This is a genomic window from Enterobacter cloacae complex sp. P38RS (genome assembly GCF_014930775.1).
Taxonomy (GTDB): Bacteria; Pseudomonadota; Gammaproteobacteria; order Enterobacterales; family Enterobacteriaceae; genus Enterobacter; species Enterobacter bugandensis.
The window spans coordinates 1-230686 of sequence record NZ_JADBRS010000002.1 but is presented as its reverse complement, the minus strand read 5'-3'; the positions used below and the strand labels follow the sequence as shown (position 1 = coordinate 230686).

At 57.0% G+C, this 230686-nt stretch carries 202 protein-coding genes, 1 tRNA gene and 1 riboswitch (1 of these 204 cut by a window edge); of the genes, 80 read left to right on the top strand and 123 right to left on the bottom strand.

Features of this window, described 5'->3' with window-relative positions; genetic code table 11:
* On the bottom strand, positions 1–818 hold the 5' portion of the coding sequence (gene alkA / locus IM303_RS04575) for a DNA-3-methyladenine glycosylase 2 (RefSeq protein ID WP_041909100.1). 55 nt of this gene lie to the left of the window's left edge; the window shows 818 of its 873 coding nt (coding positions 1–818); it begins with the start codon at positions 816–818; the stop codon falls past the left edge of the window.
* Positions 819–948: 130 nt separating this feature from the next.
* On the opposite strand from alkA, the gene yegD reads away from it, so the two are divergent.
* The 8 genes from yegD (at position 949) to yegQ (ending at position 14928) form a co-directional block, all read left to right on the top strand.
* Complete coding sequence (yegD, locus tag IM303_RS04570) at positions 949–2301, top strand: molecular chaperone (RefSeq protein ID WP_041909098.1); 1353 nt, start codon at positions 949–951, stop codon at positions 2299–2301.
* A 159-nt stretch (positions 2302–2460) separates the two neighbouring features.
* A complete protein-coding gene (locus IM303_RS04565) occupies positions 2461–3663 on the top strand; it encodes an MdtA/MuxA family multidrug efflux RND transporter periplasmic adaptor subunit (RefSeq protein WP_193359629.1) in 1203 nt (400 codons plus the stop codon).
* Positions 3663–6785: an MdtB/MuxB family multidrug efflux RND transporter permease subunit gene (locus IM303_RS04560; protein ID WP_193359628.1), complete on the top strand. Its 3123-nt coding sequence runs from the start codon at positions 3663–3665 to the stop codon at positions 6783–6785. Before IM303_RS04565 ends, IM303_RS04560 begins: the two co-directional genes overlap by 1 nt.
* Positions 6786–9863: a multidrug efflux RND transporter permease subunit MdtC gene (gene mdtC / locus IM303_RS04555; RefSeq protein WP_193359627.1), complete on the top strand. Its 3078-nt coding sequence runs from the start codon at positions 6786–6788 to the stop codon at positions 9861–9863.
* The gene (locus IM303_RS04550) at positions 9864–11279 is read left to right on the top strand and encodes an MFS transporter (RefSeq protein WP_193359626.1); all 1416 of its coding nucleotides are present in this window, start codon (positions 9864–9866) and stop codon (positions 11277–11279) included. It begins immediately after the preceding gene.
* The gene (baeS, locus tag IM303_RS04545) at positions 11276–12679 is read left to right on the top strand and encodes a two-component system sensor histidine kinase BaeS (RefSeq protein ID WP_049000325.1); all 1404 of its coding nucleotides are present in this window, start codon (positions 11276–11278) and stop codon (positions 12677–12679) included. Before IM303_RS04550 ends, baeS begins: the two co-directional genes overlap by 4 nt.
* Positions 12676–13398, top strand: a complete 723-nt coding sequence (gene baeR / locus IM303_RS04540) for a two-component system response regulator BaeR (protein ID WP_047367938.1) — start codon at positions 12676–12678, stop codon at positions 13396–13398. The genes baeS and baeR overlap by 4 nt, the downstream gene beginning before the upstream one ends.
* Before the next feature lie 168 nt (positions 13399–13566).
* Positions 13567–14928 carry a tRNA 5-hydroxyuridine modification protein YegQ gene (yegQ, locus tag IM303_RS04535; protein WP_008500866.1) on the top strand — a complete coding sequence of 454 codons (1362 nt, stop codon included), beginning with the start codon at positions 13567–13569 and terminating at the stop codon, positions 14926–14928.
* Positions 14929–15090: 162 nt separating this feature from the next.
* On the opposite strand, the gene IM303_RS04530 is transcribed toward yegQ, so the two are convergent.
* A complete protein-coding gene (locus IM303_RS04530; protein WP_193359625.1) occupies positions 15091–15591 on the bottom strand; it encodes a DUF523 domain-containing protein in 501 nt (166 codons plus the stop codon).
* Between the two features lie 141 nt (positions 15592–15732).
* On the opposite strand from IM303_RS04530, the gene yegS reads away from it, so the two are divergent.
* Positions 15733–16632 carry a lipid kinase YegS gene (yegS, locus tag IM303_RS04525; RefSeq protein ID WP_049000327.1) on the top strand — a complete coding sequence of 300 codons (900 nt, stop codon included), beginning with the start codon at positions 15733–15735 and terminating at the stop codon, positions 16630–16632.
* A 68-nt stretch (positions 16633–16700) separates the two neighbouring features.
* On the opposite strand, the gene fbaB is transcribed toward yegS, so the two are convergent.
* A complete protein-coding gene (gene fbaB / locus IM303_RS04520) occupies positions 16701–17753 on the bottom strand; it encodes a class I fructose-bisphosphate aldolase (RefSeq protein ID WP_008500869.1) in 1053 nt (350 codons plus the stop codon).
* Between the two features lie 250 nt (positions 17754–18003).
* On the opposite strand from fbaB, the gene IM303_RS04515 reads away from it, so the two are divergent.
* From IM303_RS04515 to IM303_RS04505, 3 genes are read left to right on the top strand one after another with little or no spacing between them, the layout of a single operon-like run.
* A complete protein-coding gene (locus tag IM303_RS04515) occupies positions 18004–19281 on the top strand; it encodes a nucleoside permease (RefSeq protein ID WP_063437105.1) in 1278 nt (425 codons plus the stop codon).
* A complete protein-coding gene (locus IM303_RS04510; protein WP_041909084.1) occupies positions 19278–20282 on the top strand; it encodes an ADP-ribosylglycohydrolase family protein in 1005 nt (334 codons plus the stop codon). The genes IM303_RS04515 and IM303_RS04510 overlap by 4 nt, the downstream gene beginning before the upstream one ends.
* Entirely contained in the window at positions 20279–21232 is a 954-nt protein-coding gene (locus IM303_RS04505) for a PfkB family carbohydrate kinase (protein WP_193359624.1), read from the top strand. Before IM303_RS04510 ends, IM303_RS04505 begins: the two co-directional genes overlap by 4 nt.
* Here IM303_RS04505 and IM303_RS04500 read toward each other — a convergent pair.
* From IM303_RS04500 to thiM, 3 genes are read right to left on the bottom strand one after another with little or no spacing between them, the layout of a single operon-like run.
* Positions 21206–21952 (bottom strand): GntR family transcriptional regulator, encoded by a 747-nt coding sequence (locus tag IM303_RS04500; protein ID WP_028013821.1) that lies wholly within the window; start codon positions 21950–21952, stop codon positions 21206–21208. The two genes, IM303_RS04505 and IM303_RS04500, sit on opposite strands and share 27 nt — an antisense overlap.
* A 42-nt stretch (positions 21953–21994) precedes the next feature.
* A complete protein-coding gene (gene thiD / locus IM303_RS04495; protein ID WP_192986613.1) occupies positions 21995–22795 on the bottom strand; it encodes a bifunctional hydroxymethylpyrimidine kinase/phosphomethylpyrimidine kinase in 801 nt (266 codons plus the stop codon).
* Positions 22792–23562 carry a hydroxyethylthiazole kinase gene (gene thiM, locus IM303_RS04490; RefSeq protein WP_028013823.1) on the bottom strand — a complete coding sequence of 257 codons (771 nt, stop codon included), beginning with the start codon at positions 23560–23562 and terminating at the stop codon, positions 22792–22794. Before thiM ends, thiD begins: the two co-directional genes overlap by 4 nt.
* Positions 23563–23597: 35 nt before the next feature.
* A riboswitch (TPP riboswitch) is annotated at positions 23598–23694 on the bottom strand.
* Between the two features lie 642 nt (positions 23695–24336).
* On the opposite strand from thiM, the gene IM303_RS22155 reads away from it, so the two are divergent.
* On the top strand, positions 24337–25392 hold the full coding sequence (locus IM303_RS22155) for a YadA C-terminal domain-containing protein (RefSeq protein ID WP_227014121.1): 1056 nt from the start codon (positions 24337–24339) through the stop codon (positions 25390–25392).
* 173 nt (positions 25393–25565) lie between these two features.
* Entirely contained in the window at positions 25566–26036 is a 471-nt protein-coding gene (locus IM303_RS04480) for a hypothetical protein (protein WP_069733519.1), read from the top strand.
* Between the two features lie 49 nt (positions 26037–26085).
* On the opposite strand, the gene IM303_RS04475 is transcribed toward IM303_RS04480, so the two are convergent.
* Both IM303_RS04475 and IM303_RS04470 read right to left on the bottom strand, forming a co-directional pair.
* Positions 26086–27519, bottom strand: coding sequence for a glycoside hydrolase family 32 protein (locus IM303_RS04475; protein ID WP_193359623.1), 1434 nt, complete (start codon positions 27517–27519; stop codon positions 26086–26088).
* Between the two features lie 17 nt (positions 27520–27536).
* A complete protein-coding gene (locus tag IM303_RS04470) occupies positions 27537–28778 on the bottom strand; it encodes an MFS transporter (protein ID WP_028013826.1) in 1242 nt (413 codons plus the stop codon).
* 236 nt (positions 28779–29014) lie between these two features.
* On the opposite strand from IM303_RS04470, the gene IM303_RS04465 reads away from it, so the two are divergent.
* From IM303_RS04465 to IM303_RS04455, 3 genes are all read left to right on the top strand, one after another.
* A complete protein-coding gene (locus IM303_RS04465; protein ID WP_193359622.1) occupies positions 29015–30022 on the top strand; it encodes a LacI family DNA-binding transcriptional regulator in 1008 nt (335 codons plus the stop codon).
* Positions 30023–30365: 343 nt separating this feature from the next.
* Positions 30366–31742, top strand: a complete 1377-nt coding sequence (locus IM303_RS04460; protein ID WP_014884533.1) for a diaminobutyrate--2-oxoglutarate transaminase — start codon at positions 30366–30368, stop codon at positions 31740–31742.
* An 18-nt stretch (positions 31743–31760) separates the two neighbouring features.
* Positions 31761–33227 carry an aspartate aminotransferase family protein gene (locus tag IM303_RS04455; protein ID WP_193359621.1) on the top strand — a complete coding sequence of 489 codons (1467 nt, stop codon included), beginning with the start codon at positions 31761–31763 and terminating at the stop codon, positions 33225–33227.
* 37 nt (positions 33228–33264) lie between these two features.
* On the opposite strand, the gene IM303_RS04450 is transcribed toward IM303_RS04455, so the two are convergent.
* From IM303_RS04450 to IM303_RS04435, 4 genes are all read right to left on the bottom strand, one after another.
* On the bottom strand, positions 33265–33780 hold the full coding sequence (locus IM303_RS04450) for a protein disulfide oxidoreductase (protein ID WP_045259750.1): 516 nt from the start codon (positions 33778–33780) through the stop codon (positions 33265–33267).
* 75 nt (positions 33781–33855) lie between these two features.
* The gene (locus tag IM303_RS04445) at positions 33856–36030 is read right to left on the bottom strand and encodes a polysaccharide biosynthesis tyrosine autokinase (RefSeq protein WP_193359620.1); all 2175 of its coding nucleotides are present in this window, start codon (positions 36028–36030) and stop codon (positions 33856–33858) included.
* Positions 36030–36479, bottom strand: a complete 450-nt coding sequence (locus tag IM303_RS04440; RefSeq protein ID WP_028013831.1) for a protein-tyrosine-phosphatase — start codon at positions 36477–36479, stop codon at positions 36030–36032. Before IM303_RS04440 ends, IM303_RS04445 begins: the two co-directional genes overlap by 1 nt.
* Positions 36479–37618: a polysaccharide export protein gene (locus tag IM303_RS04435; RefSeq protein WP_192986600.1), complete on the bottom strand. Its 1140-nt coding sequence runs from the start codon at positions 37616–37618 to the stop codon at positions 36479–36481. Before IM303_RS04435 ends, IM303_RS04440 begins: the two co-directional genes overlap by 1 nt.
* Before the next feature lie 476 nt (positions 37619–38094).
* On the opposite strand from IM303_RS04435, the gene IM303_RS04430 reads away from it, so the two are divergent.
* Both IM303_RS04430 and IM303_RS04425 read left to right on the top strand, forming a co-directional pair.
* On the top strand, positions 38095–38427 hold the full coding sequence (locus IM303_RS04430; RefSeq protein WP_008500887.1) for an RcnB family protein: 333 nt from the start codon (positions 38095–38097) through the stop codon (positions 38425–38427).
* Entirely contained in the window at positions 38378–38857 is a 480-nt protein-coding gene (locus tag IM303_RS04425) for a GNAT family N-acetyltransferase (protein WP_045259769.1), read from the top strand. The genes IM303_RS04430 and IM303_RS04425 overlap by 50 nt, the downstream gene beginning before the upstream one ends.
* A 92-nt stretch (positions 38858–38949) precedes the next feature.
* On the opposite strand, the gene apbC is transcribed toward IM303_RS04425, so the two are convergent.
* Positions 38950–40059, bottom strand: coding sequence for an iron-sulfur cluster carrier protein ApbC (apbC, locus tag IM303_RS04420; RefSeq protein ID WP_028013834.1), 1110 nt, complete (start codon positions 40057–40059; stop codon positions 38950–38952).
* A gap of 137 nt (positions 40060–40196) precedes the next feature.
* On the opposite strand from apbC, the gene metG reads away from it, so the two are divergent.
* A complete protein-coding gene (gene metG / locus IM303_RS04415; RefSeq protein ID WP_193359619.1) occupies positions 40197–42230 on the top strand; it encodes a methionine--tRNA ligase in 2034 nt (677 codons plus the stop codon).
* Between the two features lie 31 nt (positions 42231–42261).
* Here the strand turns inward: metG and IM303_RS04410 are convergent, their stop codons facing one another.
* The 3 genes from IM303_RS04410 to IM303_RS04400 are packed head-to-tail and all read right to left on the bottom strand — an operon-like array spanning position 42262 to position 45177.
* Positions 42262–42732: a DUF1456 family protein gene (locus IM303_RS04410; protein ID WP_193359618.1), complete on the bottom strand. Its 471-nt coding sequence runs from the start codon at positions 42730–42732 to the stop codon at positions 42262–42264.
* Between the two features lie 46 nt (positions 42733–42778).
* Positions 42779–43498, bottom strand: coding sequence for a two-component system response regulator BtsR (btsR, locus tag IM303_RS04405; RefSeq protein WP_023312443.1), 720 nt, complete (start codon positions 43496–43498; stop codon positions 42779–42781).
* A complete protein-coding gene (locus IM303_RS04400; protein WP_041909056.1) occupies positions 43492–45177 on the bottom strand; it encodes a sensor histidine kinase in 1686 nt (561 codons plus the stop codon). The genes btsR and IM303_RS04400 overlap by 7 nt, the downstream gene beginning before the upstream one ends.
* Positions 45178–45395: 218 nt before the next feature.
* On the opposite strand from IM303_RS04400, the gene mlrA reads away from it, so the two are divergent.
* Positions 45396–46136 carry an HTH-type transcriptional regulator MlrA gene (mlrA, locus tag IM303_RS04395; protein WP_028013838.1) on the top strand — a complete coding sequence of 247 codons (741 nt, stop codon included), beginning with the start codon at positions 45396–45398 and terminating at the stop codon, positions 46134–46136.
* Positions 46137–46205: 69 nt separating this feature from the next.
* Complete coding sequence (locus IM303_RS04390; RefSeq protein ID WP_008500895.1) at positions 46206–46319, top strand: protein YohO; 114 nt, start codon at positions 46206–46208, stop codon at positions 46317–46319.
* Here IM303_RS04390 and IM303_RS04385 read toward each other — a convergent pair.
* The 5 genes from IM303_RS04385 to bglX form a co-directional block, all read right to left on the bottom strand.
* Entirely contained in the window at positions 46294–47031 is a 738-nt protein-coding gene (locus tag IM303_RS04385) for an ABC transporter permease (protein ID WP_150144404.1), read from the bottom strand. The two genes, IM303_RS04390 and IM303_RS04385, sit on opposite strands and share 26 nt — an antisense overlap.
* Entirely contained in the window at positions 47015–47965 is a 951-nt protein-coding gene (locus IM303_RS04380; protein ID WP_048957518.1) for an ABC transporter ATP-binding protein, read from the bottom strand. The genes IM303_RS04385 and IM303_RS04380 overlap by 17 nt, the downstream gene beginning before the upstream one ends.
* Positions 47958–49115, bottom strand: a complete 1158-nt coding sequence (locus IM303_RS04375) for an ABC transporter permease (RefSeq protein ID WP_063155030.1) — start codon at positions 49113–49115, stop codon at positions 47958–47960. Before IM303_RS04375 ends, IM303_RS04380 begins: the two co-directional genes overlap by 8 nt.
* A gap of 12 nt (positions 49116–49127) precedes the next feature.
* Positions 49128–50045 (bottom strand): ABC transporter substrate-binding protein, encoded by a 918-nt coding sequence (locus IM303_RS04370; RefSeq protein WP_193359617.1) that lies wholly within the window; start codon positions 50043–50045, stop codon positions 49128–49130.
* 147 nt (positions 50046–50192) lie between these two features.
* Positions 50193–52490, bottom strand: a complete 2298-nt coding sequence (bglX, locus tag IM303_RS04365) for a beta-glucosidase BglX (RefSeq protein WP_193359616.1) — start codon at positions 52488–52490, stop codon at positions 50193–50195.
* 189 nt (positions 52491–52679) lie between these two features.
* Here bglX and dld point away from each other — a divergent pair, with 189 nt between their 5' ends.
* Positions 52680–54428 carry a D-lactate dehydrogenase gene (dld, locus tag IM303_RS04360; RefSeq protein WP_193359615.1) on the top strand — a complete coding sequence of 583 codons (1749 nt, stop codon included), beginning with the start codon at positions 52680–52682 and terminating at the stop codon, positions 54426–54428.
* Between the two features lie 112 nt (positions 54429–54540).
* Positions 54541–55095, top strand: coding sequence for a GNAT family N-acetyltransferase (locus IM303_RS04355; protein WP_028013845.1), 555 nt, complete (start codon positions 54541–54543; stop codon positions 55093–55095).
* 96 nt (positions 55096–55191) lie between these two features.
* Here IM303_RS04355 and pbpG read toward each other — a convergent pair whose 3' ends face one another.
* Both pbpG and IM303_RS04345 read right to left on the bottom strand, forming a co-directional pair.
* On the bottom strand, positions 55192–56115 hold the full coding sequence (gene pbpG, locus IM303_RS04350; protein WP_193359614.1) for a D-alanyl-D-alanine endopeptidase: 924 nt from the start codon (positions 56113–56115) through the stop codon (positions 55192–55194).
* A gap of 167 nt (positions 56116–56282) precedes the next feature.
* Complete coding sequence (locus tag IM303_RS04345) at positions 56283–56870, bottom strand: Yip1 family protein (RefSeq protein ID WP_028013847.1); 588 nt, start codon at positions 56868–56870, stop codon at positions 56283–56285.
* A 157-nt stretch (positions 56871–57027) separates the two neighbouring features.
* Here IM303_RS04345 and IM303_RS04340 point away from each other — a divergent pair, with 157 nt between their 5' ends.
* A complete protein-coding gene (locus tag IM303_RS04340; protein ID WP_028013848.1) occupies positions 57028–57600 on the top strand; it encodes a DedA family protein in 573 nt (190 codons plus the stop codon).
* A 44-nt stretch (positions 57601–57644) separates the two neighbouring features.
* Here IM303_RS04340 and IM303_RS04335 read toward each other — a convergent pair whose 3' ends face one another.
* The 4 genes from IM303_RS04335 to IM303_RS04320 form a co-directional block, all read right to left on the bottom strand.
* Positions 57645–58409, bottom strand: coding sequence for an SDR family oxidoreductase (locus tag IM303_RS04335; protein ID WP_192971286.1), 765 nt, complete (start codon positions 58407–58409; stop codon positions 57645–57647).
* 50 nt (positions 58410–58459) lie between these two features.
* On the bottom strand, positions 58460–59878 hold the full coding sequence (gene mdtQ, locus IM303_RS04330) for a multidrug resistance outer membrane protein MdtQ (RefSeq protein WP_192971285.1): 1419 nt from the start codon (positions 59876–59878) through the stop codon (positions 58460–58462).
* Positions 59879–60030: 152 nt separating this feature from the next.
* Positions 60031–60963, bottom strand: coding sequence for a tRNA dihydrouridine(16) synthase DusC (dusC, locus tag IM303_RS04325; RefSeq protein ID WP_193359613.1), 933 nt, complete (start codon positions 60961–60963; stop codon positions 60031–60033).
* A 41-nt stretch (positions 60964–61004) separates the two neighbouring features.
* On the bottom strand, positions 61005–61802 hold the full coding sequence (locus IM303_RS04320; RefSeq protein WP_126326827.1) for a helix-turn-helix domain-containing protein: 798 nt from the start codon (positions 61800–61802) through the stop codon (positions 61005–61007).
* Positions 61803–61861: 59 nt separating this feature from the next.
* Between IM303_RS04320 and IM303_RS04315 the strand changes: the two genes are divergently transcribed.
* From IM303_RS04315 to IM303_RS04290, 6 genes are all read left to right on the top strand, one after another.
* On the top strand, positions 61862–62566 hold the full coding sequence (locus tag IM303_RS04315; RefSeq protein ID WP_049000361.1) for a type 1 glutamine amidotransferase: 705 nt from the start codon (positions 61862–61864) through the stop codon (positions 62564–62566).
* A 190-nt stretch (positions 62567–62756) separates the two neighbouring features.
* Complete coding sequence (locus tag IM303_RS04310) at positions 62757–63152, top strand: CidA/LrgA family protein (protein ID WP_192986585.1); 396 nt, start codon at positions 62757–62759, stop codon at positions 63150–63152.
* Positions 63149–63844, top strand: coding sequence for a CidB/LrgB family autolysis modulator (locus IM303_RS04305; RefSeq protein WP_041909023.1), 696 nt, complete (start codon positions 63149–63151; stop codon positions 63842–63844). The genes IM303_RS04310 and IM303_RS04305 overlap by 4 nt, the downstream gene beginning before the upstream one ends.
* A gap of 129 nt (positions 63845–63973) precedes the next feature.
* On the top strand, positions 63974–64858 hold the full coding sequence (cdd, locus tag IM303_RS04300; RefSeq protein ID WP_049000363.1) for a cytidine deaminase: 885 nt from the start codon (positions 63974–63976) through the stop codon (positions 64856–64858).
* 126 nt (positions 64859–64984) lie between these two features.
* Complete coding sequence (gene sanA, locus IM303_RS04295) at positions 64985–65704, top strand: outer membrane permeability protein SanA (RefSeq protein WP_028013857.1); 720 nt, start codon at positions 64985–64987, stop codon at positions 65702–65704.
* A gap of 121 nt (positions 65705–65825) precedes the next feature.
* Positions 65826–67214, top strand: coding sequence for a glutamine synthetase family protein (locus IM303_RS04290; protein ID WP_193359703.1), 1389 nt, complete (start codon positions 65826–65828; stop codon positions 67212–67214).
* Between the two features lie 49 nt (positions 67215–67263).
* Here the strand turns inward: IM303_RS04290 and mglC are convergent, their stop codons facing one another.
* The 7 genes from mglC to IM303_RS04255 all read right to left on the bottom strand — a co-directional run bounded on the left by mglC (position 67264) and on the right by IM303_RS04255 (position 75456).
* A complete protein-coding gene (gene mglC / locus IM303_RS04285; protein WP_013097952.1) occupies positions 67264–68274 on the bottom strand; it encodes a galactose/methyl galactoside ABC transporter permease MglC in 1011 nt (336 codons plus the stop codon).
* Between the two features lie 15 nt (positions 68275–68289).
* The gene (gene mglA / locus IM303_RS04280; RefSeq protein WP_028013859.1) at positions 68290–69810 is read right to left on the bottom strand and encodes a galactose/methyl galactoside ABC transporter ATP-binding protein MglA; all 1521 of its coding nucleotides are present in this window, start codon (positions 69808–69810) and stop codon (positions 68290–68292) included.
* A 79-nt stretch (positions 69811–69889) separates the two neighbouring features.
* Positions 69890–70888 carry a galactose/glucose ABC transporter substrate-binding protein MglB gene (mglB, locus tag IM303_RS04275; protein ID WP_008500923.1) on the bottom strand — a complete coding sequence of 333 codons (999 nt, stop codon included), beginning with the start codon at positions 70886–70888 and terminating at the stop codon, positions 69890–69892.
* Positions 70889–71182: 294 nt separating this feature from the next.
* Positions 71183–72205 carry an HTH-type transcriptional regulator GalS gene (galS, locus tag IM303_RS04270; protein WP_048960194.1) on the bottom strand — a complete coding sequence of 341 codons (1023 nt, stop codon included), beginning with the start codon at positions 72203–72205 and terminating at the stop codon, positions 71183–71185.
* Positions 72206–72360: 155 nt separating this feature from the next.
* Positions 72361–73518 carry a DUF418 domain-containing protein YeiB gene (yeiB, locus tag IM303_RS04265; protein ID WP_047367961.1) on the bottom strand — a complete coding sequence of 386 codons (1158 nt, stop codon included), beginning with the start codon at positions 73516–73518 and terminating at the stop codon, positions 72361–72363.
* Positions 73519–73536: 18 nt separating this feature from the next.
* The gene (folE, locus tag IM303_RS04260) at positions 73537–74205 is read right to left on the bottom strand and encodes a GTP cyclohydrolase I FolE (protein WP_023330924.1); all 669 of its coding nucleotides are present in this window, start codon (positions 74203–74205) and stop codon (positions 73537–73539) included.
* Positions 74206–74307: 102 nt separating this feature from the next.
* Positions 74308–75456: a YbfB/YjiJ family MFS transporter gene (locus IM303_RS04255; protein ID WP_045259730.1), complete on the bottom strand. Its 1149-nt coding sequence runs from the start codon at positions 75454–75456 to the stop codon at positions 74308–74310.
* Positions 75457–75594: 138 nt separating this feature from the next.
* Between IM303_RS04255 and fghA the strand changes: the two genes are divergently transcribed.
* Both fghA and IM303_RS04245 read left to right on the top strand, forming a co-directional pair.
* Positions 75595–76422: an S-formylglutathione hydrolase gene (fghA, locus tag IM303_RS04250; protein ID WP_192986581.1), complete on the top strand. Its 828-nt coding sequence runs from the start codon at positions 75595–75597 to the stop codon at positions 76420–76422.
* Between the two features lie 268 nt (positions 76423–76690).
* Positions 76691–78676, top strand: coding sequence for a ligand-gated channel protein (locus IM303_RS04245; protein ID WP_049000366.1), 1986 nt, complete (start codon positions 76691–76693; stop codon positions 78674–78676).
* Positions 78677–78731: 55 nt separating this feature from the next.
* On the opposite strand, the gene IM303_RS04240 is transcribed toward IM303_RS04245, so the two are convergent.
* Complete coding sequence (locus IM303_RS04240; protein WP_049000368.1) at positions 78732–80201, bottom strand: amino acid permease; 1470 nt, start codon at positions 80199–80201, stop codon at positions 78732–78734.
* A 158-nt stretch (positions 80202–80359) separates the two neighbouring features.
* Positions 80360–81226, bottom strand: coding sequence for a DNA-binding transcriptional regulator YeiE (gene yieE / locus IM303_RS04235; protein ID WP_045629869.1), 867 nt, complete (start codon positions 81224–81226; stop codon positions 80360–80362).
* A gap of 97 nt (positions 81227–81323) precedes the next feature.
* Here yieE and IM303_RS04230 point away from each other — a divergent pair, with 97 nt between their 5' ends.
* Together IM303_RS04230 and nfo are read left to right on the top strand one after the other, a co-directional pair.
* Positions 81324–82370, top strand: a complete 1047-nt coding sequence (locus IM303_RS04230) for a YeiH family protein (RefSeq protein ID WP_193359612.1) — start codon at positions 81324–81326, stop codon at positions 82368–82370.
* 64 nt (positions 82371–82434) lie between these two features.
* Complete coding sequence (gene nfo / locus IM303_RS04225) at positions 82435–83292, top strand: deoxyribonuclease IV (protein ID WP_049000370.1); 858 nt, start codon at positions 82435–82437, stop codon at positions 83290–83292.
* A 46-nt stretch (positions 83293–83338) separates the two neighbouring features.
* Here nfo and fruA read toward each other — a convergent pair whose 3' ends face one another.
* The 3 genes from fruA to fruB are packed head-to-tail and all read right to left on the bottom strand — an operon-like array spanning position 83339 to position 87109.
* Positions 83339–85024, bottom strand: a complete 1686-nt coding sequence (gene fruA, locus IM303_RS04220) for a PTS fructose transporter subunit IIBC (protein WP_049000371.1) — start codon at positions 85022–85024, stop codon at positions 83339–83341.
* 16 nt (positions 85025–85040) lie between these two features.
* Positions 85041–85979 carry a 1-phosphofructokinase gene (fruK, locus tag IM303_RS04215; RefSeq protein ID WP_010433510.1) on the bottom strand — a complete coding sequence of 313 codons (939 nt, stop codon included), beginning with the start codon at positions 85977–85979 and terminating at the stop codon, positions 85041–85043.
* Positions 85979–87109: a fused PTS fructose transporter subunit IIA/HPr protein gene (fruB, locus tag IM303_RS04210; protein ID WP_049000374.1), complete on the bottom strand. Its 1131-nt coding sequence runs from the start codon at positions 87107–87109 to the stop codon at positions 85979–85981. Before fruB ends, fruK begins: the two co-directional genes overlap by 1 nt.
* A gap of 361 nt (positions 87110–87470) precedes the next feature.
* On the opposite strand from fruB, the gene setB reads away from it, so the two are divergent.
* A complete protein-coding gene (gene setB, locus IM303_RS04205; RefSeq protein WP_045259727.1) occupies positions 87471–88652 on the top strand; it encodes a sugar efflux transporter SetB in 1182 nt (393 codons plus the stop codon).
* On the opposite strand, the gene IM303_RS04200 is transcribed toward setB, so the two are convergent.
* Positions 88649–88903 carry a YkgJ family cysteine cluster protein gene (locus IM303_RS04200; RefSeq protein ID WP_028013872.1) on the bottom strand — a complete coding sequence of 85 codons (255 nt, stop codon included), beginning with the start codon at positions 88901–88903 and terminating at the stop codon, positions 88649–88651. The two genes, setB and IM303_RS04200, sit on opposite strands and share 4 nt — an antisense overlap.
* A gap of 162 nt (positions 88904–89065) precedes the next feature.
* On the opposite strand from IM303_RS04200, the gene yeiP reads away from it, so the two are divergent.
* On the top strand, positions 89066–89638 hold the full coding sequence (gene yeiP, locus IM303_RS04195) for an elongation factor P-like protein YeiP (protein ID WP_008500940.1): 573 nt from the start codon (positions 89066–89068) through the stop codon (positions 89636–89638).
* A 45-nt stretch (positions 89639–89683) separates the two neighbouring features.
* On the opposite strand, the gene uxuA is transcribed toward yeiP, so the two are convergent.
* Positions 89684–90874 carry a mannonate dehydratase gene (gene uxuA, locus IM303_RS04190; protein WP_049000377.1) on the bottom strand — a complete coding sequence of 397 codons (1191 nt, stop codon included), beginning with the start codon at positions 90872–90874 and terminating at the stop codon, positions 89684–89686.
* A gap of 205 nt (positions 90875–91079) precedes the next feature.
* Here uxuA and IM303_RS04185 point away from each other — a divergent pair, with 205 nt between their 5' ends.
* The 9 genes from IM303_RS04185 to yejF all read left to right on the top strand — a co-directional run bounded on the left by IM303_RS04185 (position 91080) and on the right by yejF (position 102673).
* Positions 91080–92546, top strand: coding sequence for a mannitol dehydrogenase family protein (locus IM303_RS04185; RefSeq protein ID WP_049000378.1), 1467 nt, complete (start codon positions 91080–91082; stop codon positions 92544–92546).
* Between the two features lie 123 nt (positions 92547–92669).
* A complete protein-coding gene (locus IM303_RS04180; RefSeq protein ID WP_045259724.1) occupies positions 92670–93656 on the top strand; it encodes a GTP-binding protein in 987 nt (328 codons plus the stop codon).
* Positions 93657–93689: 33 nt separating this feature from the next.
* Positions 93690–94403 carry a phosphatase PAP2 family protein gene (locus tag IM303_RS04175; RefSeq protein ID WP_080351076.1) on the top strand — a complete coding sequence of 238 codons (714 nt, stop codon included), beginning with the start codon at positions 93690–93692 and terminating at the stop codon, positions 94401–94403.
* Between the two features lie 415 nt (positions 94404–94818).
* A complete protein-coding gene (gene mepS / locus IM303_RS04170) occupies positions 94819–95388 on the top strand; it encodes a bifunctional murein DD-endopeptidase/murein LD-carboxypeptidase (protein ID WP_028013877.1) in 570 nt (189 codons plus the stop codon).
* Between the two features lie 128 nt (positions 95389–95516).
* On the top strand, positions 95517–97073 hold the full coding sequence (locus tag IM303_RS04165; RefSeq protein ID WP_049000382.1) for a cyclic di-GMP phosphodiesterase: 1557 nt from the start codon (positions 95517–95519) through the stop codon (positions 97071–97073).
* A 74-nt stretch (positions 97074–97147) separates the two neighbouring features.
* Positions 97148–98953: an extracellular solute-binding protein gene (locus IM303_RS04160; protein WP_028013879.1), complete on the top strand. Its 1806-nt coding sequence runs from the start codon at positions 97148–97150 to the stop codon at positions 98951–98953.
* Positions 98954–98962: 9 nt separating this feature from the next.
* A complete protein-coding gene (locus tag IM303_RS04155) occupies positions 98963–100057 on the top strand; it encodes a microcin C ABC transporter permease YejB (protein ID WP_028013880.1) in 1095 nt (364 codons plus the stop codon).
* Positions 100057–101082 (top strand): ABC transporter permease, encoded by a 1026-nt coding sequence (locus IM303_RS04150; RefSeq protein WP_028013881.1) that lies wholly within the window; start codon positions 100057–100059, stop codon positions 101080–101082. Before IM303_RS04155 ends, IM303_RS04150 begins: the two co-directional genes overlap by 1 nt.
* A gap of 1 nt (position 101083) precedes the next feature.
* Positions 101084–102673 carry a microcin C ABC transporter ATP-binding protein YejF gene (gene yejF / locus IM303_RS04145; protein ID WP_049000383.1) on the top strand — a complete coding sequence of 530 codons (1590 nt, stop codon included), beginning with the start codon at positions 101084–101086 and terminating at the stop codon, positions 102671–102673.
* A gap of 3 nt (positions 102674–102676) precedes the next feature.
* Here yejF and IM303_RS04140 read toward each other — a convergent pair whose 3' ends face one another.
* The 3 genes from IM303_RS04140 to rsuA form a co-directional block, all read right to left on the bottom strand.
* The gene (locus IM303_RS04140) at positions 102677–103021 is read right to left on the bottom strand and encodes a YejG family protein (RefSeq protein WP_028013883.1); all 345 of its coding nucleotides are present in this window, start codon (positions 103019–103021) and stop codon (positions 102677–102679) included.
* A 279-nt stretch (positions 103022–103300) separates the two neighbouring features.
* Entirely contained in the window at positions 103301–104497 is a 1197-nt protein-coding gene (locus IM303_RS04135) for a Bcr/CflA family multidrug efflux MFS transporter (protein WP_041908984.1), read from the bottom strand.
* A 15-nt stretch (positions 104498–104512) separates the two neighbouring features.
* Positions 104513–105220 (bottom strand): 16S rRNA pseudouridine(516) synthase RsuA, encoded by a 708-nt coding sequence (rsuA, locus tag IM303_RS04130; RefSeq protein WP_028013885.1) that lies wholly within the window; start codon positions 105218–105220, stop codon positions 104513–104515.
* A 152-nt stretch (positions 105221–105372) separates the two neighbouring features.
* Between rsuA and IM303_RS04125 the strand changes: the two genes are divergently transcribed.
* Both IM303_RS04125 and rplY read left to right on the top strand, forming a co-directional pair.
* Positions 105373–107133: a DEAD/DEAH box helicase gene (locus IM303_RS04125; protein ID WP_049000384.1), complete on the top strand. Its 1761-nt coding sequence runs from the start codon at positions 105373–105375 to the stop codon at positions 107131–107133.
* Positions 107134–107258: 125 nt separating this feature from the next.
* A complete protein-coding gene (gene rplY / locus IM303_RS04120; RefSeq protein WP_028013887.1) occupies positions 107259–107543 on the top strand; it encodes a 50S ribosomal protein L25 in 285 nt (94 codons plus the stop codon).
* A 50-nt stretch (positions 107544–107593) separates the two neighbouring features.
* On the opposite strand, the gene yejK is transcribed toward rplY, so the two are convergent.
* Complete coding sequence (gene yejK, locus IM303_RS04115) at positions 107594–108601, bottom strand: nucleoid-associated protein YejK (RefSeq protein WP_008500957.1); 1008 nt, start codon at positions 108599–108601, stop codon at positions 107594–107596.
* 134 nt (positions 108602–108735) lie between these two features.
* On the opposite strand from yejK, the gene IM303_RS04110 reads away from it, so the two are divergent.
* The 3 genes from IM303_RS04110 (at position 108736) to IM303_RS04100 (ending at position 110892) form a co-directional block, all read left to right on the top strand.
* A complete protein-coding gene (locus tag IM303_RS04110) occupies positions 108736–108963 on the top strand; it encodes a YejL family protein (RefSeq protein WP_014884596.1) in 228 nt (75 codons plus the stop codon).
* 19 nt (positions 108964–108982) lie between these two features.
* The gene (gene yejM / locus IM303_RS04105; protein ID WP_049000385.1) at positions 108983–110743 is read left to right on the top strand and encodes an LPS biosynthesis-modulating metalloenzyme YejM; all 1761 of its coding nucleotides are present in this window, start codon (positions 108983–108985) and stop codon (positions 110741–110743) included.
* A gap of 72 nt (positions 110744–110815) precedes the next feature.
* Positions 110816–110892 (top strand) — tRNA-Pro (locus IM303_RS04100).
* A 37-nt stretch (positions 110893–110929) separates the two neighbouring features.
* Here IM303_RS04100 and IM303_RS04095 read toward each other — a convergent pair.
* Positions 110930–112117 carry an MFS transporter gene (locus IM303_RS04095; protein WP_193359611.1) on the bottom strand — a complete coding sequence of 396 codons (1188 nt, stop codon included), beginning with the start codon at positions 112115–112117 and terminating at the stop codon, positions 110930–110932.
* Between the two features lie 123 nt (positions 112118–112240).
* Positions 112241–112501, bottom strand: coding sequence for a DUF2534 family protein (locus IM303_RS04090; protein WP_008500962.1), 261 nt, complete (start codon positions 112499–112501; stop codon positions 112241–112243).
* 209 nt (positions 112502–112710) lie between these two features.
* On the opposite strand from IM303_RS04090, the gene eco reads away from it, so the two are divergent.
* Positions 112711–113214 (top strand): serine protease inhibitor ecotin, encoded by a 504-nt coding sequence (gene eco, locus IM303_RS04085; protein ID WP_028013891.1) that lies wholly within the window; start codon positions 112711–112713, stop codon positions 113212–113214.
* A gap of 80 nt (positions 113215–113294) precedes the next feature.
* On the opposite strand, the gene mqo is transcribed toward eco, so the two are convergent.
* Entirely contained in the window at positions 113295–114944 is a 1650-nt protein-coding gene (gene mqo, locus IM303_RS04080) for a malate dehydrogenase (quinone) (RefSeq protein WP_028013892.1), read from the bottom strand.
* A 188-nt stretch (positions 114945–115132) separates the two neighbouring features.
* On the opposite strand from mqo, the gene IM303_RS04075 reads away from it, so the two are divergent.
* Entirely contained in the window at positions 115133–116422 is a 1290-nt protein-coding gene (locus IM303_RS04075) for a SulP family inorganic anion transporter (protein WP_193359702.1), read from the top strand.
* Here the strand turns inward: IM303_RS04075 and mgtE are convergent.
* The 6 genes from mgtE to IM303_RS04045 form a co-directional block, all read right to left on the bottom strand.
* Complete coding sequence (gene mgtE / locus IM303_RS04070) at positions 116385–117821, bottom strand: magnesium transporter (RefSeq protein WP_028013894.1); 1437 nt, start codon at positions 117819–117821, stop codon at positions 116385–116387. The two genes, IM303_RS04075 and mgtE, sit on opposite strands and share 38 nt — an antisense overlap.
* 147 nt (positions 117822–117968) lie before the next feature.
* Positions 117969–119612, bottom strand: a complete 1644-nt coding sequence (locus IM303_RS04065) for a multidrug ABC transporter permease/ATP-binding protein (RefSeq protein WP_192971277.1) — start codon at positions 119610–119612, stop codon at positions 117969–117971.
* A gap of 69 nt (positions 119613–119681) precedes the next feature.
* The gene (alkB, locus tag IM303_RS04060) at positions 119682–120338 is read right to left on the bottom strand and encodes a DNA oxidative demethylase AlkB (RefSeq protein WP_193359610.1); all 657 of its coding nucleotides are present in this window, start codon (positions 120336–120338) and stop codon (positions 119682–119684) included.
* Positions 120338–121396 (bottom strand): bifunctional DNA-binding transcriptional regulator/O6-methylguanine-DNA methyltransferase Ada, encoded by a 1059-nt coding sequence (ada, locus tag IM303_RS04055; protein ID WP_193359701.1) that lies wholly within the window; start codon positions 121394–121396, stop codon positions 120338–120340. Before ada ends, alkB begins: the two co-directional genes overlap by 1 nt.
* 72 nt (positions 121397–121468) lie before the next feature.
* The gene (gene apbE / locus IM303_RS04050) at positions 121469–122524 is read right to left on the bottom strand and encodes an FAD:protein FMN transferase ApbE (RefSeq protein WP_045629880.1); all 1056 of its coding nucleotides are present in this window, start codon (positions 122522–122524) and stop codon (positions 121469–121471) included.
* 114 nt (positions 122525–122638) lie between these two features.
* Positions 122639–123751, bottom strand: a complete 1113-nt coding sequence (locus tag IM303_RS04045; RefSeq protein WP_028013899.1) for a porin OmpC — start codon at positions 123749–123751, stop codon at positions 122639–122641.
* Positions 123752–124494: 743 nt separating this feature from the next.
* On the opposite strand from IM303_RS04045, the gene rcsD reads away from it, so the two are divergent.
* Together rcsD and rcsB are read left to right on the top strand one after the other, a co-directional pair.
* Positions 124495–127167 (top strand): phosphotransferase RcsD, encoded by a 2673-nt coding sequence (gene rcsD, locus IM303_RS04040; RefSeq protein WP_047363050.1) that lies wholly within the window; start codon positions 124495–124497, stop codon positions 127165–127167.
* A gap of 16 nt (positions 127168–127183) precedes the next feature.
* Complete coding sequence (gene rcsB, locus IM303_RS04035; RefSeq protein ID WP_006176468.1) at positions 127184–127834, top strand: response regulator transcription factor RcsB; 651 nt, start codon at positions 127184–127186, stop codon at positions 127832–127834.
* A gap of 112 nt (positions 127835–127946) precedes the next feature.
* Here rcsB and rcsC read toward each other — a convergent pair whose 3' ends face one another.
* Entirely contained in the window at positions 127947–130793 is a 2847-nt protein-coding gene (gene rcsC / locus IM303_RS04030) for a two-component system sensor histidine kinase RcsC (protein ID WP_047367976.1), read from the bottom strand.
* A gap of 134 nt (positions 130794–130927) precedes the next feature.
* Positions 130928–133564, bottom strand: a complete 2637-nt coding sequence (gyrA, locus tag IM303_RS04025; RefSeq protein ID WP_028013903.1) for a DNA topoisomerase (ATP-hydrolyzing) subunit A — start codon at positions 133562–133564, stop codon at positions 130928–130930.
* A 146-nt stretch (positions 133565–133710) separates the two neighbouring features.
* On the opposite strand from gyrA, the gene ubiG reads away from it, so the two are divergent.
* The 4 genes from ubiG (at position 133711) to yfaE (ending at position 138506) form a co-directional block, all read left to right on the top strand.
* The gene (gene ubiG / locus IM303_RS04020; RefSeq protein ID WP_020690665.1) at positions 133711–134439 is read left to right on the top strand and encodes a bifunctional 2-polyprenyl-6-hydroxyphenol methylase/3-demethylubiquinol 3-O-methyltransferase UbiG; all 729 of its coding nucleotides are present in this window, start codon (positions 133711–133713) and stop codon (positions 134437–134439) included.
* Between the two features lie 347 nt (positions 134440–134786).
* Positions 134787–137072 (top strand): class 1a ribonucleoside-diphosphate reductase subunit alpha, encoded by a 2286-nt coding sequence (nrdA, locus tag IM303_RS04015; RefSeq protein ID WP_028013905.1) that lies wholly within the window; start codon positions 134787–134789, stop codon positions 137070–137072.
* Positions 137073–137121: 49 nt separating this feature from the next.
* Complete coding sequence (gene nrdB, locus IM303_RS04010; protein WP_193359609.1) at positions 137122–138252, top strand: class Ia ribonucleoside-diphosphate reductase subunit beta; 1131 nt, start codon at positions 137122–137124, stop codon at positions 138250–138252.
* Complete coding sequence (yfaE, locus tag IM303_RS04005; RefSeq protein WP_010433414.1) at positions 138252–138506, top strand: class I ribonucleotide reductase maintenance protein YfaE; 255 nt, start codon at positions 138252–138254, stop codon at positions 138504–138506. The genes nrdB and yfaE overlap by 1 nt, the downstream gene beginning before the upstream one ends.
* A gap of 23 nt (positions 138507–138529) precedes the next feature.
* On the opposite strand, the gene glpQ is transcribed toward yfaE, so the two are convergent.
* Entirely contained in the window at positions 138530–139582 is a 1053-nt protein-coding gene (gene glpQ / locus IM303_RS04000; RefSeq protein WP_041908960.1) for a glycerophosphodiester phosphodiesterase, read from the bottom strand.
* An 11-nt stretch (positions 139583–139593) separates the two neighbouring features.
* On the bottom strand, positions 139594–140946 hold the full coding sequence (glpT, locus tag IM303_RS03995; protein ID WP_049000399.1) for a glycerol-3-phosphate transporter: 1353 nt from the start codon (positions 140944–140946) through the stop codon (positions 139594–139596).
* Positions 140947–141196: 250 nt separating this feature from the next.
* Here glpT and glpA point away from each other — a divergent pair, with 250 nt between their 5' ends.
* The 3 genes from glpA to glpC are packed head-to-tail and all read left to right on the top strand — an operon-like array spanning position 141197 to position 145219.
* The gene (glpA, locus tag IM303_RS03990) at positions 141197–142825 is read left to right on the top strand and encodes an anaerobic glycerol-3-phosphate dehydrogenase subunit A (RefSeq protein WP_049000401.1); all 1629 of its coding nucleotides are present in this window, start codon (positions 141197–141199) and stop codon (positions 142823–142825) included.
* Positions 142815–144032, top strand: coding sequence for a glycerol-3-phosphate dehydrogenase subunit GlpB (gene glpB / locus IM303_RS03985; RefSeq protein WP_049000404.1), 1218 nt, complete (start codon positions 142815–142817; stop codon positions 144030–144032). The genes glpA and glpB overlap by 11 nt, the downstream gene beginning before the upstream one ends.
* Positions 144029–145219: an anaerobic glycerol-3-phosphate dehydrogenase subunit GlpC gene (gene glpC, locus IM303_RS03980; protein WP_049000405.1), complete on the top strand. Its 1191-nt coding sequence runs from the start codon at positions 144029–144031 to the stop codon at positions 145217–145219. The genes glpB and glpC overlap by 4 nt, the downstream gene beginning before the upstream one ends.
* Before the next feature lie 33 nt (positions 145220–145252).
* Here glpC and IM303_RS03975 read toward each other — a convergent pair whose 3' ends face one another.
* The 4 genes from IM303_RS03975 to tctD form a co-directional block, all read right to left on the bottom strand.
* The gene (locus IM303_RS03975) at positions 145253–146452 is read right to left on the bottom strand and encodes a nicotinamide mononucleotide deamidase-related protein YfaY (RefSeq protein WP_041908955.1); all 1200 of its coding nucleotides are present in this window, start codon (positions 146450–146452) and stop codon (positions 145253–145255) included.
* 93 nt (positions 146453–146545) lie between these two features.
* Positions 146546–147085, bottom strand: a complete 540-nt coding sequence (locus IM303_RS03970; protein WP_028013913.1) for a YfaZ family outer membrane protein — start codon at positions 147083–147085, stop codon at positions 146546–146548.
* A gap of 128 nt (positions 147086–147213) precedes the next feature.
* Positions 147214–148623 carry a sensor histidine kinase gene (locus IM303_RS03965; RefSeq protein WP_049000406.1) on the bottom strand — a complete coding sequence of 470 codons (1410 nt, stop codon included), beginning with the start codon at positions 148621–148623 and terminating at the stop codon, positions 147214–147216.
* Positions 148610–149284, bottom strand: coding sequence for a transcriptional regulator TctD (tctD, locus tag IM303_RS03960; RefSeq protein WP_028013915.1), 675 nt, complete (start codon positions 149282–149284; stop codon positions 148610–148612). The genes IM303_RS03965 and tctD overlap by 14 nt, the downstream gene beginning before the upstream one ends.
* A 137-nt stretch (positions 149285–149421) precedes the next feature.
* Between tctD and IM303_RS03955 the strand changes: the two genes are divergently transcribed.
* From IM303_RS03955 to IM303_RS03945, 3 genes are read left to right on the top strand one after another with little or no spacing between them, the layout of a single operon-like run.
* Positions 149422–150402 carry a tripartite tricarboxylate transporter substrate binding protein gene (locus IM303_RS03955; RefSeq protein WP_049000408.1) on the top strand — a complete coding sequence of 327 codons (981 nt, stop codon included), beginning with the start codon at positions 149422–149424 and terminating at the stop codon, positions 150400–150402.
* Positions 150403–150413: 11 nt separating this feature from the next.
* On the top strand, positions 150414–150845 hold the full coding sequence (locus tag IM303_RS03950) for a tripartite tricarboxylate transporter TctB family protein (RefSeq protein ID WP_014884622.1): 432 nt from the start codon (positions 150414–150416) through the stop codon (positions 150843–150845).
* Positions 150846–150856: 11 nt separating this feature from the next.
* Entirely contained in the window at positions 150857–152371 is a 1515-nt protein-coding gene (locus tag IM303_RS03945; protein WP_193359608.1) for a tripartite tricarboxylate transporter permease, read from the top strand.
* On the opposite strand, the gene menE is transcribed toward IM303_RS03945, so the two are convergent.
* From menE to IM303_RS03905, 8 genes are all read right to left on the bottom strand, one after another.
* Positions 152372–153733, bottom strand: a complete 1362-nt coding sequence (menE, locus tag IM303_RS03940) for an o-succinylbenzoate--CoA ligase (protein ID WP_193359607.1) — start codon at positions 153731–153733, stop codon at positions 152372–152374.
* Positions 153730–154695, bottom strand: a complete 966-nt coding sequence (gene menC / locus IM303_RS03935; RefSeq protein WP_192971267.1) for an o-succinylbenzoate synthase — start codon at positions 154693–154695, stop codon at positions 153730–153732. The genes menE and menC overlap by 4 nt, the downstream gene beginning before the upstream one ends.
* A complete protein-coding gene (menB, locus tag IM303_RS03930; RefSeq protein ID WP_028013920.1) occupies positions 154695–155552 on the bottom strand; it encodes a 1,4-dihydroxy-2-naphthoyl-CoA synthase in 858 nt (285 codons plus the stop codon). Before menB ends, menC begins: the two co-directional genes overlap by 1 nt.
* Positions 155549–156325 carry a 2-succinyl-6-hydroxy-2,4-cyclohexadiene-1-carboxylate synthase gene (gene menH, locus IM303_RS03925; RefSeq protein ID WP_045259699.1) on the bottom strand — a complete coding sequence of 259 codons (777 nt, stop codon included), beginning with the start codon at positions 156323–156325 and terminating at the stop codon, positions 155549–155551. The genes menB and menH overlap by 4 nt, the downstream gene beginning before the upstream one ends.
* A complete protein-coding gene (gene menD / locus IM303_RS03920) occupies positions 156322–157992 on the bottom strand; it encodes a 2-succinyl-5-enolpyruvyl-6-hydroxy-3-cyclohexene-1-carboxylic-acid synthase (RefSeq protein ID WP_193359606.1) in 1671 nt (556 codons plus the stop codon). The genes menH and menD overlap by 4 nt, the downstream gene beginning before the upstream one ends.
* 88 nt (positions 157993–158080) lie before the next feature.
* Entirely contained in the window at positions 158081–159376 is a 1296-nt protein-coding gene (menF, locus tag IM303_RS03915; protein WP_192986489.1) for an isochorismate synthase MenF, read from the bottom strand.
* Between the two features lie 85 nt (positions 159377–159461).
* Entirely contained in the window at positions 159462–159767 is a 306-nt protein-coding gene (elaB, locus tag IM303_RS03910) for a stress response protein ElaB (protein ID WP_028013924.1), read from the bottom strand.
* Between the two features lie 53 nt (positions 159768–159820).
* Positions 159821–160282 (bottom strand): GNAT family N-acetyltransferase, encoded by a 462-nt coding sequence (locus tag IM303_RS03905; RefSeq protein ID WP_045259696.1) that lies wholly within the window; start codon positions 160280–160282, stop codon positions 159821–159823.
* 71 nt (positions 160283–160353) lie between these two features.
* On the opposite strand from IM303_RS03905, the gene rbn reads away from it, so the two are divergent.
* Complete coding sequence (gene rbn / locus IM303_RS03900) at positions 160354–161271, top strand: ribonuclease BN (protein ID WP_193359605.1); 918 nt, start codon at positions 160354–160356, stop codon at positions 161269–161271.
* A 64-nt stretch (positions 161272–161335) separates the two neighbouring features.
* The gene (locus IM303_RS03895) at positions 161336–162340 is read left to right on the top strand and encodes a chemotaxis protein (protein WP_028013927.1); all 1005 of its coding nucleotides are present in this window, start codon (positions 161336–161338) and stop codon (positions 162338–162340) included.
* 91 nt (positions 162341–162431) lie between these two features.
* Here IM303_RS03895 and nuoN read toward each other — a convergent pair whose 3' ends face one another.
* The 14 genes from nuoN to lrhA form a co-directional block, all read right to left on the bottom strand.
* On the bottom strand, positions 162432–163889 hold the full coding sequence (gene nuoN / locus IM303_RS03890; protein WP_028013929.1) for an NADH-quinone oxidoreductase subunit NuoN: 1458 nt from the start codon (positions 163887–163889) through the stop codon (positions 162432–162434).
* Between the two features lie 6 nt (positions 163890–163895).
* Entirely contained in the window at positions 163896–165425 is a 1530-nt protein-coding gene (gene nuoM / locus IM303_RS03885; RefSeq protein WP_008500214.1) for an NADH-quinone oxidoreductase subunit M, read from the bottom strand.
* 76 nt (positions 165426–165501) lie between these two features.
* Positions 165502–167343, bottom strand: a complete 1842-nt coding sequence (gene nuoL / locus IM303_RS03880; RefSeq protein ID WP_028013930.1) for an NADH-quinone oxidoreductase subunit L — start codon at positions 167341–167343, stop codon at positions 165502–165504.
* Positions 167340–167642 (bottom strand): NADH-quinone oxidoreductase subunit NuoK, encoded by a 303-nt coding sequence (gene nuoK, locus IM303_RS03875; RefSeq protein WP_003861496.1) that lies wholly within the window; start codon positions 167640–167642, stop codon positions 167340–167342. The genes nuoL and nuoK overlap by 4 nt, the downstream gene beginning before the upstream one ends.
* Positions 167639–168193 (bottom strand): NADH-quinone oxidoreductase subunit J, encoded by a 555-nt coding sequence (gene nuoJ / locus IM303_RS03870; protein WP_008500212.1) that lies wholly within the window; start codon positions 168191–168193, stop codon positions 167639–167641. The genes nuoK and nuoJ overlap by 4 nt, the downstream gene beginning before the upstream one ends.
* A 10-nt stretch (positions 168194–168203) precedes the next feature.
* Entirely contained in the window at positions 168204–168746 is a 543-nt protein-coding gene (gene nuoI / locus IM303_RS03865) for an NADH-quinone oxidoreductase subunit NuoI (RefSeq protein ID WP_003861491.1), read from the bottom strand.
* Positions 168747–168759: 13 nt separating this feature from the next.
* On the bottom strand, positions 168760–169737 hold the full coding sequence (gene nuoH, locus IM303_RS03860) for an NADH-quinone oxidoreductase subunit NuoH (RefSeq protein WP_008500211.1): 978 nt from the start codon (positions 169735–169737) through the stop codon (positions 168760–168762).
* A complete protein-coding gene (nuoG, locus tag IM303_RS03855; RefSeq protein ID WP_193359604.1) occupies positions 169734–172457 on the bottom strand; it encodes an NADH-quinone oxidoreductase subunit NuoG in 2724 nt (907 codons plus the stop codon). The genes nuoH and nuoG overlap by 4 nt, the downstream gene beginning before the upstream one ends.
* Before the next feature lie 55 nt (positions 172458–172512).
* On the bottom strand, positions 172513–173850 hold the full coding sequence (gene nuoF / locus IM303_RS03850) for an NADH-quinone oxidoreductase subunit NuoF (protein ID WP_006811381.1): 1338 nt from the start codon (positions 173848–173850) through the stop codon (positions 172513–172515).
* On the bottom strand, positions 173847–174347 hold the full coding sequence (gene nuoE / locus IM303_RS03845) for an NADH-quinone oxidoreductase subunit NuoE (RefSeq protein WP_006176513.1): 501 nt from the start codon (positions 174345–174347) through the stop codon (positions 173847–173849). The genes nuoF and nuoE overlap by 4 nt, the downstream gene beginning before the upstream one ends.
* A gap of 2 nt (positions 174348–174349) precedes the next feature.
* Positions 174350–176152: an NADH-quinone oxidoreductase subunit C/D gene (nuoC, locus tag IM303_RS03840; protein ID WP_028013933.1), complete on the bottom strand. Its 1803-nt coding sequence runs from the start codon at positions 176150–176152 to the stop codon at positions 174350–174352.
* Between the two features lie 89 nt (positions 176153–176241).
* Complete coding sequence (nuoB, locus tag IM303_RS03835) at positions 176242–176916, bottom strand: NADH-quinone oxidoreductase subunit NuoB (RefSeq protein WP_003861482.1); 675 nt, start codon at positions 176914–176916, stop codon at positions 176242–176244.
* A gap of 15 nt (positions 176917–176931) precedes the next feature.
* Positions 176932–177372 carry an NADH-quinone oxidoreductase subunit NuoA gene (gene nuoA, locus IM303_RS03830; RefSeq protein ID WP_014171000.1) on the bottom strand — a complete coding sequence of 147 codons (441 nt, stop codon included), beginning with the start codon at positions 177370–177372 and terminating at the stop codon, positions 176932–176934.
* Positions 177373–178002: 630 nt separating this feature from the next.
* Entirely contained in the window at positions 178003–178941 is a 939-nt protein-coding gene (gene lrhA / locus IM303_RS03825; RefSeq protein WP_193359603.1) for a transcriptional regulator LrhA, read from the bottom strand.
* A gap of 938 nt (positions 178942–179879) precedes the next feature.
* On the opposite strand from lrhA, the gene alaA reads away from it, so the two are divergent.
* Both alaA and yfbR read left to right on the top strand, forming a co-directional pair.
* On the top strand, positions 179880–181094 hold the full coding sequence (gene alaA, locus IM303_RS03820) for an alanine transaminase AlaA (protein ID WP_003861471.1): 1215 nt from the start codon (positions 179880–179882) through the stop codon (positions 181092–181094).
* Positions 181095–181188: 94 nt separating this feature from the next.
* Positions 181189–181788, top strand: a complete 600-nt coding sequence (yfbR, locus tag IM303_RS03815) for a 5'-deoxynucleotidase (RefSeq protein ID WP_028013935.1) — start codon at positions 181189–181191, stop codon at positions 181786–181788.
* Positions 181789–181840: 52 nt separating this feature from the next.
* Here the strand turns inward: yfbR and IM303_RS03810 are convergent, their stop codons facing one another.
* The 4 genes from IM303_RS03810 to yfbV all read right to left on the bottom strand — a co-directional run bounded on the left by IM303_RS03810 (position 181841) and on the right by yfbV (position 185462).
* Positions 181841–183673, bottom strand: a complete 1833-nt coding sequence (locus IM303_RS03810; protein WP_028013936.1) for an SLC13 family permease — start codon at positions 183671–183673, stop codon at positions 181841–181843.
* 75 nt (positions 183674–183748) lie between these two features.
* Complete coding sequence (locus IM303_RS03805) at positions 183749–184408, bottom strand: sugar phosphatase (RefSeq protein WP_041908926.1); 660 nt, start codon at positions 184406–184408, stop codon at positions 183749–183751.
* An 11-nt stretch (positions 184409–184419) separates the two neighbouring features.
* Entirely contained in the window at positions 184420–184914 is a 495-nt protein-coding gene (locus tag IM303_RS03800; protein WP_003861461.1) for a YfbU family protein, read from the bottom strand.
* 92 nt (positions 184915–185006) lie between these two features.
* Positions 185007–185462: a terminus macrodomain insulation protein YfbV gene (yfbV, locus tag IM303_RS03795; protein ID WP_028013938.1), complete on the bottom strand. Its 456-nt coding sequence runs from the start codon at positions 185460–185462 to the stop codon at positions 185007–185009.
* Positions 185463–185799: 337 nt separating this feature from the next.
* Between yfbV and ackA the strand changes: the two genes are divergently transcribed.
* Together ackA and pta are read left to right on the top strand one after the other, a co-directional pair.
* On the top strand, positions 185800–187002 hold the full coding sequence (gene ackA, locus IM303_RS03790; RefSeq protein WP_041908924.1) for an acetate kinase: 1203 nt from the start codon (positions 185800–185802) through the stop codon (positions 187000–187002).
* Positions 187003–187077: 75 nt separating this feature from the next.
* On the top strand, positions 187078–189219 hold the full coding sequence (gene pta, locus IM303_RS03785; RefSeq protein ID WP_041908921.1) for a phosphate acetyltransferase: 2142 nt from the start codon (positions 187078–187080) through the stop codon (positions 189217–189219).
* Positions 189220–189286: 67 nt separating this feature from the next.
* On the opposite strand, the gene IM303_RS03780 is transcribed toward pta, so the two are convergent.
* The 5 genes from IM303_RS03780 to IM303_RS03760 form a co-directional block, all read right to left on the bottom strand.
* The gene (locus IM303_RS03780) at positions 189287–190240 is read right to left on the bottom strand and encodes a transketolase family protein (protein WP_045259691.1); all 954 of its coding nucleotides are present in this window, start codon (positions 190238–190240) and stop codon (positions 189287–189289) included.
* Positions 190233–191063: a transketolase gene (locus IM303_RS03775; protein ID WP_028013942.1), complete on the bottom strand. Its 831-nt coding sequence runs from the start codon at positions 191061–191063 to the stop codon at positions 190233–190235. Before IM303_RS03775 ends, IM303_RS03780 begins: the two co-directional genes overlap by 8 nt.
* Positions 191060–192451, bottom strand: a complete 1392-nt coding sequence (locus IM303_RS03770; protein ID WP_049000423.1) for a PTS ascorbate transporter subunit IIC — start codon at positions 192449–192451, stop codon at positions 191060–191062. The genes IM303_RS03775 and IM303_RS03770 overlap by 4 nt, the downstream gene beginning before the upstream one ends.
* Before the next feature lie 21 nt (positions 192452–192472).
* Positions 192473–192745, bottom strand: coding sequence for a PTS sugar transporter subunit IIB (locus IM303_RS03765; RefSeq protein WP_041908914.1), 273 nt, complete (start codon positions 192743–192745; stop codon positions 192473–192475).
* Positions 192746–192825: 80 nt separating this feature from the next.
* Positions 192826–193269, bottom strand: coding sequence for a PTS sugar transporter subunit IIA (locus tag IM303_RS03760; protein ID WP_047367993.1), 444 nt, complete (start codon positions 193267–193269; stop codon positions 192826–192828).
* 232 nt (positions 193270–193501) lie between these two features.
* On the opposite strand from IM303_RS03760, the gene IM303_RS03755 reads away from it, so the two are divergent.
* Positions 193502–194521 carry a LacI family DNA-binding transcriptional regulator gene (locus IM303_RS03755; protein WP_041908911.1) on the top strand — a complete coding sequence of 340 codons (1020 nt, stop codon included), beginning with the start codon at positions 193502–193504 and terminating at the stop codon, positions 194519–194521.
* A 3-nt stretch (positions 194522–194524) separates the two neighbouring features.
* Here IM303_RS03755 and yfcD read toward each other — a convergent pair whose 3' ends face one another.
* The 3 genes from yfcD to yfcF are packed head-to-tail and all read right to left on the bottom strand — an operon-like array spanning position 194525 to position 196398.
* Positions 194525–195091: an NUDIX hydrolase YfcD gene (gene yfcD, locus IM303_RS03750; protein WP_006811396.1), complete on the bottom strand. Its 567-nt coding sequence runs from the start codon at positions 195089–195091 to the stop codon at positions 194525–194527.
* A gap of 55 nt (positions 195092–195146) precedes the next feature.
* Positions 195147–195698: a phosphodiesterase gene (gene yfcE / locus IM303_RS03745; protein WP_028013947.1), complete on the bottom strand. Its 552-nt coding sequence runs from the start codon at positions 195696–195698 to the stop codon at positions 195147–195149.
* Positions 195699–195753: 55 nt separating this feature from the next.
* The gene (gene yfcF, locus IM303_RS03740) at positions 195754–196398 is read right to left on the bottom strand and encodes a glutathione transferase (RefSeq protein ID WP_049000425.1); all 645 of its coding nucleotides are present in this window, start codon (positions 196396–196398) and stop codon (positions 195754–195756) included.
* A gap of 140 nt (positions 196399–196538) precedes the next feature.
* Between yfcF and yfcG the strand changes: the two genes are divergently transcribed.
* The 4 genes from yfcG to IM303_RS03720 all read left to right on the top strand — a co-directional run bounded on the left by yfcG (position 196539) and on the right by IM303_RS03720 (position 199073).
* Positions 196539–197168, top strand: coding sequence for a GSH-dependent disulfide bond oxidoreductase (yfcG, locus tag IM303_RS03735; RefSeq protein ID WP_028013949.1), 630 nt, complete (start codon positions 196539–196541; stop codon positions 197166–197168).
* A 75-nt stretch (positions 197169–197243) separates the two neighbouring features.
* Positions 197244–197612 carry a dihydroneopterin triphosphate 2'-epimerase gene (gene folX, locus IM303_RS03730; RefSeq protein ID WP_028013950.1) on the top strand — a complete coding sequence of 123 codons (369 nt, stop codon included), beginning with the start codon at positions 197244–197246 and terminating at the stop codon, positions 197610–197612.
* 13 nt (positions 197613–197625) lie between these two features.
* Entirely contained in the window at positions 197626–198519 is an 894-nt protein-coding gene (locus IM303_RS03725) for a TIGR01777 family oxidoreductase (protein ID WP_047367995.1), read from the top strand.
* Between the two features lie 44 nt (positions 198520–198563).
* Positions 198564–199073, top strand: coding sequence for a GNAT family N-acetyltransferase (locus IM303_RS03720; RefSeq protein WP_192971258.1), 510 nt, complete (start codon positions 198564–198566; stop codon positions 199071–199073).
* Between the two features lie 99 nt (positions 199074–199172).
* Here the strand turns inward: IM303_RS03720 and hisP are convergent, their stop codons facing one another.
* The 15 genes from hisP to pdxB all read right to left on the bottom strand — a co-directional run bounded on the left by hisP (position 199173) and on the right by pdxB (position 213170).
* Positions 199173–199946 carry a histidine ABC transporter ATP-binding protein HisP gene (hisP, locus tag IM303_RS03715; protein WP_010433274.1) on the bottom strand — a complete coding sequence of 258 codons (774 nt, stop codon included), beginning with the start codon at positions 199944–199946 and terminating at the stop codon, positions 199173–199175.
* 8 nt (positions 199947–199954) lie between these two features.
* Positions 199955–200671 carry an ABC transporter permease gene (locus IM303_RS03710; RefSeq protein ID WP_028013953.1) on the bottom strand — a complete coding sequence of 239 codons (717 nt, stop codon included), beginning with the start codon at positions 200669–200671 and terminating at the stop codon, positions 199955–199957.
* Positions 200668–201354 carry a histidine ABC transporter permease HisQ gene (locus IM303_RS03705; RefSeq protein WP_049000429.1) on the bottom strand — a complete coding sequence of 229 codons (687 nt, stop codon included), beginning with the start codon at positions 201352–201354 and terminating at the stop codon, positions 200668–200670. Before IM303_RS03705 ends, IM303_RS03710 begins: the two co-directional genes overlap by 4 nt.
* An 87-nt stretch (positions 201355–201441) precedes the next feature.
* Positions 201442–202224 carry a histidine ABC transporter substrate-binding protein HisJ gene (hisJ, locus tag IM303_RS03700; protein ID WP_049000431.1) on the bottom strand — a complete coding sequence of 261 codons (783 nt, stop codon included), beginning with the start codon at positions 202222–202224 and terminating at the stop codon, positions 201442–201444.
* A gap of 212 nt (positions 202225–202436) precedes the next feature.
* The gene (gene argT, locus IM303_RS03695; RefSeq protein ID WP_028013956.1) at positions 202437–203219 is read right to left on the bottom strand and encodes a lysine/arginine/ornithine ABC transporter substrate-binding protein ArgT; all 783 of its coding nucleotides are present in this window, start codon (positions 203217–203219) and stop codon (positions 202437–202439) included.
* Between the two features lie 290 nt (positions 203220–203509).
* Positions 203510–204079 carry a UbiX family flavin prenyltransferase gene (locus tag IM303_RS03690; protein ID WP_028013957.1) on the bottom strand — a complete coding sequence of 190 codons (570 nt, stop codon included), beginning with the start codon at positions 204077–204079 and terminating at the stop codon, positions 203510–203512.
* An 88-nt stretch (positions 204080–204167) separates the two neighbouring features.
* Positions 204168–205685, bottom strand: coding sequence for an amidophosphoribosyltransferase (gene purF / locus IM303_RS03685; protein WP_014884664.1), 1518 nt, complete (start codon positions 205683–205685; stop codon positions 204168–204170).
* 33 nt (positions 205686–205718) lie between these two features.
* Positions 205719–206207: a colicin V production protein gene (gene cvpA / locus IM303_RS03680; RefSeq protein WP_000262116.1), complete on the bottom strand. Its 489-nt coding sequence runs from the start codon at positions 206205–206207 to the stop codon at positions 205719–205721.
* A 164-nt stretch (positions 206208–206371) separates the two neighbouring features.
* Complete coding sequence (dedD, locus tag IM303_RS03675; RefSeq protein ID WP_045259684.1) at positions 206372–207064, bottom strand: cell division protein DedD; 693 nt, start codon at positions 207062–207064, stop codon at positions 206372–206374.
* A complete protein-coding gene (gene folC, locus IM303_RS03670) occupies positions 207054–208322 on the bottom strand; it encodes a bifunctional tetrahydrofolate synthase/dihydrofolate synthase (RefSeq protein ID WP_049000432.1) in 1269 nt (422 codons plus the stop codon). Before folC ends, dedD begins: the two co-directional genes overlap by 11 nt.
* 70 nt (positions 208323–208392) lie before the next feature.
* Positions 208393–209298: an acetyl-CoA carboxylase, carboxyltransferase subunit beta gene (accD, locus tag IM303_RS03665; protein WP_047053266.1), complete on the bottom strand. Its 906-nt coding sequence runs from the start codon at positions 209296–209298 to the stop codon at positions 208393–208395.
* A gap of 154 nt (positions 209299–209452) precedes the next feature.
* Complete coding sequence (locus IM303_RS03660) at positions 209453–210112, bottom strand: DedA family protein (RefSeq protein WP_008502599.1); 660 nt, start codon at positions 210110–210112, stop codon at positions 209453–209455.
* Between the two features lie 28 nt (positions 210113–210140).
* A complete protein-coding gene (truA, locus tag IM303_RS03655) occupies positions 210141–210953 on the bottom strand; it encodes a tRNA pseudouridine(38-40) synthase TruA (RefSeq protein ID WP_045259682.1) in 813 nt (270 codons plus the stop codon).
* Positions 210953–211966, bottom strand: coding sequence for an aspartate-semialdehyde dehydrogenase (locus IM303_RS03650; RefSeq protein WP_028013962.1), 1014 nt, complete (start codon positions 211964–211966; stop codon positions 210953–210955). The genes truA and IM303_RS03650 overlap by 1 nt, the downstream gene beginning before the upstream one ends.
* 67 nt (positions 211967–212033) lie before the next feature.
* Positions 212034–213170, bottom strand: a complete 1137-nt coding sequence (gene pdxB / locus IM303_RS03645; RefSeq protein ID WP_088204760.1) for a 4-phosphoerythronate dehydrogenase PdxB — start codon at positions 213168–213170, stop codon at positions 212034–212036.
* A gap of 113 nt (positions 213171–213283) precedes the next feature.
* On the opposite strand from pdxB, the gene flk reads away from it, so the two are divergent.
* A complete protein-coding gene (gene flk / locus IM303_RS03640) occupies positions 213284–214288 on the top strand; it encodes a flagella biosynthesis regulator Flk (protein WP_028013964.1) in 1005 nt (334 codons plus the stop codon).
* 42 nt (positions 214289–214330) lie between these two features.
* Here flk and IM303_RS03635 read toward each other — a convergent pair whose 3' ends face one another.
* Together IM303_RS03635 and fabB are read right to left on the bottom strand one after the other, a co-directional pair.
* Positions 214331–215455 carry an MFS transporter gene (locus IM303_RS03635; protein WP_193359602.1) on the bottom strand — a complete coding sequence of 375 codons (1125 nt, stop codon included), beginning with the start codon at positions 215453–215455 and terminating at the stop codon, positions 214331–214333.
* 68 nt (positions 215456–215523) lie between these two features.
* Positions 215524–216741 carry a beta-ketoacyl-ACP synthase I gene (gene fabB / locus IM303_RS03630; protein WP_023336433.1) on the bottom strand — a complete coding sequence of 406 codons (1218 nt, stop codon included), beginning with the start codon at positions 216739–216741 and terminating at the stop codon, positions 215524–215526.
* Positions 216742–216899: 158 nt separating this feature from the next.
* Here fabB and mnmC point away from each other — a divergent pair, with 158 nt between their 5' ends.
* On the top strand, positions 216900–218897 hold the full coding sequence (mnmC, locus tag IM303_RS03625) for a bifunctional tRNA (5-methylaminomethyl-2-thiouridine)(34)-methyltransferase MnmD/FAD-dependent 5-carboxymethylaminomethyl-2-thiouridine(34) oxidoreductase MnmC (protein WP_049000440.1): 1998 nt from the start codon (positions 216900–216902) through the stop codon (positions 218895–218897).
* A 53-nt stretch (positions 218898–218950) separates the two neighbouring features.
* On the opposite strand, the gene IM303_RS03620 is transcribed toward mnmC, so the two are convergent.
* From IM303_RS03620 to prmB, 6 genes are read right to left on the bottom strand one after another with little or no spacing between them, the layout of a single operon-like run.
* Entirely contained in the window at positions 218951–219226 is a 276-nt protein-coding gene (locus IM303_RS03620; RefSeq protein ID WP_028013966.1) for a YfcL family protein, read from the bottom strand.
* A 13-nt stretch (positions 219227–219239) separates the two neighbouring features.
* On the bottom strand, positions 219240–219785 hold the full coding sequence (locus tag IM303_RS03615; RefSeq protein ID WP_045259677.1) for an elongation factor P hydroxylase: 546 nt from the start codon (positions 219783–219785) through the stop codon (positions 219240–219242).
* Positions 219785–220594, bottom strand: coding sequence for a sulfite exporter TauE/SafE family protein (locus IM303_RS03610; RefSeq protein WP_028013968.1), 810 nt, complete (start codon positions 220592–220594; stop codon positions 219785–219787). Before IM303_RS03610 ends, IM303_RS03615 begins: the two co-directional genes overlap by 1 nt.
* Positions 220594–221418, bottom strand: coding sequence for a penicillin-insensitive murein endopeptidase (gene mepA / locus IM303_RS03605; RefSeq protein ID WP_041908880.1), 825 nt, complete (start codon positions 221416–221418; stop codon positions 220594–220596). Before mepA ends, IM303_RS03610 begins: the two co-directional genes overlap by 1 nt.
* Before the next feature lie 2 nt (positions 221419–221420).
* Positions 221421–222506, bottom strand: a complete 1086-nt coding sequence (aroC, locus tag IM303_RS03600; protein WP_049000442.1) for a chorismate synthase — start codon at positions 222504–222506, stop codon at positions 221421–221423.
* A 60-nt stretch (positions 222507–222566) separates the two neighbouring features.
* On the bottom strand, positions 222567–223499 hold the full coding sequence (gene prmB, locus IM303_RS03595; protein WP_023312578.1) for a 50S ribosomal protein L3 N(5)-glutamine methyltransferase: 933 nt from the start codon (positions 223497–223499) through the stop codon (positions 222567–222569).
* A 145-nt stretch (positions 223500–223644) separates the two neighbouring features.
* Here prmB and smrB point away from each other — a divergent pair, with 145 nt between their 5' ends.
* The gene (smrB, locus tag IM303_RS03590; RefSeq protein WP_049000445.1) at positions 223645–224196 is read left to right on the top strand and encodes an endonuclease SmrB; all 552 of its coding nucleotides are present in this window, start codon (positions 223645–223647) and stop codon (positions 224194–224196) included.
* Positions 224197–224242: 46 nt separating this feature from the next.
* On the opposite strand, the gene sixA is transcribed toward smrB, so the two are convergent.
* The 4 genes from sixA to IM303_RS03570 all read right to left on the bottom strand — a co-directional run bounded on the left by sixA (position 224243) and on the right by IM303_RS03570 (position 228926).
* Positions 224243–224728, bottom strand: a complete 486-nt coding sequence (sixA, locus tag IM303_RS03585; protein ID WP_003861375.1) for a phosphohistidine phosphatase SixA — start codon at positions 224726–224728, stop codon at positions 224243–224245.
* A gap of 209 nt (positions 224729–224937) precedes the next feature.
* A complete protein-coding gene (gene fadJ / locus IM303_RS03580; protein WP_049000448.1) occupies positions 224938–227085 on the bottom strand; it encodes a fatty acid oxidation complex subunit alpha FadJ in 2148 nt (715 codons plus the stop codon).
* Complete coding sequence (fadI, locus tag IM303_RS03575) at positions 227085–228395, bottom strand: acetyl-CoA C-acyltransferase FadI (RefSeq protein ID WP_049000450.1); 1311 nt, start codon at positions 228393–228395, stop codon at positions 227085–227087. Before fadI ends, fadJ begins: the two co-directional genes overlap by 1 nt.
* 246 nt (positions 228396–228641) lie before the next feature.
* On the bottom strand, positions 228642–228926 hold the full coding sequence (locus tag IM303_RS03570; protein ID WP_028013973.1) for a YfcZ/YiiS family protein: 285 nt from the start codon (positions 228924–228926) through the stop codon (positions 228642–228644).
* Between the two features lie 372 nt (positions 228927–229298).
* On the opposite strand from IM303_RS03570, the gene fadL reads away from it, so the two are divergent.
* Complete coding sequence (fadL, locus tag IM303_RS03565) at positions 229299–230579, top strand: long-chain fatty acid transporter FadL (protein WP_041908871.1); 1281 nt, start codon at positions 229299–229301, stop codon at positions 230577–230579.
* Positions 230580–230686: the final 107 nt, after the last annotated feature.

Genomic DNA, 230686 nt, shown 5'->3' with positions numbered 1-230686 from the left:
TACCAGATGTGCAGCAGCGCGTAGGAGCGCCACGGCTGCCAGCGCTCGGCGTAACGACGGATCTGCGCGGGGGTCATCCCGGCGAAGCGTTGCTTAATCAGATAATCATCCGGCAGGAACACATCTTTCGCCTGCCAGCCTCTCAGGGCCAGGTAATTTGCCGTCCAGCGCCCGATGCCCGGCCGCTGCTGTAGCGCCTTCATGCCCGCCTCAACGTCCTCAGGCGGCGTCAGCGGAAACGTACCGTCAACAACCGACTGCGCCAGATGAATCAGCGCCTCCGCGCGTTTTACCGGCATCCCGAGCGCCTTGAGCGCCAGCGGATCGGCAGCGGCCAGCGCTTGCGGGGAGGGAAAGCAGACATAACCCGGAGCATCCTTCACCGGCTCACCGCACAGGGCGACAACGCGGGAAGCCAGTTTCGCCGCCATCGCCACGCTGACCAACTGCCCGAGAATGGCCCGTACGCCCTGCTCGTACGCATCCATCGCCCCCGGCAGACGCAAGCCGGGGCGGGCAGCGCCGAGATCACCCAGCGTATCTGCGATGTGCTGCGGGTTACAGGCGAGATCGAACAGGCGCGCGATGCGTTCAAGACACGTCTGCGCAACCGGAACCAACCCCGGGCTGAGCGTCACAATCAGCGTATGGGTAGCGATATCCGGCGTCACGCGAAATATCCCCTGATGGCCGTCGCAGGCAAAGCTGCGCTCGTAGTAGTCGCTCGTGACGGTTTCAATGCCCGTCACCGCACGCGCGCCGAGAAAGCCAAACATCCACTGCCAGTCGTAAGGGGGTTGCCACGTCAGGGTATACATCGCTGCTCCTTTTTTATTTTTATCAGCATAAACGGAAAGACCTTGTTTTGCCTTGCTTTCATATTCCTGTTGTCGCGATGCAGACATTTCGTTAAAGTCTCGCCCCTTCTCACCGGCATGGGGATTAATCGTGTTTATTGGATTTGACTACGGTACGGCAAACTGCTCGGTTGCGATCATGCAAAACGGCCAACCGCAGCTTCTGAAAATGGAAAAAGAGAGCACGCTGCTGCCGTCAATGCTCTGCGCGCCGACGCGTGAGGCGGTGAGCGAGTGGCTGTTCCGCCACCATCAGGTTCCGGCTACCGCGGCGGAGACCCAGGCGCTGCTGCGTCGGGCGGTCAGCTTTAACCGCGAGGAAGACATCGACGTTACCCCTTCCAGCGTGCAGTTTGGCCTCTCCTCGCTCGGGCATTACATTGAAGACCCGGAAGAGGTCTACTTCGTTAAATCGCCAAAATCCTTCCTCGGCGCGAGCGGCCTGAAGCCGCAGCAGGTGGCGATGTTTGAAGATCTGGTGTGCGCCATGATGCTGCATATCCGCAATCAGGCGCAGTCGCAGGTGCCGGATACTATCACCCAGGCGGTGATTGGCCGCCCGATCAACTTCCAGGGGCTGGGCGGTGACGAAGCCAACCAGCAGGCGCAGGGGATCCTTGAACGTGCGGCGCACCGGGCGGGATTCCGCGACGTGGTGTTTCAGTACGAGCCGGTTGCGGCGGGGCTGGATTTTGAAGCCACGCTGACGGAAGAGAAGCGCGTGCTGGTCGTCGACATCGGGGGCGGTACAACGGACTGCTCGCTTCTGCTGATGGGACCGCAGTGGCATCACCGTCGTGACCGCGAAAACAGCCTGCTCGGGCACAGCGGCTGCCGCGTAGGCGGTAACGATCTGGATATCGCCCTGGCCTTTAAGAGCCTGATGCCGCTGCTGGGCATGGGCGGGCAAACGGAAAAAGGCATCGCCCTGCCGATCCTGCCGTGGTGGAACGCGATTGCCATCAACGACGTTCCGGCGCAGAGTGATTTTTACAGCACCGCGAACGGGCGCTTCCTCAACGATCTGGTGCGCGACGCGCAGGATGCCGAGAAGGTCGCCCTGCTCTATAAAGTGTGGCGTCAGCGCCTGAGCTACCGCGTGGTGCGAACTGCGGAGGAGTGCAAAATCGCCCTTTCCGACCGTCCTGAACATGCGGTCTCCTTGCCGTTTATCAGCGAGGATCTGGCCACGGCGATTTCACAGGAGGGGCTGGAAACGGCGCTTGCTCAGCCGCTGCAGCGCATTCTGGAGCAGGTCCAGCTGGCGCTGGAGAACGGCAAAGAGAAGCCGGATGTGATCTACCTGACCGGCGGTAGCGCCCGTTCGCCGCTGATCAAGAAAGCGCTGGCGGAACAGCTACCGGGCATTCCGATTGCCGGTGGGGATGACTTTGGCTCCGTTACCGCAGGGCTGGCGCGCTGGGCGCAGGTGATGTTTAGCTAATGCGGTTGTGCCGGGTGGCGGCTTCGCCTTACCCGGCTAAAACGATCGCCACACTCAGACCATTCCTGACAGTCTTCCATATTTCCTCCATTTTTCCGCTGTGTTAGCTGACTAAACTAGTATCATTCCCCGAAGTATTCAGGATGAGAACGTATAACGATGAAAGGCAGTAACAAATCCCTCTGGGCAATCGCCGCTGGCATCATTGTGGTGGTCCTTGCCGCCGCCTGGTACTGGCACAGTCAATCTGCGAACTCCGCCGCTCCCGCTGGCGCCAGCAGCCAGGCCCAGCGCCCGGCTGGCGGCGGCCGTCACGGCATGCGCGGCGGCGCGCTGGCACCGGTTCAGGCGGCGACGGCGGTGAGCAAAGCCGTTCCGCGTTATCTGACGGGGCTCGGAACCATTACCGCCGCCAACACCGCCACGGTGCGCAGCCGCGTTGACGGTCAGCTCATCGCGATCCACTTCCAGGAAGGTCAGCAGGTCAAAGCGGGCGATCTGCTGGCGGAAATCGACCCGAGCCAGTTTAAAGTCGCCCTCGCTCAGGCGCAGGGGCAGCTCGCGAAAGACAAAGCCACCCTCGCCAACGCCCGTCGCGATCTGGCGCGCTACCAGCAGCTGGTGAAAACCAACCTTGTTTCTCGTCAGGAGCTGGACACCCAGCAGTCGCTGGTCAGCGAAACGCAGGGCACCATCAAAGCCGACGAGGCCGCCGTCGCCAGCGCGCAGCTGCAGCTGGACTGGAGCCGCATCACCGCGCCGATTGACGGACGCGTGGGCCTGAAGCAGGTCGATATCGGTAACCAGATCTCCAGCGGCGACACCACGGGCATCGTGGTGATCACCCAGACCCACCCGATTGATTTAGTCTTTACCCTGCCGGAAAGCGATATCGCAACCGTCATGCAGGCGCAAAAAGCCGGTAAAGGCCTGGTGGTGGAAGCCTGGGACCGCACCAACAAGCAGAAGCTGAGCGAGGGTTCCCTGCTTAGTCTGGACAACCAGATCGATACCACCACCGGCACCATCAAGCTGAAGGCGCGCTTTAACAACCAGGACGATGCCCTCTTCCCGAACCAGTTCGTCAACGCGCGAATGCTGGTCGCTACCGAAGAGAACGCGGTAGTGATCCCCACCGCAGCGCTGCAGATGGGTAACGAAGGAAGCTTTGTCTGGGTGCTGAACAGCGACAATAAAGTGAGCAAGCATCTGGTGAAAACCGGGATTCAGGACAGCCAGACGGTGGTCATCAGCGCCGGGCTCTCCGCCGGCGACCGCGTGGTCACCGACGGCATCGACCGTCTCACCGAAGGCGCGAAAGTTGAGGTGGTTGAACCTGCAAAACAGGGAGCGACCTCCTGATGCAGGTTATGCCCCCGAGCTCTACAGGTGGGCCGTCACGCCTGTTTATCCTCCGCCCTGTCGCCACCACGCTGTTGATGGTGGCGATCCTGCTGGCCGGGATTATTGGCTACCGCTTCCTGCCCGTGTCGGCGCTGCCGGAGGTGGATTATCCAACGATTCAGGTTGTCACTCTCTATCCTGGCGCCAGCCCGGACGTGGTGACGTCCGCCATTACCGCCCCGCTGGAGCGCCAGTTTGGCCAGATGTCCGGATTAAAACAGATGTCCTCCCAGAGTTCCGGCGGGGCATCCGTCGTGACGCTGCAGTTCCAGCTAACGCTGTCGCTGGACGTCGCCGAGCAGGAAGTGCAAGCCGCCATCAACGCCGCCACCAACCTGCTGCCGTCGGACCTGCCTAACCCGCCGGTCTACAGCAAGGTGAACCCGGCGGATCCGCCGATCATGACGCTTGCCGTCACCTCCTCCGCCATGCCGATGACCCAGGTCGAAGACATGGTCGAAACCCGCGTGGCGCAGAAGATTTCTCAGGTCTCCGGCGTCGGCCTCGTCACGCTGGCGGGCGGCCAGCGCCCGGCCGTGCGCGTGAAGCTTAACGCACAGGCGATTGCCGCGCTGGGGCTGACCAGCGAAACCATCCGCACCGCCATCAGCAGTGCCAACGTCAACTCGGCGAAAGGCTCGCTGGACGGCCCGACCCGTGCGGTCACCCTCTCGGCAAACGACCAGATGCAGTCCGCCGACGAATACCGTCAGCTGATTGTGGCCTACCAGAACGGCGCGCCGATCCGCCTGGGCGATGTCGCCACCGTGGAACAAGGCGCGGAAAACAGCTGGCTCGGCGCGTGGGCGAACAAGCAGCAGGCGATCGTGATGAACGTGCAGCGCCAGCCGGGCGCCAACATCATCGAAACCGCCGACAGCATCCGCACCATGCTGCCGCAGCTGATTGAAAGCCTGCCGAAATCGGTCAGCGTAAAAGTCCTTTCCGACCGCACCACCAACATTCGTGCGTCGGTCACCGACACCCAGTTCGAGCTGATGCTGGCGATTGCGCTGGTGGTAATGATCATTTACCTGTTCCTGCGCAACGTTCCGGCAACCATTATCCCCGCCGTCGCCGTGCCGCTCTCGCTGGTCGGGACCTTTGCGGTGATGGTGTTCCTCGACTTTTCGATTAACAACCTGACGCTGATGGCGCTGACCATCGCCACCGGGTTCGTGGTGGATGACGCCATCGTCGTTATCGAGAACATCTCGCGCTATATCGAGAAAGGTGAAAAGCCGCTGGCCGCCGCGCTGAAGGGCGCAGGGGAAATCGGCTTTACCATTATCTCGTTGACCTTCTCCCTGATTGCGGTGCTGATCCCGCTACTGTTTATGGGCGACATCGTCGGGCGGCTGTTCCGCGAGTTTGCCGTGACGCTGGCGGTCGCCATTCTGATCTCTGCCGTGGTGTCGCTGACCCTGACGCCGATGATGTGCGCCCGCATGCTGAGCCACGAGTCTCTGCGCAAGCAAAACCGCTTCTCCCGCGCCTCCGAGCGGATGTTCGAGCAAATTATTGCCGCCTACGGTCGCGTGCTGGCGAAAGTGCTGAACCATCCGTGGGCAACGCTTGGCGTGGCGCTGGGCACGCTGGCGCTCAGCGTAATGCTGTGGATTTTTATTCCGAAAGGTTTCTTCCCCATCCAGGATAACGGCATTATTCAGGGCACGCTTCAGGCTCCGCAGTCGGTCTCCTTCGCGAACATGGCGCAGCGCCAGCAGCAGGTGTCTGAAATCATCATGAAAGACCCGGCGGTTGAGAGCCTGACGTCCTACGTGGGGGTGGATGGCACCAATCCGTCGCTCAACAGCGCGCGTCTGCAGATCAACCTCAAGCCGCTGGATGAGCGCGACGACCGCGTGAACGCCGTCATCGAGCGCCTGCAAAGCGCCGTGGCCCGCGTGCCGGGCGTTGAGCTTTACCTGCAGCCGATTCAGGATCTAACCATTGATACCCAGGTCAGCCGCACGCAGTATCAGTTCACGCTCCAGGCTACGTCGCTTGACGCCCTCAGCATCTGGGTGCCGCAGCTGGTTGAAAAACTTAACACCCTGCCGCAGCTCGCCGACGTCAGCAGCGACTGGCAGGACAAGGGGCTGGCGGCCTACGTCAACGTTAACCGCGACACCGCCAGCCGTCTGGGCATCACCATGTCGGACGTGGACAACGCCCTGTATAACGCCTTCGGTCAGCGCCTGATCTCCACCATCTATACCCAGGCGAACCAGTACCGCGTGGTGCTGGAACACAACACCGAGAACACCCCCGGCCTGGCCGCGCTGGACTCGGTGCGCCTGACCAGCAAAGACGGCGGCATTGTGCCGCTGAGCGCCATCGCCACGGTGGAGGAGCGCTATACCCCGCTGTCGATTAACCACCTGGATCAGTTCCCGTCCACCACCATTTCCTTCAACGTGCCGGACGGTTACTCGCTGGGCGAGGCGGTGGAAGCCATCCAGGCTGCTGAAAAAGCGCTCAGCTTCCCGTCCGACATTCAGACCCAGTTCCAGGGCAGCACGCTGGCGTTCCAGGCCGCGCTGGGCAACACCGTCTGGCTGATCGTCGCGGCGGTCGTGGCGATGTACATCGTGCTTGGCGTGCTGTACGAAAGCTTTATCCACCCGATCACCATCCTCTCTACTCTGCCAACGGCGGGCGTGGGGGCGCTGCTGGCATTGATGCTGGCGGGCAGTGAGCTGGACGTTATTGCCATCATCGGCATCATCCTGCTTATCGGGATCGTGAAGAAAAACGCCATCATGATGATCGACTTTGCGCTGGCCGCCGAGCGCGAGCAGGGCATGTCGCCGCGCGATGCTATCTTCCAGGCCTGCCTGCTGCGTTTCCGCCCGATCCTGATGACCACGCTGGCCGCCCTGTTGGGCGCGCTGCCGCTGATGCTCAGCACCGGCGTCGGCGCTGAGCTGCGCCGCCCGCTGGGTATCGGTATGGTCGGGGGCCTGCTGGTGAGTCAGGTGCTGACGCTCTTCACCACGCCGGTGATCTATCTGCTGTTTGACCGCCTGGCGCTGTGGACCAAAAGCCGTTTCCCGAAACGTGAAGAGGAGGCGTAAGTGAAGTTTTTCGCCCTCTTCATTTACCGTCCGGTGGCGACGATTTTACTCTCCGTCGCCATTACCCTGTGCGGCGTGCTGGGCTTCCGGCTGCTGCCAGTAGCCCCCCTGCCGCAGGTGGATTTCCCGGTGATCATGGTCAGCGCCTCGCTGCCGGGTGCGTCACCGGAGACCATGGCCTCGTCCGTTGCCACGCCGCTGGAGCGTTCTCTTGGGCGGATTGCGGGGGTCAACGAGATGACCTCCAGCAGCTCGCTGGGCAGCACGCGCATCATTCTGGAATTCAGCTTCGACCGGGATATTAACGGTGCCGCCCGTGACGTGCAGGCGGCCATCAACGCCGCGCAAAGCCTTCTGCCGAGCGGGATGCCGAGCCGTCCTACCTACCGCAAGGCCAATCCGTCCGACGCGCCAATCATGATCCTGACGCTGACCTCGGACACCTATTCTCAGGGGCAGCTCTACGACTTTGCGTCGACCCAGCTGGCGCAGACGATCTCACAAATCAACGGCGTGGGTGACGTGAGCGTTGGCGGCAGTTCTCTGCCCGCCGTGCGCGTGGGCCTGAACCCGCAGGCGCTGTTCAACCAGGGCGTGTCGCTGGACGACGTGCGCTCCGCCATCAGCAGCGCCAACGTGCGTAAACCGCAGGGGGCGATTGAGGACGGCAGCCACCGCTGGCAGATCCAGACCAACGACGAGCTAAAAACCGCTGCGGAATACCAGCCGCTGATTATTCACTACAACAACGGCGCGGCGGTACGCCTGAGCGACGTCGCCAGCGTCACTGACTCGGTGCAGGACGTGCGCAACGCCGGGATGACTAACGCTAAACCGGCCATCCTGCTGATGATCCGCAAGCTGCCGGAGGCGAACATTATTGAGACGGTGAACAGCATTCGCGCCCGCCTCCCGGAGCTACAGGAGACCATCCCGGCAGCAATCGATCTGCAGATTGCCCAGGATCGCTCCCCGACCATCCGCGCCTCGCTTGAAGAGGTGGAGCAAACGCTGATTATCTCCGTCGCGCTGGTGATCCTGGTGGTGTTCCTGTTCCTGCGCTCCGGCCGCGCGACGCTGATCCCGGCGGTGGCCGTGCCGGTGTCGCTGATTGGGACCTTTGCCGCCATGTACCTGTGCGGCTTTAGCCTTAACAACCTGTCGCTGATGGCCCTGACGATTGCGACGGGCTTCGTGGTGGATGACGCCATCGTGGTGCTGGAGAACATTTCCCGCCACCTTGAAGCGGGCGTGAAGCCGCTGCAGGCCGCGCTGCAGGGCACGCGCGAGGTGGGCTTTACGGTACTTTCCATGAGCCTGTCGCTGGTGGCGGTATTCCTGCCACTGCTGCTGATGGGCGGGCTGCCGGGCAGGCTGCTGCGCGAGTTTGCCGTCACGCTCTCGGTCGCCATCGGGATTTCGCTGGTGATTTCCCTGACGCTGACGCCGATGATGTGCGGCTGGATGCTCAAGCGCAGCAAGCCTCACTCGCAGCCGCGCCGCAAGGGCTTTGGTCGTTTTCTGATGGCGATGCAGGAAGGCTACGGCAAATCGCTGAAGTGGGTGCTGAACCACACGCGGCTGGTCGGCCTGGTGCTGATCGCCACCATTGGGCTCAACGTCTGGATGTACATCACCATCCCTAAAACCTTCTTCCCGGAGCAGGACACCGGCGTGCTGATGGGCGGCATCCAGGCGGACCAGAGCATTTCCTTCCAGGCAATGCGCGGCAAGCTGCAGGACTTTATGAAGATCATTCGTGAGGATCCGGCTGTAGACAACGTCACTGGCTTTACCGGCGGCTCGCGCGTTAACAGCGGGATGATGTTCATTACCCTTAAGCCGCGCGGCGAGCGCAACGAAACCGCCCAGCAGGTGATTGACCGCCTGCGTGTGAAGCTCGCCAAAGAGCCGGGGGCTAACCTGTTTTTGATGGCCGTTCAGGATATCCGCGTCGGCGGGCGACAGGCAAACGCCAGCTATCAGTACACGTTGCTCTCGGATGATTTGGCCGCCCTGCGCGAGTGGGAGCCGAAGATCCGTAAGGCGCTGGCCGCCCTGCCGGCGCTGGCGGACGTGAACTCCGATCAGCAGGACAACGGCGCGGAGATGGCTCTCACCTACGACCGCGAAACCATGTCGCGGCTGGGCATCAACGTTGAAGCCGCCAACAGCCTGCTAAATAACGCCTTCGGCCAGCGCGAGATCTCCACCATCTATCAGCCGATGAACCAGTACAAGGTGGTGATGGAGGTGGATCCGCGCTACACCCAGGACATCAGTGCGCTGGACAAAATGTTTGTGATTAACAGCGACGGCAAGGCGATACCGCTCTCGTACTTTGCCAGCTGGCGACCAGCCAACGCGCCGCTGTCGGTGAACCATCAGGGGCTGTCGGCGGCGTCGACCATCTCCTTTAACCTGCCCGCCGGTTCGTCCCTTTCCGAGGCCAGCGACGCGATCAACCGCGCGATGACGCAGCTCGGCGTACCGTCCACCGTGCGCGGCAGCTTTGCCGGGACCGCGCAGGTGTTCCAGGAGACGATGAACTCGCAGGTGATTTTGATTCTGGCCGCCATCGCCACGGTCTATATTGTGCTGGGCGTGCTGTACGAGAGCTACGTTCACCCGCTGACCATCCTCTCAACGCTGCCGTCGGCGGGCGTGGGGGCGCTGCTGGCGCTGGAGCTGTTCGGCGCGCCGTTTAGCCTTATCGCGCTCATCGGGATTATGCTGCTGATCGGCATTGTTAAGAAAAACGCCATCATGATGGTGGACTTCGCGCTGGACGCCCAGCGCAACGGCAACCTCTCGCCGGAGGAGGCGATTTTCCAGGCCTGCCTGCTGCGTTTTCGTCCGATCATGATGACCACCCTGGCGGCGCTGTTTGGCGCACTGCCGCTGGTCATCTCGGGCGGCGACGGCTCAGAGCTGCGCCAGCCTCTGGGGATCACCATCGTCGGCGGCCTGGTCATGAGCCAGCTGCTGACGCTGTACACCACGCCGGTGGTCTATCTGTTCTTCGACCGCCTGCGGCTGCGCTTTTCGCGTAAAAACAGAGAAACGGTAAACGGGTAAATGACTGAGCTTCCCAGCAACGTTCGCTGGCAATTGTGGATAGTCGCCTTCGGCTTCTTTATGCAGTCGCTGGATACGACCATCGTTAACACCGCCCTCCCCTCGATGGCGAAAAGCCTGGGGGAGAGCCCGCTGCATATGCACATGGTGATTGTCGCCTACGTGCTGACGGTGGCCGTGATGCTGCCTGCCAGCGGCTGGCTGGCGGACAAAGTGGGCGTGCGGAATATCTTCTTTACCGCCATCGTGCTGTTTACCGCTGGCTCGCTGTTTTGCGCCCAGGCCAGCACCCTAGACCAACTGGTGACGGCGCGCGTGCTGCAGGGCGTCGGCGGGGCGATGATGGTGCCCGTCGGGCGGTTAACGGTGATGAAGATTGTGCCACGCGAGCAGTACATGGCGGCCATGACCTTCGTCACCCTGCCCGGTCAGGTGGGGCCGCTGCTGGGGCCGGCGCTCGGCGGGATGCTGGTGGAGTACGCCTCCTGGCACTGGATTTTCTTGATCAATCTTCCTGTTGGCATCATTGGCGCTATCGCCACCCTGACGCTGATGCCGAACTACAAAATGCAGACCCGACGCTTTGATTTCTTCGGCTTTATTCTGCTGGCGGCGGGCATGGCCACGCTCACCCTGGCGCTCGACGGGCAAAAGGGGCTGGGGATCTCCGCCCTGACGCTCGGGGTGCTGGTGGTTATCGGCATCACCGCCATTCTGTGGTATCTGTGGCATGCTCGCGGGAATGACCAGGCGCTGTTCAGCCTGAATCTGTTTAAAAACCCTACCTACCGCCTTGGCCTGTTCGGCAGCGTCGCCGGACGTATCGGCAGCGGCATGCTGCCGTTTATGACGCCCGTGTTTCTGCAAATTGGCATGGGGTTTTCGCCGTTTCACGCGGGCCTGATGATGATCCCGATGGTGCTCGGCAGCATGGGAATGAAGCGCATCGTGGTGCAGGTCGTGAACCGCTTTGGCTACCGTCACGTGCTGGTCACCGCCACGCTGGGGCTTGCGCTGGTGAGTCTGGTATTTATGGCCGTGGCGCTGATGGGCTGGTACTACGTCCTGCCGCTGGTGCTGTTCTGCCAGGGGATCGTCAACTCCATGCGCTTCTCGTCGATGAATACCCTGACGCTGAAAGACCTGCCGGACGATCTGGCGAGCAGCGGCAACAGCCTGCTGTCGATGATCATGCAGCTCTCCATGAGCGTGGGCGTGACTATCGCGGGGTTACTGCTCGGCATGTACGGCCAGCACCACCTCAGCGTCGACACGCCGGTGGCGCATCAGGTCTTTTTATATACCTATCTCAGCATGGCGGTGATTATCGCCCTGCCCGCTTTCATCTTCGCCAGAGTGCCGGATGATACCAGCAAGAACGTCGTGATTAGGCGCGGCAAAAGGAGTGGCTCATGAAATTCTGGCGTCCGGGTATTACCGGCAAGCTCTTCGTGGCGATCTTTGCCACCTGTATCGTCCTGCTGATCACTATGCACTGGGCGGTGCGGATCAGCTTTGAGCGCGGTTTTATTGATTACATCAAGCATGGCAATGAACAGCGCCTGCAGGGCTTAAGCGATGCGCTGAGTGAACAGTACGCCCAGCACGGCAACTGGCGTTTTCTGCGCAACAATGACCGCTTTATTTTCCAGATCCTGCGCTCGCTGGAGCACGATGCCGGCGACGATCGGCCTGGCCCGGGCATGCCGCCACACGGCTGGCGCACCCAGTTCTGGGTAATCGATCAGGATATGCGCACGCTGGTTGGGCCGCGCGCCCCGATACCGCCGGACGGCACCCGCCGGGCGATTAAGGTGAATAACGCGACCGTCGGCTGGGTTATCGCCTCACCGGTGGAGCGCCTGACGCGCAACACCGACATCAACTTTGACCGCCAGCAGCGCCGGACCAGCTGGCTGATCGTCGCTCTCTCCACCCTGCTCGCCGCGCTCGCCACCTTCCCGCTGGCGCGCGGTCTGCTCGCGCCGGTGAAACGGCTGGTGGAAGGCACGCACAAGCTGGCCGCCGGGGATTTCACCACCCGCGTCGACACCCGCAGCCAGGACGAACTGGGCAAGCTGGCGCAGGACTTTAACCAGCTCGCCAGCACGCTGGAGAAAAACCAGCAGATGCGCCGCGACTTTATGGCCGATATTTCTCACGAGCTGCGTACCCCGCTGGCGGTGCTGCGCGGCGAGCTGGAGGCGATTCAGGACGGCGTACGCCAGTTTACGCCCGAATCGGTGGCCTCTCTGCAGGCGGAGGTGGGTACGCTCACCAAGCTGGTGGACGATCTCCACCAGCTTTCCATGTCCGACGAAGGCGCACTGGCCTACCAGAAGGCGCCCGTCGATGTGATTAACGTGCTGGAGGTGGCGAGCGGCGCCTTCCGGGAACGCTTTGCCAGCCGCAACCTGAAAATCGACCTCTCCCTGCCGGACAGCGCGGTGGTGTTTGGCGACAAAGACCGGCTGATGCAGCTGTTCAACAACCTGCTGGAGAACAGCCTGCGCTACACCGACAGCGGCGGCGGGCTGCATATCTCCGGCAAACAGGAAAACGGCCGCTTCGCCCTCACCTTCGCGGATTCCGCCCCCGGCGTGCAGGACGCGCAGCTGGAAAAATTGTTCGAGCGCTTTTACCGCACCGAAGGCTCCCGCAACCGCGCCAGCGGCGGTTCCGGCCTGGGGCTGGCGATTTGCGTTAACATCGTCGAGGCGCATAATGGCACCATTCGCGCCGCCCATTCGCCTTTTGGCGGGGTTAGCATTACAGTAGAGTTACCTCTGGAACGGGATTTATCGAGAGAAGTATGACCGAGTTACCGATTGACGAAAACACGCCGCGCATTTTGATCGTCGAAGACGAACCCAAGCTGGGACAGCTGCTGATCGACTATTTACGCGCGGCCAGCTATGCCCCGTCACTGATCAGCCACGGCGACCAGGTGCTGCCGTACGTGCGCCAGACCCCGCCGGATCTTATCCTGCTGGATTTAATGCTGCCTGGCGTTGATGGCCTGACCCTGTGCCGGGAAATTCGTCGCTTCTCCGACGTGCCGATCGTCATGGTTACCGCCAAAATCGAAGAGATTGACCGTCTGCTGGGGCTCGAAATCGGCGCGGACGACTACATCTGCAAGCCCTACAGCCCGCGTGAGGTGGTGGCCCGCGTGAAAACCATTCTGCGCCGCTGCAGGCCGAAGCGCGAGCTTCAGATGCTGGACGCCGAAAGCCCGCTGATTGTGGATGAGAGCCGCTTCCAGGCGAGCTGGCGCAGCAAGCTGCTGGACCTCACCCCTGCGGAGTTCCGCCTGCTGAAAACCCTCTCCCACGAGCCGGGAAAAGTCTTCTCACGCGAACAGCTGCTGAACCACCTGTACGACGATTACCGCGTGGTGACCGATCGCACCATCGACAGCCACATCAAAAACCTGCGCCGCAAGCTGGAGGCGCTGGACGCCGAGCAGTCATTTATTCGCGCGGTGTACGGCGTGGGGTATCGCTGGGAAGCGGATGCGTGCAGGATTGCCTAGTTAGCCGCTGGTTAATCCAGGCCGGGTAAAGCGAAGCCGCCACCCGGCACAATAACTTTACCTCCCTGCCCCGCAGCGCTACAATGCCCGCCCTTAAAGTGGGGGATCTCCCCTTACCGCTGCACCTGGTGCATGCGGATCTGACCTGTCATCAGAACGAGAACAAACATGTTTAAACCGGAACTCCTTTCCCCGGCGGGAACGCTGCAAAATATGCGTTACGCTTTCGCCTATGGCGCCGACGCCGTGTATGCGGGCCAGCCGCGCTACTCGCTGCGCGTGCGTAATAACGAATTCAACCACGAGAACCTGCAGCTCGGCATCAACGAGGCGCATGCTCTGGGTAAAAAATTCTACGTGGTGGTCAACATCGCGCCGCACAACGCCAAGCTGAAAACGTTCATCCGCGACCTGAAGCCGGTGGTGGATATGGGGCCGGACGCGCTGATCATGTCGGACCCGGGTTTAATCATGCTGGTTCGGGAGAACTTCCCGGAAATGGATATTCACCTCTCCGTACAGGCTAACGCCGTCAACTGGGCGACGGTGAAATTCTGGAAGCAGATGGGGCTGACCCGCGTCATCCTGTCTCGCGAGCTTTCGCTGGAAGAGATCGAAGAGATCCGCACCCAGGTGCCGGATATGGAAATCGAAATCTTCGTTCACGGCGCGCTGTGCATGGCCTACTCCGGCCGCTGCCTGCTCTCCGGCTATATCAACAAGCGCGACCCGAACCAGGGTACCTGCACCAACGCCTGCCGCTGGGAATATAACGTCCAGGAAGGCAAAGAGGACGACATCGGCAACATCGTCCACAAGCACGAGCCTATTCCGGTGACCAACGTTGAGCCTACGCTGGGCATCGGCGCGCCAACCGACAGCGTGTTTATGATTGAAGAAGCCAAACGTCCGGGCGAGTACATGACCGCCTTTGAAGACGAGCACGGCACCTACATCATGAACTCGAAAGATCTGCGCGCCATCGCCCACGTTGAGCGCCTGACCCAGATGGGCGTGCACTCCCTGAAGATTGAAGGCCGCACCAAATCCTATTACTACTGCGCGCGTACCGCACAAGTGTACCGTAAAGCCATCGACGATGCGGCGGCCGGTAAACCGTTCGATACCAGCCTGCTGGAAACGCTGGAAGGCCTGGCGCACCGCGGCTATACCGAAGGCTTCCTGCGCCGCCATACCCACGACGACTACCAGAACTACGAGCACGGCTACTCCGTTTCCGAGCGCCAGCAGTTTGTCGGCGACTTCACCGGCGAGCGCAAAGGCGCGCTGGCGGCCGTGGCGGTGAAAAACAAGTTCACCAAAGGCGACAGCCTGGAGCTGATGACCCCGCAGGGCAACATGAACTTCACGCTGGAGCATCTGGAAAACGGCAAAGGCGAAGCGATTGAGGTTGCGCCGGGCGACGGGCATACCGTCTGGCTGCCGGTTCCGGAAGAGGTGGAGCTGAAGTTCGCGCTGCTGATGCGTAACTTCAACGGTGAAAGCACACGTAATCCACACGGCAAATAGTCATTCAGGGAAATTTTTTCGCGCTGGGATAATTCTTAGAATCGGATCACATACCGCTTCGTTCAATACGGGTATTATCCCACGCGCTGAAAAACATAACCCATAAATGCTAGCTGTACCAGGAACCACCTCCTTAGCCTGCGTAATCTCCCTTACGCGGGCTTATTTTTTGCCTTCTCTCTCCTCAATCCAGGCAATGAGTTCGTCGATTTGCTTCTCTGAGAACACGGCGATCCCATTCTCAGCGAGCAACGACGCAGCAACCCCCATCCCCGCTTTCTGTATACCGCGAAACGATCCGTCATAAATAAACTCACTGCCGCACGTTGGGCTGCCATCGGTTAACAATGCAGCGCTACACCCCGACTCCTGAGCAGCGCGTAGCGCAAGCCAGGCTGCAAGCTGATACTGCTCAGTAACGTCCTGCCCGGTATTTTCAATAATTCTGGCTTGGCCGCGCATTACGTCTTTGCCATCAGCGGACATAATCTCTGCCGGAGGACGCGGTACAGGCAGCCCGGCAGCCAATTCAGGGCAGTGGATAACCAGACGTTGTTCCTGTTGCCAGCGAGCGAGTTGCGCTTTCATTCTCGCTTTTTCACTTCCGTTATAACGGACCCTGAAGCCCATCAGGCACGCGCTTACCAAAATTTTATTCATCATCACTTTCCTGTGATTACGTTAATATCATCGCTGGAGTGTAACGCGCTTTCGGGCATATTTTGTTCCTTTCATCCTGTTCTTACCCGCTTTTTTCCTCTCTGCTATACACTCTTACTAACGCTAAAAAAGGGAGCAGCGAGGATGGCAACCTATCCAGACAGTTTATTGATTCTCAATGGCAAAAGTGCAGGCAACGATCCGTTGCGTCAGGCGATTATGGGTTTGCGTGACGACGGCGCACGTATCCACGTGCGCGTGACATGGGAAAAAGGCGACGCGGCACGCTATATCAACGAAGGCTTAGCGTTAGGTATCAGCACCATCATTTCCGGCGGCGGCGACGGCACCATCAATGAGATCGCCTCTGCGCTTATCGACCTGCCACCGGCAGATCGCCCGGTGATGGGCATATTACCGCTCGGCACCGCCAATGATTTTGCCACCAGCGCCGGGATCCCGGAAGATTTAGAGAAGGCGCTTCAGCTGGCGATCCTCGGCAAAGCCACCGCCGTGGATATCGCCCAGGTGAATGACAAAACCTGCTTTATCAATATGGCGACGGGTGGATTCGGCACGCGCATTACCAGCGAAACGCCGGAAAAACTGAAGGCGGCGCTGGGCGGTGTGTCATACCTGATCCACGGTTTGATGCGCATGGACACCCTCAAGCCGGACCGATGCGAAATTCGCGGTGAGGATTTTCAGTGGCAGGGTGACGCGCTGGTGATTGGGATTGGCAACGGACGTCAGGCAGGCGGCGGACAGCAGCTCTGCCCGGAGGCGCTGATTAACGATGGTCAGCTACAGCTGCGCATTTTCACCGGCGACGGTCTGCTGCCCGCACTGTTTACCACGCTGACGCAGCCGGAAGAGAGCCCGAATATCATTGACGGTAAATCGGCGTGGTTCGAGGTGAATGCGCCGCACGGGATGACGTTTAACCTCGACGGAGAGCCGCTTAGCGGGACGCAGTTCCGCATTGAGGTATTACCCGGCGCGCTGCAGTGCAGGCTGCCGCCGGACTGTGTGCTTTTGCGCTGATGTTTCACACGGTGCGCGATGATGCCCTCACCCCAACCCTCTCCCACAGGGAGAGGGAGATGGAGACGTCAGGCAATTGTGACTTTACTGTCCAGATAGACGTCCTGAACCGCATTGATCAGCTTCACACCGTCGGCCATTGATTTCTTGAACGCCTTACGGCCAAGGATCAGCCCCATGCCGCCCGCGCGCTTGTTGATAACCGCCGTACGCACCGCGTCTGACAGGTCGGTATCACCGCCCGCCGCGCCGCCGGAATTAATCAGCCCTGCACGACCCATATAGCAGTTCGCCAGCTGGTAGCGCACCAGGTCGATCGGGTTATCGCTGGTCAGCTTGCTGTAAACGCGATCGTCGGTGTAGCCAAAGTTCACCGCTTTATAGCCACCGTTATTCTCCGCCATTTTCTGCTTCACGATGTCCGCGCCGATGGTGGCCGCCAGATGGTTCGCCTGGCCGGTCAGGTCGGCGGAGACGTGATAATCCACCCCGTCTTTTTTGAACGCCGAGTTACGCAGGTAGGCCCAGAGCACGGTAACCATGCCCAGCTCGTGCGCGCGCTCAAACGCTGCGGAGATCTCTTCAATCTGACGACGGGACTGTTCAGAGCCGAAGTAAATCGTCGCCCCGACCGCCACCGCCCCCATGTTGAACGCCTGCTCGACGCTGGCGTAGAGGGTCTGATCATACTCGGTGGGGTAGCTGAGAGTTTCGTTGTGATTCAGCTTCACGAGGAACGGAATGCGGTGGGCATAGCGACGCGAAACCGAAGCCAGCACGCCGTAGGTGGAGGCTACACAGTTACAGCCCGCTTCAATCGCCAGCTCAACAATGTTCTTCGGATCGAAGTAGAGCGGGTTCGCCGCGAAAGAGGCGCCCGCCGAGTGCTCAACGCCCTGGTCCACCGGCAGAATAGAGAGATACCCCGTACCACCGAGTCGCCCGGTGTTATAGAGCGTCTGCATATTTCGCAGAACCGCTGGCGGACGGTTGTTATCCACCATCACGCGGTCAACGTAGTCGTGGCCAGGCAGGTAAAGCTGGTCGGCTGGAATGGTCATACAACGATGCTGTAAAAGGCTGTCGGCGTCTTTGCCAAGCAACTGCGCAATATCAGTCATGTGATACTCCCGTAAATCCGACGTCGTGTCGGTGTGTGTTTATCCAGTCCCATCTTTTATGGGCAGACTAAGCCTGGTACCGACTTAACAGATTTTCCACCATATGCATTTTTTTTCAGCACAATCTGCTGGCTCGATTCGTGTACAACAAAACTGTTACATTGATCAAACAATCGCCACAAAGGTATTTAAAAGGTATTATTGAGTGGTATGTTAAAGGCGTACCTTATCTGACATGCAGGATTAAAAAATGAAAACGAAAGTCCAACTGTCATTCATGATGTTTGTTGAATGGTTTATCTGGGGCGCGTGGTTTGTGCCATTGTGGCTGTGGCTGAGCAAAAGCGGGTTTACCGCCGGGGAAATTGGCTGGTCTTACGCCTGTACCGCGATTGCCGCGATCCTCTCTCCTATCCTGGTCGGCTCGCTGACGGACCGCTTCTTCGCCGCGCAGAAAGTGCTGTCGGTGCTGATGTTCGCCGGCGCGATCCTGATGTACTTCGCCGCGCAGCAAACCCAGTTCAACACCTTCTTCCCGCTGCTGCTGGTCTATTCCCTGACCTATATGCCGACCATCGCGCTGACCAATAGCATTGCCTTCGCGAACGTGGACGACGTTGAGGCTGATTTCCCGCGTATCCGCGTGATGGGCACCATCGGCTGGATCGCCTCGGGGCTGGCGTGCGGGTTCCTGCCACAGATGCTCGGCTACAGCGATATTTCCGATACCAATATTCCGCTGCTGATGACCGCAGCCAGCTCCGCCCTGCTCGGCGTCTTTGCCCTGTTCCTGCCGAACACGCCGCCGAAAAGTACCGGCAAGCTGGATTTCAAAGTCATGCTGGGGCTGGATGCGCTGGTCCTGCTGCGCGACAAAAACTTCCTGGTATTCTTCTTCTGCTCGTTCCTGTTCGCCATGCCGCTGGCCTTCTACTACATCTTCGCCAACGGCTATCTCACCGAAGTGGGGATGAAAAACGCCACCGGCTGGATGACGCTCGGCCAGTTCTCTGAAATCTTCTTTATGCTCGCCCTGCCGTTCTTTACCAAACGCTTTGGTATTAAGAAGGTCTTACTGCTGGGCCTGATTACCGCCGCCATCCGCTACGGCTTCTTTGTTTACGGTGGCGCTGAACAGTACTTCACCTACGCCCTGCTGTTCCTCGGCATCCTGCTGCACGGCGTGAGCTATGACTTCTACTACGTGACCGCGTACATCTACGTGGATAAAAAAGCGCCGGTGCACATGCGCACCGCCGCGCAAGGCCTGATTACGCTGTGCTGTCAGGGGTTTGGTAGCCTGCTGGGTTACCGCCTGGGCGGCGTGATGATGGAAAAAATGTTCGCTTACAAAGAGCCGGTGAATGGGCTGACCTTCAACTGGGCCGGAATGTGGACATTTGGTGCAGTCATGATTGCCGTGATTGCCGTGCTGTTTATGCTGTTTTTCCGCGAATCGGATAAAGAGATCACCGCAATTGAGGTGGTTGATGGCGATACCGCGCTGACACAAGGGGAAGTTAAATGAAACAAGACCGTATTCTCGGGGCCCTTTACGGCCAAGCGTTAGGGGATGCGATGGGCATGCCGTCGGAGCTGTGGCCGAGAAAGCGCGTCAAGGCGCACTTCGGCTGGATCGACCGCTTTTTACCCGGCCCGGCAGAGAATAACGCGGCCTGCTATTTCAAACAGGCAGAGTTCACCGATGACACCTCGATGGCGCTGTGCCTGGCCGATGCGATTATCGAGTGCGACGGGGAGATTAACGCGGACGTTATCGGCAAGCATATCCTGAACTGGGCGCTCGACTTCGACGCGTTCAACAAGAACGTGCTCGGCCCGACCTCGAAAATCGCGCTTAACGCGATTCGTGACGGGAAGCCGGTCAGCGAGCTGGATAACAACGGCGTGACCAACGGGGCGGCAATGCGCGCCTCCCCGCTGGGCTGCCTGCTCCCGGCGACGCGGCTGGAGCACTTTGTGGACCAGGTTGCGCAGGCCTCCAGCCCGACGCACAAATCGGATCTCGCCATTGCCGGCGCGGTGGTGATTGCCTGGGCGGTTTCCCGCGCCATCGACGGGGAACGCTGGCAGAACATCGTCGATGCCCTGCCGGGGATCGCCCGCTATGCGCAGGAGGCGAAAACCACCACCTTCAGCGCGTCGCTCGCGGCACGCATTGAGCTGGCGCTTAAGACCGTGCGGGACGCCAACGGCATCGACTCCGCCAGCGAGCAGATTTATCAGCTCACTGGCGCGGGTACCAGCACCATTGAGTCCGTTCCGGCAGCCATCGCAATGGTGGAGCTGGCGGGAACCGACCCGAACCGCTGCGCCATTTTATGCGCCAATCTGGGTGGCGATACCGACACCATTGGCGCGATGGCGACGGCCATCTGCGGCGCGCTCCACGGCGTGCAGGCCATTGACCCGGCGCTCAAAGCCGAACTCGACGCCGTTAATCAGCTCGATTTCGGTCACTACTGTGAAAAACTGCTGCACTTCAGGGAGCAAAGGGAGGGCGTATGAATTCTTTTGCCCAACGTCTCGACACCCTGCACGCCACGCGCCCGGTGACGGTGCTGGGCGCGGCGGTGATTGACGTCATCGCCGACGCCTACGCCCTGCCCTGGCGCGGGTGTGATATCGAGCTTAAACAGCAGGGGGTGAATATCGGCGGCTGCGCGCTGAATATCACCATCGCCCTGAAACGGCTCGGCATTGCGGCGCAAAACGCCCTTCCCGTCGGCCACGGCGTGTGGGCGGATATTATCCGTAACGCAATGGCGAAGCAGGATCTGCACAGCGCCGTGGAGGCTGAAACCGGCGACAACGGCTGGTGTCTGGCCCTGGTGGAGCCTGACGGCGAGCGCACCTTTATGTCCTTTAGCGGCGTCGAGAACCAGTGGCAGCAGCGCTGGCTTGACGAGCTAAACGTCCCGCAAAATAGCCTGGTTTATCTCTCCGGGTACCAGTTGGCCTCGCCGTGCGGCGAGCTGTTGACGGGCTGGCTTGAAGGGCTGGAGGACGTGACGGCGCTTATCGATTTCGGACCACGCATCGCGGATATCCCCGACGCGCTGATGGCGCGGATTATGGCCTGCAGGCCGATCGTGTCGCTTAATCGTCAGGAAGCGGAGCTCGCTGCTGAAAGGCTGGGCGTTGAGGCTGAAAACCTGGGCGAGGAGTGGCAGCAGCGCTTCGGCGCCGCGCTGATTGTGCGGCATGATAAAGACGGTGCTGCCTGGTATGACGGCGACGCATCGGGCGTTGTTCCGGCGTTTCCCGCCACGGTAGTGGACACCATTGGCGCTGGCGACAGCCACGCGGGCGGCACGCTTGCCGGGCTGGCGGCGGGATGGTCGCTGGCAGACGCCGTTCTGCTGGGGAATGCCGTGGCGTCCTGGGTGGTGAGCCATCGCGGCGGCGACTGCGCGCCCACTCGTGAGGAATTACTCCTCGCACACAAAGACGTATAGGTCGCTGCGACAGTAGCTGATGCTGTACTCAATCGGCCGGTGCTGCTGGTCAAGCGCAACCTGCTTGATCACCAGCACCGGTATTTTTTCGTCCATCTTAATGTGCGCCTGAAACTCGCTGTCCGGCATGCGGGCGCTGACCCGTGAACGGGTGCGCTGCGGGAAGATATTCTGACTGCGGAAGTAGTCGTACAGCGAAATCCCTATCGCATCCGGTTCGGGAATGAGCCCGACCGGCACCCAGGACTCTTCAATCGACACCGCATCGTCATCCACATAGCGAATACGCTTCAGCAAAAAGACGTCGCTGTTCGGCTCCAGCGACAGGTGACCCGCCACCTCTTCCGGGCATTTCACCACGCGTTTATTGACCCACAGCGTATTAGGCGTTTTACCGCGTAGCACCACCTGCTGAGAGAACCCGCGCGCTTCCTTGAGCGAGTATTCAAAGATGTTGTTAATTTGCGTGCCGTAACCCCGGGCACGCGTGACAACGCCCTCGGCTTCCAGCGCCTGCATCGCTTTGCGCACGGTGATCCGCGACACGCCGGTTAACTGGCTCAGATCGCGCTCGCCGGGCAAAATGTTCCCGTGCTCCAGCACGCCGCTGCGCACCGCGTTTTTTACCGTTTCGGCAAATTTCAGGTACAGCGGCGTGTTGTCAGGCGCGGCGATCCGTTCAGTCAGTTGAGCGATTAACCGGGTATGCGCTTGTTCCATCTCTGTTTTCTCAGGCGTGGTGTTTCCTGCCAGTATACTGGGTTACCACCACGCATGAAAATGATGAACCGGCCCAATACCGTGACCGACTTCCAGAGTATCCGCTTTTGCCAGCGCCGCCGACAGCCAGATTTTCGCTTCTCGCACCGTATCAGCCCAGCCGTCATGCCGCGGGCGCAGCGCCGCCAGCGCGGCGGAGAGAGTGCACCCCGTGCCGTGGGTGTTTTTGGTCTGTACGCGCGGAGCCGTAAAACGTTGCTCGCCGTCGCGGGTAAAGAGCCAGTCCGGGCTTTCAGCGTCATCCAGATGACCGCCTTTCATCAGCACCGCCCCGCAGCCCATCGCCAGCAGCGCATACCCCTGCTCTTTCATTTCGCGTTCAGTTTGCGCGTGCGACGTGCCTAACAGCGCGGCGGCTTCCGGCAGATTGGGCGTGATGATCGCCACCTGCGGCAGCAGCTTATTGCGCAGCGTCTCAACGGCGGAGGCGGAGAGCAGCGGATCGCCGCTTTTTGCCAGCATGACGGTATCCAGCACCACGTTTTGCACCTGATAGCGTTTAAGCCGCTCGGCCACCGCCTCCACAATATCCGTCTCGGCCAGCATGCCGATCTTGGTGGTATCAATCCGCACGTCGCTGAACACCGAATCCAGCTGCGCGGCAACAAAATCCGGCTCGATACGGTAGACCGACTGCACGCCGCGCGTGTTTTGCGCTACCAGCGCGGTAATCACCGAGCAGCCATACGCGCCAAGGGCCGAGAAGGTTTTCAAATCGGCCTGGATGCCCGCGCCGCCGCTGGGGTCGGTACCGGCAATGGTCAGGGCGTTAATCCGCTTCATGCCTGCTCCTCCAGCGTGTAGAGCGCGTCGAGGAACGCGCTGGTAAAACTGCCTGGCCCGCGCGAGCGCGCAACGGCTGCCGTTCCGGCGCGCTTCATCCATCCGCAGGCGGCGGCAACATTATCCAGCCGGTCCCCCGGCAGCGAGCAGCTCGCCGCCACAACGGCAGAAAGCGCGCACCCGGTTCCCACTACGCGCGTCATTAACGGGTCTCCGCCCGTTACCGTTCGGGTCCGTTCTCCGTCAGTGATGTAGTCCACCTCGCCGGTGACCACCACAATGGCATGGGTCTGGCGGGCCAACGCCTGAGCGGCAGGCAACGCGCTGGCGGCGGTGTCGGTGGTATCAACGCCGCGCCCACCCGCGCTCATTCCGGCCAGAGCCAGGATTTCGGAGGCGTTGCCGCGAATGGTGGTCGGGTTCAGGGCCAAAATTTGATGGCAAAAACGGGTGCGGAACGTCAGGGCACCCACCGCAACCGGGTCCAGCGTCCAGGGTTTGCCTGCCGCCACCGCGCTTTCAATCGCCCGACGCATCGACTGGGCGCGCGGTGCGGTCAGCGTGCCGACGTTGATTAACAGCGCATCGGCTATCGCGGCAAACTGTTCGGCCTCTTCGGCCTCAATCACCATCGCCGGGGATGCGCCAAGGGCCAGCAAAACGTTGGCCGTAAAGGTCTGTACGACGTCATTGGTCATGCAGTGGGTCAGCGGAGAACGGGTGCGGAAGTGGTGTAAAACGTGTAAATCGAGCAGGTCAGGCTGCATGGGTTCGCTCCTGCCTTGCGTGAAGAAGCGATGACCGGGAAGGCATCTGACTTCCCTACGCTGGCATTATCCAGATCAGGTAATACGGGTATTTCTCAGCCTTCACAAAGAAGGGCACCCCGAGTCATTTGGTAAGAATTGACTTACTTTTTTCCAGATTAGGGGAAGTTGCTGGCTGACGCAAGCGCCCTTGTGGGGATCGCTTCTTCACGCAGGGTTGGTGCGAAAGAAAAGGCTAGCAGCGATAATTACAGAACTATTATGCCACTTCTTTAAATCAACGCCATTCGTTATTACATTTCCATTACGTCCAAAAAACATCCACTTTTTCAGCGTGTAAAAAATAGCTCGAACAACATAATTTTTTCCGCTTTCAGTCAGTCTCTTTTACGTTTCATTAATCATTAAAACTTATTTCGAATGAAATATAAAGTAATCCACAAACCGTTTAACCCCGCTAAACATTTAGCCTCTCAATCAAGGGGTTACCGCGAAACTCGCGTTTGGCCCCTCATCTTATAAGTTAATGTAAACATTGAGATATTTCCCTTCACCTCTTAAAAATTCACTTTGGATATTCATGCCATTTATGATTTAGATCAATATCCAAAAGATCGCATTAATTGATAGTTACTGCACGTTACGAATTAAGTTATTTATTCAAAATTTAACGTAACTCCGTTATTTTAATCGGGCGTAACCAGACGTTACATCAACACGCCAGGATAGCCAGCCTTGCCCATTTTTACTTTTTAAATGATGAGTGTTTTACAAATGAAAGTTGTTAAAAATGCCGTTACTGCTTTTGTATTTGGTGTTATTTTCACTGGCTCTATGAACGTAACTCAAGCAGCTGATGTAAACATAAACCTTAACGATAACGTATTCAATTCAGGTACTTTTATTCAGGTTCAGGGCACTGACAAAACCGCTTATAATCTGGATAATATGAAAGCTGAGAATGTAAAACAAGACGGGCAGATCTATAACTTACAAGGCGAACGTGAGCGGATGCAAAACGAGATTGACGCAAGTAATGGTAATATCAGCACTAACGCCAATAATATTTCCTCTCTTCAGACTTCTGTCTCTGGTGTCGATCATGAAGCTAAATTAGCAGGCGCTCTTGCTGACACCGCTAATAAAAAAGGTGATGCGGCGTTACAGGGCGTGCTGACTAACGGAACTGCAATTACTAATATTGAAACTGTTAACGCTGTCCAGGATAGCCGCCTTGCAACTGTTGAAGCTACTAACGGTATACAAGATGGCCGCCTGTTAGCTCTTGAGAATGCACCAAAACCAACTAACGGCGTTGATGGAAAAGACGGCGCTAAGGATGAGAAAGGCGATACCGGCGCACAGGGCGTTGCCGGAATTAACGGACGTGACGGAGCGAATGGTAAAGACGGCAAAGATGGAAAAAATGGCGTGATGACCACTGTGACACGCACGCAGGTAGACACGGCAACACAGGCTAAAGTCGCTACTAATAGTCAGGCGGTTACGGCCGAGGCTCAGGAGCTGCAGGCGACCAAACAGACATTACAGGCTCTGAATAACAACACTAACCAGCAATTTAAATCGCTGCGTGAGGAAGTCGATAATAACAAGAAAGAAGCAAACGCGGGTATCAGCGGCGCGATGGCGATGGCCGGTTTACCTCAGGTGCAAACAAATCAGCGCGTGATGTTCTCGGCTGGCGGTGCGACTTACAACGGTGAAAGCGCGTTAGCGGTTGGGGCGTCTGTTAACTTTAACGAACATATGGTTGGTAAAGTGAGCTTCTCTGATGACACAGCAAATAATATGGGGCTTCAGTCGGCGTAGGGATTGGCTTTTAATAAATAACCAGTATGACAAAATACATTGTTATCTCTGTAATAGTGTACCTGATGCTTATTATCGTTGGCGCATGGTTAGGTATTATGTATCAGGCTTATTATATTTGCGGCTATTAAACCTTCTTCTATAGAATATATTTCACCAAAGGTATCATCGTAATGATAAAGTCACTCTTAGCGGTATTAATAGCTGGCGCTGCCATCCTGCTTTCTGCGTGTACTTCACCTGCTCAGCGCATGGCCGAATGTGAACGCCAGGGCATTAGCAAAGATACCTGCTACCTGGCTGAGCAAAATCGCCAGAATGCTTATAATGAAGCCGCACAAAATGCAGCATGGGCGAACGCGCGTGATGCCGCAGCGGGTACGGGTATCTGGGATAAAAAAGACGCGAAACAACATGCTCAGGCGGCCAAAGCGGTACACGCCTTTAAATGGGAAGGAATGAAGATCACAATTAAAGGCGAGATCCTGGATGTCGATGGCGTATTGGGCGCGCTGGATGAAAATGAGCCTCAGGCAAAAGTTTATTCACAAGGGCTATACACCTTCATTTACTATCCTGCTAAAGGCAAATTAGCGGTGAGTAAAGAAGGAAAGTTTGAAGGCTACGCAACAAAGATTAAATAGAAAACAGAGGCGACACCTGTCGCCTTTTTAATTTTCAGGCCTTAACGTATTACTCTAGCTGCCACGCCCCGGCCTCAATAAGCGATGCGGTTCCCGTCCAGGCAAACAATGCCAGTTCGCGCGCCCCTTCATCAGGATAAATGCGGCTGCTCAGGCACGCCTCCCCTTCATTGATAAACACTTCCACTGACGAGCTGTCAACGAACAGGCGCAGGCTTAGCGTGTCGTTCAGATTCAGCGCGACGCTTCGGGTACCGCACAGGCCATACTGCGGATAATAACGCTCCATCACCAGGCGCTGCATCTGCGCATCAACGTAGAGACGGAATCCGTCGCCAAGACGAATGCCGTACTGCTCCGCGCTGCTGTTAGCACAGTCCCACTGCAGAATGACCTCCATCGCATCGCAGCTTTCCACCTGAACGATCTGCTGATTATTGAGCGTGCTCACCGGCCAGGGGAACCACGCTCCCCGCAAGCTTTCCACTTCTCTGGCTGGCCGCATCTGCAGGCGGTTATCCGCGCTTAGCATCAGCTCGCGCGGTAAAGAGAGCATGCCAGCCCACCCGTCCTGCTGTTCCGGAAAGGGAGATTCCCACATGTCCAGCCAGCCGATAACGATGCGGCGGCCGTCAGGCGTCAGGAAGCTTTGCGGCGCATAGAAATCATGCCCGCTATCCATCTCCACAAACTCACCTTCACGCGCGAAAGGTTGGCCGGGCTGCCACTCCCCCAGCAGATAACCGCTCTGGAAAAGATTGCGATTTTTGAATCCCTCCGCAGCCAGCCCCTGAGGTGAAAACATCAGCACGCGTTTGCCGTTGAGAGTGAAAAAGTCCGGGCATTCCCACATATAACCCATATCTTTTTCGGCCACCGCAAGCACGCCCATATCCTGCCATTCGCGCAGGTCGTCAGAACGGTAAACGCACACCTGGCCCGTCTCGCCATCCCGCGCGCCGACAACCATGTACCAGCGCTCCCCTTCACGCCACACTTTTGGATCGCGAAAGTGATGCAGCCCAGGCGGCGTGTCAACGATCGTTCCTTGCCGCGTAAAATGGACGCCATCACGGCTGGTTGCCAGGCACTGCACCTGGTAAAGGTTAGCCTCGTCATCCGGATCGCCGTGGAATTTGTGGCCGGTATAAATCAGCGCCAGCGTATCGCCATCCACCACCGCCGAGCCGGAAAAACAGCCGTCCTTATCCTCTGGCCCTTCCGGTGCCAGCGCCACCGGGAGGTGTTCCCAGCGAACTAAATCCTTGCTGCGCGCATGACCCCAGTGCATCGGCCCCCACTGGGTCGAGTACGGATGATGCTGGTAAAACGCGTGATACCAGCCGTCAAACCACACCAGACCATTCGGGTCGTTCATCCAGCCGGCACGCGCGGCGAGGTGGTAACGCGGATACCAGCGCAGGTTAAGATCGCCGCGTTTGGCCTGTAATGATTGTTCAGCTTTGGCAATGGAATACATCATTTGTTTACTCTTTTCAGTCAGATAGTGGAGGGTTGCGGCATGAGCGGGTCAGAAGAAGACTTACCCGAGCGCAACAGGAAGATGGAGATAAGCGTGGTGCTGAACACTAACAGCCCCATAATGAGATAGGATTGGGCAAAGCCGTATTTCTCATAGCTGTAACCCGCCAGCGGCGACAGCACAGACGCAATCACCGAGCTTGTACAGGCAAAGCCCACCAGATAGAGCGTGGAAGAGAGCCGCTTATCAAAATGTAAGCTGTTGTATTTAAATACCGAGACCAGCAATACGGGCAGTTCTACCGCGTGCAGCAGCTTGGTAATGGAGATGAGAACCGGCCCCTCAACCAGACCAGATGCCACCATACGCATTGCCATCACCATTCCCGCGAATATCAGCCCGTTTTTCGCGCCGAGGCGGTTCACCAGCCACGGGGCGCAAAACATGCCCGCCGCCTCAAGGAAAACCTGGAAGGAGTTGAGATAGCCGTACATGGCGTTCCCTTCCTGCAACGTCGGGAACTGTGATGAGAAATAGACCGGGAACTGCTGATCGTAAACGCCGTAAATGCAGGTGCCGATAACGAAAAACACCAGCGCCCAGAAACGCGGCAGCGTCAGCAGGCGCAATGCGTCTTCCAGCGTCACCTTGCCACCGGACACCGCTTCCTGCATGGCGTGCGGTGCGGAAGAGACCCGCAGGCGCGCGAGCAAAACAAAAAACACCAGACCGGCGCCGCTCGCGACAGCGAAATTCAGCTTCGGATTGATGTTAAACAGGAGCCCCGCAAAAAAGGTTGCCGCCGCCCAGCCAAGCGATCCCCACATTCTCGCCTTGCCAAACTCAAACTGGCTCTGACGGGCCACGCGTTCGGTATAGGATTCCAGCACCCCAATCCCACCGTTAAACGTCAGGCCAATAAAAATCCCGCCGAAAATACTGCCCAGCAACACGTTAATTTGCAGCAGATAGCCAAACAGCAAAAAGGCCGGACCGGAAAGAATAAGCAGACTGGTCAGAAACCAGAGCAGGTTTTTGCGCAGGCCGAGTTTGTCCTGAATAAATCCATAGCAGATTTGAGCAAACAGCGCGGAGACGGAAAGCACGGCATAGATAACGCCCGTATCCCCCGCTTTTAACCCCACTTCCTGGTGGAGCCAGATAGAGAGCAACGAACCGGAAGATGACCAGGTGACAAAAAAGAAAAACAGTAATGCGCTCAGTAAGGGATAGCTGTGAGAGTGATGCGTTTTCATCATGGCATTCTCGTGTTGGAGTAATGACCCCAATGGTAACGTTAACATTCATGCTTCTCATGCTGCCTGATGAAGATTTAAGATGTTAATCACGAAAGTTAACGTTAACATTAAGGAAGTGAGATCGCGATCATAAATTCATAACTGAGGTAAGCATGACTTAACCTGGTCATCAGCCTTCCTTTTACATCAGCGACTTAGTTGTATACCCTCTCACAGAGCATTAACGGAGTAAGAAAATGGCTTCCCTAAAGGACGTCGCAAAGCTGGCTAACGTATCGCTGATGACGGTTTCCCGCGCGCTTAACAGCCCGGAGCGGCTTAAACCGGAAACGCTGGCGCGCGTACAGTGGGCTATCAAGCAAACCAGCTACGTTCCCGATCTGTCCGCCAAGAAAATACGCGGCGCGAATGCTTCGCCTAAAACCATAGGCGTGCTGGCGCTCGATACGGTCACGACACCTTTTTCGGTGGAGATTACGCTGTCCATTGAAGAGACGGCCAGGATGCACGGCTGGAATAGCTTCGTCATGAATATGTTTGCTGACGACAATCCGGATGCCATTGTCGATCTTCTGCTCTCCCACCGGCCTGACGGGATTATCTACACCACGATGGGGTTACGTCAGGTTCCTCTTCCTGCCAAGCTGCTCACCCTCCCCTGCGTGCTGGCCAACTGCGAGAGTGTCGGTGAAAAGGTCGCCAGCTATATTCCGGATGATGAACAGGGGCAGTACGCCGCCGTCAGGGCATTACTCGCAGAAGGCTATCGGCAGCCCCTGTGTCTGCATTTACCTGTGGGCCATCTGGCCACAACCCGACGCCGTCAGGGGCTTGAACGCGCCTGCCGTGAAGCCGGAATCGACCCGGACAGCCTGGAGCATGAGTATATGGCGCACGGGGATGAGCATTATCGTGATATTCCGACCGCATTGCTGGCGCGTATCCGGAACGGCATCCCGCGGTTTGATTCCGTTATCTGCGGTAACGATCGTATCGCGTTTATGGTGTACCAGACGCTGCTGGCGCAAGGGCTTCGCATCCCTGAAGATGTCGCGGTTATCGGCTATGACAATATGGTGGGCATTGGCGAGCTGTTTTTGCCGCCTCTTTCAACGGTTCAGTTGCCCCACTACGAAATTGGTCGCCTGAGCGCCCTGCACATTATTAACGGAGCACAACACCGGGAAACGACGCGCGTTGAAAGTCCATTTTTAATGCGTGATTCCATTGCGCGCGCCATGTGACTACCGCTTTTTGTCGTTGATGAAAAAATAAGGGGGTATGAAGGCAGCATACCCCCTTCTTTTGTCAGCCAATGGCACGATTTGTCACACTCTTTTCTGTCATTTAACAACCCAAACAAACTCCGAATAAGCAATTGTTTTTATTGCCAATAAAGTGCAATTTTCTTTTTAAAAATGGTGATATTGCCTCTCCTGTGCTCCATGTCACAAAACAGTAAACAAATTAACCATTGAGCCCCGTGACAAAAGGCTCTATATTGGCGGCGTTTTTTTCAGGCCCCATCTGTTTTTTAACTTTTTATTCAATCGTGGCTCATAGCGAAGCGGCGGTTGTAGGAGTGATATGATGACGGATAAAGTCCGTATTGACACCGTAGATGCCCACAAAAGCAACGAAACCTATCTGGCCCGTCAGGCCGAGTTTGAATCTAACGTCAGGAGTTATCCGCGCAAACTGCCTTTAGCGATTACTAAAGCAGAAGGCGTGTGGATCACCGATGCAGATAATAAAGAATACCTTGACTGTTTAGCAGGCGCAGGGACCCTTGCGCTTGGCCATAACCATCCTGATGTGCTGAAAAGCATCCAAAATGTCATTACCAGCGGCTTGCCGTTACACACTCTGGATCTGACTACGCCTCTGAAAGACGCGTTTTCTGAATATCTGCTCTCTCTGCTGCCTGGTCAGGGCAAAGAGTACTGCCTGCAGTTCACCGGTCCATCCGGTGCCGACGCCGTTGAAGCGGCGCTGAAGCTGGCGAAAAAAGTGACCGGCCGTAGCGGTATCATCAGCTTCTCTGGCGGTTACCACGGCATGACCCACGGCGCACTGTCCGTGACCGGCAACCTGTCTCCGAAAGAAGCTGTTGACGGTATGATGCCAGAAGTGCAGTTCATGCCTTACCCGCACGAGTACCGCTGCCCGCTGGGTATCGGTGGTGAAGCGGGCGTGAAAGCGCTGACTTACTACTTCGACAATCTGATCAACGACGTTGAAAGCGGCGTGCGTAAGCCTGCCGCGGTGATCCTGGAAGCCGTTCAGGGCGAAGGCGGCGTGAACCCGGCTCCGGCTGAGTGGTTGCAGCGCATTCGTAAAGTGACTCAGGAACACGGCATTCTGCTGATCCTCGACGAAGTTCAGGCTGGCTTTGCCCGTACCGGTAAATTCTTCGCCTTCGAACACGCGGGCATCGAGCCAGACATCATCGTGATGTCTAAAGCGGTTGGTGGCGGTCTGCCGCTGGCCGTGCTCGGTATCAAAAAGCAGTTCGACGCATGGGCGCCAGGCCACCACACCGGTACTTTCCGCGGCAACCAGCTGGCAATGGCAACCGGCCTGACGACGCTGAAGATCCTGAAAGACCAGAACATCGCGGGCAAAGTGGCTGCACAGGGCGAATGGCTGAAAGGCCAGCTGAAAGAGATGGCAAAACGTTATCCGGTCATCGGTCACGTGCGCGGTCTGGGCATGATGATCGGTATCGAGATCGTTAAGCCACACGAAGCTGCTGACCATATGGGCTGCTTCCCTGGCGACGGCGAGCTGTCTGCGCTGATTCAGAAGAAGTGCTTTGAAGCCGGTCTGATTCTGGAGCGTGGTGGTCGTAACGGTATCGTTCTGCGCCTGCTGCCTTCCCTGCTGATCAGCGACGAAGAGCTGAAAATCTTCCTGGATAAATTCGAGCAGGCACTGCTTGCTGCGGGCGTTCGCCCGGCGTAACCGGAGTAGTTGATTACGATGTCAGATTCAAACCCAATTTTGTTCTCCTCTGCGCAGAGCATTGAAGCTTACCAGCAGGCGATTGAACAAAGCACTCAGGCTGTGATGCAGTGGCTGAAGCAGCCTGAGATGTACCAGGGAAAAACGGTCGCGGAGCTGCGTGACCGTATTAAGCTGGATTTCAACCCGAAAGGGCTGGGCAACGAAGCGGCGATTGAACGCGCCGTGGAATTCTTCCTGAAAGACAGCTTGTCCGTTCATCACCCGCAGTGTGTGGCGCACCTGCACTGCCCAAGCTTGGTGGTAAGCCAGGCGGCGGAAGTGCTGATCAACGCCACTAACCAGAGTATGGACTCCTGGGATCAAAGCCCGTCCGCAACCATTATTGAGATCAAACTGATCGAGTGGCTGCGTACCCGCGTGGGTTATCAGGCTGGCGACGCGGGTGTGTTCACCAGCGGCGGTACCCAGAGCAACCTGATGGGTCTGATGCTGGCGCGTGACGCATTCTTCGCGCGTCAGGGCCACTCCGTTCAGCAGGACGGTCTGGTGGGCGATCTGCGCAAAATTCGCGTGCTGTGCTCCGAGAACGCGCACTTCTCCGTGCAGAAAAACATGGCGCTGATGGGCCTGGGCTATCAGTCCGTAGTGCAGGTGAAAACCGACGAGTTCTCCCGCATGGATCTGACCGATCTGGCGGCGAAAATCGAGCAGTGCAACGCGAACGGGGAGCAGATTCTGGCCATCGTCGCGACGGCAGGTACTACCGATGCCGGTGCTATCGATCCGCTGCGTGCCATTGCTGAACTGGCGGCGAAGCAGAATATCTGGGTACACGTTGACGCGGCCTGGGGCGGCGCGCTGCTGATGTCCGATCAGTATCGTCACTACCTGGACGGCATCGAGCTGGTGGATTCCGTCACCCTGGACTTCCACAAGCAGTTCTTCCAGACCATCAGCTGCGGCGCGTTCCTGCTGAAAGAAGCGCGTCACTATGAGCTGATGCGCTATCAGGCGGCCTACCTGAACTCTGAGTTCGACGAAGAAGCGGGCGTGCCTAATCTGGTGTCCAAATCTCTGCAGACCACCCGTCGTTTCGACGCGCTGAAGCTGTGGATGAGCCTGGAAGCGCTGGGTCAGGAGCAATACGCGGCGATCATCGATCACGGCGTAACGCTGGCGCAGCAGGTTGCGGCCTACGTGAAAGAGCAGCCTGCTCTGGAACTGGTTATGCAGCCACAGCTGGCAAGCGTGCTGTTCCGCTTCCGTGGCCAGGTGCAGATGGACGACGCGGGCATCGCCCTGCTGAACCAGAAAATTGGTGATGCGCTGCTGGAATCCGGCCGTGCAAACGTCGGTGTGACCGAGCATAACGGCATCACCTGCCTGAAGCTGACTCTGCTGAACCCAACCGTGACGCTGGAGGATATCATAATCCTGCTGTCGCTGGTTGAGCGCACCGCGCAGGAAGTTCTCGCGAAGTAATACAAAAACCCCTCTTCCGTCGGAAGAGGGGTTATCTTTATACGCCTGCCCACCACATTCTGATTTTCAATCCCCAGTAGCTCGTCCAGCCCGTTGTGGTACTGACTACTTTCCCCTTTGACACAATCACCAGCGTCGGCGTTACGCTCACCTGCCACTGCTGCGACACGGCACCGTTTGCATCGTTAATCACCGGCATACTCAGGTTTTTCTTTTCAGCCCAGCGAGCGAGCTTTGCATCGTCACCGGAGCGCATGGCAATGCTTACGACGTTACCGCCCTCTTTTGCCAGCTTATCGACCGCAGGTGTCGTATAACGACAGATGCTGCACCAGGTTGCCCAGACGTAAATCAGCAGGGGGCGCTCCTTGCTGAGCGCCGCGATATCGTGAATGTTACCGTCGATGCTCTGCATAGGCGTTGCGCTAAAGCTGGCGGGTAATGACGGCTTTCGGTATTGATCCACGCCCCACATAACCGCCAGCGTAAGCAGAATGAGTATGATCCCTTCCCGCGCCCAGCGGCGCAGGCGACTCAATTTACGGTTATCCATTATGACCTCTCGATTTAACGGAGGTCATCTTAGCGGGCTATTCGGCGTCATGCTGTAAAGAAGTGTCGCGTCACTTTATTCTGGGGTATAGCCGTAGTTGTAATGGCTATAACCCGAGTGGTAATAGAACGCAGCGGATTTCACAATATCATTGAGAATCGCGCCTTCAACCTGGACGCCCATCTGCTGCAGACGCTTCCGGCAGTTTTCGATCTCTTTGACGCTGGTTTTACCGAAACGGGCAACCAGCAACGTGGTTGCCGCGGCTCTGGCGACGAGTAGCGCATCAGTCACGGCCAGCACCGGTGGCGTGTCGACAATCACGATGTCGTACTCTTTGTCTATTCGCGACATTACCGTCTGGAAGCGCTCATTCATAAGCAGCTCGACAGGATGTGAAGGCTGAGATCCACAGGTCAAGACATCAAAGCCACCTTTATCGAAGCGTTGAATCGCATCCTGCCACTCTATGCTTCCCCCCAGCACGCCGGACAACCCATGCTGGTTGTTCAGTTTGAAAATATTGTGAACATATCCCTTGCGCATATCCGCATCAATAAACAGTACCCGTTGACCTGCCTGAGCGGCAATCGACGCCAGCGTGGTGCTCACCAAAGTCTTTCCGCAGTCCTGCGAAGGACCAGAAATCACCACTATCCGATTAACGGCATTCATCATGGTAAAATGCAGACTGGTGCGTAACCCGCGCACCGCCTCGACAAATATATCCGCCGGTCGGTCAACGGGCAGGAAAGGTACGTTTGACGTCCTGTGCTTCCAGTGGGAAGCAAACAGCGTCCTCCTGCGCAAATGCGTTTTTTTCCATAGCCACACTGAACGCGGGAGCGTAGCCAGAAGAGGCATTCCCTGCGCTTCCAGCTGTTCAGAAGAGGTGATGCCCCGTTTAAACGCAGAGCGCACCAACACCGTTCCTGCAGAGAGCATCAATCCCACCAGCATACCGCACACAATGATAATCACTTTGTGCGGTTTGACGGGTCCAGGCTGCGTTACTGCCGGGTCAATGATCCGCACGTTTCCGATGGCACTGGAGCGCGAGATATTCAGCTCCTGCTGACGCGTCAGCAGCTGCAGGTAGATGGTGCGCCCGGACTCAACGTCACGGCTTAAACGCAAAATTTCCTGCTGCGTAGAAGGCATGGATGAGACGCGGTTATTCAGGCGCATACGTTCCTGCTCCAGGGTCTGTTTTTTTTCCCGTAAGGCGCGGTAGGTTGGGTGATCCTTTTTGAAAAGCTGAGAAACTTCTGCTTCGCGGAACGTCAGCTCGTTAAGCTGATTTTCCACATTAACAACCTGATCGAGAACCGTCTTCGCCTCAAGGGATAGATCGACAGAATCGCGCTGCTCTCTGTAGGCGTTCAGTCGTGCTTCGGCTTCATCCAGTTCGCGCCTGATTTTAGGTAATTGGTCCTGTAAAAACGTCAGGCTGCGGGTATCTTTAGCTTCCTGGCGCGCAATATTCTGGCTGAGATAATTTTCAGCAATGGTATTGAGCACCACGGCGATCTTGTCAGGGTCCTCGCCCGTCAGCGTTAAGGTAATAATTCCGCTCTGCTTCGCCGACTCAGAAACAATGAGTCGGCGCTGAAGGGCGTTAATTGCTTCAAGCTTTGTGACGGTTTTGAGGGCAAACCGGGTGCCTGGTGCCGCACTGAGCGAGGTGACAAGCAGCGTTACTCCGTCTTTAACCAGCGTTTTCCCAACAACGCCATCAGCCTCAAGCGTTTTTCCTTCGAGGTGATACCGGCCCTGCTCCTGAACGGTCAGTAAAAGTTCCTGTGGCTTGTCTTCCAGAAGAGGAAGGGTAAGCGCGCCAATTGTCAGTTCACCGGCTTTACGCCCTCGTTCCAGCAGCGGCCCAATGACGGGCAGAACGCACCGTTTGACGCTGTACGTTAGCCCCAGCTTATCAACGGTCTCTCCCAGAATCATCCGCGACTTGAGCAGCAAGAGTTCGGGCGCAACATCAGGTGAAAGATCGGTACCAAACTGGCTTAAGCTTTTGAGCAACGAGTTGTCCTGCTTCGCTTCTATCTGCACAAGGGCATCAGCCTGATAGATCGGTGTGACGCTATACGCATAGATCCCGGCGCATACGGTGAACAGGAGCGTGATGCACGCTATCATTACCCGATGATCAAACATCTCAGCCAACAGCTGAATGAGATCAATTTCATTATCATGCGGTGTCGCAGCACCAAATTTGTCTGATTTATGAGACGACATTACTGCTTCATTCCTTGTTGACGCAAACGACGAGCCCATTCCTGACTGGCTTTTCCTAACTGCTCGAAAACATATTCGAAGGCTTCCCGGCTTTTGCGATACGGGTCGGGAATGTCCTTTGTTTCCAGCCACTGACCAAACAACAGCGACTTCCCCCGATTCTCCGGCGCCACTGAGGCAATAAAACGGAGATGCTCTGGCTCCATCACCAGAATCAAATCGGATTTTTGTAACAGAAAACGTGTGACCTTACGCGCCACGTGACCTTCCAGCGAAACGCCATGACGTAAGGCGACTGCCTTTGCAGTCGCATCCGCCGGGCGTCCTTCAAGCCCGAAAATACCTGCCGAGGTCACCTGCGCGTCGGGTAGCTGCTGGCGCAACAGCCGCTCACCAATCGGTGAACGGCAAATATTGCCGGTGCATACCACGAGAATTGAATTGAACATTATTGCGGCCACGACCTGATGTAACGGACGGTTTCGGTCAGGTCATGTACGCCACTGATGGTGGGTACCAGCTGGGCGATCACACGATTCCAGCGTGAAAGCGGTGCCGTCGTGACATAGACAATGTCGTACGGTTCCAGCTCGAATTCTGTGCTCAGCACCATGGCTGAGGCATCTTCCGCATTGAGTTGATAGATGTTGGCGATTTTATCTTTCTCGCCTTTTCGTGAAACCGGGCGAATAACAAAAATCCCGGTTGCATCGGCCATATTCTGGTTCAGCCCGCCTGCATTCCCCAGGGCTTCGGCCAGCGTCATGCCGCTACGATCCATCTTAAGGGTGCTCTGTTTAACAACCTCGCCCATCACAAACACTTTCAGCGCGTCGTTCCGGGGAACAAACAGGATATCGCCCGGATAAAGCAGCTTATTTTGGGTTAAATCGCCATGTTGCATCAGAGCATAGAGTGAAAGGCGCGAGTCCTGGCCATCATGCGTGAGCACGACGTTACGCCAGTCGGCATCCGCAGAGAGACCGCCCGCGGCGTTCACCGCATCCATTACCGTTAATGGAATATTGGTTATTGGCTGCTGGCCCGATTTCTCAACCTCTCCGGTGATATAGGCTTTTTGAGAACGGAAGGAGGCAACGCTGACGTCCACCTGAGGGCTCTCAATGACCTCATCCAGCCGCGCGGTGATCTCCTCACGTACCTGCGAAACCGTTTTGCCCGCTACTTTCAGCTTGCCGACGTAGGGGTAGAAAAGCGTACCATCGGCGTTAACCCAGTTACCCGCGTCGCTCGCGCTACGGTACTGCCCTGCGGGCGTCGTGAGTTCAGGGTGATCCCAGACGGTGACCGTCAAAATGTCCCCTGAGCCAATGCGGTATTCCCAGTTTTTGAGCTGCTCATCCAGAGTAGGATTTGCCTGAGATTTAGAAACGGGTGGGCGCAGTTTTTCAATCAATCCAGGGGTTAAAGGAAAAACTTCCACGCGTTTGTCCAGCGGATCGTTAATTTCCTCATCGGTAGTGACTTTTTTCCCGGAAAGACTTAAGTTCTGGCCTGGTGAAAATACACATCCTGTTAGCTGGCTGAGCGTCAGAAAGGACAGTAAAAGAGCAGTTGTATTTTTCATTTATATAAAATGTTGATTTATCGTTGCGCTGGGTAGTTAACTCGCAAAAAAAAAGCAAGCAAGTCATTGAAATATAGTTATTTATTATTTCCCCGCGATACTGTAAAACACACGTTCGCTGTTGTTTAAAAAGTTAAAAAACAGCGCACAATTGCGCAAGAAAACGGAGAGCAATAATACTTTATGCGCCGCGATATTAAATGTTATCCCTTGCAAAAGCATTCGCTTAACGGTGCTATTTTGACGTATAAACTTATTTTCAGAATAGATTAATAAAATAATAAAAATAACAAATATTCCGCACAATCAACATTCACCGCAATGATGAGCATCACCGTTATCGACTACCCAAACCCCTCCACTTTTGTTACATTTTTTATCAAACGCATCATGCTTTGATACTTAAAATAGACCGTCTGTCTTGTGCTGTGTGCCCTTCAGACGAAAGTCTCTGAAACAATATCACTGGAGAAAAAATGGCTAAGCGTAAATTGCTGCTTCTGGGTGTATTACTGTCTCTGGCGGGCTCCGCGTTTTCTGCTCCGCAAACCGCCGCTGCGCCATCGGGCATCAAGGCCTATGAAGAACAAGAGTTCATCGCCGATTTCACGAAGTTTAAAATCGGCGATACGGCACCGGCGCAGTATCAAACGCCGGAGTACACCATTAAACAGTACCAGCTGCGTAACCTTCCGGCACCGGATGCCGGTACCCACTGGACCTACATGGGCGAAAACTACGTCCTGATTGGCGATGCAGATGGCAAAATCTACAAAGCCTACAATGGAGATATTTTCTATCATCGCTGATACGATCGTAATCCGTCCGTGGCAGGAGAGCGACCGCCCTTTCCTGCGTACGCTCTACCTCCACGCCCGGCGTGAAGCCTGGCCGTGGCTGGACAGTTCTGCGTGGCAGCTTGAAGATTTTGACGCGGCAACCCTGGACGAAGAGATTTGGGTGGCGGAGCAGGATGGGCACCGTCTTGGCTTCGCCTCAGTCTGGACGAACGATAATTTTCTGCACAACCTGTTTGTCGACCCGCAGTATCAGAGCCTGGGCGTCGGACATGTGTTGCTTGAGCACGTACAGAAGACGTTTACCAGCACGGGCTCACTCAAGTGTCTGGTGAAAAATGCGCGGGCTATTACGTTTTACCAGCGCCACGGCTGGCACATTGAGGCGACGGGGAATTCTCCTGAGGGAGAGTACTATCTTATGCATTACCGGCTTGGGTAAAGTCAGGTGGCGCTTCGCTTACCTGACCTACAAAATCGTATTTCGTAGGCCGGGTAAGGCGAAGCCGCCACCCGGCAATCCAGCGCTGGGGGTTACACCGCGCGGAAGGCGATTTCACCCGGGATCACTTCACCCTGCCAGTAGAGCTGCGCCGCAACGCGCCCCGCCAGCTGGCGATACATCTCAGCGAACTCGCTGTCCGGACGGCTGACGACCGTCGGCTTCCCGCTGTCCAGATCTTCACGCAAGGAAATATGCAGCGGCATCTGCCCCAACAGCTGGGTGTGATACTGCGCTGCCAGTTTTTCCGCCCCACCCGTACCAAAGATAGGCTCATGGTGTCCGCAGTTGCTGCAGATGTGCATGCTCATGTTCTCGACGATGCCGAGCACCGGCACTTCCACTTTCTCGAACATCACGATGCCTTTTTTGGCGTCGATCAGCGCGATATCCTGCGGCGTGGTGACCACAACGGCCCCCGTTACCGGGATGTTCTGCGCCAGCGTCAGCTGAATGTCACCGGTGCCCGGCGGCATGTCCAGCACCAGATAATCCAGATCCGGCCACATCGTTTCCTGCAGCATCTGCAGCAGCGCTTTGCTGGCCATCGGGCCGCGCCAGACCATGGCGTTATCGTCGGTCACCAGGTAACCGATGGAGTTGGTCGCCAGACCGTGCGCCACGATCGGCGCCATATGCGTGCCGTCCGGCGAGGTTGGACGTTGATTTTCCGCACCCAGCATGTTTGGAATAGACGGACCGTAGATATCGGCATCCAGAATACCGACCTTTGCCCCTTCCGCCGCCAGCGCGAGCGCGAGGTTGACGGCGGTAGAGGATTTACCCACCCCACCCTTACCTGAACTCACGGCGATGATGTTTTTCACCCCGTTGACGCCCGGCTGATTTTTCACACGCTTCAGCGTGGCAATGCTGTGGCTCAGCTTCCAGTCAATCGCTTTCGCACCGGTAATGCGCAGCAGCTCGGCGCTGGTCTGCTCTTTCAGCGCGTCAAAGGCGCTGGTCCAGACGAACGGCATCTGCACTTCAACGTGCAGCGTATCGTCCAGCCACGCGACGTGGTGCAACGCTTTCAGCGTAGTGAGGTTATGTTTCAGGGTTGGATGCTGAAAGTTAGCCAGCGTCCCGGCGACCATTGCTCGTAAGGCTTCCGGTGATTTGGCCTGGGATTGAGAACTCATCCCGACTCCTTTGTTCTTGTGAATAAGACCTTAGACAAACAAGTTTACCTGAAAGGCCGTGGTTTGTGCTTACTTAATAATGCCCCTTTTGGTAATATCGAAAACCCTTTTCACAGTTAAAAGAAGTAATGCCTACTATGACTCAAGTCGCGAAAAAAATTCTGGTAACGTGCGCCCTGCCGTACGCCAACGGCTCAATCCACCTCGGCCACATGCTGGAGCATATCCAGGCTGATGTCTGGGTCCGTTACCAGCGAATGCGCGGCCACGAGGTTAACTTCATCTGTGCGGACGATGCCCACGGCACGCCGATCATGCTGAAAGCGCAGCAGCTGGGGATTTCCCCGGAGCAGATGATTGACGAAATGAGTCAGGAGCATCAGACCGATTTTGCTGGCTTTGACATCAGCTATGACAACTATCACTCCACGCACAGCGACGAAAACCGCGAGCTGTCGGAGCTGATCTACACCCGTCTGAAAGAGAACGGTTTCATCAAAAACCGTACTATCTCTCAGCTGTACGATCCGGAAAAAGGCATGTTCCTGCCGGACCGTTTCGTCAAAGGCACCTGTCCAAAATGTAAATCCCCGGATCAGTACGGCGATAACTGCGAAGTCTGCGGCGCGACCTACAGCCCGACCGAACTGATTGAGCCCAAATCCGTGGTATCCGGCACCACACCTGTGATGCGTGATTCCGAGCACTTCTTCTTCGACCTGCCGTCCTTCAGCGAAATGCTGCAGGCGTGGACCCGCAGTGGCGCGCTGCAGGAGCAGGTGGCGAACAAGATGCAGGAGTGGTTCGAATCCGGCCTGCAGCAGTGGGATATCTCCCGCGATGCGCCGTACTTTGGCTTCGAAATCCCGAATGCGCCGGGCAAATATTTCTACGTCTGGCTGGATGCGCCAATCGGCTACATGGGCTCCTTCAAGAACCTGTGCGACAAGCGTGGCGACGCCGTCAGCTTCGACGAATACTGGAAGAAAGACTCTACCGCCGAGCTGTACCACTTCATCGGCAAAGACATCGTTTACTTCCACAGCCTGTTCTGGCCGGCCATGCTGGAAGGCAGCAACTTCCGCAAGCCAACCAACCTGTTCGTACACGGCTACGTCACGGTGAACGGCGCGAAAATGTCCAAGTCCCGCGGGACGTTCATCAAAGCCAGCACCTGGCTGAACCACTTCGACGCGGACAGCCTGCGCTACTACTACACCGCGAAGCTCTCTTCCCGCATCGACGATATCGACCTGAACCTGGAAGATTTCGTGCAGCGCGTGAACGCAGACATCGTCAACAAGGTGGTGAACCTTGCGTCCCGTAACGCGGGCTTTATCGCCAAGCGCTTTGACGGCGTAATGGCCGCTGAGCTGGCGGACCCAGCCCTGTACCAAACCTTCACCGACGCGGCAGCCACCATTGGCGAAGCATGGGAAACGCGCGAGTTCGGTAAAGCAGTGCGTGAAATCATGGCGCTGGCTGACCTGGCTAACCGCTATGTGGACGAGCAGGCGCCGTGGGTTGTCGCTAAACAGGAAGGCCGCGATGCCGATCTGCAGGCCATCTGCTCCATGGGCATCAACCTGTTCCGCGTGCTGATGACGTACCTGAAGCCGGTTCTGCCGCAGCTGGCAGCCCGCGCTGAAGCGTTCCTGAACACCGAACTGACCTGGGATGCAATGGCGCAGCCGCTGCTCGGCCACAAGGTGAACACCTTTAAGGCGCTGTATAACCGCATCGAGATGAAGCAGGTTGAAGCGCTGGTCGAAGCCTCTAAAGAAGAGGTGAAAGCGGCTGCAGCACCGGTAACCGGCCCGCTGGCGGACGATCCGATTCAGGAAACCATCACCTTTGATGACTTCGCTAAGGTCGACCTGCGCGTGGCGCTGATTGAAAACGCAGAATTCGTGGAAGGCTCTGACAAGCTGCTGCGCCTGACGCTGGATCTCGGCGGCGAGAAGCGCAACGTCTTCTCCGGCATCCGTTCTGCCTACCCGGACCCGCAGGTGCTGATCGGCCGTCAAACCGTGATGGTCGCTAACCTGGCGCCGCGCAAAATGCGCTTCGGCATTTCCGAGGGGATGGTGATGGCAGCAGGCCCTGGCGGGAAGGATATCTTCCTGTTAAGCCCAGACGAAGGCGCGAAGCCGGGCCAGCAGGTGAAATAACAAAAAAGCCGGAGATAATCTCCGGCTTTTTTTATGGTTTCGGGTGATGCACCCGATGGGTCAGCCCGCGCAGGAAATTACGCAGAAACTGGTCGCCGCACTCGCGGTAATTTTTGTGGTCCGGCGCGCGCATCATGGCAGTGATTTCCGGCATCGACACGCGGTATTTCTGCTCGGTCATGATCGCCTGGATATCGTCCGTTTTCAGCGAGAAGGCGATACGCAGCTTTTTCAGCACCGTGTTGTTGTTCACGCGACGCTCCAGCGCCAGCTCGGGCGCGGAGTCATCTTTTCCACGTTTATCGTAAATCAGCCCGTTCAGAAAACCCGACAGAATGATGTCCGGGCAGCGGACGAAGCCCTCTTCGTCCTCTTTGGTCATCCAGGTATCAAAATTTGCAGACGTGGATTCCATGTCGCACAGCGCAAGAATGCGCACCATGTCGTTATTGTTTGCTTTCAGGGTGTAGCGCAGGCTACGAAGAATATCGTTACTTAGCATAGAGCCTTCGAATGTCGATGATGCAATGGCGCGCAGTGTACCAGTTTTACAGGCCAATCGCCTCTTTCAAACTTTTCAGATAGCGACGGCTGACGGGGACGGTCTGCCCGGCGCGCAGCACCAGCTCGGCCTGACCGTTATCTTCCAGACGGATCTCCTTCAGGTGCGCCATGTTCACCAGATACTGACGGTGACAGCGAATCAGCGGCGTGCGGCTCTCCAGCGTGCGCAGGGTCAGCTCGGTAAACCCTTCGTTCCCTTCCGCGCTGGTGACAAACACCCCGCTCAGGCGGCTGCTGACAAACGCCACATCATCCATTTGCAGCAGATAAATCCGGCTGTGCCCGGTGCAGGGGATAAATTTCAGCGGCTGCTGGTTTTCCGGCAGCAGCGTAACGTCCTGGACGGTTCGCTCCTGGCGTAAGCGGGTGAGCGTTTTTTCCAGCCGCTTCTCTTCAATCGGCTTGAGTAAATAATCGAAAGCGTGCTCCTCAAAAGCCTTAACGGCATATTCGTCGAACGCCGTCAGAAACACGATGTAGGGACGATGCGCCGGGTCGAGCATGCCGACCATCTCCAGCCCGCTGATGCGCGGCATCTGAATGTCGAGGAACAGCACGTCCGGGCGCAGCTTGTGCACCGCACCGATGGCCTCAATGGCGTTGGCGCACTCCCCCACAATCTCAATGTCTGGCTGCTCCTGCAGCAGAACGCGCAGGTTTTCCCGTGCCAGCGGCTCGTCATCCACGATCAGCACTCTTAACATGCGTTTTCCTCCAGCGGCAGTCGAACGGTAATACGGGTAAAACGGTCAGGCTCGCAGGCGACGGTAATGCCACAGTCGTCGCCAAAATGGGCGCGCAGACGTTTATCAACCAGGCTCATCCCTAATCCGCCCGAAGCGGAAGGCTGGTACAGCCCGGCGTTATCTTCAATATCCAGCACCAGATGGTGGTTAAAACGGCTGGCGGCAATGGTTATCTCCCCTCTCCCCAGCAGCTGCGAGGTACCGTGCTTGATGGCGTTCTCCACAATAGGCTGCAGGGTAAAGGCCGGAAGATGCTGATACGCCAGCTCGTCCGGAACGGAGAGCGACACCTGCAGGCGGGACTGAAACCGCGCCTGCTCAATTTGCAGATAGGCATTCACGTGCTCAATTTCATCGGCGAGGGTCACGATCTCTGACGGGCGCTTCAGGTTTTTACGGAAAAAGGTCGACAAAAACTGCACCAGCTGCGCGGCCTGATCGCTGTCGCGGCGGATCACCGCTTTGAGCGTGTTGAGGGCATTAAACAGGAAATGCGGATTGACCTGGGCATGCAGCAGCTTAATTTCAGACTGCGTCAGCAGGGCTTTCTGCCGTTCATACTGCCCGGCCAGAATTTGCGCGGAAAGAAGCTGGGCGATACCCTCCCCCAGCGTGCGGTTGATGGAGCTGAACAGACGGTTTTTCGCCTCATACAGCTTGATGGTGCCCATCACCCGCTGATTTTCCCCGCGCAGCGGAATGACGAGCGTGGAGCCCAGCTTGCACTGCGGATGCAGCGAGCAGCGGTAAGGCACTTCGTTACCGTCGGCATACACTACTTCGCCGGTTTCAATGGCGCGCAGCGTATAGGTCGACGAGATCGGTTTGCCCGGCAGGTGGTGATCGTCTCCGGTGCCGGTAAACGCCAGCAGCTTTTCACGATCGGTAATGGCCACCGCGCCGATATCCAGCTCTTTATAGAGCACCTGCGCAACCTTCATGCTGTTCTCTTCGTTAAACCCCTGACGCAGGATCCCTTCGGTCGAGGCGGCAACCTTCAGCGCCGTGGCGGAAAAGGCCGAGGTGTACTTCTCAAACATGGCGCGCTTGTCGAGCAGAATACGCATAAACAGCGCCGCGCCGACGGTGTTGGTCACCATCATCGGGGCGGCAATACTGCTGACCAGGTGCAGAGCATCCTCGAACGGGCGGGCAATCAGCAGAATGATCGCCATCTGCGCCATTTCAGCCACAAAGGTAATGGCCCCGGCGGTAAGCGGGCTAAACACCTTGTCCGGGCGACCGCGCTTAATCATATAGCTGTGCACCAGGCCACCAAGCAGCCCTTCGACGATCGTCGAGATCATGCAGCTGAGCGCCGTCATTCCGCCCATGGAATAGCGATGCAGCCCACCGGTTAAACCGACAAGACCACCGACGACCGGTCCGCCCAGCAGCCCGCCCATCACCGCGCCGATGGCGCGCGTATTAGCAATAGAGTCTTCGATGTGGAGGCCGAAGTAGGTCCCCATGATGCAAAAAATAGAAAAGGTGACGTAGCAGAGCAGCTTGTGCGGCAGGCGTACGGTGACCTGCATCAGCGGAATGAAAAGACGCGTTTTGCTCATCAGCCAGGCAATGACCAGAAACACGCACATCTGCTGAAGCAACAGCAGCACCAGGTTAAACTCGTACATACTCAAAACCGCACACGCTAAAAAACGCGTAACATACACGGATGCGGCTGAACTTTCTTTGAAGCGCCCCAAAAAAGCGCAAAATCGTGTCCGTTATCACATCTTTTTCTGCACATCGTGCATGGTTCGCATAATCTGTTTAAAAATTAATCAATTCTTCCTGGTTCGGCAAAGTGGGTCTACAGTTAAGCTGGGGACGCGTAAGCCAGGGGGCAAATATGGCGCTTTACACAATCGGTGAAGTGGCACTCCTTTGTGATATCAATCCCGTTACCCTACGGGCGTGGCAGCGACGGTATGGATTGCTCAAACCACAGAGGACGGACGGTGGTCATCGCCTTTTCAACGATGCCGATATCGACCGGATCCGCGAAATCAAAAGCTGGATCGACAACGGGGTGCAGGTCGGGAAAGTGAAGTCCCTGCTGAGCCACGACGACCCGGACACGCAACGCCTCTGGCGCGAGCAGCAGGAAACGCTGCTGCGGCTCCTGCAGGCGGGTAACCTGCAGCGACTGCGCGCCTGGATCAAAGAGCAGGGTCGCGATTATCCGGCGAAAACGCTTATCACCCATCTTTTCATTCCGCTCCGTCGGCGCCTGCAGTGCCAACAGTCTACCCTGCAGGCGCTGCTCAGCATGCTTGACGGGGTGCTGATCAACTATATCGCCGTCTGTCTTGCCTCGGCGAAGAACAAGGCAGGAAAAGATGCGCTGGTGGTCGGCTGGAACGTGCACGATACCACCCGTCTGTGGCTGGAAGCGTGGATCGCCACCCAAAAGGGCTGGCGCGTGGATGTCCTTGCGCACTCGCTGGGGCAGCTCAAACCCGAGTTTTTCGACGGCCAGACCCTGCTGGTCTGGTGTGGCGAAGTGCCGTCCGCCACGCAGCAACAGCTGCTGACGGAGTGGCGTGAGCATGGTTATCCGGTTTATTCCCTTGGCCCGGATGAGCCATAACGGCATTTAATGGTTCATTAACAGCTGCGCTTCACCGTATAATTGTTCCGTTAACAACAGGAGCACATGATGAAGGCAACCAAACTCGCCATTATTACCCTTTTTGTCCTGATGGCCGTAAGCGGTATCGGCGGGGTGATGCTTGCAGGATACTCGTTTATCGTTCGTGGCGGTGTCGGCTGAGGTGCAGCGCCAGCCGCTCAAAAAGGCGATCGACAACGATGGCCGCCAGCGCGACCAGCACCGCCCCCTGCACAATATAAGCCGTATTAAACCCGCTTAAGCCGATGATGATCGGCGTTCCCAGCGTATTGGCACCGACCGTAGACGCAATGGTCGCCGTCCCGATGTTAATGATCACCGACGTGCGGATCCCGGCAATAATAACCGGTGCCGCAAGCGGCAGTTCTACCTTGCGCAGCCGCTGCCAGCGGCTCATCCCCATCCCTTCCGCCACGCTTAAAACAGACGCCGGGACCGCCGCAACGCCCGCCAGCGTGCCCTGCAGAACGGGCAACACGCCGTATAAAATCAGCGCAATAATCGCGGGCTGCTGACCAAAACCCATCACCGGCACCGCTATCGCCAGCACCGCCACCGGCGGAAACGTCTGTCCAATGGCCGCAACCGTCTCCACCAGCGGACGAAACTCCCGGCCCGCAGGTCGCGTGACCGCGATGCCCGCCCCTACTCCCAGCACCACCGCGATGACGCTTGAGAGCGCCACCAGCCAGAGATGCGCCAGGGCAAGGTTAATAAAGCTCTCCTGCTGATACACTGGCCGCGGTAGCCCCGGAAAAAGAGTGTTAAACAGCGCCGCGCTGTGAGGCATCAGAAACAGTAAGGCGACAAAGAGCGCTACCAGCCAGAGGAGCGGATCACGCAGTGCCTTCACGCGTCACCTCCCCGGCCAGCAGATCGCGAAAATGCAGGCTGCCGCACGGCGCACCCCGGACATCCGCCACGGGCAGGACTTCGCACCGTCGCGCGACAAACGCGGAGAGGGCATCCCGCAGGCTCATCTGCTCCTGTAGCGGTTCCCCGCCGGGCGGTGCATTCTCCCGGCGCATATAGTCTCCGACCGTCCGCAGGGAGAGCAGCCTGACGCCCAGCTCGCTGCGGCCAAAAAACTCGCGTACAAAGTCATTCTTTGGGCTGGTCAGCAGCGCAAGCGGCGCGCCCTGCTGCACCACCTCGCCGTGGTCCATCAGCACCAGATGGTCGGCCAGGCGCAGGGCTTCATCTATATCGTGCGTCACGAGGACGATGGTTCGACCAAGAATGCGGTGAATGCGGGTCATCTCCGTTTGCAGCGCCCCGCGCGTAACGGGATCCAGCGCGCCAAAGGGTTCATCCATCAGCAGCACCTGCGGGTTAGCCGCCAGCGCGCGCGCCACGCCCACGCGCTGCTGTTGTCCACCGGAGAGCTGGTGAGGATAGCGGTCGCGCAACGCGGGCTCCAGCCCCAGCAGAGACATCAATTCATCAACGCGGTCAGCGATTTTAGCCCGCGACCATTTCTCCAGCTGCAGCACGGTGGCGATGTTCTGTGCCACCGTCCAGTGCGGAAACAGGCCGATAGACTGAATGGCATAGCCCATTCGGCGGCGCAGCTCCAGCACCGGCAGGCTGCGGATCTCTTCCCCGGCAAAGCGAATTAACCCGCTGTCATGCTCCACCAGCCGGTTGATCATCTTCAGCGTGGTGGATTTTCCCGAGCCCGAAGTGCCAATCAGCACGGAAAATGCCCCCTCGGCAAAGTTCAGATTCAGATGGCTTGCCGCCGGGCGGCCTGCAAAGGTTTTACTCACATCATGAAATTCAATCATTGGCTCTTCTCCTGAGCAGCGCGAGCCATAAGGCAAACAGGGCGTCGACGACAACCGCCAGCGCAATAGTAGGGACTACGCCTAACAACACCAGATCGAGGGCGCTGCTCAGCAGCCCCTGGAACACCAGCGCGCCAAAGCCGCCCGCTCCAATCAGCGCGGCAATCACCGCCATGCCAACGGTCTGAACTGCCACCACACGCAGGCTGCGCAGCAGCAGGGGCAGCGCCAGCGGGAGCTGAATCTTCCAGAAACACTGTCGCGCGCTCATCCCCATCGCATGGGCGCTTTCCAGCACATCCGGCGCAACCTGGCTTAAGCCGGCGACCACGCCGCGCACCAGCGGGAGCAGCGCATACAGCACCAGCGCAATCAGCGCAGGCGTTAACCCCGTTCCGGCGATACCCACCGCGCCCAGCGCGGGAAACGACTTCACCAGCCCGGCCAGGGGGGCAATCAGCAGGCCAAACAGCGCAACGGAGGGAATGGTCTGGATGACGTTGAGCACGGCAAAGATGCTACCCTGACGTGAGGGATGACGATAACACCACATGCCGAGCGGTATCCCGATCAGCAGCGCCGGGATCAGCGTGCCGAAAAGGATCGTCAGATGTTGCGCCAGGGCATCATCAAACACCTCCTGACGGTTGGCGTACTCTTTTAACAGCGAGAGGTTGTTCAGTTCACCGCTGAACAATAACAGCAGCGGAATAGACCATATCTGCGCATTAAGCACCCAGCGCCAGACAGAACTGGCGATGAGACGACGAATCGCATCGCTGCTGGCCAGTAAACACAAAGCCAGCCAGAGCCACAGGCCGCTGCCTGGCGTGGTTCTCGCCAGCGGACTTTCCGCCGAGGCCATATGCGTTGCCGCCAGCCCCGCGCTCCAGAACAGCGCGATAAAGAGACCTTCCGAGAGCAGCAGCGTCAGCCACTGCGCCGTTCGCCCTTGCCAGAGCGACAGTGCAACCCACGCGGTCAGCGCAGCCGCCAGCCACCACGGCGTGAACGACCATACGTCCCAGAGAGCACGCCCTTCCCCCGACATCAGGCGGTTAGGCGCGACGTTCACAAACGGTAACGCGACCGCCGCGATGGCCACGCAGGCCAACAGCAGCAGTACGCGGTTATGACATTTTATTGGCACAGCCCTTTCCCGTTACTTCACAAGCCCTTGTTGTTTCAGGAAGTCGGCGGCCACTTTTTTGGCATCCAGTCCCTCGACGGCAATGCTGGCATTCAGCTGTTGCAGCGTTTTTGCATCCAGCTTTTCGAAGACCGGTTTGAGCCATTCAGCAATATCCGGGTAGGCTTTCAGCACCGCCTCACGCACAACCGGGGTTGGAGCGTAGATCGGCTGAACGCCTTTTGGATCGGTCAGGGTTTGCAGGCCCAGCGCCGCGACCGGGCCGTCGGTGCCGTAGGCCATCGCCGCGTTAACGCCGGAGGTTTGCTGCGCCGCCGCCTTAATGGTTACCGCCGTATCTCCGCCCGCCAGCGAGAGCAGTTGCGCCTGGTCGAGCTTGAAGTCGTACGCTTTTTCGAATGCAGGGAGCGCGTCGGGACGCTCGATAAACTCCGCGGACGCCGCGAGCTTGAAGTCGCCCTTCTCTTTCAGGTAGCGGCTGAGATCCGCAAGCGAGGTGAGCTTCCCTTTCTCCGCCACGTCCTTACGCACGGCGATAGTCCAGGTATTGTTGGCCGGGGCTGGGGTCAGCCAGACCAGCTTGTTCTGTTCCGCGTCGAGTTTTTTGACTTTTTCATAGCCAGCTTTGGCGTTTTTCCATGCTGGATCGTTCTCTTCTTTAAAGAAGAACGCGCCGTTGCCGGTATATTCAGGATAGATATCCAGCTCGCCGGAGGTAATCGCGCCGCGCACGACGGGCGTGGTACCCAGCTGAACTTTATTGACGGTTTTCACGCCGTGGCTTTCCAGCACCTGGAGAATAATATTCCCGAGCAGCGCGCCCTCGGTATCGATCTTTGAGCCCACTTTTACCGGCTCCGCCGCCTGTAACGGCAGGCTTAGCGCCGCGAGTAGCGCCGCAGAAACTACCATCCCCGATTTAATCGTCATTCCACTATCCTCATTTTTTTTGCTGCCTTTTTCAGAGGCTTGAGAGAAAAGCGTAGCTTAAAACGGCGGATTTACCCGGCAAAATGCCTTTTTAGCATAAGGTAAGACGCATCCCCCGATGGACGGGGGATGCAAAGGAGGGAAAGGTTACAGCAGCTCGAACTCGCCTTTATTTACGCGGGCGGAATCCACCCCGATAAAGACGTTAAACTTGCCCGGTTCCGCATCATATTTCATCTGCTGGTTCCAGAACTTCAGCGCATCCACGTCAATCGGGAAGCTGATGGTTTTGGTTTCGCCAGGCTTGAGATTGACCTTCTCAAAGCCGCGCAGCTGCTTCACAGGACGGCTCATCGAGGCGGTGACATCCTGCACGTACATCTGAATCACCGTTGCCCCTTCACGCTTGCCGGTGTTGGTCACCTCGACGCTGGCGGTGACCTTGCCGTCACGCTTCAGGCTCGGCGCCGACATTTTCACCTCAGAGACCTTGAAGGTGGTGTAGCTCAGGCCATAACCAAACGGGTAGAGCGGGCCGTTAGCTTCGTCAAAGTAACGAGACGTGTATTTGTTCGGCTTGTCGGCGTTGTACGGGCGGCCGGTGTTCAGGTGGCTGTAGTAAACCGGGATCTGCCCGACGGAGCGCGGGAAGGACATCGGCAGCTTGCCCGACGGGTTGTAATCGCCAAACAATACGTCGGCGATGGCGTTACCGCCTTCGGTGCCGGCGAACCAGGTTTCCAGAATGGCGTCAGCCTGCTGGTCCTCTTTCACCAGCGCCAGCGGACGACCGTTCATCAGCACCAGCACCAGCGGCTTGCCGGTCGCTTTCAGGGCTGCGATCAAATCGCGCTGGCTCTGCGGGATGGTGATGTCAGTACGGCTGGAGGCTTCGTGCGCCATACCCTGCGCTTCCCCCACAACCGCGACAACGACGTCAGACTGCTTCGCCGCGTTGACCGCTTCGTCGATCATCTCCTTCGGCGTGCGCGGATCGACCTTCACCGCTTCCTCGTACTGGTTGAGGAAGGTGACGATGTCTTTATCGTCGGTGACGTTCGCCCCTTTGGCGTACACCACTTTGGCGTTTTCACCGACGGCGCTCTTGATACCGGTCAGGACGGTAACGGACTGATCGGCCACGCCCGCGGCAGACCAGCTCCCCATCACGTCGCGCTTGCTGTCAGCCAGCGGGCCGACCACAGCAATAGTGCCGGATTTTTTCAGCGGCAGCGTGTCAAGGCGGTTCTTCAGCAGCACCAGGCTTTCGCGCGCCACTTCACGCGCTTCTTTGCGGTGCAGGCGGCTTTCGGCGTTGGTATCCGCCGGGTCAGAATCTTTCGGCCCCAGGTGGCTGTACGGATCGTTAAACAGCCCCATGTCATATTTCACGTTCAGCACGTGGCGCGCGGCATCGTCCAGCTCCGCCATCGTTACCTTGCCGCTCTTCACCAGCCCCGGCAGGTATTTGCTGTAGTACTCATCGCTCATGCTCATGTTGATGCCGGACTTGAGCGCCACGCGCACCGCGTCTTCCGGATCGGACGCCGTGCCGTGCTTGATCAGCTCTTTAATCGCTCCGTGGTCGGAAACGGTGATGCCCTTAAAGCCCCACTGGTCGCGCAGCACGTCTTTCAGCAGCCAGGAATCGGAGGTCGCAGGCGTGCCGTTCAGCGAGTTCAGCGCCACCATCACCGCACCGCTACCCGCATCCAGCCCCGCCTTGTACGGCGGCATGTAGTCGTTAAACAGGCGCTGTGGGCTCATGTCGACGGTGTTGTACTCTTTACCGCCTTCCACGGCGCCGTAGGCCGCGAAGTGTTTAACGCTGGTCATCACCGAGTAGCGGTCCGCCGGGCTCTTGCCCTGCATCGCTTCCACCATGGTTTTGCCCATCATGGCCGTTAAATAGGTGTCTTCACCGAAGCCTTCCGAGGCGCGGCCCCAGCGCGGATCGCGCGAGACGTCCACCATCGGTGCCCAGGTCATGTTCAGGCCGTCGTCCGCCGCTTCATAGGCCGACACGCGCCCGACGGTTTTCACCGCGTCGAGGTTAAACGAGGAGGCTAAGCCGAGGCTGATCGGGAAGACGGTGCGTTGGCCGTGCACCACGTCATAGGCGAAGAACAGCGGGATTTTCAGGCGGCTGAGCTGCATCACCTGATCCTGCATGGCGCGGATATCCTGGCGGGTGACGGTGTTAAAAATCGCGCCCACCTGGTTCTCTTTAATCATCTCGCGGATGGCCTCTTTCGGGTTATCCGGGCCAACGCTGATCAGACGCAGCTGGCCGATTTTTTCATCGACCGTCATCTTCTTAAGCAACTCCGTGACAAACGCGTCGCGGGCTTCAGGCGTGAGCGGGTGATTACCAAACAAATCCTCTGCCAGCGCAGGTTGCAGCGCCAGGCTGACGGCGACACCTACAGAACATAGCCATTTCATGTTGTTATTCTCTCTCATCAATAACCGTGGGAAGCACCCGGCCAGACCGTGCGAAAAGCGCAGTGTGCCATAAACCCTCTGAACGTTGCAGGGTTATTCTCTGATTTTTCTCGTGAATACTCGACCGCTGAACAGTTAATCGCGCTATGCTTTACAGCGAGAAATTTGCCCCACCACAAGGAGTGGAAGATGACTTCTGTTCGAACTGACGATAACAAAACATTTATTAACGAACTGTCGCGCCTGGTTGGCTCCTCTCACCTGCTTACCGACCCGGCCAAAACCGCCCGCTACCGTAAGGGTTTCCGCTCCGGCCAGGGCGACGCGCTGGCGGTGGTCTTCCCCGGCACGCTGCTGGAGCTGTGGCGCGTGCTGAGCGCCTGCGTTGCGGCGGACAAAATTATTTTAATGCAGGCGGCCAACACCGGCCTGACCGAAGGTTCCACGCCGAACGGCAACGATTACGATCGCGATATCGTGATTATCAGCACCCTGCGCCTCGACAAGCTGCACCTGCTGGACAAAGGCGAGCAGGTGCTCGCGTTCCCGGGCACCACGCTCTACTCGCTGGAAAAAGCGCTTAAGCCGCTGGGCCGCGAGCCGCACTCGGTGATCGGCTCCTCCTGCATTGGCGCCTCGGTGGTCGGTGGGATCTGCAATAACTCCGGCGGCTCGCTGGTGCAGCGCGGCCCGGCCTATACCGAAATGTCACTTTTTGCCCGCATTGATGAAAACGGCAAGCTGACGCTGGTGAACCACCTGGGCATCGATCTGGGCGCGACGCCGGAACAGATCCTCAGCAAGCTCGACGACGACCGCGTGAGGGACGAAGACGTGCAGCACGATGGTCGCCACGCGCACGACCATGATTACATCACCCGCGTGCGCGATATCGAGGCCGATACCCCGGCGCGCTACAACGCCGACCCGGATCGCCTGTTTGAATCGTCCGGCTGCGCGGGCAAGCTGGCGGTTTTTGCGGTGCGTCTCGACACCTTCCCGGCAGAGAAAACGCAGCAGGTATTTTATATCGGCACCAATCAGCCTGAGGTCCTGACTGAAATTCGTCGCCATATTCTGGGCGAATTCACCCACCTGCCGGTGGCGGGCGAGTACATGCATCGGGATATTTACGACATCGCGGAGCGCTACGGGAAAGACACCTTCCTGATGATCGATAAGCTTGGCACCGACAAAATGCCGTTCTTCTTCACCATGAAAGGCCGCACCGACGCGATGCTGGAGAAAGTGCCGCTGTTCAAGCCCCACTTTACCGACCGCTTTATGCAGAAGCTGGGCAACGTTTTCCCTGCGCATCTGCCGGAGCGAATGAAAACCTGGCGTGATAAGTACGAACATCACCTGCTGCTGAAAATGGCCGGGGACGGGATCGCCGAAGCGCAGAGCTGGCTGACCGAGTTCTTCAGGACGGCTGAGGGTGATTTCTTTGCCTGCACGCCGGAAGAAGGCAGCAAAGCCTTCCTGCACCGCTTCGCCGCGGCGGGTGCCGCTATCCGTTACCAGGCGGTGCATTCCGAAGAGGTGGAAGATATTCTGGCGCTGGATATCGCCCTGCGACGCAACGACACCGAATGGTTTGAGCATCTGCCGCCGGAAATCGACAGCAAGCTGGTGCATAAGCTCTATTACGGCCATTTTATGTGCTACGTCTTCCATCAGGATTATATCGTCAAAAAAGGGGTAGATGCTCACGAACTGAAGGAGCAGATGCTCGCCCTGCTGCGCGAGCGTGGCGCACAATATCCTGCGGAACACAACGTCGGGCATCTTTATAAGGCCCCTGACGCCCTTAAGCAGTTTTATCGCGAGAATGACCCTACAAACAGCATGAACCCCGGGATCGGGAAAACAACGCGGAAGAAATACTGGAAAGAGGGTGCAGACGCGGAGCAGCGCATAACGCAAGCGTCTGATTAAACCCTACAGCCAAATTTGAGAGATTGTTTAGCGCGCCTTAATCGTAATAGAGTAGCGGTCTGTCGCCGGAGAAATGTTTCTACGGCATTCTATAACGAGGAGCAGGCGCATCATGTCGGCTGTTGATGTTTTATCCGAAACCGAACTGGAAGTGCGCGACGCCCTTCCCGATGATGTGCATGCCATCGCCGCCATCTATGCCTGGCATGTGCTTCACGGACGCGCGTCATTCGAAGAAGTTCCCCCCACCATCGACGAAATGCGTCAGCGCATGAAAAGCGTGGCCGAGAACGGTTTACCGTGGCTCATCGCGCTGTATCGCGGCATCGTGGTGGGCTATTGTTACGCCACCCCTTACCGACCGCGTCAGGCCTATCGCTATACTCTGGAAGAGTCGATTTACGTGGATGCCAGCATCACCGGACGCGGTTTTGGCACCGCATTAATGAACGCGCTGATCGCGCGCTGCGAGCAGGGCCCGTGGCGGCAGATGATTGCCGTTGTGGGAGATGGTAATAATAATTCCGGCTCGTTACGGCTGCATAAAAAACACGGCTTTGAGATTGTCGGTCAGCTTCGCAGCGTGGGGTATAAGAAAGGCGACTGGCGGGATACGGTGATAATGCAGCGCCCGCTCAACGACGGTGACTGGACGCTGCCGGAATAAACGCAGTGCGGTCTGGTGCCCTCACCCCGGCCCTCTCCCACAGGGAGAGGGAGAAAACATAAAAAACGGTAACGCATGTTACCGTTTTGCTTTTACCTAATCGTTTTGCGCCGTCGCCATCTGCTCCGCTTTCTGCTTTTTATAGGTCAATGCTGCAGCCGGAACGGGCTGCACTTTCCCGGTCTCAATCCAGGTCCGCAGGCGGCTCGCATCCGCAAAGTGGGTATATTTCCCGAAGGCATCCATCACCACCAGCGCCACCGGCTTACCGTTAAACACGGTGCGCATCACCAGGCAGTGGCCTGCCGCATTGGTAAACCCGGTTTTGGTTAACTGAATATTCCAGTTCTCGCGGTACACCAGATGGTTCGTGTTGCGAAACGGCAGCGTGTAAGACGGATTCGAGAATGTCGCCATGTCCTCACGCGTGGTGCTGAGCTGGCCGAGCAGCGGGTACTGCTTGCTGGCAATCAGCAGTTTCGTCAGATCGCGGGCCGTCGAGACGTTGTTAATCGACAGCCCCGTCGGTTCAACAAAATGAGTATTGCTCATCCCCAGCGCTTTGGCTTTGGCGTTCATCGCGCGGATAAAAGCATCGTAACCGCCAGGATAGTGGTGCGCCAGACTTGCCGCCGCACGGTTTTCGGACGACATCAGCGCCAGCAGCAGCATATTTTTACGGCTAATTTCACTGTTCAGGCGCACGCGAGAGTAGATCCCTTTCATCTCCGGCGTTTGGCTGATATCCACTTTCAGCTTTTCGTCCAGCGGCAGGCGAGCATCAAGCACCACCATCGCGGTCATTAATTTGGTTATTGAGGCGATCGGGCGCACCAGGTCCGGGTGGCTGGCGTAAATCACCTTATTGGTGTTGAGATCAACAATCATCGCGCTGCCGGACGCAATTTGCGGCTGGGCAGCAGCGGTGGTCACCGCGGGCGTTTTGGCGACAGCTGGCACGGCAGCGGACGCGCCCAGCAGCAGCGCCAGGCTAAGTAAGGAGACACGAAATTTCAGCATGGTGAGACTTCTGATAATTATTCACGCACGTAATGACGTACACCGCCTGCGTCGACGGATAAACACAGGCTGGCTTCGGCATCATAGCGGTCACCGTGCTTTGTCGCCAGCGGATAATCGTGAACAGATGCTGCATTGCTGGCATTTACACCAGCAATGCAGTGAGCTTAGAAGAGACGGTATCCATAACCCCAGAGAATAACCGTCAGTGCCAGTAACACCTCCAGTACCAGCACCCCGATGGCAAGCGTGGAACCGGAGAAGCTCAGGCCCTCTTCTTTATTGATATTCAGGAAGGTTGGAACGCCCAGATACAGCAGATAACCGGTGTAAAAGAGCGCAACAGTACCGATCAGCGCGCACAGCCAGACCAGTGGATAGAGCGCAACAATACCGCTTAAGAACAGCGGGGTCGCGACGTATCCGGCGAAGACCATACAGTGTGCCAGCGATGGGCGCTGTGGATAGTTACGCGCCATCCAGTGAATGACGCGCCCCATGACCGCCACCCCTGCCAGCATCAGGCCATAAAAGAGAATGGCCAGATAAAGCCCGGTAAACCAGGAGAGCTGAACCACGGTACCGTCACCGAAGTTCCAGCCGATTTGTGTTGTGCCAATAAACGCGCATATTACCGGCACCGCGGCCATCAGCAGCACATGGTGGGTGTAATGATGCGAGACCGTTTCGTTCTCACTTTTGATGACATGCATTTCACGATCGGGATGGGAGAAAAGTCCCCAGACATGGTTCATAGCGCCCCCTTGTTGTCGGCCCGTCAGCGATACCTTAAGTATAATGCAGGCTTTAGATTATTTTATGTACAGTGGGAAATTTCCGTTGATTGCCGCGCGGTTGATTCATGAGGTATATGATTAAACGAGGTACGCAGAGGGAGATAACCGTTACGTAATGGATATTAACGCACTCATTGAACAATATGGATATGCCGCGCTGGTCATCGGCAGCGTGGCGGAAGGTGAAACCATCACGCTGCTGGGCGGCGTCGCCGCGCATCAGGGCTTACTGAAGTTTCCGCTGGTCGTCGCTGCGGTCGCGCTGGGCGGCATGATTGGCGATCAGCTGCTCTACTTCCTGGGGCTACGCTTTGGCCCGACGCTGCTCAAGCGTTTCGTTAAACACAAAAAGAAAATCAACCGCGCGCAGCGCCTGATCCAGCGTCACCCTTATCTGTTCGTCATAGGCACCCGCTTTATGTACGGCTTCAGGATCATCGGGCCGATACTGATTGGTGCCAGCCGCCTGCCGCCAAAAATTTTCCTGCCGCTGAATATTGTTGGCGCGATAGCCTGGGCGCTGATCTTCACGACGCTTGGTTACGTGGGTGGCGAGGTGATTGGCCCGTGGCTGCATAACCTTGACCAACACCTGAAGCACTGGGCGTGGTTGATTCTGGTGGTTGTGGCGGTGATTGGGGTCAGGCTGTGGATGCGGCACAGAGAGAAGAAGCGGGATGAGGAGTGAGTCAGCCTGGTGCCCCTCACCCCTTTGGGGAGAGGGGAAACCTGTTACCCTTCCGGCTTAAACTGAGGGTTCGCCAGCATAAAGCCCCCGTCGACGATAAATGATTGCCCTGTGGTATAGCTGGCGTCGCTGTCACACAGCCACGCCACCAGGCTGGCGATTTCTTTGGTGTGGCCCGGCCTTGCCAGCGGGATTTCCGGCATTGACCCTTCCTTCACTTCGCTGTCGTCCATATCGTTCATCGGCGTGGCAATGGCCCCCGGCGCGACGGCGTTCACCAGAATCTTGTGCTTCACCAGCTCCATCGCCATAGATTTGGTTAAGCCGCCGAGCGCATGTTTCGCAGCCGTGTAAGCGCTGGCATCAGGCAGCGGCGTGTGCTCATGCACCGAGGTGATGTTCACAATCCGCCCGCCTTCCCCCTGCTTCACCATCTGCCGTGCCGCAATCTGTGAGCAGAGAAACGCGCCTTCCACGTCGACGGTAAAAATGTTCCGCCAGTCGTCAAACGCCATCTCAAGAAATGGCGCTTTGGTCATCGCTCCGGCATTGTTAACCAGCACGTCCAGCCGGCCGAAACGTGCAATGAGCGTTTCAATGGCTTCAGCGCCGTCCGGGAGCGTGCTTAAATCAAGATGGATAGCCTCTGCACGCTGCCCACGCGCTTCAACTTCACGGCAGGTTTCCAGCGCCCCTTTTTCATCCGAATGCCAGGTGACGCCAATATCAAACCCGCGCTCTGCCAGCATCAGCGCCGTGGTTTTACCGATCCCTGAATCCGATGCGGTTACAATCGCTACTCTGTTCATACTCACCTCCTGAAAAACTGCAAAGAGGTAAGTATAGATAATGGCCCTGTTTAGCCATGATGATAGCCGCCGCCCAGCGCTGACGTCAGCTGCAGCGTGGCGTCGAGATACTGGCCTTTCAACATGACGCCTTCGAGATGCTCTTTCAGTGCCGGGATTCTGGCTTCGCTGACCCGCGAACCGGCAATAATACCTGCGCTAAAACGCGCCTGCGCCAGCGCCACCACGCGCGCCGCGTCTTTTTCGATCTGCTGCTGGTGACGATTTTTTGCCGTCAGGGTTTCAACTTCACTTGCCGTACGCGCCACCTGATTGACCGCCTCCACCACCGCTTTGTTGTAGTTCGCGACCGAGAGGTTATTCTGCGCCTGGGCGATATCCAGATTAGCGTTCAGCCTGCCGCTGTCGAAGATCGGCAGCGTCAGTCCGGCAGTCACGCCCATCTGCTGGGCTGAAGAGCGGAACAGATCGCTCAGGTGCAGGGCATCCTGCTGTAAGAACGCCATCAGGTTCACGTCAGGATAGAACGCCGCTCTGGCGGCTTCCACCTCGCTCATGGAGGCTTCGATATACCAATGCGCCTCCTGCAGATCCGGACGGCGTGCCAGCAGTTCATATCCCAGCGTTGACGGTAGCGAGGCTTCGGCTGCAGGCAACGGGTGGCGCGTAAGGTGTGTCGCCGGGGTGCCGGTCAGCGCATCCAGACGCGCTTCAATGGCCTTCATTTTGCCCTTTACGTCGGCCAGCTGTTCATTAGTCTTACTGGCGTGTATATCGGTTTCGACGCCCTCCACCGAGGAGGTAATACCGTGCTGATACAGTTCGCGATCGGCGTCGATAATATTTTCCTGCTCCTGTTTAATCCGGGTAAGAACTTCCCCTGCTTCGGCCTGGGTCTGCCACGCCCAGTAAAGGCGCGCAACGCTGGTTGAAAGCAGCTGGCGGGTCTGCTCCAGCTCCGCTTTTTGCGCATTCACTTTACCGATACGCGCTGCAATCCGGGCGCGGTTTTTTCCCCATAGATCGAGATCCCAGCCCGCCGTCAGGCCAAAGGTGCCGTTGGTATACCATGGGCCGGTGGTGCCCGCCGCCGGGTCGGTAAGGGCAAACGGCCCCATCAGCCCCTCTGCCGACATTTTTTGCCGTTCAACATCCGCTGAAAAATCCATTTGTGGGCCATCGGCTGCGATAGCGGCTCTGGCCTGCGCTTCGGCAAGCGTAATGCGCTGCCGGGCAATTTGCATATCGGGCGCATCCGCTATGGCTTTGGCAATAAGCGAATTTAACTGCGGGTCGTTATATTCTTTCCACCATTCATTTTTCGGCCAATCCGCATGACGAAGTTGGGCATTAACGGACGCGGCTGTCGTTTGCGTTTGAATTGGCGACACCGTGGAATGTTCCGGTGCGCAGGCAGCCAGCATAAAAACAAGGGAAGCACTCAGAGATAAAATAAGAAAACGTTTCATTACGCCATGCACTCAAAAAAATAAAGGCGCAACTTACGCTTGATGACGCGCTATTTTTTAGTAACGCGTGGCAATCCGCAAATTGTCATACACTTACATACTCGGCAAAATATTCACCGAGTGAATTATTTATTTTTAAATATAATTGCCGTTTATTTTGACTGTATAACTCGCGCAATATCAGCCGACGTTTGCAGCGTGCGGATCTCCTGAAATAATCCCAGCGCTTCGCTGTACTCTTTGCGTAAATAACTCAGCCACTGTTTAATTCGCGCGACGTGATACAAACCGGTGTCGCCCTGCTTCTCCAGACGGCTGTATTTTTGCAGCAGCGTGACGACATCTGCCCACGGCATCCGCGGTTCGTTATATTTCACCACCCGGCTGAGGTTCGGCACGTTCAGCGCGCCGCGGCCAATCATCACCGCATCGCAGCCGGTGGCTTTCAGGCACGCCTGCGCGCTCTCGTAATCCCAGATTTCGCCGTTGGCGATCACCGGAATAGTAAGTCGTTTGCGGATCTCACCAATCGCCTGCCAGTTAATGCGCTCGGCTTTGTAGCCGTCTTCTTTAGTGCGGCCATGCACCACCAGCTCGGTGGCCCCGGCCTGCTGCACCGCATCGGCAATTTCAAACTGTCGGGCATCGCTGTCCCACCCCAGGCGCACCTTAACCGTCACCGGCAAATGCGAGGGCACGGCCTCACGCATGGCTTTCGCGCCGCGGTAAATCAGCTCAGGATCTTTCAGCAACGTCGCTCCACCGCCGCTGCCGTTTACCAGCTTCGACGGGCAGCCGCAGTTAAGATCCACCCCGTAAGAGCCAAGCGCTACCGCGCGGGCGGCATTTTCCGCCAGCCATTCAGGATACTGGCCGAGCAGTTGAATCCGCACCAGCGTGCCGGAAGGGGTCCGGCTCTGGCGATGCAGTTCAGGGCAGAGACGATAGAATGACTTTTCTGGCAGCAACGTATCGACCACGCGCAAAAACTCCGTCACGCAGAGATCGTAGTCGTTCACCTCGGTCAGAAGCTCGCGCACGAGGGAGTCGAGCACGCCTTCCATTGGGGCCAGTAAAACACGCATAACAGTACCTGTGAAAAAAGACGCGCTATAGTAGCCGCTCTCTATATCGCTGGGAAGCGCTTCTGTTCAGGCAGAAAATCACCCGGCGTTGCCCCAACAATAGCGCGAAACGCCGCCGCAAATGCCGCCGGGCCGGAAAACCCCAGCATCCAGGCCACCTGCTTAACCGGGTATCCGTTGGCGAGGAGATCCAGCGAGGCACAAATCCTTGCGCGCTGTCGCCAGGCCCGAAAGCTAAAGCCGGTATCGTTGATAAACGCACGTGAAAATGTGCGTTCAGACATCGCGGCCCGTTCCGCCAGCCTTTCCAGAGAGAGATCCCAGAGATTGTTGGCAATGATGTCACAGGCCACGCGATGTAAGCGCTCATCCACGGGCATCGGCAGTTCGGCAGAAATCTGCTGCGTCTCGCTGAGGATGTCGAGCAGCAAAACGGCCATGCTGCGCTGGCTTGCCGGCCGGTATTCCGCGCTGAACAGCCCGGCAATCAGCTCTTTGAACAACGCTGTGGCCATAATCACGTGAACCTCGTCTTTCCGCTTAAAAGGTTCGCATTGCGAAATCAGTGCCGGGCTAAACCAGACCGCGCGAAGCTCCGTTGCGGATAACACGCTGTAGGTATGCTCCTGTAAGGGAGGGATCCACAGCGCGCGCTGCGGCGGTATGACCCAGCGTTTGCTGCCGGTTTCAACCAGCATAACCCCCTTAATGGCAAACAAAAGTTGTCCCTGCGAATGCTGGTGAGGCGGATCGACTTCGCCGCGCGTATAGCGAATTGCCCCTCTTGACCATCCGATAGCATCGTCGTGAATTGGCGTTTTATCGATAACGGTTGGCATTTCACATTCCCCCCTTCCTCTTATGATGCTGCTTGTACACGTAACCAGAGAGAGACGCAATGCACATCCATTTTATTATTCATGAACATTTCGAGGCGCCAGGCGCCTATGAAATCTGGGGGAAAAGCCGCGGCTGCAGTCTGAGCTACACCAGAGTGTATCAGGGCGAACCTTTACCTGAGGAACTGGGGGGCACAGACCTGCTTATCATCATGGGAGGCCCGCAATCCCCCGCCACCACGCTTGAGGAATGCCCCTGGTTTGATGCGCAGGCGGAAAAGGCACTCATCAGCCGCGCGATAGAGGCAGGTAAAACGGTGATAGGCGTTTGTCTGGGCTCACAGCTTATCGGCGAAGCGCTGGGCGCAGCGTTTTGCCACAGCCCGGAAAAAGAGATCGGCAAATTTCCCGTCAGGCTCACAGATGCAGGCAAGGCGAACCCGCTGTTTGAGGACTTTGGCAGCGTGCTGAACGTCGGTCACTGGCATAACGATATGCCTGGGTTGACGCCGCAGGCTAAGGTTCTGGCTTACAGCGAGGGCTGTCCCCGCCAGATCGTGCAATACAGCGAACGGGTTTACGGTTTCCAGTGCCATATGGAGCTGACGCCGGAGGTGGTAGAGTTGCTGATTGAGCATTCGCAGAATGACCTCCGCCGTGCGGGTGAATTCCGTTTTGTCGAAACGGCGGAAAAAATCCGCTCGCATGATTATCGCGAAATGAACCAGGTGCTGTTTTCTTTTCTCGATAAACTGACCGCCTGACGCTGATGCCTTCTCTGGCGCGTTACTTCGCCAGCGCAATCCCTTTCCTCTAAACTGTAGCCTGCACCAGTAAGGTGATACCGGACGTTCCATTCCGGAATGTCTGGTATGCTCAAAATTCATGATGTGATCCGTGGCACATTTTTAGGTTTAATTGTATGATGAATGCGTTTCAGCAAGGACTATCACCATGAGCAAACCATTGAACATTATCTGGCAATATCTGCGCGCATTCGTCCTGATTTACGCCTGCCTGTATGCCGGCATTTTCATCGCGTCGCTGCTGCCCATCACCATTCCCGGCAGCATTATCGGTATGCTGATCCTCTTCGTTTTACTGGCGCTGCAAATTCTGCCTGCAAAGTGGGTCAATCCAGGCTGCTTCGTCCTCATTCGCTATATGGCGCTGCTTTTCGTGCCTATCGGCGTGGGCGTCATGCAGTATTTTGATTTGCTCAAGGCGCAGTTCGGCCCGATTGTCGTTTCCTGCGCGATCAGTACGCTGGTGGTTTTCCTGGTGGTGAGCTGGAGTTCTCATCTGGTACATGGAGAACGTAACGTGGTCGGGGAGAAAACAAAAAAATGATGGCTAATATCTGGTGGTCACTGCCGTTAACCCTGCTGGTATTCTTCGCCGCGCGCAAGCTTGCCGCACGATTTAAAATGCCCTTGCTGAACCCCCTGCTGGTGGCGATGGTGGTGATTATTCCCTTCCTGCTGCTCACCGGCATTCCTTATGAGCGTTACTTTGCAGGCAGCAAAATTTTAAACGACCTCCTGCAGCCCGCCGTTGTCGCGCTTGCCTTTCCTTTATACGAGCAGCTGCACCAGATCCGCGCACGGTGGAAGTCCATCATTACTATCTGTTTTGTGGGAAGCCTGGTGGCGATGATCACCGGCACGTCGGTGGCGCTGTTGATGGGGGCCTCCCCGCAAATTGCCGCCTCTATCCTGCCTAAATCAGTGACCACGCCTATCGCGATGGCGGTAGGCGGCAGCCTCGGCGGTATTCCAGCCATCAGCGCGATGTGCGTGATTTTCGTCGGTATTCTCGGCGCGGTGTTTGGCCACACTCTGCTGAACGGGATGCGTATTCACACCAAAGCAGCGCGCGGGCTGTCGATGGGCACCGCCTCGCACGCGCTGGGTACCGCCCGCTGCGCGGAGCTGGACTATCAGGAAGGGGCGTTTAGCTCGCTTGCGCTGGTGATCTGCGGGATTATCACCTCCCTGCTCGCCCCGTTCATTTTCCCGCTGATTCTGGCGGTGATGGGCTAAAATTTGCGATGCGTCCCGCAAATTTCATTTTGATTTCATAAGTTGCATACATAATGAGATGTGGATCACATATAAAGGCCTTGCGGCTCCGTAAACTACCGATCCATTAACCTTTATGAGGCAAACGCCATGCACCCACGTTTTCAAGCTGCCTTCGCTCAGCTTGCAGAGAATTTGCAGTCAGCCCTGGCTCCCGTTCTGGCAGATGCACATTTCCCCGCCCTGCTGACGGCGGAGCAGGTCACGGTGCTTAAACAGACAACCGGGCTGGATGAAGACGCGCTGGCTTTCGCACTGCTGCCCCTGGCTGCCGCCTGCGCCCGGGCCGATCTTTCCCACTTCAACGTCGGCGCCATCGCGCGCGGCGTCAGCGGAACCTGGTACTTCGGCGGGAACATGGAGTTCCTCGGCGCAACCATGCAGCAGACCGTTCACGCCGAGCAGAGCGCCATCAGCCACGCCTGGCTGCGCGGTGAGAAAGCCCTGAGCGCCATCACCGTAAACTACACCCCATGCGGCCACTGCCGCCAGTTTATGAACGAGCTGAACAGCGGGCTGCAGCTGCGCATTAACCTGCCGGGTCGCGCGCCGCACACGCTGGGGGACTACCTGCCTGACGCCTTCGGTCCGAAAGATCTTGAGATTAAAACGCTGCTGATGGACGAGCAGGATCACGGTTTCGCCCTGTCCGGCGATGACCTGAACCAGGCGGCCATACGCGCGGCGAACAAGAGCCACACCCCGTACAGCAACTCCCCGAGCGGCGTGGCACTGCAGTGCCGCGATGGCCGTATCTTCACCGGCAGCTATGCGGAAAACGCCGCGTTTAACCCAACGCTGCCGCCGCTGCAGGGCGCACTCAACCTGCTGAGCCTGAACGGCTACGATTATCCGGACATTCAGCGTGCCGTTCTGGCCGAAAAGGCCGATGCGCCGCTGATTCAGTGGGATGCCACCGCCGCAACGCTCAAGGCGTTAGGCTGCACGACGATCGACCGCGTCCTGCTGGCGTAAACCTTCCGGCGGACAGAAATGTCCGCCACGTTGCTGAAAAACCCCTCAGTTGAGTCGCTGTTTCTTGCGCTAACCAGGCGGGTAAAGTAGCCTGAGTTAAATTTCATCCACGAACGAGCCATCTTCATGTTAAAGCGCGTTTTTTACAGCCTGTCTGTCCTGGTCGGCATACTGCTGTTTATCGTGCTGGGTCTTGACCGCTGGATGAGCTGGAAAACCGCTCCCTACATCTTTGATGACCTGCAGGACCTGCCCTATCGTCAGGTGGGCGTGGTGCTCGGCACCGCCAAGTATTACCGCACCGGCGTTATCAACCAGTATTACCGCTACCGCATTCAGGGCGCGCTGAACGCCTACAACAGCGGCAAGGTAAACTACCTGCTGCTGAGCGGTGATAACGCGCTGCAAAGCTATAACGAGCCGGTGACGATGCGGAAGGATTTGATTGCCGCAGGCGTCGATCCGGCCGACATCGTGCTCGACTACGCGGGCTTCCGCACCCTGGACTCCATCGTGAGGACCCGTAAGGTCTTCGACACCAACGACTTCATCATCATCACCCAGCGCTTCCACTGCGAGCGCGCGCTGTTTATCGCCCTGCATATGGGCATTCAGGCGCAGTGCTATGCGGTGCCGTCGCCAAAAGATATGCTGAGCGTGCGCGTCCGCGAGTTTGGCGCCCGCTTTGGCGCCCTGGCCGATCTGTATATCTTCAAACGCGAACCGCGTTTTTTAGGCCCGCTGGTGCCGATCCCGGCAATGCATGAAGTGCCGGAAGACGCGCAGGGTTACCCGGCGGTGACGCCGGAGCAGCTGCTGGATATGCAGAAAAAAGAGAAAAAGTAGGCCTGCCTTTATACTTTCTTTACGCCGGCACTGACGCTTTTTATCCCCCCTTTACGCCAGCTCTTTTAACCTGAGTTCACTGCCGCTACGGCTTCATTGAAGAATGACTATGAACTCGATAATGAATGCGTTTTTCCTCAAAAGTCTCCGCCCTTACTTTAACTTTCCCGGATTATCACTCCCCGGCGCACTTAATTCTGGTCTCTGGCTGGATGAAAAAATTGACGCCCTCCAGCACAATATTGCCGTGGAAGTGGCCGACTATCTGGAACGCTACCCGCAGACGAAACACGTTGACGTTTACCTGAACGATATCAACGGCACGATGCGCGGCAAGCGCCTCACGGTGGAGAGCATGCTGAGTCTGGAAAAAGGCTGTTATTTTCCGCTTTCCGTTTACTCCATGGATCAGAAGGGAAAAATCGCCGCCCCGCTTTATGATGAACCCGACCGGCTGTGCGTCCCGGTCGCCGGTTCTCTGCGTCCCTGTCCGCAGGATCCGGAGCATACCGCGCAGATCCTGCTGACGATGAAGGACGGCGACGGTAACCCCTGCCCGCTTGAGCCACGCGCGATACTGCAGAACGTCGTGGCCCGCTTCCACCAGCACGGCCTTTTCCCGGTCATTGCCCCGGAAATCGAGTTTTACCTGACGGGACAGGGCGATCGCGATCCGCAAAATCAGGGCTGTTTTCACATGGACACCTCGTCGGCGCACGCGGCGCTTTTTGACGAACTGGAACAGCTGGCGCACCTTCAGCGCATCCCGCTGTCAGGGGTGGTAGCGGAAGCCGAGTCCGGACAGTACGAATTAAACCTGAAGCACAGCCAGCGCGTCGTAGAGGTCTGTGATAACGTGCTGGCCCTGCGCCGCCTGACCCGCTATGTCGCTGAAAAGCACGGTCTTCAGGCTAACTTTATGGCTAAGCCCTTCAGCCAGCTCTCCGGCAGCGGTTTGCACATCCATTTCAGCCTGAACAACAGCCGTGGCGAGAACGTTTTTGCCTCGCCGGTGAACGCGCTGAGCAGCATGATGCGCTTGTGCATCGCGGGCCAGCTGGCGCTGATGCCCGCCTCCGTCGCCATTCTTGCGCCGGGGGTCAACGCGTTTCGTCGCCTGCGAAAAAACCTGACGGAACCCGTCTTTAACTCGTGGGGGTATAACACCCGCTCCGCTGCCCTGCGCATTCCCTGCTCGGAAGAGAGCAACCGTCGTATCGAGTACCGACTGGCCGGAGTCGATGCGAATCCGTATCTGGTGGCGGCCACAATCCTGACCGGCATGCTGTTCGGGCTGGAACATATCGACGAGGGGGAACTCCCGGAACCGCAGCAGGACCAACCGGAACTCCCGCTGTTCCAGCAGGAGGCAATTGAGGCCTTCGCCCGCTGTCAGTATCTCACCGACAGCCTGGGCGACGCCTTTTCCGAACAGTGGGTCGCCTGCAAGCTTTCTGAACTCGAGTGGTTTGAGCGCATTGTGACGCAAGAAGAGTCCCATCTGGCATAGGCCATAAAAAAGCCCGCTCGGTGAGCGGGCCGGGTATGGCGAGTGACGATTACTTCTTACGGGCGTACTTCAGTGAATCCAGCGCCACCGCGAAGATGATGATGGCGCCCTTGATGATGTACTGCCAGTACGGGTTCACGCCAATGTAGGTCAACCCGTAGTTGATGACGGTAAAGATGATCACACCGGTGACCACGCCGAGCACGGTCCCCACCCCGCCGCTGAAGGAGACGCCGCCGACCACGCAGGCCGCAATCGCATCCAGCTCGTACATGAAGCCAAGGTTGTTCGTTGCGGAGCCGATACGGCCTGCTTCCAGCATCCCGCCGAAGGCGTAGAACACACCGGACAGCGCGTAAATCATCAGCAGGTTCAGGGCAACGTTTACCCCGGACACTTTCGCCGCTTCCGGGTTACCACCGATAGCGAAGATGTTTTTACCGAAGCGCGTTTTGTTCCACAGGATCCAGACGAACGCCACCGCAATCAGCGCATAGAAGGTAATGTACGACAGGCGGAAGCTGCCCAGCGCGATAAACCCCTGCGTGAAGGTGGAGAAGCCGCTGTCAAAGCCCGAAATCGGCGACGCGCCCACAAAGTCGTAGTACAGGGAGTTGATACCATAAACGATGATCATCGTACCCAGCGTGGTGATAAATGGCGTCACGTTCAGGTAAGCGATGATAATACCGTTGATCAGGCCAATCACCGCCCCGATGGCGCAGACAATCAGGATCACCACGAAAATCGGCATAGTCGCCATCTCCGGGAACACCTTGTTGGCGTTTTCCATCGACTGCAGCAGGGTTGCCGCAATAACCGCCGCCAGGCCGACCTGACGACCGGCAGAAAGGTCCGTCCCCTGGGTGACGATAAGGCCCGCCACGCCCAGCGCAATGATGATACGCACGGAGGACTGGGTCAGAATATTACTCAGGTTCAGCAGGCTTAAGAACGTAGGGTCCTGGAAAATAATAATGGCCAGCAGGACTAAAAGAACAACGTAAATACCGCCTTCTTTCAGGTAAGTGAGAAAACTTTTTTTATTTAACGCACTCATGAGGAGCCCCTGATCTTAAAGGTGCAAAGACGCAAGACGCAAAATTTCGTTTTGCGTTGTCGTTTTGGTGTCAACAATACCGGCAACGAGACCATTGCTCATAACCAGAATACGATCCGTGATCCCTAACAGTTCCGGCATTTCGGAAGAAATAATAATGATCCCTTTATTCTTTTTCGCCAGCTCGGCAATCAGCTGATAAATTTCAAACTTCGCGCCGACGTCAATACCGCGGGTCGGTTCATCCAGCATCAGAATTTCTGGCTGGGTTAATAACCAACGGCCAATAATAACTTTTTGCTGGTTACCACCGGAAAGCGAACCGATTTGGGTACGGTGGCCAGGCGTTTTCACGCGCATGGAGTCAATTACCCACTGGGTATCGCTCTTCATGCGGGAGTTATCCAGCAGCCCGACTTTGTTTTTGTAATTGCGAATATTAGAGATTAACGAGTTAAAGTTAATATCCAGATAAGCATAAATACCGGTCGAACGACGTTCTTCCGTCACCAGCGCAAAACCGTTATTAATGGCTTCGTTGGCATTATGGTTGTTAATTTTCTTCCCGTGCAGCGTGATGGTGCCGTCGGCCTTCTCGCGGATGCCAAACAGGGTTTCCACGATGTCGGTACGCTTTGCCCCTACCAGGCCAGCAATGCCAAGAATTTCGCCTTTGTGAAGGTCGAAAGAAACATCGCGGATGGACGGCTGGCGCAGCGAGGTCAGATTGCGCACTTCGAGGATTACTTCACCTGGCTTGTTCTCTTTGTCCGGGAAGCGCTGGTTCAGGGAACGGCCGACCATCATGGCGATGATCTTGTCCATGTCCAGCCCTTCAAGCGGCTGCGTGGCAATCCACTGGCCGTCGCGCAGGATGGTAATTTCATCGCACAGCTGGAAGATCTCTTCCATTTTGTGCGAGATGTACACAATGCCGCAGCCGCGTTCTTTCAGCTTACGAATAATGGTAAAAAGGTGATTAACCTCTTTTTCCGTTAATGACGAGGTAGGTTCATCCATGATGACGATTTTCGCATCATAGGAGAACGCTTTGGCAATTTCGATCATCTGCATCTGGGAAACGGATAATGTCCCCACGCGGGCGCGCGGATCGATATCAATATCCAGCTCATCGAAAATCGCTTTGGTGTCGCGATACATTTTATCCTGATCGACAAACACACCTTTAGTTGGGTAACGTCCCAACCACATGTTATCCATTACCGAGCGTTGCAGTACCAGGTTTAATTCCTGGTGAACCATCGAGATACCGTTTTCCAGCGCTTCTTTCGCTGAATGGAAATCGATCTCTTTCCCCTGAAAAAGAATGCTGCCAGAATCTTTTTGATAGATCCCAAAAAGACATTTTAATAACGTTGATTTACCCGCACCGTTCTCCCCCATTAATGCATGAATAGAGTGAGGACGGACTTTTAAATTAACATTATCGAGTGCCTTAACACCGGGGAAGGACTTGTTGACGCCTGTCATTTCCAACAAGTATTCACCGGACGACTGAGTAGTTGTGCTGACCATAATTATACCTTGTTGGCCTCGCATATCGCGTTATAAAAGGGCGCAACGAATTGCGCCCAGTGAAGACAAAACGAAGATCTTATTTACCGATAAACTCAGCCAGGTTGGACTGGTCTACGCCCACGTAAGGCACGCGAACGATTTTGTTGTCAATTTTCCAGTTGGTGCCATCCGCCGCGCCTTTACCGTCGGCGAGGTTTTTCGCCAGATCGAAGGTCGCTTTCGCCTGGTTGTTGGCATCGTTCAGAACGGTACCAGCCATTGCGCCAGATTTAACCAGCGCCAGCGCTTCCGGCAGGGCATCCACGCCAAATACCGGGATGGACGATTTGTTGTGAGCTTTCAGCGCTTCAACCGCACCCATTGCCATCGCATCGTTGTTGGCAATGACCACTTCGATTTTGTTCGCGTTCGGGCCAGACAGCCACGCGTCCATCTTATCTTTCGCCTGAGCGGTGTCCCACATCGCGGTATCTAACGCCAGCTGCTGGGTTTTCAGGCCCTTGTCGTTCAGCTCTTTGATAACATAGGTGGTACGCGCTTCAGCATCCGGGTGGCCGGGTTCGCCTTTCAGCAGCACGAACTGGATCTGACCGTCTTTGTTCAGGTCCCAGTTCGGGTTCGCCGCCCAGTGCTTCGCGATCAGATCGCCCTGAATAATGCCGGACTCTTTAGAGTCAGTACCGACGTAATACGCTTTGTCATAGCTGTCCAGCGCTTTACGGGAAGGTTCTTTGTTGAAGAAGACGATTGGCACGTTCTGGCCGCGCGCTTTCTCAATAACCGTGCCTGCTGCAGCCGGGTCAACCAGGTTGATCGCCAGGGCCTTAACGCCTTTAGCCAGCAGAACGTCGATCTGATCGTTCTGTTTGGACTGGTCGTTCTGGGAGTCATTCATCAGCAGCTGTACGTCTGGCGCTGCTTTCGCATCTTTCTCAATTGCTTTACGCACAACAGACATGAAGTTGTCGTCGTATTTATAGATGGTCACACCAATACGGGTATCCGCAGCGTGCGCTGCTGCACCAAAAAGCATGCTTGCCATTACAGCAGACAGGGTCAACACCTTCTTATTCATGGTATCTCCGGTTTTTTTATGCAGGGTAGTTCTTGTGAATAACGATCGGCAGGCAGGTGTTAATAAAACGTTACTGACAGCCGACGTTCACTTATAAAATTTCTATCTTCCGTGGTCGGTAACGCTCCAGAAATGCGTTTTATTCGTTGTTTGCGGCACATTGGCTATGGTGAAAGCGAATAATCACCGTTACATAGCGTTTCAGCCCCTAAAACGCTGACATCATAGTCAGCGCCTTGTTAAGATACTGTGAATTTACTCACAGATTGAAAACGGTTACATCACCTGGTGTAATCAGTTAGTGATCGGAACCACAATTTGCCGGGCGGCGACGGAATGACGACGCACCAGCGTCGGCATGAAGCAGTGAGTTGCCCCCGGATCCAGCAGCCCTGCCGCTCCCTGTAGCGCCAGCTCGGTCGCCAGTTTTGCCATAGAAGCAATGGGATAGCGCACCGTTGTCAGCTGCGGGTCGGTGTAACGGGCAATCGGAATATCATCGAAACCAATCAATGACAAATGCTGTGGCACCGCAATGCCGTTATCCTTCAGCGCAGTCAGCGCGCCTGCCGCCATGCTGTCGTTATAGGCAAACACGGCAGAAAGCTGCAGATTGCGGCCCAGCAGTTCCACCATTGCCGCCTCACCGCCCTGCATATCCGGCGTGCCGGTGCCAATCCAGCTTTCTGATGGCGTAATACCGTGCTCTTTCAGGGCGTTTTGCCACCCCTCACGCCGCAGCTCGTCATCTTCAATGTGATGGCTGGAGGCCAGATAGCCGATCCGCTGATGGCCGTTATTGATGAGCATTTTGGTGGCCATCATGGCGCCGCTGACGTTATCCAGCCCGACACAGCGGTGGGCATAGCCCGGGACGATGCGGTTGATTAACACCATGCCCGGGATCTGTTCCATAAACCCGACCAGCTCTTCATCGCTTAAGGCTTTTGAGTGAACAATCAGGGCGTTGCAGCGCTGGCGGATCAGCACTTCAATGGCATAACGCTCCTTTTCCGCCTCGTGATAGCTGTTGCCAATCAGCACGTATTTCTGATGCTGCTGGGCGACCACATCGACCGCTTTCACCAGCGCACCGAAAAAGGCGTCCGAGACATCCATTACCACCACGCCGATGGTATCGCTGACCTGTGTTGCCAGCGCCTGGGCGTTGGCATTTGGCCGGTACCCGAGTTGAGTCACGGCTTTCATTACGGTTTCACGGGTTTCAGGGCTGACCAGCGCGCTGTTGTTCAGCACGCGGGAGACGGTAGCCACAGAAACGCCCGCCAGACGGGCGACGTCACGAATGGTGATCATATTCACCATCCTTCAAAGAATTGCAGCAACTCACAGACACCCCCTGTGTTTAGCAAGGTGGCTATTTTGGCAGCGAGAGAAAGGGGACTACGTGAAGAAGCTCACACTCATGAAAACGCTTACATCCGTTTTGTTAATGATTGTGATCCAGATCGTTATCTGGATGTATTACTCAATGATACCCCCGAAGCATGTGCGGTTAACTGACGCCACACCCACTCCAGCGGTCCCTGGCGGAAATAACGCAGCCAGATGACAGAAAACGCCAGGTTTACTATCCAGACCGGAATAACAAACGCCAGTAGTCCGAGGCGGTCGAATTTCATAAACAGGCCAAAGCGATAGAAAAGCGTGGTGCAGATCAGCGTCTGCAGGAGGTAATTGCTTAACGCCATCCGCCCAACGCAGGCTACGGCGCTGACGATCCACAGGCGAGAAAGCTGCGGCCAGAAACCATAGATCAGCGCCGCATAGCCGATGGTCTGGAACGGCGAGCTCAATTCACGCGGCGCCTGCAGCAGGAACGCGCACCAGCGGTAATCCCAGTGAAGGTGCCACTGCGCCATCACCGCCGGAAGGTTAATCAGCACGCCCAGCAGGACCAGCCCCGCGCCGGTGCGGCGGTAGTGTCGCAGGCTGAATTCCCCTTTCAGCCAGCCGGTGCGCATCAGTGACGCGCCCATCAGCATCATGCCCGCCAGCTGCCAGCCGTATTGCGCCCCCAGGGCAAGCAGATTGTCGCCCAGCATATCCGCACGGTTGCTTATCGCTTCCGTACCGCCCTTCAGCTTCCAGTACTGCTCGTACTGGAGGTTAGCGGCGTCCGGGATCCAGGAACGGTTTGTCGCGTCACCGGAGATCAGCCCCAGCAAAAGCAGGACGCCGAGCCCCATGAGATAGAGCATCACGCCGGTGTTAAACAGGCTTTTCACGCTGTGCGCGTCGCGAATCAGCCGCCAGCAGATCAGCCCGACTAACCCATAAGCGAGAAGAATATCACCGTCCCAGAAGAACAGGCCGTGGATAAAGCCGAGAATTGCCAGTAGCGTTAAGCGCGACTGGATCCAGCGCGTGCCGCGTTTGAGCAGAAGCTGCAGGCCCGCGCCGAACAGCAGCGCAAACAGCGTGAGGAATTTAACCTGGGCAAACAGGTCGAGGATCGCCCACGTCCAGGCATCGCTTCGGGTGATGTCGCCGTACCAGGCGGGATTGAGGTAAGCGGCCTTCGGCAGACCGAAGGCGCTGATATTCAGCAGCAGGATACCCAGAATGGCGACGCCGCGAACAAAATCGAGCGTGACGTTTCGCTCCATGGTCCCTGCCCTGTTTGATTAATTGTGGTGACGCACAGCGCGCAGGAACTCCTGGCGGGTGTTCTGGCTCGATTTAAACAGGCCGCCCAGCGAGGTGGTAGTGGTCGCACTGGTCGCATCACGCACGCCGCGCGCTTTCACGCAGTAGTGCACCGCATCAATAGAGACCGCCACGTTATTGGTACCCAGCAGCGTTTGCAGCGCGATCAGGATCTGCTGCGTCAGACGCTCCTGCACCTGAGGGCGCTGCGCGAAGAACTGCACAATACGGTTGATCTTCGACAGGCCAATCACCGTGTCTTTCGGGATATACGCCACGGTCGCTTTGCCGTCGATGGTCACGAAATGGTGCTCGCAGGTGCTGGTCAGGGTGATATCTCGTACCGTCACCATCTCATCCACCTTCATCTTGTTTTCGATGACGGTAATTTTCGGGAAGTTGGCGTAATCCAGTCCGGAGAAAATTTCGTCAACGTACATTTTCGCGATACGCTTGGGCGTCTCCATCAGGCTGTCATCGCTCAGATCGAGATTCAGCAGTTGCATGATCTCGGTCATATGCCCGGAAATCAGACTTTTACGGGTTTCATTGTCCATATCCTGAACGGGCGGACGCAGTGGCGTTTCAAGACCGCGCGCGAGCAGGGCTTCGTGGACCAGGGCAGCTTCTTTACTGAGTGATGACATTTTGTTCTCCTGCAGGTGTGGCGTCTTTCGCCCTCGTTGTGGCAAAAGTATGCGCTCATTGTGCGTGAGGCGACGCACATAATCCAGTATTCACGACGATAATTATTGCAATTGCTGTTGCCTTTCAGCGTGGCGATTCCAGACCAGGGCACCCGCGACAAACAGCGCAACGCCAGCCAGCCCCAGCGCAGGCTCCAGCCGGTGGGTTAGCCAGGTTGATAACGCCGAGGTCACCGGCCCCACCAATTGCCCGATGGCATACCCGGTGGTGAGCAGCCCCGCCATATAGCGCGTGTGGTTCGGTGCCAGTTCGCGGCCGTATAAAAGAGAGAGCTGCACCGCGCAGAGGAACCCGCCGCCGACCAGCAGCCCGCCCGTCAGCAAGCCGCCAATGCCCGGCAGCAGCCAGGCCGCCAGCACGCCCGCCCCCTGTAACCACAGCACTATCGCCAGCCTGCGGTTAGCCGTTGAGGTGTGGCGCAAAAGAATGCTGAGCGCAATCCCCACCACGGCCGCGGCACCAAAAATCGGCCAGACAAACTGGGCAAACAGGCTGCCGGGAAAACGCACCGCCGCCATTTGCGAAAGGAAGGTCGCCGGAAGGATATAGCCAAATCCCGCCAGGCTGTAGCTCCAGACCAGGCGCTTGAGATCCGTCGTCAGCAACAGCGGCTCTGGCGCGCTGCCGGGTCGATGAAGCTGTCCGGAACGCGGCAGATAGCGCGCCACCAGCGCGACCAATACCAGCGCCAGCACGCCGTAGATTTGCCACGCCGCACCGGCCGAAAGGGATTTAGCCTGAATATAGACCGCGAGCAGGCCGCTCAGGGCGATGCCCGCGCCAGGACCGGCAAACACGGCGGCACTGAGCCCCGGTTTACCCAACTGCCCCAGCCGCTCGTTGCTCCAGGCGGCAATCAGCACCATTGACCAGCCGCTCATGCAGCCAATCACAAAGCGCAGCAGGCCGTGCACAACGGCGTTATCCGCGGCGGCGGAGAGCAGGGTCAGCGCAACCGCACCGGTGATGCCAAGCCAGAGTCGCGTTTCAACAAAGCGGTGGGCCCGCATGGCATCCCATGCGCCCACCAGATAGCCCAGATAATTCATCGCCGCCACCAGACCTGCGCTGGTGAGCGTGAGTTGCCCGGCGGCAATCATCAGCGGCACCTGAGGCGTAAAGGCGAAGCGCCCTATCCCCATCGCCACCACCAGAACGACAAACCCACTAAGCGCAATACGCAGCGCCATGACCGCTCCAATTGTTAAAGAAAAGTAAATTTATGATGCAGCATCTCGCCGCTCCGCGAAAGTGAAAGTTGCTCACAGGTAAATGAAAACGCTGTATTATGGCTCTAATGAATAGCTATTCTCATTAAGGAGCCCTGCATGGAACTGCTCGAAGAGCACCGTTGTTTTGAAGGTCGACAGCAGCGCTGGCGGCACGACTCCACCACGCTGAACTGCGCCATGACGTTCAGCATTTTCCTGCCCCCGACGGAAAACCCGCCGGTTCTGTTCTGGCTTTCAGGCCTGACGTGTAATGACGAAAACTTCACTACCAAAGCGGGCGCGCAGCGTATTGCGGCCGAGCTGGGCATTGCGCTGATGATGCCCGACACCAGCCCGCGCGGCGATGATGTGGCGGACGATGCCGGGTACGACCTGGGCAAAGGTGCCGGATTTTATCTCAACGCCACCGAGCAGCCGTGGGCGAGCCATTACCGCATGTATGACTACATTCGCGACGAGCTGCCAGCGCTGATTAAGGCCGAATTTACGGTGAGCGACCGCTGCGCCATCAGCGGGCACTCCATGGGCGGGCACGGGGCGTTAATCATGGCGCTGAAAAACCCGGGGAAATACACCAGCGTCTCTGCGTTCGCGCCGATTGTGAACCCAACGCAGGTGCCGTGGGGACAAAAAGCTTTCACAAACTATCTGGGTAAAGATGAAGAGAAATGGCAGGAATGGGACAGCTGCGCGCTGATGCTGGCAAGCGATTCGGCGAGCGCGCTCCCGATGCTTATCGATCAGGGCGATGCGGATCAGTTCCTCGCCGGACAGCTACAGCCTGCGATATTGGCTGAGGCGGCGCGCCAGAAGGACTGGCCGCTGACGCTGCGCATTCAGGCGGGATACGATCACAGCTATTACTTTATGGCGTCCTTTATTGAAGATCATCTCCGCTTCCATGCGGAACATCTGTTCAGGTAAGTTCAGCCTTTTTGCCCGGTAGCCTCCTGCATACCGGGCCTTTCCCCTCCCCCTCATTTACATAGTTCTATCCGCTTGAATCCAGGCTGGTTTCCTTTCACTCCCCTCAAACACAAATGATTTCAATTATCATTTGTGTTTACAATTCTTCATTCTTTTGTACAATTCCAGGCTCTTCTCCATCTTAAAGAGTTCTTAAAAGACAAAAACATACAGTTCTCAGGGTTATCCCGATGGAGTTTTATTCATTTTTATACGGAATGTACAAATGACAATACCCCGCTTTAAGCTCCTGGCCGTCGCCGTTGGCGCTGCCACATTCACCCCTCTCGTTCACGCAGCCGATCAGGACACCGTTGTCGTCACCGCGACGGGTTTTGAACAAAAGATCCAGAATGCCCCCGCCTCCATCTCTGTTATTTCGAAACAGCAGATTGAAGATAAAGCCTACCGTGATGTTACCGATGCCCTGAGAGACGTCCCGGGCGTGGTCGTCACCGGCGGCGGGAGTAGCAGTGATATCAGCATTCGCGGCATGGCATCTCAGTACACCTTGTTCCTCGTGAACGGCAAACGCGTCAGTACGCGAAGCACCCGCCCAAACAGCGACAACTCGGGTATTGAACAAGGCTGGCTGCCGCCGCTGGAGTCCATTGAGCGCATTGAGGTTATCCGCGGCCCGATGTCCTCACTTTACGGCTCCGATGCGATGGGTGGCGTCATCAACGTCATTACCAAAAAAGTCTCAAACACTAAAGCCTGGACCGGTTCGTTGCACGGCGATGCAACCTTCCAGGAAAACCATGATTCCGGCGATATCTTCCAGACCAACGCCTACGCTTCTGGTCCCCTGATTGACGGTCTGCTTGGCGCAAAAGTGACGGGGCTGTTGTCACGCCGCGCCGAAGATAAAATCGTGAACGGGTATAACGAGCAGAAAATGCGTAACGGTGGCATTACCCTGAACTTCACCCCGGATGAGAAGAACGATTTCGATCTTGATTTTGCTCGCGAGCTTCAGGACAGAAACAGCACGCCAGGGATGTCGAAAGCGGCTGAAACCTGCCGGGGAACGACCTGTAAGCCAAATACTAAAAGCGACTCACGCTATGAGCACACAACTTACTCCTTAACCCACAGCGGGTATTACGACGACTTCAATACCACCAGCTATATCCAGCAGGAAGAGACCAATAATCCAGGTCGCAAAATGCGCTCGTATAACACCACCTTCAACAACCAGAACCAGATTTTCCTCGGCGATCATACGTTGACCCTCGGCGGGCAGTATCGGTATGAGAAACTGCGCGACGAGGGCAATCAGCTGGAAGCTGCGGACGGCCTGAACAAACTGACGCGCTGGAGCTGGGCCCTGTTTGCCGAAGATGAATGGTCAATGACGGAAAGCTTTACATTGACCGGCGGCCTGCGTATGGACAAAGACCAAAACTACGGGACGAACTGGACGCCGCGCGGTTACGGCGTATGGCACCTGGCCGATCACTGGACGTTGAAAGGCGGGGTTTCGGCTGGCTATCGTGCGCCGGATCTGCGGCAGTCGTCTGCCAGTTGGGGCCAGGTAACGGGTGGCGGCCGTCTTGACGGTATCATCGTTGGCAACCCGGATCTGAAACCAGAGAAGAGCCTGAGCGAAGAGCTCGCCCTGCTCTGGGATAACAACGATAACCTGAATGCCGGCGTGACGCTGTTTAATACCGACTTCAAGGACAAGATTACGGAAGTTCGCCGCTGTAACAGCAGCGCCGATCCCGCCTGTACGATTGGCGATCACAGCTATGATTTCGTGAGCGACCGCGTTAACGTGGACAAAGCCAACATGCGCGGCGTGGAGTCCTCCTTCGGCTGGAAAATCTCGCGCGATGTAAACTGGACCGCAAACTATACCTATACCGAATCTGAGCAGAAGAGCGGTCAGTTCTCAGGCAAGCCGCTGAACAAGATGCCGAAGCACATGTTCAACACCACCCTGGACTGGCAGGCGACGCCCGACGTAGGTTTCTGGAGCCGTCTGAACCTTCGCGGTAAAACGTCTGAGTACCTGAGCCGCACGTCAATGACCCAGGGCACACCGTCCTACACTCAGGTTGATGTCGGTCTGCGCTACAACGCGAACAAAAACCTGCTGGTTACCGCCGGTGTGTATAACGTGCTGGATAAGCAGATTGACTACGACACATATGACACCGTGCTGGACGGGCGTCGCTATACGGTTGGCATGACCTACAGCTTCTGATCTGCCCATAAAAAAAGCCCGCTCGAGTGAGCGGGCTGAAAGAGAGGAAGCGCGGTTATTGTTTAAATCGTTCCGGGAAATCCATTTCACTGTAGCGAACGAAGCGGGTTCCTTTCGTCAGTTTGTAGCCAAACCAGATGACCAGGAACAGCGGAATACCAATGTAGGTCGCCGTGACGGCACCCCAGTCAATGGTGTCCGCAAGGAAGGCCTCATAGTTCTGACCCAGAGTAATGATCAGGCACAGAACGAAGGCGAAAATCGGCCCCAGCGGGAAGAACCCTGAACGGTACGGCAGGTTATTCAGGTCATGACCCTGCATGACGTAGCCGCGACGGAAACGGTAGTGGCTGATGGCAATGCCCAGCCAGGCGATAAAGCCCGTCATCCCGGAGGTGTTAAGCAGCCACAGGTACACCGTCTGGTTGCCGAACATGGAGGTCAGGAAGCACAGGCCGGCAATCACCGTGGTGGCATACAGCGCGTTGCGCGGTACGCCGCCGCGGGACAGTTTCGAGAAAATGCGCGGCGCTTTGCCGTCGCAGGCCAGGGTATAAAGCATACGGGTGGAGGCGTACATGCCGGAGTTACCCGCCGACAGCACCGCCGTCAGGATCACCGCATTCATTACCGCCGCCGCTGAGAGCAGGCCCGCGTGCTGGAAGACCAGGGTGAACGGGCTGACGCTGATGTCTTTCACGTCGTTACGCAGCAGGCTTGGATCGGTATACGGAATGATCAGGCTGATAATCAAAATAGCGAACACGTAGAACAGCAGGATACGCCAGAACACCTGACGCACCGCGCGCGGAATGTTCTTCTCCGGGTTTTCGGATTCACCGGCCGCGATACCAATCAGCTCCGTTCCCTGGAAGGAGAAGCCGACAATCATCGCCACGCCAATCATCGCCGAGAAGCCCCCGGCAAACGGCGCGTCGCCGATGGTCCAGTTACTCCAGCCCGCAGGTTCAGCCCCTTTGAAAATACCCACGATCATCGCCACGCCGACGACGATAAAGATGATGACGGTTGCCACTTTGATCAAAGAGAACCAGTATTCCGCTTCGCCAAAGCCGCGCACGGAGATGTAGTTCAGCAGGAAGATGACGGCGAGGAACAGGGCGCTCCAGATCCAGCCCGGCGTGTCCGGGAACCACCAGGTCATCACCAGCTGCGCGGCGACGAGGTCCACGGCGATGGTGACGGCCCAGTTGTACCAGTAGTTCCAGCCCAGCGCGAAGCCGAAGCCTTCCTCAACGTATTTTTGTCCGTAGGTCGAAAACGAACCTGACACCGGCATGTATGCCGCCAGTTCGCCCAGGCTGGTCATCAGGAAATAAACCATCAGGCCAATCAGGATATAAGAGAATAATGCCCCACCCGGGCCGGCTGCCGAAATCGTTGCGCCAGAGGCAACGAAAAGACCTGTACCGATTGAGCCGCCAATGGCGATCATCGTCAGGTGACGCGCCTTGAGTTCACGACGTAGCGTGGGCGCTTCTGTGGTTTTAGTTTCTGAAACCATGTGAAAATGCTGTCCATTTAATAAATGAGGCGCGATTGTAGCAGACGATCTGCGTTCCTTCCGGCAGAAATACCCTGTTATAAGAGAGCTTCATGACGCGTCCAGGATTATAAGTAACGCATTATTTTTCCCTCTCCCCTTTGGGGTGAGGGGCGCTTTTACATCTCGCAGTAGCGCAGAAAACGCTGCAGTGAACTGGACAGGTGTTTCTGACGATGGTGGATGCACCACAGCGTGCGCACCAGTTTTGGCAGCGGAACGGGGATTTCCACCAGCGATCCGGTCTCCAGCTGTTCGGCAATCACCCGCCGGGAAAGACAGCTGATGCCCAGGCCATGACGCACCGCGTGCTTAATCGCCTCTGAGTTTCCCAGCTCCATTCCCAGCTGGAAATGCGGCAGATGCGACAGCAGCAGGTAGTCGACAATCTCGCGCGTGCCGGAACCCTGCTCGCGGAGGATCCACTGCGCCTGCGCCAGCCGCTCCAGCGTCACCTCGCCCTGCAATAACGACGAGGCCGGAGACGCAAACACCACCAGCTCATCCTCCAGCCAGGGCTCGGCAATGATATCGACGTTGTGGCAAGGACCTTCGATAAGACCGATATCCACGCGGAAATCAATCACCGCGTTGATCACGTCCTGGCTGTTACCCACGCTCATTTCCAGCGGCAGGGTCGGGAAGTCCCGGCGGTAGCGGGCAATCACTTCCGGCAGGATGTAGTTGCCGATGGTGCTGCTGGCAAATACGCGGATCGCGCCGTTGTCCTCGCGGAACAGTTGCTCGATTTCAATAGCCTGCTCCAGCAGCGCCAGCGCGCGCGGGTAAAGCAGGCGGCCATGTTCGTTGACCACCAGTCGCTTCCCTACCCTGTCAAACAGCTGGACGCCCAGCTGGCCTTCGAGATCGGTCAACGCCGCGCTGACGGCAGACTGCGAGAGCGCCAGCATTTGTGACGCCTGGGTCGTCGAGCCGCTTTTCAGCACCTCGGCAAACACTTCCAGCTGACGCAATGTAATGTGCATGGTTGCTTACCACTTATAAAGATTGATTATAAATATATAATCAATTTTATTTTTAAGCCAGCGCGCCGTAACCTTTAGCCAGACAAAGGAGAAGGTTATGTCAGAAATCACCTTACAACATCATCGTACAGTGTGGCACTTCGTGCCCGGCCTTGCGCTCAGCGCCGTCGTCACCGGCGTGGCCTTATGGGGCGGCAGTATTCCGGCAGTGGCCGGTGCAGGGTTCAGCGCGTTGACGCTGGCCATTTTGCTCGGCATGGTGGTCGGGAACACCGTTTACCCCCACATCTGTAAATCCTGCGACGGCGGCGTGATTTTCGCCAAGCAGCATTTATTACGTCTCGGGATTATCCTTTACGGCTTCCGTCTCACCTTTTCGCAGATTGCGGACGTGGGCGTCAGCGGGATTGCCATTGACGTCCTGACGCTGACCAGCACCTTTTTACTGGCGTGCTTTATCGGTCAGAAAGTGTTTGGCCTGGATAAGCAAACCAGCTGGTTAATCGGCGCAGGCAGCAGCATCTGCGGCGCGGCGGCAGTGCTGGCAACAGAACCCGTCGTTAAAGCCGAAGCCAGTAAAGTGACGGTGGCGGTCGCGACGGTGGTTATCTTCGGTACGCTGGCAATCTTCCTGTATCCGGCCATGTACCCGCTGGTGGCGCACTGGTTTAGCCCGGAAACCTACGGCATTTATATTGGCTCAACCATGCACGAAGTGGCGCAGGTGGTGGCGGCAGGTCACGCCATTAACCCGGAAGCGGAAAACGCGGCGGTCATTGCCAAAATGCTGCGCGTGATGATGCTGGCCCCGTTCCTGATTTTCCTCGCGGCCCGTGTTAAACAGCTGGCACCGGCTGGCGGCAGCGAGAAGAGCAAAATTACCATTCCGTGGTTTGCGATCCTGTTCATCGTGGTCGCTATCTTTAACTCCTTCCACCTGCTGCCAAAAGCGGTAGTGGAGATGCTGGTGACGCTGGATACGGTGCTGCTGGCGATGGCGATGGCGGCGCTGGGGGTGACCACGCACGTCAGCGCGCTGAAAAAAGCCGGTGCGAAGCCGCTGCTGATGGCGCTGGTGCTCTTCATCTGGCTGATTGTCGGCGGCGGTGCGATTAACCTCGCCGTGCACAGCCTGATGGCATAAACCATCTCGTCCTTCTCCTGTTAACCCGCTATCATAAGCGTTTCGGGTTAACAGGAGTTTTTTTATGAAATACGTTGGAGCGCACGTCAGCGCTGCAGGTGGCCTGGCGAATGCCGCCATTCGCGCCGCCGAAATTGAGGCGACCGCTTTCGCCCTGTTCACCAAAAACCAGCGCCAGTGGCGCGCCGCGCCGCTCACCGCCGACGTGATTGATGATTTCAAAGCCGCCTGTGAAAAATACCATTACGGGCCGGGCCAGATCCTTCCCCACGACAGCTATCTGATTAACCTCGGGCATCCGGTGCAGGAAGCGCTGGATAAGTCCCGCGAGGCGTTCCTTGATGAAGTGCAGCGCTGCGAACAGCTCGGGCTGACGCTGCTGAACTTCCATCCGGGTAGTCATCTGATGCAGATTGATGAAGATGCCTGTCTGGCGCGCATTGCCGAATCCATCAACATGACGCTGGATAAGACCAAAGGCGTCACCGCAGTGATTGAAAACACCGCTGGTCAGGGCAGCAACCTCGGCTTTAGGTTTGAACATCTGGCGGCAATCATTGACGGCGTGGAAGATAAGTCTCGCGTGGGCGTATGCATTGATACCTGCCACGCGTTTGCCGCCGGGTATGACCTGCGCACCACCGAGGCCACGAAAAATACTTTCGAGGAGTTCGAGCGCGTTGTTGGCTTTAAATATCTTCGCGGTATGCACCTGAACGATGCGAAAAGCGCGTTCGGCAGCCGCGTTGACCGCCACCACAGCCTGGGCGAAGGCAATATCGGTCACGATGCCTTCCGCTTTATTATGCAGGACGCCCGCTTCGACGGTATTCCGATGGTGCTGGAAACCATCAATCCGGATATCTGGGCGGAGGAGATTGCCTGGCTGAAGGCACAGCAAACCGCAGAACAGGCGGCATAAAAAAAGCCGGGTTGCATTAGCACCCGGCTTTTTTATTGCTTACTGCTTACGCTGCTTTTGCCACAACTTCCGCTTCCGGACGTTTCAGCACCGCGTAAGACAGGCCTGCCACCAGCGTACCGGCAACAATCGCCAGCAGATAACCCAGTACCGGGGTGATGGCGCCAGGGATCAGCAGGACGAACAGACCGCCGTGCGGTGCCATCAGCTTCGCGCCAATCGCCATGGAGATGGCACCCGTTACCGCGCCGCCGACGATACAGCACGGCAGAACACGCATTGGGTCACGCGCCGCGAACGGAATCGCACCTTCGGTGATGAAGCACAGGCCCAGCACCAGCGCCGCTTTACCGCCTTCCTGCTGCGCTTTGTCGAACTTACGACGGGCAATAATCGTCGCCAGGCCAAGCGCCAGCGGTGGCACCATACCGGCCGCCATGATCGCCGCCATCGGCGCGTAAGTCTGGGTACTCAGCAGGCCAACGCCAAAGGCGTATGCCGCTTTGTTCACCGGGCCACCCATGTCGGTACACATCATGCCGCCGAGGATTGCGCCCAGCAGCACCGCGTTCGCCGTGCCCATGGTTTGCAGCCAGTGGGTCAGGCCCGCCAGGATACCCGCAACCGGCTTACCAATCAGGTAGATCATCGCCAGACCGACCACCAGGCTGGAGATGAGCGGAATGATCAGGATTGGCTTCAGCGCCTCCATACTCTGCGGCAGCTTCAGCTTCGAGCTAATCAGCTTCGCGACGTAACCTGCGAGGAAACCGGCGATGATACCGCCAATAAAGCCGGAGCCGGTGCTCACCGCCAGCATACCGCCGATAAGACCCGGGGTCAGACCCGGACGGTCAGCAATGGAGAAGGCGATAAAGCCCGCCAGCACCGGCACCATCAGCGCGAACGCTGAACCGCCGCCGATCTGCATCAGCGCAGCCGCAAGCGTCCCTTCTTCTTTAAATGCCGTAATACCAAACGCGAACGACAGTGCGATACACAGGCCGCCCGCAACCACCATCGGCAGCATGTAGGACACGCCGGTCAGCAGGTGACGGTATGCGCCCGCAGACTCTTTTTTGCCTTCGGTCGGCGTTTTTACTGCGCCGGTGGCCTGATACGGTTTGGCTTCTGCCAGGGCCTTATCAAACTCCTGCGCGGTCTTTTTCAGCGCCAGGCCGGTAGAGGTGCGGTACATCGGTTTGCCGGCAAATTTCGCCAGATCCACTTCGATATCTGCCGCCACAATCACCAGATCGGCCTCAGCGACCTCTTCCGGCGTAATGGCATTGCCCGCCCCCACGGAGCCACGGGTTTCAACCTTCACCCACCAGCCGCGTTTTTTCGCTTCGGTTTCAATGGCTTCAGCCGCCATAAAGGTGTGCGCCACGCCCGTCGGGCAGGCCGTGACCGCGACAACGCGTTTCGGACCCGAGGCCGCAGCAGGAGCCGCCGCGACAGGCGCGCTGTAGACGGTCGCGTGACCTTTCGCTTCGCTCAGGAACAGTTCCGGGTGTGCCACCGCGCGATTAATATCGCCCAGCCACACTTTTTTGCCGTTCAGCGCGCTGTCAGCGGGAATTTTATCGCCCAGGACAATCGCCAGTTCGGCATCGCCTGGGTTATCAATGATGTCCAGGTGTGCTTTTTGTGCCGCCGCGCCCAGCAGGGTCTTCGCCATGTAGGCGCGAGCCTGTCCGAGACCGGAGTCAATGATCAGCAGCGTTTTCATTATTCCTCTCCTGCTGTTAGTTAAAAGGTTTTAAGTCAACGCGCGCCATCATCGCGGCTAACTGGGTACGATCGGTAATACCGACATTGCTCTGGCTCACGGCCAGGGCTGCAACGGCGGTGGCAAGACGTAACGTATGTTCACTGGATTCACGCATCAGCAGGCCGTAAATCAGGCCGCCAACCATAGAATCCCCTGCGCCAACGGTGCTCACTACTTCCATTGACGGCGGTTTGGCAATCCATTCACCTGAAGCGTTAACCCACAACGCCCCTTCTGCACCCAGCGAGATTACCACGTGAGCAATACCCTGCTCGCGCAGCGCATGGGCGGCCTCAATCACATCTTTTAATTCCGGCAGCTTGCGGCCTGCCCAGATCTCCAGCTCGCGGCGGTTTGGCTTCACCAGCCATGGAGACGCTTTCAGCCCCGCCACCAGCGCATCGCGGCTGCTGTCGAAGATAATGCACGGGCACTGGCTGCGCAGGCGCGTCATCCAGTCGGTAAACGCTTCCGGGCTGACGCCGGACGGCAGGCTGCCGCTGACGCACACCATGTCGAACTGGCCCAGCCAGGTCAGGGAGTCGGTAACAAAGCGCTCCCAGTCAGCTGGCGTCACTTCGAAACCTGAGAAGTTAAGATCGGTCACTTCGCCGTCTTTTTCCGTCAGCTTAACGTTGATGCGGGTACGGCCCTGCACAACCTGGAAACGGTTGGCAATGCCCAGCTCGCTGAACAGCTGCTGGAAGCCATCCTGGTTATCTTTACCGAGGAATCCGCCTACGGTGACGTCGATACCGAGATCCTTGAGCACCTTCGCGACGTTAATCCCTTTGCCCGCAGCATGCAGGCCAGTGGTACGCACGAGGTTAACTTCGCCGCGCTCAATTTCCGGGCAAAACCCCACCAGGTCATAAGCCGGGTTCAGCGTAATAGTCGCAACACGTCTGCTCATTATGCGCCCTCCCCCAGACCTGCCGCGATGGCGTCGCCAATTGCTTTCAGCGCCTGTTCAGCATCTGCGCCCTGCGCGGTGAAGCGCAGGCGATGGCCTTTCTTCACGCCCAGCGCGACGACTTTCATCAGGCTGCGGCCGTTGGCCGGTTTGCCCGAACCATCCAGGTTGGTCACGGTAATCTCGCTTTCAAATTGTTTAATGGTGTTGACCAGCATGGTGCCCGGACGGGCATGCAGGCCGTGTTCGTTACGCACCACGAACTCGGCGTTCAGCACGTCGTCCGTTAGCGCGTCGTCGCTGGTCAGCAGCGCCAGCACGGTCGCCGCATCGGCGTTCAGCAGTTTTTCAGCTTTATTGTTCAGCAGCAGATCGCCCAGACGCTTCAGCACCGAAACCGGCTGCTCATCGTTCATCGCCACAGTCACCAGCATGGCTGCTGTCTCGCCCTCAACGTCGAACGCGGTGGCGGCGCGGCTCACTGCAATTGCGCTGCGCAGGTTGCCTTCAGCGCTGTCGTTCAGCCAGATGCCCTGGCCGAGATTCAGCGGTTTATCGTTAATCACGCGCGTCACAAAGGTGGCATCAGCGACACCCGCTTCTTTCAGGCGACCCGCGTTCAGCGCCTGCAGCGTGACCAGGTCGGAGGCCACAACATCCAGCGTCAGCGTGTCGTTATCCAGCTTCAGCGCTTCACTCTGTTTTTCGCCCATCAGCAACGCCCGCAGCTCTTCAGCGGTTGTTGCAGACTTCAGCTGTTCCGCCACGGAGTCATCGCTCAGGACATGCGTCAGCTGACGCAGCAGGCCTAAGTGTTCGTCGCTGCTCGCCGCGATACCGATAGCAACATAAGCCACCTGGCCGTCGCCCCAGAGCACGCCCTGCGGGAACTGATAAACCTTAACGCCGGTTTTCAGCACCTGGTCGCGGGTGTCGGTTGTGCCGTGCGGAATGGCAATGCCATTGCCGAGGAAGGTGGAGGTCTGCTGCTCGCGCGCCAGCATACCGTTTACGTAGCCGTCCGCGACGTTACCCGCCTGCACAAGGGCAGCGGCAACCTGACGAATAGCCTCTTCTTTATCCCCGGCCTGAGCGCCCGGGTGAATATCCTGAACAGATAACTGGAACATGGTTCTCCTCTCCTGCTGAAAGTGAATCGTTTCAGCTTACATGAGAAAAAATGCGCTAGCCTGCTCCGTTTGTTAAAACAAGATAGCGCTGAAACGTTTCAAAAAGTCTTGCGCTTTCTGCAATGGCTTGCAAGAAATGTCGTATTTCCGATATCAGAATTTAGAGATACTGCACATTTCTTCTGCGTTCAGCTGAATTTTGCTGAACTTCAGCAAACCAGTTTCAGCTAAGTTCAGCCAGGTGGGGAGTAAGTTGAAATGCCATTTTGATTTTTCGTGGGGTAATTGACTTCACCCACTGTTTATTTTTTAACTGACGGCGTAAACTCCGCCCCTCTCTGTTACTCGCTAATTATAAAACATGCATAACACCCCTGCGGCCACCGCGCCGAAGCCCTTTGATTTGACGTCAACGGCGTTCCTGATTGTTGCCTTCTTCACGGGCATCGCCGGTGCGTTGCAAACCCCGACGCTGAGCCTGTTCCTGACTAACGAAGTTCACGCTCGTCCGGCGATGGTTGGCTTCTTTTTTACCGGAAGCGCCATCATCGGCATTCTCGTCAGCCAGTTTCTCGCCGGTCGTTCCGACCGCAAAGGCGATCGTAAAAGCCTGATCGTTTTCTGCTGTCTGCTGGGGGTGCTGGCCTGCGTCCTGTTTGCCTGGAACCGTAACTATTTCATTCTGCTGTTCATCGGCGTTTTTCTGAGCAGCTTTGGCTCAACCGCCAACCCGCAGCTGTTTGCCCTTGCCCGCGAACATGCCGACCATACCGGGCGGGAAGCGGTGATGTTCAGCTCGATATTGCGCGCTCAGGTGTCGCTGGCATGGGTAATTGGCCCGCCGCTGGCCTACGCGCTGGCGATGGGGTTTGGCTTTACGGTGATGTACCTGAGCGCGGCGGTCGCGTTTGTGGCGTGCGGCGCAATGGTATGGTTTTTTCTGCCGTCAATGCGCAAAGAGCCCAAAGTGGCAACGGGCGTGCTGGAAGCGCCGCGTCGTAACCGCCGCGATGCCCTGCTCCTGTTTGTTATCTGCACGCTGATGTGGGGCACCAACAGCCTGTATATCATTAACATGCCGCTGTTTATTATTGATGAGCTACACCTGCCGGAGAAGCTGGCCGGCATTATGATGGGCACCGCCGCGGGTCTTGAGATCCCAACCATGCTGATTGCAGGCTATTATGCGAAGCGTTTTGGAAAGCGTTTTTTAATGCGCATTGCGGCCGTCGCCGGGCTGCTATTCTACGTTGGCATGCTGACGGTCCATACGCCAGCCCTGCTTCTTGCTTTACAGCTGCTGAACGCCGTGTATATCGGCATCCTGGCGGGGATTGGCATGCTCTACTTCCAGGATCTGATGCCGGGGCAGGCAGGTGCCGCCACCACCCTTTATACTAATACCACCCGCGTGGGCTGGATTATCGCGGGCTCGATGGCCGGTATCGTTGCCGAGATCTGGAACTACCACACGGTGTTCTGGATTGCGCTGGTGATGTGTACGCTGACGATTGGCTGTCTGGCGAGGATCAAAGACGTTTAAGGCGCGGTGAGCGCTTCCAGCTCCAGCAGCCATGTCATTGCCTGCGCGCGCGTGCTGCCGCACATTTCAGCTGATGGCTGAAGCCCGGAACAGACCTTCGGGCGCAGGGGAGACTCAAAGATCATACACAGGTTGGATTCAGAGAGCTGAACGCAGCGGGTATTGGCGGGCTTGCCTTCAGGCATGCCTGGAATGGGGCTTGAAATGGACGGAGCGGTACAGCACGCGCCGCAATCTGGACGACAATCCATACATGCTCTCTCGGTGGCGAACACCCGTACAGTCGGGCATCGGGCGCACAGTAACACCTTTTGCGTATTGATAGCAAAAGCCACGAATTCCACTTGCCTGAAAGGCCGCGCGCGAGTAATTTGGCGCGATATTTTTTACCTCCCGTAGACAGGATTACTGCAATGCCAAGAGCGAACGAAATTAAGAAAGGTATGGTACTGAATTACAACGGCAAATTGCTGATTGTGAAAGACATCGACATTCAGGCACCAAGCGCCCGTGGTGCAGCGACGCTGTACAAAATGCGTTTCGCCGATGTGCGTACCGGCCTGAAGGTGGAAGAACGTTTTAAAGGTGACGATATCGTTGATACCGTGACCCTGACCCGCCGCTACGTTGATTTCTCCTACATCGACGGCAACGAATACGTGTTCATGGATAAAGAAGATTACACCCCGTACATCTTCACCAAAGATCAGATCGAAGAAGAGCTGCTGTTCATTCCTGAAGGCGGTATGCCAGACATGCAGGTACTGACCTGGGACGGCGTGCTGCTGGCGCTTGAACTGCCGCAGACCGTGGATCTGGAAATCGTTGAAACCGCGCCGGGCATCAAAGGCGCGTCAGCAAGTGCGCGCAACAAACCAGCGACCCTGACTACCGGGCTGGTTGTGCAGGTGCCGGAATATCTCTCCGCTGGCGAGAAGATCCGCATCCATATTGAAGAAAAACGCTATATGGGTCGTGCTGACTGATTATGGCATTTGTCGGGTGGCGGCTTCGCCACCCGACAATTCCGGTTACAGAAGCTCCGGATACTTCGTCATCTTCAGCGCCAGCTCGACCCCTCGCACTTCCGCCATCCCCTTCAGGCGGCCAATCGCCGAATAGCCCGGGTTGGTTTTCTTACGCAGATCGTCCAGCATCTGGTGTCCGTGATCCGGACGGAACGGAATAGGACGCACATCGCCCGCCTGCTTGCGACGCGCCTCTTCAGCCAGAATAGCGTCGACCACCGCCACCATATTTACGTCGCCACCCAGATGCGCGGCCTCGTGGAAGGTCTTTGGATTCTCCTCCCGGCAGGTCGCACGCAGGTGCGTAAAGTGAATGCGATCGCCAAAGGTTTCTATCATCCGCACCAGATCGTTATCAGCACGCACGCCGTAGGAGCCGGTACACATGGTAAAGCCGTTGTGGATGCTGTCGACCGTCTCTTTCAGCCATTGCATATCTTCAATCGTGGAAACGATACGCGGCAGGCCGAGGATAGGACGCGGCGGATCGTCCGGGTGTACCGCCAGACGCACGCCGGCTTCTTCCGCAACCGGAACGATAGCGCGCAGGAAATACGCCATGTTTTCACGCAGCTGCTGCTTATCAATATTGCCGTATTCCGCCAGACGCGCGCGGAACTGATCCAGCGTGTACCCCTCTTCCGCACCCGGCAGGCCAGCAATGATATTGCGGGTCAGCTTCTCAACGTCCGCTTCACTGGCGGCATTGAACCATTCAAGGGCCTGCTGCTGCTCTTCAGCGGTGTAATCCGCTTCGGCGCCCGGGCGTTTCAGAATGTGCAGCTCAAACGCCGCAAAGGCAATCTGGTCAAAACGAAGCGCTTTCGAGCCGTCCGGCATCTGATATTCCAGGTCGGTACGCGTCCAGTCCAGAATCGGCATGAAGTTATAGCAAACCGTATCGATGCCGCAGGCCGCCAGGTTGCGAATGCTCTGCTGATAGTTTGCAATCCAGGTCCGGTATTCCCCGGAATGGGTTTTGATATCTTCGTGAACCGGAATGCTTTCTACCACAGACCAGGTTAACCCCTTCTCCGCCAGCAGCGCCTGACGCTGTTGAATCTCCTCAACCGGCCATACCTGGCCGTTAGGAATGTGATGCAGCGCCGTGACGACACCCGTTGCGCCAGCCTGACGCACATCATCAAGAGAAACCGGATCGTTCGGCCCGTACCAACGCCAGGTTTGTTCCATTGCCTCATCCTCTCAAGTTGTTATACCAATATCGGTTACTGCAATGACGACTACCATACATGTTTGCCGTGAAGGGTCAACACGCCGCCACACATTGATTGATCAAACTCACAGAACGGGGATATTTACGGCTTACCAATTTTATTTGCTGTCATATAACTTTAGACTGGCATTGTTAATTAATGGTTAATCAGGTGTGTATTTCATGAAGACAATTGCCTCAACCGCCCTTCCAGCCCAGGTTCAACAACCGCGCTACGATCGTCATCAACTGCGCTCCCGCATCGTCCATTTCGGCTTCGGTGCGTTTCACCGCGCGCATCAGGCATTGTTAACAAACCGGGTGCTGAATGAAAAAGGCGGCGACTGGGGAATTTGTGAGATTAGCCTGTTCAGCGGCGACGTGCTGATGAGCCAGCTGCGCGCGCAGGATCACCTGTTTACCGTGCTGGAGAAAGGTGCTGAAGGAAATCAGCCGATTATTGTCGGGGCCGTGCATGAATGCCTGAATGCAAAGCTGGACTCTCTGCCCGCGATAATAGAGAAGTTTTGCGAGCCGCAGGTGGCGATTGTGTCGCTCACCATTACGGAGAAAGGCTACTGCATCGATCCCGCGACCGGTAAGCTGGATTTACAAAACGCCCGGATCGTCCACGATCTGGAAAATCCCGCTGAGCCGCATTCCGCGCCGGGGATCCTGGTCGAAGCCCTTAATCGCCGCCGTGAGCGCGGCTTGCCTGCGTTTACCGTGCTTTCCTGCGACAACATTCCGGACAACGGACACGTAGTGAAAAATGCGGTGCTTGGCATGGCGCAAAAGCGCTCCCCGGCATTGGCGGAGTGGATCGAGAGCCACGTAAGCTTTCCAGGAACGATGGTCGACAGAATTGTTCCCGCCGCGACGGAGGCCTCGCTTGCGGAGATCGCCGACGCGCTCGGCGTTGACGATCCGTGCGCCATAAGCTGCGAGCCGTTTATTCAGTGGGTAGTGGAAGATAATTTTGTCGCCGGGCGTCCGGAGTGGGAAGTGGCGGGCGTTCAGATGGTGCAGGACGTTCTGCCGTGGGAGCAGATGAAATTACGCATGCTTAACGGCAGCCACTCTTTCCTGGCGTATCTGGGGTATCTCGCCGGGTACGCGCATATTAATGAATGCATGGAGGACGCCACCTTCCGCGAAGCCGCCCGGCGGCTAATGCTGGATGAACAGGCGCCTACGCTGCGTATAAAGGATGTCGACCTGACTGCTTATGCCGACAGTCTGATCGATCGCTTTGCTAACCCGGCGCTGCAGCACCGTACCTGGCAAATCGCGATGGACGGTAGCCAGAAGCTGCCGCAGCGAATGCTGGATGGCATCCGCGTCCACCTTGAGCGTAAAACAGAATGGCCGCTGCTGGCGCTGGGCGTCGCTGGCTGGATACGCTACGTCAGCGGGTTCGACGAACGCGGCAACGCGATTGACGTTCGCGATCCCCTCAGCGATAAAATCCGCACGATTGTCGAGGCCAGCAGCGACGCCGACCGCGTAGATGCGCTGCTGGGGCTGAGCGAGGTCTTCGGTCACGATCTCGCGCAAAATAGCGTTTTCGCTGAGGCTGTCAGCCAGGCCTACCAGCGCATCATCCGCCGTGGCGCACGCCAGGCTGTTATTGAAACGTTAAATCTTTAGCGATTATTGCGCTTAATGCGAACGGACATTGCCTCCGTTCGCCCTCCCCCTTCTCATTGCGCCCGTTTTTCGCCAGGATAAGAGCATAGTGTTATAGCATCACAATTCTCTTGCGGAGCGCACGTGACCAAAACCAACCTCATCACCGGTTTTCTCGGCAGCGGTAAAACCACCTCTATTCTTCATCTGCTGGCGAATAAAGATCCCGCCGAGAAATGGGCCGTGCTGGTCAATGAATTCGGCGAAGTGGGCATTGATGGCGCGTTGCTGTCATCCAGCGGCGCAATGATTAAAGAGATCCCCGGCGGATGCATGTGCTGCGTTAACGGCTTACCGATGCAGGTAGGCCTCAATACGCTGCTGCGTCAGGGCAAACCGGACCGCCTGCTGATTGAACCTACCGGTCTGGGCCACCCGAAGCAGATCCTCGATTTACTGACCGCCCCGGTTTACGAGCCGTGGATCGATCTTCGCGCCACGCTGTGCCTGCTCGATCCGCGTCAGCTTCTGGATGAAAAAGCGGTGGCCAATGAGAACTTTCGCGATCAGCTCGCCGCAGCAGACGTTATTGTCGCCAATAAAGAAGATCGCGCCACGGCGGAAAGCCGGGCCGCGCTGGACGCGTGGTGGCAGCATTTCGGCGGCAATCGGACGCGGGTGCAGGCCACGCAGGGGAATATTGATAGCGCCCTGCTGGATCTTCCCCGCCAGAACCTGGCGCAACTCCCGGCCAGCGCAGAGCATGCGCATCACCATTCTGCAAAGCAGGGTCTGGCCGCGCTTAGCCTGCCGGAACACCAGCGCTGGCGTCGTAACCTTAACAGCGGTCAGGGGTATCAGGCCTGCGGATGGATTTTCGATGCCGACACCGTTTTCGACACCATCGGGATCCTGGAGTGGGCCAGACTTGCGCCGGTCGACCGCGTGAAAGGGATCATGCGCACGCCAGATGGGCTGGTGCGGATCAACCGCCAGGGCGACGATTTCTTTATCGAAACGCAAAACGTCGCGCCACCTGACAGCAGAATAGAGTTAATTAGTGCGGTTAACGCCGACTGGAATGCCCTGCAGTCCAGCCTGTTGAAGCTTCGTTTAAGTTCGGGCGGCTAACGTTGCCCCAGTTTTCACTCAATGCAGAACGTTATGACGACTCGAATTCCCCAGATACTACTGCTTAATGTTGCCGGTCTGGCGCTCTTTTTCTCCTGGTATATCCCGGTGAATCACGGTTTCTGGTTCCCGCTGGATTCATCCCTGTTTCATTTCTTCAACCAGGGGCTGGTGAAGAGTGACGCCTTTCTGTGGCTGGTGGCAATTACCAATAACCGCGCCTTTGACGGCTTTTCCCTGCTGGCCATGGGCTGCCTGATGCTCTCTTTCTGGCTCAAAGAGGATGACTCGGGGCGTCGCCGCATCCTGATTATCGGACTGGTGATGCTTCTGGCTGCGGTGATCATTAATCAGCTGGCGCAACATCTGATGCCGGTAAAACGTGCAAGTCCTTCGCTCTCTTTCCCGAATATTTATCGCGTGAGTGAACTGCTGCATATTCCAACAAAAGATGCCTCGAAGGACAGTTTCCCGGGCGATCACGGCATGATGCTGCTTATTTTTTCTGGCTTCATGCTGCGCTATTTCGGTAAGAAGGCGTTCGCAATCGCCCTGCTTATTGTGGTGATATTTGCCTTCCCGCGCGTGATGATTGGCGCGCACTGGCTGACGGATATTGTCGTGGGTTCCCTTTCCGCGGTGCTGATTGGTCTGCCGTGGGTTCTGATGACGCCTTTGAGCGATCGCCTAATTACCCTTTTCGATCGCTATCTTCCGCGTAGAAAGCAACAAAAATTGAACAAATAATTACCGTTTTTTAACGTAAACTATCGGGGATCATCACGATCCCTGATAATGCCCTTCCCGCGATCTTTCTGCGCTGTCATATTCTTGTCATCGCATTCGTGATAAAAATGAAGCAATTGCACGATTACGCGGCGGATCTGCCGCTATTTTGTGCAATGACAAATTTTTACTTTCTGTATCACAATTTCTTATAAAAAAAAGGCTCTTTTTACTCGCAATAGCCCTGGCAATCGGTTAATCTCGAACTCGTTTTGCCCCATGGAGATAATTATTTCGATGGTGAATAATTTTGTGCGCTGCACCACAAATGTCACCAGAAACAATTGTCTCAATGTGAACAGATAATTAGTCTCGTCACGTTTGGCATTTTTATAACGATATTTGTCGTTAAGGACTTCAAGGGAAAATAAACAAAATGGTCAAATCTCAACCGTTTCTGAGATATATCTTACGGGGGATCCCGGCGATAGCAGTCGCGGTACTGTTATCTGCATGTAGTACATCGAACACCGCAAAGAATATGCATCCTGAGACGCGTGTTGTGGGAATGGAAGATTCCTCTTCACTGCAAGCCTCTCAGGATGAATTTGAAAATATGGTACGTAATCTGGACGTGAAGTCCCGCATTATGGACCAGTATGCTGACTGGAAAGGCGTGCGTTACCGTCTTGGCGGCAGCACTAAAAAAGGCATTGATTGTTCCGGCTTTGTACAGCGTACCTTCCGCGAGCAATTTGGGTTAGATCTTCCGCGTTCGACCTACGAACAGCAGGAGATGGGCAAGTCGATTTCACGTACCAAACTGCGCACCGGCGATTTAGTGCTGTTCCGTGCAGGTTCTACCGGTCGACATGTGGGCATCTACATTGGTAATGACCAGTTTGTACATGCCTCCACCAGCAGCGGTGTGACCATTTCCAGCATGAATGAACCGTACTGGAAGAAGCGCTACAACGAAGCGCGCCGCGTACTGACCCGCAGTTAATATGATAATTGTATCGTTGGTTATCCCTTGGCTGGCGATACAATAAAAAAAAAGCACTGCTTCGGCGGTGTTTTTTTTTGCCCGTTACAATGAATACAATCAGCGGCAATTCAGGAACCACGACGTTTATGCTCACCCGCTACTTCTCCAGTCATCGAAAGATACTGTTCCTCAGTATCATTACCGGCCTGATCGCCGCCCTGCTCCTGGGTTCATTGCAATTTTTCTGGAGCTACCACAAGCGGGAAATCCGATTCGATACGTTGATCATGGATGTGCGCATCTACATGGAGAGCTATTTTGACGAGCTGAAAGCCTCCATCGACGTGCTCCAGCCGCTGACGCTCAATAATTGCCAGGACGTTAACGCGGAGCTGACCTCGCGCGCGGCCTTCAGCCTCAACGTACGCGCCTTCCTGCTGGTCAGAGACAAAATGGCGTTCTGCTCGTCAGCCACAGGGCCAATGAATTCCCCGATGGAGGAGCTGATACCCGAGCTGCACATCAACAAGCAGGTTGATATCGCACTGCTCCCCGGCACGCCCATGCTGCCCAATAAGCCCGCGATTGCCATCTGGTACCGTAATCCGCTTGTGAAGGACGGCGGCGTATTCACCTCGGTGAATCTCAACCTGACGCCGTACCTGCTTTACACCGCGCGCCAGGACGAGTTTGCGGGCATCGCGATCGTCATCGGCGAAAATGCGTTATCCACTGCCTCAAGCGCCCTCGTCAAAGCGAAGGATTTACATGAAACGCCGGCGCGCACCGCGACGCTCAAAGACGTTCCTCTGACCATCAACCTGTACGCCGAGGAGTGGACGACCGATGAGATACTTTACGCCCTGTTCTTCGGGCTGGTGTGCGGGATTGCGGCAGGGTCGCTTAACTTCTACATCCTCACGACGCGTCTCAATCCGGGCAAAGAGATTCTGAGCGCCATCAAGCGCGGCCAGTTTTATGTGGTTTATCAGCCCGTTGTCGACGCCAAATCGCTCAGGATGACCGGGCTTGAAGTGCTGATGCGCTGGAAGCACCCGACCATGGGTGAGATCCCGCCGGACGCCTTTATCAATTTTGCCGAAGCGCAGAAGCTGATTGTTCCGCTCACGCTGCATCTTTTTGACCTGATTATTCACGATGCGCCAGTGCTACAGACCGTGCTGCCGCCGGGTGCCAAAGTGGGCATTAATATCGCGCCGGGGCATCTGCATGCGGAAAGCTTCAAAGACGATATGCGCACCTTCAAAGCCCTGCTGCCGCCTGATTACTTCCAGATCGTACTGGAAATTACCGAGCGCGACATGCTGAACCATCGGGAAGCTAACAGCCTCTTCGAATGGCTTCATAACGAAGGGTTTGAAATTGCCATCGACGATTTCGGCACCGGCCACAGCGCGCTGATTTATCTTGAACATTTCACCATGGACTACCTGAAAATCGACCGTGGTTTTGTCAACGCCATTGGCACAGAAACCGTGACCTCCCCGGTGCTGGATGCCGTACTGACGCTGGCAAGACGACTGAATATGTCGACCGTTGCGGAAGGGGTGGAAACACCGGAACAGGCGGCCTGGCTGCGCGAGCATGGGGTTAATTATCTGCAGGGTTACTGGATTAGCCGCCCGATGCCGCTGGAGCAGTTCCGCACGTGGCAAAATACGGTGTCGCCTGACGGGGAATAATTTCACATTGCCCGTGGCGTCACTTATTATTCAGCTTAACTGAGCCGGTCTGTAAAAGAGGGAGCCGCCGCGAGATGTTTATGCGCTTTATGTTGCTTTGGTTGGCAGTCGTGAGCCTGTCCAGCCAGGCGCAAACCATCAAAGAGAACATCGCGTTCGCCGTGATTGGCGAGCCCAAATACGCGGTCAATTTTACGCACTTCGATTACGTCAATCCTGCCGCCCCTAAGGGTGGAAAGGTCACGCTCTCGGCTACGGGAACGTTCGACAACTTTAACCGCTTCGCCCTGCGCGGCGTGGCCGCGGCGCGAACGGAATCGCTCTATGACACGCTTTTTGTCACGTCGGATGATGAACCCGGCAGCTATTACCCGCTGATTGCCGATAACGTGCGCTATGCGGATAACTTCGCCTGGGCCGAAATTACCCTAAACCCCCGGGCCCGCTTTCACGACGGCACGCCGGTCAAGGCCAGCGACGTCGCTTTTACGTTTCATAAATTTATGACCGAAGGCGTTCCCCAGTTCCGCATTGTGTATAAAGGCGCAACGGTGCGCGCCATTGCGCCCCTCACCGTACGCATTGAGCTGAGCGAACCGAACAAAGAGAATATGCTTAGCCTGTTCTCGTTGCCGGTGATGCCTGAATCGTTCTGGAAAAACCATAAGTTAAGCGACCCGCTCTCCACGCCGCCGCTGGCCGGTGGCCCTTACCGCATTACCGACTGGCGCATGGGGCAGTACGTGGTCTATTCCCGCGTGAAAGATTACTGGGCGGCTAACCTGCCGGTAAACCGCGGGCGCTGGAATTTCGACACCCTTCGCTATGACTACTACCTCGACGATAACGTGGCGTTTGAAGCGTTCAAGGCCGGTGCCTTCGATTTACGCGTGGAGAACAGCGCCAAAAACTGGGCGACCCGCTATATCGGCAAAAACTTCACGAAAGGCTACATCGTCAAAGACGAGCACAAAAACGAATCCGCCCAGGACACGCGCTGGTTGGCGTTTAATATTCAGCGCCCGGTATTTACCGACCGCCGCGTTCGGGAAGCCATTTCCCTGGCCTTCGATTTTGAATGGATGAACAAAGCCCTGTTTTACGGGGCGTACAGCCGCGCGAACAGCTATTTCCAGAACACCGAATATGCCGCGCGCGACTACCCCAAAGCCGACGAACTGCTCCTGCTGGCGCCGCTGAAAGCGGAAGTGCCGCCGGAGGTGTTTACCACGGTGTTTCAGCCGCCCGCTTCAAAGGGTGACGGCTACGACCGCGACAACCTGCTGAAGGCCAGCAAGCTGCTGGATGAGGCAGGCTGGCAGCTGAAGAACCAGAAACGCGTCAATGCGAAAACCGGCAAGCCTTTAAGCTTTGAACTGCTGCTCTCCTCCGGCGGCAACGATCAGTGGGTGCTGCCGTTTAAGCACAACCTTGCGCGGCTGGGGATCACCATGAACATTCGCCAGGTCGATAACGCGCAGATCACCAACCGCATGCGCAGCCGCGATTACGACATGATGCAACGCCTGTGGCCCGCACAGCCGTGGCCTAGCTCGGATCTGCAAATCTCCTGGGCCTCCAGCTACATCGACTCCTCGTACAATGCGCCAGGCGTAAAAAGCCCGGCGATTGATGCCCTGATTGCGAAAATTGTGGCGGCGCAGGGCGATAAAGATAAGCTCTTGCCGCTTGGTCGCGCCCTCGACAGGGTGTTAACCTGGAACTACTACATGCTGCCCATGTGGTATATGGGCGAAGACCGCCTTGCGCGCTGGGACAAGTTCTCCGTGCCTGCCGTGCGCCCTGTCTATTCTCTGGGCTTTGACACCTGGTGGTATGACGTGAATAAAGCCGCCAGACTGCCCGCCGAGCGGCGATAAGGAATTATCATGGGTGCCTATTTAATACGCCGTCTTCTGCTGGTCATTCCCACGCTGTGGGCCATTATCACCATTAACTTTTTTATCGTGCAAATTGCCCCGGGCGGGCCGGTCGACCAGGCCATTGCCGCCATTGAGTTTGGCAACAGCGGCGGCATGCCCGGCGGCGGCGGAGAAGGCATGGGCGCCAGCCATGCGCGAACCGGCGTGGGGAATATCAGCGAAAGCCACTACCGCGGCGGGCGCGGGCTGGATCCTGAAGTGATCGCCGAGATCACCCATCGCTACGGCTTTGATAAGCCGATACACGAGCGCTATTTCAAGATGCTCTGGGATTATATCCGCTTTGATTTTGGCGATAGCCTGTTCCGCAGTGCGTCCGTATTAACGTTGATCAAGCAAAGCCTGCCGGTTTCGGTCACGCTGGGGCTGTGGGGGACGCTGATTATCTATCTGGTCTCTATACCGCTCGGGATCCGAAAAGCGGTGCATAACGGCAGCCGCTTCGATATCTGGAGCAGCACCTTCATCATCATCGGCTATGCTATTCCGGCGTTTCTGTTTGCCGTTCTGCTGATTGTCTTCTTTGCCGGAGGCAGCTATTTCGACATCTTCCCGCTGCGGGGGCTGGTCTCCGCCGATTTCAGCACGCTGCCGTGGTACCAGAAAATCACCGACTATCTCTGGCATATCACGCTGCCGGTGCTGGCGACGGTGATCGGCGGGTTTGCCGCCCTGACCATGTTAACGAAAAATGCCTTTCTCGATGAAATCCGCAAGCAGTATGTCGTGACCGCCCGCGCCAAAGGGGTCAGCGAGAAGCAGATTATGTGGAAACACGTTTTCCGCAACGCCATGCTGCTGGTGATTGCCGGATTTCCAGCCACGTTCATCAGCATGTTTTTTACCGGCTCGCTGCTGATTGAGGTGATGTTCTCGCTCAACGGTCTCGGCCTGCTGGGCTACGAAGCCACCGTATCGCGCGATTATCCGGTAATGTTTGGCACGCTCTATATTTTCACCCTGATTGGCCTGCTGCTGAATATCATCAGCGATATCAGCTATACGCTAGTCGATCCCCGAATTGATTTTGAGGGCCGCTGATGCCGCGTTTAAGCCCCGTTAACCAGGCCCGCTGGGCCCGTTTTCGCCATAACCGCCGCGGCTACTGGTCGCTGTGGATTTTTGCTGTCCTGTTTGTCCTGAGCATGTGTTCGGAGCTGATCGCCAACGACAAACCGTTGCTGGTGCACTTTAACGACCGCTGGTACGTGCCGGTACTGGCTAACTACAGTGAAAGCGACTTCGGCGGCCCGTTTGCCACCCCGGCGGAGTACCAGGATCCGTGGCTGCGCCAGCAGATCGAACAGCACGGCTGGGCCCTCTGGGCTCCGGTACGCTTTGGCGCCAACAGCATTAACTTCGCGACCACAACCCCCTTCCCTTCTCCGCCCTCTGCGCAAAACTGGCTGGGAACAGACGCCAACGGCGGCGACGTGCTGGCGCGCATCCTCTACGGTACGCGGATTTCTATTCTCTTTGGATTAATGCTGACCGTCTTCTCCAGCGTAATGGGCGTAGTGGCCGGCGCCGTTCAGGGCTACTACGGCGGAAAAATTGACCTGTGGGGGCAGCGTATCATCGAAGTCTGGTCCGGTATGCCAACGCTGTTTCTGATCATTCTGCTTTCCAGCGTGGTACAGCCGGGCTTCTGGTGGCTGCTGGGCATCACCGTTCTGTTTGGCTGGATGGCGCTGGTGGGCGTGGTGCGGGCAGAGTTTCTGCGCACCCGTAATTTCGACTATATTCGCGCCGCTCAGGCGTTAGGCGTGAGCGATCGCGCAATCATCTTCCGCCATATGCTTCCCAATGCGGTAGTGGCGACCCTCACCTTCCTGCCCTTTATTCTGTGCAGCTCCATCACCACCCTCACCTCGCTGGACTTTCTGGGCTTCGGCCTGCCGCTGGGGTCGCCGTCGCTCGGCGAACTGCTGCTGCAGGGCAAGAACAACCTGCAGGCGCCGTGGCTGGGCATCACCGCCTTTCTTTCCGTGGCCGTGCTGCTTTCGCTGCTGATTTTTATTGGCGAAGCCGTGCGCGATGCCTTCGATCCCAACAAGGCGGTATAAGATGACGCAGCCACTTCTCAGTATTGATCGCCTGTCGATTGCCTTCTCGAAGCAGGGCGAGACCCGTACCGTGGTCACCGACCTGTCGCTGCAGATCCAGCGCGGTGAAACGCTGGCGCTGGTGGGTGAATCCGGTTCGGGCAAGAGCGTCTCGGCGCTCTCCATCCTGCGTCTGCTGCCCTCCCCGCCCGTGAGCTATCCGCAAGGGGATATTCTGTTCCACGGCAGTTCGCTGCTGCACGCTGATGAACATACCCTGCGCGGTATTCGCGGCAATAAGATTGCCATGATCTTCCAGGAGCCGATGGTGTCGCTCAACCCACTGCATACGCTGGAAAAACAGCTCTATGAAGTGCTGTCACTTCATCGGGGGATGCGCAAAGAGGCCGCGCGGGGCGAAATTCTGGATTGTCTGGAACGTACAGGCATACGCAACGCGGCCAAACGGCTGAATGATTTTCCGCATCAGCTCTCCGGCGGCGAACGCCAGCGGGTAATGATTGCCATGGCCCTGCTCACGCGCCCCGAACTGTTGATTGCCGACGAGCCGACGACGGCGCTGGACGTCACGGTGCAGGCGCAAATTCTGACGCTCTTGAGGGAGCTGCGTGACGAGCTGGACATGAGCCTGCTGTTTATCACGCACAACCTGAGCATCGTGAAAAAGCTGGCCGACAGCGTCGCGGTCATGCAAAACGGGCGCTGCGTTGAACAGAATACCGCGTCCAAACTGCTGAACGCGCCGCAGCATCCCTATACGCAGCGCCTGCTCGACAGCGAACCTTCCGGCGACCCGGTGCCTCTCACGGCAGACAGCACACCGCTGCTACGCGTCGATGATTTATCCGTCTCATTCCCGATCCGCAAAGGCGTTCTGCGGCGCATCGTTGACCAGAACCCGGTGCTGAAAAATATCCGCTTCTCGCTGCGACCGGGTGAATCCCTGGGGCTGGTGGGCGAATCCGGTTCGGGGAAAAGCACTACCGGTCTGGCGCTGCTGCGCTTAATTGCCTCTCAGGGCGAGATCCTGTTTGACGATATGCCGCTGCACCGCTGGAACCGCCGCCAGATGCTGCCCGTGCGGCCCCGCATGCAGGTGGTATTTCAGGATCCCAACTCCTCGCTTAACCCGCGCCTCAGCGTGTTGCAGATTATCGAAGAGGGCCTGCGCGTTCACCAGCCTGGCCTGAGTGCGCAACAGCGGGAACAGGAGGTCATGCGGGTGATGGCGGAAGTGGGCTTAGATCCCGACACTCGCCACCGCTACCCTGCGGAATTTTCCGGCGGACAGCGCCAGCGTATCGCCATCGCCCGCGCGCTGATCCTGAAACCGGAGCTGATTATTCTGGATGAACCGACCTCGTCTCTGGACAGAACCGTACAGGCGCAGATCCTGGCGCTACTCAAAGGGCTACAGCAAAAGCACCGGCTGGCCTATATCTTTATCAGCCATGATCTACAGGTGGTTCGGGCGCTATGCCATCAGGTGATTGTGCTACGACAGGGTGAGGTGGTCGAACAGGGTGATTGCCAGCGCGTATTTGCTGCGCCAACGCAGAGCTACACGCGCCAGCTGCTCGCGGCAGACTAGCGCTTAAAACGGATACTGGCCGGAGAAAGGTTCAGCAATCGCAACGCCAAAGTTTTTCAGGCGGCAGGTCGCGGCGAATTCGTCCTGGCTTTTGACAAAAAGGCACGGCTCCCCTTCGCACTCCAGTACGGAGCTGTCCACTTCGATATCCGTCAGGGCCTGGCTGAGACGCTCCATCACCCGCCACGCATTTTCGTCGCTCGGGCTCAGCAGCTTGAGCGCCACCAGGCAATTCTCACAGCCCGCGACGCTTTGCGGAATCGGTTCAACTTTCGAACCTGCAAAACCCGCCGACCAGCGATAGCTCTGGGGCAAGCGATGGACAATGGAGAGTTGTAATGTATTCACGTTCGTTCCCCGGAAGCAAAATTTACTTCACAATTTATTTACATTTATAGTAACACATCATCGCCAACCTGCACTATTCAGCGCTTTTTTATCGGTATCGAGGCTCGCGTCGGCGCTATATGTACCCGTTTCTGCGATCTAACTCAACCTTTTTGAATACAATGATGTGACTTTTTACATAAATAGATTTTACATAAAATAAACAAACACGGGATAAACGAACGCGAGTTTGGTTGATATGCGTCAACAAAAAAGGCCCTTTCGGGCCTTATCTGCGCGTTAGTGCGCCGCTTTTCGCGGCCGGCTGGCATAAAGACAGAAAAGCACAGAGCTGGTTGCGCAAAAAGCCATCGCCCACAGCATAGGCCAGGCCGTAGTAAAGGTCGCCATAGAGAGTAACGCCCCGACGATGGCACCAATCCCGAAGCGGAAGGTTCCCGCTAGTGACGATGCGGTTCCCGCCATGTGCGGGAATTCGTCGAGGATCACCGCCATCGCATTGGATGAGATCATCGACACGCAGCCGACAAAGGCCGCCACGCCGATCACCAGCGCCCAGAAGCCCACGTCCAGAAACGCGCTCACCACCAGCCAGACCGCCATCACAAACTGGATCCACAGCCCGGCGCGGAACATGTTCAGCGCGCCCACCCGCCGGACAAAGCGGCTGTTAATTATGGTCAGGACAAACAGGAAGACGATATTGAGCGCAAAATAATAGCCAAAGTGCTGCGGCGAAACGTGGTTCAGTTCGATATAGACAAACGGCCCGGCGCTCAGGAAGGAGAACATTCCGGCGAAGCTGAACCCGCTCGCCAGCATGTAGCTCAGCACCCGCTTGTGGCGAAACAGCGAGGCAAAGTTGCCTATCGTGGTTCGAATATGAAATTTCTGGCGGCGCTCGACGGGCAGCGTTTCATCAATAAAGAAGAAAATCATCGCCGAGGCCAGCAGCGCGGCCAGCGCCAGGATCCAGAAAATCGCGTGCCAGCTAAACCACACCAGCACCGCACCACCGGCCATCGGTGCCACCAGCGGCGCAATCGTCGTCACCAGCATGACGAACGACATCATGCGGGAGAACTCTTCTTTCGGGTAGATATCACGCATCAGGGCGTTGATCACCACGCTCGCGGCAGCGGCGGCCAACCCGTGCAGGAAGCGCATGATAATCAGCTGATCGATACTCTGCGCCAGCGCACAGGCGACCGCTGCGGCCGCAAAGACCAGCGTCCCGCCAAGAATAACCGGCTTACGCCCCAGGCTGTCGGCCATTGGGCCATACAGCAGCTGTCCGAGCGCGAAACCGAGAATATAGGTGCTGAGCGTCATCTGCGCGCTGCCTGCCGGTACGCCAAACTGGGCGGAAATCACCGGCAGCGCAGGCAGATACATGTCGATAGACAGTGGCATCAGCATCGCCAGCAGGCCAAGAATGAAGACAATTTTGAACGACGAGTGTGGCCTGGTGGTCACAGGGTTCTCCTGAAATTAGTGAGAAGGCAGACCGACGCTGGCAATCTCTTCTTCCGTCAGCGGACGATATTCACCGGGCGCCAGGTCGGGATCGAGCGCAATCGCACCGATGCGTTCACGGTGCAGGCCCACAACGTGGTTACCCACGGCGGCAAACATGCGTTTCACCTGATGGTAGCGTCCTTCGCTGATGGTCAAACGGACCTCCGTCGGGGTGATGACCTCAAGCACGGCGGGTTTGGTCAGATCCTTTTCATTATGCAGCTGAACGCCTTTCGCGAATTGCTCTGCCGTGTCATCCGCAACCGGTGACTCCAGCGTGACCAGATAGGTTTTCTCACAGTGGTGGCGCGGGGAAGTGATGCGATGCGACCACTGACCGTCGTCGGTCATCAGCACCAGACCGGTGGTGTCGATGTCGAGGCGGCCCGCGGCGTGCAGCTTATGCGCCACCGGTTCGTCGAGGAAATAGAGCACCGTCGGGTGATCCGGATCGTCCGTTGAGCAGACATAGCCTTCCGGCTTATTGAGCATGAAATAGCGGGGACCGTGCTGCTGGGTCAGCGGATTGCCGTCGTACTCAACCTGATGGTCAGGCTGCAGTTTGAACGCGCTGTCTCGCACAATGTCGCCATCCACGGTAACGCGGTTGGCGCGAATTTCGCGCCCGGCAATAGCGCGGCTTACGCCGAGTTGCTGAGCGATAAACTTATCAAGTCGCATGAAATCTTTTTAGCCTTAATGGTGCTGGAAGTCGGACCGTGCGTCCGAAAAAAGAAGCAGTCAGGAACGGTTCAGTATAATGGTCTGGTTGCGCCACTCAAGGGAAAAAGTTTCGTGGCATACTATATGCGGATTAACGAAACAGAGACCCCATGACTTTTACACTTCGTCCCTATCAGCAGGAAGCCGTTGACGCGACGCTCGCCTGGTTCCGTAAACACCGGGAACCGGCGGCCATTGTCCTCCCGACCGGTGCAGGCAAGAGCCTGGTCATTGCCGAACTGGCGCGCCTGGCGCGCGGTCGCGTGCTGGTATTGGCCCACGTCAAAGAGCTGGTGGCGCAAAACCATGCCAAATATTGTGCGCTGGGGCTGGAAGCCGACATTTTCGCCGCCGGGCTGAAGCGCAAAGAGAGCCACGGCAAAGTGGTTTTCGGCAGCGTACAGTCGGTGGCCCGTAACCTGGATCTGTTCCGCAGCGAGTTTTCGCTGCTGATTGTCGACGAATGTCACCGCATCAGCGATGACGACGACAGCCAGTATCAGCAAATCCTCACTCACCTTAAAGAGGTGAACCCTCACTTACGCCTGCTCGGCCTGACGGCAACCCCGTTTCGTCTGGGCAAAGGCTGGATCTACCGCTTTCATTATCATGGCATGGTGCGCGGCGACGAGAAAGCGCTGTTCAGCGACTGTATCTATGAACTTCCGCTGCGCTACATGATTAAGCACGGCTACCTGACGCCGCCCGAGCGGCTGGATATGCCGGTCGTGCAGTACGATTTCAGCCGCTTACAGGCGCAGAGCAACGGGCTGTTCAGCGAGGCGGATCTTAACCATGAGCTGAAAAAACAGAAGCGGATCACGCCGCATATCATCAGCCAGATTGAAGAGTTCGCGCAAACGCGTAAAGGGGTGATGATTTTTGCTGCCACTGTCGAACACGCGCGCGAAATCACGGGACTGCTACCCGCTGACGACGCAGCGCTGATCACTGGCGAAACGCCCGGCCCGGAGCGCGACAGGCTGATTGAGGCTTTCAAAGCCCAGCAGTTCCGCTACCTGGTGAATGTCTCCGTATTAACCACCGGGTTTGACGCCCCGCACGTCGACCTGATTGCGATTCTGCGCCCGACGGAATCCGTCAGCCTGTATCAGCAGATTGTCGGCCGTGGCCTGCGCCTGGCGCCGGGCAAAACCGACTGCCTGATACTGGATTACGCCGGCAACCCGCACGATCTGTACTCCCCGGAAGTGGGCGCGCCAAAAGGCAAAAGCGACAACGTGCCGGTACAGGTGTTTTGCCCGGCCTGCGGCTTTGCCAACACCTTCTGGGGAAAAACCACCGCCGACGGCACGCTGATTGAACACTTTGGCCGCCGCTGTCAGGGCTGGTTTGAGGATGATGAGGGGCATCGCGAGCAGTGCGATTTCCGCTTCCGCTTCAAAAACTGCCCGCAGTGCAACGCCGAAAATGACATCGCCGCCCGCCGTTGCCGCGAGTGCGACACGGTGCTGGTGGACCCGGACGACATGCTGAAAGCGGCGCTGAAGCTGAAAGATGCGCTGGTGTTGCGCTGCTCCGGCATGGCGCTGCAGCCCGGCGCGGATGAAAAAGGCGAATGGCTGAAAATCACCTATTACGATGAGGATGGCGCTGACGTCAGCGAACGGTTCAGGGTTCAGACGCCTGCCCAGCGTACGGCATTTGAGCAGCTGTTTATCCGGCCGCATACCCGTACGCCTGGCGTGCCGCTGCGCTGGATAACCGTGGCGGATATCGTGCATCAGCAGGCGCAGCTGCGCCACCCCGACTTCGTGGTCGCCCGTAAGAAAGGCCAGTTCTGGCAGGTTCGCGAGAAGGTCTTTGACTATGAAGGTCGCTTCCGTCGGGCAAATGAATTGCGCGGCTAACGGGACTTTTCATTGATGTGCGGGGCATTTGAGTATAAAATGCCGCCCGCTTCACATCCGTGGGGCAGAACACTCACCTGCTGCTGGGTCGCCTGTAGTAGGGTTTTAAATACAGAGAGAAATCAATGTTCACTATCGAAGCAGAAGTACGTAACGTGCAGGGTAAGGGTGCGAGCCGCCGCCTGCGTAACGCTAACAAGTTCCCGGCTATCGTTTACGGTGGCGAAGCTGCTCCAGTTGCTATCGAACTGGATCACGACAAAGTGTGGAACATGCAGACCAAAGCTGAGTTCTACAGCGAAGTTCTGACCATCGTTGTTGGCGGTAAAGAAGAAAAAGTGAAGGTTCAGGCTGTTCAGCGTCACGCGTTCAAGCCAAAACTGACTCACATCGACTTCGTTCGCGCGTAATCGCAAACCTGTCGAGAAAACCCCGCTTCGGCGGGGTTTTTTTATGGCTGCTATTTACCGCCAGACGTGCGGCGCTGAAGCTGATCGCGCAGATTCGGCGGCGTGCCTTTGATGGTCAGGGTATCGGTGGCTGGATCCCAGAAAATGCGTTCCCCTAACAGCATGGCGTCAAAGTTGATGGTTAACCCACCGCCGCTGCCGGCAAATTTGGTTAACTGACGCAGCGTGCTGCGATCCGCCGGGAAGCTCTCCTCAAGCTCATAGCCCTTCTCCGCGGTGAATTCCTGGAAGCTCACTTCGCTGACGCCCGCCAGCTCTTTTGACAGGGACTCCAGTTCAATCTCTTCCCCCGCCTGCAGCTGCTCGTTGCAGTAGCTGTAAACCTGCTGACGCACGGTCTGGCGTTCAGATTTATCGAGTTGCGCTTCCGCCGTGAAGTCATCAACGGCCTGCAGCAGCCCTTTGTTCTGCGCTTTGGCGTTCAGGCCTTCGCTGGCACCGAGGAAGTCCATAAAGAAATCCGCCACTTTGCGGCCCACCCGCCCCTTCAGGAAGGTGAGGTAGCGGGTCGACTCCGGGTTAGTTTCCCACTCGGTCAAATCAATACGCGCCACAATATCCGCATGGTTGATATCCAGATAGTGCGTTGAGCTGATGTCCAGCTGCTCGTTCACGCGCATGCTGCTTAAGTTATTCAGCACGGTAACCAGCAGGTACTCGACCGCCAGGTAACGATAGTGGCAGAACAGGACAATACCGCCGTCGGCGAACGGATATTTCGCCAGCTCGTCGCGCAGACGCCCGGTTGCCGCGCGGCTAAACGCCAGGAAATCCTCCTCGCCCTGACGCTGCAGGCGCAGGCTATCGGCCAGCTCACTCTCTTCGCTGAACAGACCATAGGCTTTATTTTTAGCGCTGTAGACGCGATGCAGCTCTGCCATCATTTCCACAACGGTTGCCGTGGGTTCCAGTAACGAATCGCGTAGCACCACTTCAAGGGTTTGCTCATCACGCTTGATAAGCTGGTGCAAGGCAATCTGGTTGATTTCCAGACTCATGATAAACTCTCCTTTTAGACCGGGCGGTATTCAACCACCACCAGGACATGTGTGCAACAACAGATAAAAAAGGGGAAAAAAAGCTGTTGCTACGGTAATATGTTGCCCTTTCATCAACAAACTGATTTTGATTTATGCCACAACATTCCCGCTACAGTGATGAACACGTTGAACAACTGCTCAGTGAGCTGGTCAACGTACTGGAAAAACATAAAACGCCGACCGATCTCTCCCTGATGGTTTTGGGAAATATGGTCACCAACCTTATCAACACCAGCGTTGCTCCGGCTCAGCGTCAGGCGATCGCCAAATCTTTCGCCCAGGCGTTACAGTCATCCGTCAGCAACGACCAGGCCCATTAAGGGAAACGAACAACAGTTTATGGTGACGAATCGTCAGCGCTACCGTGAAAAAGTCTCCCAGATGGTCAGCTGGGGACACTGGTTTGCCCTGTTCAACATTCTGCTAGCGACGGTAATTGGCTGTCGTTATCTGTTTGTCGCAGACTGGCCCACAACGCTAACCGGGCGTATCTACTCCTGGATAAGCGTTGTTGGTCACTTTAGCTTTTTGGTATTCGCCACCTATCTGCTGATCCTGTTTCCTCTGACGTTTATCGTCATGTCGCAGCGTTTGATGCGGTTCTTGTCCGCAATCCTTGCGACGGTGGGGATGACGCTGCTGCTTATCGACAGTGAAGTGTTCACCCGCTTCCACCTGCATCTCAACCCTATCGTCTGGGAACTGGTGATCAACCCCGACCAGAACGAAACGGCCCGCGACTGGCAGCTGATGTTCATCAGCGTTCCGGTGATCCTGTTGATTGAGATGCTGTTTGCCACCTGGAGCTGGCAAAAGCTCCGCAGCCTGACCCGACGCCGCCATTACGCGAAGCCCGTCGCCGCGCTCTTTTTCGTCTCATTTATCAGTTCGCATCTCATGTATATCTGGGCGGATGCGAACTTCTATCGCCCTATTACCATGCAGCGCGCTAACCTGCCGCTCTCTTATCCGATGACGGCCCGTCGTTTCCTTGAGAAACACGGCCTGCTTGATGCCCAGGAGTACCAGCGCCGTCTGGTCGAACAGGGTAATCCGGAGGCGGTTAGCGTGCAGTATCCACTGAGCGATCTGCGCTATCGCGATATGGGTCGCGGGCAAAACGTCCTGCTGATTACCGTCGATGGCCTCAACTATTCTCGTTACGAGAAGCAGATGCCTGCGCTGGCCGATTTCGCGAGTCAGAACGTATCGTTTACCCAACATATGAGTTCAGGTAACTCAACCGATGCAGGTATCTTTGGCCTGTTCTATGGCATTTCTGCCGGATACATGGACGGCGTGCTGTCTGCGCGCATTCCTGCGGCGCTGATCACCGGGCTTAATCAGCAGGGCTATCAGTTAGGGTTGTTCTCATCGGACGGCTTCAACAGTCCACTGTACCGCCAGGCGCTGCTCTCTGATTTCTCACTGCCTGCCGCGCAGAGCCAGTCTGATGCCCAGACCGCAAACCAGTGGATAAACTGGCTGCAGCGCTACGCGCAGGAAGATAACCGCTGGTTCTCGTGGGTGGCCTTTAACGGCACAACGCTTAACGACAGCAACCAGGCTAGCTTTGCGCGCCGCTACGGCCGCGCGGCCAGCGATGTTGACGCACAGATTGGCCGCGTGCTTGACGCGCTACGTGAATCAGGCAAGCTTGATAACACGGTCGTGATCGTGACCGCGGGGCATGGCGTACCGTTAGGCGACGAGACGAAGAGCATGAGCTGGTCACGTCCAAACCTGCATGTTCCGCTGGTGATCCACTGGCCGGGAACGCCGGCGCAGCGCATCAATATGCTCACAGAACATAAAGATGTCATGACGACCCTGATGCAGCGCCTGCTGCACGTCAGTACGCCAGCAAACGAGTATTCGCAGGGGCAGGATCTCTTCAGCGCCACGCGCCGCCATAACTGGGTGACTGCAGCTGACGGCAACACGCTGGTGGTGACCACGCCGAAGCTGACGCTGGTGCTGAACAGCAACGGGAACTATCAGACCTATAATCTGCAGGGTGAACGGCTGAAGGACCAGAAACCACAGCTTAGCCTGCTGTTACAGGTTCTGACGGATGAGAAGCGCTTCATCGCTAACTGATTAATAATAAACCAGTTAGCGACGGATTCCCTTGCATTCGAAACGGAATCGAGTAGTATTCTTTCTATGCGTCGGCACGTAGCGCAGCCTGGTAGCGCACCGTCATGGGGTGTCGGGGGTCGGAGGTTCAAATCCTCTCGTGCCGACCAAAAACACATTGAAAACCAGCCTATTACGGCTGGTTTTTTATTTTGCCTCGTCCGGTGTTTTGCGCAGGTACATCAGTGTAACCAGACAAATCACGGCTCCGGCATAAAACGTATATTCCGCGCCAAACCTTTCCCAGATGGCCCCGGCGCCCAGGCTGGCGACTAACAATCCCACGCCGCTGACCAGACTAAAAATGCCGTAGGCGGTACCGCGCAGATCCGCAGGTGCCGTTTTTGCGATCATTGCCGCCAGCAGCCCCTGCGTCATCCCCATATGCACTCCCCAAAGCGCAACGCCCAGAAGCATTCCAGCCCAGTGGGTGCTTAGCGCCAGCACAATATCTGCCCCAATCAGCATCACCAGGCCCCACTGCAGTAGTCGGGTGTGGCTCATCCCGTCCGATAACTTGCCAAACGGATAGGCTGACAGAAAATAGAGCAAATTCATGGCCACCATCACCAGCGGGATCAGCGCCAGCGGCACCCCCGACTGCTGTGCGCGCAGGACAAGAAAGGCTTCACTGAAACGTGCGAGCGTGAAGATGGCGCCCAGGCCAATAACCCACCAGCAGCCTTTCCCGAGGCGCCTGAGGTTCTCTTTTTTGATGGGGTTCTTGCGTTTATGTTCGACGGGCGTTTTCGGCTCATGCAGGCCGAAGAAAAGCAGCGCCACGGCGAAGACGCCGGGGATCACTGCGATCCAGAAGATAGTACGGAAATCATCGTTCCACAGCAGCATTAAGCCTACGGCCAGCAGCGGCCCGAGAAATGCGCCGACGGTATCCATCGACTGACGCAGCCCAAAGGCCGCGCCGCGAAGTTCCGGCGGCGTAACGTCAGCGACCAGCGCATCGCGCGGTGCGCCCCGGATCCCCTTCCCTACCCGGTCGATTAAGCGTGCCCCCAGAATCATGCCCGACGAAGAGGCGATAGCGAACAGCGGCTTACTCAGCGCGCCAAGACCGTAGCCCAGCACCGCCAGTCCTTTACGTTTACCCAGGTAGTCACTGATGGCACCGGAAAAAACTTTGATAAACAGCGCGGTGGCTTCAGCCAGGCCTTCAATCAAGCCAATGAAAATCACGCTGGCTCCCAGTGTCGTGACCATAAACAGCGGCAGCAGGCTGTGAATGATCTCCGAGGAGATATCCATCAGCATACTGACCCCACCCACAACCCAGACGCCTTTCGGGATCCGGCTGAGCGTTGCAAACCGGGATAACATTGAACATCTCCTGCTTTATGTCGAACGACCTTGTTCGACACAGAATACCCTGGAAATGCGAATAAATATCATCACATATAAAAAAGCCAGCCCGCAGGCTGGCTTCTTATAGCAGGTGAATGCTCAGTGTTTTTCACGTCCGCCCAGGAAGAAAATGCCCAGCGGGATGGCCAGCAGAACGGTGAAGACAAGGCTGTAAACGAAGATCATCGCCGACTGCAGCACATACATGCTGGTAGTCCAGGCGGAGAGAGGAATGTTGTACTGTTCAATGACGCCAACAATGGTGGCCCGCCCGACGCACGCGGCAGCAATCATAAACACGACGAGTAGCGCCAGGAGGAACTTGCGGCCTTCAGGTGTTTTCAGTTTTGCACGAACCATCTCTCTTCCCTTTCACAGATGAATAACATTATCGATGGACTAAAATAACACGAACGCCCGTCACACTCCACACCAGTACAAACACCTGCCAAAAAGGTTAATTCTAAGTTTATTACGCTGCATATAATGAAAATGTAAGTAAATCACACCAATCATTCACACTCGTTATGTTAGTCTGTTCAGGACCGTTTTGACATAAAGGAATGACAATGAAAAACGCACCTAAATTTGCCATCGCGCTTCTCGCCGCCGCGTGCGTCAGCACCAGCGCTTTCGCCAGCGACGCCCAAAAAGCGCAGCCGCTGGAAAAAGTTGCACCCTATCCGCAAGCGGAAAAAGGCATGAAGCGTCAGGTGATTCAACTGCCGGTTCAGCAGGACGAAGCGAATTACAAAGTCGAACTGTTAATTGGCAAGACGCTGGAAGTGGACTGCAATCAGCATCGTCTGGGCGGCCAGCTGGAAAGCAAAACCCTGGAAGGCTGGGGTTATGACTATTACGTCTTTGATAAAGTGACCTCTCCGGTCTCTACCATGATGGCCTGCCCGGACGGCAAGAAAGAGAAGAAATTTGTGACGGCCTATCTGGGCGACAACAGCCTGCTGCGCTACAACAGCAAGTTGCCGATCGTGGTATATACGCCTGAAAACGTGGAAGTAAAATATCGCGTGTGGAAGGCAGAAGAGACGGTCGGACAAGCGGTAGTACGTTAAAAACAAGTCGGGTGGCGGCTTCGCCTTACCCGACCTGCTAAACTAAAAACGGTAACAGATGTTACCGTTTTGCTTTTACCTTACAGCGCGATATCCGCAACCGGCTTGTTTTCCGGCTGAGGCTTCAGCTCCGCCTTCGGCGCAGCATCCGCAGCCTGCGGCTTCACGTACTGCAGCTGCAGCACGCGGCTGGTGTACTCCAGCTCTTGTTCCGTCGCATCCACGTTACCGTTCAGCTTCGTGCCGTAGGATGGAATAATGGTTTTCAGCTTCGCCTGCCATTCCGGGCTGGCAACTTTGTCTTTAAACACTTTTTCCATCAGGTGCAGCATGATTGGCGCAGCGGTAGATGCACCCGGTGACGCACCCAGCAGCGCGGCAATCGTGCCATCCTTATCGCTCACCACTTCGGTACCCAGACGCAGCACGCCGCCCTCTTTCGGATCGCGCTTGATGATCTGCACGCGCTGACCCGCCTGCCACAGACGCCAGTCTTCTTTCTTCGCCTGCGGATAGTACTCTTTCAGCGCCTCGAAGCGTTCTTCATCAGAAAGCATCACCTGGCTAATCAGGTATTTCACCAGGTCGAAATTATCCAGGCCCACGTCCATCATCGGTTTGACGTTAGAGGTGGTGGTCGCGCTCAGCAGATCCCAGAGGGAGCCGTTTTTCAGGAACTTGGTTGAGAAGGTCGCGAACGGTCCGAACAGCACCACGCGTTTACCGTCAAGCATACGGGTATCGATATGCGGGACGGACATCGGTGGCGCACCGACGGAAGCCTGACCGTACACTTTTGCCAGGTGACGGTTCACCACTTCCGGGTTCTCGGACACCAGGAACTGGCCGCCGACCGGGAAGCCCGCGTAGTCGTCAGCTTCAGGAATACCGGACTCCTGCAGCAGCTTCAGCGCCGCGCCGCCCGCACCGATGAAGACAAATTTCGCCTTAATGACGTGCTCGGCTTCATTGTTTTTCAGATCGGCAACCGTCACGCTCCAGCTGTTGTCCGCATTGCGCTTAAAGCCGCGCACTTCGGTGCTGAGCTGCAAATTGAAGTTATCTTTCTTCTTCAGGGACGCCACCAGCTGACGGGTAATTTCGCCGTAGTTCACGTCGGTGCCAATTTCGGTACGGGTCGCCGCCACTTTCTGGTTCGGGTCACGGCCTTCCATGACCAGCGGCGCCCACTCTTTAATCTGCGCGTGGTCTTCGGAGTATTTCATCCCACGGAACAGGGTGCTCTGCTGCAGCGCAGCGTAGCGCGCGCGCAGGAAATTCACGTTTTGCTCGCCCCACACAAAGCTCATGTGCGGCACGGTATTGATGAAGGAGTGCGGGTCGTGCATCACGCCGCTGTTGACCTGGTGAGACCAGAACTGACGCGAGATCTGGAACGCTTCATTGATCTCTACCGCCTTCTCGATACTAATGGAACCGTCCTTTTTCTGCGGCGTATAGTTCAGTTCCATGAGTGCCGAATGGCCCGTACCAGCGTTATTCCAGCCGTTCGAACTCTCCTGCGCCACGCCATCAAGGCGCTCGACCATGGTCATGGACCAGTCCGGCTGCAGTTCTTGCAGATAGGTTCCCAGCGTGGCGCTCATGATGCCGCCACCAATTAAAAGGACGTCCGTTTCCTGCTCTTTTGGTGCGTCTGCTTTCGCTGCCATTGAGACGGCGTTGAGCCCGACGGCCAGAGAAAAGAGCATGGCAGTCATTTTTTTCATAATTTATGCCTTAGTGTAAAAGTGCTTGATGCGTGGAAATTGCAGGTGAAAAAAGCTGCGTGGGCACGGTAACAACTTTTAAATATTGTTTAAAGGTTACGAAATTATTGTAATTGTGAAATTTAATGATGGATTGTTTGTAGGGGATTGCGGCGCGCAACTGGTATAAGGAGGAATTTATGGCTACTATGCTGCACTTTGTGATCGCGCGCACGGAAGCCTGCCCTAACCAGCGAACTGTTATGTCCTTACCTCATTCTGCCGTATCCCCTGAAGACAGTGTAGCCAGCGTGCTGCACTCCCCTAAACAACTGGCGCGTGAAACGCTGGCGGGCGTGATTACCGCTCTGGCGCTGATCCCCGAAGTGATCTCATTTTCCGTGGTGGCGGGCGTTGACCCTAAGGTCAGCCTGATCGCCTCCGTGGTGCTGTGTCTTGCTCTCTCCGTGCTGGGCGGTCGTCCGGCGATGGTCACGGCTGCGGCCGGTTCCGTAGCGCTGGTGATTGGCCCGATGGTGCATCAGCACGGGGTGCAATACATTCTTCCCGCCGTGCTGATGGCTGGCGTGATCCAGATTCTGTTTGGCGTGCTGGGCATGGCAAGGCTGATGCGCTTTATTCCCCAGTCGGTGATGACCGGATTTGTTAACGCCCTTGGCATTTTGATTTTCTTCGCTCAGGTGCCGCATTTCTGGAGCCGAAGCCCGCTGATTGTGGGCCTGTTCGTGCTGACGCTGCTGATTGTGCTGTGGGTGCCGCGCTATATTAAAAGCGTCCCTTCCCCGCTGATTGCGATTGTGCTGTTAACCCTTTTCACCGTCACCACCGGTCAGATCCTGCCGACTGTCGGTGATGAAGGCTCAATGACTGGCGGTCTGCCTGGATTTACCGAGCTGCTGGTGCCGCTTAATTTACAGACGCTGAACATTATCTGGCCGTGCGCGTTGAGTATTGCCTTCGTTGGTCTGCTGGAGTCCCTGCTGACGGCAAAACTCGTGGATGAACTGACGGTTACGCCCTCCAGCAAGCGTCGCGAGAGCATCGGGCTGGGCGTGGGGAATATCATGGCCGGGCTCTACGGTGGCATTGCGGGCTGCGCGATGATCGGACAAACCATCGTTAACGTGGAGATGGGGAAAGGACGAAGCCGCATTTCAACCATTGCGGCGGGCATCGTGCTGCTGCTCCTGGTAACGGCGCTCAGCGAAGTGATGGCCAAAATCCCGATGGCGGTGCTGGCGGGGATTATGGCGATTGTTGCCGTCAAAACCTTCAGCTGGCACAGCCTTAAGCCCGCCACGATAAAAAAAGCCCCGGTTGCCGAAACGGTGGTGATGCTGGTGACGGTAGCCGCCACGGTATCAACCGGCAACCTGGCGGTTGGCGTGCTGGGCGGGATTATCGTCATGGCACTGATCCCCGCCCGCATTAAGCGTCGGGTTAAAGCAGAAAAATCGTTGCCAGCCCAAGAAAAATAAAGAAACCGCCGGTATCGGTGATGGCGGTGATCATCACGCTCGACCCCACCGCGGGGTCGCGCCCCAGTTTGGTCATCGTCAGCGGGATAATGACGCCCATCATCGATGCCACCAGCAAATTCAGCACCATCGCCAGCATCATCACGCCGCCTAAGGCCATATCGTCATACAGCCACCACGTGATGCCGCCCATAATGCCGCCCCATACCAGGCCGTTAATCAGCGCCACGCCCATTTCCCTGAAGATCAGAAAGGCGAAGTTACCGGGCTGAATATTTTCCAGCGCCAGCGCGCGGACGATCATGGTGATGGTCTGGTTTCCGGTGTTGCCGCCAATTCCGGCCACAATCGGCATCAGCGAGGCTAGCGCCACCAGCTGCGAGATGGTGTGTTCAAAGCCGTCAATCACACGGGAAGCGATGAAGGCAGTACACAGGTTAATAGCCAGCCAGGCCCAGCGGGTTTTCACCGCCTTACCGACGGAGGCGTGGACGTCATCTTCGGCGCTGATCCCGCCTAGCGCGCGCAGGTCGTTATCGGTCTCTTCATAAACCACGTCAACGATTTCATCGATGGTCAGACGGCCCATCAGCTTGCCAACGGAGTCTACGACCGCCGCACTCACAAGGTCATCACGTTCAAAGGTACGCGCCGCTTTTTCCGCATCGTCTTCCGGGGAGAAGACCATCGGCTCGTTTTCCATCACCTCGCTCACCCGCTGCTGGGCGCTGTTGAGCAGGATGGTTTTCAGCTCCAGCTCGCCAAGCAGGGTTTTATCCCGCGAGGTGACAAACAGCTTATCGGTGTTGTCCGGCATTTTGCCCAGGCGGCGCAGGTAGCGCTGCACGGTACCGAGCGTGACGTCCGGACGTACCGTGATAACGCCGAACTCCATGATCGCGCCAACGCTGTTTTTCTCGTAGTGCATCACCTGACGCACACGCGCACGTTCATCGGCAGGCAGAGAGGCCAGCAGGCGGCCGGTCAGGTTACGCGGCAGATGCTGTACAAGGTAAATCTGCTCGTCGATATCCAGGGTTTGCAGGGCGTCGAGGATATCCCGATCGCTCATCTCGTCGATCAGGTCATCCCAGACGTTTTCGGAGGCTTCAAGCAGAACCTGGCCGCGCTCGTGATCCTGTACCAGGCGCCAGAGGGCGTGACGCTCTTCCGAAGGAAGCGCTTCCAGGGTATCCGCCAGATCCGGCGGCGGTAAATGAGCAACCAGCGCACCTACCTCAGCAATATCGTCGGCTAAGGTGCCGACATCATATTGCTCAGCCAGGGTCAGTTTGCCTAATAGCGTAGACGTGACCGCTTTATCGGTCGTGAGAAGCCAGATGAGTCGCGCACGTTCCTGGTCACGCTGCCTGGCGCTGTTTTTCTTTAATACCGACATCAATCATAAATCCATTAAATGAGTTGAGACTAAGCATAGCGCGAGGATATGTAAATAAGAATAAACAGCGAGGCGGGATGGAGAAAAAAGCGGCATTACGGCCACGATTATCCCCTCTCCCTGTGGGAGAGGGTTAGGGTGAGGGCATCAGGCCGTGCGCGCCACCGCGTCACGCGACGCCGCATCGCGCTCGTCGCCGGTAAGCTCGCTCAGCCTGCCGTCGCGCATCTCCAGCAGACGGTCGGCGTGAATGAAGTAATGATCGTCGTGGCTGATGGCGAAAATGGTCTTGCCCATCTCCTGCATAAGCGGCAGCAGCACCTGATAAAACTCGCGACGGAAGTGCGGGTCCTGATCCGCCGCCCATTCATCCAGCAGGATGATGTCACGCTCTTCCGCCAGCGCCAGCAGCAGCGCCACGCGCTTCTTCTGCCCCTTAGAGAGCTTGAGGTTCAGGATTTTGCCGTCCTGGAGCTCCAGCTTGTGCGACATCTGCAGCTGCGCAAGCCATTTCTCAACCAGCGCCGGATTGGCCTGCTGCCCTTCCGGCCCCAGCAGCTGGTCAAACAGCCAGACATCGGTGAATACCGCTGAGAAAAGCTTGCGGTAATCCTCGGGTTTCTCCGCGCTCAGCGCCTTACCGTCCAGCAGGATCTCGCCCGACTGCGGCTGGTAAAGTCCGGTGAGCAACATCGCCAGCGTGGATTTTCCGCTACCGTTGCCGCCGATGAGGAACAGCAGTTCGCCGCGGTGAATCGTCAGATTGACCGGTCCCACGGAGAAGGCGTTGTCCTGATAGCGGAACGTCACGTCGCGCAGCTCCAGGGTCTGCCAGTTCGGGAAGGCCTGCGGGCGCGGGAATTCAGCCTTAAATGGCGCCAGATCGAACTTCTTAAGCTTGTTAAACGCCACCTGTGCGCTTAGCAAGGTGGGCAATGCGCCGACGGCCGAGAGCAGCGGCGTACGCAGGAACAGCAGGGTCAGCGAGTAGGTCGCCGCCACGTTGGTGTCCGCCCAGCCCAGGCTGTTCGCCATCCAGAATACCAGGCCAATGGCGCCCAGCATCATAATGTTGGACCAGTTCACCGCGCTCAGGTGGAAGGTATCGGCGCGAATAATGTGGTGCCGGTATTCGCGTGCGTCCGGGATATAGAGGTTATTGAAGATATGCTCGGCACGCTCGCGGTTGAGGGTCAGCTCTTTGCGCCCTTCCAGTACCGTCTGGTAATCGTTATAGAGCTTATCTTCCGTTTCGCGCAGAACCGCCATGTGTTTATAGACGCGCGACACCAGCATGAAACCGCCCCAGATGGTGATGGCAATCCACACCGCGGTCACCGCCAGCATTTTGGTCGAAAGCCAGGCGAGATAGGCCGCCGAGCCAAAGGTCAGGATGATCCCCTGCACCAGCTCCGGCAGGCGGACAAACGCGATGGTAATCGCGCGCACGTCGCTGGTCAGCCCCGCCAGCAGGGAGGCGCTGCCGAGCTGCTCCACGCGCTCAACCTGCGTGTCGAGGATCCGCTTGATGAACTCGCTGCGCAGGCGGAAAACGAAATGGTGACCAAGCGCGGTCAGCGCCAGCTGAGAGCCGAGCGTAACCGCCATCAACAGCAGCAGCAGGCCGAGAAACTCCGGCAGAACCGAGAGTGAGGTATCGACCATTTCGATCAGCCGCACGTTTATAAACGCGATCAGGCCAATACCCAGCGCCGCGCTGGCAAGGCTTAAGGCCATTACGGCAATGAAGGGCCAGCGGTACTGACGCCAGACAAGAAGAAGTAGTTGCATGCAGGCAATCCGGACAATAAAAATCAGCCAGCAGTGTAAACTGCCCTGAGCGGACATCAAGAATAATTCTTATTTTTGTTTGTTCAATCCCGCCTGACGGAAAGTCAGATTATAGCGGTACTCGCCAGTGAGGGGATGAACCCCGGGCTTCAGGGGCTGAATGCCGTGATAGTACAGCCGTGACTCCCTGCCCCACACCACCACGTCGCCGTGCTCCAGCATAATGCGCCTGAGCGGATCGTTGCGGCGCAATCCGCCAAACTGGAAGACGGCGGGCAGACCCAACGATACCGAGACGATGGGCGCGCGCAGATCGGGCTCATCTTTGTCCTGATGCAGGGAGAGCTTCGCGCCGATGGCGTAGCGGTTAATCAGGCAGGCATCCGGCCGGAAGTCAGGGTAATCTGCTGCAACGGCAGCCTCGTGACAAAGCGCCTGAAACACCGCAGGCATGGGAGGCCACGGCCGGCCGGTCGTGGGATCGTTCGGGGCATACACATACCCACGTTCGTTCGTCGCCCACCCCAGTTCGCCGCAGTTGGCCATGGCCACCGACATGGTGTAGCCGCCCGGCGTCACCATATGGCGAAACGGTGAAACCGCCGTGACTTCTTCAATACCGGCAAGCAATGCCGCCGCACGGGAGAGTGCAAAGCGGCGCAGGATCGCTGCCCCGGGCGCAAGCGGCTCCTGCCACGGTTCAGCATCCGCAAAAAGATCGAGCATTATCCCTCCCGGCGTTTCGCCTCACGTTTCAGTAATAGCGCTTTTCGCGCCGCCCCCCAGCGATAGCCCGACAGCGCGCCGTCGGTGCGGACCACGCGGTGACAGGGGATCACAATCGCCAGCCTGTTTGCCGCACAGGCACCCGCGACGGCACGCACCGCGTTGGGCTGGCCAATCGCCTTCGCCACCTGCTGATAGCTGGCCGTTTCCCCGCAGGGGATGTCACGAAGGGCCTGCCAGACCCGCTGCTGGAACGCGGTGCCGCGTATATCCAGCGGCAGCGCCAGCGGCACCGCGTGGTTATCAATACTGGCAATGACCTGTCTGATACGCTGGGCAAAGGCATCTTCCTGCGGGGCAGGCTCCGCGTTTGGAAACAGCGTCGCAAATTCTTCTGCCAGTTTGGTATCGTTGTCGCCCAGCAGTATCGCGCAAATCCCCCGCTCGCTTTCCGCAACCAGGCAGCGTCCCAGCGAACAGTCGCCGATGGCGTAACGCACCGCCACCTCGCCTTTGCGGTACTGCTTCGCCGTCATGCCCAGCGCATCGTTAGCTTTGCGGTAATAGCTGCTGCTGTCGGGAAACCCTGCCGCCAGCACGGCATCGGTAATTTTGTTTCCCTGCGCAAGCGCCGCGCGCAGACGCTGCCCCCGCGCCGCCTGCTGCCAGGATTTTGGGGTCATCCCGGTGACGGACTTAAACAGCCGATGGAAATGGAAAGGACTCATGGCGATCTGCTGCGCCAGGCCTTCAAGCGTCAGCGCGGGATCCTGCTCCAGAAGGCGACAGGCGTGCTCCACTTTCGCCAGCTTTTGCTGATTCGGATCGCGTTTGTCCGGCATGCAGCGCTTGCACGGGCGAAACCCTGCCTGAACGGCATGCTGGACATCGGGATAAAAGCAGACGTTTTTACGCAGCGCGTGACGGGCGCGGCATGACGGGCGGCAGAAAATCCCCGTCGTCTGCACGGCAAAGACAAACCGATTGTCAGCGCGCGGATCGCGAGCCAGAACGGCCTGCCAGCGATCCTCATCATTCATATAGGTTGGATTTTTCATCATCAGCTCCTCTTACAAGCATACCTTTAGCGTGCCCGAGTGCCAGTGATAAAAAACCCGCAACCTTGCTTTTTAATTTTTGTCGCTCACCAGGAAGCTGTTGAACTGCGGCGAGCTCCAGGTTTTGAACCCGTCGCCCTCTTTAGTGATCATATAAACCGCCAGTCCTTCCTGACGAACCACCTCTTTGGCTTTTTCCGGGCCGAGAACCATTAATCCGGTATCCCAGGCGTCGGCTTCCAGCGCAGTCGGCGCAATCACGGTCACCGAGACCAGGTTATGCGTGATGGGACGTCCGGTCAGCGGATCGATCACGTGCGAAATACGCTTCCCGTCGAGCTCGTAATAGTTACGGTAGCTCCCGGAAGTGCTGATGCCGTGCCCGTTAATATCCACAATGGCCTGTACGGCGTTTTGGCGATCGGTCGGTTTTTGAATCGCCACGCGCCACGGTTTACCGCTGGCGTTCATGCCCCGGCTGACTAACGCGCCGCCCACGGAGACCAGGTAGCGCGATATCCCTTCCTGCGTCATCAGCGCGGCAAGGTGATCCGCCGCGTAACCTTCACCTACCGTCGACAGATCGACAAACAGATCGGGGATATCTTTCTGCAGATACTGCTGGCCGTACTGGTTGATCACCGTCAGATGCTTTAGCCCTGTCCGGGCGCGGGCATCATCAATGGCCGCCTGATCGGGTGTGGTATCCGGCTGTTTGTTCGGGCCAAACCCCCAGAGATTGACCAGAGGCCCGACGGTGACATCCATCGCGCCGTTGGTTTTATATCCCACGCGCATTGATTCGGTGACGATATCGGCCATCGCTTCGCTCACCGGCCACAGGGAGGTACTGGTAGAAAGATTAAAGCGCATCAGCGCCGAGTCATTTTTATAGGTTGAGAGCAGCTGGTCGTCGGCGTCCAGCTGAGACTGGATTTTACCGCGAAGTTCATCAGCGCGCGTTTTATCCAGGCCCATCACGCTGACGCGCCAGAAGGTGCCCATCGTTTTGCCTTCGAGCACCGTCGCGGCGGGTGCATCGGTTTTCGCCACGGGCGCGGAATCGTCACACGCGGTCAGGAAAAAAAGCATAGCCAGAAAGCTGGCGCGTAAAAAAGTCATGTCCATTCATTATTATCCTCATGCCAGGGCGGCAAGAGTACACCAAAACGGTTGCATTGTGAGGCCAAAAAAAAGCACAAAAAAGGGGCCTTCAGGCCCCTTAGTCACACGATGACGCGATTAGAACTGGTAAACCAGACCCAGCGCGACGATATCATCAGTGCCGATACCGGCCTGACGGGTGAACTCATTTTCATCAACCAGGTTGATTTTGTAATCCACGTAGGTGGACATGTTTTTGTTGAAGTAGTAAGTCGCACCCACATCAACATATTTCAGCAGATCCTGATCGCCGTAACCTTCGATGTCTTTACCTTTGGACTGCAGGTAAGCCACGGATGGACGCAGGCCGAAGTCGAACTGGTACTGAGCAACCACTTCGAAGTTCTGCGCTTTGTTAGCAAAACCGTAAGCGGTAGTCGGGCTGCTGCCGTTAGAGGTACCGAAGCGGGTTGCGTTGTAGGTCTGAGAGTACTGCGCAGCCAGGTAGATGTTGTTGGCATCATATTTCAGGCCGCCAGAATAGACTTCTGCGTGATCGCCGTTACCGTAAACGCCCGGTGCGTTCTGGTCAGCGGTACGTTTGGAGGAGGACATCGCACCACCCACGCTGAAGCCTTCGCCCAGGTTATAGGTTACGGATGCACCGTAGCCGTCGCCGTTCTGTTTCAGCAGGCTGCGTCCACCGACGTTTTCGCCGCTTACGCTACCGTTTTTACCCTGATACTGCAGCGCAAAGTTCAGGCCATCCACCAGACCAAAGAAGTCCTGGTTACGATAGGTCGCCACGCCGTTAGCACGAGACTGCAGGAAGTTGTCTGAGCCGTAGGTATCGCCGCCAAATTCTGGCAGAACGTCAGTCCAGGAAGTTACGTCGTAGATCACGCCGTAGTTACGACCGTAATCGAAAGAGCCCGCTTCAGCGAATTTCAGACCAGCAAACGCCACACGCGTCCAGGACTGGTTGTCGCTTTCAGTCGTGTTGCCCTGGATCTGGTATTCCCACTGGCCGTAACCGGTCAGCTGATCGTTAACCTGAGTTTCGCCTTTGAAGCCAAGACGCATGTAGGTCTGGTCGCCGTCAGCACTCTTGTCGTCAGAGAAATAGTGCAGACCATCAACTTTGCCGTACAGATCTAATTTGTTGCCATCTTTGTTATAAATTTCGGCCGCATTTGCTGCGCCTGCTACCAGCAGTGCTGGTACCAGGAGGGACAGTACTTTAACTTTCATTTTATTAACCCTCTGTTATATGCCTTATAATTGCCACTGCTTACTGGTTAACCCTCATTAACCAGTCGGCAAATTCATTCTCCGCAAAATTACAGAATAATCCAACGCGAATATGATACGAAAACTTTGAAGATGTTTCATTTACCCATCAACATGTTTCAAAATGTAAATGAAAAGGAACTTTTACAAAGCACAAAAAGCTTAGAAATTTAGCACTTATAATCAAAACGAAAAATGACCCAATAAATATCAAAGAGTTAAAATAAAAAACGTTACCGCACTGAATGACAAAACAAGATCGACTCCAGTCTCTAAAATAACTCTCGCTATCATCATTAACTTTATTTATTACCGTCATTCAGCTTTGAATGTCTGTTTATCCCTAATTCAACCGGATGCGTCGCATTCGGTTTTTTTTTACCCTTCTTTACGTAACTTTTCCTTTTTTGTGCTACCGCCGCGTAATTGTAACGACTATTAACTAAATTCACGCTCACCCCTGTGCATAACGGGAAAATTCGCTCAAAACTTAATTTCTTGTTAATTCGTGCTATTTTCTGACGAAATGCATTTTTTATTTGTACATGCATTATGTACTTGTACACATTTAAGGCGTACTTTTTCTCTCGCATGGGTCATCGAAAAAGTCGCTTGTTCAAGGACAGTGGCGCTGGAAATTCAGTTATTACCCTTTATACTGCCCTATCGCCACAGAGCACGACCATCACGGGTTAAAGATATCAATGAGTCAGACTGAAACTACCGCCCAAAGCAAATTCTCCCTTCTGCCCGGGAGCATCACCCGATTCTTTCTTCTTTTGATCGTGGTGCTGTTAGTCACAATGGGCGTGATGGTGCAGAGCGCGGTTAACGCCTGGCTGAAGGATAAGAGCTATCAGGTGGTGGATATTACCCACGCCGTACACAAGCGCATTGATACCTGGCGCTACGCCACCTGGCAGATTTACGACAACATTGCGGCAGCGCCTGCCAGCTCATCCGGAGATGGGCTTCAGGAGACGCGGCTGAAGCAGGATGTCTACTATCTCGAAAAACCGCAGCGTAAGACTGAAGCGCTTATCTTTGGCTCTCACGACAGCGCGACCCTTGAGATGACGCAGCGTATTTCGACCTACCTGGATACCCTCTGGGGCGCCGAAACGGTGCCGTGGTCGATGTACTATCTGAACGGTCAGGACAACAGCATGATCCTGATTTCGACGCTGCCGTTAAAAGATCTCTCTTCCGGATTTAAAGAGACGACGGTCGGCAGCATTGTCGACTCCCGCCGGGCAGAAATGCTGCAGCAGGCCAACGCCCTTGATGAACGTGAGAGCTTCTCATCGCTGCGCCGGCTGGCCTGGCAGAATGGTCACTATTTTACCCTGCGTACCACCTTTAACCAGCCGGGTCATCTGGCGACGGTCGTGGCCTTCGATTTACCCATTAATGATTTGATCCCGCCGGATATGCCGCTCGACAGCTTCCGTCTGGAGCCGGACAGCAGCACCCAGAACATGCGTGCGGCGTCCGACAAAGAGGCCGCAGAGAGCGTCACCATCTCCTTTAACGGCTCGAAAATTGAAATTGCCTCGTCGCTGAACTCAACCGGCATGCGTCTGGTGTGGCAGGTACCGTTCGGCACGCTACTGCTTGATACCCTGCAAAATATTCTGCTGCCGCTGCTGCTGAATATTGGTCTGCTGGCGCTGGCCCTGTTTGGCTACAGCACATTCCGCTTCCAGCCGGGACGCCAGAGCGACGCGTCTGCGGTCTCCGCAGGCAACACCAACGAGCTGCGCGTATTGCGCGCGCTCAATGAAGAGATTGTCTCCGTGCTACCGCTAGGGGTGTTAGTTCACGATCAGGAAGCGAATCGCACGGTGATGAGCAATAAAATTGCTGACCATCTGCTGCCGCACCTTAACCTGCAAAACATCACCACTATGGCGGATCAGCACCAGGGGGTTATTCAGGCCACCATTAACAATGAACTGTACGAGATCCGTCAGTTCCGCAGCCAGGTGGCACCGCGTACGCAAATCTTCATCATTCGCGATCAGGATCGCGAAGTGCTGGTGAATAAAAAGCTCAAGCAGGCGCAAAGGCTGTATGAGAAGAACCAGCAGGGGCGCGCGGCATTCATGCAGAATATTGGCGATGCCTTCAAGCAGCCGTTAAAAACGCTGGCGACCCAGGCGGCAGCGTTAAACACGTCTGAAAGCCACCAGCTCGCCTGCCAGGCCGACTCGCTGGTCCGCATGGTGGATGAGATCCAGCTGGCAAATATGCTGGAGAATGATTTCTGGAAAGGCACCCCTTCTCTCTTCTCCATTCAGGATCTGATCGATGAAGTGGTTCCGGAAGTCCTGCCCGTAATTAAGCGCAAAGGGCTGCAGCTGCTAATCAACAACCATTTACCCGCCAATGACGAACGTCACGGCGACCGCGAGGCGCTGCGTCGTATTCTGCTGATGATTATTCAGTACGCCGTGACCACCACGCAAATCGGCAAGATCACCCTTGAAGTGAGCACCGACGAGTCGGCGGAAGATCGCCTGACGTTCCGCATTCTGGACACCGGGGAAGGCGTGACGGCGAGTGAAATTGATAATCTGCACTTCCCGTTCCTGAATGACACGCAAAGCGATCATTACGGCAAGGCTAACGCCCTGACCTTCTGGCTGTGCGATCAGCTGGCGCGTAAGCTCGGCGGCCATCTGAATATCAAGGCCCGTGAATCGCTCGGCACCCGTTACTCTCTCCACGTGAAAATGGCCGCCAATCCGCAGGAAGAAGATGAAGAACGCCTGCTGGATGACGTCGTGGTGATGGTGGATGTGACCTCAAACGAGATCCGCAATATTGTGGTTCGTCAGCTCGAAAACTGGGGCGCGGCCTGCATCACGCCGGATGAAAGGCTGGCAAGTCAAGAATTTGATCTGTTTTTAACTGATAATCCGTCTAATCTTACTGCCTCGGGCTTGCTTTTAAGCGATGATGAGTCACGCGTGCGGAAAATCGGCCCTGGCCAGCTGCGCGTCAACTTTAATATAAGCAATGCGATGCAGGAAGCTGTACTACAACTAATAGAAGAGCAGCTGGCGCAGGAAGAGATAACGGAATCCCCGTTAGGCGGTAATGAAAATGCCGAGCTTCACGCCAGCGGATACTATTCCCTCTTTGTTGATACAGTACCAGATGATGTGAAGCGGTTGTATACTGAGTCCGCTGCGAATGATTTTGCAGCGCTGGCACAGACAGCACACCGGCTTAAAGGGGTGTTTGCCATGCTTAATCTGGTTCCCGGCAAGCAGTTATGTGAAACGCTGGAACATCTAATTCGTGAGAAAGATGCCTCTGGCATTGAAAAATACATCAGCGACATTGACGCCTACGTCAAAAGCTTGCTGTAGCAAGGTAGCCTTATACATGAACAATATGAACGTAATTATTGCCGATGACCATCCGATTGTACTGTTCGGTATTCGCAAATCACTTGAACAGATCGAGTGGGTGAATGTAGTCGGTGAATTTGAAGACTCTACAGCACTGATCAATAACCTCCCAAAGCTTGATGCGCACGTGCTCATTACCGATCTCTCTATGCCTGGAGACAAATACGGTGATGGGATCACGCTCATCAAATATATTAAACGTCACTTCCCGGACATCTCGATTATTGTTCTGACCATGAACAACAACCCGGCGATCCTGAGCGCCGTGCTGGATCTGGATATCGAAGGGATTGTGCTGAAGCAAGGCGCCCCGACCGATCTGCCAAAAGCGCTGGCTGCGCTGCAGAAAGGCAAGAAGTTCACGCCTGAGAGCGTCTCTCGTCTGCTGGAAAAAATCAGCGCGGGTGGCTACGGTGACAAACGCCTGTCGCCGAAAGAGAGCGAAGTTCTGCGCCTGTTCGCCGAAGGTTTCCTGGTGACCGAGATTGCCAAGAAGCTGAACCGCAGCATTAAAACCATCAGCAGCCAGAAAAAATCAGCAATGATGAAGCTGGGCGTGGACAACGATATTGCCCTGCTGAACTATCTCTCCTCCGTTACGCTGAGCGCATCGGATAAGGATTGATCCCCCACTGTAAATGCCGGATGGCGCTCACGCTTACCCGGCCTACAGAACCCGTAGGCACTCGCAAGCGCAGCGCCGCCGGGCAAATAAAAAAGGCCCTTACGGGCCTTTTTTATATTCTGGTTTTTCTCACGCGATCCGCATAAACAGACAGCGTTTGTTTGAGCACGTCCAGCGTCACCGGTTTCGACAGGCAGCTGTCCATGCCTGACTCCAGACAGCGCTGTTTCTCTTCCGCCAGCGCGTTCGCCGTTACGCCCACGACCGGCAGCGTCAGGCCAAGCTGTCGGATGCGCTGCGTCAGCCGGTAGCCGTCCATGTTAGGCATGTTGACGTCGCTCAGCACGATATCAATATGATTTTTACTCAGCACATTCAGCGCATCCACGCCGTCATTGGCGGTTTTGCACTGATAGCCCAGCGATCCGAGCTGGTCAGCCAGCAGGCGGCGGTTAATCGGATGGTCATCCACCACCAGAATCATCATATCGTCATTCACTGACGCCAGACCTTCCGGTGACGGCAGCGCGACTGCACCGTCGTTCTCTTCCAGCTCAACTTTATAGATACGGGCCAGCAGGCTCAACAGCTCATGCGGCGTTGCGACGCTGTGCACCCATTCCCCCGGCGCACGTTCAACCGGTATGCCAATGTGGCGACGGCAGAAGAGCACCGTTCCTCTCCCCTGCCACGGCTGTTCCGGCATCTCGTCGGCGATGAGCACATCGTCCACGTCCGGCGTCTGGCCTTCATAGCGGCAGACCCTCACGCCGCTATGGGCGAGCAGCGCCGTCAGATAGTCATTCAGAGAGGCATTATTGACCGCCAGCCAGCAGCGCTTATCGTTCAGCCCGTCAACCGTGGCTTTTGCCGGATACTGCGCGGAATAGAGCGGAATGCGGATCGTGAACTGGCTGCCCATGCCGGGCTCGGTATCCACGGAAATGTCGCCGTCCATCATGCTGACGAGCTTCTCGCAAATCGCCAGCCCCAGACCGGTGCCCTGGAAGTTACGCTGCACGCCGGTGCCGACCTGGAAGAACGGGTCGAACAGACGCACCACCTCCTTGGCCGGTATGCCCACCCCCGTGTCGCGCACGCGGATGCTGAGATAATCTCCCGCCCGGCAGACGTGTAGCACAATGCAGCCGATATCGGTGAATTTGATGGCATTGCTGAGCAGGTTAGAGATGACCTGCTGCAGGCGCATCGGGTCGCCGTGCAGCGTCAGCGGCACGTCCGGTTCAATGAAGCAGTAGAGCCCCAGCTGTTTACGCACCACCAGCGGCAGATAGTTGGCGCTTATGTGGTTCATGACCTCACGCGGCGAAAACTCACGCGGCTCGATTTTCAGCTGCTCAGACTCAATTTTAGAGAAGTCGAGAATATCGCTGATGATCTTCAGCAGCAGGCTGGAGGAGTTGTTCATCGCCGTTACCAGCCGGTCGACGCCTTTCGGCAATTCCTTCGTCTGCAGCAGATCGAGGTTACCGATAATCCCGTACAGCGGCGTACGCAGCTCGTGACTGACGGTAGCCAGGAACATGGATTTCGACTGGCTGGCCTGCTCCGCGGCCTGCGCCATCTCCTGCAGCGACTCTTCCATCTTCACGCGCGCGGAGACATCCACCAGCACGCAAATCGCTACGTTTTCATTGCGATAGCGGGAATGAACAAAGCTGATCTGCAGGTTAGTGTGGGTGCTGGTGAGTACGTCGACAAAGTTCACCTGCTGGCCGCAGATGATTTGCGTCAGCCTTTGCCGGTCCTCGTGCGTCAGCATGTTCAGGTAGTTGTGCGCCAGCTCGTTACTCAGGATGTTGGTCCCGTCCTGGGTACGAAGAATGCAGATCCCCACCGGAGCCGAAGCGACAATCTTGCGGTTGAACTGCTCGTGCTCCTCCAGACGCTGGGCGTCACTTTCGGCGGGAATAAAGATTCTCCGCTCATACATCCGCGCCAGCGTAAACAGCGCCCCACCCACCAGCAGGTTCAGCAGGATCGCATTCATAATAAGAATGCGTATCCGCTCAAGGACCATATCCACCGGCAGCGAGTAAACAATGCTCAGCGACGATGGCGGCAGGCTTTTTTTCAGCACCAGCTCGCGGAAGCCGGAGGTGTAGCCAAACCATGAGCGTTCCTGCATCCAGTGCGGATCGACGTTCAAACTTTTATCCGGCCCGGCGAGAGAGATCAGCTGATGCCCGTTTTCATCCAGAATGGTCACGCCCATCGGCAGGCTGCCCGGCGTGAAGAAGTTTTCCATGCGGATGGTCTGCTCAATCCCCAGCAGCGCCTGCAGACGATTGCCCAGGTAGACCGGCGTCAGCGCGTAGAAATAGCCCACGCCCATGCGCGGCCCCTGGCTAATCCAGAAGATGTTGTTCCCGCGCTCGTCCTGCGGCGCATTGCGATATTTCACAATACGCTCGTGCAGGCTTTTCAGCGCATCATCGCGCTCGACGGGCACATCGCGCAGGCCAAAGTCAGCCATGCAGAGGTTTTCACTGCCAATCAGGAATACGCGGTTGAGATCGTAAGCGGCGGAGAAGTTGTCGCGCCAGTAGCGCATAAACCAGGCGAGAGATTCCAGCGACCCGCGCCAGGTGCTGCTCATGGTGGAGCAATCAGAGTCCGGGAACAGCGGCTGGAAGTCCGGCACTTCGGTTTTGTCATTGCGCCCGCGCAGGGCAAGGATACCGTTTTCTGCCGTCAGCCGATTTTCGGCAATATACTTCAGCTCCTTCATCACGTCAGACGTTCGCTGAATGTAGCGCTGGGCCTGATCGGAGCTTAAATTAAACTCCTGGCGGATCTCCGCTTCTTTCTGGTTCAGCGCATTGACGATGTAAAACACCGACAGCAAGGCCACCAGCAGCCAAAGCAGGAGCGCCAGCGCCCGGAACAGATAGCGAGAAACTTTCAGCGTGGTACGAAAGGAGACGAGGTATTTCAAATGGGCGAGGCTCCGCCGTCGGGGTCAAAAGAATGTGGTTAAGGTAGCGGTAAACGCGGCTTGTCGCAACGTTCACGTATCTGCATCTGCAAAAGAAAAGGGCCGGAATCCGGCCCTTTATGCGTCAGAAGAGATTACTCGTCAGCGTCATCCGCTGCGTCGTCGTCGCTCTCTGCTTCCGGTGCGATTTCATCATCACCTTCCGCGACGCTGCCGTCGATGGAATCGAGCTCTTCGTCGTCCACCGGCTCAGCAACGCGCTGCAGACCGACCACGTTTTCATCTTCCGCCGTACGGATGAGGATAACGCCCTGGGTGTTACGGCCCACCACGCTGATCTCGGATACGCGCGTACGCACCAGCGTACCGGCATCGGTGATCATCATAATCTGGTCGGCATCGTCCACCTGCACCGCGCCCACAACGGACCCGTTGCGCTCGGTGACCTTGATGGAGATAACGCCCTGCGTGCCGCGTGACTTGGTCGGGTATTCGCTTTCCGCCGTACGTTTACCGTAGCCGTTCTGGGTGACGGTCAGGATTGCGCCTTCGCCACGTGGAACGATCAGGGAAACAACGGAGTCTTCACCCGCCAGCTTAATACCGCGCACGCCGGTCGCCGTACGACCCATTGCGCGCACGGCGTTCTCTTTGAAGCGCACCACTTTACCGGCCGCAGAGAACAGCATCACTTCATCAGAACCGGAGGTCAGATCCACACCGATCAGCTCGTCGCCTTCGTTCAGGTTCACCGCGATAATCCCGGCGGAACGTGGACGGCTGAACTCGGTCAGTGCGGTTTTCTTCACGGTACCGCTGGCGGTCGCCATAAAGACGTTCACGCCCTCTTCGTACTCGCGTACCGGCAGGATGGCGGTGATACGTTCGTTCGCTTCCAGCGGCAGCAGGTTGACGATTGGACGACCGCGCGCGCCACGGCTCGCTTCCGGCAGCTGATAGACCTTCATCCAGTACAGACGGCCACGGCTGGAGAAGCAGAGGATCGTGTCGTGGGTGTTGGCCACCAGCAGACGGTCAATGAAGTCTTCTTCTTTAATACGTGCCGCAGATTTACCTTTACCGCCACGACGCTGTGCTTCGTAGTCGGTCAACGGCTGATACTTCACGTAGCCCTGGTGAGACAGGGTCACTACCACGTCTTCGCGGTTGATCAGATCTTCAATGTTGATATCAGAGCTGTTGGCGGTGATTTCGGTGCGGCGCTCGTCGCCGAACTGATCGCGGACCAGCTCCAGCTCTTCGCGGATCACTTCCATCAGGCGCTCGGCGCTACCCAGGATGTGCAGCAGCTCAGCAATTTGCTCCAGCAGCTCTTTGTACTCGTCGAGCAGTTTTTCATGCTCAAGGCCGGTCAGCTTCTGCAGGCGCAGATCCAGAATCGCCTGGGCCTGCTGTTCAGTCAGGTAGTACTGACCGTCACGCACGCCGAATTCAGGCTCGAGCCACTCAGGACGCGCGGCGTCGTCGCCCGCACGTTCCAGCATCGCCGCCACGTTGCCCAGATCCCACGGACGCGCAACCAGCGACGCTTTCGCTTCTGCCGGCGTCGGCGCACGGCGGATCAGCTCGATGATCGGGTCGATGTTCGCCAGCGCAACCGCCAGCGCTTCAAGGATATGAGCACGATCGCGCGCTTTGCGCAGTTCGAAGATGGTACGACGGGTCACCACTTCGCGGCGGTGACGCACGAACGCGCTCAGGATCTCTTTCAGGTTCATGATCTTCGGCTGACCATGGTGCAGCGCAACCATGTTGATACCGAAGGAGACCTGAAGCTGAGTCTGGGAGTACAGGTTGTTCAGGACAACCTCACCCACCGCGTCGCGCTTGATTTCAATCACGATGCGCATACCGTCTTTGTCAGACTCGTCACGCAGCGCGCTGATGCCTTCAACGCGTTTTTCTTTTACCAGCTCGGCGATTTTTTCAATCAGACGCGCTTTGTTCACCTGATACGGGATCTCGTGAACAATGATAGTTTCACGGCCGGTTTTGGCGTCCGCTTCCACTTCGGCGCGGGCACGGATGTAAATCTTGCCGCGACCGGTGCGGTACGCTTCTTCAATGCCGCGACGACCGTTGATGATCGCCGCCGTCGGGAAGTCCGGGCCCGGGATGTGTTCCATCAGCCCTTCAATGCTGATGTCTTCATCGTCGATATAGGCCAGGCAGCCGTTGATCACTTCCGTGATGTTGTGCGGCGGAATGTTGGTCGCCATACCCACGGCAATACCGGACGAGCCGTTCACCAGCAGGTTAGGGATCTTCGTTGGCATAACGTCAGGAATTTTTTCCGTGCCGTCGTAGTTATCAACGAAATCAACCGTCTCTTTTTCCAGGTCGGCCATCAGCTCATGGGCAATCTTCGCCAGACGGATTTCCGTATAACGCATTGCCGCGGCGGAGTCGCCGTCGATAGAACCAAAGTTACCCTGACCATCTACCAGCATGTAACGCAGCGAGAAAGGCTGCGCCATACGGACAATGGTGTCGTACACCGCGGAATCACCATGGGGATGGTATTTACCGATTACGTCACCAACGACACGGGCAGATTTTTTGTAGGCTTTATTCCAGTCATTGCCCAATACGTTCATGGCGTATAGTACGCGACGGTGTACCGGCTTCAGGCCATCGCGGACGTCCGGCAGCGCACGGCCAACAATGACCGACATCGCATAGTCCAGATAGGAGCTTTTCAGCTCTTCCTCGATGTTAACCGGTGTAATTTCTCTCGCAAGGTCGCTCATCTAACCGCTATCCCTCTACTGTATCCCGGATTCAAAGGTCGCAAATTATAACACAGCCGCGGTGATACAGGTAAACCTATACGCTTTATTCACAGGGATTGCCTGATATACTCATTTGTCTTGCTAAATAAGGAGTAAAAGCGCCCATGAATGCCGAAAAATCCCCGGTGGCTCACAACGTTGACCACGAAGAGATTGCCAAATTTGAAGCGGTGGCGTCCCGCTGGTGGGATCTCGAAGGTGAGTTCAAACCTCTGCATCGTATTAACCCGCTGCGTCTGGGCTATATCGCGGAGCGTTCCGGCGGTCTGTTCGGTAAGAAAGTGCTCGACGTCGGCTGCGGCGGCGGCATCCTGGCGGAGAGCATGGCGCGCGAAGGGGCCACCGTCACCGGCCTGGACATGGGCTTCGAGCCTCTACAGGTTGCCCGTCTTCATGCGCTGGAGTCCGGTATACAGGTGGAATATGTGCAGGAAACCGTGGAAGAGCACGCGGCAAAACATGCCCACCAGTATGATGTGGTGACCTGCATGGAGATGCTGGAGCACGTTCCGGATCCGCAGTCCGTGGTAAACGCCTGTGCAAAACTGGTGAAGCCGGGCGGCCAAGTCTTCTTCTCGACAATTAACCGCAACGGTAAAGCCTGGCTGATGGCCGTGGTCGGCGCAGAATATGTGCTGCGCATGGTGCCGAAAGGGACGCACGACGTGAAGAAGTTTATCAAGCCTGCCGAACTGCTGGGCTGGGTTGACCAGACGTGGCTTAAGGAGCAGCACATCACGGGCCTGCACTACAACCCGCTAACGGATAAATTCAAACTTGCCCCGGGCGTGGATGTTAACTATATGTTGCATACAACCGCCAAAAACGACTAACGTCATCCGTTATTCTTATAATGATTGCGCGACATCATGTTGCGCAATTCTGACCTCCCGTTGAAGAAATCAGCACTCGATCAAATTTTGAATTTTTTTTCTAAATTATTGACATCTCTTCCAGGCCTTATGGTACGAGGACTTACGCTTTTTTACCCTTTCACAACCTCAATTTAACCTCAAAATCAACCCTTGTGCTGAAAAGATTCGATACTAGAATACTCACCATATAGCGTTTTTCTTATCGCAAACCCCCTATATGTAGTATTTATCCACAGAGTTAGTCACAAGACGGATCTGTGGATAAGCGGGGGATATTTTTTATTTCACGGACAGGTAAAACCCACATGAATCAGAGTCTGCTGGTGACAAAGCGCGACGGTACTACCGAGCGTATCAATCTGGACAAAATCCATCGAGTTCTCGACTGGGCAGCAGAAGGACTGAATAACGTATCTATATCCCAGGTTGAACTGCGTTCTCACATTCAGTTCTACGACGGCATCAAAACGTCTGATATCCACGAAACCATTATCAAAGCAGCGGCGGATCTGATCTCCCGCGACGCACCGGATTATCAGTACCTCGCTGCGCGTCTGGCGATTTTCCACCTGCGTAAGAAAGCCTACGGCCAGTTCGAGCCGCCGAAGCTTTACGATCACGTGGTGAAAATGGTTGAGCTGGGTAAATACGACACGCATCTGCTGGAAGACTATACGGAAGAAGAGTTCGAGCAGATGAACGGGTTTATCGATCACTGGCGCGACATGAACTTCTCCTACGCGGCGGTGAAGCAGCTCGAAGGCAAATACCTGGTTCAGAACCGTGTGACCGGTGAGATCTACGAAAGCGCCCAGTTCCTCTATATTCTGGTGGCTGCCTGCCTGTTCTCAAACTACCCGCGCGACACCCGTCTGGACTACGTGAAGCGTTTCTACGATGCGGTATCGACGTTCAAAATTTCTCTGCCAACGCCGATCATGTCTGGCGTGCGCACCCCTACCCGTCAGTTCAGCTCTTGCGTACTGATCGAGTGTGGTGACAGCCTGGATTCCATCAACGCCACCTCCAGCGCCATCGTGAAATACGTCTCCCAGCGTGCCGGTATCGGCATCAACGCCGGTCGCATCCGCGCGCTGGGCAGCCCGATTCGCGGCGGTGAAGCGTTCCACACCGGCTGTATCCCGTTCTACAAGCACTTCCAGACGGCGGTAAAATCCTGCTCTCAGGGCGGCGTGCGCGGCGGCGCAGCGACCCTGTTCTACCCAATGTGGCACCTGGAAGTGGAAAGCCTGCTGGTACTGAAAAACAACCGCGGCGTGGAAGGCAACCGCGTGCGTCACATGGACTACGGCGTGCAGATCAACAAGCTGATGTACACCCGTCTGCTGAAAGGGGAAGACATCACCCTGTTCAGCCCGTCCGACGTCCCGGGCCTGTATGACGCGTTCTTCGCCGATCAGGACGAGTTCGAGCGTCTGTACACCAAATATGAAAAAGACGACAGCATCCGTAAACAGCGCCTGAAGGCGGTAGACCTGTTCTCCCTGATGATGCAGGAGCGCGCCTCTACCGGCCGTATCTACATCCAGAACGTTGACCACTGCAACACCCACAGCCCGTTTGATCCGGCGGTTGCGCCAGTGCGCCAGTCTAACCTGTGCCTGGAGATCGCCCTGCCAACCAAACCGCTGGAAGACGTGAACGACGAAAACGGCGAAATCGCCCTGTGTACGCTCTCCGCATTCAACCTGGGTGCGATTAAGAGCCTGGACGAGCTGGAAGAGCTGGCCGTGCTGGCGGTACGTGCGCTGGATGCCCTGCTGGACTACCAGGATTACCCAATCCCGGCCGCTAAACGCGGCGCAATGGGCCGTCGTACCCTGGGTATCGGCGTGATCAACTTCGCCTACTGGCTGGCAAAAAACGGCAAGCGTTACTCCGACGGCAGCGCTAACAACCTGACGCACCAGACGTTCGAAGCGATTCAGTACTACCTGATGAAAGCCTCTAACGAGCTGGCGAAAGAGCAAGGCGCGTGCCCGTGGTTCAACGAAACCACCTATGCAAAAGGCATTCTGCCGATCGACACCTATAAGAAAGACCTGGATGCGATCGTCAGCGAGCCGCTGCACCTGGACTGGGAAGGCCTGCGCGAGTCCATCAAAACGCACGGCCTGCGTAACTCCACGCTCTCTGCCCTGATGCCGTCCGAGACCTCTTCGCAGATCTCCAACGCCACCAACGGCATCGAGCCACCGCGCGGCCACGTCAGCATTAAAGCGTCGAAAGACGGCGTGCTGCGTCAGGTGGTGCCGGATTACGAAACGCTGGGCAACAACTACGAACTGCTGTGGGAGATGCCAAACAACGACGGCTACCTGCAGCTGGTGGGTATCATGCAGAAGTTTATCGACCAGTCGATCTCTGCCAATACTAACTACGACCCGACGCGCTTCCCGTCCGGCAAGGTACCAATGCAGCAGCTGTTGAAAGACCTGCTGACCGCCTACAAATTTGGCGTGAAAACGCTGTACTATCACAACACCCGTGACGGTGCAGAAGACGCGCAGGACGACCTGGTACCGTCAATTCAGGACGATGGCTGCGAAAGCGGCGCATGTAAGATCTAATGAAGGGCGGGGATATCCCCGCCTTTATTTCGTAAGACAGGACACACTCATGGCATATACCACCTTTTCACAGACGAAAAACGACCAGCTCAAAGAGCCAATGTTCTTCGGCCAGCCGGTCAACGTGGCACGCTACGATCAGCAAAAATATGACATCTTCGAAAAGCTGATTGAAAAGCAACTCTCCTTCTTCTGGCGTCCGGAAGAAGTTGACGTTTCCCGCGACCGTATTGATTACCAGTCGCTGCCGGATCACGAAAAGCATATTTTCATCAGCAATCTGAAGTACCAGACGCTGCTGGACTCCATTCAGGGCCGTAGCCCGAACGTGGCGCTGTTGCCGCTGATCTCGATTCCTGAGCTGGAAACCTGGGTGGAAACCTGGGCATTCTCCGAGACGATCCACTCCCGCTCTTATACCCACATCATCCGCAACATCGTGAACGATCCGGCGGTGGTGTTTGACGATATCGTCACTAACGAGCAGATCCAGAAGCGCGCGGAAGGCATTGCGCACTACTACGACGAGCTGATCGAGATGACCAGCTACTGGCATCTGCTGGGCGAAGGCACCCACAGCGTGAACGGCAAAACCGTTACCGTGAACCTGCGCGCGCTGAAAAAGCAGCTGTACCTCTGCCTGATGAGCGTTAACGCCCTGGAAGCGATCCGCTTCTACGTGAGCTTCGCCTGCTCCTTCGCCTTTGCCGAGCGCAAGCTGATGGAAGGCAACGCCAAAATCATCCGTCTGATCGCTCGTGACGAAGCCCTGCACCTGACCGGCACCCAGCACATGCTGAACCTGCTGCGCAGCGGTACGGACGACCCGGAGATGGCGGAAATCGCTGAAGAGTGCAAGCAGGAGTGCTACGACCTGTTCGTGCTGGCGGCGCAGCAGGAGGAAGAGTGGGCAGACTACCTGTTCCGCGACGGCTCCATGATTGGCCTGAACAAAGATATTCTGTGCCAGTACGTGGAGTACATCACCAACATCCGCATGCAGGCGGTTGGTCTGGACCTGCCGTTCCAGACGCGCTCTAACCCGATTCCGTGGATCAACACCTGGCTGGTATCCGATAACGTGCAGGTTGCGCCGCAGGAAGTGGAAGTGAGCTCTTATCTGGTCGGTCAGATTGATTCTGAAGTCAACACCGACGACCTGAGCGACTTCCAGCTCTGATGACGCGCGTAACGCTGAGCCTTTCTGGCACCGAAGTGCTGTGCCAGGAAGAGCACCCTTCCCTGCTGGTGGCGCTTGAAGCACATCAGGTGGAGGTAGAGTACCAGTGTCGTGAAGGCTATTGCGGCTCCTGCCGCTGCCGTCTGGTCGCAGGCCAGGTGGACTGGCTGACCGAACCGCTGGCCTTTATCAGTGAAGGGGAAATTTTGCCCTGCTGCTGCCGGGCAAAAGGCGATATTGAGATTGAGATGTAAAAAAGGGCCTTACGGCCCTTTTTCTATTTTAAGAACGTCACCGCTTTATCCGGGAAATCCGTAAACAGCCCGTCCACGTCCGCCTGCTTATACAACACCTCGTAAAGCTGATTCACATCGGTGGCATATGGCGGCAGCTGGTCGGCACGCACCGTGTACGGATGCACCTGCATCTTGCTGGCGTGCGCCTCTTTAACCATAGCCGTCAGCTTCACGTGGCCAGGCGTTGAGCCTTCCGCCACCAGCATGTGGTAATCCGGCCCGATGCCGTCGGCGTACTGCGCAATCTGCTTCATCGCGCCCGGCTTGAACATCCAGTCGTAGCTGTAGTTCACCCACTTCCCGTCCGGCTGTTTCTCCTGGGTTTCGTTCCAGTCGGTGTAGGCAATCAGCTGCACCAGATTGAGATCCATCCCCATCTTCGGCTCCAGCTCGGTTTTGATGCGCTTCAGCTCGGCGGCGTCAAAACACTGCAGGTAAACTTTATCCTTCTTGCTGGTGTAGCCGTACTGTTTCAGCACCTCCAGCGTCTTCGCGGCAATGTCCTTCCCTTCCTGATGGTGGAACCACGGCGCTTTGATTTCCGGGTAGATACCGATATTTTTACCGGTCGAGTGGTTCAGCCCCTGAACAAACTCAATCTCTTCCTGGAAAGTATGGATCCGGAAGTCAGATTTACCCATCGGGAAGCGTCCCGGGTAGACCTGCACCTTCTTGCCGTTTTCAATCTCAAAGCCTTCGGTAAACTTCAGAGAGCGAATTTCATCCAGGGTAAAGTCGATGGCGTAGTAACGACCGTCTTTGCGCGCGCGGTCCGGGAAACGCTCCGCCACGTCCGTGACGCGGTCAAGATAGTGGTCATGCAGGACGACCAGCTGGTCGTCCTTCGTCATCACCAGATCCTGCTCCAGGTAATCCGCCCCCTGGGCATAGGCCATCGCTTTCGCCGGCAGCGTATGCTCCGGCAGATAGCCGCTGGCACCGCGGTGGGCGATAACGATTTTATCGGCCGCCAGGGCAGAGCCAGTCATCAGGCCTGCCAGCAGCAGGCCGGTGGTTAATGGAGTTAATTTCATCGCAATGCTCCTTATTGACGACGCGCCAGCACTTCCGCGTGGTGACGTTTCTCGCCGATCATCACAACAACCAGCAGCAGAACCGCCAGCACGCTGCCGCCGATCATCACCATAAAGCCGCCGTCCCAGCCGAAGAAGTCAACGGTGTAGCCCACGATAGCGCTCGCCGCGACGGAACCACCGAGGTAGCCAAACAGACCGGTAAAGCCTGCCGCCGTGCCCGCCGCTTTTTTCGGCGCCAGCTCAAGCGCGTGCAGACCGATCAGCATCACCGGGCCGTAAATCAGGAAGCCGATAATGATCATACAGGCCATGTCTACTGATGGGTTACCCGGCGGGTTAAGCCAGTAAACGACAGTCGCGATGGTCACCAGGGTCATAAAGAACACGCCCGTTGCGCCGCGGTTGCCTTTAAACACTTTGTCCGACATCCAGCCGCAAATCAGCGTGCCCGGGATCCCGGCGTATTCGTACAGGAAGTACGCCCAGGAGGATTTATCCAGCGCGAAATGCTTCACCTCTTTCAGGTAGGTCGGGGACCAGTCGAGGATGCCGTAGCGCAGCAGATATACGAACACGTTCGCCACCGCGATGTACCACAGCAGCTTGTTCGGCAGCACGTACTTCATGAAGATCTGTTTCGCGGTCAGCTCTTCTTCGTGCTTCTCGCTGTAGTCATCCGGATAGTCGTTTTTGTACTCTTCGATTGGCGGCAGCCCGCAGGACTGCGGCGTGTCGCGCATCAGGGCGAAGGCAATAATCGCCACCAGAATAGCACCAAAGGCAGGCATGTAGAGCGCCGCGTGCCAGTCGTTGAACCAGGCCATCCCCAGCAGGAACAGCAGAGGTGGAAGCCCGCCCCCGACGTTATGCGCGCAGTTCCACACTGACACAATGCCGCCACGCTCCTTCTGCGACCACCAGTGCACCATGGTACGTCCGCACGGCGGCCACCCCATCCCCTGGAACCAGCCGCAGAGGAACAGCAGCACGAACATGATGGCAATGCTGGACGTCGCCCACGGCACAAAGCCCATGAACAGCATGACCGCTGCCGCGAGGATCAGACCGGCGGGCAGGAACACGCGCGGATTCGAGCGGTCCGACACGGAACCCATGATGAATTTGGAAAAACCGTAGGCGATGGAGATCCCCGACAGCGCGAAGCCCAGGTCGCCGCGAGAGAAGCCCTGCTCCACCAGATACGGCATGGCGAGCGCAAAGTTTTTACGTACAAGATAGTACGCCGCATACCCGAAGAAGATCCCGAGGAAGATTTGCCAACGCAGACGGCGGTAGAGAGGATCGATCTCTGCCTCTGGCAGTCGCGCCCGATGCGGCGCAGGTTTGAAGATACTGAGCATAACAGCCTCCGTGGCCTTTCAAAAAATGACCAGGCATCTCGCGCCCGGTTACAGAGGCGGGGATGTTAAAAAAACATGCGGTTTGTTACTGTGAATCAACGCACAGATTGTTACAGAAATATGACAAAATGCGCAAAAAAGCGCATGAAATCACGTTTCAGTTTCGAATTTCGCGCGTTTATGTTCGAAATCAAACAAACCACACGTTCTATGTGGCTAAATGCTAAAAAACGAACATAGAGGAAAGGCAATGACAATTCACGATCCACGCTACAGCGATGTGATTATCATTGGCGGTGGCGCAACCGGCGCCGGCATCGCACGCGACTGCGCCCTCCGCGGCTTAAGCGTCACGCTTCTGGAGCGCCACGATATCGCCACCGGCGCGACGGGACGTAACCACGGCCTGCTGCACAGCGGCGCGCGGTATGCGGTCACCGACGGTGAATCCGCGCGCGAATGTATCGCTGAAAACCAGATCCTCAAGCGTATCGCCCGACACTGCATAGAGCCGACCGACGGCCTCTTTATTACCCTTCCCGAAGATGACCTCGCCTTTCAGTCAACCTTTATAACCGCCTGTACTGCAGCGGGTATTCAGGCGGAGGCCATGGATCCGGCGCTGGCCCGGCGGCTGGAGCCGTCGGTGAACCCGGCGCTGATCGGCGCGGTGAAGGTGCCTGACGGCACCGTCGATCCGTTCCGCCTGACCGCCGCCAACATGCTGGACGCCCGCGAGCATGGCGCGCGCATTCTGACCGGACATGAAGTGACCGGGCTTATCCGCGAGGGTCATCGCATCTGCGGCGTGCGGGTGTTTGATACGCAGTACAACGAGCACAGCGAGCTGCACGCCGCCGTGGTGGTCAACGCGGCGGGGATCTGGGGTCAGCGCATCGCGGAATACGCCGATTTATCCATCCGCATGTTCCCGGCCAAAGGTTCGCTGCTGATCCTTGACCACCGCATCAATAACCACGTCATCAACCGCTGCCGCAAACCGTCTGACGCCGACATTCTGGTGCCGGGTGACACCATTTCGCTCATCGGTACGACGTCAACGCACGTTGACTACAGCGACATTGACGTCAACCGGGTCACCGCCGAAGAAGTAGATATTCTGCTACGCGAAGGGGAAAAGCTGGCGCCGGTGATGGCGCAGACGCGTATTCTGCGCGCCTACGCGGGCGTGCGTCCCCTTGTCGCCAGCGATAACGATCCGAGCGGACGTAACGTCAGCCGGGGCATCGTGCTGCTCGATCACGCCGAGCGCGACGGCATGGACGGGTTTATCACCATTACCGGCGGCAAGCTGATGACCTACCGGCTGATGGCCGAGTGGGCGACCGATGCCGTCTGCCGCAAGCTCGGAAATACCGAACCGTGCGTTACCGCAGAACAGCCGCTGCCGGGATCGCGCCAGTCTACCGAAAAAACGCTGCAAAAAATCATCTCCCTGCCCGCGCCGCTGCGCGGTTCGGCCATCTACCGCCACGGCGACAGAACGCCGCAGTGGCTCGGTGAAGGACGACTGAGCCGCAGCCTGGTGTGCGAGTGCGAAGCCGTTACCGCAGGCGAAGTGCAGTACGCGGTAGAGAACCTGACGGTCAACAGCCTGTTGGATCTCCGCCGCCGCACCCGCGTCGGAATGGGGACCTGTCAGGGCGAGCTGTGCGCCTGCCGTGCCGCCGGGCTGCTGCAGCGTTTTCATACCACCACCGCCACCCAGTCGCTCGATCAGCTCAGCGCGTTTCTGAACGAGCGCTGGAAAGGCATTCAGCCTGTCGCCTGGGGCGATGCTCTGCGCGAAAGCGAATTTACCCGCTGGGTCTATCAGGGACTTTGCGGCCTGGAGAAGGAGCAACACGATGAAATTTGATACCGTAATCGTCGGCGGCGGGCTGGCAGGCTTGCTCTGCGGCATCAAACTCACGAAGCAGGGGCTGCGCTGCGCCATTATCACCCGCGGCCAGAGCGCCCTGCACTTCTCGTCGGGATCGCTGGATCTGGTGGACGAAGCGTACCGCGACAGGCTGCCGCCGGAGCACCCCTATCACCTGGTTGGCGCGCAGCATATTGACCGCTTTGCGCTGGAAGCCGAAGCGCTGCTGGCGGGCTGCGGTGCGCGTCTGAAGGGAAGCGCCAGGCAAAATCACCAGCGCATCACGCCGCTCGGCACCCTGCGCTCCGCGTGGCTCAGCCCGGAGGAAGTCCCCGTGGCCCCCGTCAGCGCGGGACGAGTGCGGGTGGTGGGTATCAGCGGCTTTCTGGATTTTCAACCCCATCTCGCGGCGGCCTCGCTCTGTCGCCAGGGCATCAACGCCGACACGGCAGAAATAGAGCTGCCCGAGCTGGATATCCTGCGCGATAACCCGAGCGAGTTTCGCGCGGTGAATATCGCCCGTTTTCTGGATAACGAGGACAAATGGCCGCTGCTGTATGACGCGCTCAGGCCGCTCGGTGAAACCTGCGATGCCCTGTTAATGACCGCCTGCTTTGGTTTAAACGACAACCGGCTCTGGCGCTGGCTCTCAGATCGTCTGCCCTGCACTCTCGGTTTACTGCCGACGCTTCCCCCTTCCGTACCCGGCATTCGTCTGCACACCCAGCTTCAGCGCCAGTTTGTTGCGCAGGGCGGCGTGTGGATGGCGGGTGACGAGGTGAAAAAAATCACCCTGACCGACGGCGCGGTGAACGAAATCTGGACGCGCAACCACGAGGATATTCCGCTTCGCGCCCGCTATACGGTGCTGGCGAGCGGGAGCTTCTTCAGCAACGGGCTGCTGAGCAGCCGGGAGGGCATCCGGGAAGCGATTATGGGGCTGGATGTGCGGCAAACCGCTTCCCGCGCGGACTGGTATCAGTGTGATTTCTTCACGCCGCAGCCCTGGCAGCAGTTTGGCGTAATTGTCGATAACCGGCTACATCCGCAGCTTTCCGGTATGCCCGTCGGTAATCTTTTTGCCATCGGCTCGCTGCTGGGCGGATACGATCCGATCCCCCAGGGATGCGGCGGCGGGGTTTGCGCCGTCACGGCGCTGTATGTAGCCGAGCAGATTATCCAGCGCGTGGAGGCTGAACAATGAACGACACCCGTTTCGAAAGCTGCATTAAATGCACGGTCTGTACCACCGTCTGCCCGGTCAGCGGCGTAAACCCGCGCTACCCGGGGCCAAAGCAGGCCGGGCCTGACGGCGAGCGCCTGCGCCTGAAGGACGGCAGGCTGTACGACGAGGCGCTGAAATACTGCATCAACTGCAAGCGCTGCGAGGTCGCCTGCCCGTCGGACGTGAAAATCGGCGACATCATCCAGCGCGCCCGGGCGCGCTACAGCACGCAAAAGCCGACACTGCGCGATGCGATCCTGAGCCATACCGATCTGATGGGCAGCGTCTCCACGCCGTTTGCCCCGCTGGTGAATGCCGCAACCTCACTCAAGCCGGTGCGTCAGCTGCTGGATGCCACGCTTAAAATAGACCATCACCGCAGCCTGCCAAAATATTCTCACGGCACCTTCCGTCGCTGGTATAAAACCGTCGCGGAGCAGCAGGCGCAGTACGACGATCGGGTAGCCTTTTTCCACGGCTGCTATGTGAACTACAACCACCCGCAGCTGGGAAAAGACCTGCTGAAGGTGCTCAACGCCATGGGAACCGGCGTACAGCTGCTTAGCAAAGAGAAGTGCTGCGGCGTGCCGCTGATTGCCAACGGGTTTACCGATAAAGCGCGCAGGCAGGCCAAAAGCAACGTCACCTCCCTGCGCGAAGCGATTGTCGATAAAGGCATGCCGGTGCTGGCGACGTCGTCCACCTGCACCTTCACCCTGCGCGATGAGTATCCGCACCTGCTGGACGTGGATAACGCCGGACTGCGCGAGCATATCGAGCTGGCGACGCGCTTCCTCTGGCGCAAGCTGGACAGCGGAAAGACGTTGCCGCTGGGAACATTGCCGCTGAAGGTGGTCTATCACACCCCGTGTCATATGGAGAAAATGGGCTGGTCGCTTTATACGCTGGAGCTGCTGCGGTTAATTCCGGGGCTGGAGCTGACGGTGCTGGATTCGCGCTGCTGCGGCATCGCAGGCACCTACGGCTTTAAGCGTGAAAACTACGAAACCTCGCAGGCAATTGGCGCCCCGCTGTTCCGCCAGATTGAAGAGAGCGGCGCGGATATCGTGGTGACGGACTGCGAAACCTGTAAATGGCAGATTGAGATGTCCACCAGCAAGCGCTGTGAACATCCGATTACCCTGCTGGCGAAAGCGCTGGGCTGAACGTTGCCGGGGCGAAAGACCCCGGCACAGGCATTACTCAACGAACAGCGACTCGACAACGTTAATCCAGCCGTGCTCGCTGGCGACCTCTTTGCCGTTGAGCCAGCGGCGCAGCATATTCAGCGCCATCATGGCGCACACCTCCTGACGCACCGCCAGGCTGTGGCGGGTGATGCTCATTTTTACCCGCAGCGCCCAGGTGCCTTCCGGCGTCGCCAGCGCGAAGTTGAGGTAATCCTCATCCAGCCCGCCGACAAACAGCGCCAGACCGGCAAAATGCTTCACCCTTCTTTCGGAAGCCCAGCGGGCGGTTTGCGCCAGGGTCTCCTGCTGAAACGGAACAACTTCGCTGGCGAGCAGCGGGGCGTTGACGCGCGACAATTGCAGCGCCAGCAGGCCACCGGTGAACTGCTCGCTTAAGGTCACGCTGAGCTGGCGAGTCTGCAGATGTTTTGCAATCTGCTCAGGCAACCCTTCCGTCCCTTCAAAAATCAGGCTTTCGCCCGCCACGCGCTGCACCTCAGGCCACAGGGCCAGCATCGCCTCTTTCTGCGTGGCCGGTCCTGTTAATTTGAGTTCAATGATCGGCATAGAGGAGCGATAACCCATGGAGACGCCCGGCGGCAGCGGAAGGTGGTCAAGGCTCTGGGCCAGATCGCTTTCCGAGCGGCCAAAGGTGGTCAGGCGCAGGCACAGCGGAGGTTCAGGCAGAGTAAAACGCTGGCGAAGGCGCGGCAGGATCTGCTGCTCAACCATCACCTTAAATTCGGAAGGCACGCCCGGCGTGAAGAACATCAGGCAGCGGTTCAGCTGCATGGCAAACCCGCAGGCGGTACCGACCGGGTTATCAACCAGCTCGGCGCTGGCGGGAATTTCAGCCTGCTTGCGGTTGCTGGGGGCCATGACGCGGCCACGTTCGGAGAAGAAGCGTTCCATCTGCGAAAGCCACGCCTCGTGCAGCACCAGCCCTTCGCCTTTTGCGGTCGCGGCGGCCAGCGCGCTGAGATCGTCACCGGTGGGGCCGAGCCCGCCGTTCACGATCAGCACGTCGCACTGTTCACTGCGCTCGCGCAGAACAGCGACCAGTGACTCCAGATTGTCGCCCACGGTATTGCGGCGCGTTAACGGTAATCCTTGCTCAAAGAAAAGATCGGCAAGCCAGGCAGCATTGGTATCAATAATCTGTCCGTGCAGCACTTCGTCGCCGGTGGATAACATCTCCACGTTAATCATTGTGTTCTCCCGCTTATTTGGTCAAAACACTATAGCGCAAACGCGGGGTGGAGATGAGAGAAACTGGCGCGACGGAACGCCGCGCCGGAACGATTAGAAGCCTGCGCTCACGCCCACGTACGGGCCGTCAGCCAGCGCGTTATCGCGGTTGCCGTCTTTACCGGCCAGGTTCAGATAACGGTAGCCCGCTTCGATGGTAATCGGACGCATGATGGTCCAGCGCGCGCCGGCGTTGGCTTCTTCATAGCTGTCGATACCGCTGGAGAGGGAATCCGGAGAGTAGTAGTACTCGCCAAACAGGCCGAAGCTGTCGCCAATTTTCCACTGCAGGCCGCCGCCCACTGCCGCTGCGTACCCTTCATCACCGTCATTTGGGTTGGTGTAGATACCTTTACCGCCAACGGTGGCCAGGAATGGGCCAAGAGGAATATTCAGACCGAGGCCGAGGCTTGCCGCGTCGCCGTCGTCATCGTTGTGCGTCCAGCCGCCGGTCATTGCCAGACCGGAGGTGTCAGTACCCATGCCAAAACCGAGGTGGGTATAGTCCTGACCCGCCGAACCATTAATGCTAATGGCGTTAGCCGCCGCAGATACAACCATCAGGCCGAGGCCCAGTAATGCCACTTTTTTCATTGTCGCGATCCTGCATAATTATAGAGAAGTCCCCAAAACCGCGAGATTTTAACCTGAGTCTCCGGGGGATCAAGCACTCTGCGTGCGGCGGACAGGAAGATTGTAACGATTTGAAACCCCCGGCTTTTTTACGTAAGCAGCAGAAAGCGCATTTTGACGCAAAGGCCACCCAGCGTTTCGCTGCGAGTCAGCTGCAAATGGCTGCGGTGCAGCCGGGCGATATCCGCCGCCAGCGCCAGCCCAATCCCGGAACCGGCGGCGTTCCCGACGTTGTCCAGACGGTGGAAAGGCTGCATCGCCTGGTAGATCTGATCCTCTTCAATGCCGGGGCCGCTGTCCTCAACGCTCAGCTCAACGGCGCCGCCATCCACGCGCAGGAAAACGGTCACGGTCCCGCCTGCAGGCGTATATTTAATCGCGTTCTCCAGCAGGTTGGCGCACAGCTCGCCCAGCAGAACGTCATCGCCTTCGATCGTGACCGGCTGCTGTACACCGTCATATCCCAAATCGATCGCCTTGCTCCGCGCCTGCGCCAGCCGGGAAAAACAGCAGTTCTGCACCACCTGAACCAGATCCACAGGCGTAAAATGACGATCCCCCTGCTCTTTTCCCTTCACCGCTGAAAGCTGCAGCAGCCGCTCGGTGAGTACGATAGTGTCGTCCAGGGTGACATTCATTGCCCGCAGGCTCTCCTGCCACAGGGCGGGATCCTGACGCGCGAGGGCCACGGAGACCTGGGTTTTAAGCACCGCCAGCGGCGTTTTGAGCTGGTGCGACGCATCCGCGTTAAAGCGTTCCTGACGCGAAAGCACGCCGCGCAGCCGGTCGATATAGCGGTTAAAGGCGACTATGAGCAGCCGGGTCTCGGACCAGGGCAGCAGCTCCGGCAGCGGTGCGAGCAGGCCCGGCTCGCGCCGCACCATCAGTGACGAAAGCTGGCGCATTGGGCGCAGCACGCGGCGCAGCAGCCATGCGGTCAGCACCAGCGTCAGCAGCACCAGCAACCCCTGTGAAACCCAGGATGAAAAGAGCAGCTGGCTGGCGAGATAGCGGCGGGACTGGAGCGTCTCGGCGACGTAAATCTCCGCCATGCCAAAAACATTATCTTCATTGACGGGCTGCAGCAGGCGCGCCACCCGAATCGCCTGGCCGCGATATTCGGTGTGGTAAAACCAGGCCAGCGCCGGATAGAGCGTGGTGCGCGACGTCGCAGGCGGCATCTTCGGCAGATCGTCATAGCCGGAGATCACCCGTCCGTCGGGGTCGACCACCTTATAGTAGAGCCGGTCGTTCATGTTGAGCTCAAAGCTGTCGAGCACCACCCAGGGCACGTCGACCGCCAGCCTGCCGTTGCGCACCTCCAGCCGCTCGGAGATGGTGCGGGCAGAGGATAACAGCGTGCGATCGTAGGCTTGCGTGGCCGCCTGGAGCGCGCTAACGTAGCTGTTAAAGGCCGACAATCCCCACAGCAGCAGCAGCGGCAGACCCAGGAAAAGCAACAGCTGCAGATAGAGCGACTGCGGCTTAACCCACCTCATCGCCGCACTCCAGCACGTACCCAAGCCCCCGAAGGGTGGTGATCCGCACGCCGCTGCCGGTCAGCTTCTTACGCAACCGGTGAATATAGAGATCGATGCTTTCAGGGCTGACGTCGTCGTTCAGGCTGAACACCTGGTCGAAAAGCTGCTGTCGTGAAACCGGACGGGTCCGGCGGTGCATCAGCACTTTCAGCAGGGAGAGCTCCCGCGGCGTCAGGGAAAGCGGTTCATCGCGCAGCAGGAAAAAGCCCTCGTCGTCATACTCCAGCTCCCCAAGGCGCTGGCGCTCCTGCGTTCGACCCTCGCTTCGGCGCAACAGGGCGCGCAGACGCGCGTCAAGCTCCTCCAGCTCAAACGGTTTTGGCAGATAGTCATCTGCCCCGGCGTTCAGTCCCTTCACCCGATCCGCCACGTTGCTGCGGGCGGTAAGAAACAGCACCGGCAGCGTTTGCCCCCGTTTTCTGAGGCGGTGGACCACTTCCAGGCCGTCAAAACCGGGCATGCCGATGTCCAGAATAGCGACCGCGTAGTTTTCACCCTGCAGCAGATGGTCGGCGGCACGTCCGTCGGAGACGCAGTCCACGGCAAAGCCTTCCTGCACCAGCGCTTTCTCCAGCCAGTGAGCCAGCTCACGATTATCTTCTGCGAGTAAGAGACGCATGTCACATCCTGTAAAGTTGGTGTCCCGTTGAAAGGGAAATGAAAGGTTATTGTTTTAACAATCACGCAACGGAACCGCTACAAGGTGGTTCACATAATCAGAAAAAAAGACCCGTACCCCCGGCGTGAGGATAAACGATGAAAAAACAATTACTTTCTACCCTTGCTGCAAGCGTGTTGCTGTTGAGTACCTCTGTCGTTCAGGCCCAGGACGCTCCGTCCCGTACCGAATGTATCGCCCCGGCCAAACCGGGCGGCGGTTTCGATCTCACCTGCAAGCTTATTCAGGTCAGCCTGCTGGAGACGAAGGCCATTGAGAAACCGATGCGCGTCACCTACATGCCAGGCGGCGTGGGCGCGGTGGCCTATAACGCGATAGTCGCGCAACGTCCGGCGGAAGCGGGAACGGTGGTGGCCTTCTCCGGCGGCTCGCTGCTGAACCTGTCGCAGGGCAAGTTTGGCCGCTACGGTGTGGACGACGTGCGCTGGCTGGCGACCGTCGGCACCGACTACGGAATGATTGCCGTGCGTGCCGATTCCCCGTGGAAATCCCTGAAAGATCTGCTGACCGCTATGGAAAAAGATCCGAACAGCGTGGTGATTGGCGCAGGGGCGTCTATCGGCAGCCAGGACTGGATGAAAGCGGCCCTTCTCGCCCAGCAGGCGAAGGTTGACCCGCACAAGATGCGCTACGTGGCCTTTGAGGGCGGCGGCGAACCGGTCACGGCGCTGATGGGCAACCACGTTCAGGCTGTTTCCGGCGATCTCAGCGAGATGGTGCCGTACCTGAGCGGGGATAAAATCCGCGTGCTGGCGGTCTTCTCGGAAAACCGTCTGCCGGGCCAGCTGGCGAACATCCCGACCGCCAAAGAGCAGGGTTATAACCTGGTCTGGCCGATCATCCGCGGCTTCTTCGTCGGGCCAAAAGTGACCGACGCCGAGTACCAGTGGTGGGTCGACGCGTTCAACAAACTCCAGCAGACGGAAGAATTTAAGAAACAGCGCGATCTGCGCGGACTGTTTGAGTTTAACCTGACCGGTAAGCCACTGGATGAGTACGTCAAAAAACAGGTGAATGACTACCGCGAACAGGCGAAAGCCTTTGGCCTGGCGAAATAACCGGAGGCGCTATGAGCGATCGTATTTTTGCCGGGATATGGCTGCTGCTCTGCGTTGGCGGGATGTTTGTCGCCTGGCAGATCCACAGCGAATACAGCTATGAACCCGTGGGACCCCGTCCCTTCCCGATGGGCATCGTCGGCCTGATGCTGCTCTGCTCGGTGGCGCTGCTGCTTCGCCACCCGGATACCGTCGAGTGGCCGCCGCGTCGCATTCTGCAGCGTCTGCTGGTGATGGTGATTGTCCTGCTGATGTATGCCTGGGGCTTTGAGTGGCTCGGCTTCCCGGTGGCGACCGCCATTCTGACGATGGTCATCGGCATGCTGTTTAACGCCACCCTCCCCGCGGCGGGGATCTCTGGCGTGGTGATGGGGATTTTACTGTGGTACGCCTTTGACCGCCTGCTGGACGTGACGTTACCGCTCGGCGCCTGGCTTAATTAACGGAGCACGCTATGGATACCTGGATTTACCTCTCGCAGGGGTTCGCCGTGGCGATGACCCCGGAAAACCTGGTGATCGCCCTGATCGGCTGTTTCGTGGGCACGATTGTCGGCCTGCTGCCGGGCCTTGGGCCGATCAACGGCGTGGCGATTTTACTCCCGCTGGCGTTTGCCCTGCATCTGCCTGCGGAATCGGCGCTGATCCTGCTGGCAACGGTCTACATCGGCTGTGAATATGGCGGACGCATTTCGTCGATCCTGCTTAACGTGCCGGGGGATGCGGCGGCGATCATGACCGCGCTGGACGGCTACCCAATGGCGCGGCAGGGACGCGGCGGCGTGGCGCTCTCCATCTCTGCGGTCAGTTCATTCTTTGGCTCACTGATTGCCATTGGCGGCATCATTCTGTTCGCTCCTGCGCTGGCCCAGTGGTCGCTGGCGTTTGGTCCGGCAGAATATTTTGCCCTGATGGTGTTCGCCATTGCCTGCCTCGGCAGCATGATGGCGCAAAATCCGCTGAAGTCGTTTTTATCCGCGCTGATTGGCTTAGGGTTAGCCACCGTCGGCGTGGATGCCAACACCGGGGTCTATCGCTTTACCTTCGACAGCGTTCACCTGTCCGATGGCGTGCAGTTCATTGTCGTCGTGATCGGCCTGTTCTCTGTTTCTGAGATCTTACTGATGCTGGAGCATACCAGCAGCGGGCAGACGCTGGTGCGCAAAACCGGCCGGATACTCTTTAGCGCTAAAGAGGGCGCGCAGTGCATCGGCGCCACGCTGCGCTCGTCGGTGATTGGCTTCTTCGTCGGCATCCTGCCGGGTGCTGGGGCCACTATCGCCAGCGCCATCACCTACATGACCGAGAAGAAGCTCAGCGGCAATAGCGACAGCTTTGGTAAAGGCGATATTCGCGGCGTCGCCGCGCCTGAGGCGGCCAATAACGCCTCGGCCTGCGGCTCGTTTATCCCGATGCTGACCCTGGGCGTGCCGGGATCCGGCACCACGGCGGTGATGATGGGCGCGCTGACGCTCTATAACATCACGCCCGGCCCGGCGATGTTTACCGAGCAGCCTGATATTGTCTGGGGGCTGATTGCCGCGCTGCTGATCGCCAACGTCATGCTACTGGTGATGAATATCCCGCTGATTGGGCTGTTCACCCGCATGCTGACGATTCCGCTGTGGTTCCTGGTGCCCGCCATTGCCGCAGTCTCTGCGGTGGGGGTTTACGCGGTGCACAGCACCACGTTTGACCTGGTGCTCATGGTGGTCCTCGGCGTGTTCGGCTACATCTTGCGAAAAATGCACTTCCCAATGTCTCCGCTGATTTTGGGCTTTGTGCTGGGTGAGATGCTGGAGCAGAACCTGCGCCGCGCCCTGTCCATCAGCAACGGTAATGTGTCGATACTGTGGGACAGCAGCGTCGCGAAGGTTCTGTTAGCGCTCTCGGTCATTGTGATTGTGGTGCCGCCGGCGTTGCGCCTGCTGCGTCGTCGCCAGCGCAAACCGGAGCCGGATATCGGCTAACTATACGGACAGCTGGGCATTGACCCACTGCTTTAACGCCTGGCGGGAGATCTTAATCCCGCCATTTTTTAGCTCAGCCGGCAGCACCAGCCAGTGAACGGGCTGCTCAAAGCGCGCCAGCCTGCCCTGTACCCAGGTCGGGAAACGGGTGATATCCGTTCCCGGCTCGCACTCCACCACCGCCACCGGACGCTGTCCAAACTCGGCATCATCCAGCGGGACGATAAACACCTGATTAATCTGCGGATGCGCGGCGATAACGCGCTCCAGCGATTCCGGCTGGATCCCCTCTCCACCGCTGAAAAAGAGATTGTCCATGCGGCCTAAAATCGTCAGACGGTCGCCATGCCATTCCCCGCGATCGCGAGTGGCAAACCAGCCCTGCGCGTTGATCAGCGGTATCAGCGCGCCGTCCTGCCAGTAGCCGGAAGCCATGCTCTGCGCTTTGATCCAGACTTCACCGTTAACGACCTGCACCTCTCTGCCCGGCAGCGCACGGCCCACGTCCGGATCGCCGTCAGCCTCTTTTGCGCAGACGGTAGAGGCAAACTCGGTGAGGCCGTAGCCGCAGTACGTTCGAACGCCCTGTTCCCGGGCCTTTTGCGTCAGCGTCACGGGAATGGCCGCCCCGCCGAGCAGCACCGCTTTCAGTGCGATGCGGCTTTCGCTATTCAGGAGACGCCAGAGCTGGGTCGGCACCAGCGAGGCGTGGGTGCAGCCGCGTAGCGCCTGCTCCAGCGGCTGCTTCTCGCGCACGGTTAAGCGCGCACCGGCCTGCAGCCAGCGCCAAAAAATCCCCTGGCCGGAAACGTGAAACAGCGGCAGCGAAAGCAGCCAGTCGTCATTATCCCCGTAGGGCATCAGCGACAGCACGCCGCGGGCGCTGGCAAGATGGGCGGCGCAGGTATGCACCGCCGCCTTCGGCAGCCCGGTGGAGCCGGAGGTGAGCGTCATGGTGGTCAGCCGCGCCGGCTGCCACGCAGCGCAGTACGCATCCGCTGGCTCGCACATGCTCAGGCCATGAAGGCCGTCGTAGCTGCCGTCCAGCACCAGCGCAAAGCGCAGCGTCATCTGCGGGATCAGCACGTCGAGCAGCGGGCGCGGCAGCTGCGGATTAACGGGAAGAATACGTGCCCCGCACTGAAGCAGCGCCAGCCATGCCAGCAGCGTTTGCGGGTGGTTATAGGCCAGCAGCAGTACGCCGTCGCCCTCCGCCACACCCTGCTGGTGAAACCCTGCCGCAAGGCGCTCGACGCGCGCGCACAACTGCTGCCAGGTAAGCGCTTCATCATTCAGTCTCAGGGCCGGTTTATCGGCAAAAAGCGCGCGCCAGTGACGCCAGGGCCAGTCGGTAAAACTCATAGCAACGGCTCCAGCGCCTCTGCGTCGAGGCACGGCAGCGTGCTGGCAGGCCACTCGCGGAGAAGCTGAGCCTGCATCAGGTTCAGCGTGTCGAGGCCGGGAACCGTGTCCGGCGTTAACCAGGCGGCAATGCGCGCCAGCTGGGTCAGCCCCAGGCTGGACTCTATCGACGAGCTGATCACCGCCGTCAGCCCCAGCGCGTGCGCCGCCGAGACCTGCTCGCGCACCTTCGCCAGGCTGCCGGTTAGCGTCGGCTTAATCACCACCGCGCTAACGCCGGGCTCGGCGACAAATTCAAAATCGTCCTCGCGCAGGCTTTCATCCCAGGCGATGGCAATCCCCGTTTCGCGGGCAAAGGCGCGCGAATCATCACGGGTTTTGCACGGTTCTTCGAGGAAGGCAATGCGGCTGCGGTACGCCGGGTTGACGTACTTCGCGAACTGCAGCGCCTTAAGCGGCGTCCACGCGCGGTTGGCATCCAGACGCAGGTGCAGATCGGGGATTGCTTCCAGCAGCAGGTTGGCGACCATGCCGTCACGCACCGCTTCGTAGAGACCGACTTTGATTTTCGCCACTTTCTCGCCCGGCATGGCGGCGAGCAGCGCGAACAGCTCGTCCGGGTCGCCCGTGCAGAGCGGTGCCGCGCGATAGTTAGCCTCTTCCGGCAGGCTACCGTCCAGCTCCGCCAGCGCGCAGCTGATGCCAAAGGCGGCGGAAGGTGCGTCCGGTAATGCCGGGTTTGCGCCCTCACGCCACGCCTTTACCCACGTCAGCAATGCAGACTGCGCCTCATCCAGCGACTCCAGGCTAAAGCCCGGCAGAGGCGAAATCTCGCCCCAGCCTTCCTGCTCGTCCTGCTGCAAATGCACGAAGAAGCCGTCACGGGTTTTTAAACGCCGTTCACGCAGCACCACGCCCGCGTCCATCGGTATCTGCCAGCGGTAAACCTGCGCGCGACGCATTACGGGTTCCGTTTGTATTTGCTGAAGTCCGGCTGGCGTTTTTCGTTAAACGCGTTGCGTCCTTCCTGACCCTCTTCGGTCATGTAGAACAGCATGGTGGCGTTACCCGCCAGCTCCTGCAGACCCGCCTGACCGTCACAGTCGGCATTAAGTGCCGCTTTCAGGCAGCGCAGCGCCATCGGGCTGTTTTGCAGCATCTCGCGGCACCAGCGCACGGTCTCTTTTTCGAGATCGGCAAGCGGCACCACGGTATTCACCAGGCCCATATCCAGCGCTTCCTGTGCGTTGTACTGGCGGCACAGGAACCAGATTTCACGGGCTTTTTTCTGCCCGACGATGCGCGCCATGTAAGAGGCACCCCAGCCGCCGTCGAAGGAGCCCACTTTCGGGCCGGTCTGGCCGAAGATGGCGTTTTCAGCAGCGATGGTCAGGTCGCACATCATGTGCAGCACGTGGCCGCCGCCGATGGAGTAGCCCGCCACCATCGCCACCACCGGTTTCGGGCAGGTGCGGATCTGGCGCTGGAAATCCAGCACGTTCAGGTGGTGCGTACCCGCATCGTCCTGGTATCCGCCGTAGTCGCCGCGCACCTTCTGATCGCCACCGGAGCAGAAGGCCTTCTCGCCTTCACCGGTCAGCACGATCACGCCGATACTGTCGTCGTAGCGCGCATCCGCCAGGGCCTGAATCATCTCTTTGACAGTCAGCGGACGGAAGGCGTTACGCACCTGCGGACGGTTGATGGTGATTTTGGCAATGCCGTCGGCGGATTTGTGGTAACGAATGTCGGTGTAGCCTTCGGAGCAGTCCTGCCATTCAACCGGCGCATAAAGCATGTGTTCATCAGGATAGATCATAGAGTGTCCTTTATTCGAAGACGCAGTATCTGAGCCAGACTCGCGGCAACCGCGTCGGGGTTTTCCCGGTGGGCGTTGTGTCCGGCGTTTGGAATCGCATGGCGAACGGCGTCCAGTTCAGCGGCCAGGGCCGCGAACTTCTGGTCACGTTCACCGTAGAGATAGTCAAAAGGGAAATTGCATACGCTAATCGCGGCACGCAAATCGGGCTGCACGGCCAGCGACGTTGCTTCGAGCATCTTCGCCAGCGTCGCGCCGTTGTTCTGGCTGCGCAGGGCGATAAGCGCCTTGCGCTGGTGGTCAGTGAGGGAAGCAAATACCGGCTGTTGATACCAGTCGGTAAAGACCTTTTCCAGCGGTTCGGTGCGAAAACGCGTCGCCCAGCGGCGGTCGGATGTCCACCGCGCGTGACGCTCATCCTCATCAAGCAGGCCCGGATGTCCACCTTCAACGATCACCCCCAGCAGCCCCTTTGGCTGCTGGCAGGCATGAAACATCGCAATGCGGCCGCCGAGGGAGTACCCCACCAGCCAGTAGTTCAGTATGTTGTAACTAAGTAGAGTTCGGGTAAGTAACGTGCTCATCTCGTCGAACCCCGTCACGGCAATATCCCCGGACGCACCGTGGCCCGGCAGGTCAAGACAGAGCCGGGAATACTCGCCGAGTTGCTTCCCGACAGCCTGCCACTCGCGGCAGTCGCCGGAAAAACCGTGCAAAAAGACCAGCCAGGGATAGCCCGGTTTTCCGGCCTGCTGCACGCCCGAGAGGATCACAGCTGGCTCACCTGCGCCAGCAGGCTTTGCAGGGTCTGCGCGCCGTCGGCCTCGTTCACCACCAGCTCAATCAGCGTCGCGCCCGGCTGCTTCCAGGCGGTGCTTAACGCCGCTTCCAGCTGTTCCCAGCTTTCCGGGCGATGGTATTTCAGGCTGAACATCGCCGCGGCGTGTTCAAACTGCACGTTCTGCGGCATCAGGTAGAAGCGCTCGCGCTCGCTCTGGGGCGTTGGCAACAGGGAGAAAATCTGCCCGCCGTTGTTGTTGACCACAATCAGCACAAACGGCGCGGACGCCTGACGCAGTAGCGCCAGCGCGTTAAGATCGTAGAGCGCGGAGAGATCGCCCACGATCGCCAGCGTCGATTTCGCGCTAGCGCGCTGCACCCCCGCCGCCGTCGAGATCAGCCCGTCGATGCCGCTGGCACCGCGGTTGCTGTACACCGGGTAGCCCACCGGCAGCTGCGAAAAGGCATCGATCAGCCGCACGACCAGGCTGTTGCCGACAAACAGCTGCCCCTGTTCTGGCAGGTATTGGCGAATACGGTGCGCCAGCCCGGCCTCGCTGAATGTCTCACAGCGCGCTTTGGTGATTTCCCACGCCTGACGCGACAGCTCAGGGATCGCCAGCGCCCAGGGCTGACGTTTTTCCGCCGGGTGCAGTTCCAGCCAGCTATCAATTTTGCTCACCAGACGACGGCCGCGATGGTGCGCCGGGTCGAGCCGCCCTTCCAGCGCGTCCACCACCCAGTATTCTTCCGGCGTGCAGGTCGCCTGCCACTGCAGCAGACGTTTTCCGGTCAGGCTTGCGCCGATCTGGACCACAATCTGCGCCTGCGAAAGCTCAGTAACCGCTTTCGCGTTACCCAGCCAGAGATCGGCGCACGGCAGCGGCTGGCCGGTCTGGGAAAGCACGTCGCCAATCAGCGGCCAGCCGAGTGTTTGCGCCCATTCGGCGACCAGCCTGCCTTCGGCGGCGCTCATGCGCCCGGCGATGACCACGCCTCGCTTCTGCCGCCAGAAGAACCAGTCGCGCTGTTTCGCGCTCTCAAGATGCGTCTGCTCGCGCAGCCACGGCTTTTCGCTCTGCCACCATTCGCCGAGCGACCGCTGCCAGTCAAGGCCGGTATCGTCCAGCTCGCCGTACAGCGGCTCGGCAAACGGGCAGTTGATATGCAGCGCCCCGCTGCGCAATGTCGCCATGGCGTGATCGACGGTGGAGACCAGCCAGCTTGCAGGAATATCCTGGGTGGGACGCGGTAACGAAACCGTCTGCGAAGGGTGCGTAGAAAAAAGTCCGGGCTGGCGAATGGCCTGATTGGCGCCGCAGTCGATTAGCTCAGGCGGACGGTCGGCCGTCAGCAGGATCAGTTTTTCACCTGTTAACCCGGCTTCAATCAGGGCCGGATAGAGGTTCGCCACGGCGGTACCGGAAGTGACAATCACCGCCACGGGTTCTTTGCTGACCTTCGCCAGCCCGAGCGCGAGATGTCCCAGACCTCGCTCGTCAAAGTGGGTGTGGTGAACAAACGCCCGGTTTTCAGCCGCCGCCAGCGTCAGCGGCGTTGAGCGAGAACCCGGTGCAATACACACGTGCCTGACGCCATGGCGCGTCAGGGCTTCAAGGATCACCGCCGCCCAGCGTCGGTTAAAAGAACTTACTGACATGAGATTGTCCGGTATCAAGAATGCGACACAGTATAAATAATAGAAAAAATTGGAATTTTGATATGAATCGGGATTGCGCGAATCAGTATTAATCCCTTAGGAGCAGAGAGCGCAATCCGGCGGCTTTGTTTTCGATCTCCTGCCACTCCTGCTCCGGGTCAGAGCCGCTGACAATGCCCGCTCCGGCGTAAAGCCGCAGAGCGTCTTCCTGTACGCGCGCCGAGCGCAGCGCCACGCAGAATTCGCTTTGTTCGGGGGATAAATACCCGGCCGAACCGGCGTACCACTCGCGGTTAAAGGGTTCAACGTGCTGAATAAACTCGCGCGCTGGCTGTCGCGGAAGCCCGGCAACCGCCGCCGTCGGCTGTAGCACGTGCAGGCACAGCTCATCGTCGGCCTGCTTGAGCTCGGTCCAGATACAGCGGCGTAAGTGCTGCACTTTGCGCAGGCGGATGACCTGAGCCGGCAACACCTCAAGCGTCTGCGTATGGTGTTGAAGACGCTGGCAGATATCTTCCACCACCAGCATATTTTCGCGCTGGTTTTTATCGTCATTCAACAGCCACTCGCCCAGACGCTGCGCCTGTTTATCGTCAGTATGGCTGGCGACGGTGCCCGCCAGCGCTTCGGTGCGCAGCAGCTTGCCGCGCCGCCGCCAGAGACGCTCGGGCGTGGAGCCGAGAAACGCGTTGCTGGCGTCGAATATCATGCAGAAATGATAGCAGTTTAAATTCAGGGCGCGGCTGGCAGCCATCAGCGCGACGGGGTTAACGCGCTGTTTACACTGCAGGTCGGTGGCTCGGGCGAGAACGACCTTTTCGAAATCACCGCGTGCAATCGTCTCTGTCGCTTTGCCGATAAGGCTAAGCCATTGCGGTTTTTCCGGGTGATGGGTTTCGCGCTCAACCTGCACGGAGAGCGGACGGATCGGTCTGGCGGGAAGCAGTTGCTGTAAGAACGCCCGCGCGGTGTCGGCATCGTCCTCAAGCGAGCTGTCGCTCCACAGCTGCAGACGCAACGTGGCGTTGCCAGCGGTACGTCGCCACAGCAGACGCGGTAAAAAGAGGCTGCCCTGCTCCGGGTTAAACGCGTTCAGGCCGCAGATTCGGGTATCTTCAGGGGCGTGTTGCGCACTTAAAAACTGCGAGGCTAACGCCAGAGAGGAGAATTGGACCACCGCTCCCAGCGCGGCCAGCTCTTCATCGCCGTTACGCTGTTGCCAGTAAAACTGGGGATAGCACTGCTGCTCGCCCAGCCAGGCGAGGGGATCGAAGGCATCGTTTAACGGGAAAGAGACGTCGAAATGACGCAGGCCGGATGTGGCAGGTAACGCTTGCGAAAGATGGCTACGCAATTGTTCCAGCGCGAGGAAAATCGAATTCACGCGAACCTCTCCCTGTTAAAACCTCATATTATACGGGGTACCATGAGAAATATCAGTACCCACGTATAGGGAGTGGTTAAACGGCTTAACGACGGGCCAGCAGCAGACCCAGCACCAGCCCTACGGCTGCGCCCACCCCAATGCCCTGCCACGGTTTTTCATGGACGTAATCATCGGCACGATAAACCGCTTTTTTGGCGCGGTAGTAGTAAGTATCAGACGCATGGCTGACGCGGTTTTTAACGTCGTGGAGCGCCTGCTCGGCACGGGCTTTCAGCTCGATATATTTCTGATCGGCAGGGTCGCCCGAGGAACGTAACACCTCTTCCAGCGTTTCACTCAGTAAGGTCAGGTCGTCGTCGATGCGAGTATCCCAGGATTGAAATGACATATTTTTCTCCATGTTAGTACACCAGTCCGCTAACTATAGACAACGACGCGCCATTACGCCTGTTTCGCTTCCCGCGCCATGCCGATGTGCGGAATACCGTCTTCGTCGTACACCTCGGTGACCGGCATAAAACCGAAATGACCGTAGAAGGATTGCAGGTGCGCCTGCGCGCCCAGGTATAACGCCTTGTCCGGCCACTGTTTCTGGCATGACTCCAGCGTTTTTTCCATCAGCTGATAGCCCAGTTTCTCACCCCGCGCGTTACCGCTGATAATGACCCGGCCTATCACCACGGGCTCGACATCGTCCTCGCTTTTCAGAATCCTCGCATACGCCACCAGCTCGTTATCCTTCCAGCCGAGGATATGGCGGTTTTCGCCAACGAGGTCATCGCCGTCGATGTCCTGATACGGGCACGTCTGTTCAACCACAAACACTTCGCAGCGCAGTTTAAGCAGCGCGTAGAGCGAATGAACGGTGAGCTCACTATGATGTAAATCTTGCCACTGGATCATCTCTTTCTCCTTCCTAGGGTTCACCACGTTATACTAAACCCCTCCCCGTTCGGCAAAGGGCTGATTGCGTTATGGAACTGATTTTTCTGGGTACGTCCGCTGGCGTGCCAACCCGCTCACGAAACGTGACGGCAATTCTGCTGGATCTTAAGCACCCCACCCGCGGCGGGCTGTGGCTGTTTGACTGCGGTGAAGGGACGCAGCATCAGCTGCTGCACACCGCGTATCACACCGGCAAGCTGGATAAAATTTTTATTACTCACCTGCACGGCGACCATCTGTTTGGCCTGCCGGGCCTGCTGTGCAGCCGCTCCATGGCCGGCAACGCCAATCCGCTGACGATTTACGGGCCTGCGGGTGTGCGTGAATTTGTTGAAACCGCGCTGCGTCTGAGCGGGTCATGGACGGATTATCCGCTGGAGATCGTTGAGATTAGCGAAGGCCTGGTTTTCGATGACGGTGATTATAAGGTGAGCGCTCAGCCGCTGAATCATCCCGTTGAGTGCTATGGCTATCGCATTGAAGCGCATGACAAACCCGGCGCGCTGGACGCCGCCGCGCTGATGGCCGCTGGCGTAAAACCCGGACCGCTGTTCCAGCGCCTGAAGCACGGCGAGACCGTTACGCTGGAGGACGGGCGCACGATCGACGGCCAGGATTATCTCGCCGCGCCCGAGCCGGGCAAGAAGCTGGCTATCTTTGGCGACACGGCCCCGTGCCCTGCCGCCCTTCAGCTTGCCCAGGGCGTGGACGTGATGGTGCATGAAGCCACGCTGGAAACAGCGATGGAAGAGAAAGCCAACGGCCGCGGCCATAGCTCCACGCGTCAGGCGGCGCAGCTTGCCCGCGACGCAGGCGTCGGGAGGCTGATCGTCACTCACGTCAGTTCCCGCTACGACGCGCGGGGGTGTGCAAGCCTGCTGGCAGAGTGCCTGGCGGTGTTCCCGGCGTGCGAGCTGGCCGAAGATTTCGCTAAGGTCAGCGTTTAGCCCTTCATTTTTCTCTCAGAATGCCGATAACGATTAAAAGGTCAGCATTTCTCTCGAGGGTAGAATGGATAATTTCCAGAAAGATATTGATGACAGGGCGAATCTGACCCTGTCGAACCGTTTTGAACTGTTGCTGTTCCGTCTTGGCACCTCTCTGAACGAAAATAAATCCGAGCTGTTTGGCATTAACGTCTTTAAGCTGCGTGAAATTGTGCCGATGCCGGAATTCACAAAACCCGCCGGGATGAAATCACCGCTGATGGGGATGGTGAATATTCGCGATCAGGTGATCCCGGTGATCGATCTGGCCGCCGTGGCGGGCTGTAAGCCTACCACCGGGCTTAACATCCTGCTTATCACCGAATATGCCCGCAGCGTGCAGGCCTTTGCCGTGGAGTCGGTTGAAAACATCATGCGTCTGGACTGGAAGCAGGTGCACGCGGCAGAAACCGCCGTCAGCGGCCGCTATATCACCAGCATTGCCTGCCTGGATGAGAAAACGGATACCAACGATCTGGCGATGGTGCTGGACGTTGAGCAGATCCTCTATGACATCACCCCGGCCAACCACGATCTGCACGCCACCAATCTGAAAACCACCAAGTTCAACATCAAGCCAGGCGCAGTCGCGATTGTGGCGGAAGATTCCAAAGTGGCGCGTTCGATGCTGGAGAAAGGTCTGCAGGCGATGGAGATCCCAGCGCAGCTGCACATCACCGGCAAAGACGCGTGGGAAAAAATTGGCGTGCTGGCCGCACAGGCGCAGGCTGAGGGCGTGCCGATCACCGATAAGATCGCTCTGGTGCTGACCGACCTCGAAATGCCGGAGATGGACGGATTTACGCTGACGCGCAAAATCAAAACCGACCCGGTACTGAAGGATATTCCGGTAGTGATCCACTCCTCCCTTTCCGGCAACGCCAACGAAGATCATATTCGCAAGGTGAAGGCGGACGGGTACGTGGCGAAGTTTGAGCTGAACGAGCTGTCGTCGGTGATTGAGGAAGTGCTGGATCGTTCGATGAAGAAGATTGGCGGGCCGCTTATAAGCAGGAAGCAGCTGGCTTAAGTCCTGTGCGGGCTGGTGCCCTCACCCCATCCCTCTCCCACAGGGAGAGGGCGCAAACCATAAAAAACCCGCCGAGGCGGGTTTTTTGTTTTTACATTAATGGCATCGCTCGCTGCACGATATCAATCAGCGGCTGCGGATAAATACCGAAGATCAGCACCAGCAGCGCGGAGATAAGCACCACGATACCACCGGCGCTGTACTGCCAGTTGCCTGGAGCATCACGGTTGAGCTGCTGAGGCGCGCTCAGGTACAGGCTCACGGCCACACGCAGGTAGTAGTAGAGGCCAATCGCGGAGCCGATAACGACACCGGCAGTCAGCCACCACAGGTGCGCCTGCACACCGACGGCCAGCACGTAGAACTTACCGATAAAGCCCAGCGTCATCGGGATACCCGCCAGAGAGAGCATCATCACGGTCATTACCGCGGACAGAATTGGACGGTGCCAGAACAGACCACGGTAGGAGAACAGTGAATCGGCATCCGGACCACGGTACGGGCTGGACATCAGGCTCACCACGCCGAAGGCGCCGAGGCTGCTGAACAGGTAACCGGCCAGATACACGCCCACGGCTTCCATCGACATCTCACCGCTCTGCAGCGCAATCAGCGCCACCAGCAGGTAGCCCAGATGAGAGATGGACGAGTAGCCCAGCAGACGCTTGATGTTGGTCTGGCTCAGCGCCATCAGGTTACCGAAGATGATGGAGACGAACGCGATGATGCCCAGCACCACGCGAACGGCTTCACTATCACCCACCGGCGCGTACAGGAACAGACGCATGACCACACCGAAGATAGCGATTTTGCTCGCCGTCGCCAGGAAGGTAGAGACCGGTGCAGGCGCACCCTGGTATACGTCTGGTGTCCACAGGTGGAACGGAACCAGAGAGAGCTTGAAGCCGAGGCCAACGATCATCATACCCAGACCCGCCAGCAGCAGCGGCTCATGGAGCATGCCGTCGCCGAGGCTCTTGCCGAGCGCCATGAAGGAGAGGTTACCGGACTGTGCGTACAGCAGCGCAATACCAAACAGCAGGAAGGACGATGCGGCAGCAGACAGAATGGTGTACTTGATGCTCGCTTCCAGAGAGCGCTTCTGACGGAAGGCGTAACCAATCAGGCCGAACAGCGGCAGAGAGATCAGCTCAATACCGAGGAACAGCGCGGCCAGATGGTTGGCATTCGCCAGCAGAATGCCGCCCAGCGCGGCAATCAGTACCAGCAGGTAAAACTCTTCTTTGTTGTCGTTGTAGCCTTCGAGCCACGGGTAAGCAAAGGTACAGGTTGCCAGGCTCGCCAGCAGCACCAGCCCGGTATACAGCATGGCGTAACCGTCAACGCGCATCAGCGGCGTGACGTCCATCGCCCCGCCCTGACCAACAAACCAGAGTGAGACTAACGCGGCATTCAGGCCGATGACAGACAGCGTGGCATTCAGGAAGTGATTGCGTCGCCACGCAATGGAGAGCATCACAACCACCACCGTCAATCCGACGATCAGCAGCGGTAGCAGCGCGATCAGTTGTTGTGGAGTTATTGTCATGGCGAATTACGGCCTTGTAGTAGAAACAGAATTAACAAACCACTGCTGGATATTGCCCATCGCGCTGTGCGAGGTATCCAGAATCGGCTGCGGGAAGAAGCCCAACAGCACCAGCAGTACGACCAGCAGCAGGATGATGAACAGCTCACGCAGCGACATCCCCGGCAGTTCTTGTGCAGCAATTTCGCTCTTCGCTTTACCGAAGTAAGCGCGGTGCAGCATCGCCAGCGAGTACACGGAAGCGAACACCAGACCAAAGGTGGAGATCACGGTAATCACCGGTACCACTTTGAAGCTGCCGAACAGAATCATGAATTCGCCGACGAAGTTACCGGTACCCGGCATCCCCAGGGTAGCCACCGCGAAGAACATGGAGAGCGCTGGCAGCCATTTAATTTTGCTCCACAGACCGCCCATCATACGCATGTCGCGGGTATGCAGACGTTCGTACAGCTGGCCGCACAGGATGAAGAGACCGGCTGCGGACAGACCGTGCGCAATCATCTGGATCACCGCGCCCTGGTACGCCAGCTGGCTGCCGGTGTAGATAGCAATCAGCACGAAGCCCATGTGGGAAACGGAGGTATAAGCAATCAGACGCTTGATGTCGTATTGCGTGAAGGCCATCCAGGCACCGTAGAAGATACCGATCACACCCAGCCACATGGCAATCGGAGCGAACTCCGCGGAGGCATTCGGGAACAGCGGCAGTGCGAAACGCAGCAGACCGTAGGCCGCCGTTTTCAGCAGGATGCCCGCCAGGTCAACGGAACCCGCCGTTGGTGCCTGGGAGTGCGCGTCTGGCAGCCAGCCGTGCAGAGGAACCACCGGCATTTTCACCGCGAAGGCAATGAAGAAGCCCAGCATCAGCAGGTATTCAACGCCGTGTGACATCGGGGTCTTCAGCAGGTCTTCGTAGTTGAAGGTCCAGGTGCCGGTTGCGTTGTGATGAACGAACACCAGCGCCAGAATGGCAATCAGCATTACCAGACCGCTCGCCTGGGTATAGATGAAGAACTTGGTTGCCGCCGTGATACGCGTTTTACCGTCGGACGCCTTGTGGCCCCACAGCGCGATCAGGAAGTACATCGGCACCAGCATCATCTCCCAGAAGAAGAAGAACAGGAACATGTCGATGGCAAGGAACACGCCGATCACGCCGCCCAGGATCCACATCAGGTTCAGGTGGAAGAAGCCCTGGTATTTTTCGATTTCTCGCCATGAGCAGAGTACCGCCAGAACGCCGAGCAGACCGGTCAGCACCACCATCAGCAGCGACAGACCGTCAATCGCCAGGTGGATCGTAATGCCGAAACGCGGGATCCACGGCAGGATGAACTCAGACTGCCACTGCGGAATGCCCGCAGACTGGGTCAGTGAGTAACCGCCCTGCAACCACAGTTGCAGGCCAAGCGCGAGCGTCAATCCCATGGTGATCAGCGCGATCCAGCGCGGCATCTTCACGCCAAAGCGTTCGGTCTGCCAGCACAGGAAGCCGCCGATGAAGGGAATTAATATTAGCCAGGGTAGTAACATGGCGATTTACATTCCTTTTTAAGGCCCCCAGCAGGGGCCTGATTTTCAACGAATTCGAATAAAATTCACTTAACGATCAACGCAATACCATCAGCAGCGCCAGCACCACAACCGCACCGATGCTCATGGACGCCACATACCAACGCAGGTAACCGTTCTCGCTGTACAGCAGGCCTTTACCTGCAAAGCGGGAGAGGATCGCCGGGATGTTCATCAGGCTGTTCAGCGGGTCGCGCTTCAGCAGCCACGCAACGCCCAGGAACGGCTTAACGAAGATCATGTCGTACAGCCAGTCGAAGCCCCACGCGTTGTACCACCAGGTGCCCAGCAGGCGGCCCGGCGCACTGTTGGCCACGGCAGTGACCAGCGTACGTTTGCCCAGCCACAGCCATGCCGCAATCAGGATACCCGCGATAGCGACCACACCGGAGGTGATTTCAAGCGTCAGAACGCGACCGTGCTCAAGCTCGGTGGTGTCTGGCAGTACGCCCTGCAGCGGTGGCACAATCATCGCGCCAACGAAGGTGGACAGTACCAGCAGCACAATCAGCGGCAGGTGGTGGGTAATCCCCTTCCCTGCGTGAGCGTGAATTTGTTCTTTACCGTGGAATACGATGAAAATCATACGGAAGGTATACAGGGAGGTCATGAACGCACCGACCAGACCCGCAACCATCAGATTGATATGACCATTCGCCATAGCACCCGCAAGGATTTCGTCCTTACTGAAGAAGCCCGCGGTGATCAGCGGCAGTGCCGCCAGCGCCGCGCCGCCCACCAGGAAGCAGACATAGACCAGCGGGATGGACTTACGCAGTCCGCCCATCTTGAAGATGTTCTGCTCGTGATGGCAGGCCAGAATCACCGAACCGGATGAGAGGAACAGCAGCGCTTTGAAGAACGCGTGCGTCATCAGGTGGAAAATGGCCGCGTCCCACGCCTGAACGCCCAGCGCCAGGAACATGTAACCAATCTGGCTCATGGTGGAGTACGCGAGAACGCGCTTGATGTCGGTCTGAACCAGCGCGGCAAAGCCTGCCAGCACCAGCGTGACCGCACCGACGATACCCACCAGATGCAGAATTTCCGGAGTCATCAGGAACAGGCCATGAGTACGCGCAATCAGGTAAACACCGGCGGTGACCATGGTCGCGGCGTGGATCAGCGCGGAGACAGGGGTTGGACCCGCCATCGCGTCGGCCAGCCATGTCTGCAGCGGCAGCTGCGCGGATTTACCCACGGCACCACCCAGCAGCATCAGCGTTGCCCACCACAGCATGTTATTGCCTGCCTCGAAGTGTGCTGGCGCCAGTTCCACCATCTCGCGGAAGTTCAGCGTGCCCAGTTCGTTGTAGAGAATGAACAGCGCGAACGCGAGGAAGACGTCACCCACGCGGGTCACGACGAACGCTTTCATGGCCGCTGCGCCATTCTTCGGATCGGTATAGTAGAAACCGATCAGCAGGTAAGAGCACAGGCCCACGCCTTCCCAGCCCAGATACATCAGCAGCAGGTTATCGGCCAGCACCAGAACCACCATGCTGGCAATAAACAGGTTGGTGTAGGCGAAGAAGCGGGAGTAACCCTCTTCACCGCGCATGTACCAGGAGGCAAACATGTGGATCAGGAAGCCGACGCCGGTGACCACGGAGAGCATGGTCAGCGAGAGACCGTCCAGCACCAGGTTGAAACCGATGTTGAAATCACCGACCGACATCCAGGTCCACAGCGGCACGCTGAAAGGCTGGCGTCCGTTGTTAAAGAAGTCGATACCCGCATACGCTGTCACCAGCGCGGCCAGGCCGACAGAGCCCATGCCAACGGTCGCGGACAGATTCTCAGACCAGCGGCCGCGAGAAAACGCCAGCAGCACGAAGCCAATCAGCGGAAAAATAATGGTTAAGGCAAGCATGTTCATCCACGCAACTCACTTACTGAATCGATGTTCAGATTCTGGCGGCGACGATGGAGCTGCAGCAACAGCGCCAGGCCAATACTCGCTTCAGCAGCCGCGAGGCTGATGGCGAGAATGTACATCACCTGACCATCGGTCTGGCCCCAGTAGCTTCCGGCGACCACGAAGGCCAGCGCGGAGGCGTTAATCATGATTTCCAGGCCGATCAGCATAAACAGCAGATTGCGGCGGATAACCAGACCGGTCAGACCCAGAACGAATAAAATCGCAGCGAGGATCAGTCCATGTGTTAAGGGGATCATGCGCGCTCCTCCGTTTTTCTTTTCGCGCGGTCGTCAGTGCGGTTGCTCAGCACCTCGCCAGCACGCTCTTCGCGGCCAACGTGGAAAGCCACAACCAGGCCTGCCAGCAGCAGCATAGAGGCCAGTTCCACCGCCAGAACGTATGGGCCAAAGAGCGTGATACCCACCTCTTTCGCACCAATTGGCGTGCCGTCGATGCCCTGATCGTTCACGCCCAGAATGGCGTAAACGATCACCACCAGCATGATGGCCGACAAAATTGCCGGGCCAATCCACACCTGCGGTTTTAACCACTGACGTTCCTGCTCAATTTCAGAGCCGCCCAGGTTCAGCATCATCACTACGAACACGAACAGCACCATGATGGCCCCGGCGTAAACGATGATCTCCAGCGCACCGGCGAAGTGCGCGCCCAGCGCGAAGAACACCCCGGAAATAGCCAGCAGCGAAATGATTAAGTACAGCAGCGCATGCACCGGATTGGTGTGCGTAATCACTCGCAGCGTAGCCAGGATGGCGATAAGGCCACAGATATAAAAAGCGAATTCCATTGCCCTCTCCTTACGGTAACAGGCTCTTGACGTCGATAGGCTTAGCTTCGTTCTCTGCTTCGCCCTTATCTTTGCCGTCGATTGCCATACCCGCCATCCGGTAGAAGTTATATTCCGGGTATTTGCCCGGACCGGAAATCAGCAGATCCTCTTTCTCGTACACCAGGTCCTGACGCTTGTACTCACCCAGCTCAAAGTCTGGAGTCAGCTGAATCGCCGTGGTTGGGCACGCTTCTTCACACAGACCGCAGAAGATGCAGCGTGAGAAGTTGATGCGGAAGAACTCAGGGTACCAGCGGCCGTCTACCGTCTCGGCTTTCTGCAGAGAGATACAGCCGACCGGACACGCTACCGCACACAGGTTACAGGCAACGCAGCGCTCGGAACCGTCCGGGTCGCGCGTCAGCACGATACGGCCACGGTAGCGCGGTGGCAGATATACCGGCTCTTCCGGGTACATCCGGGTTTCGCGTTTAGCAAACGCGTGCAGGCCGATCATCCAGATACTGCGTACCTGGGTACCGAAACCTACCAGTAATTCTTTTAAGGTCATGGTCTATAGCCCCTTATGGCTGCTGCCAGAGAATGACAGCTGCCGTTACCAACAAGTTGACGAGCGTCAGCGGCAGGCACACTTTCCAGCCGAAGGACATTACCTGGTCATAACGTGGACGCGGTAACGCTGCGCGAATCAAAATGAACATCATCATGAAGAACGCGGTTTTCAGCGCGAACCAGATGAACGGCGGTAAGAACGGGCCATGCCAGCCACCAAAGAACAGCGTTACCATCAACGCGGAAATGGTGACGATACCGATGTACTCGCCCACAAAGAACAGACCGAACTTCATGCCGGAATATTCAATGTGGTAACCGTCGGCCAGTTCCTGTTCGGCTTCCGGCTGGTCAAACGGGTGACGGTGACACACGGCCACGCCCGCGATAGCAAAGGTAATAAACCCAAAGAACTGCGGGATAACGTTCCAGATGTCGGCCTGGTTGTTGACGATGTCGGTCATGTTGAATGAACCGGCCTGCGCCACCACGCCCATCAGGGAGAGTCCCAGGAACACTTCGTAGCTCAGCGTCTGCGCGGAAGCACGCATCGCACCCAGCAGCGAGTATTTGTTGTTACTGGACCAGCCTGCGAACAGGACCGCGTAAACCGCGAGACCTGCCATCATCAGGAAGAACAGAATGCCGATGTTCAGGTCAGCGACCACCCAGGTCGGGCTGACCGGAACGATAGCAAACGCCAGCAGCAGCGAGGTGAAGGCGATCATCGGTGCCAGAGTAAAGATCACGCGATCCGAGAAGCGAGGGATCCAGTCCTCTTTAAAGAACATCTTGATCATGTCCGCGACCAGCTGGAGTGAACCACCCCAGCCCACGCGGTTCGGTCCGTAACGGTTCTGGAACAGACCGAGCAGACGACGTTCACCAAAGCTCATGAACGCGCCGCAGGTGACCACCACCAGCAGGATCACAATCGCTTTCAGAATGCTCAGCAGGATGTCGATAAGATCCGGCGTTAACCAACTCATGCTTTTGCCTCCTGCAGATTATCAAGACGCGCACCCGCCAGAACCGGCGCGATGCCAGGCATACCCATCGGCAGACCGACCTGCCCTGCTGTCAGATTTTCAGAAATAATCAGCGGCAGGCTGATGGTCTGGCCGTCATAGCTAAAGGCGATGTTCGCGCCCGCGTTAACGCCAAGCTTCGCGGCATCCGCCGGGTTGAGCTTGATGTAAGGCTGCGGCATACGGGTCTGGAAGACCGGTGAACGCTGGGACAGCTCGTCGCTACCGAACAGGTGGTAGTACGGGGCAATACGCCAGTTACCGTCCTGCGCCTGGAAGCTCGCCGGTACGGTGGTGAAGAAGTCCAGACCGGTTTCGGAAGCTTCAATCAGACGCACGCCCGGATCGCCGTGGCGCAGGGAGCCGCCCACTTCAGCCTGGAACTTGTTCCACGCCTGCGGGGAGTTCCAGCCCGGAGCCCATGCGAACGGGATTTGCGAACGCGGGGCAGACGGCTGGTTGTTCCCTTCCATGGAGAAGGCGAACATGGTGTCTTTATCCTGCGGCTGGCGCGGTTCGTGCACGCTGATGTTGGCACGCATCGCGGTACGGCCGCTGTAGCGGTGCGGTTCACGCGCCAGCTTCTGGCCGCGGATGCGGAAGCTTGCTTCAGGTGCGGCATCTTTAATGCCTGCCAGCTGAGGCAGTTTTTCAACTACCGCGTCGATAACGTGGTCGAGCTGCGTCCAGTCCACTTCACGGCTCTGCACGGTGCTGTGCAGGGAGTGCAGCCAGCGCCAGCTTTCCAGCATCACGGTGTTGCTGTCGTAGTACGCCGGGTCATAAACCTGGAAGAAACGCTGGGCGCGGCCTTCGTTGTTGATAACGGTACCGTCGCTTTCTGCGAAGCTTGCCGCAGAGAGCACCAGGTGCGCTTTGTCCATGATCGCGGTGCGCTGGTGGTCAATGACCATCACCAGCGGCGCTTTGGAGAGCGCGGCGTCAACGCGAGCGGCAGACGCGTGGCGGTGCAGATCGTTTTCCAGCACCACCACGGCGTCAGCGGCACCGGATTCCAGTTCGCTTAACGCTTCTTCCAGCGAGCCGCCGCCAATCATGCCCAGACCGATGCTGTTTACCGCACGGGCAATCATGGTCACGCCGACGTCTGCACCGCGGCCTTTCAGGGCTTTGGCAACGTTCGCGGCGGCCTGAATGATTTCAGCGCTACCGGCGTTGGTTCCGGAGATAATCAGCGGTTTCTTCGCACCTGCGAGGGCCTGAACAATCACGTCAACCTTGTTTTGCAGGTCGCGATCCAGCTCAACGGCCGGTGAGCTGTTGTCCAGCGCGTGGGCAATGGCAAAGCCCAGGCGCGCCTGGTCTTCAACCGGCGCGCAGTAGGTCCACGCGGCGATATCGTCCAGACGGGTGTTGTCGACGTTGGTTACAAACAGAGGATGCTTCGCGCGCTGGCCGATGTTCAGGATTGCCGCAATCTGCCAGTCAGCCACTTTCTGCGCCGCTGCCATTTCACGTGCTTTACCCTTCACCGCCTGACGAACCGCCAGGGCCGCGCGGGCGCCGGTCTGCGTCAGGTCTTCACCCAGCACCAGAACCGCATCATAGGATTCAATTTCGCGCAGCGCAGGGGTATGGATACCACCTTCACGCAGCACTTTCAGTACCAGCTGCAGACGTTCCTGCTCGCCCTGGGCGATTCCGGTATAGAAGTTTTCCGCCCCGACCAGCTCGCGCAGCGCGAAGTTGCTTTCGATACTGGCGCGCGGGGAGCCGATGCCGATCACTTTCTTCGACTGGCGCAGGATATCTGCCGCGCCCTGCATCGCCTGTTCAGCGTTCAGGGTAATAACGTCGTCGCCACGGCGCTGAACCGGCTGACGCGGACGGTCTTTCAGGTTCACATAGCCATAGCCGAAACGACCGCGGTCGCACAGGAAATAGTGGTTAACGGTACCGTTGTAACGGTTTTCGATACGACGCAGTTCGCCGTAGCGCTCACCCGGGCTGGTGTTACAGCCGAGGGAACACTGCTGGCAGATGCTTGGTGCAAACTGCATGTCCCATTTACGGTTGTAACGCTCGGAGTGGGTTTTATCCGTGAATACGCCGGTCGGACAGATTTCTACCAGGTTACCGGAGAATTCGCTCTCCAGCACGCCGTCTTCCGGACGGCCGAAGTAGACGTTGTCGTGCGCGCCATAGACGCCCAGATCCTGACCATCTGCATAGTCTTTGTAGTAACGCACGCAGCGGTAGCAGGCGATGCAGCGGTTCATTTCGTGAGAGATGAACGGCCCCAGATCCTGGTTACGGTGGGTACGCTTGGTAAAGCGATAGCGACGGAAGCTGTGACCGGTCATCACGGTCATATCCTGAAGGTGGCAGTTACCGCCCTCTTCACAAACCGGACAGTCGTGCGGGTGGTTGGTCATCAACCACTCCACCACGCTTTCGCGGAACTGTTTGGCTTCTTCGTCATCAATCGAAATAAAAGTGCCTTCGGTGGCTGGCGTCATACAGGACATCACCAGGCGACCACGCGTGTCTTCCGCGTTTTGATATTGCTTCACCGCACACTGGCGGCAAGCACCGACGCTGCCCAGCGCCGGATGCCAGCAAAAGTACGGAATATCGAGGCCAAGAGACAGACAAGCTTCCAGCAGGTTGTCCGCCCCGTTGACTTCGTATTCTTTGCCGTCTACATGAATCGTAGCCATTAGCATGCTTCCAGTTGGCTCGGTCGAAACCGAGCGTTAATCAAAATTCTTGTCGTTACCAGCGCGCTTTCAGCAGGTTCGGCTGAATACCATTGATCGAATGGGTATTGCTGAACGGCTGCTTGATGCCTGCTTCGAATTCGTCGCGGAAATATTTAATCGCGCTCTGCAGCGGCTCGACGGCACCCGGTGCGTGGGCGCAGAAGGTTTTACCCGGGCCTAAGAATCGACACAGTTGCTCAAGCGTCTCGATATCGCCAGGCTGGCCTTCGCCACGTTCGATTGCGCGCAGGATCTTCACGCTCCACGGCAGACCATCACGGCACGGTGTACACCAGCCGCAGGACTCACGGGCGAAGAACTCTTCCAGGTTACGCACCAGCGATACCATGCCGATCTCGTGGTCGACGGCCATCGCCAGCGCCGTACCCAGACGGCTGCCTGCTTTACCAATGCTTTCGAATTCCATCGGCAGGTCAAGGTGGGCTTCGGTCAGGAAGTCTGTCCCTGCCCCACCCGGCTGCCAGGCTTTGAATTTCAGGCCATCGCGCATGCCGCCGGCGTAGTCTTCAAGAATTTCGCGTGCGGTGGTACCGAACGGCAGTTCCCAGACGCCAGGGTTCTTCACGCGACCGGAGAAGCCCATCAGCTTGGTACCGGCATCTTTGCTTGAGGAGATGCCCTGATACCACTCCACGCCGTTGGCGAGGATAGCCGGGACGTTACACAGGGTTTCGACGTTGTTTACGCAGGTCGGTTTACCCCACACGCCGGAGCTTGCCGGGAACGGTGGCTTGGAACGAGGGTTCGCACGGCGGCCTTCCAGGGAGTTAATCAGCGCAGTTTCTTCACCGCAGATGTAACGCCCGGCACCGGTGTGCACGAACAGTTCGAAGTCAAACCCGGTACCCAGGATGTTTTTACCCAGAAGGCCGGCTTCGGTGGCTTCGGCAATCGCGCGACGCAGGTTTTCTGCCGCTTCGATGTACTCACCGCGCAGGAAGATGTAGCCACGGTACGCTTTCAGCGCAAACGCGGAGATCAGCATGCCTTCCACCAGCAGGTGCGGCAGCTGCTCCATCAGCAGGCGGTCTTTATAGGTGCCTGGCTCCATTTCATCGGCGTTACACAGCAGGTAACGGATGTTCATGGATTCGTCTTTTGGCATCAGGCTCCACTTCAGACCGGTGGAGAAGCCCGCGCCGCCACGGCCTTTCAGGCCGGAATCTTTCACCGCATTAACGATGTCGTCCGGCGCCATGCCGCCGAGGGCTTTGCGCGCACCGGCATAGCCGTTTTTGCTCTGGTATTCGTCGAGCCATACCGGCTGTTTGTCATCGCGCAGACGCCAGGTCAGCGGATGCGTCTCAGCAGTACGAATTACAGTTTTCATTTGTACTGCTCCAGCAGGTCAGGAATCGCTTCCGGCGTCAGATGGCTGTGAGTGTCCTCATCAATCATCATGGTCGGCCCCTTGTCGCAGTTACCCAGGCAGCAGGTTGGCAGCAGAGTAAAGCGTCCATCGAACGTGGTCTGGCCCGGCTTGATATTGAGCTTTTTCTCAATCGCAGCCTGAATGCCCTGATAGCCGGTAATGTGGCAGACGACGCTGTCACAGTAGCGGATCACATGGCGGCCTACCGGCTGACGGAAGATCTGGCTGTAGAACGTGGCTACGCCCTCTACGTCACTTGCCGGAATGCCCAGCACTTTTGCGATCTCGTAAATCGCCCCATCCGGCACCCAACCACGCTGTTTCTGTACGATTTTCAGCGCTTCAATGGACGCCGCACGCGGGTCTTCGTAGTGGTGCATCTCGTGCTCAATGGCGGCACGCTCTGCTTCACTCAGCTCAAAAGCCTCGGTTTGTGGTTGTTGATTCTCGTGCATAATTAGCGGTCCACATCTGACATAACAAAATCGATACTACCCAGATACACAATCAGGTCAGAGACCAGACTGCCGCGGATGGCGGACGGGATCTGCTGCAGGTGCGCAAAGCTCGGCGTACGCACGCGGGTACGGTAGCTCATGGTGCTGCCGTCGCTGGTCAGGTAGTAACTGTTAATACCCTTGGTCGCTTCAATCATCTGGAAGGATTCTTGCGCCGGCATGACCGGGCCCCAGGAAACCTGCAGGAAGTGGGTGATCAGGGTTTCGATATGCTGCAGCGTGCGCTCTTTCGGCGGCGGCGTGGTCAGCGGGTGATCCGCCTTGAACGGGCCTTCCGGCATGTTGTTGAGGCACTGCTCAAGGATGCGCAGACTCTGGCGCAGCTCTTCCACTTTCAGCATCACGCGGGTGTAGCAGTCGGACACACCGCCGCCAACCGGCACTTCAAAGTCGAAGTTCTCGTAGCCAGAGTAAGGACGGGCTTTACGCACGTCGAAATCAATACCGGTCGCGCGCAGGCCAGCACCTGTAGTCCCCCACTCCAGCGCTTCTTTCGCGCCATAGGCAGCAACGCCCTGGGAACGGCCTTTCAGGATGGTGTTGCGCAGCGCGGCTTTCTCGTAAGACGCCAGACGCTTCGGCATCCAGTCGAGGAATTCACGCAGCAGGCGGTCCCAGCCGCGCGGCAGATCGTGTGCCACACCGCCGATACGGAACCAGGCCGGGTGCATACGGAAGCCGGTAATCGCTTCCACCAGATCGTAGATTTTCTGACGATCGGTAAAGGCGAAGAAGACTGGAGTCATCGCGCCGACGTCCTGAATGAACGTAGAGATGTACAGCAGGTGGCTGTTGATGCGGAACAGTTCTGACAGCATAACGCGAATCACGTTAACGCGATCCGGTACGGTGATGCCTGCCAGTTTCTCAACGGCCAGCACGTATGGCATTTCGTTTACGCACCCGCCGAGGTACTCGATACGGTCGGTATACGGAATGTAGCTGTGCCAGGACTGACGCTCGCCCATCTTCTCAGCACCGCGGTGGTGGTAGCCGATGTCAGGGACGCAGTCGACAATCTCTTCGCCATCAAGCTGAAGAATAATACGGAATGCACCGTGCGCAGACGGGTGGTTCGGACCGAGGTTGAGGAACATGAAGTCCTCGTTTTCAGTACCGCGCTTCATGCCCCAGTCTTCCGGCTTGAAGGTCAGCGCTTCCATCTCCAGATCCTGCTTGGCTTTGGTCAGCTCAAACGGATCGAATTCGGTCGCACGTGCCGGGTAGTCTTTACGCAGCGGGTGGCCGGTCCAGGTCTGCGGCATCATGATGCGCGTCAGGTGCGGGTGGCCGTCGAAGGTCATGCCGAACATTTCCCAGGTTTCACGCTCATACCAGTTAGCGTTCGGGAAAAGTTTGGTGATCGTCGGCAGATGCATGTCGTTTTCAGACAATGCCACCTTGAGCATGATATCCGTGTTGCGGTCTATTGAGATCAGGTGGTAGAAAACGGAAAAATCCGCAGCAGGGAGACCCTGGCGGTGCGTTCTCAGACGTTCGTCCATGCCGTGTAAGTCAAACAGCATGACGTAAGGTTTTGGCAATTTCTTGAGGAAATCGACAACTTCCAGCAATTGTTCACGCTTCACCCAAACAACGGGTACCCCGGTGCGGGTCGCCTGAACGGTAAAGGCATCCGGCCCAAAACGGTTGCGCAGTTCGCCAATAACGGGGTCATCAAGATGATCCCGGGTCTGCCAGGCGGCTTCTTGCGCGGTTAAGTCGGTCATATTGTTCACCATTGCAAATGGTCCGTGGTGACTGTTAAGCCTGGCTTCGCGCTATTTGAGTAGTGATATGCGAAGGTTTTCTCCAGGCCTACAGGCGCAAATTAAATTTCGTCAGGCGTACGCAGGTTGGTGACGGCAATACGTTCACCGCGTTTACGCTCGCGCTCGGACTGCATGTTCGCGCGATAGACACCCTGATCGCCAACAACCCATGAGAGTGGGCGACGTTCTTTACCGATAGACTCCTGCAGCAGCATCAGCGCCTGCATATAGGCTTCTGGGCGCGGCGGGCAGCCCGGGATGTAAACATCCACCGGAATGAACTTATCAACGCCCTGTACAACGGAATAAATGTCGTACATACCGCCGGAGTTTGCACATGCGCCCATGGAAATAACCCATTTTGGCTCCAGCATCTGGTCATACAGACGCTGAATAACAGGTGCCATTTTGGTAAAGCAGGTACCGGCCACCACCATCAGGTCAGCCTGACGCGGGGAAGCACGCAGTACCTCGGCCCCAAAACGCGCAACGTCATGCACCGCAGTGAATGACGTCACCATTTCAACGTAGCAGCAAGAAAGGCCAAAGTTGTATGGCCAGATGGAGTTCTTACGACCCCAGTTGACCATATCGTGCATGGCATGTTCGAGTTTGCCCATGTACACGCTTTTGTTGACTTCTTGCTCCAGGGGGTCGGTTACGATCTCCTGTTTTTGCAGGGGGTAACGGTCATTCTCACCGTTAGGATCTATGCGGGTGAGCGTATAATCCATCTTATTGCCTCGCTGTTACTGCTGACGATTAGAGATACTGTTTTCCGGGTTGATGTGTTCACGACGTGAACGCGCAGGCGTCCAGTCAAGCGCGCCAATACGCACCAGATAAACCAGACCGGCCAGTAGCACTAAAATGAAAATTGCGGCCTCGACAAAGCCCACCCAACCACTTTCGCGAATGGAGGTCGACCATGCGAACAGGTAGAGCGCTTCCACGTCAAAGATGACGAAGAACATCGCTACCAGATAGAACTTGGCAGACAGGCGTAAGCGAGCGGAACCTACTGAATCAATACCTGATTCGAAAGGTGTGTTTTTGTGCCTTGCACGGGCGCGACCGCCCAGGAACCAGCCGCCGACTAACATCAGGCAGCACAGGCCAATGGCTACAATAAGAAAGATTGCGAATGCCCAGTGATGAGCGATGACTTCTGTGGATGTTGACATACTCATTGCTTACTCATCAAAAGTGATACCGACGACACTGCTCTTGCTGGCAGATGGGCATCACATCGATTCATGGGGAGGAACAAATAACCTTACACTAACTGTCTGAAATGAGACGTAGACAGCAAAATGATGGGGTTTTTTACTCCTTTCTATAACCTATTGTCAACTTTAACAAAGGTTTCTTCACATTAAATTACATCGAGCGATTCTCATTAACATTTGGTGCCCTTTAACCCTGGTGGTTACCTGACTTTTCGTCAAATGCATGTTGTTGAATCGTGTCCGTTTTGGAAGTAAAAAAAATAACCCTCCTATTTTGACAGGATTTGCCAACGATTCCTCCCCCCAAATAGGAGTATTTTCTTGATCTGAGACACGCTTTTGTTAATTCACCCAAAAAACCGGCAACATATTTGCTGCTTTTTTAACATCAAGGGGTTATGGATGAAGTTAGAACGGAAAGTGAACAAGATTTAAGCAGAAGCATTTATTCCCTTGATATGTATGTTTTATTTATGAAAACCCTGTAACGAAAGAGGATAATAATGGCAAAAAAAAGCCACTGCGTGCGAAAACGGCACGAGTGGCTTTTTTTTACACTTACAATTTGTTACCAGAATTTTGAGCTTTTGATCACTCAAAGTCACCTTCAACGATCAGGGAATCATCCCCCCCTTCGGAGGTAACATGCTCGAACTGCCATGGGTTATGGTAATTTTCCATCGCCTCAAACACCACCTTCGCCAGCTCGTTATGACTGGACGCGTTATGGCAAAGCAGATACTCGGTATCCGGCAGCGCTGGGAGACCATCAGATTTACCGAGAACGCGCAGATCGGGGCTCATCATCTCTACCGGACGGGCCGTTACGCCAAGACCCGCTTTCACGGCGGCACGCACCGCGGGCAGCGTGGACGCTACATAGGCCAGACGCCACGGAATGTTGGCTTCATTTAACGCCGTAAGCACCATATCCCGGAAAGGACTCGGATCGTCCAGTAAAACCAGCGGTACGGGTTCCCCTTTTTGCAACACGTATTCCGCTGCGCAATACCAGTGCGTTGGCGATGTGCGCAAGGTCAGACGATCAAACTGTCCGGGACGATGCGTCGTGACCACCAGGTCGACCTTGTTCTCATTTAACATCTCAACCATAAAGGCATTACGCTTTACGCTCACATCCAGCGCAAGCTTCGGATAAACCGAGCTAATTCGGTTGAGAAGAAACGGCAATATTGTATCCGCTGACTCATCAGATGCCCCTAAGGTTAACACCCCCTGAAGGTTGCTAAACATTAATGACATACATGCTTCATCATTAAAGCGAAGAATTTTCCTGGCATAACCCAGTAGCTGAATACCGTGTTCCGTTAAGAGCTTATTACGCCCGTGACGGGCAAAAAGCTCTTTCCCAACCAGTTGCTCCAGCCGCTGCATTTGCTGGCTAACGGCGGACTGAGTTCGGCAGACGGCGGCAGCAGCTGCTGCAAAAGTGTTGAGATCGGCGACCGCAACAAACGTTCTCAGCAGATCGAGGTCGAGATTCATTATCGGACGATTTGCATTTATCATATCTATTCACTTTCAGGTTGCTCGTGCGGAGCTGCCCGGGTTGAAGCTGTGTGTAACAGTTAAGCAATTCCTTCTGAAGGTTTTCCCTCGCATCCCGGCCCGGCAGACTGCCTGACAGATAGTTATTGTGCTGCTTTATATCAACAGTCAGAAAGCACGTTTCATGACGTTATTTTTATTCTCTTAAACGTTCAGGATATTTAGATGTTCGCAGGGTTATGTAAATTACATTAAAGGCGTAACACTTTTTCTGCCATCTTTTTCGCAGCGCTGTCAACGTAGCAGGAGATGTTTGACACATTCCAGCCAGAGATAACTCCAACAATAACAATCAATTAAATCGGAAAATCAGTTTCAAAAATGCAAAACCACTGTATCTTTCTACTGCTTTCCGTATAGACATCTTAACCCAAATCCACTTTATTTATAAGTCTTATTGCAATATTCAGGATTAAAGAGGTTTGTTAAGCTTCTAAACTAATTTTATTAGAATTAACTAAAGTTGCATTTTGTTGGTTAATAATAAATAAATTTTAATTTAGATTATGGTCATTCATTAATAACACTTAACATTAATTTCACATGATTAACTTTTAGCCGCTCCGGGCTATTACTGCAAGGTCCCTTCAACACTCAGGTTTTACGAAATGTCACCCAGCGTAACTTCTGCTTGTTGTCTGCGCGTTTTTTATTTTCCATCAGAACAATATACAAAATTCACATAAATTCACAGCACAATCAACCTTTATTTATGGTTTGTACATGACGTTAAGGCAGTAAAAGCGTCAGTCAATAGTTAAAAAGATTCATCACAATTTCGCTATGAGCACAAAATCTTCTTCTGCACACCCTTCAAAACGAAGCGTGGGGGGAGTACATTATTCCGTGCTGACTTCCACGGCAGGGAGTGGCAATAATAGCGAAAAGGTTAAAGGTTCATGTCCCCTATCGAAAAATCCAGCAAGCTAGATAACGTCTGTTATGACATCCGTGGCCCGGTTCTGAAAGAGGCAAAACGCCTTGAAGAAGAAGGCAACAAGGTTCTGAAGCTCAACATCGGCAACCCCGCGCCATTTGGTTTTGAAGCGCCGGATGAAATTCTGGTTGATGTGATCCGCAACCTGCCTACGGCACAAGGCTATTGTGACTCAAAGGGACTTTACTCCGCCCGTAAAGCCATTATGCAGCACTACCAGGCGCGCGGTATGCGTGACGTTACCGTCGAAGATATCTATATCGGCAACGGCGTCTCCGAACTTATCGTTCAGGCCATGCAGGCGCTGCTGAACAGCGGTGACGAAATGCTGGTTCCCGCGCCGGACTATCCGCTGTGGACCGCAGCCGTATCGCTCTCCAGCGGTAAAGCGGTACATTATCTTTGCGACGAATCCTCTGACTGGTTCCCGGATCTGGATGACATTCGCGCGAAAATCACGCCTCGCACGCGTGGGATTGTGATCATCAACCCGAACAACCCGACGGGCGCGGTCTATTCAAAAGAGCTGCTGATGGAGATCGTGGAGATCGCCCGCCAGCACAACCTGATCATCTTCGCTGACGAAATCTACGACAAGATCCTGTACGACGCGGCGCAGCACCACTCTATCGCCGCGCTGGCGCCCGACCTGCTGACCGTCACCTTTAACGGACTGTCTAAAACCTACCGCGTGGCCGGTTTCCGTCAGGGCTGGATGGTGCTGAACGGCCCGAAAAAGCACGCAAAAGGCTATATTGAAGGGCTTGAGATGCTGGCGTCGATGCGTCTTTGCGCCAACGTGCCTGCTCAGCACGCGATCCAGACGGCGCTGGGCGGCTACCAGAGCATCAGCGAGTTTATCGTCCCTGGCGGTCGCCTGTACGAACAGCGTAACCGCGCATGGGAACTGATCAACGATATCCCGGGCGTCTCCTGCGTGAAGCCGAACGGGGCGCTGTATATGTTCCCGAAAATTGACGCGAAGCGCTTCAATATCCACGACGATCAGAAAATGGTGCTCGATTTCCTGTTGCAGGAAAAAGTGCTGCTGGTTCAGGGGACGGCGTTTAACTGGCCGTGGCCGGACCACGTGCGTATCGTGACCCTGCCACGTGAAGACGATCTCGAAATGGCTATCAGCCGCTTCGGGCGATTCCTCTCTGGATACCATCAGTAATCTTAAAATCAGGCTACTTCGGTAGCCTGATTTGCATCTTCCCTCCCCTCCCCGCACAATGAAGTCCTGTCGCAGTGAAGACAAAAGGTAACCTATGAGTCAGAGCCATTTCTTTGCCCACCTCTCCCGCCTGAAACTGATCAACCGCTGGCCGCTGATGCGCAACGTGCGTACAGAGAACGTGTCTGAGCATAGTCTTCAGGTTGCTATGGTTGCTCATGCGCTGGCTGCCATTAAGAATCGCAAATTTAACGGGCAGGTGAATGCCGAGCGCATCGCTTTGCTGGCGATGTACCACGACGCATCAGAGGTGCTGACCGGCGACCTGCCTACGCCAGTGAAATATTTCAATTCTCAGATTGCTCAGGAATATAAGGCTATCGAGAAGATTGCCCAGCAGAAGCTTATCGAGATGGTGCCCGAAGAGCTACGCGATATCTTTGAACCGCTCATCGACGAGCATCAGTATACGGAAGATGAAAAGTCGCTGGTCAAGCAGGCCGACGCGCTGTGCGCCTATCTGAAGTGTCTGGAAGAGCTGTCTGCGGGCAATAATGAGTTTTTACTGGCGAAAACGCGTCTGGAAAAAACGCTAGAATCCCGCCGCAGCGAAGAGATGGACTACTTCATGCAGGTATTTGTGCCGAGCTTCCATCTATCGCTGGACGAGATTAGCCAGGATTCACCGTTGTAATTTTAGCCGGGTGGCGGCTTCGCCTTACCCGGCCTACGTTTCTGCGCTCACGCTAAAACGGGAATAACACCGGAATTAACACCACGCACACCACCATCACCAGCACGGTGAACGGCACGCCCAGCTTCACGAAATCGCTGAACTTATAATTCCCCGGCCCCAGCACCAGCGTGTTCACCGGCGATGAAACCGGCGTCATAAACGCCGCGGATGCCGCCATCGCGACCATCATCGCAAACGGGTACGGCGACACGCCCATAGATTTCGCCATCGCCAGCGCAATGGGCGCCATCAGCACCGCCGTCGCGGTATTCGAGATAAATAACCCTATCGTGGCGCACATGACAAACAGACAGACCATCATCATGTACGGTCCATACCCGCCGCCCACGTCCATCAAGCCTTTTACGATCAGATCCACCCCGCCGGTTTTTTGCAGTGCCAGGGCAAAGGGCATCATCCCGACGATAAGAATAATGCTCGGCCAGTGAATGGCTTTATACGCGCTTTCGGCGTCAATGCAGCGGAATTTCCCCATCAGCAGGCAGGCGATAATGGCTGCGACCGGATTAGGGATTTCATCGGTCAGCATCAGCGCCACCATCAGCACCAGACAGAAAATCGCATGGGGCGCCTGGCTGTGCGCCGGGGAGGCATCGCTCTCCTCGACCGGCATGTTGAGCACCACAAAATCACGCCCTTTTTGCCCGAGCTGGCTTATCAACTTCCAGTTGCCGACCACGAGAAAGATATCTCCCAGCAGGATCGGCTCATCGACGACGGCCCCTTCCATCGCCACGCCATCACGCTTCAGCCCCACTACGTTCAGGCCATAGCGGGTACGGAAACCCATTTCACGCACGGTTTTACCCAGCAGTTCCGATTCCGGTATCAGCGACACTTCGGCCATCCCCACATCCAGCGCCTGGTCGGAGAAATACTCGCCGCGTAGCACCATCGGCTCCAGCAGCTGCTCGCTACAGAACTCTCGCAGATCCACGTCCGCCGTTGACATATCAATCAGCAGGACATCACGCGCGCGGAACTCTGATACCCCGTTCACGTTAACGATCACCCGACGAAAACGACGCCAGCGCTCAACCCCGATCACGTTCGCGCCATAACGCTCGCGCAGCTTAAGGTCGTCGAGCCGCTGGCCGACCATCGGCGAGCCGGGGCGAATGGCCAGACGGCGCGCCCGCCCGGTGAGGCGGTACTCTTTGATCAGATCGCGGAAGGTACGTCGCTTCCACCCCTCTTTATTCTTATCCTGTTTGTCGCCTTTGAGGGCAAAACGGGTCAGCAGCATGTAGACCACGCCCATCGCCAGAATCACCAGTCCAAGCGGGGTGACGCTGAAAAAGCTGAAGCCCTGAAACCCTTCACGAATCAGCTCGCTGTTGACAACCAGGTTCGGCGGCGTCGCCACCAGCGTCATCATTCCGCTGATCAAACCGGCAAAGCTCAGAGGCATCATCAGGCGCGACGGCGAGCTCTGCATCCGCATTGAAACGCTCAGCACCACCGGGATAAAAATAGCGACCACGCCCGTTGAGCTCATAAACGCCCCCAGCCCGGCGACCGTCAGCATCAGGTAGATCAGCATTTTGGTTTCACTGCTGCCGGCCACCTTAACCAGCCACGCGCCCATGATGGTCGCCACGCCGGTGCGAACAAGGCCGTCGCCGATGATAAACAGGGCAGCTATAAGGATAACGTTGGGGTCGCTGAACCCGGAGAAGGCTTCCGGTAGCGTGAGCGTGCCGCTCAGCACAAACGCGACGATGACAAACAGGGCGACGGCATCCATGCGCACCTTGCCTGTGGCGAAGAGAATAATGGCGATTAAAAGCAGGCTCAGAACCCAGATCAGTTCACCGTTCACAACCTATCCTTGTCAGTGGAAGATGAGAAATTTTGCCATAAAAAAGCCCCAGCAGCGTGGGGCTATATCATGGGATTACATTTTTAGCGAGACGGTTACAACTCCGTCGGGCGCTTTTGACACCGCCAGCGCCGTCAGGGAATGAATCACAAAGTCCGCCTCGTCCAGGCGTGGAGATCCCGCCGGAACGTTAACGGCAATGACGTGGCTCCCGGCGTTCAGCCCGGCCAGCACGCCAGCGGCCGCATCTTCCACCACCACACACTCTGCAGGCGCGAAGCCCAGCATTTCTGCACCAAGCAGAAACGCATCCGGCTCCGGCTTGCCGCGTTTAACGCGCTCAGCCGTAATGAACACCTCAGGCTTCGGTAAACCGGCCGCCTTATGGCGGGCATGCGCGACCGGAACAGAGCCGGAGGTGACGATAGCCCACGGGATTTGCGCTTCATTCAGATGCTCAAGCAGTTCGCGCGCCCCGGGCAGCGCGGTAATGCCCTCGGTGTCGGTGGCCTCAATCTGCTCCAGGTATTTGAACTCCGCCTGGATCTCTTCCTCAGAACGCCCCGCTAAAAAGTGCCGCAATGAGGTAATGGCCTGTTTGCCATGGATAAAATTCAGCACGTCCTGATGGTCGATGCCGTGCCGGTCGGCCCAGTGGCACCAAGAACGCTCCACCACCGGCAGCGAATCCACCAGCGTACCGTCCAGATCAAACAGAAAACCTTTACACTGCACACGCACCTCCGTCAGGCATTAATGATTTGTTGAATTTCGTTGCTGCTTAAATGGTACTGACGCGGGCAGGCGTGCCACGCGCTCAGCATACGTTGATATTTATCCCACATGGGGGTTTGGGCGTTGAAGCCGTGCGTTCCCGCATCAAAATGGGTGTAGCGCCCTTCGGTGTTCACCATAAAGCGAACATAGCTCAGATAGCGCGCTTCCGTCGCGGCATCAAAGCCTAAAAAGGTCACGCGACGTTCGTCAATGGTCTGCTGGTCTTTGAGATTCGTCCAGGAGACGTGCAGAGCGTGATACATCTCCATAATGTCGATCACGATGCGGCAGGTTTCTTCTTTCAGCTCGCCAAACTCGCGGTCCAGTTCGCGCATTTGCAAACCAAAACCGCGTTCGACGATGGTTTGCAGGCGGCTGTAGCGCGCAGCGTTATCGGGATCAAGCATAGTCATCATCTTGTACTGGTTAGACAAAATCAGACGTTGAGCATGGGTCATTTCCATCTTTCGACTCCTGTAGCGCATTGCACTGTAAAAAAAAGACACGGTAACGGTGTGTTACTGTGCCTTCTTTTGTTAGTCGTTTCGATGATCAATCACAAGTCATCGAGGAATGTTTTATCCAGCTGCTTAAAAGCACGCTTTAACGTGTCCGCCAGCGCCTGGTAATCCGGCTTGCCTTCAACCGGGGCCAGCGCCTGCCCGGCCTCCTCCAGTTTTCCACGCACTTCATAAAACCAGTGTAAAATAGAAGGCGGAAGCGGCGTAATGGAGCGTTTGCCTAACCACCACAGCCCCTGCATCGGCAGGCTTAACGCGAAGAGCGCCGTTGCGACGGCAGGACCAAGCTGTCCACCGAGGGCGATTTGCCAGCACAGAGTAAAGATAGCGACCGGAGGCATAAAGCGAATCGCATAGCGCGTGGCGCGGATCGTGCGATTCTCAATAAACATTGGCGCAAGGCGCTTTTCCATTGGCCACGTCTTTGCGTAATGCTGTCCCCGACGAAACAGACTGAAAAAGCTCACGGACGGGATTTCGGGTGTCGACATGGCTGTACCTCAACTTCACATATAAAAATTAAAATTTTTGTGCAAAACCACAACAGGCTATGACAACGTTCAAAATATTTTGTCATCGCTACCCCGTATCGGGTATTCTGTGCCAGCCTGATAGGGCCGTAGACGAGAAGCGTTAACTCGTCAAATTATCGCATATTATGCCATTGTCTGAAAAATGTTCAAAATGGCTTAAAATCATAGGTATTTCTTCCATCCTGCCAGAATGTTCGTTTGGCATGATGTTAATCATAAACGTCTGGGTCAGCTTGCGTTACGCTTTTAGGCTCATTGACGTTTTTTTAGCCACGTATCAATTATAGGTACTTCCATGTCGAGTAAGTTAGTACTGGTTCTGAACTGCGGTAGCTCTTCACTGAAATTCGCCATCATCGATGCGCTCAACGGTGACGAGTACCTCTCTGGTTTGGCCGAATGTTTCCATCTGCCTGAAGCACGTATCAAGTGGAAGATGGACGGCAGCAAACAAGAAGCGGCTTTAGGTGCAGGCGCCGCTCACAGTGAAGCGCTGAACTTTATCGTTAACACTATTCTGGCACAAAAACCAGAACTGTCTGCTCAGCTGACTGCGATTGGTCACCGTATCGTCCACGGCGGCGAAAAATACACCAGCTCCGTTGTCATCGACGACTCAGTTATCCAGGGCATCAAAGACTCTGCCTCTTTTGCTCCGCTGCATAACCCGGCGCACCTGATCGGTATAGCTGAAGCGCTGAAGTCCTTCCCGAATCTGAAAGACAAAAACGTGGCCGTGTTTGACACCGCGTTCCATCAGACCATGCCGGAAGAGTCTTACCTCTATGCCCTGCCGTACAGCCTGTACAAAGAGCACGGCGTACGTCGCTACGGCGCGCACGGCACCAGCCACTTCTATGTGACTCAGGAAGCCGCAAAAGTCCTGAACAAGCCGGTTGAAGAAGTCAACATCATCACCTGCCACCTGGGCAACGGTGGTTCTGTTTCTGCTATCCGCAACGGTAAATGTGTTGATACCTCTATGGGTCTGACCCCGCTGGAAGGTCTGGTGATGGGTACCCGTTCCGGTGACATCGACCCGGCGATCATCTTCCACCTGCACGACACACTGGGCATGAGCGTTGACGACATCAACAAAATGCTGACCAAAGAGTCTGGCCTGCTGGGTCTGACCGAAGTCACCAGCGACTGCCGTTACGTTGAAGACAACTACGACAGCAAAGAAGACGCGAAGCGTGCAATGGACGTTTACTGCCACCGTCTGGCGAAGTACATCGGTTCTTACACCGCGCTGATGGATGGTCGTCTGGACGCGGTTATCTTCACCGGCGGCATCGGTGAGAACGCGGCAATGGTACGTGAACTGTCCCTGGGCAAACTGGGCGTACTGGGCTTCGAAGTCGATCACGAGCGTAACCTGGCTGCCCGCTTCGGCAAGTCTGGCTTCATCAACAAAGAAGGCACCCGCCCGGCTATCGTTATCCCAACTAACGAAGAGCTGGTCATCGCGCAAGACGCGTGCCGCCTGACTGCCTGATTCCACACCGCCAGCAATGCTGGCGGTGCTGTTTTGTAACCCGCCCAACGCGGCGGTAACGAAAGAGGATAAACCGTGTCCCGTACTATTATGCTGATCCCTACCGGAACCAGCGTCGGCCTGACCAGCGTCAGCCTCGGCGTGATCCGCGCTATGGAACGCAAAGGCGTTCGTCTGAGCGTCTTTAAGCCTATTGCCCAGCCTCGTGCCGGTGGCGATGCGCCAGACCAGACCACCACCATCGTGCGTAAGAACTCCAATCTTCCTGCGGCTGAACCGCTGAAGATGAGCCACGTTGAGTCTCTGCTCTCCAGCAACCAGAAAGACGTGCTGATGGAAGAGATCATCGCCAACTACCACGCTAACGCGCAGGACGCGGAAGTGGTGCTGGTTGAAGGCCTGGTCCCGACCCGCAAACACCAGTTTGCCCAGTCCCTGAACTTTGAAATCGCGAAAACCCTGAACGCAGAGATCGTTTTCGTGATGTCTCAGGGTACTGATACCCCAGAGCAGCTGAAAGAGCGTATCGAACTGACGCGCAGCAGCTTCGGCGGCGCGAAAAACACCAGCATCACCGGCGTGATCGTTAACAAACTGAACGCACCGGTTGATGAACAGGGCCGTACGCGTCCTGACCTGTCCGAAATCTTCGACGACTCTTCCAAAGCGAAAGTCATCAAGGTTGATCCGGCAAAGCTGCAGGAATCCAGCCCGCTGCCTGTACTCGGCGCAGTGCCATGGAGCTTCGATCTGATTGCCACCCGTGCAATCGATATGGCGCGTCACCTGAACGCGACCATCGTTAACGAAGGCGATATCAACACCCGCCGCGTGAAGTCCGTGACCTTCTGCGCGCGCAGCATTCCGCACATGCTGGAGCACTTCCGCGCAGGTTCCCTGCTGGTGACCTCCGCAGACCGTCCGGACGTGCTGGTTGCTGCCTGTCTGGCGGCGATGAACGGCGTGGAAATCGGTGCAATTCTGCTGACCGGCGGCTACGAAATGGACGCGCGCATCAGCAAGCTGTGCGAACGTGCGTTCGCTACCGGCCTGCCAGTCTTCATGGTGAACACCAACACCTGGCAGACCTCTCTGAGCCTGCAAAGCTTCAACCTGGAAGTGCCGGTTGATGACCACGAGCGTATCGAGAAAGTTCAGGAATACGTTGCGGGTTACATCGACGCAGACTGGATTGAATCCCTGACCGCGACCTCCGAGCGCAGCCGCCGTCTGTCTCCTCCAGCCTTCCGCTACCAGCTGACCGAGCTGGCGCGTAAAGCGGGCAAACGCGTGGTTCTGCCAGAAGGCGACGAGCCACGTACCGTTAAAGCGGCGGCTATCTGTGCAGAGCGCGGCATCGCGACCTGCGTGCTGCTGGGTAACCCGGATGAGATCAACCGCGTTGCGGCGTCTCAGGGCGTTGAGCTGGGCACAGGCATTGAAATCGTTGACCCGGAAGTGGTGCGCGAAAGCTACGTTGCCCGTCTGGTTGAGCTGCGTAAGAACAAGGGCATGACCGAAGCCGTTGCGCGCGAGCAGCTGGAAGACAACGTCGTGCTGGGCACGCTGATGCTGGAGCAGGACGAAGTTGACGGTCTGGTTTCCGGTGCGGTTCACACCACCGCGAACACCATCCGTCCACCGTTGCAGCTGATCAAAACCGCACCGGGCAGCTCGCTGGTCTCCTCCGTGTTCTTCATGCTGCTGCCTGAACAGGTTTACGTTTACGGCGACTGCGCGATCAACCCGGATCCTACCGCAGAACAGCTGGCAGAAATCGCTATCCAGTCTGCGGACTCCGCGACTGCCTTCGGTATTGAACCACGCGTAGCGATGCTCTCCTACTCCACCGGCACCTCGGGTGCAGGTAGCGACGTAGAGAAAGTCCGTGAAGCGACCCGTATTGCGCAGGAAAAACGTCCCGATCTGATGATCGACGGCCCGCTGCAGTACGACGCCGCGGTAATGGCTGACGTGGCGAAATCCAAAGCGCCGAACTCGCCGGTTGCCGGTCGTGCGACCGTGTTCATCTTCCCGGATCTGAACACCGGTAACACCACTTATAAAGCGGTACAGCGTTCAGCCGACCTGATCTCCATCGGGCCAATGCTGCAGGGCATGCGCAAGCCTGTGAACGACCTGTCCCGTGGTGCGCTGGTTGACGATATCGTCTACACCATCGCGCTGACGGCGATTCAGTCTTCGCAGCAGCAGTAATGTTTTGCCCGGTGGCGCTGGCGCTTACCGGGCAACAAAAAGGCGACCACACGGTCGCCTTTTTTTATTACAGCAGCTCCCGCGCCGCCGACACAATGTCATGCGCCGTCAGGCCATACTCTTTTTGCAGGAAGTCCTGTGTGCCCACCTGGCCGTAACGCTCCTTCACGCCCACGCGACGCATCGGCACCGGGCAGGTCTCCACCAGCACTTCCGCCACCGCTGACCCGAGACCGTTGTGAATACTGTGGTTTTCGCAGGTCACAATACGCCCGGTTTTCTCGGCATAGTTTTTCACCAGCATCCGATCGATGGGCTTCAGGGTAAACATGTCGATGACCGCTGCGCTTACCCCCTCCTGTTCCAGCTGGCGCGCCGCCTCCAGCGCTTCCGCCACCATGATGCCGTTGGCAATCAGCGTGATATCGCTTCCCTCGCGCAACACGTTGCCTTTGCCAATGGTGAAGGTTGAGCCCGGCGCATAGACGCTCGGCGCCTGCTTGCGGATGGTGCGCACCCAGTAGAAGCCTTCGAGATCGATAAGCTGACGCAGCACATCCTCGAACATCACCGCATCGGTAACTTCCAGCACCACCGAATGCGCCAGACCGCGCACGATGCCCATATCCTCGAAGGACATGTGCGTCCCACCGTTGTGGCAGGCCGTCACGCCCGCATCCGAGGCAATCACCTTCACGTTGTTGCGCTGGTAGTCCAGGGACATAAACAGCTGGTCGAAGCAGCGGCGGCTGGCAAACGCGGTGAAAGTGTGCACGAACGGCTTACGGCCGGTGAGCGACAGCCCCGCCGCAGTGCCGATGACGTTGGCCTCCATAATGCCGCAGTTAATCACGTGCTGCGGATAATCGCGCGCTACGCCGTCCATCGCCATTGAGCTCATCAGGTCCGCTTCCAGGGCGATAATCTCGCTGCCGGCCTCAATCTGCTTTGCCACAAAGCCCGCGTAGACCTTGCGCATCTCAACGGCGTCTTTCTGTCCTGCCGGTGCAACCTTAATCATGTGAAGCCTCCAGTTGGCGAATCGTCTCATTGAGGGCCGCTTTGCTCTCCGCGGTCAATCGCAGGTGGTGCGAGTTGCTGAGCTGTTCCAGGTAAGGCACGCCCTGCCCTTTGATGCTGTCGAGGATCACCACCCGCGGACGCGCATCGGCCTCCGGTACCCTTGAAGTCACCTTCAGCAGTGCCGGAATGTCATCCCCTTTGACCGTCACCACGTCAAAGCCAAAGGCGCGGAATTTGCCCTCCAGGTCGAAGGCACAGATGATTTCGTCCAGTTCGCCGTCGAGCTGCTGTTTGTTCCAGTCCACGAACACGGTCAGGTTGTTCAGACGATGGTGAGCGATAAACTGGAACGCTTCCCAGCACTGGCCTTCGTTCAGCTCGCCGTCGCCAACGATGCAGAAGACCCGATTCGGTCGCCCGGCCAGCCTGTGCGAGAGTGCCATACCGCCCGCAATGGAGATCCCCTGCCCCAGCGAGCCGGTGGTGGCATCCACGCCTCGCGTTTTCAGGCGGTCCGGGTGGCTGGGCAGACGCGTTCCGTTCTGGTTCAGCGTGCTCAGCTCTTCAACCGGGAAGTAGCCCTTAATCGCCAGGGTGCTGTAGAGCGCCGGGCCTGCATGACCTTTCGACAGCACAAAGTAATCGCGCTCAGGCCAGTCCGGATCCGCCGGGTCGATCTTCATCACGGCGCCGTACAGCACCGCCAGGGTTTCCACCACCGACATGCTGCCGCCGTAGTGCCCAAAGCCCAGCTGCGTCAGGGATTTGAGGGTTTCAAGACGGATCTGACGCGCCAGTTCGGTTATCTCGTTCTCATTCATGATTTGGCTCCGGTATTTTCCTGCGCGTTACTACCCGCAGGTTTGTTTTTCGCGAAGATGTTGTAGGCCACCAGCAGCGCGAACAGCGCCACAACCAGCCCGGTGATGGCAAGCGGTGACAGGAAGCGCGCCAGGTTGCCCAGCACAATCCCGACCGCGCCGAAGTCGGCGTCCGAGAAGGTGGTGTTAGCAAAGCCAATCGCACCCAGTACCGGCAGCAGCAGGACCGGGAGGAAGGTAATCAGCAGGCCGTTAGCAAAGGCGCCTATCATTGCCCCGCGGCGTCCACCGGTGGCGTTTCCGAACACGCCCGCCGTCGCACCGGTGAAGAAGTGCGGCACTACGCCCGGCAGGATCAGCACCCAGCTAAACTGACCGCAGATCAACAACCCCACAATTCCCCCGAGGAAGCTGAACAGGAAGCCAATCAGCACCGCGTTTGGCGCATACGGGTAGACCACCGGGCAGTCCAGCGCCGGACGCGCGTTCGGCACCAGTTTTTCCGAGAAGCCGGTAAAGGCCGGGACGATTTCCGCCAGAATCAGGCGCACGCCCTGCAGGATGATGAACACGCCCGCCGCGAAGGTGATCGCCATGATGATGGCGTAGACCAGGTAGTTTTGTCCGCCGCTGAAGGTGGACTCCACGTACTCACGCCCGGCGCTTACCGCCATGATCAGGTAGATAACCATCATGGTCAGGGAGATGGAGATCGAACTGTCGCGCAGGAAGCTGAGGTTTTTCGGCAGGTTCATCTCTTCGGTGGAGCGCGAGCCTTTGCCGACCCTGCTGCCAATCCAGCCGGACAGCACGTAGCCCAGCGTACCGAAATGACCGAAGGCGATCTCATCGTTGCCGGTAATACGCTTCATATAGCGCTGCGCAATCGCCGGGAAGAAGGCCATAATCAGGCCGAGGATCAGCGAACCGGTAAATACCAGCCCCACCCCTTCAAAGCCTGCGACCGTCAGGATCACGCCGATCATGCACGCCATGTAGAAGGTGTGGTGCCCGGTCAGGAAGATGTACTTCAGGCGGGTAAAGCGCGCGACGACAATGTTCGCCACCATGCCGAAGGCCATGATCAGCGCGGTCGAGGCGCCGTATTTTTCCAGCGCGATCGACACAATCGCTTCATTGTTTGGAATAATGCCCTGGATATTAAAAGCGTGCTCAAACATGCCGCCTAACGGGTTTAACGACCCCACCAGCACCGTGGCACCACCGCCCAGTACAATAAAGCCGAGAATCGTTTTAATTGTGCCTTTTACGACATCAGAAAACGCTTTTTTCTGCGCGACCAGACCAATTAACGCAATTAAACCCACCAGCACCGAAGGGACTTTTAAAATATCGACAACGAAATTCAGCGTTTCAAGGATAAACATATCCACCTCGCCTTATCAGGGTTATTGTCTGTCGAACCAGGCGCGCAGCTGCGCTTCGAGTTCGTTGATATCAATGATGTTGTTGATCACCACCAGCTGGCTTTCCGGCACGCTGGCGCTGGCCGCAATGTCTTTCGCCATCACGAACAGATCCGCCGCGCCCGGCGTGGCGGAGGAGAGATCGGAGTGTTCAACCTCGGCCTCAATGTCCAGCTTTTTAAGCACTTTTTTAATGTTCATTTCGACCATAAAACTGCTGCCCAGGCCAGAACCGCAAATAGCCATGATTTTCATTGTTGTCCCCTTATTTTGAGTAGAGCACGCCCCATCACGCTGGCGCGTAATGTTGTGAATAATCGGATTAAAAAATTAAATCAGAAGCGGTCAATAATGGTTTTAATGTCCTCCAGGGTATTCGCCTGATGTAATTTCTCCATATCTTCGTCGCTGGAAAATAATTCAGCGAGCGCGGATATCATTTCGATATGGCTATGTTTATCCGGTGCCGCAAGCATAATAATCAGATCGACAGGGTCAAACTCTCCGGCACCAAAAGAGACGCCCTGTTTTAGTTTTAGTAATGACAAGCCCAGTCCTTTGGCGCCTTCCTCCGGCCGCGCATGCGGCATGGCTAGCCCTGGTGCCAGCACATAATAGGGTCCTAACGTATGGTGCTGCTGAATGATTGCCGTCACGTATTCCGGTGCAATCACCTGCAGATCCAGCAGCGGTTTCGCGCATATCTCCAGCGCCTGTGGCCAGCTTTCCACGCTATCCTGCAGCGTGATGGTTGTATCATATATCCACTTTTTGAGCATTTTCCCTCCCGCCAAACGCTAAAGATGGGCAAACTTTATTCAACCCATCAATCATTGACTGCGATCGCGATCACAAAGATAGCGCTACCAATTACCAACATGCAGAAATGTGATAGCGCTATCAAAATGTAATCATGGTGTGAAATCACAGCAAAAAAAGGGATTTAAGGCGTATACTGCCTGTCACCTGAAATGAAGGAAAAAAGAACGCGTCTGGTCAGCAGGAAGGTGTATGTCTTTAACCCGAAAACGGCGCAGTACCGGAAAAGTCACGCTCGCTGATGTCGCGCAGCTTGCCGGAGTCGGCACGATGACCGTCTCCCGTGCGCTCCGCACGCCCGAACAGGTTTCCGATAAACTGCGTGAAAAAATTGAAGCTGCGGTGCAGGAGCTGGGCTATATGCCCAATCTCGCCGCCAGCGCACTGGCATCCGCGTCCTCATGGACGATTGCGATGGTTGTTCCCAACCTTTCCGAAGCCGGTTGCTCTGAAATGTTTGCGGGCCTACAGCAGGTGCTGCAGCCCGCCGGATACCAGATTATGCTGGCAGAGTCCCAGCATCGGCTTGAGCAGGAAGAGAAGCTGCTTGAGACCCTGCTGGCGTCAAATATCGCCGCCGCGATTTTGCTCAGCGTCGAGCACACCGACACCGTTCGCCACTGGCTGAAAAACGCCTCGATTCCGGTAATGGAGATGGGTGCGATGCGCGCCGATCCGATCGATATGAATATCGGGATCGATAACGTGGCGGCCATGTACGAGCTGACGGAAATGGTGATTAGGCGCGGCTACCAGAATATCGGCCTGCTGTGCGCCAACCAGGAGCAGTGGATTTTCCAGCAGCATTTGCAGGGCTGGTACAAGGCGATGCTGCGCCATCATCTGTCGCCGAACCGGGTGATTAACGCGGCGATGCCGCCGAGCTTCTCGACCGGCGCGGCACAGCTGCCAGAGTTCTTGCTGGCGTGGCCGGAGCTGGATGCGCTGGTGTGCGTATCAGACGAGCTGGCCTGCGGCGCGCTGTATGAGTGTCAGCGTCGACGCATTAAAGTGCCGGACGATCTGGCTGTCGTGGGCTTTGGCGATAGCGATGTGAGCCGCGTCTGCCAGCCGCCGCTGACGACGATGGCGGTACCGCATCGAAAGATTGGGATTGAGGCAGGTAAAGCGCTACTGGAACGTCTGAATGACGGAGACTGGCGCGACCAAAAACCCATCGCGTCCAGCCTGTGCCTGCGGGAAAGCTGTTAAGGCTTACTCAGCCTCTTCCTCTTTTTCCGCTTTGTTTTCCGGCTTAGCGGATTCGTTTTTGGCGTTGCGGGTCATCCACAGCGCCAGCGCTTTTAACGAATCCGGCGTGAACTCATCGCAGCGGGCGGTAATCTCTTCCGGCGTCATCCAGCAGACTTCGCTCACTTCCTCTTCCTGCAGGGCGAAAGGCCCATGGGAAACGCAGCTAAACAGTCCACCCCAGACGCGGCAATGTTCGTCTTCGAAATAGAACTGCCCGTGCTCGGCAAACGGCACCCCGGCGATACCTAACTCTTCTTCCGCTTCACGGCGTGCGGAATCCAGCAGCACTTCATCGGCCTGCACGACGCCGCCTGCGGTGGCATCAAGCATGCCCGGAAGAAAATCTTTGGTGTCCGTGCGGCGCTGGACCAGAATCTTGCCCATGCCGTCATGCACAACGATGTACGTTGCACGGTGACGCAGTCGCTCTGCACGCATTTGTTCGCGGCTCGCCTGCGCGATCACTTCATTTTCTTCGCTGACAATGTCAACCCATTCAGTACTTGCCAAATGATTCTGCTCCACCATCGGGAAACCTTCTCGTCTAAGCGCTCTTTCGGCGCGTTTGCAGTTGTGGTGTAACTTACGGATTAATCGCTACCTGCGCAATAACTTGCTGATCATTAAGTGCGATAACGCTCAGGGTATTTCCATCCAGCAGGCCATAGCTCGCAGGATATCCGCCTTTCGGAATGCTGACCGACCCCGGGTTAAAATGGTAAATCTCACCGCGTTTTTCAGCCACCGGAATATGAGTATGGCCGTAAACCAGGACATCGCCAGCCGCGAGCGCCGGGAGATTATCCGGGCCGAAAAGGTGTCCGTGGGTAAGAAACAGGCGGCTGTTTTCCAGCAGAACCTGTTGCCATGGCGCGGTAAGGGGAAAATGCAGCAGCATCTGGTCGACTTCGCTGTCGCAATTACCGCGAACGGCGATAATGCGCGAGGCAAACGGGTTAAGCTTTTCCGCCACCTGCGCCGGGGCATAGCCTTCCGGCAGCGCATTACGCGGACCATGATTTAACACATCCCCCAGAATCACCAGCCATTGGGCCCCGCTTTGCGAAAACAGAGAAAGCACTCGCTCGGTCGCGGGCAGCGATCCATGGATATCTGACGCAAACATCAGTTTCATCCGTCACTCCCTGGTAAAAAAACTCCCCTTATCATACCTGAAGCGTCAGGGCTTATCAGCCCGCGCGCTTAGCGGAGAGTGCCACATAGCGCTGTACGGAGGCTCGCTGCCACTGGAACGCCGCATAGTCCACCAGCAGTTGAGGGACCTCATCGCCGTTGAGGATCAAACGGTTCAGCATCAGCGCCAGATCGGTATCGGCAATACACCATTCACCGAACAGGTTCGGGTTGCCGTGAGCGAGCAGCGAGGTTGCAGTTTCAATCAGCTTTTGCGCGCTATCGACGCCTTCTGCGCTGAGCGCTGGCTTTTTCACACCGGCAAACACGACATCCGTGGAGCGCTCGACGCGAATCGGCACCAGGTCGCTACGCAGCCACGCCTGGATCTGCCGGGCGCGGGCGCGCTTTTGCAGATCGTGAGGATAGATGCGCTCCCACTCCGGCGGCGCAAAACGATCTTCCAGATATTCATCGATCGCCGAGGATTCGCTCAGTGCAAAACCATCCAGTTCCAGCACCGGCACGCGTCGCGTCAGGTCGTAACCCTGCCACTGGGGTTTGAGGTGTTCACCACCGTCGAGATCGACGGTCTTCAGCGTAAAAGAGAGCCCCTTTTCGGCCAGCGCGACGTAAACGCTCATAACATAGGGAGAAAAGAAATTTGCATCGGACCACAACGTAATTACGGGCTGGTTCATAACATCCTCATCGGCTGATCGGTTTTTACTCAACATATAATCTCTTTGCTTCGCTGTCACTTGATGAAAACTCACGATTTACAACAAGCACCTATACTCATTTGTCATGGCACCACTATTCGCATGGACAGGAGTTGAGAATGATTGACCTTTATTACGCCCCTACCCCAAACGGCCACAAGATCACACTCTTTCTCGAAGAAGCTGAACTGGATTACAGAATCATCCGCGTGGATATCAGCAAAGGCGAACAGTTCAACCCTGTGTTTTTGGCTATTTCGCCCAACAATAAAATTCCGGCCATTATTGATAGCCAGCCGGCGGACGGAGGCAGGCCGTTAAGCCTGTTTGAATCCGGTGAAATTTTGCTTTATCTGGCAGAGAAAACCGGCAAGCTGCTGAGCGGTGAACTGCGCGAGCGTCACCACACTCTGCAGTGGCTTTTCTGGCAGTCAAGCGGCTTTGGGCCGATGCTGGGGCAGAACCACCACTTCACCGCCTTCGCGCCGCAGACTATTCCTTACGCCATTGAGCGATATCAGGTTGAAACCCAGCGTCTTTACGGCGTTCTGAACCAGCGGCTGGAGAAAACGCCGTGGCTCGGGGGCGACCATTACAGCATTGCCGATATCGCCTGCTGGCCGTGGGTAAATACGCATGATAAACACCGGATTGACTTAGCGTCTTACCCGGCGGTGAACAACTGGTTTGAGCGTATCCGGACCCGCCCGGCCACCGAACGCGCAATGCAAAAAATCCAGCAGGTTTAATCACCTATGAGGCTGGGTGGCTGAGAGGCTCTCATGTATTATGGGCGGGAAATACTGACACGGAGAAGACCTGCAATGTCACAGCCAGACGCTATTATTCGTATAAAAAATTTACGCTTGCGCACGTTCATTGGTATCAAAGAGGAAGAGATTGCCAACCGTCAGGATATTGTCATTAATGTGGTGATTCACTACCCGGCAGACAAAGCGCGGGCCAGCGAAGACATCAATGACGCGCTGAACTATCGCACGATCACTAAAAACATCATCCAGTACGTGGAAAACAACCGCTTCTCGCTGCTGGAAAAATTAACCCAGGATGTGCTCGATATCGCACGCGATCATCACTGGGTCACTTATGCTGAAGTAGAGATCGATAAACTTCACGCCCTGCGCTATGCCGACTCCGTCTCCATGACGTTAAGCTGGCGACGCCAGGCGTAAACCTGGAGGTTGTATGAAGATTCTGCTGACCGGCGGTACAGGCCTGATTGGGCGCCATCTCATTGCGCGTTTGCAGGCGCTGCATCACGACATTACCGTAGTGACCCGCAGCCCGGAGAAAGCGCGCCAGGTGCTGGGCGCGGGAGTCGATATCTGGAAAGGGCTGGCCGATCGGCAGAATCTGGACGGCTTCGACGCCGTCATCAACCTTGCGGGCGAACCCATCGCCGATAAGCGCTGGACCGAAGAGCAGAAACAGCGGTTGTGCAGCAGCCGCTGGAACATCACCGAGAAGCTGGTTGAGCTGATTCGCAACAGCCAGACCCCGCCGTCGGTGCTGATTTCAGGCTCTGCGACGGGCTATTACGGCGATCTCGGCGAAGTGGTGGTGACCGAGGAAGAGCCGCCCCACAACGAGTTCACCCATAAACTCTGCGCCCAGTGGGAGCGCATCGCCTGCGCGGCGCAAAGCGACAATACCCGCGTCTGCCTGCTGCGTACCGGCGTAGTGCTTGCGCCGAAAGGCGGCATTCTGGGTAAAATGCTTCCGCCCTTCAGGCTGGGGCTCGGCGGGCCGATCGGCAACGGGCGACAGTACCTGGCCTGGATCCATATCGACGATATGGTGAACGGCATTATCTGGCTGCTGGATAACGATCTGCGCGGGCCGTTTAACATGGTTGCGCCGTATCCGGTGCGAAATGAACAGTTTGCCCACGCGCTGGGGCATGCCCTGCATCGCCCGGCGATTTTACGCGTGCCTGCGACGGCAATTCGCCTGTTGATGGGCGAAGCGTCCGTGCTGGTGCTGGGCGGTCAGCGCGCGCTGCCAAAACGGCTGGAAGCGGCGGGGTTTGCGTTTCGCTGGTATGACTTAGAAGAGGCGCTGGGGGATGTGGTACGCTGAATATGTTACAGTGATACGCCATGTTCCGATGAAATGGCGTAACAATGGCAACCATCACTACATCCCGACTTCACCTCACCCCTTTCGAACCCTCTGACTGGGCGTTCTTCCGCTCGCTGCGCGAAAACAGCGACATCATGCGCTATATGGCCGCGATTGCGCCTGAGAAAGAGACCCGACGCGTGTTTGCCGCACGCCTGATGGCGGAGCATGTCTTCGTGATCCGCTTTCGGGATGACGATACGCCGCTGGGCGATATCGGCCTGCAAATTAGCCCTGAGAATCGTGAAGAGGCGGAAATCGGCTACACGGTTGTGCCTGCCGCGCAGGGAAAAGGCCTCGCCAGCGAGGCGCTGCGCGCGGTATGTGACTACGCGTTTAACCAGACTGGCGTGAAGGCGATTAACGCGTACGTGCTGGCGGACAACGGCGGGTCTGTGCGGGTGCTTGAGAAAGCCGGGTTTGTGCGCACGCAGGTGCTTGAAAAGGCGTATGAGATTGACGGCGTGCGGTATGACGACTGGGTGTATCGCCTGGAGTGTGGTGCGGCCTGAATGCCGGGCGGCACTGCGTTTGCCCGGCCTGGGGTTTTGTAGGCCCGGTAAGCGAAGCGTCACCGGACGATTGGGCTGCACTGCGGGCTGATGCCCTCTTTATTTCAGAGATCCTTTAAGGAACTGCTGCAAACGCGGGCTCTGCGGGTTTGCCAGCACCTCGTCAGGGTGCCCCTGCTCTTCAATTTTCCCCTGATGCAGGAAAATCACGTGGTTCGAGACGTTACGGGCGAAGCCCATCTCGTGCGTCACCACCACCATCGTTTTGCCCTCTTCGGCCAGCTTCTGCATGATGCGCAGCACTTCGCCGACGAGTTCCGGGTCCAGCGCGGAGGTCGGTTCGTCGAACAGCAGCACTTCCGGCTCCATCGCCAGCGCGCGGGCGATGGAGACACGCTGCTGCTGGCCACCGGAGAGGTGTACCGGATACTTCATCTGCTGGCGCTCATCGATCCCCACTTTCGCCAGGTATTTCACCGCGCGTTCCCGGGCTTCCTGCTTGCTTAAGCCGAGCACCTGAACCGGCGCTTCCATCACGTTCTCCAGCACCGTCATGTGGCTCCACAGGTTGAAATGCTGGAACACCATCGTCAGGCGCGTACGCAGCAGGCGCAGCTGATGCTTATCCGCCACCTTCAGCTGGCCGTCTTTGTCACGCACCAGGTTGATGTTCTGCCCGCTCACCACAATCGAGCCTTCGCTCGGCTTTTCGAGGAAGTTAATGCAGCGCAGGAAGGTACTTTTACCCGAGCCGGATGAACCGATGATACTGATTACGTCGCCTGCGTTAGCCTGCAGCGACACCCCTTTCAGCACTTCATGTTCGCCGTAGCGTTTGTGCAAATCAATAACGTTTAATTTGTTCTCAGCCATCATCTTTCTCAGTGCGTCGAAGAAGGTTTTATATGCTGCAACCAGCGTTTTTCAGCCTTACGGAACAGGCTAATCAGAACATACGAGATAATTAAATAGAGCACCGCCGCAATGCCAAACGCGGTAAACGGCTGATAGGTCGCGGAGTTGATATCGCGCGCGATTTTGAGCAGGTCCGGCACCGTGGCGGTAAAGGCGAGCGCGGTGGAGTGCAGCATCAAAATCACTTCGTTGCTGTAGGCCGGTAGCGCAATGCGCAGCGCCGACGGCAGAATAATGCAGCGGTAAAGTTTCACCGAGGAGAAGCCGTACGCGCGCGCGGCCTCGATCTCACCGTGCGGCACGGAACGAATGGCCCCGGCGAAAATCTCGGTGGTATAGGCGCAGGTGTTGAGCGTTAGCGCCAGCACCGTACAGTTCAGGCCACTGCGGAAGAACGCATTCAGCATTTCCGTGCCTTTTACGATCTCCAGCGTATACATCCCCGAATAGAACACCAGCAGCTGCACGTACAGCGGCGTGCCGCGAAACACGTAGGTAAATAGCCAAATCGGGAACTGAATAAATTTATTGTTCGACACGCGGCCGATGGCGAGAAACACCGCCAGAATGCCGCCCATCACCACGGAAGAAATCAGCAGCCAGAGCGTGATCGCCACGCCGGTAAAGCGGTAGCCATCCGTCCACAGCAGGGATTTCCAGTATTCCTGAATAATCTCAATCACAGGTCAGCCCTCTTCACACCCACGGAGTAGCGACGCTCGAGCAGAAGCAGCACACCATTGGAGACGGTCGTAAAGACCAGATAGATCGCGCCGCAGACCACCGCAAAGTAGAACGGCTCCCAGGTGCTCTTGCCCGCCAGCTGAGTCGCTTTCACGACGTCTTCCAGACCGAGCAGAGAGACCAGCGCCGTCGCTTTGAGGATAACCTGCCAGTTGTTGCCGATGCCCGGCAGCGCATAGCGCATCATGGCCGGGAACATAATCCGGCGAAACGTTTGTGAAGAGGTAAAACCAAATGCGGTTGCCGCTTCAATGTGTCCTCTGGGAACCGCCATATAAGCGCCACGGAAGGTTTCCGTGAAGTAGGCACCGTAGATAAAACCGAGGGTGATAATACCGGCCACCATCGGGTCGATATCAATTTGTCCCATGCCCATCGCATCCGTCACGCTGTTCAGGGCAATCTGCAGGCCGTAAAAAATAAGCAGCATCAGCACCAGATCGGGTACGCCGCGAATGAGCGTGGTATAGCCTTCGAAAATGAGCGACAGCGGTTTGTTAGCCGAAAGCTTCGCCCCTGCGCCCGCCAGACCTATCAGCACCGCCAGCACCACGGAGCTGATAGCCAGCTCAAGGGTGACAAGCGCGCCCTGTAAAATAACGCCAGAAAATCCGTACAGCATACCGCGAGCCCTGTCGTATCGTGAGTGGTAAACCGTGTCTTATCCCCTCCTCCAGCGGGAGGGGCCGCACGTTATTTGACGGAGCGATTAGCCGCCGTACACATTGAAATCGAAGTACTTTTTCGCCAGCTTATCGTAGGTACCGTCAGCGCGCATTTCAGCAAACGCTTTGTTCAGCGCCTCACGCAGTTCGTTGTCTTCCTTACGCAGGCCCATACCGGTACCCACGCCAAAGAGCTTCTCATCCTTAATGGACGGACCGCCGAACTTGTAATCTTTACCCACCGGCGTTTTCAGGAAACCTTCGCTTGCCGCGACTTCATCCTGGAATGCCGCATCAATACGGCCTGCCGTCAGGTCTGCGTAAATATTTTCCTGGCCCTGATAGGAGACGATTTCGATCCCCTTCGGCGCCCAGTGTTCGTTACCGTAGGTTTCCTGCGTGGTGCCCTGCAGCACGCCCACGCGTTTCCCGTTCAGCGACTCGAGGGTCGGTTGAATGTCAGAAGACTTAGCCACTACCAGACGTGAATCGGCCGCATAGAGCTTGTCGGTGAAGGCAATCTCCTGCTGACGTTTCTCGGTGATGGAAAGCGAGGACATAATCGCGTCTATTTTTTTAGCTTTCAGGGAAGGGATCAGCGCATCCAGCGGGTTCTCTACATAAGTACACTGTGCTTTGATGCGTTTGCACAGCTCATTGGCCAGATCGATGTCAAAACCCACCAGTTCACCCTTTGAATTCTTCGATTCAAACGGCGCGTAGGTTGGATCGGTGCCAATACGAATTTTCTGCGGAATGGCTGCGAAGGCCGCGGTGGCGCTGGAAAAGGCCAGTACCAGAGATAATGACAACACGAGTTTTTTCATATTTGTCCTCAACAAACTGTCTTCATACGGTTTTTTACGACGACGGGGTGGGGTTAATGTGCCATTAATCCACGCTGTCAGGCAAAGAATAATGCCTTTCAGACGGGAATTTTTGCATTATAAATGCTTAAGTATGCACGTAGCGACCCAATATGGTGCACGAATTGCACCATATTGAATCATCCACACCCGCGACGCACCACGCCGGTGCGTTAGTCACCGTAGACGTTGAAGTCGAAGTATTTCTTCGCCAGTTTGTCGTAGGTACCGTCTTTGCGCAGTTCCGTGAATGCTTTGTCAAAGGCGGCTTTCAGCTCTTTATCGTCCTTACGCAGGCCGATGCCGGTGCCGTCACCAAAGTATTTTTTGTCTTTCACGGACGGGCCCGCAAAGGCGTAATCTTTACCGGCCGGCTGCTTCAGGAAGCCTTCGCTCGCCGCGACTTCATCCTGGAATGCGGCATCCAGACGGCCTGCCGCCAGGTCAGAGTAGATCAGATCCTGGTTCTGGTAAGCCACCACGTCGACGCCCTTCTCGCGCCAGTTGGCATTCGCGTAACCTTCTTGGGTCGAGCCCTGGAGCACGCCCACATGCTTGCCTTTCAGCGAGTCGATGGTCGGCTGGATCGGGGAACCTTTCGCGGCAATCAGACGCGAATCCGCAGCGTAGAGCTTGTCAGAGAAGGCAATCTCCTGCTGGCGTTTTTCGGTGATGGAGAGAGAAGAGATAATGGCGTCGATTTTCTTTGCCTTCAGCGACGGGATTAACGCGTCGAAGTCGCTGCCCACCCATGTGCATTTCACTTCCATACGTTTGCACATTTCATTTCCCAAATCGATATCAAACCCCACGAAATCGCCTTTCGCATCCTTGGAAGAGAATGGCGCGTAGGTTGCGTCTGTACCGATACGAACCGTCTGTGGAAGCGCTGCGTAGCTACCTGCCGCCGCACTTAACCCCACCAGCAAAGACAGAGCCAGAACCGTCTTCTTCATACATTTACCCTCAAGTACCGTGATTTTATTATGTATTGTGTTGTGTGTTGTGTTGCAGGCTTCTCTTGCAGGTCTTATGCCACATTGCCGTCTGGTCAAAACTTCGACGTTAAATATGTTAATAAAACGTTGCGATATTGCCTTAATGGTGAAAGATAGCAGGTCTGCCGAACGAACCGGAAAGAGAAAAAGGGAAAAAGCGAATTAAATGTCGAGGATATGATCGCCGTTGCATAATTGCCCTGAAACAGGGCAACGTCTCTTTTCATGCACAGCATTTGTGCACAGAATCAGGCTCCCTGCCAGCGGGTGAAGAGGTCTTCGGGCAGGTCGATGTCAAACTGATCCAGCACGCGATTGACGGTCTGATTGATCACATCGTCCAGCGACTGCGGTCGGTGATAGAACGCCGGCACCGGCGGCATGATCACTGCGCCCAACTCGGCGGCCTGGGTCATGAGGCGCAGATGGCCCAGGTGCAGCGGCGTTTCCCGCACGCAGAGCACCAGCGGGCGGCGCTCCTTCAGCACCACATCCGCCGCGCGCGTTACCAGCGTGTCGGTATAGCTGTTCACAATCCCGGAGAGCGTTTTGATTGAACAGGGCAGGATCACCATACCGGCGGTTTTAAACGAGCCTGAGGAGATGCTGGCGGCGATATCGCGGGCATCGTGAACCACGTCCGCCATCGCCTGGACATCGCGCAGGGAGAGATCCGTTTCAAGGGAGAGGGTTTGCCGCGCCGCCTGGCTCATCACCAGATGCGTTTCCACTTCCGCCACGTTACGCAAAACCTGTAGCAGGCGTACGCCGTAAATCGCGCCGCTGGCACCGCTGATGCCTATTATGAGTCGTTTCATGATTTCGCCCTTGCTGAATTCTGGGCTGACTGTGCAGGATTTTGCGGGGAGTTGCAAGTGAGGGCGAGCGCCCTCACCTGCGGAGAGATTAACCTTCGTTGTGCATCTCTAAGCTTTCGAGATCGTTTTGCAGCTGAACGGCTTTCGCATCGTCGTTGCGCAGCGAATCAAGGTAGTCGAGGTACTGCTGGTCAACGTCTTTCGTCACGTAGACGCCATTGAACACGGAGCATTCGAACTGCTGAATCTCCGGATTCTCGGCGCGCACCGCGTCGATGAGATCGTTCAGATCCTGGAAAATCAGGCCGTCGGCACCGATGATCTGGCGAATCTCATCCACTTCACGGCCGTGAGCAATCAGCTCGTTGGCGGTTGGCATATCAATGCCGTACACGTTCGGGAAGCGAATCTCCGGCGCGGCAGACGCCAGGTAGACTTTCTTCGCACCCGCTTCGCGCGCCATCTCGATAATCTGCTCAGAGGTGGTGCCGCGAACGATGGAGTCATCCACAAGCAGAACGTTTTTGTCGCGGAATTCCGCGCGGTTGGCGTTCAGCTTGCGGCGCACAGACTTACGGCGCAGGTGCTGGCCCGGCATGATAAACGTGCGGCCAACGTAGCGGTTCTTCACGAAGCCCTGACGGTACGGCTTGTCCAGAATGCGGGCGATCTCCAGGGCGATATCGCAGGAGGTTTCCGGGATAGGAATAACCACGTCAATGTCGAGATCGTCCCACTCGCGGGCAATCTTCTCGCCGAGCTTCGTGCCCATATTGACGCGCGCGCTGTAGACGGAAATCTTGTCGATGAACGAATCCGGACGGGCAAAATAGACGTATTCAAACAGGCACGGGTTGCTGACCGGGTTGTCGGCACACTGACGGGTGAACAACTGGCCCTTCTCGGTGATATACACCGCTTCGCCCGGCGCAACGTCGCGCAGGAATTCGAAGCCCAGGGTATCCAGCGCCACGCTCTCAGAGGCAACCATATATTCGGTACGGCCATCGCCGAGGTCGCGCTTGCCCAGCACCAGCGGACGAATGCCGTTTGGATCGCGGAAGGCGACCATGCCGTGACCGATGATCATCGCCACGCAGGCGTACGCACCGCGGATCTGGCGGTTGGTCGCGGCAATGGCAGCGAAGATATTGTCTGCTTCCAGCGGGTAGTGACGGAAGTTATCCAGCTCGCTGGCGAACACATTGAGCAGGATTTCTGAATCAGAGGTGGTGTTAATGTGGCGACGTTTCTCTTCGAACAGCTTCTTACGCAGCTCATGAGCGTTGGTCAGGTTGCCGTTATGGGCAAGCGTGATGCCATACGGTGAGTTGACGTAGAAAGGCTGTGCCTCAGAGGCGCTGGAACTGCCAGCAGTAGGATAACGAACGTGACCGATCCCCATATTACCTTGCAGACGCTGCATATGGCGGGCTTCAAATACATCGTTTACCAGGCCATTGGCCTTACGTAAACGGAAGCAGTTGTTTGCATCAATGGTGATGATACCCGCAGCATCCTGCCCACGGTGCTGAAGCACCGTTAACGCGTCATAAATCGACTGGTTTACCGGCATGAAACCGGCGATACCGACAATACCGCACATTCGTCTTTTCCTCGTTAAGCCACATCTCAGGGTTTATGCCCTGGGCAAAAAACTCGACGAGCTTTGCAGATAGTCAAAGAACCATCTGATGATGAAGCTGAACTCTGGAATGAGCTGCGATTTTTGCCAGTCTTCGCTTTTGGAGAACCCGGTGAAGGTATCCAGGAAGAACAGGATCGCGGCCACAATCAGCACGCCTCGTAATGCCCCGAAACAGATCCCGAGTACCCTGTCCGTTCCTGACAGACCGGTTTTCTCGACCAGCTGACCTATCACGTAATTCACGATAGCGCCGACAATCAGCGTCGCGATAAACAGCACCGCGATGGCGATTCCATTTCGGACCAGTTCATCTTCAAAGCCCGTGAACCAGACAGACAGGTAAGTGTAGTAATGACTGGCAACAAAGAAAGCACAACCCCAGGTTACCAGCGATAACGCTTCACGAACAAAGCCACGGATCAGGCTAACCAGACAGGAAAAACCAATCACCGCAATGATGGCGTAATCAATCCAGACCATATGTGTCCCACGATTAAACGCCCTGTCATCCAGTTCGGGGCGAATTCTAACAGAAAAAGAAAACGTTTGCGTAGGGATTTCCTTCCCGCGCGTAAATAAAAAAGGCGCTGAAAAAATGTTCAACGCCGTGGCTTATCGCCTCTCTCTAAAGGAGCAGGTCGTACTTAGTTCGCGCTGTAGCTCATCACCACACCACTCAGCCCGGAGATCTGCTTCAGCTCGCCCAGCGACCCTTTCAGCTTGTCTTTCGACGCCTCCGGCCCCACGAGGATACGGGTGATTTTACCCTGCACCGGCGTGGAAGGTGAAGTGTAAACGCGATAGCCCGCGCTGCGCAGTTTACCCACAACCTCGTTGACTTTATCGGCGTTTTTCAGCGCCCCCAGCTGCACAACGTAGGCTTTGCCGGTCGGCGCTGCGTCTTGCTTCGCAGGTGGTGGAGTTTCAGACGCTGCAGCCAGCTGCTCTGCTGCTTTATCTCGCTGTTGCTGAGGCTTCGGCTGCGGTTTCTCTACCGGCTTCGGTTTTTCAACAGGCTTAGGCTTCTCTACCGGTACCGGATCGATCTCGATGTTGTTATTCGCCGCCAGACGCGACGGGTCGAGTGACGGTGCAGCGGCATCGCCCGCGCGAACTTCTTCCGCCGCCCCTTCAGGCGGCTGAGCAGGCAGCGCCTGAGTCGCCGCAGGCAGCATATCCGGCTCATCGCGGTCGCCCGGCTTCGGCACCAGCGGAATGGCTGCAAACTCGTCCTGATAATGTTTTTTCTGCCCGTCGAGCAGCCCGGGAAGAATAATCACCCCGAGCGCGACCAGCACAATGGTTCCTGTTAAACGGTTCTGAAACTTACTCGCCACCGGTTCTCCCCGCGTCCATCACTTCCATGACATGTGCTACCGTGTGGAAAGAGCCACACACCAGCACGGTATCTTCTGGTTTAGCATCCGCCATCGCGGCATGCCAGGCCTGCGCCACGCTACTGTAGATTGCACCTTTGCCGAGATGTTCCATCAACTGCTCAGCAGTCGCACCGCGCGGCCCCTCCAGAGGAGCACAATACCAGCTATCGACCACACTCTCCATGCAGGCCAGCGTGCCGCCGATATCTTTATCATGAAGCATACCGATAACCGCCAGCACGCGCCCGGTTTTTGGTAACGATTTGAGACGTCCTGCGAGATACGCCGCCGCATGTGGGTTGTGCGCCACATCCAGAATCAGACGCGGTGACTCGCTGACTATCTGGAAACGCCCCGGCAGCAGCGCATTCTGAATGCCGTCACGGATCGCCTGCTCACTTACAGCTAATCCGCTGGCGCGCAGTGCCGCCAGCGCGGTTGCCGCGTTAGGCTGTGGCACCTGCGGCAGCGGCAGATTCTCCAGCACGCCCTGCGCATCGCTGAAGCGCCAGCCGTTGCCCTGCACCTCATACTGCCAGTCAACGCCTCGGCGCAACAGATGTGCGCCCTTCTCTTTCGCCACGTCGGCAATGGTATGCGGCATGTCCGGCTCGCCCACCACGGCAGGCTTATTCGCCCGGAAAATACCGGCCTTTTCGCGGCCAATGCTTTCACGGTCCGGGCCCAGCCAGTCGGTATGATCCAGCGCGATGCTGGTGACCACCGCCACGTCCGCATCCACCATATTGGTGGCATCCAGACGTCCGCCCAGCCCCACTTCCAGGATCACCACGTCCAACTGCGCCTGTTTGAACAGCCACAGCGCCGACAGGGTGCCGTATTCAAAATAGGTTAATAAGGTTTCCCCGCGCGCCGCTTCGATAGCCGCGAACGACGCCGTATGGGCAGATTCCGCCAGCTCGGTGTTCTGCACCCGCACGCGCTCGGTATAGCGCACCAGATGCGGTGAGCTGTAAACGCCAACCTTGTACCCCGCCGCCATCAGGACTGACTCCAGCGTGCGGCAGGTCGTCCCTTTACCGTTAGTACCTGCAACGGTGAACACGAACGGAGCCGGTTTCAGCACGTCGAGACGCGCGGCAACCTGGCTTACGCGCTCAAGGCCCATATCGATGGTTTTACTGTGCAGGTTTTCCAGATAAGAAAGCCACGTGGCCAGGGGCGACGTGGCTTGGGGAATGCTTTTATTTTCCATAATGCCCGGTTGTCATTAACAGGTTATAAAGCAAAAGGGCAGCGCCATCTGGCCCTGCCCTTTTCAGTTATCAGGCCTCGGGTTCCTGATCCGGTACCACCACGCCTTCGCGCGGCTCATCCGGGTTAGGCGTTGGCAGATTCATCAGCTTCGCCAGAATGCTGGCCAGTTTCAGGCGCATTTCCGGACGGCGGACGATCATATCGATAGCGCCTTTCTCAATGAGGAACTCACTGCGCTGGAAGCCCGGCGGCAGTTTTTCACGAACGGTCTGCTCGATGACGCGAGGACCGGCAAAGCCGATCAGCGCTTTTGGCTCAGCGATGTTCAGGTCACCCAGCATCGCGAAGCTTGCGGAGACGCCACCCATGGTTGGGTCGGTCAGCACCGAGATGTACGGCAGACCGCGCTCCTGCATTTTCGCCAGCGCCGCAGAGGTTTTCGCCATCTGCATCAGGGACATCAGCGCTTCCTGCATACGTGCACCACCGGAGGCGGAGAAGCAGATCAGCGGACAGTTGTCTTCCAGCGCCTGCTCAACGGCACGCACGAAACGCGCGCCGACCACGGAGCCCATTGAGCCGCCCATAAAGGAGAACTCAAACGCAGCGGCAACCACCGGCATCTCGTGCAGGGTGCCTTTCATGACGATCAGCGCGTCTTTCTCGCCGGTCTCTTTCTGTGCAGAGGCCAGACGATCTTTGTATTTTTTGGAGTCGCGGAACTTGAGCACATCTTTTGGCTCCAGTTCGCTGCCCAGTTCTACCAGAGAACCTTCGTCCAGCAGGCTATGCAGGCGGTTGCGCGCCGACATACGCATGTGGTGGTCACACTTCGGACACACCTCGAGATTGCGTTCCAGCTCTGCGCGATACAGAACCTGGCCGCAGCTATCACACTTCGTCCATACCCCTTCAGGAATGCTCGCTTTGCGCGTCGGGGTAATGTTGCTTTTAATTCGTTCAATCCAGCTCATTGATAACCTTTCTGCCTGAACCTGGTCGTATGCCAGTTTTGCTATAAGAGGCGAATAATGCCATTTTTGCCTCCAACAGACCATGAATGTTGCACATTAAAACATAACAGCCCGAAACTTTGGATAAAAAAGTGGTCGAACCGCCAGCGTGCATTTACTTCGCTTGCTTTGCTGCCGCGCGTTTGTGACGAATGATTTCGATAACACCCGGCAGAACGGAAAGCACAATAATCGCTACAATCAGTAACTTAAGGTTTTCCTGAACCACTGGCAAGTCGCCAAACAGGTAGCCAGCATAGGTAAAGAGCAACACCCAAAGCAGTGCGCCCACCACGTTATACATTGCAAAATGACGATAGGACATATGGCCCATTCCCGCCACAAAAGGCGCAAATGTGCGCACAATAGGCACAAAACGCGCAAGGATAATGGTTTTTCCACCATGACGTTCATAGAAGGCATGGGTCTTGTCTAAATAGCTGCGGCGGAAAATTTTCGAGTCCGGATTACTGAACAACCGCTCACCGAACACCCGGCCAATCGTATAGTTGACCGCATCCCCGACAATCGCGGCAATCACCATCAACACGACCATCAGATGCACGTTCAAATCATTGGTGGGCAGCGCCGACAACGCACCGGCCACAAACAGCAGCGAGTCTCCCGGCAGGAACGGGGTAACGACCAGACCGGTTTCACAGAACAGAATCAGGAACAGAATGGCGTAAACCCAGACGCCGTACTGCGCGACCAGCTCCGCCAGGTGAACATCAATATGCAGAATGAAATCAATCAGAAAACGTATTACGTCCATATTGTCTAAGCCTTAATTGCACCTTTGTTTAGTCCGCTAAAAACAGCGGGCCCATTGGCGGTTTTGGCAGGTCAAACCGATCCGGATAGTCTACCGAGACCAGATAAAGCCCTTCCGCTTTCGCCGTTGCTGCCGCAAGCGTTCTGTCCTTCGCTGCCAGCAGTTCTGCAATCCAGCTCTCCGGCTGGTGTCCGGCGCCCACTTCCATCAGGCTGCCTACAATATTCCGCACCATATGATGTACAAAGGCATTGGCTTTGATATCCACCACCACATACGCGCCAAAACGACTGACGTTAATGTGCATGACGTTACGCCACGGCGTACGGGACTGACACTGCACCGCACGAAACGACGTAAAGTCATTTTCACCAATCAGACACTGCGCCGCGCGATGCATACGTTCTGCATCGAGCGGTTCATAAAAATGCGTCACACCCTGGCTTAACACCGCCGGGCGCAGACGCTGGTTGTAGATGACATAGCGATAGCGACGCGCCGTTGCGCTGAAGCGCGCGTGAAAATCATCCGGCACAGCTTTCACCCAACGCACCGCGATGTCACCAGGTAAATTCGCATTTACACCCAGCGTCCAGGCGGCATCCTTACGCACGGCGGTGGTTTCAAAGTGAACCACCTGCCCCGTGCCATGAACACCCGCGTCCGTACGCCCCGCGCACAGGACGTTAATCGGCTCGTTTGCCACCTGAGAGAGCGCTTTCTCCAGCTTTTCCTGAACGCTGCGCACCTCATTCTGACGCTGCCAGCCATAATATTTACTGCCATCGTACTCAATACCCAGGGCAATTTTATGAACCGGCTTTTGATCCACTTCGGACATCAGTACAGATACTCCTGCACCAGCTTCTCGGCGATCTTGACCGCCATCAGCGCGCCGCCAAAGCGAACGTTATCGGCAACGGACCAGAACTGAACCTGCTCCGGCATACCGTAGTCGTTACGCACGCAGCCAACGGAAAGATGCGCGCTGCCGGTGGCGTCGCCCACCTGGGTCGGGAACTCGCTCTCTTCGGAAAGGACGATGTCTTCACCGCGGCCAAACGCGTCGCGCGCTTCCTCTGCCGCCAGCGGGCGCAGGGCTTCAAAACCGACCATCTGCGCGTGGCCGTAGAAGACCGGGGACTGTACGACGCTGGCGGAAATCATCAGCCCCTCGTCCTGCAGAATCTTGCGCGCTTCGTCGACGAGACGACGCTCTTCGCGCACGGAACCTTCACGATCCGGCAGCAGCGGCAGCATGTTGAACGCCAGCTGGCGGCCAAAGAAATCATCTTCGTCGATCGGGATGCCGTTCAGCAGCTTCGCACTCTGCCCGGCCAGCGCGTCAACAGCCTTTTTACCGTTCGCCGACGCGGACAGCAGGCTGGTGACGGTAATGCGCGACAGGCCTCCGTCGTCAATCAGCGGCTTCAGCGCGGTCAGCAGCTGGCTGGTCAGGCTGTTCGGTACCGCGATAACGTTACGGTTGCGGTAGTCAGCCAGCACAAACGGATTGACGTCCGGGACCACCAGCGGCACGTCCGGCTCCAGGGAGAACAGACCGCTCAGGTCGATCACCAGACAGCCCGAATTGGTCGCCTCTTCAATGTAAGACGCCGTGGCTTCAGCACCTGCGGCAAAAAACGCCAGCTGCGCCTGGGTCCAGTCAAACGCGGCCGCATCCTGAACCATCACGGATTTACCGCCAAAGCGCAGATGTTCGCCCGCGCTGTCGGTGCGCGCCAGCGCATAGATATCTCCCACCGGGAACTGACGCTCGGCAAGAGTTTCGAGCAGGGCTTCGCCCACGGCACCCGTGGCACCTAAAATGGCAATGTTCCAGCCTTCAGACATGGTGGTTTACTCCAGAAATAAAAAAGCGTCCCTGTCGGCGTATCCGACAGGGAGCATTAAGAAGACATTAATGCGCCGGATGATGAACGGCGTTAAAACCCAGTTTCTTGAGCAACGTCGCAGCCGCTGCGTCGTCGCACATCACATACAGGGAAGACCACTCGCGGCGCTCAACGTAGTTCTTGCGCAGCTTATCAAATTCACCCGGGATTCCCGCCACCTTACGCAGCAGCGCATCGTCGCGGCGCACATCATACACCAAATGCACCAGCCTTTTCAGCGTTGCCTGATCGAGCGGGCCATGCAGGGTAATGCGGCCAAATTCAGGCGCGGGGAGTAAAGTATCAAGCGCCACCTGCTGCGGATGGCCGATAAAGGCGCTGTAGGCTTCAAACACCTGCGTCGTGCCGCGCGCTTTGCCTTCAAGCGTATAGCCCGCAATATGCGCGGTGGCAACGTCAACCTTGTTCAGCAGCTCAACGTTGAGATCCGGCTCCGGCTCCCAGACGTCCAGCACCACGCTGAGATCTTTTCCTTCATTCAGACATTTCAGCAGCGCGGCATTATCCACCACCGGGCCACGGCAGGCATTAATCAGAATAGTGCCAGCCTTCAGACGGCGAATCAGCGCCTCGTCCGCCAGATGCAGGGACTTATACGGCCCTTCTTTAAACAGCGGCGTGTGGAACGTTAGCACATCGCACTGTTCAACCAGCTCATCCAGCGCGCGGAAATCCTCGTCGTCACCGTTGTCTTTACGCGGCGGATCGCACAGCAGCGTGCGGATACCTAACGCTTCAAGGCGCTTTTGCAGACGCCCGCCGACGTTACCCACGCCGACAATCCCCACGGTGCGGTCTTTCAGCGCAAAACCATCGCGCTCGGCCAGCATCAGCAGCGAGGAGAAAACGTATTCCACGACGGCAATGGCGTTACAGCCCGGCGCGGCGGAAAAACCGATTCCGGCCTGCTTCAGCCACTGATCATCCACATGATCGGTCCCTGCCGTTGCGGTTCCGACAAACTTAATCGCTTTACCGGCAAGCAACGCCTCATTTACTTTGGTCACCGAGCGCACCATCAGCGCGTCTGCGTCATCCAGTTCGTTAACCGGGATCGGGCGACCAGGGACAGCCTTAACGTCGCCGAGGCGGCTAAACAGCTCGCGGGCGTAAGGCATATTTTCATCAACGAGGATTTTCACGTCTGAGTACCTGTTTGAGAGGAAGAAAACCTGCCAAGTGTGCCATAATCTGGCCGCCAGGCATATACGTATGCCGGGTTTACGCTGAGTTTTGACTTTAAGGATTTTTGACGATGCAGCCCATTTCAGGTACGCCGCCACGCCCTCCGGGTGAAGGCCCTGTCACGCCAAACGTTGCCGGTGAACAGCCACTATCCACGCAACAGCGCACCGTGCTGGAGCGACTGATCACGCGCCTGATAGCGCTGACTTCGCAGCAAAACGCGGAAGTCTGGGCCGGGGTAAAGCATGATTTAGGCGTGAGGAACGACGCACCGCTGCAGTCGCGCCATTTCCCTGCCGCCGAGCAAAATCTCAACCAGCGTATTACGACCGCGCAGCAGAACCACACCACGCGTCAGATTGTCACGCAGTTGACCGAGCTGCTGGGCCAGGGAAATAACCGTCAGGCTGTCAGTGACTTTATCCGTCAGCAGTATGGCCAGACCGCCCTGAGCCAGCTGACGCCAGACCAGCTTAAAACCGTGCTGACGCTGCTGCAGAACAATCAGTTGTCTATTCCGCAGCCTCAGGTGCGCCCCTCAACCGAGCGCCCGCTGCAGCCTGCCGAGCACAACACGCTGAACCAGATGGTGACCAAACTGGCCGCCGCCACCGGCGAGTCGACGAAGCTTATCTGGCAATCCATGCTGGAACTGTCCGGCGTGAAGGCGGGCGAGCTGATTCCGGCCAAACAGTTTACCCATCTGGTGACCTGGCTCCAGGCGCGCCAGACGCTCAGCACCCAGAGCGCCCCTACCCTGCATACCGTTCAGGCGGCGCTTAAACAGCCGCTGGAACCGCACGAGTTCGAGGTGATTCGGGATTACGCCCAGCAGAACTGGCAGGCCACGCCGCAAACGGTACTGACCACCGCGCAGGTGCAGGATGTGCTGAATCAGATCTTTGTTCGCCGCGCCGAGCGGGAAGGCGGCGTGCCGGAGGTAAGAAACGTTCAGCCGATCTACAGCCCGCTGTTTGCGCCCGTTGTGGAGACGTTCAGAACGCTCTCTGCCCGCCCGGGATTAATGTTGATTGCATTATTGATTGCGCTGGCGATTTTCTGGCTGGTTGCCTGAGGATTTGCCCGGTGGCGCTGCGCCTACCGGGCTTACAACGGCTCAAGTCCTGCGAAACGCCACCAGCGTCACCACGGTCCCCACCACCGCAGAAACCGCGCCGGTCAGGAAGACGGACGGGTAGCCAAACGAGGTGGCTAACAGACCCGCCAGCGGCCCGGTTACGCCGTATGAGATATCCTGAAACGCCGCATAGCCGCCCAGCGCCGTACCGCGTACCTGCGGCGCCACGCGCTTCACCACCTCAACGCCCAGCGCCGGGAAGATCAGCGAGCAGCCGCAGCCGGTTAACGCCGCACCAAGCAGCGCAACGGAGGCGACCGGCGCCTGCCAGAGCAGCACCAGCCCAACGGTTTCAATCACCAGCGATGCCACCGCCACCTTCACGCCGCCAAAGGCCGTCAGCGTAAAGCCCGCCATTGCCCAGCCGCGGCTCATGAAATAGAGGGAGACGAAGGTGCCAATCACCGCGAAGCCTACTCCCTGAAGCGCCAGCCCCAGCCCTGGCTGCCAGATTTGCCCCACCACACTCCACAGCGAAGGACGTTCGCCTTTATGGGCGGGCACCTTGCGTACCGAACCGTTAAAAGCCCACGCCAGCAGCGGTAATACCATGGTGGTTGCTGCCAGTACCGCAAAACCAAACTGGCTGTGGATCAGCAAACCCAGCGGCGCGCCTGCAGCCAGTGCGCCATAAATCGCCATCCCGTTCCATGACATCACTTTGCCGGAGCGCGCAGGCCCCACCAGCCCCATCCCCCAGGTCAGGGTACCGGTCAGCAGCTGGCTTTCACCGAAGCCAAGGATTAAACGGCCCACCACCAGCAGCGCAAATTTATACGCGGCGTCGACCGGCAGGAGAGCGGCCAGCAGCCACGCGCCCCCCGCCAGACCGCAGGCAAACATGCCCTGCAGCGCCGAGCGTTTTGCACCGCGCTGATCGGCCAATCGTCCTGCGTAGCCGCGGGTTAATACCGTGGCTAAAAACTGAATGCCCACAGCAATGCCGACCATGGTGTTGCCATAGCCGAGTTCCTGATGAACGAACAGCGGGATCACCGGCAGCGGCAGGCCAACGGTCATGTAGGTCAGGAATACCGCAAAGGCGATGCGGAAAAGAGAAAGGTTCCCGGAAGGAGTGCCCTTCTCGGGGGTAACAGCCTTCATGCATAACTCCGTGTTCAGGCATAAAAAAAGGGAGCCTTTCGGCTCCCTTCTATTATACATTCAAACGCTTATGCTTTCAGCTTGCGCATAACCAGTGTGGCGTTGGTGCCGCCGAAGCCGAAGCTGTTGGACATCACGGTGGTCAGCGTCGCTTCCGTTGGTTTGGTCACGATGTTCAGGCCAGCCGCCTGCTCGTCCATCTCGTCGATGTTGATGCTTGGGGCGATAAAGCCGTTTTCCAGCATCAGCAGAGAGTAGATCGCTTCCTGCACGCCCGCCGCACCCAGAGAGTGACCGGTCATGGCTTTGGTGGCAGAGATAGCCGGGCTGTTGTCGCCGAACACTTCGCGGATCGCACCCAGCTCTTTCACGTCACCTACCGGAGTAGAGGTACCGTGGGAGTTCAGATAGTCGATTGGGGTATCAACGCCGTGCATCGCCATCTTCATGCAGCGCACCGCGCCTTCGCCGGACGGAGCAACCATGTCGGCGCCGTCGGACGTTGCGCCGTAGCCCACGATCTCAGCGTAGATGTGCGCGCCGCGCGCCAGCGCGTGCTCCAGCTCTTCAACCACAACCATACCGCCGCCGCCCGCGATAACGAAACCGTCACGGTGCGCGTCATAAGTACGGGAGGCTTTGTCTGGGGTTTCGTTGTACTTGGTGGACAGTGCGCCCATCGCGTCGAACTCACAGGCCATTTCCCAGCCCAGCTCTTCGCCGCCGCCAGCAAATACGATGTCCTGTTTGCCCAGCTGGATCTGCTCAACCGCGTTGCCGATACAGTGTGCGGAAGTCGCACACGCGGAGCTGATGGAGTAGTTCACACCGTGAATTTTGAACGGGGTCGCCAGGCACGCGGAAACCGCAGAACCCATGGCTTTAGTCACCACGTACGGACCTACCGCTTTCAGACCACGCGGGCTGCGCATGGCGTCAGCACCGAATACCTGCGCTTTAGAGGAACCGCCGGAACCGGCAATCAGGCCCACGCGCGGGTTGTTCTGATAAACCTCTTCGCTCAGGCCAGAATCTTTGATCGCTTCCTGCATGGAGAGATAAGCATAAATAGAGGCATCGTTCATGAAACGAACCACTTTGCGGTCAATCAAACCGGTGGTGTCCAGTTTGACGTTACCCCATACGTGGCTACGCATACCTGAATCTTTAAACTCTTCAGAGAAAGTGATCCCGGAGCGTCCTTCACGCAGAGATGCCAGGACTTCCTGCTGGTTATTACCGATGCTGGAAACAATGCCCAGGCCAGTAATCACTGCACGTTTCATTCAATACCTCTGTAAGTCGCACTATAAAAAGTTTCGAGTCGCACAATAGCGTACACTTGTACGCCGAACAAGTCCGATCAGACATTTTCTGCGGAAATTTGCACCGATGGACTCACATCGTTAAGATCGTGCCACTGCCTGTCAGACGAGTAACTTACGTGAAACAAAACGCTATACAACCCGCCAACCTCGAATTCAACGCTGAGGGTACACCTGTTTCCCGAGATTTTGATGACGTCTACTTTTCTAATGATAACGGACTCGAAGAAACCCGCTATGTTTTCCTCGAGGGAAACCAGCTCAGCGCCCGCTTCCCTGCGCACCCGCGCAGTCTGTTCGTTGTTGCGGAAAGCGGCTTCGGAACCGGACTAAATTTTCTGACTCTCTGGCAGGCGTTCGATCGATTTCGCGCTGCACAACCCGAGGCTACGCTACAAAGATTACATTTCATCAGTTTCGAAAAATTTCCGCTTACCGCGCACGATCTGCGGCTCGCCCACCAGCGCTGGCCGGAGCTTGCAGCCTGGGCGGAGCAGCTTCAGGCGCAGTGGCCGCCGCATATCGGCGGCTGCCACCGTCTGATTCTGGACGGCGGACGGGTGACGCTGGATTTATGGCTGGGCGACATTAACGACCTGACCGATACGCTTGACGACGCGATGAACCAGACGGTGGACGCGTGGTTCCTTGACGGCTTTGCGCCCGCCAAGAACCCGGACATGTGGAGCCAGCATCTGTTTAGCGCGATGGCCAGGCTGGCGCGTCCCGGCGCAACGCTCGCCACCTTTACCTCGGCCGGCTTTGTTCGCCGCGGCCTGCAGGACGCGGGCTTTACCATGCAGAAGACCAAAGGCTTTGGCCGCAAGCGCGACATGCTGGTCGGCACGATGGAACGGACGCTGGACATTCCCGCTCGGGCTCCCTGGTTTGCGCGCAGCGCCAGCGCATCGCGCGAAGTGGCGATCGTTGGCGGAGGGATCGCCAGCGCCCTGCTCTCTCTCGCGCTGCTGCACCGGGGCTGGCAGGTGACGCTCTACTGCGCTGACGAGGCACCAGCCAGCGGCGCGTCCGGTAACCGCCAGGGCGCGCTTTACCCGCTTTTAAGCGCGCACGACCCGGCCCTGTTCCAGTTTTTCCCGGCAGCGTTTACCTTCGCTCGCCGCCTGTATGATTCCATTCCGGTGGCATTCGACCATGACTGGTGCGGCGTGACGCAGCTCGGCTGGGATGAAAAGAGCCAGCAAAAAATCGCCCAGATGCTGTCGCTGGGTCTGCCGGAGGAGATTGCCCGCGCGGTCAGTGCGCAAGAGGTGGCAGACATGGCGGGCGTGGAAACCGGCTGTGGCGGCATTCAATATCCGCTCGGCGGCTGGCTGTGCCCGGCTGAACTGACCGCGGCGGCGATTAGCCTGGCGCAGTCACGCGGGCTGAGGGTGCATTATGCTCATAAGGTTGAATCGCTTAGCCGGTCAGAACGGTGGACTCTGCATTTTGCTGATGGCAAAGCGGCACACCATGCCAGCGTTGTGCTGGCAAACGGACATAACATCAGCCAGTTTATCCAGACCGAGACGTTGCCGGTTTATCCGGTCGGCGGCCAGGTAAGCCATATCCCAACCGCGCCCGAACTGAGCAAGCTGCGCCAGGTGCTGTGCTATGACGGCTATCTGACGCCACAAAATCCGTCTAACGGCCATCACTGCATCGGTGCCAGCTACCATCGTGGCGAAGCGGATATGCGCTACAGCGAAGCGGATCAGCAGCAAAACCGCCAGCGCCTGATTGACTGCTTCCCGGACGCGGCGTGGGCGAAAGAGGTTGACGTGAGCGAGGGCGAAGCGCGCTGCGGCGTGCGCTGCGCGACCCGCGATCACCTGCCGATGGCGGGAAACGTGCCGGACTATGAAGCCACGCTTGAACTCTATCAGGATCTGGCAGAAAACAAGGAAACGGCGGTAAGTGCCCCGGTTTATCCTGAACTGTTCATGCTGGGCGGATTAGGATCGCGAGGATTGTGCTCCGCGCCGTTGCTGGCAGAGGTGCTTGCTGCGCAAATGAGCGATGAGCCGGTTCCTCTGGACAGGGTTACGCTCGCGGGGCTGAATCCGAACCGGTTGTGGGTAAGGAAACTGCTGAAGGGGAAAATGGTTAAGTAGGGTGCGGTCGAATCCCCTCTCCCCAAAGGGGAGAGGGAAGAGTGGACAGCGGCTTAGCGTTTAGCCTGCTGGAATAAATTGTCCCACATCCCCAGCACCAGAGACTGGTCGCGCGGAGAGAGCTCCCCGGCCAGAATGGCTTTTTCCAGGCTGCGCGTGACTTCAGCGTGAACGGCGTCGGCAGAGTGATCGTCACCTGCTTCCAGCTCGGCTACCGCCAGCGTCAGGTGACCACGCAGATAACCGCTGGCGAACAGCTCATCATCACTGGCGTGTTCCACCATGTCATCAATTAACGCCAGAATGCGTGATTCAAATTCTGCGATCATCTTCTTTCCTCTGTTAAAGATCTTCCGGCCAAGGGAAGCATTCCGCCGTGATCTCCGGCGTGTGGTAATAATTCTGTAAAGCCTCGATCAGGCGCGCCGGACGTTCCGGGATGCCTTTCTCAAGATACTCCATCACCTGCGCATGCACGCGGCGCTGGAAGACGATACGGTCTGGCTCAAAGTCACCTTCAAGGTTGTCACAGCTCACGTTGAACGGGAAACCCGCCGCCACGCAGAACAGCCATTCCAGCGCCTGCGGCTTCACTTCCACGTCTTCAAACTGGCCCTGGGTGGCGGCGTCGCGCCCGTCCGGACAGTACCAGTAACCGAAGTCCACCAGCTCGCGACGCGCTTTCCCCGCGATGCACCAGTGCGAAATCTCGTGCAAACCGCTGGCGTAAAAGCCGTGGGCAAAGACGATGCGGTTGTACGGAACCTCTGCATCAGCAGGAAGATAGATCGGTTCGTCGTCGCCTTTAATCAGACGGGTATTAAAATCATCAGCAAAACAGCTATCGAAGATCTCAATCAGCTGTTCGTATTTATGCGTACTGTTCATTAGTTCATCCCCAACCAGGTGAGGATCTCCTGTCCATGGCTGTCATAAAGAAGTTTGGCGCTCATCACCGCCGAGACGACAACAATCATCGGGCGGATCAGCTTTTGCCCTTTGCTTAATACCAGACGCGAGCCTGCGCGCGCGCCCAAAAACTGCCCTGCCATCATCACAAACCCGGTTGCCCAGATAACCTTGCCGCCAATGATAAACAGCAGCAGGCCGCCGACGTTCGAGGTCGCATTCAGCACCTTAGCGTGGGCGGTGGATTTAGCGAGGTTAAAGCCGGCCAGCGTCACGAACGCCAGCGCGTAAAACGAGCCTGCCCCCGGGCCAAAGAAGCCGTCGTAAAAGCCGACGCAGCCACCGGCAATCAGCGCAAACGGCAGGCCGTGCAGCCGCCGCGCCCGGTCTTCCTCGCCGAGCTTAGGCATCAGCAGGAAATAGAGACCGATGCAGATAACCAGAACCGGCAGGATCTGGCGCAAAATATCCGACTGCACGTGCTGCACCAGCAGCGCGCCCGACGTTGAGCCGATAAAGGTCATCAGGATATTGAGCTTCTGGTCGGCGAGATTCACCACCTTGCGGCGGATAAAATAGAGCGACGCCGAAAGCGAGCCGCCGCAGGCCTGCAGCTTATTGGTGGCAAGCGCCTGCGCCGGGCTCATGCCCGCCGCCAGCAGCGCGGGCACGGTTAACAGCCCGCCGCCGCCCGCGAGCGCATCGATAAAACCGGCCAGCATGGCCACGAAGAACAGCACCACCAGCAGCAGCGGTGACACCATAAACAGATCGACGAAATTATCCATTAAAGTACATGCTCATCCAGTAGCGCCTGGCAGGAAGGCGGCAACGGAGGCGGTGTCTTCTTCTCAGGCTTAGAGGTTCCAGGTTTTGCCGGCTCAAACCAGCTTTGCAGTTCGTAACCACAGCCATCGCCTGGCGGCGGTAGCGGCTGATCTTCACATTCCAGGCTGTTCGCCGGGCAGCGCAGACGCACGTGCATATGCGCACGATGCTGGAACCACGGGCGCACTTTGCGCAGCCAGTCGCGATCCGTCCCCGCATCCAGGCAAAGCTGCTGCTTGATCGCCGGGTTGACGAAAATCCGCGTGACGTCGTTATCTTTCGCCGCCAGCTTGATCAGGCTCGAAATATCCCGTGACCACAGTGATGGCACCACGCTTTTGCCGTCGCGCGACACCAGATCCAGCGCCTGCGGCTTCAGCAGCTGCGCAGACGTCCAGCGCGTTTTCGGCAGCTGCAGGAAGATGTCGACATCCAGTCCGGTCTGGTGGCTGGCGTGCCCGCCGTTAAAGCGGCCACCGGCAGGCATCCCCATATCGCCAATCAGCATCGTCCCCAGCCCCAGGTTATGCACCTGGTTCCCCAGTCGCTGAATGAACAGCACCAGATCAGGGTGGCCGAAGTAACGACGCTGGTCGGTACGCATCACCTGATAGGTATCTGATTGCAGCGGCAGCTCCTGCGCGCCCACGATACAGCCGTTAGAGAAGGCGCCGATGGACTGCGCGCTTCCCGCCACCGGATGGGTGATTTTTTGCCACGGCGTGGCGGCCAGACTGGCTCCACTGGCCAGCAGCGCCAGCAGAGCAATTGCGGTTTTTTTCATGTTTACCAGCGTGGAATGGTGGTCGTCACGTCCGCGTTCTGCGCGCGCTGGCGCAGGAAGTGATCCATCAGCACGATCGCCAGCATCGCTTCCGCGATCGGCACCGCACGGATCCCCACGCACGGATCGTGACGACCTTTGGTGATCATCTCAACTTCTTCGCCTGAGCGGTTAATCGTGTGGCCCGGCACGGTGATGCTTGAGGTCGGCTTCAGCGCGATGTTGGCAATAATCTGCTGTCCACTGCTGATACCGCCGAGAATGCCGCCCGCATGGTTGCTCTGGAAGCCCGCTTTCGTGATTTCGTCGCGGTTCTGGCTGCCGCGAAGCGCCACCACGTCGAAGCCGTCGCCAATCTCGACGCCCTTCACCGCGTTGATGCTCATCAGCGCGTGGGCGATATCGGCGTCGAGACGGTCAAATACCGGCTCGCCCCAGCCAGCCGGGACGCCATCTGCCACCACGGTGACTTTCGCGCCAATGGAGTCGCCCTCTTTTTTCAGGCCGCGCATCAGTTCGTCCAGCGCGTCAAGCTTATCCGCATCGGCGCAGAAGAACGGGTTTTGCTCGACCTGATCCCAGTCCTTGATCGCCAGCGGAATGTCGCCCATCTGGGACAGACAGCCGCGAATGACGATGCCAAATTTCTGCTGCAAATACTTTTTAGCAATCGCGCCAGCGGCCACGCGCATCGCGGTTTCACGCGCGGAAGAGCGTCCGCCGCCGCGATAGTCGCGAAAGCCGTACTTTTGCTCGTAGGTGTAGTCGGCATGGCCCGGGCGGAACACGTCCTTGATAGCACCGTAGTCCTGAGAGCGCTGATCGGTGTTTTCAATCAGCAGACCAATGCTGGTGCCGGTGGTGCGGCCTTCAAAAACGCCGGAGAGAATTTTGACCTGGTCCGGCTCGCGACGCTGCGTGGTGTAGCGAGAGGTGCCCGGACGACGGCGGTCAAGGTCGTGCTGTAAATCTGCTTCGGTCAGTTCGATGCCTGGCGGTACGCCATCAACGATACAGCCCAGCGCCAGCCCGTGCGACTCGCCAAAGGTGGTCACGCGGAATAACTGTCCAATACTGTTTCCTGCCATCACGGCTCCGATGTTGTTGTTTGTGTTTGAGCGTTGTGAAACGGGCCGAAGCCCGCTGGATTAATCTTTATAGATGCTGAAATGCTCGCGCGCGTCGAGCAGCTGCGCTTTGGTCAGCATAAAGACGCCGTCACCGCCGTTGTCGAACTCAAGCCAGGTGAACGGCACATCCGGGTACTGCTCTATCAGATGTACCATGCTGTTGCCCACTTCACAAATCAGAACGCCGTCATCGGTCAGGTAATCCGGCGCGCAGGCCAGAATGCGGCGGGTCAGCTTCAGGCCGTCAGAGCCTGACGCCAGGCCCAGCTCCGGCTCGTGACGATATTCGTTCGGCAGATCGGACATGTCTTCTGCATCGACGTACGGCGGGTTAGTGACGATCAGATCGTACTGCAGCGTCGGCAGGTCGCGGAACAGGTCAGAGCGGATTGGCGTGACGTGATGGATCAGGCCGTGCTCTTCGATGTTGTGTTCGGTCACGGCCAGCGCGTCGGTGGAGATATCGACGGCGTCCACTTCCGCTTCAGGGAAAGCGTAGGCGCAGGCAATAGCGATGCAGCCACTGCCGGTGCACATATCGAGAATGTGCTGCGGCTGATGGTTAATCAGGCCTTCAAAGTGATTGTTGATCAGCTCACCAATCGGCGAGCGCGGTACCAGCACGCGTTCATCGACGTAAAACTCGTGGCCGCAGAACCAGGCTTTGTTGGTCAGATAGGCGACCGGAATGCGCTCGTTTACGCGACGGATCACGCGCTCAACGATGCGATGTTTTTCGCTGGAGGTCAGGCGCGCGGTGCGCATGTCTTCCGGAATGTCCAGCGGCAGGTAAAGAGACGGCAGCACCAGCTGAACGGCCTCGTCCCACGGGTTATCGGTACCGTGACCGTACCAGATATTAGCGGCGCTGAAGCGGCTAACCGACCAGCGCAACATGTCCTGTATGGTATGCAGCTCGTTTACTGCTTCATCGACAAATATTTTATCCACTCTTTCCTCCAGGGCATGCTCGCATAATTTTCGGCGGCTAGTTTGCCATGAAGACGGCGATAAATCAGCAATGACGCGTACCGCTTGAGGTTAAAAAATGCGTTTAGTCGGGTACACTATCGGAAATACGAGATGAGAATGACGAATGAAAAAGAAAACATCGCTCAGCGAGGAGGATCAGGCTCTCTTCCGCCAGCTGATGACCGGGACGCGTAAAATCGCGCAGGACACGATTGTCCACCGTCCGCAGCGTAAAAAAATCAGCGAAGTTCCGGTCAAACGGCTGCTCCAGGAGCAGGCGGATAACAGCCACTATTTTTCAGATGAATTTCAGCCGCTGCTCAATACGCAAGGGGCTGTGAAGTACGTGCGCGAAGACGTCAGCCATTTTGAGCTGAAAAAGTTACGACGCGGAGATTATTCGCCGGAGCTGTTTCTCGATCTGCACGGCCTAACGCAGATGCAGGCGAAACAGGAGCTGGGGGCGTTGATTGCCGCCTGTCGTCGCGAACACGTTTTTTGCGCCTGCGTGATGCACGGCCACGGTAAACACATTCTGAAGCAACAGACGCCGCTGTGGCTGGCTCAGCACCCGCACGTGATGGCGTTTCATCAGGCACCGAAAGAGTACGGCGGCGATGCCGCATTGCTGGTGTTGATTGAAATTGAGGAGTGGCAGCCGCCAGAGTTGCCCTGACAGAAGGGCGGGAAACACGTAGTACCCCGCCCTGTCACACGTCACGTCAGATGGCTTTTGCCATCTTCAGGTTGCACGGGCTCATTTGCCAGTTGAAGACCCCTTTGCCGGTTTCGTCGAGAGTGACGTTGGCAATGGCGGAAGTGGTGAACATTGGCGGCGTTTCGCCCGGGCACAGCTCAGATACCAGATAGCCGACCAGCGGCAGGTGGGAAATGACCAGTGCGGAAGCGACACCTTCATTGCACAGCGCCTGAAGGTAAGCGCTGACAAGACCGACATCGCCGCATGGCGTCAGCTCAGGGAGAACGTCCACGCTGGATGGCAGGTTCATACACTCCCCTACCACGTCCAGCGTCTGTTCTGCACGCAGGAACGGACTCACCAGAACGCGTTCAATGTCCACTTTTTGACCTTTAAGCCACGTCGCCATTTGACGGGATTCGTCACAGCCACAGACGGTTAAAGGACGTACTGAGTCACTGGCGGCATCGAGTGCCGCGTCGCCGTGACGCATGATAAAAACTTGCATATTGCACCGCTTTTGTTAACCAGAATCACCGGCGTTAACTACCCGCGATTAATGCTCTGAGGTAGAAAACCCGATGGCCGGGCATTGTGCCTGATCCATTCGGTGAATGAAACGCTGTTTTTTACCTCAATGGCGTAAGTATAGTCAATCTCTGTTTACAAAATCGCCAGAACAGGTTCATTCACCTCAGGATTTACCCTTCTTTGACTTCAGTTTACGAAATCAGTTTCCCTTGCAGGCCAGAATGTCTGGCCCCGCTCCGCCATCTGCAATAATTCGTCACACGGTGTAAACCGCGGACCGTATTGCGAGGCCAGACGTTGCAAAATGACAACCACTTCACCCGCACCGAGCGTATCCATGTAACGGAACGGGCCGCCAAGGAACGGCGGGAAACCAATACCAAATACCGCGCCGATGTCGCCATCGCGTGCGCTCTTGATCACCTCTTCACCAAAGCAGCGCGCCGCTTCATTGAGCATCATCATGACGCAACGTTCTGCGCACTGAACGGCAGACAGTTTTCCCTGACCGGTGGCCGAAATAAGCCCATAAACCGAAGGGTCTACCTGTTTCTTGCTTTTACGCCCTTTCGCGCCGTAAAGATAGAAACCGCGTTCATTTTTTCTGCCTTTGCGATCGTCCTTCAAAATTGCAGAAACAATGTTTGCAGGCGGGGTAAAACGATCGCCATAAGCCGCTTCCAGCACAGGTATAATTTTAGTGCCGGTGTCTATTCCCACCTCATCCAAAAGTTGGATTGGACCGACGGGGAAGCCAAACTTTACGAGCGCCTCGTCAACGTGCTCGATTTTCTCCCCTTCCGTCAGCAGCCGCATCGCTTCGTTGATATAGGGAGCCAGAATACGGTTGACGTAGAAGCCAGCCTTGTCCGCGACCACGATCGGGGTTTTACCCTGTTTTTTCGCCAGCTTCACCACGGTGGCGATGGTCTGCGGGCTGGTCGTGGCGTGCGGGATCACCTCCACCAGCGGCATTTTTTCGACCGGACTGAAAAAGTGCAGACCAATGACCTGCTCCGGACGAGCAGCTTTCGCCGCGATATCGCCAATCGGTAAAGACGAGGTGTTTGAGGCGAAAATAGTGTGCCGCGCGCAGTGCTGCTCCACGTCAGCCACCATCTGCTGCTTAAGCGCCAGGTCTTCAAATACGGCTTCAATCACCAGGTCCCGGTGCGCAAAACCGCTGTAATCCGTCGTGCCGGAGATCGTCGCCAGGGTTTTATCACGCTCGCTTGCCTTGATATGGCGGCGTTTGACCTTCCGATCAAGGTTCTGCCAGCTGTACTGCAGCGCGTGGTTGATGCCCTTTGCGCTGATGTCTTTGATACGCACGGGCAATTTGCCTTTGCTGGCGGTAACAAACGCGATTCCGCCGCCCATGAGCCCACCGCCCAGCACGCCAACGGCGCGCAGCCGCGCAGGCTCAGCCTCGCTGCCCGGATCTTTTTTCACCTCAGTACTGGCGAAGAAGATGCTGCGCAGCGCCTGCGACTGCGGCGTCATCGCCAGTTCGCCAAAGGCTTTGGCCTCAGCGGCATAGCCGCTGCTGCTGCCCTGCGACAACCCGGTTTCAATCACTTCCAGAATGCGCTTTGCCGCCGGGTAGTTGCCTTTGGTTTTTTGCTCGGTTTTTTTGCCTACCATGTTGAACAGGAGCGCGCGCCCCAGTGGCCCTGCCAGCACGCGCTCGCGTACGGAGAGAGGACGTTTTGTCTGACGTCCCTTCAGCGCCAGCTCAACGGCAGCGTCCAGTAAAATGGTGTGCGGAACGACGTCGTCAACCAACCCCACTTTCAGTGCCTGACGGGGGCGTAGCTGCTTGCCGGTTAAGATCATATCCAGGGCGGTGCTAACCCCAACCAGACGCGGCAGACGCTGTGTTCCACCCGATCCCGGCAGCAGGCCTAACTGCACTTCTGGCAACCCTAAAACGGTTTTCGGATCGTCAGTGCAGATACGGCTGTGACAGGCCAGCGCCAGCTCCAGCCCGCCGCCCAGGCAGGCACCGTGGATCGCGGCAATAACCGGAATCGGCAGAGCGTTGATTTCAGCCATCACCTGCTGTCCCTGACGCGCCAGATCTTCAGCTTCCTGCGCGCTTTTCGCTCGGGCGATCATGTTGATATCGGCCCCGGCAATAAAGTTATCCGGCTTAGCCGAGATAAAGACCAGACCACGAATCGCTTTATTTTCGCGGATCTGCTTAAGCATGGCGCGAACCTGAGTGCCGAATTCAGCCTTCAGGGTATTCATCTTTTCATCAGGCACATCAATAGTGATAACCGCGACGTTATCGAGGCGAACCGTCAGATTAAATGCAGATGGCATATCCATTATTCAACCTCCAGAACCATTGCTGCGCCAAGGCCGCCCGCCGCGCAGGCGGTGACGAGACCAAACCCACCGCCGCGGCGACGGAGTTCGTGTAGTGTCTGGGTGATCATTCGCGCGCCCGTGGCCGCAAACGGATGGCCGTAGGCGATCGACCCACCCAGCACGTTGAATTTGCTCTGATCCACTTCGCCGGTGGCATGGGCGCGGCCCAGCACGTCGCGTGCAAAACGCTCGCTTGCCAGCAGCTGGACGTTTGCCAGGGTTTGCGCGGCAAAGGCTTCGTGCATATCAATCAGGGTTAAATCCGCCAGGGTTAGCCCCGCGCGATCCAGCGCCAGCGGCGTGGACCACGCCGGACCTAACAGCATGTCCTGCCAGACATCAATGGCGGTAAAGGCATAGCTGCGCAAATAGCCCAGCGGCGTGATGCCCAGCTCTTTTGCACGCGACTCCGTCATCAGGATCACCGCAGCAGCACCATCGGTCAGCGGCGTACTGTTGGCCGCCGTCACGGTGCCGTGCTTGCGGTCAAACGCCGGGCGCAGTTTGGCGTAATCCGCCAGCGTCGAGGTGCCACGAATATTGTTGTCTTCAGTAAGAGGCTCTCGATAGGGAGGCGTGTAGGCGGTCATGACCTCGTCGGTGAGTTTGCCCTCCGACCAGGCTTTCGCTGCCAGCTGATGCGAGCGATGCGCCAGCGCATCCTGCTGCTCGCGGGTGATGCCGTAGGTTTTGGCCATCTGCTCGGCGGTATCGCCCATTCGCAGGCCAGTCGAATATTCCGCGACGGCAGGTGGCACGGGCAAGAGATCGCGCAGGCGTAAACGCGAGAAGAGTTTGAGCTTCGCACCGGTGGTGCGGGCTTTATTAGCATCCACCAGAATGCGGGCCAGCTTTTTACTGACTCCAATCGGCAGTACGGAGGAAGAATCGGCGCCGCCTGCGATCCCGGCGCGAATGGTGCCCGCCATCAGACTTTCCGCCACGTTTGCTACCGCCTGGAAGCTGGTCGCGCACGCGCGGCTAACGCTGTAGGCATCGGTATGAACGTTCATGCCGGTACCGAGAACAATCTCACGCGCAATGTTAGGGGCTTCAGGCATCTGCACCACCTGGCCGAAGACCAGCTGTTCGATGACCTCAGGCGGAATTTCGCTGCGAGCCAGCATCTCCCCCACTACCATTTTCCCCAGATCGACAGCCGGTATACCGTGAAACGCCGTCGCCTGACGTGCAAACGGCGTACGCAGACCGCTGACAATGGCAATGCGGTCACCTTGTCGGGTGATTAGCGGTAATGCCTGACTCATAACCTTCCCCTGTGAAAAATTTTACATGACTATAAAGTGGTCTGACCTGATAACAGTCTTAACCATTTTTTTACATTCAGCCAATCGGGGAAGCTTAAAAATGCGAGGTAAAACACAGACAAGAAAAAGAAAATGCCCCTGCATGGCAGAGGCAATTGTGCGGTTTGTTGCCGGGTGGCGACGGTGCCTTACCCGGCCTACACGATCGTAGGCCCGTGCAAGCGAAGCGCCGCCGGGCAAAAAGGATTAACGCAGACCGAGCTGGAAAATCAGCGTTTCAGCTTCGCAGGCAAACACAAAATCGATATCCAGCTTCACGCCGCCGTCCACTTCTGTGAAGGTAGATTTGATTTCACACGGATCGGACTCCACATCACGCGCGCGCTTACTCAGCGCGGCCAGCGTTTCTTCGGCTTCGGCGCGGTTGGTGAAGACACGGCTGTAAGACGCGGTGCAATCGGTGTTGTCCATGATGGTGCCAACATCCATACAGCAGCAAACCGGGGTTTCATCAGCACTGCATTTACTCATAGCTCAATTTCCTCTGTATTCGCGCAGCGCGCGAGATAAACACGATGCTGATATTTTACGCCCCAGCGCTGGCTCTCTCCAGCCGTTAATGGCGCAAAATCGGATAAGTGACCGATATCACACTAAAAAATGATCTAAAACAAAAACCACCCTTTTGGGTGAACCGCGATGGTCACAATTTTGCCAACCAGATCTCGTTTCAAGAAACATGTTTGAAAATATTAATAAACAAACTTGCAACATTCAGGCTGGTCGGACCTATACTCTGGCCACTGGTCTGATTTGTCTGTCATACCTCAGACCCTACACTTCGCGCTCCTGTTACGGTATGTAACAATTATTGAATAAAAATAACTCAATGAGGTTATGGTCATGAGCCAGAAAACCCTGTTCAACAAGACTGCGCTGGCAGTCGCAGTGGCAATCGTCTCTACTTCCGCCTGGTCAGCGGGCTTTCAGCTAAACGAATTTTCTTCCTCTGGCCTTGGCCGTGCGTATTCAGGGGAAGGTGCAATCGCTGATGATGCTGGTAACGCAAGCCGTAACCCTGCATTAATCATGATGTTCGATCGCCCGACCTTCTCTGCTGGTGCGGTGTATATCGATCCTGATGTCAACATTTCCGGCACGTCACCTTCTGGTGCGAGCCTGAAAGCAGATAACATTGCGCCAACGGCGTGGGTACCTAACCTGCACTTCGTTGCACCAATCAATGAACAATTTGGCTGGGGCGCATCCGTCACGTCTAACTATGGCCTTGCTACCGAGTTCAACAACAACTACCCGGCAGGCGAATACGGCGGTAAAACAGACCTGACAACGCTAAACCTGAACCTGAGCGGTGCTTATCGTCTGAACGACAGCTGGAGCTTCGGTCTGGGCTTTGATGCCGTCTACGCCGATGCAAAAATTGAGCGTTACGCCGGTGAACAAACGGCTCGCCTGCCGAAAAACAGCAACAAAATTGCCAGCCTGAAGGGCGATGAGTGGGGCTATGGCTGGAACGCCGGTATTCTGTACGAGCTGGACAAAAACAACCGCTGGGGCCTGACCTATCGTTCCGAAGTAAAAATTGACTTCGACGGCGATTACAAGAGCGGCATCCTGACACCGGTCAACAGCCTGGTCCCTGGTGCGGGCACCACTATCCCGTGGGGGACTTCCGGTCAAACTGTCCCTGGCTCACTGTCACTGCATCTGCCAGAAATGTGGGAAGTCTCAGGTTACAACCGCGTAGCGCCACAGTGGGCTATTCACTATAGCCTGGCCTATACCAGCTGGAGCCAGTTCCAGGAGCTGAAAGCGACCGGCACCAACGGTCAAACGCTGTTCTATAAGGACGAGAGCTTCCACGACGCCTATCGCATTGCGTTGGGTACCACCTATTATATGGATGATAACTGGACATTCCGTACCGGTATCGCATTCGATGACAGCCCGGTACCGGCTGATAAGCGCTCCATTTCCATTCCGGATCAGGACCGCTTCTGGGTGAGTGCTGGTGCAACCTACGCGTTCAACGAGAATGCTTCTGTCGATGCGGGCGTATCTTATATGCATGGCCAGAAAGTGACCTTCAAGGAAGGCCCGTACGAATTTACCTCTGAAGGTAAAGCCTGGCTGTTCGGTACTAACTTCAACTACGCGTTCTAATCGCGCAGGGATAAAAAAAGGTGAGCGTTGCTCTAATGCCAGTCAGTTAAGACTCTGACTGGCCCTTTTTCGGGGCTGTGGGGTATCTCCAGGGCCTTTCCTTTACC

Excerpts from the sequence above, each read along its gene's own strand:
- alkB (WP_193359610.1), bottom strand. The coding sequence starts at position 120,338 with ATGCTCGATCTTTTTGCGGATGCTGAACCGTGGCAGGAGCCGCTTGCG.
- menE (WP_193359607.1), bottom strand. The coding sequence starts at position 153,733 with ATGAGTTTTACCGACTGGCCCTGGCGTCACTGGCGCGCGCTTTTTGCC.
- IM303_RS03615 (WP_045259677.1), bottom strand. The coding sequence starts at position 219,785 with ATGAACAGTACGCATAAATACGAACAGCTGATTGAGATCTTCGATAGC.
- IM303_RS04320 (WP_126326827.1), bottom strand. The coding sequence starts at position 61,802 with ATGCCAACCGTTATCGATAAAACGCCAATTCACGACGATGCTATCGGA.
- setB (WP_045259727.1), top strand. The coding sequence starts at position 87,471 with ATGCATAACACCCCTGCGGCCACCGCGCCGAAGCCCTTTGATTTGACG.
- IM303_RS03620 (WP_028013966.1), bottom strand. The coding sequence starts at position 219,226 with ATGATCGCAGAATTTGAATCACGCATTCTGGCGTTAATTGATGACATG.
- fabB (WP_023336433.1), bottom strand. The coding sequence starts at position 216,741 with ATGAAACGTGCAGTGATTACTGGCCTGGGCATTGTTTCCAGCATCGGT.
- yfcE (WP_028013947.1), bottom strand. The coding sequence starts at position 195,698 with ATGAAACTGATGTTTGCGTCAGATATCCATGGATCGCTGCCCGCGACC.
- IM303_RS04240 (WP_049000368.1), bottom strand. The coding sequence starts at position 80,201 with ATGGTTTCAGAAACTAAAACCACAGAAGCGCCCACGCTACGTCGTGAA.
- IM303_RS04355 (WP_028013845.1), top strand. The coding sequence starts at position 54,541 with ATGTCGGCTGTTGATGTTTTATCCGAAACCGAACTGGAAGTGCGCGAC.
- IM303_RS22155 (WP_227014121.1), top strand. The coding sequence starts at position 24,337 with ATGAAAGTTGTTAAAAATGCCGTTACTGCTTTTGTATTTGGTGTTATT.
- IM303_RS03780 (WP_045259691.1), bottom strand. The coding sequence starts at position 190,240 with ATGATTAAGGTTGCACCGGCAGGACAGAAAGACGCCGTTGAGATGCGC.
- nfo (WP_049000370.1), top strand. The coding sequence starts at position 82,435 with ATGAAATACGTTGGAGCGCACGTCAGCGCTGCAGGTGGCCTGGCGAAT.
- yfcG (WP_028013949.1), top strand. The coding sequence starts at position 196,539 with ATGATTGACCTTTATTACGCCCCTACCCCAAACGGCCACAAGATCACA.
- IM303_RS04430 (WP_008500887.1), top strand. The coding sequence starts at position 38,095 with ATGGCTAAGCGTAAATTGCTGCTTCTGGGTGTATTACTGTCTCTGGCG.
- mepS (WP_028013877.1), top strand. The coding sequence starts at position 94,819 with ATGGTCAAATCTCAACCGTTTCTGAGATATATCTTACGGGGGATCCCG.
- rcsB (WP_006176468.1), top strand. The coding sequence starts at position 127,184 with ATGAACAATATGAACGTAATTATTGCCGATGACCATCCGATTGTACTG.
- IM303_RS04110 (WP_014884596.1), top strand. The coding sequence starts at position 108,736 with ATGCCACAACATTCCCGCTACAGTGATGAACACGTTGAACAACTGCTC.
- alaA (WP_003861471.1), top strand. The coding sequence starts at position 179,880 with ATGTCCCCTATCGAAAAATCCAGCAAGCTAGATAACGTCTGTTATGAC.
- fruK (WP_010433510.1), bottom strand. The coding sequence starts at position 85,979 with ATGAGCAGACGTGTTGCGACTATTACGCTGAACCCGGCTTATGACCTG.
- glpT (WP_049000399.1), bottom strand. The coding sequence starts at position 140,946 with ATGCTCAGTATCTTCAAACCTGCGCCGCATCGGGCGCGACTGCCAGAG.
- yfcF (WP_049000425.1), bottom strand. The coding sequence starts at position 196,398 with ATGAACCAGCCCGTAATTACGTTGTGGTCCGATGCAAATTTCTTTTCT.
- thiD (WP_192986613.1), bottom strand. The coding sequence starts at position 22,795 with ATGAAGCGGATTAACGCCCTGACCATTGCCGGTACCGACCCCAGCGGC.
- fadI (WP_049000450.1), bottom strand. The coding sequence starts at position 228,395 with ATGAGTCAGGCATTACCGCTAATCACCCGACAAGGTGACCGCATTGCC.
- thiM (WP_028013823.1), bottom strand. The coding sequence starts at position 23,562 with ATGCAGCCTGACCTGCTCGATTTACACGTTTTACACCACTTCCGCACC.
- nuoJ (WP_008500212.1), bottom strand. The coding sequence starts at position 168,193 with ATGGAATTCGCTTTTTATATCTGTGGCCTTATCGCCATCCTGGCTACG.
- folE (WP_023330924.1), bottom strand. The coding sequence starts at position 74,205 with ATGTCATCACTCAGTAAAGAAGCTGCCCTGGTCCACGAAGCCCTGCTC.
- yegS (WP_049000327.1), top strand. The coding sequence starts at position 15,733 with ATGGCAACCTATCCAGACAGTTTATTGATTCTCAATGGCAAAAGTGCA.
- purF (WP_014884664.1), bottom strand. The coding sequence starts at position 205,685 with ATGTGCGGTATTGTCGGTATCGCCGGTTTCATGCCGGTAAACCAGTCG.
- IM303_RS03895 (WP_028013927.1), top strand. The coding sequence starts at position 161,336 with ATGGATAATTTCCAGAAAGATATTGATGACAGGGCGAATCTGACCCTG.
- IM303_RS04305 (WP_041909023.1), top strand. The coding sequence starts at position 63,149 with ATGATGGCTAATATCTGGTGGTCACTGCCGTTAACCCTGCTGGTATTC.
- accD (WP_047053266.1), bottom strand. The coding sequence starts at position 209,298 with ATGAGCTGGATTGAACGAATTAAAAGCAACATTACCCCGACGCGCAAA.
- IM303_RS04095 (WP_193359611.1), bottom strand. The coding sequence starts at position 112,117 with ATGTTATCCCGGTTTGCAACGCTCAGCCGGATCCCGAAAGGCGTCTGG.
- dld (WP_193359615.1), top strand. The coding sequence starts at position 52,680 with ATGACTTCTGTTCGAACTGACGATAACAAAACATTTATTAACGAACTG.
- hisJ (WP_049000431.1), bottom strand. The coding sequence starts at position 202,224 with ATGAAAAAACTCGTGTTGTCATTATCTCTGGTACTGGCCTTTTCCAGC.
- IM303_RS03660 (WP_008502599.1), bottom strand. The coding sequence starts at position 210,112 with ATGGACGTAATACGTTTTCTGATTGATTTCATTCTGCATATTGATGTT.
- IM303_RS04480 (WP_069733519.1), top strand. The coding sequence starts at position 25,566 with ATGATAAAGTCACTCTTAGCGGTATTAATAGCTGGCGCTGCCATCCTG.
- IM303_RS04160 (WP_028013879.1), top strand. The coding sequence starts at position 97,148 with ATGTTTATGCGCTTTATGTTGCTTTGGTTGGCAGTCGTGAGCCTGTCC.
- IM303_RS04435 (WP_192986600.1), bottom strand. The coding sequence starts at position 37,618 with ATGAAAAATACAACTGCTCTTTTACTGTCCTTTCTGACGCTCAGCCAG.
- ackA (WP_041908924.1), top strand. The coding sequence starts at position 185,800 with ATGTCGAGTAAGTTAGTACTGGTTCTGAACTGCGGTAGCTCTTCACTG.
- IM303_RS04455 (WP_193359621.1), top strand. The coding sequence starts at position 31,761 with ATGTCAGATTCAAACCCAATTTTGTTCTCCTCTGCGCAGAGCATTGAA.
- IM303_RS03765 (WP_041908914.1), bottom strand. The coding sequence starts at position 192,745 with ATGAAAATCATGGCTATTTGCGGTTCTGGCCTGGGCAGCAGTTTTATG.
- IM303_RS03965 (WP_049000406.1), bottom strand. The coding sequence starts at position 148,623 with ATGAGGTGGGTTAAGCCGCAGTCGCTCTATCTGCAGCTGTTGCTTTTC.
- yfcD (WP_006811396.1), bottom strand. The coding sequence starts at position 195,091 with ATGGTGGAGCAGAATCATTTGGCAAGTACTGAATGGGTTGACATTGTC.
- yieE (WP_045629869.1), bottom strand. The coding sequence starts at position 81,226 with ATGCACATTACATTGCGTCAGCTGGAAGTGTTTGCCGAGGTGCTGAAA.
- metG (WP_193359619.1), top strand. The coding sequence starts at position 40,197 with ATGACTCAAGTCGCGAAAAAAATTCTGGTAACGTGCGCCCTGCCGTAC.
- mdtQ (WP_192971285.1), bottom strand. The coding sequence starts at position 59,878 with ATGAAACGTTTTCTTATTTTATCTCTGAGTGCTTCCCTTGTTTTTATG.
- IM303_RS03770 (WP_049000423.1), bottom strand. The coding sequence starts at position 192,451 with ATGTTTATCCTTGAAACGCTGAATTTCGTTGTCGATATTTTAAAAGTC.
- yegQ (WP_008500866.1), top strand. The coding sequence starts at position 13,567 with ATGTTTAAACCGGAACTCCTTTCCCCGGCGGGAACGCTGCAAAATATG.
- cvpA (WP_000262116.1), bottom strand. The coding sequence starts at position 206,207 with ATGGTCTGGATTGATTACGCCATCATTGCGGTGATTGGTTTTTCCTGT.
- glpQ (WP_041908960.1), bottom strand. The coding sequence starts at position 139,582 with ATGAAATTAACTCCATTAACCACCGGCCTGCTGCTGGCAGGCCTGATG.
- mlrA (WP_028013838.1), top strand. The coding sequence starts at position 45,396 with ATGGCGCTTTACACAATCGGTGAAGTGGCACTCCTTTGTGATATCAAT.
- IM303_RS04125 (WP_049000384.1), top strand. The coding sequence starts at position 105,373 with ATGACTTTTACACTTCGTCCCTATCAGCAGGAAGCCGTTGACGCGACG.
- nuoK (WP_003861496.1), bottom strand. The coding sequence starts at position 167,642 with ATGATCCCCTTAACACATGGACTGATCCTCGCTGCGATTTTATTCGTT.
- menB (WP_028013920.1), bottom strand. The coding sequence starts at position 155,552 with ATGATCTATCCTGATGAACACATGCTTTATGCGCCGGTTGAATGGCAG.
- IM303_RS03650 (WP_028013962.1), bottom strand. The coding sequence starts at position 211,966 with ATGTCTGAAGGCTGGAACATTGCCATTTTAGGTGCCACGGGTGCCGTG.
- yfbR (WP_028013935.1), top strand. The coding sequence starts at position 181,189 with ATGAGTCAGAGCCATTTCTTTGCCCACCTCTCCCGCCTGAAACTGATC.
- argT (WP_028013956.1), bottom strand. The coding sequence starts at position 203,219 with ATGAAGAAGACGGTTCTGGCTCTGTCTTTGCTGGTGGGGTTAAGTGCG.
- IM303_RS03720 (WP_192971258.1), top strand. The coding sequence starts at position 198,564 with ATGGCAACCATCACTACATCCCGACTTCACCTCACCCCTTTCGAACCC.
- IM303_RS03570 (WP_028013973.1), bottom strand. The coding sequence starts at position 228,926 with ATGAGTAAATGCAGTGCTGATGAAACCCCGGTTTGCTGCTGTATGGAT.
- IM303_RS04550 (WP_193359626.1), top strand. The coding sequence starts at position 9,864 with ATGACTGAGCTTCCCAGCAACGTTCGCTGGCAATTGTGGATAGTCGCC.
- yfbV (WP_028013938.1), bottom strand. The coding sequence starts at position 185,462 with ATGTCGACACCCGAAATCCCGTCCGTGAGCTTTTTCAGTCTGTTTCGT.
- flk (WP_028013964.1), top strand. The coding sequence starts at position 213,284 with ATGCAGCCCATTTCAGGTACGCCGCCACGCCCTCCGGGTGAAGGCCCT.
- rbn (WP_193359605.1), top strand. The coding sequence starts at position 160,354 with ATGGAACTGATTTTTCTGGGTACGTCCGCTGGCGTGCCAACCCGCTCA.
- IM303_RS03975 (WP_041908955.1), bottom strand. The coding sequence starts at position 146,452 with ATGATTAACGTGGAGATGTTATCCACCGGCGACGAAGTGCTGCACGGA.
- apbE (WP_045629880.1), bottom strand. The coding sequence starts at position 122,524 with ATGGACATGACTTTTTTACGCGCCAGCTTTCTGGCTATGCTTTTTTTC.
- IM303_RS04390 (WP_008500895.1), top strand. The coding sequence starts at position 46,206 with ATGAAGGCAACCAAACTCGCCATTATTACCCTTTTTGTCCTGATGGCC.
- yejF (WP_049000383.1), top strand. The coding sequence starts at position 101,084 with ATGACGCAGCCACTTCTCAGTATTGATCGCCTGTCGATTGCCTTCTCG.
- folX (WP_028013950.1), top strand. The coding sequence starts at position 197,244 with ATGTCACAGCCAGACGCTATTATTCGTATAAAAAATTTACGCTTGCGC.
- IM303_RS04380 (WP_048957518.1), bottom strand. The coding sequence starts at position 47,965 with ATGATTGAATTTCATGATGTGAGTAAAACCTTTGCAGGCCGCCCGGCG.
- IM303_RS04345 (WP_028013847.1), bottom strand. The coding sequence starts at position 56,870 with ATGAACCATGTCTGGGGACTTTTCTCCCATCCCGATCGTGAAATGCAT.
- mglA (WP_028013859.1), bottom strand. The coding sequence starts at position 69,810 with ATGGTCAGCACAACTACTCAGTCGTCCGGTGAATACTTGTTGGAAATG.
- IM303_RS04530 (WP_193359625.1), bottom strand. The coding sequence starts at position 15,591 with ATGATGAATAAAATTTTGGTAAGCGCGTGCCTGATGGGCTTCAGGGTC.
- eco (WP_028013891.1), top strand. The coding sequence starts at position 112,711 with ATGAAAAACGCACCTAAATTTGCCATCGCGCTTCTCGCCGCCGCGTGC.
- apbC (WP_028013834.1), bottom strand. The coding sequence starts at position 40,059 with ATGAGTTCTCAATCCCAGGCCAAATCACCGGAAGCCTTACGAGCAATG.
- nuoF (WP_006811381.1), bottom strand. The coding sequence starts at position 173,850 with ATGAAAACTGTAATTCGTACTGCTGAGACGCATCCGCTGACCTGGCGT.
- mgtE (WP_028013894.1), bottom strand. The coding sequence starts at position 117,821 with ATGTCGGTATTAAAGAAAAACAGCGCCAGGCAGCGTGACCAGGAACGT.
- IM303_RS03955 (WP_049000408.1), top strand. The coding sequence starts at position 149,422 with ATGAAAAAACAATTACTTTCTACCCTTGCTGCAAGCGTGTTGCTGTTG.
- uxuA (WP_049000377.1), bottom strand. The coding sequence starts at position 90,874 with ATGGAACAAACCTGGCGTTGGTACGGGCCGAACGATCCGGTTTCTCTT.
- IM303_RS04465 (WP_193359622.1), top strand. The coding sequence starts at position 29,015 with ATGGCTTCCCTAAAGGACGTCGCAAAGCTGGCTAACGTATCGCTGATG.
- IM303_RS04510 (WP_041909084.1), top strand. The coding sequence starts at position 19,278 with ATGAAACAAGACCGTATTCTCGGGGCCCTTTACGGCCAAGCGTTAGGG.
- IM303_RS04460 (WP_014884533.1), top strand. The coding sequence starts at position 30,366 with ATGATGACGGATAAAGTCCGTATTGACACCGTAGATGCCCACAAAAGC.
- IM303_RS04445 (WP_193359620.1), bottom strand. The coding sequence starts at position 36,030 with ATGTCGTCTCATAAATCAGACAAATTTGGTGCTGCGACACCGCATGAT.
- IM303_RS04440 (WP_028013831.1), bottom strand. The coding sequence starts at position 36,479 with ATGTTCAATTCAATTCTCGTGGTATGCACCGGCAATATTTGCCGTTCA.
- tctD (WP_028013915.1), bottom strand. The coding sequence starts at position 149,284 with ATGCGTCTCTTACTCGCAGAAGATAATCGTGAGCTGGCTCACTGGCTG.
- nuoC (WP_028013933.1), bottom strand. The coding sequence starts at position 176,152 with ATGGTGAACAATATGACCGACTTAACCGCGCAAGAAGCCGCCTGGCAG.
- IM303_RS03690 (WP_028013957.1), bottom strand. The coding sequence starts at position 204,079 with ATGAAACGACTCATAATAGGCATCAGCGGTGCCAGCGGCGCGATTTAC.
- folC (WP_049000432.1), bottom strand. The coding sequence starts at position 208,322 with ATGGAAAATAAAAGCATTCCCCAAGCCACGTCGCCCCTGGCCACGTGG.
- IM303_RS04165 (WP_049000382.1), top strand. The coding sequence starts at position 95,517 with ATGCTCACCCGCTACTTCTCCAGTCATCGAAAGATACTGTTCCTCAGT.
- nuoH (WP_008500211.1), bottom strand. The coding sequence starts at position 169,737 with ATGAGTTGGTTAACGCCGGATCTTATCGACATCCTGCTGAGCATTCTG.
- glpA (WP_049000401.1), top strand. The coding sequence starts at position 141,197 with ATGACAATTCACGATCCACGCTACAGCGATGTGATTATCATTGGCGGT.
- elaB (WP_028013924.1), bottom strand. The coding sequence starts at position 159,767 with ATGTCATTTCAATCCTGGGATACTCGCATCGACGACGACCTGACCTTA.
- IM303_RS03905 (WP_045259696.1), bottom strand. The coding sequence starts at position 160,282 with ATGATCCAGTGGCAAGATTTACATCATAGTGAGCTCACCGTTCATTCG.
- nrdA (WP_028013905.1), top strand. The coding sequence starts at position 134,787 with ATGAATCAGAGTCTGCTGGTGACAAAGCGCGACGGTACTACCGAGCGT.
- glpC (WP_049000405.1), top strand. The coding sequence starts at position 144,029 with ATGAACGACACCCGTTTCGAAAGCTGCATTAAATGCACGGTCTGTACC.
- IM303_RS04200 (WP_028013872.1), bottom strand. The coding sequence starts at position 88,903 with ATGGATTGTCGTCCAGATTGCGGCGCGTGCTGTACCGCTCCGTCCATT.
- IM303_RS04045 (WP_028013899.1), bottom strand. The coding sequence starts at position 123,751 with ATGAAAGTTAAAGTACTGTCCCTCCTGGTACCAGCACTGCTGGTAGCA.
- IM303_RS03725 (WP_047367995.1), top strand. The coding sequence starts at position 197,626 with ATGAAGATTCTGCTGACCGGCGGTACAGGCCTGATTGGGCGCCATCTC.
- rplY (WP_028013887.1), top strand. The coding sequence starts at position 107,259 with ATGTTCACTATCGAAGCAGAAGTACGTAACGTGCAGGGTAAGGGTGCG.
- IM303_RS03775 (WP_028013942.1), bottom strand. The coding sequence starts at position 191,063 with ATGAATGAGAACGAGATAACCGAACTGGCGCGTCAGATCCGTCTTGAA.
- IM303_RS04315 (WP_049000361.1), top strand. The coding sequence starts at position 61,862 with ATGCACATCCATTTTATTATTCATGAACATTTCGAGGCGCCAGGCGCC.
- nuoA (WP_014171000.1), bottom strand. The coding sequence starts at position 177,372 with ATGAGTATGTCAACATCCACAGAAGTCATCGCTCATCACTGGGCATTC.
- fadJ (WP_049000448.1), bottom strand. The coding sequence starts at position 227,085 with ATGGATATGCCATCTGCATTTAATCTGACGGTTCGCCTCGATAACGTC.
- ubiG (WP_020690665.1), top strand. The coding sequence starts at position 133,711 with ATGAATGCCGAAAAATCCCCGGTGGCTCACAACGTTGACCACGAAGAG.
- yfaE (WP_010433414.1), top strand. The coding sequence starts at position 138,252 with ATGACGCGCGTAACGCTGAGCCTTTCTGGCACCGAAGTGCTGTGCCAG.
- fruB (WP_049000374.1), bottom strand. The coding sequence starts at position 87,109 with ATGTTCCAGTTATCTGTTCAGGATATTCACCCGGGCGCTCAGGCCGGG.
- aroC (WP_049000442.1), bottom strand. The coding sequence starts at position 222,506 with ATGGCAGGAAACAGTATTGGACAGTTATTCCGCGTGACCACCTTTGGC.
- galS (WP_048960194.1), bottom strand. The coding sequence starts at position 72,205 with ATGATCACCATTCGTGACGTCGCCCGTCTGGCGGGCGTTTCTGTGGCT.
- IM303_RS04335 (WP_192971286.1), bottom strand. The coding sequence starts at position 58,409 with ATGAACAGAGTAGCGATTGTAACCGCATCGGATTCAGGGATCGGTAAA.
- IM303_RS04450 (WP_045259750.1), bottom strand. The coding sequence starts at position 33,780 with ATGGATAACCGTAAATTGAGTCGCCTGCGCCGCTGGGCGCGGGAAGGG.
- IM303_RS04290 (WP_193359703.1), top strand. The coding sequence starts at position 65,826 with ATGAATGCGTTTTTCCTCAAAAGTCTCCGCCCTTACTTTAACTTTCCC.
- IM303_RS04230 (WP_193359612.1), top strand. The coding sequence starts at position 81,324 with ATGTCAGAAATCACCTTACAACATCATCGTACAGTGTGGCACTTCGTG.
- IM303_RS04090 (WP_008500962.1), bottom strand. The coding sequence starts at position 112,501 with ATGGTTCGTGCAAAACTGAAAACACCTGAAGGCCGCAAGTTCCTCCTG.
- IM303_RS04175 (WP_080351076.1), top strand. The coding sequence starts at position 93,690 with ATGACGACTCGAATTCCCCAGATACTACTGCTTAATGTTGCCGGTCTG.
- IM303_RS04565 (WP_193359629.1), top strand. The coding sequence starts at position 2,461 with ATGAAAGGCAGTAACAAATCCCTCTGGGCAATCGCCGCTGGCATCATT.
- IM303_RS03610 (WP_028013968.1), bottom strand. The coding sequence starts at position 220,594 with ATGGATAATTTCGTCGATCTGTTTATGGTGTCACCGCTGCTGCTGGTG.
- IM303_RS04245 (WP_049000366.1), top strand. The coding sequence starts at position 76,691 with ATGACAATACCCCGCTTTAAGCTCCTGGCCGTCGCCGTTGGCGCTGCC.
- IM303_RS04500 (WP_028013821.1), bottom strand. The coding sequence starts at position 21,952 with ATGGAACAAGCGCATACCCGGTTAATCGCTCAACTGACTGAACGGATC.
- IM303_RS04475 (WP_193359623.1), bottom strand. The coding sequence starts at position 27,519 with ATGATGTATTCCATTGCCAAAGCTGAACAATCATTACAGGCCAAACGC.
- mglB (WP_008500923.1), bottom strand. The coding sequence starts at position 70,888 with ATGAATAAGAAGGTGTTGACCCTGTCTGCTGTAATGGCAAGCATGCTT.
- IM303_RS04515 (WP_063437105.1), top strand. The coding sequence starts at position 18,004 with ATGAAAACGAAAGTCCAACTGTCATTCATGATGTTTGTTGAATGGTTT.
- IM303_RS04560 (WP_193359628.1), top strand. The coding sequence starts at position 3,663 with ATGCAGGTTATGCCCCCGAGCTCTACAGGTGGGCCGTCACGCCTGTTT.
- IM303_RS04505 (WP_193359624.1), top strand. The coding sequence starts at position 20,279 with ATGAATTCTTTTGCCCAACGTCTCGACACCCTGCACGCCACGCGCCCG.
- lrhA (WP_193359603.1), bottom strand. The coding sequence starts at position 178,941 with ATGATAAATGCAAATCGTCCGATAATGAATCTCGACCTCGATCTGCTG.
- IM303_RS04185 (WP_049000378.1), top strand. The coding sequence starts at position 91,080 with ATGAAGACAATTGCCTCAACCGCCCTTCCAGCCCAGGTTCAACAACCG.
- dusC (WP_193359613.1), bottom strand. The coding sequence starts at position 60,963 with ATGCGTGTTTTACTGGCCCCAATGGAAGGCGTGCTCGACTCCCTCGTG.
- IM303_RS04075 (WP_193359702.1), top strand. The coding sequence starts at position 115,133 with ATGCTGCACTTTGTGATCGCGCGCACGGAAGCCTGCCCTAACCAGCGA.
- IM303_RS03950 (WP_014884622.1), top strand. The coding sequence starts at position 150,414 with ATGAGCGATCGTATTTTTGCCGGGATATGGCTGCTGCTCTGCGTTGGC.
- yejK (WP_008500957.1), bottom strand. The coding sequence starts at position 108,601 with ATGAGTCTGGAAATCAACCAGATTGCCTTGCACCAGCTTATCAAGCGT.
- rsuA (WP_028013885.1), bottom strand. The coding sequence starts at position 105,220 with ATGCGACTTGATAAGTTTATCGCTCAGCAACTCGGCGTAAGCCGCGCT.
- IM303_RS04155 (WP_028013880.1), top strand. The coding sequence starts at position 98,963 with ATGGGTGCCTATTTAATACGCCGTCTTCTGCTGGTCATTCCCACGCTG.
- mqo (WP_028013892.1), bottom strand. The coding sequence starts at position 114,944 with ATGAAAAAAATGACTGCCATGCTCTTTTCTCTGGCCGTCGGGCTCAAC.
- IM303_RS03705 (WP_049000429.1), bottom strand. The coding sequence starts at position 201,354 with ATGCTGTACGGATTTTCTGGCGTTATTTTACAGGGCGCGCTTGTCACC.
- nuoL (WP_028013930.1), bottom strand. The coding sequence starts at position 167,343 with ATGAACATGCTTGCCTTAACCATTATTTTTCCGCTGATTGGCTTCGTG.
- fbaB (WP_008500869.1), bottom strand. The coding sequence starts at position 17,753 with ATGACTGATATTGCGCAGTTGCTTGGCAAAGACGCCGACAGCCTTTTA.
- IM303_RS04370 (WP_193359617.1), bottom strand. The coding sequence starts at position 50,045 with ATGACGATTAAATCGGGGATGGTAGTTTCTGCGGCGCTACTCGCGGCG.
- rcsD (WP_047363050.1), top strand. The coding sequence starts at position 124,495 with ATGAGTCAGACTGAAACTACCGCCCAAAGCAAATTCTCCCTTCTGCCC.
- nuoG (WP_193359604.1), bottom strand. The coding sequence starts at position 172,457 with ATGGCTACGATTCATGTAGACGGCAAAGAATACGAAGTCAACGGGGCG.
- smrB (WP_049000445.1), top strand. The coding sequence starts at position 223,645 with ATGAAAAAGAAAACATCGCTCAGCGAGGAGGATCAGGCTCTCTTCCGC.
- yeiB (WP_047367961.1), bottom strand. The coding sequence starts at position 73,518 with ATGGAGCGAAACGTCACGCTCGATTTTGTTCGCGGCGTCGCCATTCTG.
- glpB (WP_049000404.1), top strand. The coding sequence starts at position 142,815 with ATGAAATTTGATACCGTAATCGTCGGCGGCGGGCTGGCAGGCTTGCTC.
- cdd (WP_049000363.1), top strand. The coding sequence starts at position 63,974 with ATGCACCCACGTTTTCAAGCTGCCTTCGCTCAGCTTGCAGAGAATTTG.
- nuoM (WP_008500214.1), bottom strand. The coding sequence starts at position 165,425 with ATGTTACTACCCTGGCTAATATTAATTCCCTTCATCGGCGGCTTCCTG.
- bglX (WP_193359616.1), bottom strand. The coding sequence starts at position 52,490 with ATGAAATGGCTATGTTCTGTAGGTGTCGCCGTCAGCCTGGCGCTGCAA.
- IM303_RS03970 (WP_028013913.1), bottom strand. The coding sequence starts at position 147,085 with ATGAAAAAAGTGGCATTACTGGGCCTCGGCCTGATGGTTGTATCTGCG.
- yeiP (WP_008500940.1), top strand. The coding sequence starts at position 89,066 with ATGCCAAGAGCGAACGAAATTAAGAAAGGTATGGTACTGAATTACAAC.
- IM303_RS04065 (WP_192971277.1), bottom strand. The coding sequence starts at position 119,612 with ATGCAACTACTTCTTCTTGTCTGGCGTCAGTACCGCTGGCCCTTCATT.
- nuoI (WP_003861491.1), bottom strand. The coding sequence starts at position 168,746 with ATGACCTTAAAAGAATTACTGGTAGGTTTCGGTACCCAGGTACGCAGT.
- pbpG (WP_193359614.1), bottom strand. The coding sequence starts at position 56,115 with ATGCTGAAATTTCGTGTCTCCTTACTTAGCCTGGCGCTGCTGCTGGGC.
- menD (WP_193359606.1), bottom strand. The coding sequence starts at position 157,992 with ATGTCAGTAAGTTCTTTTAACCGACGCTGGGCGGCGGTGATCCTTGAA.
- hisP (WP_010433274.1), bottom strand. The coding sequence starts at position 199,946 with ATGGCTGAGAACAAATTAAACGTTATTGATTTGCACAAACGCTACGGC.
- nrdB (WP_193359609.1), top strand. The coding sequence starts at position 137,122 with ATGGCATATACCACCTTTTCACAGACGAAAAACGACCAGCTCAAAGAG.
- IM303_RS04255 (WP_045259730.1), bottom strand. The coding sequence starts at position 75,456 with ATGGCGCTGCGTATTGCGCTTAGTGGGTTTGTCGTTCTGGTGGTGGCG.
- IM303_RS03755 (WP_041908911.1), top strand. The coding sequence starts at position 193,502 with ATGTCTTTAACCCGAAAACGGCGCAGTACCGGAAAAGTCACGCTCGCT.
- sixA (WP_003861375.1), bottom strand. The coding sequence starts at position 224,728 with ATGCAAGTTTTTATCATGCGTCACGGCGACGCGGCACTCGATGCCGCC.
- IM303_RS04150 (WP_028013881.1), top strand. The coding sequence starts at position 100,057 with ATGCCGCGTTTAAGCCCCGTTAACCAGGCCCGCTGGGCCCGTTTTCGC.
- IM303_RS04425 (WP_045259769.1), top strand. The coding sequence starts at position 38,378 with ATGGCAAAATCTACAAAGCCTACAATGGAGATATTTTCTATCATCGCT.
- mepA (WP_041908880.1), bottom strand. The coding sequence starts at position 221,418 with ATGAAAAAAACCGCAATTGCTCTGCTGGCGCTGCTGGCCAGTGGAGCC.
- IM303_RS04470 (WP_028013826.1), bottom strand. The coding sequence starts at position 28,778 with ATGATGAAAACGCATCACTCTCACAGCTATCCCTTACTGAGCGCATTA.
- fadL (WP_041908871.1), top strand. The coding sequence starts at position 229,299 with ATGAGCCAGAAAACCCTGTTCAACAAGACTGCGCTGGCAGTCGCAGTG.
- nuoB (WP_003861482.1), bottom strand. The coding sequence starts at position 176,916 with ATGGATTATACGCTCACCCGCATAGATCCTAACGGTGAGAATGACCGT.
- fghA (WP_192986581.1), top strand. The coding sequence starts at position 75,595 with ATGGAACTGCTCGAAGAGCACCGTTGTTTTGAAGGTCGACAGCAGCGC.
- menC (WP_192971267.1), bottom strand. The coding sequence starts at position 154,695 with ATGCGTCGCGCGCAGGTTTACCGCTGGCAGATACCGATGGACGCGGGC.
- btsR (WP_023312443.1), bottom strand. The coding sequence starts at position 43,498 with ATGTTAAGAGTGCTGATCGTGGATGACGAGCCGCTGGCACGGGAAAAC.
- IM303_RS03635 (WP_193359602.1), bottom strand. The coding sequence starts at position 215,455 with ATGAAGGCTGTTACCCCCGAGAAGGGCACTCCTTCCGGGAACCTTTCT.
- nuoE (WP_006176513.1), bottom strand. The coding sequence starts at position 174,347 with ATGCACGAGAATCAACAACCACAAACCGAGGCTTTTGAGCTGAGTGAA.
- ada (WP_193359701.1), bottom strand. The coding sequence starts at position 121,396 with ATGAAAAATCCAACCTATATGAATGATGAGGATCGCTGGCAGGCCGTT.
- sanA (WP_028013857.1), top strand. The coding sequence starts at position 64,985 with ATGTTAAAGCGCGTTTTTTACAGCCTGTCTGTCCTGGTCGGCATACTG.
- IM303_RS03945 (WP_193359608.1), top strand. The coding sequence starts at position 150,857 with ATGGATACCTGGATTTACCTCTCGCAGGGGTTCGCCGTGGCGATGACC.
- IM303_RS04340 (WP_028013848.1), top strand. The coding sequence starts at position 57,028 with ATGGATATTAACGCACTCATTGAACAATATGGATATGCCGCGCTGGTC.
- IM303_RS03800 (WP_003861461.1), bottom strand. The coding sequence starts at position 184,914 with ATGGAAATGACCCATGCTCAACGTCTGATTTTGTCTAACCAGTACAAG.
- IM303_RS04400 (WP_041909056.1), bottom strand. The coding sequence starts at position 45,177 with ATGTACGAGTTTAACCTGGTGCTGCTGTTGCTTCAGCAGATGTGCGTG.
- baeR (WP_047367938.1), top strand. The coding sequence starts at position 12,676 with ATGACCGAGTTACCGATTGACGAAAACACGCCGCGCATTTTGATCGTC.
- IM303_RS04310 (WP_192986585.1), top strand. The coding sequence starts at position 62,757 with ATGAGCAAACCATTGAACATTATCTGGCAATATCTGCGCGCATTCGTC.
- nuoN (WP_028013929.1), bottom strand. The coding sequence starts at position 163,889 with ATGACAATAACTCCACAACAACTGATCGCGCTGCTACCGCTGCTGATC.
- baeS (WP_049000325.1), top strand. The coding sequence starts at position 11,276 with ATGAAATTCTGGCGTCCGGGTATTACCGGCAAGCTCTTCGTGGCGATC.
- fruA (WP_049000371.1), bottom strand. The coding sequence starts at position 85,024 with ATGAAAACGCTGCTGATCATTGACTCCGGTCTCGGACAGGCTCGCGCC.
- truA (WP_045259682.1), bottom strand. The coding sequence starts at position 210,953 with ATGTCCGAAGTGGATCAAAAGCCGGTTCATAAAATTGCCCTGGGTATT.
- yejM (WP_049000385.1), top strand. The coding sequence starts at position 108,983 with ATGGTGACGAATCGTCAGCGCTACCGTGAAAAAGTCTCCCAGATGGTC.
- gyrA (WP_028013903.1), bottom strand. The coding sequence starts at position 133,564 with ATGAGCGACCTTGCGAGAGAAATTACACCGGTTAACATCGAGGAAGAG.
- IM303_RS03760 (WP_047367993.1), bottom strand. The coding sequence starts at position 193,269 with ATGCTCAAAAAGTGGATATATGATACAACCATCACGCTGCAGGATAGC.
- IM303_RS04410 (WP_193359618.1), bottom strand. The coding sequence starts at position 42,732 with ATGCTAAGTAACGATATTCTTCGTAGCCTGCGCTACACCCTGAAAGCA.
- mglC (WP_013097952.1), bottom strand. The coding sequence starts at position 68,274 with ATGAGTGCGTTAAATAAAAAAAGTTTTCTCACTTACCTGAAAGAAGGC.